The 222,366-nt window shown below is 49.2% G+C and carries 265 protein-coding genes, 5 pseudogenes and 1 riboswitch (2 of these 271 cut by a window edge); of the genes and pseudogenes, 199 read left to right on the forward strand and 71 right to left on the reverse strand.

Annotated elements, in window-relative coordinates:
- The 7 genes from D5E69_RS03155 to D5E69_RS03180 all read left to right on the forward strand — a co-directional run.
- A protein-coding gene (locus D5E69_RS03155; protein WP_048006822.1) for a pseudouridine-5'-phosphate glycosidase crosses the window boundary here: on the forward strand, positions 1-642 show its 3' portion. 294 nt of this gene lie to the left of the window's left edge; 642 of the gene's 936 nt are visible here — the last part of the coding sequence; its start codon lies off the left edge, out of view; its stop codon occupies positions 640-642.
- Positions 643-793: 151 nt separating this feature from the next.
- Positions 794-3,205: a PAS domain-containing protein gene (locus D5E69_RS03160; RefSeq protein WP_159129161.1), complete on the forward strand. Its 2,412-nt coding sequence runs from the start codon at positions 794-796 to the stop codon at positions 3,203-3,205.
- Positions 3,206-3,365: 160 nt separating this feature from the next.
- On the forward strand, positions 3,366-3,887 hold the full coding sequence (locus D5E69_RS23960) for an FAD-dependent monooxygenase (RefSeq protein WP_347566731.1): 522 nt from the start codon (positions 3,366-3,368) through the stop codon (positions 3,885-3,887).
- The gene (locus tag D5E69_RS03165; RefSeq protein ID WP_347566738.1) at positions 3,782-4,675 is read left to right on the forward strand and encodes an FAD-dependent oxidoreductase; all 894 of its coding nucleotides are present in this window, start codon (positions 3,782-3,784) and stop codon (positions 4,673-4,675) included. Before D5E69_RS23960 ends, D5E69_RS03165 begins: the two co-directional genes overlap by 106 nt.
- A complete protein-coding gene (locus D5E69_RS03170; protein WP_048012245.1) occupies positions 4,672-5,661 on the forward strand; it encodes a class I SAM-dependent methyltransferase in 990 nt (329 codons plus the stop codon). The genes D5E69_RS03165 and D5E69_RS03170 overlap by 4 nt, the downstream gene beginning before the upstream one ends.
- A 106-nt stretch (positions 5,662-5,767) precedes the next feature.
- Positions 5,768-7,066 carry a lysine N(6)-hydroxylase/L-ornithine N(5)-oxygenase family protein gene (locus D5E69_RS03175; RefSeq protein WP_159129162.1) on the forward strand — a complete coding sequence of 433 codons (1,299 nt, stop codon included), beginning with the start codon at positions 5,768-5,770 and terminating at the stop codon, positions 7,064-7,066.
- Positions 7,067-7,145: 79 nt separating this feature from the next.
- Positions 7,146-7,658, forward strand: a complete 513-nt coding sequence (locus D5E69_RS03180) for a type 1 glutamine amidotransferase domain-containing protein (protein WP_048006825.1) — start codon at positions 7,146-7,148, stop codon at positions 7,656-7,658.
- Positions 7,659-7,721: 63 nt separating this feature from the next.
- On the opposite strand, the gene D5E69_RS03185 is transcribed toward D5E69_RS03180, so the two are convergent.
- Positions 7,722-7,943 (reverse strand): DUF1128 domain-containing protein, encoded by a 222-nt coding sequence (locus tag D5E69_RS03185; protein ID WP_048006826.1) that lies wholly within the window; start codon positions 7,941-7,943, stop codon positions 7,722-7,724.
- Positions 7,944-8,134: 191 nt separating this feature from the next.
- Here D5E69_RS03185 and D5E69_RS03190 point away from each other — a divergent pair, with 191 nt between their 5' ends.
- From D5E69_RS03190 to D5E69_RS03210, 5 genes and pseudogenes are all read left to right on the forward strand, one after another.
- Entirely contained in the window at positions 8,135-8,539 is a 405-nt protein-coding gene (locus D5E69_RS03190; RefSeq protein ID WP_048006827.1) for a hypothetical protein, read from the forward strand.
- A 21-nt stretch (positions 8,540-8,560) separates the two neighbouring features.
- Positions 8,561-9,394 carry a YihY/virulence factor BrkB family protein gene (locus D5E69_RS03195; protein WP_048006828.1) on the forward strand — a complete coding sequence of 278 codons (834 nt, stop codon included), beginning with the start codon at positions 8,561-8,563 and terminating at the stop codon, positions 9,392-9,394.
- 142 nt (positions 9,395-9,536) lie between these two features.
- Positions 9,537-10,982: a carbon starvation CstA family protein gene (locus tag D5E69_RS03200; RefSeq protein ID WP_159129163.1), complete on the forward strand. Its 1,446-nt coding sequence runs from the start codon at positions 9,537-9,539 to the stop codon at positions 10,980-10,982.
- 603 nt (positions 10,983-11,585) lie between these two features.
- Positions 11,586-11,750 (forward strand): annotated as a pseudogene (locus tag D5E69_RS24030) (KGG domain-containing protein); the annotation flags it as partial.
- Positions 11,751-12,138: 388 nt separating this feature from the next.
- Positions 12,139-12,330 (forward strand): hypothetical protein, encoded by a 192-nt coding sequence (locus D5E69_RS03210; RefSeq protein WP_048006830.1) that lies wholly within the window; start codon positions 12,139-12,141, stop codon positions 12,328-12,330.
- A gap of 90 nt (positions 12,331-12,420) precedes the next feature.
- Here D5E69_RS03210 and D5E69_RS03215 read toward each other — a convergent pair whose 3' ends face one another.
- A complete protein-coding gene (locus D5E69_RS03215) occupies positions 12,421-13,053 on the reverse strand; it encodes a YesL family protein (RefSeq protein WP_159129164.1) in 633 nt (210 codons plus the stop codon).
- 338 nt (positions 13,054-13,391) lie between these two features.
- On the opposite strand from D5E69_RS03215, the gene D5E69_RS03220 reads away from it, so the two are divergent.
- From D5E69_RS03220 to D5E69_RS03235, 4 genes are all read left to right on the forward strand, one after another.
- On the forward strand, positions 13,392-14,609 hold the full coding sequence (locus D5E69_RS03220) for a sugar ABC transporter substrate-binding protein (protein WP_249931600.1): 1,218 nt from the start codon (positions 13,392-13,394) through the stop codon (positions 14,607-14,609).
- Positions 14,610-14,695: 86 nt separating this feature from the next.
- On the forward strand, positions 14,696-15,649 hold the full coding sequence (locus tag D5E69_RS03225) for a carbohydrate ABC transporter permease (RefSeq protein WP_048006833.1): 954 nt from the start codon (positions 14,696-14,698) through the stop codon (positions 15,647-15,649).
- Positions 15,650-15,679: 30 nt separating this feature from the next.
- Positions 15,680-16,483, forward strand: a complete 804-nt coding sequence (locus tag D5E69_RS03230; protein WP_048006834.1) for a carbohydrate ABC transporter permease — start codon at positions 15,680-15,682, stop codon at positions 16,481-16,483.
- Positions 16,484-16,493: 10 nt separating this feature from the next.
- Positions 16,494-17,375, forward strand: coding sequence for a Gfo/Idh/MocA family protein (locus D5E69_RS03235; RefSeq protein WP_048014771.1), 882 nt, complete (start codon positions 16,494-16,496; stop codon positions 17,373-17,375).
- Here D5E69_RS03235 and D5E69_RS03240 read toward each other — a convergent pair.
- Positions 17,372-18,745: a GGDEF domain-containing protein gene (locus tag D5E69_RS03240; protein WP_048014772.1), complete on the reverse strand. Its 1,374-nt coding sequence runs from the start codon at positions 18,743-18,745 to the stop codon at positions 17,372-17,374. The genes D5E69_RS03235 and D5E69_RS03240 overlap by 4 nt on opposite strands.
- A 206-nt stretch (positions 18,746-18,951) precedes the next feature.
- Between D5E69_RS03240 and D5E69_RS03245 the strand changes: the two genes are divergently transcribed.
- The 18 genes and pseudogenes from D5E69_RS03245 (at position 18,952) to D5E69_RS03330 (ending at position 35,878) form a co-directional block, all read left to right on the forward strand.
- Positions 18,952-19,968, forward strand: coding sequence for an NAD-dependent epimerase/dehydratase family protein (locus tag D5E69_RS03245; protein ID WP_048014773.1), 1,017 nt, complete (start codon positions 18,952-18,954; stop codon positions 19,966-19,968).
- A gap of 2 nt (positions 19,969-19,970) precedes the next feature.
- Positions 19,971-21,026, forward strand: a complete 1,056-nt coding sequence (locus tag D5E69_RS03250) for a dihydrodipicolinate synthase family protein (protein ID WP_063191785.1) — start codon at positions 19,971-19,973, stop codon at positions 21,024-21,026.
- An 11-nt stretch (positions 21,027-21,037) separates the two neighbouring features.
- Positions 21,038-22,042 (forward strand): zinc-dependent alcohol dehydrogenase, encoded by a 1,005-nt coding sequence (locus D5E69_RS03255; protein WP_048006839.1) that lies wholly within the window; start codon positions 21,038-21,040, stop codon positions 22,040-22,042.
- Between the two features lie 11 nt (positions 22,043-22,053).
- Positions 22,054-23,112 (forward strand): Gfo/Idh/MocA family protein, encoded by a 1,059-nt coding sequence (locus tag D5E69_RS03260; protein WP_048006840.1) that lies wholly within the window; start codon positions 22,054-22,056, stop codon positions 23,110-23,112.
- 14 nt (positions 23,113-23,126) lie between these two features.
- Entirely contained in the window at positions 23,127-24,179 is a 1,053-nt protein-coding gene (locus tag D5E69_RS03265; protein WP_048014776.1) for a Gfo/Idh/MocA family protein, read from the forward strand.
- 1 nt (position 24,180) lies between these two features.
- Positions 24,181-25,733, forward strand: a pseudogene (locus tag D5E69_RS03270) (FAD-dependent oxidoreductase).
- Positions 25,734-25,736: 3 nt separating this feature from the next.
- Entirely contained in the window at positions 25,737-26,585 is an 849-nt protein-coding gene (locus tag D5E69_RS03275; protein ID WP_048014778.1) for a sugar phosphate isomerase/epimerase family protein, read from the forward strand.
- The gene (locus D5E69_RS03280) at positions 26,582-27,202 is read left to right on the forward strand and encodes a hypothetical protein (protein ID WP_156183301.1); all 621 of its coding nucleotides are present in this window, start codon (positions 26,582-26,584) and stop codon (positions 27,200-27,202) included. Before D5E69_RS03275 ends, D5E69_RS03280 begins: the two co-directional genes overlap by 4 nt.
- Positions 27,199-28,166 (forward strand): annotated as a pseudogene (locus D5E69_RS03285) (Gfo/Idh/MocA family protein). The gene D5E69_RS03280 and the pseudogene D5E69_RS03285 overlap by 4 nt, the downstream one beginning before the upstream one ends.
- A gap of 341 nt (positions 28,167-28,507) precedes the next feature.
- Positions 28,508-29,737 carry an MFS transporter gene (locus D5E69_RS03290; RefSeq protein WP_063191786.1) on the forward strand — a complete coding sequence of 410 codons (1,230 nt, stop codon included), beginning with the start codon at positions 28,508-28,510 and terminating at the stop codon, positions 29,735-29,737.
- A 316-nt stretch (positions 29,738-30,053) separates the two neighbouring features.
- Complete coding sequence (gene proS, locus D5E69_RS03295) at positions 30,054-31,481, forward strand: proline--tRNA ligase (protein ID WP_063191787.1); 1,428 nt, start codon at positions 30,054-30,056, stop codon at positions 31,479-31,481.
- A 96-nt stretch (positions 31,482-31,577) separates the two neighbouring features.
- A complete protein-coding gene (locus D5E69_RS03300; protein WP_156183302.1) occupies positions 31,578-31,736 on the forward strand; it encodes a hypothetical protein in 159 nt (52 codons plus the stop codon).
- Between the two features lie 175 nt (positions 31,737-31,911).
- A complete protein-coding gene (locus D5E69_RS03305) occupies positions 31,912-32,517 on the forward strand; it encodes a TetR/AcrR family transcriptional regulator (protein ID WP_231579124.1) in 606 nt (201 codons plus the stop codon).
- Between the two features lie 4 nt (positions 32,518-32,521).
- A complete protein-coding gene (locus tag D5E69_RS03310) occupies positions 32,522-33,346 on the forward strand; it encodes a substrate-binding periplasmic protein (protein WP_392398071.1) in 825 nt (274 codons plus the stop codon).
- Between the two features lie 14 nt (positions 33,347-33,360).
- Complete coding sequence (locus D5E69_RS03315; protein WP_048006850.1) at positions 33,361-34,005, forward strand: amino acid ABC transporter permease; 645 nt, start codon at positions 33,361-33,363, stop codon at positions 34,003-34,005.
- Between the two features lie 12 nt (positions 34,006-34,017).
- On the forward strand, positions 34,018-34,758 hold the full coding sequence (locus D5E69_RS03320) for an amino acid ABC transporter ATP-binding protein (RefSeq protein WP_159129166.1): 741 nt from the start codon (positions 34,018-34,020) through the stop codon (positions 34,756-34,758).
- Positions 34,759-34,772: 14 nt separating this feature from the next.
- Positions 34,773-35,195, forward strand: a complete 423-nt coding sequence (locus tag D5E69_RS03325; protein WP_159129167.1) for an OsmC family protein — start codon at positions 34,773-34,775, stop codon at positions 35,193-35,195.
- A 146-nt stretch (positions 35,196-35,341) separates the two neighbouring features.
- On the forward strand, positions 35,342-35,878 hold the full coding sequence (locus tag D5E69_RS03330) for a GNAT family N-acetyltransferase (RefSeq protein WP_231579125.1): 537 nt from the start codon (positions 35,342-35,344) through the stop codon (positions 35,876-35,878).
- A 37-nt stretch (positions 35,879-35,915) separates the two neighbouring features.
- Here the strand turns inward: D5E69_RS03330 and D5E69_RS03335 are convergent, their stop codons facing one another.
- The 3 genes from D5E69_RS03335 to D5E69_RS03345 all read right to left on the reverse strand — a co-directional run bounded on the left by D5E69_RS03335 (position 35,916) and on the right by D5E69_RS03345 (position 40,677).
- Positions 35,916-37,592: a sulfite exporter TauE/SafE family protein gene (locus D5E69_RS03335; protein ID WP_048012255.1), complete on the reverse strand. Its 1,677-nt coding sequence runs from the start codon at positions 37,590-37,592 to the stop codon at positions 35,916-35,918.
- Between the two features lie 668 nt (positions 37,593-38,260).
- The gene (locus D5E69_RS03340) at positions 38,261-39,040 is read right to left on the reverse strand and encodes an endonuclease/exonuclease/phosphatase family protein (protein WP_048006856.1); all 780 of its coding nucleotides are present in this window, start codon (positions 39,038-39,040) and stop codon (positions 38,261-38,263) included.
- 2 nt (positions 39,041-39,042) lie between these two features.
- A complete protein-coding gene (locus tag D5E69_RS03345; RefSeq protein WP_048006857.1) occupies positions 39,043-40,677 on the reverse strand; it encodes a PTS transporter subunit IIBC in 1,635 nt (544 codons plus the stop codon).
- Positions 40,678-40,904: 227 nt separating this feature from the next.
- Between D5E69_RS03345 and D5E69_RS03350 the strand changes: the two genes are divergently transcribed.
- On the forward strand, positions 40,905-41,705 hold the full coding sequence (locus D5E69_RS03350) for a class I SAM-dependent methyltransferase (RefSeq protein WP_048012257.1): 801 nt from the start codon (positions 40,905-40,907) through the stop codon (positions 41,703-41,705).
- A gap of 116 nt (positions 41,706-41,821) precedes the next feature.
- Here the strand turns inward: D5E69_RS03350 and D5E69_RS03355 are convergent, their stop codons facing one another.
- Genes D5E69_RS03355 through D5E69_RS03370 form a run of 4 tightly spaced genes read right to left on the reverse strand, consistent with a single transcriptional unit; the run spans position 41,822 to position 45,708 of the window.
- On the reverse strand, positions 41,822-42,895 hold the full coding sequence (locus D5E69_RS03355) for a sulfate/molybdate ABC transporter ATP-binding protein (protein ID WP_048006859.1): 1,074 nt from the start codon (positions 42,893-42,895) through the stop codon (positions 41,822-41,824).
- A gap of 15 nt (positions 42,896-42,910) precedes the next feature.
- Positions 42,911-43,753, reverse strand: coding sequence for a sulfate ABC transporter permease subunit CysW (cysW, locus tag D5E69_RS03360; protein ID WP_370296134.1), 843 nt, complete (start codon positions 43,751-43,753; stop codon positions 42,911-42,913).
- Positions 43,754-43,807: 54 nt separating this feature from the next.
- Positions 43,808-44,647: a sulfate ABC transporter permease subunit CysT gene (gene cysT / locus D5E69_RS03365; RefSeq protein ID WP_159129168.1), complete on the reverse strand. Its 840-nt coding sequence runs from the start codon at positions 44,645-44,647 to the stop codon at positions 43,808-43,810.
- 23 nt (positions 44,648-44,670) lie between these two features.
- On the reverse strand, positions 44,671-45,708 hold the full coding sequence (locus tag D5E69_RS03370) for a sulfate ABC transporter substrate-binding protein (RefSeq protein WP_048012259.1): 1,038 nt from the start codon (positions 45,706-45,708) through the stop codon (positions 44,671-44,673).
- A 379-nt stretch (positions 45,709-46,087) separates the two neighbouring features.
- On the opposite strand from D5E69_RS03370, the gene D5E69_RS03375 reads away from it, so the two are divergent.
- Complete coding sequence (locus D5E69_RS03375) at positions 46,088-47,068, forward strand: hypothetical protein (protein WP_148797097.1); 981 nt, start codon at positions 46,088-46,090, stop codon at positions 47,066-47,068.
- A 65-nt stretch (positions 47,069-47,133) separates the two neighbouring features.
- Here D5E69_RS03375 and D5E69_RS03380 read toward each other — a convergent pair whose 3' ends face one another.
- Positions 47,134-49,041 (reverse strand): heavy metal translocating P-type ATPase, encoded by a 1,908-nt coding sequence (locus tag D5E69_RS03380; RefSeq protein ID WP_148797094.1) that lies wholly within the window; start codon positions 49,039-49,041, stop codon positions 47,134-47,136.
- A gap of 212 nt (positions 49,042-49,253) precedes the next feature.
- Positions 49,254-50,438 carry an MFS transporter gene (locus D5E69_RS03385; RefSeq protein ID WP_048012262.1) on the reverse strand — a complete coding sequence of 395 codons (1,185 nt, stop codon included), beginning with the start codon at positions 50,436-50,438 and terminating at the stop codon, positions 49,254-49,256.
- Positions 50,439-51,047: 609 nt separating this feature from the next.
- Here D5E69_RS03385 and D5E69_RS03390 point away from each other — a divergent pair.
- The 16 genes from D5E69_RS03390 (at position 51,048) to D5E69_RS03470 (ending at position 67,220) form a co-directional block, all read left to right on the forward strand.
- Positions 51,048-51,242: a thiazolylpeptide-type bacteriocin gene (locus D5E69_RS03390; protein WP_079514794.1), complete on the forward strand. Its 195-nt coding sequence runs from the start codon at positions 51,048-51,050 to the stop codon at positions 51,240-51,242.
- A gap of 107 nt (positions 51,243-51,349) precedes the next feature.
- Complete coding sequence (locus tag D5E69_RS24035) at positions 51,350-51,457, forward strand: hypothetical protein (RefSeq protein ID WP_367024395.1); 108 nt, start codon at positions 51,350-51,352, stop codon at positions 51,455-51,457.
- Positions 51,458-51,840: 383 nt separating this feature from the next.
- Positions 51,841-54,315, forward strand: a complete 2,475-nt coding sequence (locus tag D5E69_RS03405) for a lantibiotic dehydratase (RefSeq protein ID WP_213085575.1) — start codon at positions 51,841-51,843, stop codon at positions 54,313-54,315.
- A complete protein-coding gene (locus tag D5E69_RS03410) occupies positions 54,299-54,478 on the forward strand; it encodes a hypothetical protein (protein ID WP_159129170.1) in 180 nt (59 codons plus the stop codon). The genes D5E69_RS03405 and D5E69_RS03410 overlap by 17 nt, the downstream gene beginning before the upstream one ends.
- Positions 54,475-55,389, forward strand: coding sequence for a hypothetical protein (locus D5E69_RS03415; protein ID WP_159129171.1), 915 nt, complete (start codon positions 54,475-54,477; stop codon positions 55,387-55,389). Before D5E69_RS03410 ends, D5E69_RS03415 begins: the two co-directional genes overlap by 4 nt.
- Positions 55,379-56,872 (forward strand): hypothetical protein, encoded by a 1,494-nt coding sequence (locus D5E69_RS03420; RefSeq protein WP_159129172.1) that lies wholly within the window; start codon positions 55,379-55,381, stop codon positions 56,870-56,872. The genes D5E69_RS03415 and D5E69_RS03420 overlap by 11 nt, the downstream gene beginning before the upstream one ends.
- Complete coding sequence (locus tag D5E69_RS03425; RefSeq protein ID WP_159129173.1) at positions 56,869-58,494, forward strand: YcaO-like family protein; 1,626 nt, start codon at positions 56,869-56,871, stop codon at positions 58,492-58,494. The genes D5E69_RS03420 and D5E69_RS03425 overlap by 4 nt, the downstream gene beginning before the upstream one ends.
- A complete protein-coding gene (locus tag D5E69_RS03430) occupies positions 58,470-59,684 on the forward strand; it encodes a hypothetical protein (protein ID WP_159129174.1) in 1,215 nt (404 codons plus the stop codon). The genes D5E69_RS03425 and D5E69_RS03430 overlap by 25 nt, the downstream gene beginning before the upstream one ends.
- Positions 59,636-60,535 (forward strand): thiopeptide-type bacteriocin biosynthesis protein, encoded by a 900-nt coding sequence (locus D5E69_RS03435; protein WP_213085576.1) that lies wholly within the window; start codon positions 59,636-59,638, stop codon positions 60,533-60,535. Before D5E69_RS03430 ends, D5E69_RS03435 begins: the two co-directional genes overlap by 49 nt.
- Positions 60,532-61,299, forward strand: a complete 768-nt coding sequence (locus tag D5E69_RS03440; RefSeq protein WP_159129176.1) for a SagB family peptide dehydrogenase — start codon at positions 60,532-60,534, stop codon at positions 61,297-61,299. The genes D5E69_RS03435 and D5E69_RS03440 overlap by 4 nt, the downstream gene beginning before the upstream one ends.
- Before the next feature lie 2 nt (positions 61,300-61,301).
- Positions 61,302-62,252 (forward strand): hypothetical protein, encoded by a 951-nt coding sequence (locus tag D5E69_RS03445; RefSeq protein ID WP_159129177.1) that lies wholly within the window; start codon positions 61,302-61,304, stop codon positions 62,250-62,252.
- Positions 62,253-62,254: 2 nt separating this feature from the next.
- The gene (locus D5E69_RS03450) at positions 62,255-62,986 is read left to right on the forward strand and encodes an ABC transporter ATP-binding protein (protein WP_053072233.1); all 732 of its coding nucleotides are present in this window, start codon (positions 62,255-62,257) and stop codon (positions 62,984-62,986) included.
- Complete coding sequence (locus D5E69_RS03455; protein ID WP_048006874.1) at positions 62,979-63,713, forward strand: ABC transporter permease; 735 nt, start codon at positions 62,979-62,981, stop codon at positions 63,711-63,713. Before D5E69_RS03450 ends, D5E69_RS03455 begins: the two co-directional genes overlap by 8 nt.
- A 1,227-nt stretch (positions 63,714-64,940) precedes the next feature.
- Entirely contained in the window at positions 64,941-65,996 is a 1,056-nt protein-coding gene (gene cax / locus D5E69_RS03460; RefSeq protein ID WP_048016069.1) for a calcium/proton exchanger, read from the forward strand.
- Positions 65,997-66,125: 129 nt separating this feature from the next.
- Entirely contained in the window at positions 66,126-66,950 is an 825-nt protein-coding gene (locus D5E69_RS03465; RefSeq protein WP_159129178.1) for a YfkD famly protein, read from the forward strand.
- Between the two features lie 96 nt (positions 66,951-67,046).
- On the forward strand, positions 67,047-67,220 hold the full coding sequence (locus tag D5E69_RS03470; protein WP_156489368.1) for a hypothetical protein: 174 nt from the start codon (positions 67,047-67,049) through the stop codon (positions 67,218-67,220).
- 38 nt (positions 67,221-67,258) lie between these two features.
- On the opposite strand, the gene D5E69_RS03475 is transcribed toward D5E69_RS03470, so the two are convergent.
- Positions 67,259-67,840, reverse strand: coding sequence for a cupin domain-containing protein (locus tag D5E69_RS03475; RefSeq protein WP_048006878.1), 582 nt, complete (start codon positions 67,838-67,840; stop codon positions 67,259-67,261).
- 108 nt (positions 67,841-67,948) lie between these two features.
- On the opposite strand from D5E69_RS03475, the gene D5E69_RS03480 reads away from it, so the two are divergent.
- Entirely contained in the window at positions 67,949-68,428 is a 480-nt protein-coding gene (locus D5E69_RS03480) for a GNAT family N-acetyltransferase (protein WP_048006879.1), read from the forward strand.
- A gap of 34 nt (positions 68,429-68,462) precedes the next feature.
- Here the strand turns inward: D5E69_RS03480 and yfkAB are convergent, their stop codons facing one another.
- Entirely contained in the window at positions 68,463-69,590 is a 1,128-nt protein-coding gene (gene yfkAB / locus D5E69_RS03485) for a radical SAM/CxCxxxxC motif protein YfkAB (protein ID WP_048006880.1), read from the reverse strand.
- A 114-nt stretch (positions 69,591-69,704) separates the two neighbouring features.
- Here yfkAB and D5E69_RS03490 point away from each other — a divergent pair, with 114 nt between their 5' ends.
- Together D5E69_RS03490 and D5E69_RS03495 are read left to right on the forward strand one after the other, a co-directional pair.
- Positions 69,705-69,887, forward strand: coding sequence for an SE1561 family protein (locus D5E69_RS03490; RefSeq protein ID WP_048006881.1), 183 nt, complete (start codon positions 69,705-69,707; stop codon positions 69,885-69,887).
- Between the two features lie 70 nt (positions 69,888-69,957).
- A complete protein-coding gene (locus D5E69_RS03495; RefSeq protein WP_159129179.1) occupies positions 69,958-70,431 on the forward strand; it encodes a GNAT family N-acetyltransferase in 474 nt (157 codons plus the stop codon).
- Here D5E69_RS03495 and D5E69_RS03500 read toward each other — a convergent pair.
- Both D5E69_RS03500 and D5E69_RS03505 read right to left on the reverse strand, forming a co-directional pair.
- Positions 70,394-70,942: a hypothetical protein gene (locus D5E69_RS03500; protein WP_048006882.1), complete on the reverse strand. Its 549-nt coding sequence runs from the start codon at positions 70,940-70,942 to the stop codon at positions 70,394-70,396. The two genes, D5E69_RS03495 and D5E69_RS03500, sit on opposite strands and share 38 nt — an antisense overlap.
- 43 nt (positions 70,943-70,985) lie before the next feature.
- Positions 70,986-71,690 (reverse strand): DUF421 domain-containing protein, encoded by a 705-nt coding sequence (locus D5E69_RS03505; RefSeq protein ID WP_159129180.1) that lies wholly within the window; start codon positions 71,688-71,690, stop codon positions 70,986-70,988.
- A gap of 159 nt (positions 71,691-71,849) precedes the next feature.
- On the opposite strand from D5E69_RS03505, the gene D5E69_RS03510 reads away from it, so the two are divergent.
- The 4 genes from D5E69_RS03510 (at position 71,850) to pdaA (ending at position 75,292) form a co-directional block, all read left to right on the forward strand.
- Positions 71,850-72,113 (forward strand): inner spore coat protein YmaG, encoded by a 264-nt coding sequence (locus D5E69_RS03510; RefSeq protein ID WP_048006884.1) that lies wholly within the window; start codon positions 71,850-71,852, stop codon positions 72,111-72,113.
- A 154-nt stretch (positions 72,114-72,267) separates the two neighbouring features.
- On the forward strand, positions 72,268-73,821 hold the full coding sequence (locus tag D5E69_RS03515; protein ID WP_159130314.1) for a fumarate hydratase: 1,554 nt from the start codon (positions 72,268-72,270) through the stop codon (positions 73,819-73,821).
- A gap of 23 nt (positions 73,822-73,844) precedes the next feature.
- Positions 73,845-74,408 carry a DUF4825 domain-containing protein gene (locus tag D5E69_RS03520; protein ID WP_053072516.1) on the forward strand — a complete coding sequence of 188 codons (564 nt, stop codon included), beginning with the start codon at positions 73,845-73,847 and terminating at the stop codon, positions 74,406-74,408.
- Positions 74,409-74,512: 104 nt separating this feature from the next.
- On the forward strand, positions 74,513-75,292 hold the full coding sequence (gene pdaA / locus D5E69_RS03525) for a delta-lactam-biosynthetic de-N-acetylase (RefSeq protein WP_159129181.1): 780 nt from the start codon (positions 74,513-74,515) through the stop codon (positions 75,290-75,292).
- Between the two features lie 90 nt (positions 75,293-75,382).
- On the opposite strand, the gene D5E69_RS03530 is transcribed toward pdaA, so the two are convergent.
- Positions 75,383-75,601, reverse strand: a complete 219-nt coding sequence (locus D5E69_RS03530; protein ID WP_159129182.1) for a hypothetical protein — start codon at positions 75,599-75,601, stop codon at positions 75,383-75,385.
- An 81-nt stretch (positions 75,602-75,682) separates the two neighbouring features.
- Between D5E69_RS03530 and D5E69_RS03535 the strand changes: the two genes are divergently transcribed.
- From D5E69_RS03535 to D5E69_RS03595, 13 genes are all read left to right on the forward strand, one after another.
- On the forward strand, positions 75,683-76,465 hold the full coding sequence (locus D5E69_RS03535; RefSeq protein WP_159129183.1) for a class I SAM-dependent methyltransferase: 783 nt from the start codon (positions 75,683-75,685) through the stop codon (positions 76,463-76,465).
- A 218-nt stretch (positions 76,466-76,683) separates the two neighbouring features.
- The gene (locus D5E69_RS03540) at positions 76,684-77,163 is read left to right on the forward strand and encodes a DsrE/DsrF/DrsH-like family protein (RefSeq protein WP_048006889.1); all 480 of its coding nucleotides are present in this window, start codon (positions 76,684-76,686) and stop codon (positions 77,161-77,163) included.
- 17 nt (positions 77,164-77,180) lie between these two features.
- A complete protein-coding gene (locus tag D5E69_RS03545; protein WP_159129184.1) occupies positions 77,181-77,471 on the forward strand; it encodes a rhodanese-like domain-containing protein in 291 nt (96 codons plus the stop codon).
- Positions 77,472-77,519: 48 nt separating this feature from the next.
- A complete protein-coding gene (locus D5E69_RS03550) occupies positions 77,520-78,083 on the forward strand; it encodes a sulfurtransferase TusA family protein (protein WP_159129185.1) in 564 nt (187 codons plus the stop codon).
- 45 nt (positions 78,084-78,128) lie between these two features.
- On the forward strand, positions 78,129-79,256 hold the full coding sequence (locus D5E69_RS03555; protein ID WP_159129186.1) for an MBL fold metallo-hydrolase: 1,128 nt from the start codon (positions 78,129-78,131) through the stop codon (positions 79,254-79,256).
- 18 nt (positions 79,257-79,274) lie between these two features.
- Positions 79,275-79,502: a sulfurtransferase TusA family protein gene (locus tag D5E69_RS03560; RefSeq protein WP_048006893.1), complete on the forward strand. Its 228-nt coding sequence runs from the start codon at positions 79,275-79,277 to the stop codon at positions 79,500-79,502.
- Between the two features lie 518 nt (positions 79,503-80,020).
- The gene (locus D5E69_RS03565) at positions 80,021-80,464 is read left to right on the forward strand and encodes an HIT family protein (protein WP_249931548.1); all 444 of its coding nucleotides are present in this window, start codon (positions 80,021-80,023) and stop codon (positions 80,462-80,464) included.
- Positions 80,457-81,263: a PP2C family serine/threonine-protein phosphatase gene (locus D5E69_RS03570; protein ID WP_159129188.1), complete on the forward strand. Its 807-nt coding sequence runs from the start codon at positions 80,457-80,459 to the stop codon at positions 81,261-81,263. The genes D5E69_RS03565 and D5E69_RS03570 overlap by 8 nt, the downstream gene beginning before the upstream one ends.
- Before the next feature lie 84 nt (positions 81,264-81,347).
- The gene (locus D5E69_RS03575; RefSeq protein ID WP_187427180.1) at positions 81,348-81,608 is read left to right on the forward strand and encodes a hypothetical protein; all 261 of its coding nucleotides are present in this window, start codon (positions 81,348-81,350) and stop codon (positions 81,606-81,608) included.
- A gap of 12 nt (positions 81,609-81,620) precedes the next feature.
- On the forward strand, positions 81,621-82,148 hold the full coding sequence (locus D5E69_RS03580) for a DNA topology modulation protein (protein WP_159129189.1): 528 nt from the start codon (positions 81,621-81,623) through the stop codon (positions 82,146-82,148).
- Positions 82,145-82,339, forward strand: a complete 195-nt coding sequence (locus D5E69_RS03585) for a hypothetical protein (protein ID WP_048006898.1) — start codon at positions 82,145-82,147, stop codon at positions 82,337-82,339. The genes D5E69_RS03580 and D5E69_RS03585 overlap by 4 nt, the downstream gene beginning before the upstream one ends.
- Before the next feature lie 102 nt (positions 82,340-82,441).
- Entirely contained in the window at positions 82,442-83,755 is a 1,314-nt protein-coding gene (locus tag D5E69_RS03590) for a sensor histidine kinase (RefSeq protein ID WP_159129190.1), read from the forward strand.
- A 5-nt stretch (positions 83,756-83,760) separates the two neighbouring features.
- Positions 83,761-84,522, forward strand: a complete 762-nt coding sequence (locus D5E69_RS03595) for a response regulator transcription factor (protein ID WP_159129191.1) — start codon at positions 83,761-83,763, stop codon at positions 84,520-84,522.
- A gap of 204 nt (positions 84,523-84,726) precedes the next feature.
- Here the strand turns inward: D5E69_RS03595 and D5E69_RS03600 are convergent, their stop codons facing one another.
- Entirely contained in the window at positions 84,727-85,863 is a 1,137-nt protein-coding gene (locus D5E69_RS03600; protein ID WP_159129192.1) for an Ig-like domain-containing protein, read from the reverse strand.
- Positions 85,864-86,178: 315 nt separating this feature from the next.
- Between D5E69_RS03600 and D5E69_RS03605 the strand changes: the two genes are divergently transcribed.
- Together D5E69_RS03605 and D5E69_RS03610 are read left to right on the forward strand one after the other, a co-directional pair.
- Positions 86,179-87,087, forward strand: coding sequence for an ABC transporter ATP-binding protein (locus tag D5E69_RS03605; RefSeq protein ID WP_159129193.1), 909 nt, complete (start codon positions 86,179-86,181; stop codon positions 87,085-87,087).
- A complete protein-coding gene (locus tag D5E69_RS03610; protein ID WP_048006901.1) occupies positions 87,080-87,781 on the forward strand; it encodes an ABC transporter permease in 702 nt (233 codons plus the stop codon). The genes D5E69_RS03605 and D5E69_RS03610 overlap by 8 nt, the downstream gene beginning before the upstream one ends.
- Positions 87,782-87,812: 31 nt before the next feature.
- On the opposite strand, the gene D5E69_RS03615 is transcribed toward D5E69_RS03610, so the two are convergent.
- Positions 87,813-88,076: a DUF4190 domain-containing protein gene (locus tag D5E69_RS03615; RefSeq protein ID WP_053072204.1), complete on the reverse strand. Its 264-nt coding sequence runs from the start codon at positions 88,074-88,076 to the stop codon at positions 87,813-87,815.
- Between the two features lie 220 nt (positions 88,077-88,296).
- Between D5E69_RS03615 and D5E69_RS03620 the strand changes: the two genes are divergently transcribed.
- The 3 genes from D5E69_RS03620 to D5E69_RS03630 all read left to right on the forward strand — a co-directional run bounded on the left by D5E69_RS03620 (position 88,297) and on the right by D5E69_RS03630 (position 90,494).
- Positions 88,297-89,070, forward strand: a complete 774-nt coding sequence (locus D5E69_RS03620; RefSeq protein WP_249931602.1) for a Cof-type HAD-IIB family hydrolase — start codon at positions 88,297-88,299, stop codon at positions 89,068-89,070.
- Between the two features lie 31 nt (positions 89,071-89,101).
- Positions 89,102-89,953, forward strand: coding sequence for a phosphotransferase family protein (locus D5E69_RS03625; protein WP_159129194.1), 852 nt, complete (start codon positions 89,102-89,104; stop codon positions 89,951-89,953).
- 61 nt (positions 89,954-90,014) lie between these two features.
- Positions 90,015-90,494, forward strand: a complete 480-nt coding sequence (locus D5E69_RS03630; RefSeq protein ID WP_159130316.1) for a MepB family protein — start codon at positions 90,015-90,017, stop codon at positions 90,492-90,494.
- Positions 90,495-90,532: 38 nt separating this feature from the next.
- Here D5E69_RS03630 and bcaP read toward each other — a convergent pair whose 3' ends face one another.
- The 3 genes from bcaP to D5E69_RS03645 form a co-directional block, all read right to left on the reverse strand.
- The gene (gene bcaP / locus D5E69_RS03635) at positions 90,533-91,903 is read right to left on the reverse strand and encodes a branched-chain amino acid transporter BcaP (RefSeq protein WP_048006903.1); all 1,371 of its coding nucleotides are present in this window, start codon (positions 91,901-91,903) and stop codon (positions 90,533-90,535) included.
- A 172-nt stretch (positions 91,904-92,075) separates the two neighbouring features.
- The gene (locus tag D5E69_RS03640; RefSeq protein WP_048006904.1) at positions 92,076-92,483 is read right to left on the reverse strand and encodes a 3-hydroxyacyl-ACP dehydratase FabZ family protein; all 408 of its coding nucleotides are present in this window, start codon (positions 92,481-92,483) and stop codon (positions 92,076-92,078) included.
- Positions 92,480-93,478 carry a ketoacyl-ACP synthase III gene (locus D5E69_RS03645; protein WP_231888741.1) on the reverse strand — a complete coding sequence of 333 codons (999 nt, stop codon included), beginning with the start codon at positions 93,476-93,478 and terminating at the stop codon, positions 92,480-92,482. The genes D5E69_RS03640 and D5E69_RS03645 overlap by 4 nt, the downstream gene beginning before the upstream one ends.
- 336 nt (positions 93,479-93,814) lie before the next feature.
- Between D5E69_RS03645 and D5E69_RS03650 the strand changes: the two genes are divergently transcribed.
- Positions 93,815-94,741, forward strand: a complete 927-nt coding sequence (locus D5E69_RS03650; RefSeq protein WP_048006906.1) for a 1,4-dihydroxy-2-naphthoate polyprenyltransferase — start codon at positions 93,815-93,817, stop codon at positions 94,739-94,741.
- Positions 94,742-94,779: 38 nt separating this feature from the next.
- Here D5E69_RS03650 and D5E69_RS03655 read toward each other — a convergent pair whose 3' ends face one another.
- Complete coding sequence (locus D5E69_RS03655; RefSeq protein ID WP_159129195.1) at positions 94,780-95,697, reverse strand: hypothetical protein; 918 nt, start codon at positions 95,695-95,697, stop codon at positions 94,780-94,782.
- A 122-nt stretch (positions 95,698-95,819) separates the two neighbouring features.
- On the opposite strand from D5E69_RS03655, the gene D5E69_RS03660 reads away from it, so the two are divergent.
- On the forward strand, positions 95,820-96,254 hold the full coding sequence (locus D5E69_RS03660; RefSeq protein ID WP_159129196.1) for an HIT family protein: 435 nt from the start codon (positions 95,820-95,822) through the stop codon (positions 96,252-96,254).
- A complete protein-coding gene (locus D5E69_RS03665; RefSeq protein ID WP_159129197.1) occupies positions 96,217-96,714 on the forward strand; it encodes a GNAT family N-acetyltransferase in 498 nt (165 codons plus the stop codon). The genes D5E69_RS03660 and D5E69_RS03665 overlap by 38 nt, the downstream gene beginning before the upstream one ends.
- Here D5E69_RS03665 and D5E69_RS03670 read toward each other — a convergent pair.
- Positions 96,659-97,384: an isochorismatase family protein gene (locus D5E69_RS03670; RefSeq protein WP_159129198.1), complete on the reverse strand. Its 726-nt coding sequence runs from the start codon at positions 97,382-97,384 to the stop codon at positions 96,659-96,661. The two genes, D5E69_RS03665 and D5E69_RS03670, sit on opposite strands and share 56 nt — an antisense overlap.
- A 151-nt stretch (positions 97,385-97,535) precedes the next feature.
- Here D5E69_RS03670 and D5E69_RS03675 point away from each other — a divergent pair, with 151 nt between their 5' ends.
- From D5E69_RS03675 to D5E69_RS03695, 5 genes are all read left to right on the forward strand, one after another.
- A complete protein-coding gene (locus tag D5E69_RS03675) occupies positions 97,536-97,970 on the forward strand; it encodes an Lrp/AsnC family transcriptional regulator (protein ID WP_048012289.1) in 435 nt (144 codons plus the stop codon).
- A gap of 157 nt (positions 97,971-98,127) precedes the next feature.
- Complete coding sequence (locus tag D5E69_RS03680) at positions 98,128-98,520, forward strand: DUF4181 domain-containing protein (protein WP_159129199.1); 393 nt, start codon at positions 98,128-98,130, stop codon at positions 98,518-98,520.
- A gap of 12 nt (positions 98,521-98,532) precedes the next feature.
- Positions 98,533-98,928 carry a DUF4181 domain-containing protein gene (locus D5E69_RS03685; protein ID WP_159129200.1) on the forward strand — a complete coding sequence of 132 codons (396 nt, stop codon included), beginning with the start codon at positions 98,533-98,535 and terminating at the stop codon, positions 98,926-98,928.
- 40 nt (positions 98,929-98,968) lie between these two features.
- On the forward strand, positions 98,969-99,376 hold the full coding sequence (locus D5E69_RS03690) for a DUF4181 domain-containing protein (protein WP_159129201.1): 408 nt from the start codon (positions 98,969-98,971) through the stop codon (positions 99,374-99,376).
- A gap of 214 nt (positions 99,377-99,590) precedes the next feature.
- Entirely contained in the window at positions 99,591-100,001 is a 411-nt protein-coding gene (locus D5E69_RS03695; RefSeq protein ID WP_159129202.1) for a DUF4181 domain-containing protein, read from the forward strand.
- Positions 100,002-100,041: 40 nt separating this feature from the next.
- Here the strand turns inward: D5E69_RS03695 and D5E69_RS03700 are convergent, their stop codons facing one another.
- Positions 100,042-101,217 carry an iron-containing alcohol dehydrogenase gene (locus D5E69_RS03700; RefSeq protein ID WP_159129203.1) on the reverse strand — a complete coding sequence of 392 codons (1,176 nt, stop codon included), beginning with the start codon at positions 101,215-101,217 and terminating at the stop codon, positions 100,042-100,044.
- 209 nt (positions 101,218-101,426) lie between these two features.
- On the opposite strand from D5E69_RS03700, the gene D5E69_RS03705 reads away from it, so the two are divergent.
- The 8 genes from D5E69_RS03705 to D5E69_RS03740 all read left to right on the forward strand — a co-directional run bounded on the left by D5E69_RS03705 (position 101,427) and on the right by D5E69_RS03740 (position 107,232).
- Entirely contained in the window at positions 101,427-101,885 is a 459-nt protein-coding gene (locus D5E69_RS03705) for a 2-thiouracil desulfurase family protein (RefSeq protein WP_159129204.1), read from the forward strand.
- Between the two features lie 89 nt (positions 101,886-101,974).
- Positions 101,975-102,901 (forward strand): DUF2785 domain-containing protein, encoded by a 927-nt coding sequence (locus D5E69_RS03710; protein ID WP_159129205.1) that lies wholly within the window; start codon positions 101,975-101,977, stop codon positions 102,899-102,901.
- A gap of 11 nt (positions 102,902-102,912) precedes the next feature.
- A riboswitch (SAM riboswitch) is annotated at positions 102,913-103,010 on the forward strand.
- A 57-nt stretch (positions 103,011-103,067) separates the two neighbouring features.
- Positions 103,068-104,234, forward strand: coding sequence for a M20 metallopeptidase family protein (locus D5E69_RS03715; RefSeq protein WP_249931549.1), 1,167 nt, complete (start codon positions 103,068-103,070; stop codon positions 104,232-104,234).
- Between the two features lie 27 nt (positions 104,235-104,261).
- Positions 104,262-104,678: a hypothetical protein gene (locus D5E69_RS03720; protein WP_159129207.1), complete on the forward strand. Its 417-nt coding sequence runs from the start codon at positions 104,262-104,264 to the stop codon at positions 104,676-104,678.
- Between the two features lie 415 nt (positions 104,679-105,093).
- A complete protein-coding gene (locus D5E69_RS03725) occupies positions 105,094-105,906 on the forward strand; it encodes an SDR family NAD(P)-dependent oxidoreductase (RefSeq protein WP_159129208.1) in 813 nt (270 codons plus the stop codon).
- A 93-nt stretch (positions 105,907-105,999) separates the two neighbouring features.
- Positions 106,000-106,191 (forward strand): hypothetical protein, encoded by a 192-nt coding sequence (locus D5E69_RS03730; RefSeq protein WP_159129209.1) that lies wholly within the window; start codon positions 106,000-106,002, stop codon positions 106,189-106,191.
- A gap of 25 nt (positions 106,192-106,216) precedes the next feature.
- Positions 106,217-106,795: a GNAT family N-acetyltransferase gene (locus D5E69_RS03735; RefSeq protein WP_048006920.1), complete on the forward strand. Its 579-nt coding sequence runs from the start codon at positions 106,217-106,219 to the stop codon at positions 106,793-106,795.
- Positions 106,796-106,827: 32 nt separating this feature from the next.
- Positions 106,828-107,232, forward strand: coding sequence for a cytidine deaminase (locus D5E69_RS03740; RefSeq protein WP_159129210.1), 405 nt, complete (start codon positions 106,828-106,830; stop codon positions 107,230-107,232).
- Here the strand turns inward: D5E69_RS03740 and D5E69_RS03745 are convergent, their stop codons facing one another.
- Positions 107,233-108,174, reverse strand: a complete 942-nt coding sequence (locus D5E69_RS03745) for a 3-oxoacyl-ACP synthase III family protein (protein ID WP_249931550.1) — start codon at positions 108,172-108,174, stop codon at positions 107,233-107,235. It abuts the gene before it with no gap.
- Between the two features lie 124 nt (positions 108,175-108,298).
- Between D5E69_RS03745 and D5E69_RS03750 the strand changes: the two genes are divergently transcribed.
- The 3 genes from D5E69_RS03750 to D5E69_RS03760 are packed head-to-tail and all read left to right on the forward strand — an operon-like array spanning position 108,299 to position 109,437.
- Positions 108,299-108,796 carry an NUDIX hydrolase gene (locus D5E69_RS03750; protein WP_048016062.1) on the forward strand — a complete coding sequence of 166 codons (498 nt, stop codon included), beginning with the start codon at positions 108,299-108,301 and terminating at the stop codon, positions 108,794-108,796.
- A gap of 2 nt (positions 108,797-108,798) precedes the next feature.
- Positions 108,799-109,104, forward strand: coding sequence for a hypothetical protein (locus D5E69_RS03755; RefSeq protein WP_148796971.1), 306 nt, complete (start codon positions 108,799-108,801; stop codon positions 109,102-109,104).
- Positions 109,105-109,437, forward strand: coding sequence for a hypothetical protein (locus D5E69_RS03760; RefSeq protein WP_048016060.1), 333 nt, complete (start codon positions 109,105-109,107; stop codon positions 109,435-109,437). It begins immediately after the preceding gene.
- A 33-nt stretch (positions 109,438-109,470) separates the two neighbouring features.
- On the opposite strand, the gene D5E69_RS03765 is transcribed toward D5E69_RS03760, so the two are convergent.
- Entirely contained in the window at positions 109,471-109,668 is a 198-nt protein-coding gene (locus D5E69_RS03765) for a hypothetical protein (protein WP_048016059.1), read from the reverse strand.
- A 136-nt stretch (positions 109,669-109,804) separates the two neighbouring features.
- Here D5E69_RS03765 and D5E69_RS03770 point away from each other — a divergent pair, with 136 nt between their 5' ends.
- The 15 genes from D5E69_RS03770 to D5E69_RS03840 all read left to right on the forward strand — a co-directional run bounded on the left by D5E69_RS03770 (position 109,805) and on the right by D5E69_RS03840 (position 121,198).
- Positions 109,805-110,665, forward strand: a complete 861-nt coding sequence (locus D5E69_RS03770; protein ID WP_159129211.1) for a DNA-3-methyladenine glycosylase family protein — start codon at positions 109,805-109,807, stop codon at positions 110,663-110,665.
- A 15-nt stretch (positions 110,666-110,680) separates the two neighbouring features.
- Positions 110,681-112,066 carry a 23S rRNA (uracil(1939)-C(5))-methyltransferase RlmD gene (rlmD, locus tag D5E69_RS03775; RefSeq protein ID WP_148796969.1) on the forward strand — a complete coding sequence of 462 codons (1,386 nt, stop codon included), beginning with the start codon at positions 110,681-110,683 and terminating at the stop codon, positions 112,064-112,066.
- A gap of 149 nt (positions 112,067-112,215) precedes the next feature.
- Positions 112,216-112,755 carry a sigma-70 family RNA polymerase sigma factor gene (locus tag D5E69_RS03780; protein WP_159129212.1) on the forward strand — a complete coding sequence of 180 codons (540 nt, stop codon included), beginning with the start codon at positions 112,216-112,218 and terminating at the stop codon, positions 112,753-112,755.
- A complete protein-coding gene (locus tag D5E69_RS03785) occupies positions 112,748-113,029 on the forward strand; it encodes a DUF4179 domain-containing protein (protein ID WP_159129213.1) in 282 nt (93 codons plus the stop codon). Before D5E69_RS03780 ends, D5E69_RS03785 begins: the two co-directional genes overlap by 8 nt.
- Positions 113,002-114,144 carry a DUF4179 domain-containing protein gene (locus tag D5E69_RS03790; protein ID WP_159129214.1) on the forward strand — a complete coding sequence of 381 codons (1,143 nt, stop codon included), beginning with the start codon at positions 113,002-113,004 and terminating at the stop codon, positions 114,142-114,144. Before D5E69_RS03785 ends, D5E69_RS03790 begins: the two co-directional genes overlap by 28 nt.
- Before the next feature lie 297 nt (positions 114,145-114,441).
- Positions 114,442-114,792 carry a hypothetical protein gene (locus D5E69_RS03795; protein WP_048016054.1) on the forward strand — a complete coding sequence of 117 codons (351 nt, stop codon included), beginning with the start codon at positions 114,442-114,444 and terminating at the stop codon, positions 114,790-114,792.
- A gap of 339 nt (positions 114,793-115,131) precedes the next feature.
- Positions 115,132-115,632: an NUDIX hydrolase gene (locus tag D5E69_RS03800; protein ID WP_048016053.1), complete on the forward strand. Its 501-nt coding sequence runs from the start codon at positions 115,132-115,134 to the stop codon at positions 115,630-115,632.
- A gap of 13 nt (positions 115,633-115,645) precedes the next feature.
- Positions 115,646-116,101 (forward strand): hypothetical protein, encoded by a 456-nt coding sequence (locus D5E69_RS03805; protein ID WP_159129215.1) that lies wholly within the window; start codon positions 115,646-115,648, stop codon positions 116,099-116,101.
- Entirely contained in the window at positions 116,098-116,487 is a 390-nt protein-coding gene (locus D5E69_RS03810) for a gluzincin family metallopeptidase (protein WP_159129216.1), read from the forward strand. Before D5E69_RS03805 ends, D5E69_RS03810 begins: the two co-directional genes overlap by 4 nt.
- 7 nt (positions 116,488-116,494) lie before the next feature.
- A complete protein-coding gene (locus D5E69_RS03815) occupies positions 116,495-117,016 on the forward strand; it encodes an HD domain-containing protein (protein ID WP_159129217.1) in 522 nt (173 codons plus the stop codon).
- A gap of 41 nt (positions 117,017-117,057) precedes the next feature.
- Positions 117,058-117,642, forward strand: a complete 585-nt coding sequence (locus tag D5E69_RS03820; RefSeq protein WP_213085577.1) for a hypothetical protein — start codon at positions 117,058-117,060, stop codon at positions 117,640-117,642.
- Positions 117,643-117,775: 133 nt separating this feature from the next.
- On the forward strand, positions 117,776-118,063 hold the full coding sequence (locus D5E69_RS03825) for a hypothetical protein (protein ID WP_148796960.1): 288 nt from the start codon (positions 117,776-117,778) through the stop codon (positions 118,061-118,063).
- Positions 118,041-118,394: a DUF2085 domain-containing protein gene (locus D5E69_RS03830; protein ID WP_159129219.1), complete on the forward strand. Its 354-nt coding sequence runs from the start codon at positions 118,041-118,043 to the stop codon at positions 118,392-118,394. The genes D5E69_RS03825 and D5E69_RS03830 overlap by 23 nt, the downstream gene beginning before the upstream one ends.
- Positions 118,395-118,421: 27 nt before the next feature.
- Positions 118,422-119,009, forward strand: a complete 588-nt coding sequence (locus tag D5E69_RS03835) for a histidine phosphatase family protein (RefSeq protein ID WP_048016051.1) — start codon at positions 118,422-118,424, stop codon at positions 119,007-119,009.
- Between the two features lie 113 nt (positions 119,010-119,122).
- Positions 119,123-121,198 carry a class I SAM-dependent methyltransferase gene (locus tag D5E69_RS03840; protein ID WP_053072201.1) on the forward strand — a complete coding sequence of 692 codons (2,076 nt, stop codon included), beginning with the start codon at positions 119,123-119,125 and terminating at the stop codon, positions 121,196-121,198.
- A 45-nt stretch (positions 121,199-121,243) separates the two neighbouring features.
- Here the strand turns inward: D5E69_RS03840 and D5E69_RS03845 are convergent, their stop codons facing one another.
- Together D5E69_RS03845 and D5E69_RS03850 are read right to left on the reverse strand one after the other, a co-directional pair.
- Positions 121,244-122,269 (reverse strand): ABC transporter permease subunit, encoded by a 1,026-nt coding sequence (locus D5E69_RS03845; protein ID WP_048016049.1) that lies wholly within the window; start codon positions 122,267-122,269, stop codon positions 121,244-121,246.
- A complete protein-coding gene (locus D5E69_RS03850) occupies positions 122,262-123,149 on the reverse strand; it encodes an ABC transporter permease subunit (protein ID WP_082139800.1) in 888 nt (295 codons plus the stop codon). Before D5E69_RS03850 ends, D5E69_RS03845 begins: the two co-directional genes overlap by 8 nt.
- A 191-nt stretch (positions 123,150-123,340) precedes the next feature.
- On the opposite strand from D5E69_RS03850, the gene D5E69_RS03855 reads away from it, so the two are divergent.
- Positions 123,341-123,952, forward strand: coding sequence for a hypothetical protein (locus tag D5E69_RS03855; protein WP_159129220.1), 612 nt, complete (start codon positions 123,341-123,343; stop codon positions 123,950-123,952).
- Positions 123,953-124,052: 100 nt separating this feature from the next.
- On the opposite strand, the gene pdxR is transcribed toward D5E69_RS03855, so the two are convergent.
- Positions 124,053-125,453 carry a MocR-like pyridoxine biosynthesis transcription factor PdxR gene (gene pdxR / locus D5E69_RS03860; protein WP_159129221.1) on the reverse strand — a complete coding sequence of 467 codons (1,401 nt, stop codon included), beginning with the start codon at positions 125,451-125,453 and terminating at the stop codon, positions 124,053-124,055.
- Between the two features lie 96 nt (positions 125,454-125,549).
- Between pdxR and D5E69_RS03865 the strand changes: the two genes are divergently transcribed.
- The 10 genes from D5E69_RS03865 to D5E69_RS03910 all read left to right on the forward strand — a co-directional run bounded on the left by D5E69_RS03865 (position 125,550) and on the right by D5E69_RS03910 (position 132,289).
- A complete protein-coding gene (locus tag D5E69_RS03865; RefSeq protein ID WP_159129222.1) occupies positions 125,550-126,446 on the forward strand; it encodes a DMT family transporter in 897 nt (298 codons plus the stop codon).
- A complete protein-coding gene (locus D5E69_RS03870; RefSeq protein ID WP_048012317.1) occupies positions 126,431-126,859 on the forward strand; it encodes a GNAT family N-acetyltransferase in 429 nt (142 codons plus the stop codon). The genes D5E69_RS03865 and D5E69_RS03870 overlap by 16 nt, the downstream gene beginning before the upstream one ends.
- 103 nt (positions 126,860-126,962) lie before the next feature.
- Positions 126,963-127,382: a hypothetical protein gene (locus D5E69_RS03875; RefSeq protein WP_159129223.1), complete on the forward strand. Its 420-nt coding sequence runs from the start codon at positions 126,963-126,965 to the stop codon at positions 127,380-127,382.
- A gap of 12 nt (positions 127,383-127,394) precedes the next feature.
- Positions 127,395-128,252 carry a GNAT family N-acetyltransferase gene (locus D5E69_RS03880; RefSeq protein WP_159129224.1) on the forward strand — a complete coding sequence of 286 codons (858 nt, stop codon included), beginning with the start codon at positions 127,395-127,397 and terminating at the stop codon, positions 128,250-128,252.
- A gap of 94 nt (positions 128,253-128,346) precedes the next feature.
- Positions 128,347-128,871, forward strand: coding sequence for an RNA polymerase sigma factor (locus D5E69_RS03885; protein WP_249931551.1), 525 nt, complete (start codon positions 128,347-128,349; stop codon positions 128,869-128,871).
- The gene (locus D5E69_RS03890; RefSeq protein WP_159129225.1) at positions 128,861-129,541 is read left to right on the forward strand and encodes an anti-sigma factor family protein; all 681 of its coding nucleotides are present in this window, start codon (positions 128,861-128,863) and stop codon (positions 129,539-129,541) included. Before D5E69_RS03885 ends, D5E69_RS03890 begins: the two co-directional genes overlap by 11 nt.
- A 78-nt stretch (positions 129,542-129,619) precedes the next feature.
- Positions 129,620-130,129 carry a hypothetical protein gene (locus D5E69_RS03895; protein ID WP_159129226.1) on the forward strand — a complete coding sequence of 170 codons (510 nt, stop codon included), beginning with the start codon at positions 129,620-129,622 and terminating at the stop codon, positions 130,127-130,129.
- Between the two features lie 58 nt (positions 130,130-130,187).
- A complete protein-coding gene (locus D5E69_RS03900; RefSeq protein ID WP_159130319.1) occupies positions 130,188-130,619 on the forward strand; it encodes a GNAT family N-acetyltransferase in 432 nt (143 codons plus the stop codon).
- Between the two features lie 93 nt (positions 130,620-130,712).
- Positions 130,713-131,213, forward strand: a complete 501-nt coding sequence (locus tag D5E69_RS03905) for an immunity protein YezG family protein (RefSeq protein ID WP_159129227.1) — start codon at positions 130,713-130,715, stop codon at positions 131,211-131,213.
- Between the two features lie 185 nt (positions 131,214-131,398).
- The gene (locus tag D5E69_RS03910) at positions 131,399-132,289 is read left to right on the forward strand and encodes a hypothetical protein (RefSeq protein ID WP_159129228.1); all 891 of its coding nucleotides are present in this window, start codon (positions 131,399-131,401) and stop codon (positions 132,287-132,289) included.
- Between the two features lie 3 nt (positions 132,290-132,292).
- Here D5E69_RS03910 and D5E69_RS03915 read toward each other — a convergent pair whose 3' ends face one another.
- Positions 132,293-132,604, reverse strand: coding sequence for a hypothetical protein (locus tag D5E69_RS03915; RefSeq protein WP_159129229.1), 312 nt, complete (start codon positions 132,602-132,604; stop codon positions 132,293-132,295).
- Positions 132,605-132,936: 332 nt separating this feature from the next.
- On the opposite strand from D5E69_RS03915, the gene D5E69_RS03920 reads away from it, so the two are divergent.
- The 7 genes from D5E69_RS03920 (at position 132,937) to D5E69_RS03950 (ending at position 141,581) form a co-directional block, all read left to right on the forward strand.
- Positions 132,937-133,905 carry a LacI family DNA-binding transcriptional regulator gene (locus tag D5E69_RS03920; RefSeq protein WP_159129230.1) on the forward strand — a complete coding sequence of 323 codons (969 nt, stop codon included), beginning with the start codon at positions 132,937-132,939 and terminating at the stop codon, positions 133,903-133,905.
- Between the two features lie 138 nt (positions 133,906-134,043).
- The gene (locus D5E69_RS03925) at positions 134,044-135,348 is read left to right on the forward strand and encodes an ABC transporter substrate-binding protein (protein WP_159129231.1); all 1,305 of its coding nucleotides are present in this window, start codon (positions 134,044-134,046) and stop codon (positions 135,346-135,348) included.
- 68 nt (positions 135,349-135,416) lie between these two features.
- Positions 135,417-136,307, forward strand: coding sequence for a carbohydrate ABC transporter permease (locus tag D5E69_RS03930; protein WP_213085578.1), 891 nt, complete (start codon positions 135,417-135,419; stop codon positions 136,305-136,307).
- Positions 136,308-136,309: 2 nt separating this feature from the next.
- Positions 136,310-137,146, forward strand: a complete 837-nt coding sequence (locus tag D5E69_RS03935; RefSeq protein ID WP_159129233.1) for a carbohydrate ABC transporter permease — start codon at positions 136,310-136,312, stop codon at positions 137,144-137,146.
- A 20-nt stretch (positions 137,147-137,166) separates the two neighbouring features.
- Positions 137,167-139,377: a glycoside hydrolase family 32 protein gene (locus D5E69_RS03940; RefSeq protein ID WP_159129234.1), complete on the forward strand. Its 2,211-nt coding sequence runs from the start codon at positions 137,167-137,169 to the stop codon at positions 139,375-139,377.
- A complete protein-coding gene (locus D5E69_RS03945) occupies positions 139,367-140,863 on the forward strand; it encodes a glycoside hydrolase family 32 protein (RefSeq protein WP_159129235.1) in 1,497 nt (498 codons plus the stop codon). The genes D5E69_RS03940 and D5E69_RS03945 overlap by 11 nt, the downstream gene beginning before the upstream one ends.
- A gap of 127 nt (positions 140,864-140,990) precedes the next feature.
- Positions 140,991-141,581, forward strand: coding sequence for an HD domain-containing protein (locus D5E69_RS03950; RefSeq protein ID WP_159129236.1), 591 nt, complete (start codon positions 140,991-140,993; stop codon positions 141,579-141,581).
- Positions 141,582-141,746: 165 nt separating this feature from the next.
- Here the strand turns inward: D5E69_RS03950 and D5E69_RS03955 are convergent, their stop codons facing one another.
- From D5E69_RS03955 to D5E69_RS03970, 4 genes are all read right to left on the reverse strand, one after another.
- Positions 141,747-142,379 (reverse strand): NAD(P)-dependent oxidoreductase, encoded by a 633-nt coding sequence (locus D5E69_RS03955; RefSeq protein ID WP_159129237.1) that lies wholly within the window; start codon positions 142,377-142,379, stop codon positions 141,747-141,749.
- Positions 142,380-142,520: 141 nt separating this feature from the next.
- A complete protein-coding gene (locus D5E69_RS03960) occupies positions 142,521-142,925 on the reverse strand; it encodes an Rrf2 family transcriptional regulator (RefSeq protein ID WP_159129238.1) in 405 nt (134 codons plus the stop codon).
- Positions 142,926-142,983: 58 nt separating this feature from the next.
- On the reverse strand, positions 142,984-144,159 hold the full coding sequence (locus D5E69_RS03965; protein ID WP_159129239.1) for an MFS transporter: 1,176 nt from the start codon (positions 144,157-144,159) through the stop codon (positions 142,984-142,986).
- 67 nt (positions 144,160-144,226) lie between these two features.
- Positions 144,227-144,517 carry an ArsR/SmtB family transcription factor gene (locus D5E69_RS03970; protein ID WP_063191023.1) on the reverse strand — a complete coding sequence of 97 codons (291 nt, stop codon included), beginning with the start codon at positions 144,515-144,517 and terminating at the stop codon, positions 144,227-144,229.
- A gap of 129 nt (positions 144,518-144,646) precedes the next feature.
- Here D5E69_RS03970 and D5E69_RS03975 point away from each other — a divergent pair, with 129 nt between their 5' ends.
- The 13 genes from D5E69_RS03975 (at position 144,647) to D5E69_RS04035 (ending at position 154,916) form a co-directional block, all read left to right on the forward strand.
- On the forward strand, positions 144,647-144,895 hold the full coding sequence (locus D5E69_RS03975; protein ID WP_159129240.1) for a YesK family protein: 249 nt from the start codon (positions 144,647-144,649) through the stop codon (positions 144,893-144,895).
- Between the two features lie 175 nt (positions 144,896-145,070).
- Positions 145,071-146,120: an extracellular solute-binding protein gene (locus D5E69_RS03980; RefSeq protein ID WP_249931552.1), complete on the forward strand. Its 1,050-nt coding sequence runs from the start codon at positions 145,071-145,073 to the stop codon at positions 146,118-146,120.
- A gap of 56 nt (positions 146,121-146,176) precedes the next feature.
- Positions 146,177-147,688: an ABC transporter permease gene (locus D5E69_RS03985; RefSeq protein ID WP_249931553.1), complete on the forward strand. Its 1,512-nt coding sequence runs from the start codon at positions 146,177-146,179 to the stop codon at positions 147,686-147,688.
- Complete coding sequence (locus tag D5E69_RS03990; RefSeq protein ID WP_048005593.1) at positions 147,685-148,713, forward strand: ABC transporter ATP-binding protein; 1,029 nt, start codon at positions 147,685-147,687, stop codon at positions 148,711-148,713. The genes D5E69_RS03985 and D5E69_RS03990 overlap by 4 nt, the downstream gene beginning before the upstream one ends.
- Positions 148,714-148,799: 86 nt before the next feature.
- Positions 148,800-149,336 (forward strand): GNAT family N-acetyltransferase, encoded by a 537-nt coding sequence (locus tag D5E69_RS03995; RefSeq protein WP_347566732.1) that lies wholly within the window; start codon positions 148,800-148,802, stop codon positions 149,334-149,336.
- Between the two features lie 116 nt (positions 149,337-149,452).
- Positions 149,453-149,665, forward strand: coding sequence for a hypothetical protein (locus D5E69_RS04000; protein WP_159129242.1), 213 nt, complete (start codon positions 149,453-149,455; stop codon positions 149,663-149,665).
- A gap of 99 nt (positions 149,666-149,764) precedes the next feature.
- Positions 149,765-150,376, forward strand: a complete 612-nt coding sequence (locus tag D5E69_RS04005) for an FMN-binding negative transcriptional regulator (RefSeq protein WP_159129243.1) — start codon at positions 149,765-149,767, stop codon at positions 150,374-150,376.
- 81 nt (positions 150,377-150,457) lie between these two features.
- Positions 150,458-151,006 carry a YdhK family protein gene (locus D5E69_RS04010; RefSeq protein WP_159129244.1) on the forward strand — a complete coding sequence of 183 codons (549 nt, stop codon included), beginning with the start codon at positions 150,458-150,460 and terminating at the stop codon, positions 151,004-151,006.
- A 191-nt stretch (positions 151,007-151,197) separates the two neighbouring features.
- Positions 151,198-151,656, forward strand: a complete 459-nt coding sequence (locus D5E69_RS04015; protein WP_048005588.1) for a hypothetical protein — start codon at positions 151,198-151,200, stop codon at positions 151,654-151,656.
- A 100-nt stretch (positions 151,657-151,756) separates the two neighbouring features.
- Positions 151,757-152,281, forward strand: coding sequence for an RNA polymerase sigma factor (locus D5E69_RS04020; protein ID WP_262370580.1), 525 nt, complete (start codon positions 151,757-151,759; stop codon positions 152,279-152,281).
- A complete protein-coding gene (locus D5E69_RS04025) occupies positions 152,274-152,951 on the forward strand; it encodes a hypothetical protein (protein ID WP_048005586.1) in 678 nt (225 codons plus the stop codon). The genes D5E69_RS04020 and D5E69_RS04025 overlap by 8 nt, the downstream gene beginning before the upstream one ends.
- Before the next feature lie 115 nt (positions 152,952-153,066).
- The gene (locus D5E69_RS04030; RefSeq protein WP_213085579.1) at positions 153,067-153,705 is read left to right on the forward strand and encodes a VanZ family protein; all 639 of its coding nucleotides are present in this window, start codon (positions 153,067-153,069) and stop codon (positions 153,703-153,705) included.
- A 23-nt stretch (positions 153,706-153,728) separates the two neighbouring features.
- On the forward strand, positions 153,729-154,916 hold the full coding sequence (locus D5E69_RS04035) for an iron-containing alcohol dehydrogenase (protein WP_063191018.1): 1,188 nt from the start codon (positions 153,729-153,731) through the stop codon (positions 154,914-154,916).
- A gap of 263 nt (positions 154,917-155,179) precedes the next feature.
- Here D5E69_RS04035 and D5E69_RS04040 read toward each other — a convergent pair whose 3' ends face one another.
- Complete coding sequence (locus tag D5E69_RS04040; protein WP_048005582.1) at positions 155,180-155,575, reverse strand: VOC family protein; 396 nt, start codon at positions 155,573-155,575, stop codon at positions 155,180-155,182.
- A gap of 74 nt (positions 155,576-155,649) precedes the next feature.
- Here D5E69_RS04040 and D5E69_RS04045 point away from each other — a divergent pair, with 74 nt between their 5' ends.
- Entirely contained in the window at positions 155,650-156,141 is a 492-nt protein-coding gene (locus D5E69_RS04045; protein ID WP_053072198.1) for a PH domain-containing protein, read from the forward strand.
- 120 nt (positions 156,142-156,261) lie between these two features.
- On the opposite strand, the gene D5E69_RS04050 is transcribed toward D5E69_RS04045, so the two are convergent.
- Positions 156,262-157,035 carry an HAD-IIB family hydrolase gene (locus D5E69_RS04050; protein WP_048012335.1) on the reverse strand — a complete coding sequence of 258 codons (774 nt, stop codon included), beginning with the start codon at positions 157,033-157,035 and terminating at the stop codon, positions 156,262-156,264.
- A gap of 88 nt (positions 157,036-157,123) precedes the next feature.
- On the opposite strand from D5E69_RS04050, the gene D5E69_RS04055 reads away from it, so the two are divergent.
- The gene (locus tag D5E69_RS04055) at positions 157,124-157,597 is read left to right on the forward strand and encodes a GNAT family N-acetyltransferase (RefSeq protein WP_048005580.1); all 474 of its coding nucleotides are present in this window, start codon (positions 157,124-157,126) and stop codon (positions 157,595-157,597) included.
- Positions 157,598-158,124: 527 nt separating this feature from the next.
- Here D5E69_RS04055 and D5E69_RS04060 read toward each other — a convergent pair.
- On the reverse strand, positions 158,125-158,388 hold the full coding sequence (locus D5E69_RS04060; protein WP_048005579.1) for a DUF4017 family protein: 264 nt from the start codon (positions 158,386-158,388) through the stop codon (positions 158,125-158,127).
- Positions 158,389-158,482: 94 nt separating this feature from the next.
- Positions 158,483-158,794, reverse strand: coding sequence for a hypothetical protein (locus tag D5E69_RS04065; protein ID WP_048005578.1), 312 nt, complete (start codon positions 158,792-158,794; stop codon positions 158,483-158,485).
- 147 nt (positions 158,795-158,941) lie between these two features.
- Here D5E69_RS04065 and D5E69_RS04070 point away from each other — a divergent pair, with 147 nt between their 5' ends.
- On the forward strand, positions 158,942-159,208 hold the full coding sequence (locus D5E69_RS04070) for a hypothetical protein (RefSeq protein WP_159129246.1): 267 nt from the start codon (positions 158,942-158,944) through the stop codon (positions 159,206-159,208).
- A 15-nt stretch (positions 159,209-159,223) separates the two neighbouring features.
- On the opposite strand, the gene D5E69_RS04075 is transcribed toward D5E69_RS04070, so the two are convergent.
- From D5E69_RS04075 to D5E69_RS04080, 3 genes are all read right to left on the reverse strand, one after another.
- The gene (locus D5E69_RS04075) at positions 159,224-159,694 is read right to left on the reverse strand and encodes a YrvL family regulatory protein (RefSeq protein ID WP_053072197.1); all 471 of its coding nucleotides are present in this window, start codon (positions 159,692-159,694) and stop codon (positions 159,224-159,226) included.
- Positions 159,695-159,721: 27 nt separating this feature from the next.
- On the reverse strand, positions 159,722-159,868 hold the full coding sequence (locus D5E69_RS23340) for a hypothetical protein (RefSeq protein ID WP_197082206.1): 147 nt from the start codon (positions 159,866-159,868) through the stop codon (positions 159,722-159,724).
- A gap of 69 nt (positions 159,869-159,937) precedes the next feature.
- Positions 159,938-160,924 carry a LacI family DNA-binding transcriptional regulator gene (locus D5E69_RS04080; protein WP_048012337.1) on the reverse strand — a complete coding sequence of 329 codons (987 nt, stop codon included), beginning with the start codon at positions 160,922-160,924 and terminating at the stop codon, positions 159,938-159,940.
- A gap of 84 nt (positions 160,925-161,008) precedes the next feature.
- Between D5E69_RS04080 and D5E69_RS04085 the strand changes: the two genes are divergently transcribed.
- Entirely contained in the window at positions 161,009-161,869 is an 861-nt protein-coding gene (locus D5E69_RS04085; RefSeq protein ID WP_159129247.1) for an HAD-IIB family hydrolase, read from the forward strand.
- Between the two features lie 31 nt (positions 161,870-161,900).
- Here the strand turns inward: D5E69_RS04085 and D5E69_RS04090 are convergent, their stop codons facing one another.
- Positions 161,901-162,293 carry a DUF5412 family protein gene (locus D5E69_RS04090; RefSeq protein ID WP_048012339.1) on the reverse strand — a complete coding sequence of 131 codons (393 nt, stop codon included), beginning with the start codon at positions 162,291-162,293 and terminating at the stop codon, positions 161,901-161,903.
- A 190-nt stretch (positions 162,294-162,483) separates the two neighbouring features.
- Between D5E69_RS04090 and D5E69_RS04095 the strand changes: the two genes are divergently transcribed.
- A complete protein-coding gene (locus tag D5E69_RS04095) occupies positions 162,484-162,903 on the forward strand; it encodes a hypothetical protein (protein ID WP_159129248.1) in 420 nt (139 codons plus the stop codon).
- Between the two features lie 75 nt (positions 162,904-162,978).
- Positions 162,979-164,889, forward strand: coding sequence for a 3'-5' exonuclease (locus tag D5E69_RS04100; protein WP_063191014.1), 1,911 nt, complete (start codon positions 162,979-162,981; stop codon positions 164,887-164,889).
- Between the two features lie 30 nt (positions 164,890-164,919).
- Here the strand turns inward: D5E69_RS04100 and D5E69_RS04105 are convergent, their stop codons facing one another.
- The gene (locus tag D5E69_RS04105; RefSeq protein WP_249931604.1) at positions 164,920-165,903 is read right to left on the reverse strand and encodes a BRCT domain-containing protein; all 984 of its coding nucleotides are present in this window, start codon (positions 165,901-165,903) and stop codon (positions 164,920-164,922) included.
- Positions 165,904-165,999: 96 nt separating this feature from the next.
- On the opposite strand from D5E69_RS04105, the gene D5E69_RS04110 reads away from it, so the two are divergent.
- A complete protein-coding gene (locus D5E69_RS04110; RefSeq protein WP_063191012.1) occupies positions 166,000-166,365 on the forward strand; it encodes a DUF3221 domain-containing protein in 366 nt (121 codons plus the stop codon).
- A gap of 79 nt (positions 166,366-166,444) precedes the next feature.
- Here D5E69_RS04110 and D5E69_RS04115 read toward each other — a convergent pair whose 3' ends face one another.
- The gene (locus D5E69_RS04115; RefSeq protein ID WP_063191011.1) at positions 166,445-166,927 is read right to left on the reverse strand and encodes a GNAT family N-acetyltransferase; all 483 of its coding nucleotides are present in this window, start codon (positions 166,925-166,927) and stop codon (positions 166,445-166,447) included.
- Positions 166,928-167,068: 141 nt separating this feature from the next.
- Between D5E69_RS04115 and D5E69_RS04120 the strand changes: the two genes are divergently transcribed.
- The 5 genes from D5E69_RS04120 to D5E69_RS04140 all read left to right on the forward strand — a co-directional run bounded on the left by D5E69_RS04120 (position 167,069) and on the right by D5E69_RS04140 (position 170,606).
- On the forward strand, positions 167,069-167,746 hold the full coding sequence (locus tag D5E69_RS04120; protein ID WP_048005571.1) for a lysozyme inhibitor LprI family protein: 678 nt from the start codon (positions 167,069-167,071) through the stop codon (positions 167,744-167,746).
- A gap of 96 nt (positions 167,747-167,842) precedes the next feature.
- The gene (locus tag D5E69_RS04125) at positions 167,843-168,283 is read left to right on the forward strand and encodes a YhfM domain-containing protein (RefSeq protein WP_063191010.1); all 441 of its coding nucleotides are present in this window, start codon (positions 167,843-167,845) and stop codon (positions 168,281-168,283) included.
- A 39-nt stretch (positions 168,284-168,322) separates the two neighbouring features.
- On the forward strand, positions 168,323-168,859 hold the full coding sequence (locus D5E69_RS04130; protein WP_048012343.1) for a P-loop nucleotide/nucleoside kinase family protein: 537 nt from the start codon (positions 168,323-168,325) through the stop codon (positions 168,857-168,859).
- Positions 168,856-169,821: a DUF2268 domain-containing putative Zn-dependent protease gene (locus tag D5E69_RS04135; RefSeq protein ID WP_048012344.1), complete on the forward strand. Its 966-nt coding sequence runs from the start codon at positions 168,856-168,858 to the stop codon at positions 169,819-169,821. Before D5E69_RS04130 ends, D5E69_RS04135 begins: the two co-directional genes overlap by 4 nt.
- 41 nt (positions 169,822-169,862) lie before the next feature.
- Positions 169,863-170,606 carry a phosphotransferase family protein gene (locus tag D5E69_RS04140; protein ID WP_063191009.1) on the forward strand — a complete coding sequence of 248 codons (744 nt, stop codon included), beginning with the start codon at positions 169,863-169,865 and terminating at the stop codon, positions 170,604-170,606.
- A gap of 43 nt (positions 170,607-170,649) precedes the next feature.
- Here the strand turns inward: D5E69_RS04140 and D5E69_RS04145 are convergent, their stop codons facing one another.
- Genes D5E69_RS04145 through D5E69_RS04155 form a run of 3 tightly spaced genes read right to left on the reverse strand, consistent with a single transcriptional unit; the run spans position 170,650 to position 171,929 of the window.
- A complete protein-coding gene (locus D5E69_RS04145; protein ID WP_063191008.1) occupies positions 170,650-171,159 on the reverse strand; it encodes a YfiT family bacillithiol transferase in 510 nt (169 codons plus the stop codon).
- A 12-nt stretch (positions 171,160-171,171) separates the two neighbouring features.
- Entirely contained in the window at positions 171,172-171,525 is a 354-nt protein-coding gene (locus tag D5E69_RS04150) for a DUF3147 family protein (RefSeq protein ID WP_048012347.1), read from the reverse strand.
- Positions 171,510-171,929: a MarR family winged helix-turn-helix transcriptional regulator gene (locus tag D5E69_RS04155; protein ID WP_048012348.1), complete on the reverse strand. Its 420-nt coding sequence runs from the start codon at positions 171,927-171,929 to the stop codon at positions 171,510-171,512. Before D5E69_RS04155 ends, D5E69_RS04150 begins: the two co-directional genes overlap by 16 nt.
- Before the next feature lie 127 nt (positions 171,930-172,056).
- Between D5E69_RS04155 and D5E69_RS04160 the strand changes: the two genes are divergently transcribed.
- Complete coding sequence (locus tag D5E69_RS04160) at positions 172,057-172,194, forward strand: CbrC family protein (RefSeq protein ID WP_159129250.1); 138 nt, start codon at positions 172,057-172,059, stop codon at positions 172,192-172,194.
- A 32-nt stretch (positions 172,195-172,226) separates the two neighbouring features.
- On the opposite strand, the gene D5E69_RS04165 is transcribed toward D5E69_RS04160, so the two are convergent.
- Positions 172,227-172,634, reverse strand: a complete 408-nt coding sequence (locus tag D5E69_RS04165) for a MerR family transcriptional regulator (protein WP_048012349.1) — start codon at positions 172,632-172,634, stop codon at positions 172,227-172,229.
- A gap of 192 nt (positions 172,635-172,826) precedes the next feature.
- Between D5E69_RS04165 and D5E69_RS04170 the strand changes: the two genes are divergently transcribed.
- The 9 genes from D5E69_RS04170 to D5E69_RS23555 all read left to right on the forward strand — a co-directional run bounded on the left by D5E69_RS04170 (position 172,827) and on the right by D5E69_RS23555 (position 178,718).
- A complete protein-coding gene (locus tag D5E69_RS04170) occupies positions 172,827-173,867 on the forward strand; it encodes an NAD(P)-dependent alcohol dehydrogenase (RefSeq protein WP_048012350.1) in 1,041 nt (346 codons plus the stop codon).
- A 663-nt stretch (positions 173,868-174,530) separates the two neighbouring features.
- The gene (locus tag D5E69_RS04175; protein WP_063191007.1) at positions 174,531-175,019 is read left to right on the forward strand and encodes a hypothetical protein; all 489 of its coding nucleotides are present in this window, start codon (positions 174,531-174,533) and stop codon (positions 175,017-175,019) included.
- A 15-nt stretch (positions 175,020-175,034) separates the two neighbouring features.
- Positions 175,035-175,823, forward strand: coding sequence for a phosphotransferase (locus D5E69_RS04180; RefSeq protein ID WP_063191006.1), 789 nt, complete (start codon positions 175,035-175,037; stop codon positions 175,821-175,823).
- Positions 175,820-176,038, forward strand: coding sequence for a hypothetical protein (locus D5E69_RS04185; RefSeq protein WP_156489300.1), 219 nt, complete (start codon positions 175,820-175,822; stop codon positions 176,036-176,038). Before D5E69_RS04180 ends, D5E69_RS04185 begins: the two co-directional genes overlap by 4 nt.
- A 467-nt stretch (positions 176,039-176,505) precedes the next feature.
- The gene (locus D5E69_RS04190) at positions 176,506-176,880 is read left to right on the forward strand and encodes a fluoride efflux transporter FluC (protein ID WP_063191004.1); all 375 of its coding nucleotides are present in this window, start codon (positions 176,506-176,508) and stop codon (positions 176,878-176,880) included.
- The gene (locus D5E69_RS04195; protein WP_063191003.1) at positions 176,877-177,242 is read left to right on the forward strand and encodes a fluoride efflux transporter FluC; all 366 of its coding nucleotides are present in this window, start codon (positions 176,877-176,879) and stop codon (positions 177,240-177,242) included. Before D5E69_RS04190 ends, D5E69_RS04195 begins: the two co-directional genes overlap by 4 nt.
- Before the next feature lie 123 nt (positions 177,243-177,365).
- Positions 177,366-178,037 (forward strand): 5'-methylthioadenosine/S-adenosylhomocysteine nucleosidase family protein, encoded by a 672-nt coding sequence (locus D5E69_RS04200; protein ID WP_063191002.1) that lies wholly within the window; start codon positions 177,366-177,368, stop codon positions 178,035-178,037.
- Between the two features lie 112 nt (positions 178,038-178,149).
- Complete coding sequence (locus D5E69_RS23550) at positions 178,150-178,377, forward strand: GNAT family N-acetyltransferase (protein WP_249931554.1); 228 nt, start codon at positions 178,150-178,152, stop codon at positions 178,375-178,377.
- A complete protein-coding gene (locus D5E69_RS23555) occupies positions 178,368-178,718 on the forward strand; it encodes a GNAT family N-acetyltransferase (protein WP_249931605.1) in 351 nt (116 codons plus the stop codon). The genes D5E69_RS23550 and D5E69_RS23555 overlap by 10 nt, the downstream gene beginning before the upstream one ends.
- A gap of 70 nt (positions 178,719-178,788) precedes the next feature.
- Here the strand turns inward: D5E69_RS23555 and D5E69_RS23560 are convergent, their stop codons facing one another.
- Together D5E69_RS23560 and D5E69_RS23565 are read right to left on the reverse strand one after the other, a co-directional pair.
- Positions 178,789-179,259, reverse strand: a complete 471-nt coding sequence (locus tag D5E69_RS23560) for a GNAT family N-acetyltransferase (protein WP_231888702.1) — start codon at positions 179,257-179,259, stop codon at positions 178,789-178,791.
- A gap of 78 nt (positions 179,260-179,337) precedes the next feature.
- The gene (locus tag D5E69_RS23565) at positions 179,338-179,583 is read right to left on the reverse strand and encodes a hypothetical protein (protein ID WP_231888701.1); all 246 of its coding nucleotides are present in this window, start codon (positions 179,581-179,583) and stop codon (positions 179,338-179,340) included.
- A 318-nt stretch (positions 179,584-179,901) separates the two neighbouring features.
- Here D5E69_RS23565 and D5E69_RS04215 point away from each other — a divergent pair, with 318 nt between their 5' ends.
- Complete coding sequence (locus D5E69_RS04215; RefSeq protein WP_063191000.1) at positions 179,902-180,480, forward strand: histidine phosphatase family protein; 579 nt, start codon at positions 179,902-179,904, stop codon at positions 180,478-180,480.
- Positions 180,481-180,554: 74 nt separating this feature from the next.
- Here the strand turns inward: D5E69_RS04215 and D5E69_RS04220 are convergent, their stop codons facing one another.
- The 3 genes from D5E69_RS04220 to D5E69_RS04230 all read right to left on the reverse strand — a co-directional run bounded on the left by D5E69_RS04220 (position 180,555) and on the right by D5E69_RS04230 (position 183,191).
- The gene (locus D5E69_RS04220; protein WP_159129251.1) at positions 180,555-181,121 is read right to left on the reverse strand and encodes a maltose acetyltransferase domain-containing protein; all 567 of its coding nucleotides are present in this window, start codon (positions 181,119-181,121) and stop codon (positions 180,555-180,557) included.
- A 21-nt stretch (positions 181,122-181,142) separates the two neighbouring features.
- Positions 181,143-182,432 (reverse strand): right-handed parallel beta-helix repeat-containing protein, encoded by a 1,290-nt coding sequence (locus D5E69_RS04225; RefSeq protein ID WP_159129252.1) that lies wholly within the window; start codon positions 182,430-182,432, stop codon positions 181,143-181,145.
- 282 nt (positions 182,433-182,714) lie between these two features.
- Positions 182,715-183,191, reverse strand: coding sequence for a GNAT family N-acetyltransferase (locus D5E69_RS04230; RefSeq protein ID WP_159129253.1), 477 nt, complete (start codon positions 183,189-183,191; stop codon positions 182,715-182,717).
- Positions 183,192-183,405: 214 nt separating this feature from the next.
- On the opposite strand from D5E69_RS04230, the gene D5E69_RS04235 reads away from it, so the two are divergent.
- Positions 183,406-183,762, forward strand: a complete 357-nt coding sequence (locus tag D5E69_RS04235; RefSeq protein ID WP_159129254.1) for a DUF3221 domain-containing protein — start codon at positions 183,406-183,408, stop codon at positions 183,760-183,762.
- 6 nt (positions 183,763-183,768) lie between these two features.
- Here the strand turns inward: D5E69_RS04235 and D5E69_RS04240 are convergent, their stop codons facing one another.
- Entirely contained in the window at positions 183,769-184,368 is a 600-nt protein-coding gene (locus D5E69_RS04240; RefSeq protein ID WP_159129255.1) for a LysE family translocator, read from the reverse strand.
- Between the two features lie 118 nt (positions 184,369-184,486).
- On the opposite strand from D5E69_RS04240, the gene D5E69_RS04245 reads away from it, so the two are divergent.
- From D5E69_RS04245 to D5E69_RS04285, 9 genes are all read left to right on the forward strand, one after another.
- Positions 184,487-185,032 (forward strand): helix-turn-helix domain-containing protein, encoded by a 546-nt coding sequence (locus D5E69_RS04245; protein WP_159129256.1) that lies wholly within the window; start codon positions 184,487-184,489, stop codon positions 185,030-185,032.
- Positions 185,033-185,172: 140 nt separating this feature from the next.
- The gene (locus D5E69_RS04250; protein ID WP_148796898.1) at positions 185,173-185,865 is read left to right on the forward strand and encodes an ABC transporter ATP-binding protein; all 693 of its coding nucleotides are present in this window, start codon (positions 185,173-185,175) and stop codon (positions 185,863-185,865) included.
- On the forward strand, positions 185,862-189,116 hold the full coding sequence (locus D5E69_RS04255) for an ABC transporter permease (RefSeq protein WP_159129257.1): 3,255 nt from the start codon (positions 185,862-185,864) through the stop codon (positions 189,114-189,116). The genes D5E69_RS04250 and D5E69_RS04255 overlap by 4 nt, the downstream gene beginning before the upstream one ends.
- Positions 189,117-189,249: 133 nt before the next feature.
- Entirely contained in the window at positions 189,250-189,852 is a 603-nt protein-coding gene (locus tag D5E69_RS04260; protein WP_063190992.1) for a hypothetical protein, read from the forward strand.
- Between the two features lie 68 nt (positions 189,853-189,920).
- Positions 189,921-190,139, forward strand: coding sequence for a hypothetical protein (locus D5E69_RS04265; protein WP_156489299.1), 219 nt, complete (start codon positions 189,921-189,923; stop codon positions 190,137-190,139).
- Positions 190,140-190,590: 451 nt separating this feature from the next.
- Positions 190,591-190,806 (forward strand): hypothetical protein, encoded by a 216-nt coding sequence (locus D5E69_RS04270; protein WP_048015317.1) that lies wholly within the window; start codon positions 190,591-190,593, stop codon positions 190,804-190,806.
- Between the two features lie 93 nt (positions 190,807-190,899).
- Positions 190,900-191,283: a DUF4362 domain-containing protein gene (locus tag D5E69_RS04275; RefSeq protein WP_159129258.1), complete on the forward strand. Its 384-nt coding sequence runs from the start codon at positions 190,900-190,902 to the stop codon at positions 191,281-191,283.
- A gap of 24 nt (positions 191,284-191,307) precedes the next feature.
- Positions 191,308-191,796 (forward strand): NUDIX hydrolase, encoded by a 489-nt coding sequence (locus tag D5E69_RS04280; RefSeq protein WP_159129259.1) that lies wholly within the window; start codon positions 191,308-191,310, stop codon positions 191,794-191,796.
- A 40-nt stretch (positions 191,797-191,836) separates the two neighbouring features.
- Positions 191,837-192,082, forward strand: coding sequence for a hypothetical protein (locus tag D5E69_RS04285; RefSeq protein ID WP_156489298.1), 246 nt, complete (start codon positions 191,837-191,839; stop codon positions 192,080-192,082).
- Positions 192,083-192,209: 127 nt separating this feature from the next.
- Here D5E69_RS04285 and D5E69_RS04290 read toward each other — a convergent pair whose 3' ends face one another.
- On the reverse strand, positions 192,210-193,079 hold the full coding sequence (locus D5E69_RS04290) for a LysR family transcriptional regulator (RefSeq protein WP_053428569.1): 870 nt from the start codon (positions 193,077-193,079) through the stop codon (positions 192,210-192,212).
- A gap of 122 nt (positions 193,080-193,201) precedes the next feature.
- Here D5E69_RS04290 and D5E69_RS04295 point away from each other — a divergent pair, with 122 nt between their 5' ends.
- The 4 genes and pseudogenes from D5E69_RS04295 to D5E69_RS04310 all read left to right on the forward strand — a co-directional run bounded on the left by D5E69_RS04295 (position 193,202) and on the right by D5E69_RS04310 (position 195,212).
- On the forward strand, positions 193,202-193,873 hold the full coding sequence (locus D5E69_RS04295; RefSeq protein ID WP_048005532.1) for an NAD(P)H-dependent oxidoreductase: 672 nt from the start codon (positions 193,202-193,204) through the stop codon (positions 193,871-193,873).
- A gap of 109 nt (positions 193,874-193,982) precedes the next feature.
- A pseudogene (locus tag D5E69_RS04300) lies at positions 193,983-194,405 on the forward strand (VOC family protein).
- Positions 194,406-194,415: 10 nt separating this feature from the next.
- On the forward strand, positions 194,416-194,688 hold the full coding sequence (locus tag D5E69_RS04305; protein WP_159129260.1) for a hypothetical protein: 273 nt from the start codon (positions 194,416-194,418) through the stop codon (positions 194,686-194,688).
- A 14-nt stretch (positions 194,689-194,702) separates the two neighbouring features.
- Positions 194,703-195,212, forward strand: a complete 510-nt coding sequence (locus tag D5E69_RS04310; RefSeq protein ID WP_159129261.1) for a CPBP family intramembrane glutamic endopeptidase — start codon at positions 194,703-194,705, stop codon at positions 195,210-195,212.
- A 104-nt stretch (positions 195,213-195,316) separates the two neighbouring features.
- Here D5E69_RS04310 and D5E69_RS04315 read toward each other — a convergent pair whose 3' ends face one another.
- The gene (locus D5E69_RS04315) at positions 195,317-195,574 is read right to left on the reverse strand and encodes a hypothetical protein (RefSeq protein WP_048005530.1); all 258 of its coding nucleotides are present in this window, start codon (positions 195,572-195,574) and stop codon (positions 195,317-195,319) included.
- A 176-nt stretch (positions 195,575-195,750) separates the two neighbouring features.
- Here D5E69_RS04315 and D5E69_RS04320 point away from each other — a divergent pair, with 176 nt between their 5' ends.
- Complete coding sequence (locus tag D5E69_RS04320; protein WP_048005529.1) at positions 195,751-196,332, forward strand: DedA family protein; 582 nt, start codon at positions 195,751-195,753, stop codon at positions 196,330-196,332.
- A gap of 17 nt (positions 196,333-196,349) precedes the next feature.
- On the opposite strand, the gene D5E69_RS04325 is transcribed toward D5E69_RS04320, so the two are convergent.
- From D5E69_RS04325 to D5E69_RS04340, 4 genes are all read right to left on the reverse strand, one after another.
- Entirely contained in the window at positions 196,350-197,183 is an 834-nt protein-coding gene (locus D5E69_RS04325; RefSeq protein ID WP_048005528.1) for a YitT family protein, read from the reverse strand.
- A 217-nt stretch (positions 197,184-197,400) separates the two neighbouring features.
- The gene (locus tag D5E69_RS04330; protein ID WP_048005527.1) at positions 197,401-197,733 is read right to left on the reverse strand and encodes a hypothetical protein; all 333 of its coding nucleotides are present in this window, start codon (positions 197,731-197,733) and stop codon (positions 197,401-197,403) included.
- Between the two features lie 31 nt (positions 197,734-197,764).
- On the reverse strand, positions 197,765-198,940 hold the full coding sequence (locus tag D5E69_RS04335; RefSeq protein WP_156184502.1) for a hypothetical protein: 1,176 nt from the start codon (positions 198,938-198,940) through the stop codon (positions 197,765-197,767).
- A 196-nt stretch (positions 198,941-199,136) separates the two neighbouring features.
- Entirely contained in the window at positions 199,137-200,078 is a 942-nt protein-coding gene (locus D5E69_RS04340) for a helix-turn-helix transcriptional regulator (protein WP_231888700.1), read from the reverse strand.
- A gap of 120 nt (positions 200,079-200,198) precedes the next feature.
- On the opposite strand from D5E69_RS04340, the gene D5E69_RS04345 reads away from it, so the two are divergent.
- The 3 genes from D5E69_RS04345 (at position 200,199) to D5E69_RS04355 (ending at position 202,377) form a co-directional block, all read left to right on the forward strand.
- Complete coding sequence (locus tag D5E69_RS04345) at positions 200,199-200,732, forward strand: dihydrofolate reductase family protein (protein ID WP_159129262.1); 534 nt, start codon at positions 200,199-200,201, stop codon at positions 200,730-200,732.
- Between the two features lie 482 nt (positions 200,733-201,214).
- Positions 201,215-201,700, forward strand: coding sequence for an RNA polymerase sigma factor (locus tag D5E69_RS04350; protein WP_159129263.1), 486 nt, complete (start codon positions 201,215-201,217; stop codon positions 201,698-201,700).
- On the forward strand, positions 201,697-202,377 hold the full coding sequence (locus D5E69_RS04355; protein WP_159129264.1) for a zf-HC2 domain-containing protein: 681 nt from the start codon (positions 201,697-201,699) through the stop codon (positions 202,375-202,377). The genes D5E69_RS04350 and D5E69_RS04355 overlap by 4 nt, the downstream gene beginning before the upstream one ends.
- A 261-nt stretch (positions 202,378-202,638) precedes the next feature.
- On the opposite strand, the gene D5E69_RS04360 is transcribed toward D5E69_RS04355, so the two are convergent.
- From D5E69_RS04360 to D5E69_RS04370, 3 genes are all read right to left on the reverse strand, one after another.
- Positions 202,639-203,133: a DinB family protein gene (locus D5E69_RS04360; protein ID WP_159129265.1), complete on the reverse strand. Its 495-nt coding sequence runs from the start codon at positions 203,131-203,133 to the stop codon at positions 202,639-202,641.
- A 102-nt stretch (positions 203,134-203,235) separates the two neighbouring features.
- Complete coding sequence (locus D5E69_RS04365; protein WP_048005519.1) at positions 203,236-203,511, reverse strand: hypothetical protein; 276 nt, start codon at positions 203,509-203,511, stop codon at positions 203,236-203,238.
- 13 nt (positions 203,512-203,524) lie between these two features.
- Entirely contained in the window at positions 203,525-203,839 is a 315-nt protein-coding gene (locus D5E69_RS04370; RefSeq protein ID WP_249931555.1) for a 3-isopropylmalate dehydrogenase, read from the reverse strand.
- 179 nt (positions 203,840-204,018) lie between these two features.
- Here D5E69_RS04370 and D5E69_RS04375 point away from each other — a divergent pair, with 179 nt between their 5' ends.
- From D5E69_RS04375 to D5E69_RS04385, 3 genes are read left to right on the forward strand one after another with little or no spacing between them, the layout of a single operon-like run.
- Positions 204,019-204,591 (forward strand): bifunctional transcriptional activator/DNA repair enzyme AdaA, encoded by a 573-nt coding sequence (locus D5E69_RS04375; RefSeq protein WP_063190982.1) that lies wholly within the window; start codon positions 204,019-204,021, stop codon positions 204,589-204,591.
- The gene (locus D5E69_RS04380) at positions 204,578-205,492 is read left to right on the forward strand and encodes a DNA-3-methyladenine glycosylase family protein (protein WP_159129266.1); all 915 of its coding nucleotides are present in this window, start codon (positions 204,578-204,580) and stop codon (positions 205,490-205,492) included. Before D5E69_RS04375 ends, D5E69_RS04380 begins: the two co-directional genes overlap by 14 nt.
- On the forward strand, positions 205,446-205,958 hold the full coding sequence (locus tag D5E69_RS04385; RefSeq protein WP_159129267.1) for a methylated-DNA--[protein]-cysteine S-methyltransferase: 513 nt from the start codon (positions 205,446-205,448) through the stop codon (positions 205,956-205,958). The genes D5E69_RS04380 and D5E69_RS04385 overlap by 47 nt, the downstream gene beginning before the upstream one ends.
- Positions 205,959-205,965: 7 nt before the next feature.
- Here D5E69_RS04385 and D5E69_RS04390 read toward each other — a convergent pair whose 3' ends face one another.
- Entirely contained in the window at positions 205,966-206,313 is a 348-nt protein-coding gene (locus D5E69_RS04390) for a hypothetical protein (RefSeq protein ID WP_048013837.1), read from the reverse strand.
- A 169-nt stretch (positions 206,314-206,482) separates the two neighbouring features.
- Positions 206,483-206,719, reverse strand: coding sequence for a DUF3923 family protein (locus D5E69_RS04395; RefSeq protein WP_048013836.1), 237 nt, complete (start codon positions 206,717-206,719; stop codon positions 206,483-206,485).
- A 367-nt stretch (positions 206,720-207,086) separates the two neighbouring features.
- Between D5E69_RS04395 and D5E69_RS04400 the strand changes: the two are divergent.
- A pseudogene (locus tag D5E69_RS04400) lies at positions 207,087-208,465 on the forward strand (amino acid permease).
- Positions 208,466-209,017: 552 nt separating this feature from the next.
- Complete coding sequence (locus D5E69_RS04405; RefSeq protein WP_048013834.1) at positions 209,018-209,890, forward strand: AraC family transcriptional regulator; 873 nt, start codon at positions 209,018-209,020, stop codon at positions 209,888-209,890.
- A gap of 38 nt (positions 209,891-209,928) precedes the next feature.
- Here the strand turns inward: D5E69_RS04405 and D5E69_RS04410 are convergent, their stop codons facing one another.
- Positions 209,929-210,474: a DUF4865 family protein gene (locus D5E69_RS04410; RefSeq protein ID WP_159129268.1), complete on the reverse strand. Its 546-nt coding sequence runs from the start codon at positions 210,472-210,474 to the stop codon at positions 209,929-209,931.
- Between the two features lie 119 nt (positions 210,475-210,593).
- Between D5E69_RS04410 and D5E69_RS04415 the strand changes: the two genes are divergently transcribed.
- From D5E69_RS04415 to D5E69_RS04445, 7 genes are all read left to right on the forward strand, one after another.
- A complete protein-coding gene (locus D5E69_RS04415) occupies positions 210,594-211,385 on the forward strand; it encodes a LysR family transcriptional regulator (RefSeq protein ID WP_159129269.1) in 792 nt (263 codons plus the stop codon).
- A gap of 84 nt (positions 211,386-211,469) precedes the next feature.
- Positions 211,470-212,288 carry an alpha/beta fold hydrolase gene (locus tag D5E69_RS04420; protein WP_159129270.1) on the forward strand — a complete coding sequence of 273 codons (819 nt, stop codon included), beginning with the start codon at positions 211,470-211,472 and terminating at the stop codon, positions 212,286-212,288.
- Between the two features lie 89 nt (positions 212,289-212,377).
- Complete coding sequence (locus D5E69_RS04425; protein ID WP_159129271.1) at positions 212,378-212,557, forward strand: hypothetical protein; 180 nt, start codon at positions 212,378-212,380, stop codon at positions 212,555-212,557.
- Between the two features lie 55 nt (positions 212,558-212,612).
- Positions 212,613-213,452, forward strand: coding sequence for a leucine-rich repeat domain-containing protein (locus D5E69_RS04430; RefSeq protein WP_159129272.1), 840 nt, complete (start codon positions 212,613-212,615; stop codon positions 213,450-213,452).
- A 156-nt stretch (positions 213,453-213,608) separates the two neighbouring features.
- Positions 213,609-214,328 (forward strand): DUF7003 family protein, encoded by a 720-nt coding sequence (locus D5E69_RS04435; RefSeq protein WP_159129273.1) that lies wholly within the window; start codon positions 213,609-213,611, stop codon positions 214,326-214,328.
- A gap of 130 nt (positions 214,329-214,458) precedes the next feature.
- The gene (locus tag D5E69_RS04440) at positions 214,459-215,277 is read left to right on the forward strand and encodes an alpha/beta fold hydrolase (RefSeq protein WP_159130322.1); all 819 of its coding nucleotides are present in this window, start codon (positions 214,459-214,461) and stop codon (positions 215,275-215,277) included.
- Positions 215,278-215,366: 89 nt separating this feature from the next.
- Entirely contained in the window at positions 215,367-216,218 is an 852-nt protein-coding gene (locus D5E69_RS04445) for a DUF4240 domain-containing protein (protein ID WP_159129274.1), read from the forward strand.
- A gap of 32 nt (positions 216,219-216,250) precedes the next feature.
- On the opposite strand, the gene D5E69_RS24105 is transcribed toward D5E69_RS04445, so the two are convergent.
- Positions 216,251-216,439: a hypothetical protein gene (locus D5E69_RS24105; RefSeq protein WP_488175778.1), complete on the reverse strand. Its 189-nt coding sequence runs from the start codon at positions 216,437-216,439 to the stop codon at positions 216,251-216,253.
- 264 nt (positions 216,440-216,703) lie between these two features.
- Positions 216,704-217,285, reverse strand: coding sequence for a CGNR zinc finger domain-containing protein (locus D5E69_RS04450; protein ID WP_159129275.1), 582 nt, complete (start codon positions 217,283-217,285; stop codon positions 216,704-216,706).
- A gap of 193 nt (positions 217,286-217,478) precedes the next feature.
- Between D5E69_RS04450 and D5E69_RS04455 the strand changes: the two genes are divergently transcribed.
- Complete coding sequence (locus D5E69_RS04455; protein WP_159129276.1) at positions 217,479-218,339, forward strand: alpha/beta fold hydrolase; 861 nt, start codon at positions 217,479-217,481, stop codon at positions 218,337-218,339.
- Between the two features lie 236 nt (positions 218,340-218,575).
- On the opposite strand, the gene D5E69_RS04460 is transcribed toward D5E69_RS04455, so the two are convergent.
- Positions 218,576-218,914, reverse strand: a complete 339-nt coding sequence (locus D5E69_RS04460; protein WP_048015352.1) for a winged helix-turn-helix transcriptional regulator — start codon at positions 218,912-218,914, stop codon at positions 218,576-218,578.
- A gap of 105 nt (positions 218,915-219,019) precedes the next feature.
- On the opposite strand from D5E69_RS04460, the gene D5E69_RS04465 reads away from it, so the two are divergent.
- The 3 genes from D5E69_RS04465 (at position 219,020) to D5E69_RS04475 (ending at position 221,358) form a co-directional block, all read left to right on the forward strand.
- Entirely contained in the window at positions 219,020-219,403 is a 384-nt protein-coding gene (locus tag D5E69_RS04465) for a RidA family protein (protein ID WP_048013825.1), read from the forward strand.
- Positions 219,404-219,567: 164 nt separating this feature from the next.
- Positions 219,568-220,476 (forward strand): class A beta-lactamase, encoded by a 909-nt coding sequence (gene bla / locus D5E69_RS04470; RefSeq protein ID WP_159130323.1) that lies wholly within the window; start codon positions 219,568-219,570, stop codon positions 220,474-220,476.
- 33 nt (positions 220,477-220,509) lie between these two features.
- A complete protein-coding gene (locus D5E69_RS04475; RefSeq protein ID WP_159129277.1) occupies positions 220,510-221,358 on the forward strand; it encodes a sialate O-acetylesterase in 849 nt (282 codons plus the stop codon).
- A gap of 337 nt (positions 221,359-221,695) precedes the next feature.
- Here D5E69_RS04475 and D5E69_RS04480 read toward each other — a convergent pair whose 3' ends face one another.
- Positions 221,696-222,366 carry the 3' end of a M3 family metallopeptidase gene (locus D5E69_RS04480; protein WP_159129278.1) on the reverse strand. The gene runs 1,045 nt beyond the window's last position, so 671 of the gene's 1,716 nt are visible here — the last part of the coding sequence; the start codon falls outside the window, past its right edge; the stop codon is at positions 221,696-221,698.

Below are 222,366 nucleotides of genomic sequence, written 5' to 3' on the forward strand. Positions count from 1 at the left end.
GCATCGAAGAAAGATGGAGCGACTACGGTTGCCGCGACCATGATCTGTGCCGAGCTTGCCGGGATTGCCGTCTTCGTGACAGGAGGAATCGGTGGGGTCCATCGAGGTGCCGAAACGACGATGGATATTTCCGCAGACCTTGAAGAGCTGTCCATGACGAATGTGGCAGTCGTATGTGCAGGTGCCAAATCGATCCTCGATATCGGATTGACGATGGAATACCTTGAGACAAAAGGTGTACCGGTACTGGGCTTTGGCACTGCCAAGCTACCTGCATTCTACACTCGATCCAGTGAGTTCGATGTAAACTACAAGGTCGATACCCCTGAAGAAACAGCGGGCGTATTAAAGGCCAAGTGGGAAATCGGCTTGAACGGAGGGGTGGTCATTGCCAATCCGATCCCTGAAGAGCATGCCATGGATGAAGCGGAGATCACGGCTATGATCGAAAATGCGTTGAAAGAAGCGGAAGAACAGCACATCAAGGGTAAAGACAGTACGCCATTCCTTCTTGGGAAGGTAAAAGAGCTTACTGAAGGCAAGAGCCTTACAGCCAATATCGCCCTTGTGAAGCACAATGCCGAGGTGGGTGCGGAGATCGCTGTACACTATGCAGCCCAAACCCAGCAACAAACCGTTTGATCCATCAGCCTGAGCCGCAGCAGCTCAGGCTTTTCTGTGTGATGACCCCATGGTATTTCATTTAGACGGAAAAATCAGTCGAATGCTCCTTAACTCCTGTTGCAAGGTGGAGTAGAATAGGGGTATAAACTGATGATTAAAGGAAGGTATTATGGCTGACATGCAACGGAACCATCTATTTTCTGCAGATGCCATCCCGGCTCCTGCAGCCCTTGTCGATCCCCTCGGTCAGTCCATCCTCTCGCTGAATGAAGAGATGGAGGGATGGTTGAAGGGGCACGGCCTGTCTCCTGAAACTTTATTGAAACCTGAACAGATCGCAGCGTACGACTGTCAATTGAGGCGCAAACACTTGGAGGATGGTACAGAATGCCTTCTCTTGATAGATCATGGAAGGAACCCGTCACCGTGCCAACATTCTAAATCGGCCATCTATCAGTCTCTCATTCAGAACACACCTACTAGTGTCCTGATCTTGGATGTGAACGGCCTGGTATTGGAGATGAATGCATCCTTCCAAAGCTTATTCGGGCTATCCGACGGGATCATCCATCAGTCTTTCTACGACCTGGTCGAGCTGCATGAACCATCTTTCATCCACCTGGTCAGAGAAGGGCTTAAAGGACATGACGCCACCGGTGAGGAAGTAACATTCCATGCAGGCGGCAAGGAGCTGACCTGCACCATTACCGTTTCACCCATCGATTACAAGTGTGGCGGGTGCATTGATAGTGTCGGGATTATCTTTCATGATATCTCCGAAAAGAAAAACGCCCAGGCAGAGCTTCTCCTTCTGCAGGCGGAAATGGAAAATATCCTCCGCCTCCAAAAAGCCATCACCTACAAAGTGGTGAGACATGGTCATGACTTTGTCATCGAACTCGCTTCGGGCAAAATGCTGTCCAGGCTGGATCTGACCCCTCAAAGGATGAACGGCAAGAGGATCGAGGAAGTATTCGACGGGGTCCATCTGAATAAGATCCGCCCCAAACTTGAAGAGGTCTGGGCAAAAGGGGAAGAATACACGTACGAAGATGCCTACAAGGGACTTGAATATCTCGCCTCCATCGTTCCGGTCAAAAAGGATGGCGAGGTGGTCGAAGCGATTTGCTCCATCTCGGATATCTCCCTGATGAAGGATATCCAAAGACAGCTTGCTGAAAGCGAGGAAAAATACAAATCCATAGTGAAATACAGCCCGGATCATATTCTGATGGTGGATACGTACGGCTTTATCCAGTCCGTCAATCCGGCTGTGTACGAACACTGGGGATATGGGTTTTCGGACCTTGTCAATCGGCACTATACGTCTCTCTTCACTGAGGAGTCCCAAGAGGACGCAGTGAAGAATTTCCAGATTGCCCTGAACGGAACATCATCCCGTTACCTGGCCATCGTGAGAGACGGTAAAGGAAAAGAGAGGCGGGTCACCATTACCAATATCCCGATCCGGGTGAGGGGCCAAGTGATCGGCATCTATGGGTTTGGTCAGGATGTGACGGAAAAATTAAATATGGAAGATGAACTAATGGAAGCAAAGGAACTCCTCGAAGCATACTTCGAACATTCCGGGGATGGGATTGTCCTCCTTGACCCGACAGGAAGGGTCCTGAAGGTGAATCAACGATTCGAAGATATGTTTGGGTGGTCGAATGAAGAGATCGTTGGAGATGTGGTCACCTTCCTGCACCGATCCGACCAGTACCACCAGTTCCAGAAAAACCTGAAAGTCGTGAAATCGGGGAAACGCATCAAGGACCAGGAAGCTCTCCGATACCGGAAGGACCGGACATCCATCGAGATTTCATTCAATATGAATCCGATATTGAATAATGAAGGGTCCCTGATCGGGATTTCTGCCATCATCCGTGATTTATCCGAGAAAAAGCATCACGAAAATCTATTGAAAAAATCTGAACAGCTAGCCATGATCGGTCAGCTCGCAGCAGGTGTCGCCCATGAAATCAGGAATCCATTGACCACCCTCAAAGGATTTCTTCAGCTTATGGATGAAAGGGAAGAAGACGACTTTTATCTCTCCGTCATCAAGGGAGAACTCGACAGGATCGAGATCATCACGAATGAATTCCTTGCTCTCGCACGCCCGAGGGCGGTACAGTTTTCACTCACGTCATTGACGAGACTCCTGACAAGCTCCGTGGATTTCATCAAGATGGAGTGCCTCAAACAGGGAGTCGATGTCCGCTTCGCCGTGGAAGAGGCTCAAGTGTATTGCGATTCCAATCAGATGAAGCAGGTCATCCTCAACGTGATGAAGAATGCACTCGAAGCGATGCAGGACGGGGGGCTCCTGAACGTCCAACTAGAAAATGACGGCCACCATGCCAAGATCTCGATACAGGATAATGGCAGCGGCATCCCTCCTGAGAGGATGAAGCACCTGGGCGAACCCTTCTATAGCACGAAGGAAAAAGGGACGGGCCTGGGCCTGATGATCTGTCAGAAAATCATCAAGGAACATAATGGCTCGCTCTCCATCCAGAGTAATGTAGAAGAGGGAACGTCGGTTGATATCCTTCTTCCCCTTGCCTCAATCACATAATTTTAGAAGAAACTCGCCATTCGGCGGGTTTTTTTGTTAATTCGACAGCAACTTGGTCAAGAAGAAGACAGGAAATGATATTTTCCGGGAAATAAACAACACATTATGACGTTTCACGGAAATGGAAAGAGGTTACTTAATAGGAAAGAGGTGAGAAGAAATGAAGACGGATGTTCTGATTAGCGGCGGTGGGATCGGCGGATTGACCCTGGCACTTAAGTTGGCAAGATGCGGCATCGATGTAACGGTCATCGAAAGGCTCCCCGGGCCGAGCCCTGTCTATAAGGGGGAGCTTCTCCAACCAAAGAGCCTGGAGATTTTCGATTCATTGGGCGTGATCGAACCGGTGCTTTCCCATGGTCACCGCATAGCGGAACTGGAGCTGATGGAACTGAAGGGGAAACGGGCAGAGCATTCTTCCATGAGCTATTCGATCCTTCCAGGGAAATATCCTTACTCCCTTATGATCCATCATGAGAAGTTGAAAGACATCCTGCGGGCTAAAGGGGGGAATACTCCAGCTTTCACTATATGGGGAACACCGCATGCAAAAAGATCTCCGGCAAGACGGTCACAGTGGAAGACAGGAGTGAAAAAGAACCCTTTGATATCGAATGCGAATTCATCATTGGAGCAGAAGGCAGGAGTTCTGTTACCCGTGATTACATGGGTATTGAAGTGAGCGAGAAGAAGTACAATCATCACTTTCTCACCGTCACCTTCCCCAGACCGCTCGATATGACAAAAGGACGTATTGTGTCGACGTATCAATCTTTTCTCGGACTTTTCCCGCTTCCAAACGAGGAAGTCCGCTCTGTCTATCTCATCCCTGCAGGAGAATACAAGTCATTACGTAAGAAGCCCATCTCGGAATTTCATAAGCTTTACATAGATCTTTGTCCCGATCTGAAGGGATACGTGGATCAGATTACCGAGTGGAAGCTCATCCAGCTTATGGTCCCGATGAAATATCATGCTGATACCTATGTCAAAGACCATCTCGCATTGATCGGTGATGCTGCTCATACGGTTCACCCCATGGCAGGGGAAGGCATGAACATGGCAATCCAGGACGGAAGCGTACTCGGGGAACTGCTTTGTGATATGTATGCATCGGGCAGGCTGGATCCCGCCAACCTCGAGTGGTATCCGAAGGTTCGGAAGCGGAGGGTTTCCCATCAGCTCCATCTCAGTCACCTTTCAGCACTCGCCTATTCCTATCCCTACAGACCTGTGGGTTGGCTTCGGAATAAAAGCCTCCAGCGAATGGAGAAGGACCGGGTCTCGCAGTTCAAACAGATGCTGAATATCTCAGGCCTCGGTATGTGGAGGGAAACCGTGTATGACCGGATGGTGCAAGGAGGGCTCCTCCCACTCCGCAAGTCCTTTTTATCAAATGAAGAGAAGCTCGGTGCATCATTCACGGAAGAGCAAGATTATCCTTGGAAGGAAAAGGAGGAACTGATATGATCGGTGAAATCGTGAAGGTGTGGAGAGCAAGGTCATGGATGAAGAAGAACGTTCCGTTTCTATATAGCTGGCACGCATATGTCGGGTATGAGCTCGATCTGTTCGACAGCTTCTCCCGACCTGCAACGATACAGGAAATCGCCATCCAGAAAAATCTTGAGATGGACCTGTTGGAGCAGTGGGTGGAAGTGGGCATATCCCTGAAGCATTTAAAAAGGAAGGACGACTCAAAAGTGTCGACAAGGGGAAAGTGGAAGCTCCCAGCTTCGAAGAGTGATCCCCATTCATCGGGGATCCTCCTCAAGGAAATGATGGAGCTCCACATCCCGGCTCTTCTTTCGTACCCCGAACTGCTAAGGAATCAGCGAAAACAGCATTTCAACTCTGACCTCCATGGATCAACCGTGGCCAAGACGTCAATATTGCTGGAGCGATTCGCTTTTCCGAAGGTCCAGAAAGCAATCAAGAAGCACAGGGTCTCGTCGATTCTGGATCTGGGGTGCGGAGAAGGTGGCTATATCCGACGAATAGGGGATCGGCATCCTGATAAAACGATGGTCGGCATAGAAATTCATGAAGGCGTTGCCAAAACGGCTGCCGAAGCGCTTGAATCCTATCCGAATATCGATGTGGTGTGTGCGGATCTCCACTCGTATGAACCGGAAAGCGGCTTCGACATGATCATGGCCAATAACCTGTTCCACTATATTGATCCTTCCGAACGAAAGGATTTCTTCCATAAAGCATCGGAGTGGCTGGAAGAAGGCGGCGTTTTCTTTGTCCTGAGTCCCATGCAGAAGTCGAAGCACGGTCAGCAGTTCTCCAGTGCCTTCAACAGTTTCTTCATGAGCTTTCAGAATCTGTATCCCATCCCCTCCCATGGTGAGATGGAAACCCTCGCGGAGAAAACAGGCTTTATATGCGAGACGGTCGAACCCATTGTGAAAGAAGGCGGATGGTACGCCATGACGTTCAAAAAAAGCTGATCCCCTGGATCGGTTTTTTTTTGAGGGGATTTATTGAAAACAGGGTAGTGGTGGCATGTTTATGGGTAAAAATAAGGAAAAGAGAGAAAAGGAGGAATAGCTTGTGGTGAAACAACGATTGGACTGTGTCGGAATCGGCATCGGTCCTTATAATCTCGGATTGGCTGCTTTAATGGAAGAAAGGACGGATCTCGAGGTGAGATTTTTCGATCAAACTCCTGAATTCATGTGGCATCCAGGCATGCTCATCGATTTGACGGATCTACAGGTACCGTTCATCGCGGACCTCGTGACCTTCGCAAATCCTCAAAGTAAATTCAGCTATCTGAACTATTTACATACTCATAACCGTTTGTATAAATTTTTCTTCTTCCAGACATTCGAGATGCCAAGGCAGGAATACAACGATTACGCCCGCTGGGTGGCAGGACAGCTGCCGACCTGCCAATTCAACAGCGAAGTGACGGGTGTAGAGGAAATAGAGGACGGCTATCGCGTGAATGTGAGGAACCGGACCACGGGGGCGACGGAAATCTACGAAGCCGATCATGTGGTCCTCGGTACGGGAAGCAAGCCCCTTATCCTTAAGGGGATGGAGGATTTGCCTGAGGAAGATGTCCACCATACGAGCAAGTATTTATTCCACAAGGAATCGACCATGAAAGGGAAATCCATCACGGTCATCGGCTCGGGTCAAAGTGCAGCGGAAGTTTTCTATGATCTATTGAAAGAAAAGCGGCACCATGAATACGAGCTTCATTGGTTCACTCGTTCCGAAGGGATCCTCCAGCTTGAAGCGTCAAAGCTCGGGCAGGAGCTCCTGGCACCGGACTATGTGGATTACTTCCACGGTTTATCATTCGAAGACCGGGAAAAGGCACTCGGCACCTTGGATCGCCTAAGAAACGGCATCGATCAGGAAACCCTGGACGCGATCTACAAGGTTCTTTACCACCATTCATCGAGCGGTGATCCGTTGAATATCACGATCCAGCCCCTTAATGAGGTAAAGGAAATCCGAGAAATCGACGGGAAGTATGAACTCAGCTGCGAACAATGGCAGGAAGAAGACTCATTTACGCATACAGCGGACAAGGTGGTCCTCGCTACTGGATATAAGCCAAATATTCCCGAATGGTTTTTTGAAGAATTCGAGGACAAAATAGTGTGGGAAGATGAGAAGAAATTCAAAGTCTCCCGTGATTATCAGCTTCAATTCAAGGAGAAACCAGAACGTGATCACTACTTCTTTACGGTGACGAATCTGGAGCATTCACATGGATCCAGTGCCACGAACCTGGGACTTTCCGTCGAGAGGAATATGCGGATCATCAATGCAATCTGCAGGAAAGATGTGTATAAAGTCCAGAGCAATACGATTTTCTCCCAATTCTCGCGAAAGTGATAAGGACGTTTACGGGAGCCTGCACCGGGTAAACATATACCATTACCAACATTATTCTAAAATAGGAGTGTTTGATTGTATGGCTAAAATCGCAACATTAATCACCGATATGTTCGAAGATGTGGAATTTACAGATCCGGAAAAAGCATTCAAGGAAGCAGGCCATGAAGTCGTGACCATTGAATCGGAAAAAGGGAAAACGGTCAAAGGGAAGCAGGGAGACGCCAGCGTAACCATTGACCAGGGAATTGACGATGTCAATCCGGCCGATTTCGATGCGCTTCTTCTTCCTGGAGGATTCTCACCAGATCAGCTTCGTGCAGACGATCGTTTTGTGACATTCACCAAGCATTTCATGGATGAGAAAAAACCTGTCTTTGCCATTTGTCACGGACCTCAATTGTTGATCACAGCGAAGGCACTGGAAGGCAGAAAAGCTACTGGATTCAAGTCCATCAAGGTGGATATGGAATACGCAGGAGCTAATTTCGAGGACAAGGAAGTCGTTGTTTGCGGCAACCAGCTTGTGACGAGCCGTACACCAGATGATATCCCTGCCTTCAACCGTGAGGCACTTGCGCTTTTGAAATAATGTCCTGAATGAAAAGGGGGCGTCCCCAGGGCTTGTGCCCGGGGATGCCCCCTTTCTTCATTATTATTTGCGCAAACTTCTCAGTTCATCGATGATGGCATTCATTTCGCTTGGACTGAAGCGGTCTTTTTTAATGACCATTTCATAGAGATCCTGAAGATCTTCATACATTTGTTCATTGAAGTCTTCAGACTTGATGGCACCTGCATTCACGACGTTCAGTTTCTCTTTGATGGCGGTCACCATATAATCGATGTTCTCAGCAGAATTCTGTGTGAGATCCATTTTATCAGCACCCTTTCCTCGTAAATCACTAAGCTTATCTTTCCATGATTCACGGCACCTGTCAACACGGGGGAGACAGAATCATATTCAGAGGATTTTTTCACGGGAATGTTTTACACTATTAAGGAATGGGAAAATAAAGGATAAGTTCCTTGAACGTTCTCAATTAATTAGGAAAGAGGGTCATACATATGGGTAAAAGTAAATTCTTCCAGGGTGTACTTTTAGGGGCAGTGGCCGGGGGATTATTATCCCTATTGGACAAAACAACTCGCAGGGAAGTGGGGGCTTCACTCAAGAATGGAAGCAGCTACATCTCCACTTATGCAAAAGATCCGAAGCAATTGGTCGAAGCTTCCAAGGAAGTGTACGAAAAACTGTCCGTCACGGCGGATCAGGTTACCCGGGATTTCCGCTTCATCAGTGAAAAGGTGGATGAATTGAAGGGGATGACCCCTCAGGTGAAAGACCTGATTGAAGAAACAAAAGAAACGTTCGAAGACTCTACTGAGGCCTATAAGGAAGCGTTCAAGGAAGCACCCAACGAACTGGAGGATGGGGATCAACCCATCGATTCTTCATTCAAAGGGTATTAATGAATGGAATGAGGTGAGCACATGGCTCGAAAGAAAGAGGTAAAAGAGTACTCCAAGGGCCTGTTTCAACAGATCAGCGCCAATGATGTGACAGGCTTGGCAGCTCAGATTGCCTATTACTTTCTCCTGTCGCTTTTCCCGCTGCTCATATTTGTCGTGACGCTCCTGCCTTATTTACCTGTACAGCAGGAGGATCTGCTTGGGGTGGTAAGAGACTATGCGCCAGGGGAAACGCTCAACATGATTGAAGGAACCCTTTCGGACGTCATGTCGAACCGCAATTCGGGATTGCTGTCCATCAGTATCATTGCGACAATCTGGTCGGCATCCAACGGGATGAATGCCATTGTGAAGAGCTTGAACCGTGCGTATGATATCGAGGAAACGAGATCATTCATCGTCCAGCGCCTGACATCCGTTGCGCTTACGCTAGGTATGATCCTGGTTTTCGTCGTCGCGCTGCTACTTCCTGTGTTCGGGAAGCAGATCGGCCTGTTCCTTTTCTCACAATTTGGTTTTTCGGACCAGTTCCTTACCTTATGGAGCGGGATCCGCTGGGCCATCAGTCCCCTCATCCTCTTCGTCATTTTCATGGTCCTGTACTACTTTGCCCCAAATATGAAGATCAAGTGCCTGAGTGCCTTGCCAGGTGCAATCTTTGCAACGGTGGGATGGGTGCTGGCCTCACTTGCCTTCTCCTTCTACGTGGGGAACTTCGGAAACTATTCCGCCACGTATGGAAGTATAGGGGGGATCATCGTCCTGATGATCTGGTTCTATCTGACCGGGATCATCATCATGATCGGTGGAGAAATCAATGCCATGAGAACCAAGAAGGACAAAGCTGCCTGCTGAACGTCAAAAAGCCCCGTCACCAAGAGGGGCTTTTTTCTACGTGTGAACTAGGTACTATATCCTGAAAATAAAGAAGCAAGGGATAGGGAAAGAAATCTCTGATAGAATGAAACCGTATTCATTTTAGAGGGGAGTTGAGCAGATGATCACATTCATTGTATCGATCATCATTTTGGTCATCGGTTATTTCACGTACGGAAAATTGATTGAAAAGATCTTCGGTGTAAAGGAACAGCGTCCAACACCGGCCTATGCCAAAAAAGATGATGTCGATTACGTGCCGATGAGTACAGGGAAGAACTCCATGATCCAGCTTCTGAACATAGCGGGAGTAGGGCCGATCTTCGGACCGATCATGGGGGCGCTCTATGGTCCAGTCGCTTTTCTGTGGATTGTTCTCGGTTCGATCTTTGCCGGAGCAGTACATGATTATCTCACGGGGATGATCTCGATTCGAAATGGAGGGGCCCATCTCCCTCAGCTAGCAGGACGTTTCCTTGGAAAAACCATGAAGCATGTGGTGAATGCCTTCTCCGTCCTGCTCTTATTGCTAGTTGGGACCGTGTTCGTGACGGCCCCGGCAGCCCTGATTGCCGATTTGACACCGGCATGGATTTCCCTTGGCGTGATCATCGCGGCGATCTTCGTGTATTATATCGCAGCCACCCTATTACCTGTTGATAAGATCATCGGCAAGGTCTACCCGCTATTCGGTGCCCTGCTATTAATCAGTGCAGTCGGGATCGGTGGTGGTCTCATCGTGACAGGGGCTGATATTCCTGAGATCACATTAGCCAATCTACATCCCGACAAGATTCCGATCTTTCCGCTCCTGTTTCTGACCATCTCATGCGGAGCGCTGTCTGGGTTCCATGCCACCCAGTCCCCGATCATTTCCAGGACGACAAAAAATGAACGGAATGGACGAAAGATTTTTTACGGCATGATGATCCTCGAAGCGATCATCGCCATGATCTGGGCCGCGGCTGCCATGAGCATCTTCCCGGCGGGTGAGTTGAACAGCATCCTGGCTGAATCAGGTCCAGCCGGAGTTGTCAGCGAGGTCTCCATGCTCATGCTCGGGTCCATTGGCGGAACCCTTGCCATCCTCGGTGTCATCGTATTGCCGATCACATCTGGCGATACATCTTTCAGAAGTGCCAGGATGATCATCGCAGACTATATCAACGTCAAACAGCTTAAGATCACGAACCGACTCTGGATCGCTCTGCCGCTATTCGTCGTTTCCATCGCACTGACCCAGATCGATTTTAATATCTTATGGAGATATTTCTCTTGGGCCAACCAATCGACAGCCATGATTGCCCTTTGGGTCGGAGCTATGTACCTCGGTTTGCAGAGAAAGCCGCACTGGGTCGCGACGCTACCTGCGATCTTCATGACCATGGTGACCTTCACCTATATCCTGAATGCCCCGATCGGATTCGGTCTTTCCATGAACCTTTCTTATCTGGGAGCCGGGCTCATCACGACAGCAGCCATTGTCGCTTTCGCCTACACGTTAAGAAAGCGGCTGGCCGGCGGAACGGAAATTGAAGTGGATGAAAAGGTTCCTGCTGCATCGTAACATCAAAAAAATGAAAGGCATCTGCTGAGTCACGGACTCAGTGGGTGCCTCTTTTTTATCAGCGTTCCATAAGAAAGAGGTCTTTTGTTTAGAGACGACAAGACATTTTAGCAGATAAAAAATTTTTCAGTCAGAAAACACCGCCACTGTAAGGTTTTTAGAAAATGTAGAAAAATCGGTGCGTTTTCGAATGTTTATCTTTCCAAAATGATGGTAAATAAGCAAATATATCACACACTGAGAAGGGAGGAAATTGAAATTATGTAATTATTTTCATTGGTGGTGCAAGTCGTTGAATCTTCGGTAAAAGAAAGCAATTAGATGGATTTTACCTTTAGAACAACCTGGAAAACATGAACCTGAAAAAATCGGGAAAAGTCGGAAAATCACATGACACAACATTATTTCTTACAACAAAACCAAGGATTGAAACCGAATACAAAACCTGATCCATAAAAAAACATCACAACTAAAAGGAGAGATTTTCCCATGGCAAACAACAATAACAGCAATAATAACAACACTAATAGTGGCAACAACAGCGGCAACAATAACAGCAACAACCAGAATGTAAATAGCAACAACCAAAACAACAATCATAAGATGAGCTACGAAGAAGCTGGGCGCAAAGGTGGGGAAGCTACTTCAAACAATCACGGCAAGGAATTCTACCAGGAGATCGGAGAAAAAGGCGGACAGGCCACATCCGATAATCATGATAAAGAATTCTACCAGGAGATTGGTGCAAAGGGCGGCAATAGCTCAAACGGTTCAAATCAATCGAATAACTGATCAACAAAAAGGGACCTCTTGAAACAAGAAGGGTCCCTTTTTTAGACGGAAAAATTACCAACGGTTGAGTGAGGAGGGATGGACATACTAAGTATGTTTCACCATTCTTTTCATCAGGGAGTGAGGAACTTGAGTAAGAAGTCCAAAAAAGACGGTGGCACCAAGCAGAATCAAAATCAAAAGCCGAAAAACAAAACATCCGGCTCGGCCAATGGTCAAAACGGATACCATTAGAGCGGAACATAAAAGGGGCCTTTTAAGGGCCCCGTTTCTCATGAAGGCTCCTTATGAAGAAATACCAGGTGCCAATTATGAACCCCGTGTATTATAATGGAGTCATCCCGAATCAAAAGGAGATTCCATTATGACAAATCAGGATTCGTCTAAAGAGCCGAAGAAGATCAGCCTTCAAGAGGCCATGAAGCAGCAGCTCGCCAAGAAGAAAGAAGCCCAAGCAGGTGGAAAGCAAGCCAAGAACGGTCTTGCTTCGAACCAGCGTATGCAGAGTCAACAAACGAAAAAGCCAAGCAATACCCGACGGAAAATGGGTAGCTAATCATCAAATCGACAGTGTCCTCGTGGCCTGTCTTTTTTTATGCGCTTATGCCGTTCATGCTTGAATTAGAATGAGAATCCGGGTCGATAATCAGTCGATTCCCTTCGCTAGTGAACCTGCCTTTTTTCCTTCGATTTTGCTGAAGGCCCTAAGTCCAGTCCACATGCCCAAATAAGCAAGGACGCTCACCGAACAGAGGGGGATCAAACCAGGAAGGAGGGACACGGCACCGTACACGGCTATCCAGCCGGCAATCATCATGACCACTTCTACCGGGGACGTCAGAGCGATCAGGAGTGCCTGCTTGATCACGGAGAAAAAACGCAACCGGAAGTGGACGTACACCGGGAAGAAGAAAAGGACCGCCAAGATGAAGCTTAATGAAATGAAAAGCAAAACGGGTACAAGGAAGGTCAGTTTTCCGCTGTTCATTTGGATGAAGAGGATATCATAATAAAGGATATATCCGATAAGCGCAAAGACAATCATGAAGCCATTAGCCCTCACAAATTCACTTCGAAAGCTTTCCCAAAATACCTTGAACATGGGGAATTCCTCATCTCCCATCAATCGTTTCCTGGCAACGGTGTGTACAGCAGCGGTAGCCGGGAAGAACCCGAAAATCCCCAGACCGGCCACTGTGAAAACCACCCACAACAGATTCAGATAAGCAAGATGAATCACCTTCCATACGAGGTTATTAAAACGTTCCCATCCACCCATTCAGTCCCCTCCCTTTCTTCACTGTCTTATTACTCCACCATTCCTAATGTGGTTATAAAGACAGTGTAACCCCTTTCTAAAGCGCTTTAAATGGTGTTTTATTTAAAGACCTTTAAGAGACTTGTCTCTAAATGGAAAACAAATTAGACTTGATTTAAAGGTTTTGAATTTTTAAACAATTACGGTCGGGAAGGAGAGAATTCTGGGGGTCGATGAAATTTTGCCACAAAATGATAGCGCTTCAAAAATGATGTTGAACTGTACTGCCTGCATCGCATTAAATTTCGAAAAGGGGAAATCGGATGAAGAAAAAATGGTCATTTTTCTTAGTGCTTTTGATGACATTCAGTCTTCTGGCAGCCTGTAGCTCCAGCGGAGAGAAGTCGGGTGGGAAATCCGACGGGAAAATCTCCGGTGAGATCACGGTGTGGGTCCACCCGTATACGGGTGATGCCGATGCGGAGAAAAAAATGTGGGATCAGATCGTGGAAACGTATAAAGAAAAATTCGATGTCGATGTGAAAATCGAAACGATTCCATGGGCCAATCGTGATCAGAAGATCCTGACGGCACTCGCTGCCAACAATGGACCGGATGTGTTTTATGCCATTCCGGATCAGATGCCGCAATATGCGAATGAAGGAATGCTCATGGAGCTTGATCCGTACTTGAAGGATAACGATATGGATGACTTTGTCGACACGTCCCTTGTTGCGACTAAATGGCAGGGCAAGACTTACGGTCTGCCGATCCTGCAGGAAGCTTACACGTATTTCTACAATGTCGATGTGATCAAAGATATCGGGGAAGACCCAGAAAAGCTACCGACAACATGGGATGAGTTCTCCAAATGGGCGGAAAAAGCCAAGGACAAAGGCTATTATGCCCTGAGTTATCCAGGCGGAGGTTCCATGAATGGCACGCTCTACCCGTTCATCTGGCAGGCAGGTGGAGAAGTGATCACCCAAGATGATGAAGTGAAAATCAATAACGATGCGGGAGTCAAGGCATTCGAGTACATCAATACGATGTACGAAAAGGGATGGATCCCGAAAGATTCCGTCACCGCAATGGAGCATGATGCCTTGTGGAACGGTGGAAAACTGCTGGCCGTCCAAGGCTCTGGTATATCCCTGACCAATCTGAAGAAGAGTGATATGGCCTTTGTCATCGCACCACCCTTGAAGGATGAGAAACAGATGACGTATGGAACAACAGGCATGTTCGTTGTCCCATCCAACAGTGACAATAAGGAAGCGGCTGCCGAATTTGTCAAAGTGGTCACGAATGCTGAAAATCAGCGCACGTTCAACACCGTTACCCAGTATATCCCGGCGCGTGAATCAGCGAAGGATATCTTCGATGATCAGGAACACCTGAAGCAACTTTCGGAGTATACGCAATATGCACTACCAGGGACGATTCATCCGATCGGACGCAACATCATGCCTGCCATCCAGGCTGAGGTGCAAACGATGATGTCAGGCAAGAAGACACCAAAAGAAGCGGCTGATGCGGCAGCAGAGGCAATCAAGACCGAGCTTTCCAAGCAATAAGGACAATTGGCAGGGAGTATGGATCTTTCACAAGATTGATACTCTCTGTTCTTGATTCCAATACCAATCTACATAGAAAAAGGGTGATGACACTGATTGAACCAAAGACCAATTCGGAAAGCTTCATTGCTGTCCCGCAGAAGAGATCTTTCGGGGCAAGGGTGAAGCGTGAGTGGAATAAAAACGCCATTGTGTATGTGTTCCTCATTCCCGTCCTCATCCACTTCTTTATCTTTCAGATCTTCCCGTTTGCCTTCAGCTTTGTCCTTACTTTCCTTGACTGGAAAATCATCGGGGACCCTGAGTTCGTAGGATTGAAAAACTGGCAGCGGTTCCTTGAGGATAAGCTTGCCTGGAAGGCGATCTGGAACACGGTATTATTCTCCATCTATTATATCATCCCGACCATGGCCCTCGGACTGATCCTTGCCTTGATCATCAACTCCGGAGTGCGGATGAAGGCACTGTTCAAGGGGATCTTTTTCCTGCCAGTCGTCACATCATTCGTCATCATTGCAGGAATCTGGGGATGGCTGTTCAGGGGTACCGAATCGGGAATGATCAATTATCTCCTCAGTTTCATCGGAGTGGATACCCAACTGTTTCTGGCCGATTCAAGTCAGGCCCTCCTTGTCCTTGCCGGCCTCAGTGTATTCAAGGTCGCTGGCAGTACAATGATTTATTATTTTGCCGGACTTCAGTCGGTTGATAAGCAGTTATACGAGTCGGCCAGGATCGACGGGGCGTCACCTATGAGGATCTTCTGGTCCATCACGTTCCCCTTATTGAAACCGATCCATTTTTACGTCGCCATCGTCACGACAATCGGGTCGTTCCAGATTTTCGATTCCACCTTCCTCCTGACGGGCGGTGGTCCGAATTATGCGACCACGACCATCGTATTCTATCTCTACCAGCAGGGATTCGGCGGCCTGAATTTGAGTTATGCAGCCGTTCTATCTTACGTACTATTCTTCATCATTTTGTTCATTTCCCTCATTCAGCGCAGGTATATGGGCAAGGAGACGAAGTACTATTGATGACTATGATAACGAATTGGGGAGTGACTGATGGGGAAATTCATTAAGTATCTGGCTTTGATCCTTCTTGCTGGCTGTTTCCTGCTGCCGTTCATCATCATGACGCTCGGGTCATTCAAGGAGATGCAGTTTGCCTTGTTGGACCCGCTATTCTGGATCCCGGATGATCCGACGATCAGCAATTACAAGTATTTGATGGGGAGCGGGATGTTCCTCAGATGGATTTTCAACTCCGTGGTGATCACGATCATCCCGGTATTCACGCAGATGTTCTTCTGCGCCATCCTGGGTTATATCTTTGCGAAAAAGCAATTCCCTGGGCGTGAGGTGATCTTCTGGGTCTTCATGGCCGTCATCATGATCCCGCAGCAGCTTCTGATCATTCCGAAGTACATCATGTTCGCCGACTTTGGATGGATCAACACGTACTGGGCACTGATCATCCCTGAATTATGGGGGATCATGGGCGTATTCCTTGTGAGGCAGTTCCTGCAAAGCATCCCGAATGATCTCGAAGAAGCGGCGCGGATCGACGGAGCGAACGATCTGAAGGTGTTCTTCAAAGTGATCCTTCCATTATCCGTGCCCGTCATCGCAACGGTCGGGACCTTTTCCTTCATATCCAACTGGAATGACCTCTTCCAGCCATTGATCTACATGACGCAGGAGGAGATGTTTCCGGTGACGGTCGGGCTCGCCTCGATTCTCGGAAAGGAGGGGAACTTCGGTATAGAGATGGCAGGTTCGACCCTTTCATTCATCCCGACGTTCCTCATCTTCCTGTTCTTCCAGCGATACTTCACTGAAGGCATCCAGATGTCGGGATTGAAGTAGGGGTGAAGGGATGAGAGACCTACAGTTTGGGATGCTCGGAGTGGACACCTCCCACGGCCCTGCTTTTGCGTCGCTTTTGAATGGTTCTAACGGAAGGGGGGAAATCCAAGGTGCAAAAATGGTGACGGCTTTTCCTGAACCTTCAGCCCTTTCGATCAGCATGGAGCGGGTGGGCCAATTCACGGAGGAGGTCCGCTCTTACGGGGTGAAAGTCACAAAGACCATCGAAGAGATGGTGGAAGGGGTGGATGCGGTCCTGATTTTGTCCGCAGACGGAGCCTGCCACCTGGATCAGTTGAAGCGGCTCGTACCATGGGGAAAACCGGTTTTTATCGATAAACCCTTTGCCCTCACCGGTGTCGACGCAGAGGAGATGAAAGAGCTTGCCCGCAGCCTCCCTGTGATGAGTTCTTCGGCCCTTCGATTTGCAGAAGGACTGACCGTGGCTCTTGGAAAAGGAGCGGTATGCGGGGCGTCGGTCTTCGGGCCGGTGGATTTTTTAAAGGAGCGACCCGGGTTTTCGTGGTATGGCATTCACATGGTTGAGATGCTCTTTAGGGCATTAGGTACGGGGGTGAGGTCTGTACGGGCAGAGTGCGATGGGAAGGACTACATGCTGAAGGGAATATGGAAGGATGGGAGGATCGGAAAGATGAGGGGGATCGGAGAAGGTGATGCTTCATTCGGTGGGACGATCCATTACAAGGATCACTCGGAGCGGTTTGTGATCCGTAGCCATCACACCCCCTTTTACACGAGTCTGTTGGAGGCGATCATACGCTTCGTCCATGAGGGGAGGGCAGAACCGCCGCTGGATGAGACGGTGGCTATCATCCGATTCCTTGAGGCACTGGATGTGAGCCTCAAGGAGGATCGGGTGGTGATGCTCTAACTGGTCGGCAATTCTTTTCCCGACTCATCAAGGATGAAGCTCAGTCGGTAGATCCGCCGCGGCCGCCCTTTATGGGTCAATTTTTCTTCTCCGACAATGTCCACGAGCTCCACATCCATCCATTTCAAGAGGATGCGGTGTGCACTGCGAACCGTGATATTCAGCGTGGAGGCTAGCTCCTGGGCCGTATAATCAATGATTCCGTATCGTGCGACGCGTGCCATGAGCTTCGTCATATAGGCGGCGGACATCCCTGCTTTTTCAGCCTTTTCCAGCAGTTCCGCATCGGTGATGGCGAGGTCATAGCGCTCGTAGTGCATATTCGACGTAATGTCGACGGGGCCGAGGACGCTCCGGTTTTCCCGGACGATATAGCATACATCCCCGCCGGAATCCTTTGCTTGACGGAGTGCAAGGCGGGCGTGGCTTCCGGCTTCGGCAGCCGTTGTCCCGAACCCGACCCCGATGCTCAGGGTGATGCCCATGGCCTGATTTGTATCCTGCAGGAGGGGGATGAATTTATAGCCCCGCGTTTCCCGTTCGAAGATCCCCCTGGTCGTGATGAAGGAATATTCTTCGCCGCCAAGGGCGATCAGATGGCCATCAAGCTGCTTGATGTAGTCCAGGAGCATCTGCTGAATGTTGAGCTTTAGGATCTGTATATCGTGTTCGGACTGATACTTCTCGGCGACCCTTTTGAAATCATCGATGTTGATGAGTCCGAAGACGATCTGGGCCTCCTTATTCCGCCTTGTTTCGGTGGCAAGGAGTGCCCTCTCGAGGGATACGATCATGTCCTGATGGGTGGGAGTGACCCACTGGCATGGAACATGGATTGCTTGAAGGCGCCTGGACACCTCTTCGATGCCGGTAAGCCCGACGGATCCATCGCGGTGGAAGTTATCGGCATGGAACGTCACGATGTCGTCAATCAGGGGAGTGTTTTTCTCAAAGGAAGGAAAAACATGGAGCTCATAGTCTTTGACGGACAGTTCGCCGAGGATCTTCTTCACATATTTCTGCTCGACGGTATCGACTGACAGATGGGTGAGACCAAATTGATTCTTGATGAGGAATAGAGAACGATAGAGGCCTGTACCCATCAGGGGGACGTGGTGGACGGGGATCGGAAAATCGATGAACGGCTTGGCAAGTTTGTACAGGTGGTAGTCGGTGAACATGAGGACATCGACTTCGTACATAAGCCCACGGGCAACCTCGCTGATCATGCTTCCGGGACCCATGATGCCGAAATGCGGTTTGAAGTTCGGAAAGGACTTCAGCGTGTCCTTCGTTTGGTCAACAAGGGCTTCGGGGCAGATGATCCCGATATTGATTTCAGAATTATTGGTTCCTCTCTTGGAATCCATAGGATGGCCTCCTTTTCATTTGTTAACAGACATGTCTTTATATTCACATGATAATTTCAATTAACAGAATTGTCAAAATAAATATTTATGAGGATTATGAAGGAGGGAAGTTAAAGACCATTTAAAGACTTGTCTTTTAATAAAGTAGTTTTTAAGATGAAGGGGAGTTATTATCAGAAAATTATAACAAAGGAGTGGGCGGATAAATGAAGACAATAGAGGAGTTAGAGGCGTTTTTAACCATACCATCGGATGGACTGGTAAAGGATATAGCAGGCCTGGAGGGTGACATCATGATAGCAGGAGTAGGCGGGAAGATGGGGCCGACACTTGCCAAGCTTGTGAAAAAGGCGGTGGATCGTTCCGGGGTGGAGAAGGTTGTCTACGGTGTATCCCGCTTCTCCGCAGGAAGCCTGCGGCAGGAACTTGAAGATGCCGGCATCAAAACGATCGTGGCTGATCTTTTGAATGAGGCTGACCTGGAGTCCCTCCCCGATGTGAAGAACATCATCTTCATGGCAGGCAATAAATTCGGGACCGTCGGCAATGAACACTTTACATGGGCCATGAACACCTATCTGCCAGGCCGATTCGCCGAAAGGTTCCCTGATTCCCGGATCGTTGCCTTTTCGACGGGCAATGTCTACCCCTTCATCGATGTCATCTCCTCCCATTGCTCAGAGCATCATCCGGTGAATCCTGTTGGGGAGTATGCCCAGTCTTGCCTGGGGAGGGAACGTGTGCTCACATATTTTGCCCATAAGAATCAAACGGAGATGCTCTTTTTTCGCTTGAATTATGCCATCGACCTTCGTTACGGTGTGCTGCTTGAGGTGGCGAGGCAGGTGCAGGAAGGACGTCCGATCGACCTGACGATGGGAAATGTGAATGTCATCTGGCAGGGCGACGCGAATGAATATGCCATCCGCTCCCTCCTTCATGTCGATTCGCCTCCGAAGATCCTGAACGTCACCGGACCGGAGACCATTTCCGTCAGGTGGCTCGCCGGTGAGTTCGGCCGCCGCTTCGGGAAGGAGCCGGTATTCATCGGGGAGGAGCAAAAGACGGCCCTCCTCAATGATGCTTCCCAGGCGCATAAGCTGTTCGGCTACCCGAAGGTCACGATTCAGCAGATGATCGATATGACGGCGGACTGGGTGCTGGGAGGCGGTCATACGTACGATAAGCCGACCCACTTCCAGGAACGTCAGGGGGCATTTTGAACATGAAAGAAGCAGCAAGGAAAGCCCTCCGCGAAGGAGCCTTCATCCCGGCTCATCCCCTTGCCCTCCAGGAAGACCGTACGCTGGATGAAGCGGGGCAGCGGGCCCTCACGCGTTACTACATCGAAGCCGGGGTCGGAGGGATTGCAGTCGGCGTGCACACGACACAGTTCGAGATCAGGGATCGGCAGTTCAATCTATATGAGAGGGTCCTTCAGCTCGCCATTGAAGAATGTGAAGCGGCGAAGGTGCAGGATTCCTTCATCAGGATAGCCGGGGTGTGCGGGCCGGTGGAACAAGCGCTCCATGAGGCGACCGTGGCGAAGAAACTGGGGTATGATCTGGTCCTCCTCAGCATGGGTGGCCTTGGGCACCTCTCTGAAAAACAGCTCCTTGAACGGACCGAAAAAATTGCTTCTGTCATACCGGTCTTCGGCTTCTATTTACAGCCAGCTGTAGGTGGAAGGATCCTTTCCTATGGCTTCTGGGAAAAGTTCTCGGAGATACCGGGCGTATATGCCATCAAGATCGCTCCCTTCGATCGCTATCTGACGCTTGATGTGGTGAGGGCCGTTGTCCACTCGACCAGAAGCGAGGACATCGCCCTCTACACGGGGAATGATGACAATATCGTGATGGATCTTCTGACGCCATTCCGTTTCGACGTCAACGGAACCGTCGTTGAGAAGCAAATTGTCGGCGGTCTTCTCGGTCACTGGTCCGTCTGGACGGAAAGGGCAGTGGCTATGTTTAGGGAGATCAAGGAAGCAAGGGGAACGGGTGTGATCCCGGTACATTTCCTCCCCTTGTCCCAGGAGGTGACGGATGCGAATGGGGCGTTTTTCGATGCCAGGAACGGTTTCAAGGGAAGCATTGCCGGTATCAATCAGGTGCTGGCTGCTCAGGGGATCCTGAAGGGACGTTGGTGCCTGATGGAGCATGAGGAACTGAGTCCGGGGCAATTGGATGAGATCGATCGTGTCACCAGAATGTATCCCCACTTGAAGGATGATGCCTTTGTTCAGGCGAATGTAGAGAGATGGAGGCAGATACCATAAGGAGGATCAAGATGAACAAGATTGTTGCGAACAGAGGAAAAGTAGAGATCGCCCCTCATCATACTGGGGAGCTCCATTCTTCCCATCTTAAAATCAGGACGTTGTATTCGGTGATTTCCCCAGGAACGGAGCTTACCATCATCGAAAACAGCCACCATCAAAGCATCACGCTTGGATACAGCGCAATGGGTGTCATTGAAGAATTGGGGGCTGACGTCAAAGGATTTGTCATCGGGGAGCGGGTCGCGGTGTACGGTGCCCCGTATGTACAACATGCCGAAATTCTTCATGTCCCGAAGACGCTTTGTGTGAAGGTGCCGGAAAGAGTGGAATCAAAGGAAGCGGCATTAGGTGGAATCGGGGCCATCGCCATCCATGCCCTTCGCATTGCGGATCTGAGATTCGGGGAAACCTGTGTGATCGTGGGACTCGGGCTCCTCGGTCAGATGATCGCCCAGATTGCCGATGCAGCTGGATATAGGGTGGTCGCTTGTGATCTTCATGATGAGAGGGCGGCTATGACGCGAAGGTCCTCCAGGGTGAGGGCTGTTTCATCCCTGGGAGCCCTGGAGGAGGAAATCTCCTCTTGTACCGATGGACATGGAGCAGACGCCGTCCTTCTCTGTGCAGGAGGGAAGAAATCTTCCCTCACCTCTCAAAGCCTTGAGTGGATCCGGAATAAGGGGAAGGTGGTCATCGTAGGAGACATCGAGCCTGATTTCCCCCGCCACCCGATGTTCAGTAAGGAAGCGCAGCTCCTGATTTCACGTGCCGGGGGTCCCGGTCGCTATGACCAGAGCTATGAAGCGGATGCGGTGGATTATCCGTATGGGTTCGTCAGGTGGACGGAGGGACGGAACCTTGCGGAATACATCCGTCTTGTAAGTGAGAAGAGGATTGATGTAACCCCGTTTATCCAGGAGGTCGTAGGGTTCAGCGAGGTGACGGGAGTGTTCTCGGAGCTGATGGATAAAAAGACGTCCACGCTGACGAAAGTGATTGATTACGCGAAGTAAGGTGGGATGGTATGAAGGATAACATTACGATTGGGCTGATCGGACTGGGGGCGATTGCCGTCTCCAGTCATCTTGTCCATCTGAAGGAACATCCCGCGGCAACGATTGCGGCGGTCGTGGACATGGATGTGGAAAGGGCAAAAGCCATCGCGGAACGTCATGGAATTCCGCGATTTTACGGAGATATGGATGCCATGATCGCTGACGGAGGGATCGATGCCGTCATGATCTGTACTCCGAACAGTTCGCATATCCCCCTTGCCAGGAAAGCGGCGGAGAAGGGCATCCACGTATTTGTGGAAAAGCCGATCGGGACGGAGCTTGCCGAAGTGGAAGGATATCTGGCCCTTGCAAAGGAGAATGGGGCTCTGACGATGGTCGGGATGACCCACCGCTTCCGGAAGGACGTGAAGATCCTAAAGGGCATGGTGGAGGAACAGGGGCTTGGGGACATCCACTACATGAAGGCGAAGCTTTTCCGGCAGCGTGGGACACCGAAGGGATGGTTCACAGACTTAAAGCACTCAGGAGGTGGGGCGATGATGGACATCGGCGTCCACGTCCTGGATCTGGCCTGGTGGATCGCCGGATGTCCTGACGTGAAGAGTATAGCAGGCAAGACCCTTAACGTTCACGGAAACTATGAGACTAAGCATGTATCAAGCTGGCAGTCTGCCAATCATCGGTTGAATGAGCAAGGAGTATTCAACGTCGAGGATTTCGGAGCCGCCTGGGTCCAGTTCAAGAACGGTTGTACACTCTCACTGGAAATCGCCTGGGCGGTGGACGGGGAACAGGACGAAGGGATATCCCTAGAGCTTTACGGGACGAAGGGAGGGGCTTCGCTTTCGCCCTTGGCGCTCTTTAAGGAAAGGGATGGAGTCCTGTCCAAAACCCTTCCCGTCTTTAAGGGCGAGGATCCATTCAAGGATGAGGTCGGTCATTTCATTCAGTGTGTACGGACGGGAGAAGACCCGCTGATCGATGGGGAAGCGGGGATGCACATACTGAAGATGTTGAAAGGAATCTATGAATCCTCCCGGAGAGGGAGAGAAATCTATTTCGATTAAGGGGGAAGGGTCTTATGTTGAAGGTCGGTGTAGTGGGTCTTGGCTCGATTTCACAGTTTCATATCAAACCGTATCTGGCACATGCTGATGCGGAACTTACGGCACTATGTGATGTGAATGAACAGCGCCTGGAGGAAAAGGGAAAGCAGTATGGAGTCGACAGATTGTACAGGGACTACCATGAGCTGGTGACTGATGATGCCATCGATGCGGTCAGCATCTGTACGTGGAATAATTCCCACGCTGACATTGCCATTGCCGCATTGGATGCCGGAAAACATGTACTCGTTGAGAAGCCGCTCTGCATGACGGTGGAGGAGGCGCTCCGGGTCGAGGAAGCCGTGAAGAGGTCAGGCAAGGTCCTTCAGGTCGGTTTCGTGCGGAGGCATGGAAACAATACAGCCCTCCTGAAAAAGTTCATCGACAGTGGTGACCTGGGGGAGATTTACTATGCGAAGGCAACCTGTCTCAGACGCCTTGGGAATCCTGGCGGATGGTTCAGCGACCGGACAAAATCGGGGGGTGGCCCCCTCATTGATCTCGGCGTGCATATGATCGATATTTGCTGGTACTTCATGGGGAAACCACGCCCGGTGTCGGTGAGCGGGAATACGTACCGGAAGCTTGGCAACCGCCATCATATCGAGAATCTATCATTCTACCAGGCCGCGGATTACGATCCACACCATAACGATGTGGAGGACCTTGCCAACGCCCTCATCCGGTTTGAGAACGGAGCCTCCCTCATGGTGGATGTCAGCTTCACCCTGCAGGCGAAGAAAGATGAACTCTCTGTCAAGCTATACGGTGAAAAGGGCGGGGCTGAATTCGAACCCGAAATCGCAATCGTCACGGAGCAGCATCAAACGATCCTGAATGTCACCCCCCAAGTGGATCAACTCACTTTTGATTTCGAAGGGGCTTTTTATACGGAAATCAATCACTTTGTCTCATGCTGCCTTGAAGGGAAGGAGTCGATTGCCCCTGTTGCAGACGGTGTCCAAGTGATGAAGATGCTCAATGCTGTCTATGAGTCGGCGGAATCCTGCCGGGAAGTGATCCTCTAGGATGGACGGCCATCATGTGGATCTGGCCATTATCGGAGGGGGGCTGGGCGGTGTCGCCGCGGCTCTCGCGGCATGCGAGAAAGGCCTTTCCGTCATATTGACGGAGGAGACGGAGTGGATCGGGGGGCAGGTGACGTCCCAGGGAGTCCCTCCCGATGAGCATCCCTGGATCGAGGAATTCGGGGCGACCGGGAGATACAAGCTATATCGGCGGAAAGTACGAGACGCATATCGAAGGATCATGAAGGTGGTGGATGATGATAAGGCCCTTAACCCCGGCAACGGCCTCGTAAGTGCCATTTGCCATGACCCCCGCGTGACGCTTCACGTCCTTCAGGAGTTGCTCCTTCCTTTTCAGCTGACGGGACATCTGACGGTTTTGGTGAACGCGACACCGGTCAAGGTCGAGAAGCAGGGAAGGAGGGTCGAGAAGGTCTGGATAAGTTCCGGCGGTCGGCTGACCGGGATTGAAGCCCCTTATTACATTGACGCGACGGAAACGGGAGACCTTCTGCCCCTGGCGGAGATTTCGTACGTGACGGGTGCTGAATCCAAGGAGGATACGGGCGAACCGCATGCGTTGGAGGAAGCGGATCCGTTGGATATCCAGGCGTTCACCTACGTGCTGGGCATGGAGTACCGGGAAGGCGGGTACCATGTTATCCCCGAGCCCGACATGTATACATTTTGGCGCGACTTTCAGCCCGGGATCTGGCCGGATAAGCTCCTCAGCTTCTTCGCTCCCCACCCCATTACGAAGGAGAAGCGTGCCTACTCCCTCTTTGACGGAGGGATGGGGTTCCCCTTTGGGCCTACCGGCGCATCCTGGATCCATCTTTGTTCCGGTTGAAGGACGGGATAGGGGAGGTCACCTTGATGAACTGGCCCCAGAACGATTATTTTCTCGGTAATGTATACGATGTGAACAAAGCGGAAAAGGAAAAAAACCTTTATCAGGCCAAGCAGCTGAGTCTATCCCTCCTGTATTGGCTACAGACGGAAGCGCCCAGGGAGGATGGGGGGAGAGGGTATCCGGGACTCAAACTCAGGAAGGACCTGTTCATGACAGAAGACGGGCTGGCGAAGGCTCCCTATATCAGGGAATCAAGAAGGATCAAAGCCGAATATACGGTCGTGGAGCAGGATGTATCACCGGACTTTGGCACAGGGCCGACAGGAACGAGGTTCCCCGATAGGGTCGGGGTCGGTTCCTACAGCATCGACCTGCACCCGAGCATGAAAGGGAGGACGTACCTGGATATCAAGGCTCTGCCGTTTTATATCCCTTTCGGGGCCCTGATTCCGAAGGACACCGACAACCTCCTGGCAGGATGCAAGAACATCGGTACCACCCATATTACAAATGGTTGCTTTCGACTGCATCCTGTGGAGTGGAATATCGGGGAGGCTGGCGGGGCAGCCGTCGCATTCTGCCTCAAGCATGATCTGAATCCGCGACAGTTGAGGGAACATCGGATGGATCAGTTTCAGGATGTCTTGCGGCAGGATGGATTTGAACTGGAATGGCCTTGGCCAAACAATAAGGAGGAATGAGCGATGAAAGTAAGCGTGAGCATGTACAGTCTGGCGTCCACCATCAAGCAGGAGGGATGGTCGGTCGCCGATTTCATCCACTATGCCAAAAAGATCTCCCTGGATGGGGTGGAACTCCTCGACTTCTATTGGAAGGGGGAGGATCCGTCATCCGAGATCATAGAAGCGAAGGAAGCTCTCCATGACACGGGTCTAGTGGTCTCCGCTTATGATGTAAGCAATAATTTCGTCAAGGAGTCCGAAGAAGAACGGGCAGCGGAGGTGGAAAAGATCCTGAAGGGGATTTCCGTCGCGAAGGAGTTCGGAACGGATATCGTCCGGGTATTCTGCGGTGACCTTCACGGAGCACTTACGTATGAGGATGGGCAACAATGGATCATTGACGGTCTTAAGGCTTGTGCTCCAAAGGCGGAAGCGGCAGGTGTCACATTGGCAATCGAGAATCATGGGCTGCTTGCAGGAAAAAGCAGGCAGGTGGAAGACATCATCAAGAATGTGGACAGTCCATGGGTGAAATCGACCTTTGATACAGGGAATTTCCTCCTTGTACATGAAGAGCCGCAGCTTGCCTTCGATCGCCTGAAACGTGAAATCGTCCACGTCCATTTCAAGGACTTCAGGGAAAAGGAAGAGGGGGACGGACCGGGATTCAAATCGACACAGGGAGTGGAGCTCGTAGGCACGGTGCCAGGTGATGGCCAGGTTGACTTATCCTACATCGTTGACGGATTGAAACAGGAAGGATATGAAGGCTGGTTATCCATTGAGTACGAAGGTCACGACGATGCGAGGGAAGCCAATGAGGAAGCGGTTAGGCGCCTGCGCCATCTCCTGGTCAGGGAGGGGGCATGATGAAACATCTCGTCTATGGTGATACGGGGAGGATCCTTGCCCATGAAAATCTCCTGAGGGAAGAAGATGCTGTCCTATGTGCGATTGGGGGCATGGTCCCCGAAAATGCAGGACCCTTGTATGTTCCCGAGCGGGTCGCATCTTCTTTTCCAGAAGGGGAAGTGAAAGTCTACTTCGATCTGGAGGTGCAGTCCTTTTTCGGGAAGATGGTCGAAGAGGTAAAGGGCGGAAGTGAAAAAGGTGTCTTCCGACTGAGGAGGAAGGGGCCGTACGAACGTGAGATCATGGCCTCTGATCTCTTCGTCCTGTCAGGGATTTTCGGGGAGCCGGATGAGGTCAGGCTGAAAACAAGGAAGCTAGGAAGTGTCAGCCATGAGATTGCCATGGTCCGTTTCGGTGGGGTCATGTCCCATCTGGAATATACGCGTTCCAACGCACCCGAATCCCTCGAGGTGGAATGGAGCGGAATCAAGCAGATTGTCGAGTTTGATTGTGCGGGAATGGATGGGAAGCTTACGTATTCACTGGAGCGGATCCTGGAACATGCAAAGAATCGGCAGGATGCCGGGAAGTACGAGGCCTATCTTGAATTGGTGAAGGGAGGTGTGGAAGCGTGAAAATCGGGATCATGAGTTTTGCCCACATGCATGCATACAGCTATGCTTCCAGCCTGCAAAAGATGAAGGGTGTGTCCGTCGCCGGTGTCTTCGATGAGGACGAAGACCGGGGTAGAAAAGCAGCCGGATCATACGGTACAGTCTATTATCCGGATCAAACGGACTTTTTGGCACAGGAGATGGAGGCCGTCATCATATGCAGCGAGAACAGCCGGCATAAGGACATGGTGTTGGATGCAGCAAAGGCAGGGAAGCATATCCTGTGTGAAAAACCGATTGCGACCACCCTGGAGGACGCACAGGCCATGATCGATGCCTGCGAGGAGAATGGCGTCATCCTTCAGGTGGCCTTCCCCGTCCGCTTCAGCAGGCCGATGATGGAACTGAAGGAGAGGGTGGACCGGGGAGAGATTGGAGAGATCGTTGCGTTCAGGTCAACCAATCGCGGTCAGAATCCCGGAGGATGGTTCATTGACCCCGCCCGTTCAGGAGGAGGAGCCGTGCTCGATCATACGGTTCATATGGTGGATATCATGCGCTGGCTCACGGGTAAGGAAGTCAAAGAAGTCGATGCCATGGTGGATTCTTTCTTTCATGATATCGAGATCGACGACGCGGGCATCATGACCCTGGAGTTTGAAGGAGGCATCATGGCGACCCATGATGCGAGCTGGTCGCGGTTCGACCGCTATCCGACATGGGGGACGCCACCCTTGAAGTGATCGGGACCAAGAAGACGATCAAGGCCGATGCGTTCAAGGAACATTACCGTTTGTTCAGTGACGGGCCGATGCAGCATGTGTTTGTGGGAGAAGATATGGATGAAGCGCTCATCCGTGATTTCGTGGATTGTATCAGGAAAGGAAGAAAGCCGTCCATCACAGGGGTTGATGGCTTGAAGGCAGTGGAAGTCGCCATGGCCGCTTACCGATCCAGCGAAGCGAAAAGAGCCGTCACCCTGTAAAAAAACAGTTTACTTCTTTTTCCACCCGTGCTATGATACTGGAAATTACATGCGATGATGAGAAGAGTAGCTTCCATGACCTTCAGACAGAGAGCCCCGGCAGCTGAAAAGGGGAAGGAGGAACGGGAGTGAAGCAAGCCTCTGAGCAGTGCATCGGAACCAGCCGGGGATGGTGTGACAGGAGCTCCTGTTATAGAGCTAGGGTATAGACTTGTACCCGAAAAGGTCGGTATGGCGACATATCGATGAACTGGGGTGGCACCGCGATGACAGACTCGCCCCAAGACCAAACGTCTTGGGGTGGGTTTTTTTCGTTTTTACTACGAATCGCGGGAGGAAGAATGATGAATAAGTGGAAAGACCCAGCCATCCTGTTAACGGGAATCGGCATAGCGAATATCGGCGACTGGATTTACCTCATCGCCCTGAATCTGATCGTCCTCAATGAAACACAGTCACCGATGGCCGTGGTGCTACTCTACCTATTAAAGCCGGCGGCCGGCATGGTGGTGAATGCGTGGTCGGGAAGTCTCATCGACCGGGTGAATAAGCGGAACCTGATGATCATCCTCGATTTTTCACGGGCTGTTTCAATTATTGTAGTGGTGCTAATGCCAATGTCCATTGCCATGTATGCGGTGGTGTTCTTCATCAATATGATGAGCGCTGTGTTTCATCCGGCAAGCAGGACGTATATGACCCAGCTGATCCCGAAGGCCAGCCGTCAACGCTTCAACGCCCTGAAAGGACTCATCGGATCGGGAGCCTTCATCATGGGACCGGCCGTCGCAGGCTTGCTCTTTCAACTCGGAACGCCTCACTTGTCCCTGTTCGTGACGGCAGCAGCCCTGTGCGGGTCGGGTCTTATCACCCTGCTATTGCCTAACCTTGAACGGGAGGCTCTGGCCGATGCCGACATCGGCCGATTTTCCTTATCGGCTGTGCGGGAAGATTGGAAGCTGGTGAGCACTTATACGAAACGGCATGCATCGATCATGCTCATTTACTTCCTGTTCAGTTGCCTGCTTGTCATGACCGCGGCCGTCGATTCCCTGGAAGCGGCTTTCGCGAAGCAGGTGCTCCATCTGTCCGACAGCACGTATGGATATATGGTCAGCATCGCAGGCGCCGGCTTCATCCTCGGCTCCATCGTGAATACGGCATTTGCCCATCGCCTGTCTTATATGAAGCTCATGGGAGGTGGGGGAGTCGCCGTCGCTGCAGGGTATCTCCTGTATGCGTCTTCTGACACCATGGTGTGGGCGGCCACTGGCTTTGCCTTCCTATCCTTCGCCCTCGCATTTGCAAGCACGGGTTTTGAGACGTTTTTCCAAGAGAAGATCCCGGTGAAGATGATGGGGAGGATCGCGAGCATCTATGGACTGGCAGAGGGTGCCCTCGTACTGATTATGACCATCTCCATCGGAATTGGCGCAGAATTCGTGTCCATCCGGTGGGCCGTTTGCGCAGGTGCTATCATCATGCTCATCACGTCAATCCTGCTCCTCCTGTCCATCCGTCGGGAAAGCAGCCCGGCCACGTATGAAATCCACAGGACCGGGATAGAATGATGAACAATTCATTGACACCCAAGAAGAATCTCTATATAATCATCTAAAATATCTAAATGTTGAAACATTGATGGGGATCAGTAGTGAACATCGTGTCCATTCAGAGAGGGAGCCGCGTGGTGAGAAGCTCCTATGGAAAACATTCGTGAACCTGCCCTTGAGTTCTGGTAACCCCAGCGGTTCGATACCGTTATCATGCATGATGAGAGTAAAGCCTTGCTTTGAATTAGGGTGGTCCCGCCAGGAATGGTCCCTAATGAGAAGCGGGGCTTTTTTTGTTTCACTGGAATTCATTTTAATAAGGATGGTGTCAATTATGGCAAAGCAATTCGTACAAAATGTCACAGGCATGGATGAGGATTTCGCCCAATGGTACACGGACGTCGTGACCAAGGCTGAACTCATCGACTATTCAAGCGTAAGGGGCTCCATGATCATCCGCCCCTATGGATATGCCATTTGGGAAAATATCAAGGATGCCCTCGACGGGAAGATCAAGGAGACGGGGCATGAGAATGTCTATATGCCGCTCTTCATTCCGGAAAGTCTGCTCCAGAGGGAAAAGGATCATATCGAAGGCTTCGCTCCAGAAGTAGCTTGGGTGACCCACGGCGGAGAAGAGGAGCTTGCCGAAAGACTGTGTGTCAGACCGACATCGGAGGTCCTTTTCGGGGAGCACTACAAAAACATCATCCACTCGTATCGAGACCTTCCAAAGCTGTATAACCAGTGGGCGAATGTCGTGCGCTGGGAAAAGACGACTCGTCCGTTCCTGAGGACACTCGAATTCCTTTGGCAGGAAGGGCACACCTGTCATGAAACCGATGAAGACGCCCTGGGGGAAACGATCAAGATGCTCGACGTGTATGCAGATATCTGCGAGAACATGCTGGCGATTCCGGTCATCAAAGGACAGAAGACAGAAAAGGAAAAGTTCGCCGGTGCAAAATTCACCTATACGATCGAAAGCCTCATGCATGACGGGAAGGCCCTCCAATCCGGTACCTCCCATCATCTCGGCGACGGCTTTGCCAAAGCATTTGGCATCCAGTTCACCGATCGTGACGGAAAGCTTCAGTACGTCCAGCAAACGTCATGGGGCTTCACGACAAGGATCATCGGCGCCATGATCATGGTGCACGGAGACGACAGGGGGCTCGTCCTGCCACCGAAGATCGCGCCGACTCAAGTGATGATCGTGCCGATCGCCCAGCACAAAGAAGGAGTCCTCGATTTCGCCTATGATATGAAGAGGCGCCTATCCTCCGTCGCACGGGTGGGGATCGACGCGAGCGACAAGAAACCGGGTTGGAAGTTCAATGAGTATGAAATGAAGGGGATTCCGCTTCGATTGGAAGCCGGACCTCGTGATATCGAAAATGGGCACGTCATCCTGGTCCGCAGGGACACAGGGGAAAAAGTGACGGTATCCATCGACGGAATCGAAGAGACCATCACGGCTCTCCTCCATGACATCCAGGAGAACCTGCTCAAAAAAGCCACTGTGCATCGTGAAGAAAAAACGAGCACAGCGGTCACCTTCGAAGAGTTCAAGTCTCAAATCGATCAAGGTGGATTCATCAAAGCGATGTGGTGCGGAGAGGAAGCATGCGAGAACAAGATCAAGGAAGCAACCACCGCCACCAGCCGCTGCATCCCGTTCGAACAGGAGAAGGTAGCCGACACCTGTGTGTGCTGCGGGAAGGAAGCGCGGGACATGGTGTACTGGGCAAAGGCGTACTAATTCCCCCCGAACATTCGCCCTATTTTTCTTTTCTTTTTCCATCATCGTCTTTTCTTACCATTCTCGACATAGAGTTTGGTAAAGGGGGGACAACTTATGGATATTGAAATCATGATTGTTGTGCTGCTCGCCGTTGCAGTCGTTACGCTGTTCCTTATCCTATTCAAAGTAAGCCGGATCCTTGAGCGGCTTGAGGAGAATACGCTCCTTGGAGAAGATGACCTCGAGGAGGAGCAGGAAGAGTGGCATGGATAATAAGAATATCAGTAGACACTAGATGCGACCGGGTATTTGCCCGGTCGCATTTTTTGTTCAAGTTCATATTGATTTTTTAATCCCGATTATTTAGATAAGAATTGTTGACTAAAAAGAATTCATGTACTAATATATCTATTGACTGACTAGTCAATCAGTAAAGGGGATGACTGCTATGACGGGAAAAGAGCCTGATCGAAGAGAGGAAATCATGAAGGTTGCATTGGAGTTGTTTGCTGAAAAGGGATATCATAGGACGAAAATCTCGGACATGGTAAACCGGGCCGGTGTTGCCCAAGGCACATTCTATTGGTACTTCAAGAGCAAGGCTGCCATTGCGACTGAAATTATCCAAAGTGGAGAAGAACGCCTGTTGGAAGTTGTCTCAAAAGGATATCGTCAGGTTCCCGGTACGGTACAGGATGCAGTATCAGCCTCACGCTCATTATTCAATGAACTTTTTCAATTTTCAAAGGATAATCGTCATCTCATGGAGCTTCTGCTGAAAGGGATGGACACGGAAGAAACGGTGAAAGAAGCCGTATTGAAAGCAAGAAGAAGGTTGGAAGAGGGATTTCGACAGAATATAACAAGGGCCATGGAACTCGGGATTTTGCCCGTCAATGACCCAACCCTGCAAGCGGCACTGTTGACAAGCCTGCTTGAAGGGATGCTTGAGCGCTGGCTGTTCTCTGAACACTCTGATTTAACAGGGAAAACAGCAGACGAGATGGCAAGGGAACTTGTAAGGTTTGAGTTTTTTGGATTACTAGGAATTTAAAGGAGTGTTCAACATGAAAAAATCACGATTGCTGGTTATGTTAGCCGTACTTATGACAGTGGCTTCCATCCTGAGTGCCTGTGGATCAAAAGCGGAAGAAGGCGCTATGGAAAAGATTAAGGAAGAGGGGACGATCCGGGTGGGTCTTATGGGAACCTATCAGCCTTACAACTTCCTGAATGATAACAAGGAAATGGACGGATTTGATGCAGACATTGCAAAAGAAGTAGCAAAACGCCTTGACGTGAAAGTGAAATTTGTCACTCAGGACTTCTCCGGTATGATCGCGGGACTGAAAGCAGATAAATTTGACGTGGTCATCAGCCAGATGACGATCACCGATGAACGTAAGAAGCAGATGGCATTCTCTGATCCGTATATCACCAACAGTGTCAAAGTCATCGTAAAAGAGGACGATAAGGATATTCAATCAGTAGATGATTTCAAAGGCCGAGATATCGGTGTAGGTTTGGGAACCAACGATGAAACGTACCTTCGCACGGAGCTTCTTCCGAAAGTGGGGGACTTCACGATCAAGACGTATGATGATGTATTCACTTCTTTGAAAGACCTGGATGCAGGCAGGATCGATGCTACGATCAACAACATGTATGCACTAAAACCGATTGTCGAAAAGAATGGATTTAACATCAAAGCAGTAGGAGAACCGATTAAATCCGACCAGGCGGGTATTGCGGCAAAAAAAGGAAACGAAGACATTATTAAAGCGATTAATCCGATCCTTGCTGATATGAAGAAAGACGGAACATATAACGAAATCTTTAAAAAATGGTTTGGTGAAGAACCGGAAGACCAACCAGCCAGCTGAAAGGAATCAATCTAATGGATCTTGTCATTGCTAATCTCCCATTCTTGTTAAAGGGAGCGTATTATACACTTCTGATCACGGTTGTATCCATGTTCTTCGGCTCAATCATCGCCGTGGTCACGGCCATTGCGAGATTGAAAGGGAACCGTCCGGTAAGATGGTTGGCAAGGGCGTATGTATCCATCATCCGAGGGACGCCCACTCTTGTACAAATCATCGTGGTCTACTATGGTCTTGTTGATTACGGTATTAACCTGAAACCGCTGACGGCTGCCTACATCGCATTGAGCATCAGCATAGGTGCTTATCTCTCCGAGACGTTGCGCGGGGCATTGCAATCTGTTCCAAAAGGACAGACCGAAGCTGCCTATGCATCGGGAATGACTCCATTTCAAACCATGAGGCGGATCATCCTGCCTCAGGCAATCAGGGTGGCGATCCCGCCTGCTGGCAATACCTTTATCGGCATGCTGAAGGAGACGTCCCTCGTATCCGTGATCACGGTCACAGAGCTACTCCGATCTTCTCAACTGCTGATAGCTCAGTATTATGTATATATGCCATTCTATTTGTCGATTGCTCTCATGTACTGGATCATGAGCACTGGATTTTCATTTTTATTGGAGAGAGTCGAGAAGCGACTATCAATCTATGTATAAGTTGGGGATAGCATGATAACAACAGATAAATTATCAAAACACTTTGGATCACTTGAAGTGCTGAAGGATATCGATTTAGAAATCAACAGGGGTGAAGTGGTGACGATCCTTGGTCCAAGTGGATCAGGGAAGAGCACCCTTCTCCGTTGCCTGAACGGACTGGAAGAGTTGACTTCCGGGACCATGAGCGTCTGTGGTTTCACCGTGAGCAGCCAGCAAGATAAACGGGAGAAGCGCAACCGGATTCGCGATATCCGCCTTCATAGCGGGATGGTCTTCCAGCAGTTCAATCTTTACCCGCATAAAACCGCGCTTCAAAACGTCATCGAAGCATTGCTCATGGTGAAAAAAACACCGAAAGACGAGGCCGTCAAAAGAGGAGAGACCCTTTTGAGCCGTGTTGGCCTGATTGATAAGAAGGACGTCTATCCTTCCAGGCTGTCTGGTGGTCAACAGCAGCGGGTCGCCATCGCAAGGGCGCTTGCCATGGAACCCGATGTCATGTTCTTCGATGAGCCGACTTCAGCATTGGATCCGGAATTGGTGGATGAAGTATTGAGCGTCATGAAGGAACTAGCCAAAGAGGGGATGACGATGGTCATCGTCACCCATGAAATGAATTTCGCCCGCGAAGTGGCGGACCGCATTGTGTTCATGGCGGACGGTAAGATCGTAGAAGAAAATGCTCCAGATCGTTTCTTCACCGATCCGATGACAGAACGGGCCAAGAAATTCTTGAAGATTAGATCATAATAGGAGTGTTTAAAATGAAAGTACAAACCACATGGCACGGAAAACGGGCGTTTACAGCCGTCGGTCAATCAGGGTACGAAATCAAGATGGATGCAACGGAAGCTTACGGTGGGGACAGCAATGGCGTTACCCCGACCGAAATGCTACTTGCCTCACTTGCGGGATGCATCGGGATCGATGTAACCATGATCCTGAAACCCCATCTTTCTAAAATCAATCGTCTTGAGATCGAAACGGACGGTGCGAGGAAAGAAGAATTGCCTAAAGGCTTTACCTCTATTGTGGTCACATTCTCCATCGACGGTGATATTGATGCTAAGAAAGTATGGAGAGCCATCAAACTGGGTAAGGAAAAATATTGTGCTGTTTCTGATACGCTCAAAGCAGATATCAGCTTTGTGTTGGTCCTTAACGGGGAACCTGCCCCACAAGTTTAAAAATGGAATGCCCCGAACCTCTGGTTCAGGGCATCTTTTTTATCTTGAAATTGCTCAGTTCGTTATCATAACCCGGAAATTCTCAATAACATTTGTAGTATAATAGTATCCAAAAGAGGGGTGATGGGATGACGGGACCACATTTAATGGCAGAAACAGAACGCTTGGTGATCCGACCCTTCACCCGATGGGATTATGGGAACTGGCTGCAGTCACATCTCGATCGCCTGCCATCTCAGCATAAGTATGATGCCGGGTATCAGGATATGTCGGGATGCACGGAGCAGTGGTTCGCGGAGATGATCGGCAAACAGGATGAGATGATGGCGAAGGATGAGGTCTATATCTTCGGGGTTTTCCTGAAAGCGACGGGAGTGATGGTCGGCACCGTCGACGTCTCGACTCTCATGAGGTACAACTTCAATTGGGGAAGGATCGGCTATGTGCTCCATAATCAACACTGGCAGAAGGGATTCGGGAAAGAATCCGTGGCAGCTACACTGCGACTGGCGTTTACCAAAATCGGCTACCACCGGATCGAAGCCCACATCGACCTTGACAATATCCCGTCCATCTCCCTGGTGGAAAGCGTCGGCATGACATACGAATGCACGAGGAAGGGGTTCATCTATGAGCGGGGGATGTGGCAGGATCAGCTCGTTTATTATCAGAATGCAGAATAAGAAAAGCCGATGGGGCGTGCCCATCGGCTTTCGTGTTTTACAGTCCCTCAATCGTGAGGTCTTTCACCGGAAGGAATTCCTCCTCGGTATCGCTATACGTAATCTTGACCGTATCGTTTTCCCTCAGGTAGATGGCAAGAGGGCTGATTTCAGACGAAACGATATAGTTCTTGCCGTTCTCCAATAGGAAGGAAACGACCGTGTAATCTCCGGATTTTTCTTTGTACACCCGGACTACTTTGCCGGAATCCTGTTTCTCTTCAGCCTTGGAGTTGTTATTCAGGCTTCCGGATCCTTTTTGAAGGGCGGTTTTGTACATTTTCAGCGCCTGGTTCGGTGTATCGGCGTACACGGCGATTTCCGGGTTCGCTGCGGAGACGATGAAATAGTTCTGCAGGAATCCATTGGAATCGAGTACAGGTGTCAACCAGCTTGCTTCACCATAGAAGTTATAAAGAACCGGCATCTTGCCGTCCCATTTCTTCTCGATGAATCGCTTCTGGATGATCTGCAGGGCGCCTTGTGAATCCATATACGATTCTTCCAGGTTCCCGGTATAGTAGGTAGCCTCCCCGGTACGGGCATTGGTCATGGAATACCCAAGCATGGAGTCTACGCCTTCTTTAGGAGACGTGAAGTCTGTGAAGTAGTACATATCGCCGTCTTTGTTGAAGACCGGCGTGACATTCGCTTCCGTTCCTTCATCGGATGGCAGCTTCACGTCGGATTTTCCGAACTTGCTGTTCCAGAATCCTTTTACAAAGTTACCGAAGTAGCTGTTTTGAAGGCTGACGGTCTCGGGTGAGATGGCTCCGTCAATGAATGCAGGGATATCCTTGATCGGATAAGCTTTCGTATCACCAGTCAATGCATCCACCAGGACGACCCCTTCCGCGTCAAAACCGTTACGGGCAGAGATGAAGGTTCCGTATGTCCGGATGTAGAAAGGTTTCCCTTCGTCGTTCACTTCAAGCTGCACATCACCGTAGAAAATCTTCTTCGGATACTTCATGCGGATATGGCGCTCGATGTTTTCATTCAGATAAGAAGAAGGGGTGTATTTCATTTCCTGCTTCATGAATTTAGGATTGGCGGTGGAGTCCGTTGCACTCAGCATGAAGTACCCCGGTGTTTTGTCACCTTTCACCCATTTCCAGAAGTCCGAGAATTCGACTGGGGCGATATAAACGTAGTCCCCGTTGACCTTCTGGATCTGCAGATTACCGAGTTCATAGTAGCTTGTATTCGGGACTTGACCGAATGCTTTTTTCATTTTATTCCGGGCGAATTGAGGCGGAACGCTTGCCGGTGTTTCCGTCTCGTCGAATGCCTGGATTTCGGTCTTCGTCTCCATATCGGCGGATTCGTACTTCTCGTCCGCGTTGAACAGGAAGGCGCTGAGGAAATAGACACCGACTACAAGGCCAGCAAGGACGAGGACTCCTTTGATCATGCGCTCTTTACCGTAGGATAGTGATGCTCCGGCGATGGCGGCTATGATGAAGAGGATCCAGACGCTGGTAAAGTTCTGGTCAAGGTTGGTCAAGTAGTAGAACAGGAATGTCGCGACGATGGCGATGATGAGGGTGGCACCGAACACTTTGGCGAATGACGGGTAGCCCTCTTTCTTTTTCATTTTCATGGCACTCATTGGGACGATCAGAATGGTGGCTGCAAGGCCGATGATGAGTGAGAATAATAGGATATTGCCCATGTTGTTCCCCTTTCTAGGTTCTTTGGTTGAGTCTATTGTATATACGGGCGAGGCTGGGTGGAAGTTTCATTGTGATCATTTTTGTTCACTATGGTTGCATTATTGGTTGCTCCTATATTTTTGATGAATGTGTCGTGTGAAATGGATTGTTCCGTTCCGCTGCGGGTGGTCGCTTTCCGCGGGTCGGTCGATGAGCCTCCTCGTGCCTGCGGGGTCTCATCTTCCCGACTATCCGCAGGAGTCGACCGCCCTTCGCTGCACTGCACTGTTGGATGGTTGATGGGGAACATTTGCAACTGTACCTCTGATTAGGCAGGCACATATAAGCAAAATATATGGTAATCGCCTTTGCTACACAGAATCTACTTGGACAGATAATGAGACCCCCTTTCAGCCGTTCAATCTATTTAGGAATGAGATGAGGTTCTACATAATCCGGTAAGATTCATTGGAAACCTATCAATCATCAAAGAGTGAAGTGCAACGGAGGCCGCCCGACTCTTATGGGAGTAGCGGGCAGGGTGAGACCCTGCAGGCTTGCCGAAGCGGCTCACCGCACGCCCCATGGAAAGAGGGCGGCCGCAGTGGAACGAAACGGACTTACCCCTACCAATCTCCCAATTAAAATAAAAAAAGAGAATGCCCATCATCAGGACATTCTCTAATATTCACCAATCCAGTTCCACTTCAACCCCGTAGTGGTCGGAAATGATCGGGCGGTTGGTTCCATTGAAGATGACAGCGGAAGATTGGACGTTGATCTTGCGGCTGGAGAGGATGAGGTCGATCCTCAAGCCTCTATCATTCCCGTCCCATCCGGCAATATCGCCTTGGATGGTAGTGCCTTCGTCTCGCTTTTGGGCAAGATGGAAGGTGTCCCACAGCCCTTTTTTCATAAGATAGTCATAGCCTTCACCACGTGTGTCGGCATCGTTGTTGAAGTCACCCATGAGGAAGAAGGGTTCGGCTGCCTTTTCAAAGAGACGGTCAGCCTGGCTCATGAATGGTTCCTCTTCATCCTGCCACCATCCAAGATGGCAGGAGTAGAAGGTGACCTTTTCATCGTGAACGGGGATGGTGATCCCGATGATTTTACGGGTTTTCCAGTTGGCAGGATCTTCATCACTTGAAACATGGAATCGGTGCTCTTCCAGAATGGGATGCCGGGTCAGAATCGCTGCGCCTTCTTCAAAGCGGTCATACCCGACATGGGCATAGTCCCAAATGAATGAGTATCCGGTGACCCCGCGTTTGTTCAACTCTTGGAGGAGGATCAGAGCAAAGTTGTCTTTTTTGATAAACGCTTCCTCTTCGGAAATGAGCTGATTGACCTCCTGCAGGGAGATGACGTCGTACTCTATTTCCGCGATGGTATCGGCAAGGATTCCGAGTTTATCCCACTGATTGTCTTCAAGCCAGGAGTGGCAGTTGAGGGTGAGGAGCTTCATCCTTACGCCCCCAGCATATCCTGGATATCGGATTTGATGACATCGGCTTTCGGTCCGTAGATGGCCTGGACGCCTTTGTCCTTTGTGATAAGGCCGAGGGCCCCGTTTGCTTTCCATTCCTGTTCTGAACCGACCAGGCTAGGGTCTTTTACGGTGACACGAAGGCGCGTCATGCACGCATCCACGTCGACGATGTTGCTTTCGCCTCCGAGTAGTGCGACTACTTTCGGAGCGACGGAATCTTTTTTGACTGTACCTTGAGCCTGAGTGGCATCATCCTCGATATAGTTGCCGTTTCGTCCTGGTGTAGGGAAGTTGAAGCGTTTGATCAGGAAGTTCGCCACGCCGAAGTTCAGTCCGAAGAATACGAGACAGGCGATGAAGAAATTCACAAGGTCGAGCCAGAGTCCGGCTTTCACGATCATCGGCGTCCTGGTGAGGAGCTCGATGAATCCGAAGGAGTGGACACGGATGTGGATCAAATCCACGATGGCAAAGGCAAGTCCTGTCATGATAGCGTATACCACATAAAGAAGCGGAGCAGCGAACATGAACATGAATTCGATTGGCTCTGTGACACCTGTCAGGAATACAGCAAGTCCTGCAGATAGGAACATGGATTTGTACTTTTTCTTCTTATCTTTATCCACATTGCGGTACATGGCATAGGCGATACCGATGAGGGATGCAGTGGACAGGATCATCTGACCGACTTTGAAACGGGCCGGTGTTACGTCGCCAAGAAGCTGTTTGTAGCTTGCTGTGTCTCCGGCGGATAGGAAGTTGTTCAAATCGGCGATCCAAGCGAGCCACAGCGGGTCTTGACCTGCGACCGTAGATCCTTGGCCTGAGCCTGTAAGGATGGTGTATGTCCCGCCAAGCTCTGTGTAGTTCATCGGCACGGTGAGCATATGGTGAAGACCGAAAGGAAGCAGCAGACGCTCGAGTGCCCCGAAGATGAATGGAGCAACGATCGGTGCCGTATCCCGTGATGTGGCGATCCATTGACCGAAGTCATTCAGGAGACCCTGGATGAACGGCCAGACGATGGACATGACGATAGCGGTTACAATGGAACCCGCAATCACGACGAACGGTACGAAACGCTTTCCGTTGAAGAAAGAAAGGGCATCCGGAAGTTTGTCATAATTATAGAATCGGTTGAAGAGGTTGGCTCCCAGGAAACCGGAAATGATTCCGACGAATACGCCCATATTGAGGGCAGGTGCCCCGAGGACCGAAGTGAAATAGTCGGAAACGACGAGCGTCTGACCGAACAGGGACGAAATCGTCGCTTCAGGATCCGCAAGCATATCGGCATTGACGCCGAAGATGGCACCGGTGATCCGGTTGATCAATACGAAGGCGATAAGGGCAGCGAAAGCACCGCCGGCACGCTCTTTCGCCCACGATCCCCCTATGGCGACGGCGAAGAGGATATGCAGGTTGGTGATGATTCCCCATCCGATGTCCTCAAGTACTCTTGCAATCGTTTGCACTAAAACCAAGTCTCCGCCCGTCATGCCGATCAGCTTCCCGATGGAGATCATGATTCCGGCAGCCGGCATGACGGCCACTACGACGAGAAGGGCCTTACCGAACTTCTGCCAGAAATCAAAAGACAATAAATTCTTCATTTGTACTTCCTCCCTATGTGTGCGTTTTCATTTTAAAGCACGATCTTTCTATTCTGTTAAGCATGGCTTTCGCTATAAAAAGATACAAAAGTGTAAACGGTTAATGCAACCGTTTGCATTAATATAGCATTATTGTAAGATATCTTTTTGAGGAAAGCAATAGAAAGTTTAAAAGACGTGTATTATCATTAGAAATAGTAACATAGAAAAAAATGGGAGGGATGTTGGTGAACCAGAAAGACATGAGCCAGATTAACGAGACAGGGTGGAATTGGCATGCTTATGATGCGTGGGTCAACCGGCATGGTGTTCCGGCAGAATATGCTGAGAAGATTAAACATAACCCTCGGAAATCCGTTGAATATTACCTGAACTATATGAACGGAATTAAAGGAAGAAAGATTGTGAATCTACTTGGTTCAAAAGGAAACAAGGCAGTTTCATTTGCTCTCCTTGGAGCGGATGTGACGGTAGTCGATCTTTCAAAGGATAATGCACGATATGCATCGGAGTTGGCGGCGGCAGCCGGAGTCGAGGTAACCTATATCATTTCTGATGTCCTAAACATTCCTGAACCTCAAACAATCTCGGACGCGGACTACATTCTTTTGGAGTTGGGCGTGTTGCATTATTTCCTTGATCTTGACCCATTGTTCGAGCTGATACATGAGGGGTTGAAGAAGGGAGGACGATTCATCCTGCGGGATTATCATCCGATGGTGTCGAAAGTATTGAGGGCAAAGGATGGGATGATGGCGGTTGAGGGGGATTACTTTGACCGCGACATGAAAGAAGTTGATGTGGCCTATTCAATCCACCTACCCGAAGAACAAAAAAAGTCCCTCCCAAAAAATACAATCAGAAGGTGGACACTGGGGGAAGTTATCACGTCATTGGTGAGGGCAGGTCTTACAATCCAGCACTTGGAAGAAGAAGCAGGAATCAGATGGGCCTTTCCGGAAGGAACCCCGGAAGGATTTGAGGAAAAGATGCCGGGATTATTCACATTGATTGCGGATAAAAAGTAAGGGAGGGGACTGATGCGGTAGCGAAAGAGACAGGACTTCCTCCAGCACATGTCGGCTCCCTGTGTACATAAACAAATGTCCATTACCTAGACGGATCAGGTAATGGACATTTGTTTTTAGATAACATAATCTTCCGGTGTAAATACCTTCAGATGTCTTGGCTTGATATAAACCGATTCTCCGACTTTGAGGGAGAGATCGCGGAATCGCTCTTTTGTGATTTCCGCTTCCACATATTCGTCGGTATCGGCCCGGATCAGCTCGATGCGGACGACGGCTCCAACGATGTGGAGGTGGTTGACGGTGGCCCGAACGGTTTCGTCACCCTGGATCTCTTTGCTGATGGTGAGGTCATGGGGGCGAACGTAAGCGGACGCTTCACTCCCTCCCGAATGGGTGAGGTCCGGTGTGTTCAAAACGAGATCACCGTGGACGAGGGTCCCTTCATGAAGGCGACCCTTGAAGATATTGACGCTTCCAAGGAAGTCGTAGACAAAGGGCGTCTGGGGATTCTCGTATACCTCGATGGGAGTACCGATCTGTTCGATGCGTCCCTGGTTCATGACGACGATTTTATCGGCTACATCCAGTGCCTCTTCTTGGTCGTGGGTGACGAAGATACTGGATATCTGGAATTCATCGTGAAGGCGCCGAAGCCATCTTCGCAGTTCTTTCCGCACTTTGGCATCGAGGGCCCCAAATGGTTCATCGAGTAAGAGGACCTTCGGCTCGACGGCAAGTGCTCTTGCGAGGGCGACGCGCTGTCTTTGACCGCCTGACAGCTGGGAAGGGTAGCGGTCTGCCAGTGACCCCAGTTTCACAAGGTCGAGGAGTTCATGGACTTTTTCTTTAATGATCTTGCGGGATGGACGTTCCTTCCTCGGTTTTACCTTCAACCCGTAGGCGACGTTTTCAAAGACGGTCATATGCCTGAAAAGGGCATAATGCTGGAAGACAAATCCGACTCCACGTTCTTTGGCCGTGATGGAGGTGATGTCTTTATGGTCGAATCGGATCGAGCCATGGTCGGGGGCTTCGAGTCCTGCGATGATCCGGAGGAGGGATGTCTTCCCCGAGCCCGATGGACCAAGGAGGGCCACCAGTTCTCCAGTTTGGATATCTAGGTTGATATCCGAAAGGGCCTGGAACGTCCCGAATGATTTTGACACGTGATCGATGACTATGCTCATAGTATTCCCTCTCTATCAATGGACATGGACGTCCGTTTGTTTTTTGCCCTTCCACTCAAGGAAGCTTTTGATGACAAGTGTGATAATGGCCATGATGGACATCAGGGACGCGACGGCGAATGCGGCCGCAAATTGGTATTCCCCGTACAGAATTTCGATATGGAGGGGCATGGTGTTCGTGAGCCCCCTGATATGCCCCGATACGACGGATACGGCACCGAATTCTCCTATCGCCCTGGCGTTTGCGAGGATCATCCCGTAAAGCAGGGCCCATTTGATATTCGGCAGGGTGACGTGGAGGAAGGTTTTCCAACCCCCTGCACCGAGTGTGATGGACGCCTCCTCTTCAGATGTTCCCTGTGCCTGCATCAGCGGAATCAGCTCCCGGGCAACGAAGGGGACGGTGACAAACAATGTGGCGAGGATGATACCCGGGACGGCAAAGACGATCTTGATATCATGCTCAAACAGCCAGTCACCGAATACCCCCTGTGCTCCGAAAAGCAGAACGAAGATGAGTCCCGCGATGATCGGGGAGATGGCAAAAGGCAGATCGATGAGCGTAATGAGGATGTTCTTGCCCCTGAACTGAAACTTTGTGATCGCCCAGGCGGCTGCGATGCCAAACAGGGCATTCACAGGGACAGAGATGACGGCTACGAGCAGGGTCAGCCTGATGGCTGACAAGGCTTCTGGCTGCGTGATGGCTGCCATGTATACGTCCAACCCTTTATCGAATGCCTGAAGGAAGACCGTAATGAGAGGCAGGATCAGGAACAGACCCAGGAACAGGAGGGCAATCGTGATGAGCAGCCATTTCACCCATTTGGGATCGGTCGTTCCTTTTGCCTGAATAATTGGAGTGTTTGAGCGTTCTATTGGCAGGTGACCCGACAAAGCGGTCCCTCCTTTCTAACCGTGAATGAATTTGCGATTGGTCCACCATTGAATCAAGTTGATGACCAGCAGTAAAAGAAAAGACGTCACCAGCATCACCGTGGCGATGGCAGTGGCCCCGGAATAATCAAACTGTTCGAGCTTCGTCAGGATGATCAGGGGCGTGATCTCCGTCTTAAATGGCATATTGCCTGCGATGAATACGACAGAACCATATTCCCCAAGGGATCTGGCGAAGGCAAGGGTGAAGCCTGCCAGGGCCGCAGGGAGAAGCTCAGGGAAGATGACCTTCCTGAACGTCTGGAGGCGGCTTGCCCCCAGGGAAGAGGAGGCTTCCTCCACTTCCTTTTCTAGATTTTGAAGGACGGGCTGGACCATCCTTACCACGAATGGAAGCCCGATGAAGATCAATGCAATCACGACACCGATCGGAGTATATGCGACCTTGAATCCAAGGAGGCTGCCGATCCATCCGTTTGGAGCGTAGACCGTCGTCAGGGCGATTCCAGCTACGGCTGTAGGGAGGGCAAATGGCAGATCGACGAGTCCATCGATGATTTTCTTGCCCGGAAAGCGGTAGCGGACAAGGACCCATGCAAGAAGGACGCCGAACGCCACGTTGATGAGGGCGGCGGCCAAGGAGGCTCCGAAGCTCAGCTTATAGGAAGCCACCACCCTTGGATCCAACACGGTATCGGCGAACTCGGTCCACCCCATCCTGGCGGTGTAGAAAAAGATCATGGAAAGGGGAAGGAGTACAAGGATGCTCAGGTAGAGCGTCGTGTACCCCATTGTCAGACCGAATCCAGGTAATACATTATGGTGTTTGGTTGAGCGGATTTTTCCTCTAATCATGTGATCACCTGTTACCTTTCGTGCTATTCAGCGTAGATTTCGTCGAATGTTCCCCCATCATTGAAGTGGGTTTCCTGTGCTTTTTGCCAGCCACCGAATGCATCATCCACAGTCACCAGCTCGATATCGGCAAATTTGTCGGCATACTCCTTCAACACTTCAGGATCACGCGGCCTGTAGTAATTTTCAGCGGCAATTTTCTGACCGGTCTCTGTATAGAGATACTCAAGATAGGCCTTAGCGACTTTGGCTGTGCCTTTCTTCTCGGCAATCTTATCCACGACGGCTACAGGTGGTTCGGCAAGGATGCTGAGTGTTGGATTCACGATTTCGAACTCATCCTTCCCAAGCTCGTTGATGGAGAGGTATGCTTCATTCTCCCAGGCAATCAGCACGTCACCCAGTCCCCGTTGAACGAAGGAGTTCGTCGCGTCACGTGCGCCTGAATCCAGGACCTCGACGTTTTTAAATAGATCCCTCATATATCCCTTGATTTTCTTCTCATCACCGTTGAATGTCTTGTCTGCATAGGACCATGCTGCGAGGTAATTCCATCTCGCTCCTCCCGATGTCTTCGGGTTCGGTGTGATGACGGATACGTCGTCACGGATCAGATCATCCCAGTCCTGGATGTTCTTTGGATTCCCTTTCCGTACCAGGAATACGATGGTGGACGTATAAGGGGTGGAATTGTCTTCAAGCTTCGACTGCCAGTCTTCTGAAATGATGCCGCGTTTCGCCGCAATTTCATCAATGTCATAGGCGAGGGCGAGGGTGACGACATCCGCTTCCAATCCATCAATGACAGATCGTGCCTGTTTTCCTGAACCTCCATGGGACTGCTGGATGGTGACCTTCTGTCCTGTCTCTTCTTCCCAGTGCTTGGCGAATTCCTTATTGAATTCCTGATAAAGCTCCCTTGTCGGATCATAGGATACGTTCAGTAATTCCACAGCTTCTTTTGAATCGTTCCCTTTTTTACTGGTGGTCTCGCCCTGACTGCAGCCTGAAGCATAAAATACAAGAGCTACGATGATTCCAATCAATGCATTTTTAACCATGTGAGTTCCCCCTCGTTTATTGTTTTTTTTATCAAAAAAAGACCGCGCTATGTGTAATAAGCGGCGGCCTTCAGTTTGTCTGATCAGCACTGGGATATTCTAATTTAAACTAATCATATTCACTTAATCGGAATTAGTTCCATGATTTTTTCATTACAGAAGATGAAAAACAAGAAAGCCCCAGTCATGTGTTTCGACTAGGGCCTTTGGTTGTCCAATCGGCAGTATTCTGATTAGATATAAGATATCTTACTATTCCGATAAAGTCAATTGGTTTTTGGGAGAAATATAGAGGATGAGAGATTTTATTGAGTAATACAATTTTGATGTTAATAAAGATAAGAAGAGGGGATATAGGTAAAAAAAGGAGGCTTTTCAGGTGAATAAAATGGTGAGAATCGCAGGAGTGGTTTTCATGGCATTCCTTCTGACAGGTTGTCAAAGCACTGAAAAGGATGAAGCAGACACAGATGTCAAGCAGGTGGATGAGAGGGCCAAGGAAGAAGATAAAGTGACTGAACAGATGGATACGGAGAACGATGAAGAAGAAGCAAAAGGCGAGGGTGCCCCCTACGAAACAGTGAACGTGCCCCCCGATTACTTCATTGAAACCGACAACTATGATACAGGCCGAGAATTCTTGACGATATTCACAATCAAACGGGATGACAAAAGGGATCAGAGCAGGGAAGAGCGTCTGACAGCTTCTCTTATGGAGAATGATCCATCGGAACAAAAGATCCTTGAATCTTACACCAAGCTGACGGTCGATGGGGCAAACCTTAAGGTGGATTTCCAAGAGGATGGAAACCTTCTTTCTGCCACCTCTGCGCAGCATAAGATGTTTTATGATTCGCTGATCGGGATCAGTCATCTTTATGGCATTGAGGAGATCACGTTTGTCAATCCGGAAGGTGAAGAGAAGATCATGGTAGCCGAACGGATGGTGGATGCCCCGATCGTGGTGGAAGACGAAAGGGGGAACTCACAAGGGTACTACACCATCTATGATAAAGAAGGGAAGCAAACATGGTTCATTCCAACAGGTGAGTTGAATGAAGGGGCTGGCGGAGAGCCATTGTCCTTCCAGGAAACCATCGAGATGATGCAGACCGTTGATCAAGAGGACGCGTTTTACGCATCAGCCATAACAGAAGGGCTGGAAGTAAAGGAGGTTTCTCTTAAAGACGGTCTTGCGATTGTCCACTATACGATGGACGAAGAGGAAGTATCAGCATCTGACCGCATCGTCTTTGAGAATGCCATGCAGCTTGCAGCCCTTGACTTCGATGCGACAGAACTCCAGTTGGTGAACGAGACGAAGCGTCAGGGCAAAACATTTCCGTTCAAAGAACAGTAAACAAGCAACATAGAAAGACCTCAGCCGGTGAGTACATTCTCCGGCTGAGGTCTTTTTGGATGTGATTATGAACGAAGCAATCGCAACCCGTTCAAGATCACCAGGATCGTACTGCCTTCATGGCCGATGACCCCATATGGAAGATCGAGGACTTGAAGGAAATTGGACGCGATCAGGAGCATGATGACGGATATGGAGAAGACGACGTTCTGCTGGACGATACGCTTCATGCGCTTTGACAGCTTGATGGCTTCTGCGATCCGGGTCAGATCGTTTTTCATCAGGACGACATCGGCTGTCTCCAAGGCGACATCTGTTCCTTCACCCATGGCGATTCCGACGTTGGCTGTGGCAAGGGCAGGCGCGTCGTTGATTCCGTCACCGACCATGGCGACGGTCCCGAAGTCCTGTTTCAGAAGCTTGAGTTCATCCACCTTGGTTTCAGGAAGGCATTCAGCAATGAAAGATGAGACGCCTGATTCCTGTGCAATGGCACGGGCGGTCTTCTCATTATCCCCGGTGAGCATGATCGTTTCAACGCCTTCATCGGCAAGGAGCTTCAGGGCGTCAACGGTTTCCTTTCGTACAACGTCCTTCAACGCGATGAGGGCGATGATGACACCGTCACGCTCGACGAATACCGTCGTCTTTCCTTCAGACGCCAAGCTTTCATACCTGCCATCCATGAAATCGGATGCAGCGGTGCCCATGAAATCGGCCTTTCCGATCTTCCATTCGGAGCCGTCCATGACGGCCTTGACTCCCCAGCCCGAGATGTCTTCAAGAGAATCGGGTTGGGTAAGCTGGATCCCTCCGCTGCGGGCGTGCTTGACGATGGCCTGTGCGAGGGGGTGATTCGACTGATTCTCGATGGAAGCGACCACTTGAAGGGTGTCTGCTTCATCTTCAGAAGTCAGGAAGTCTGTGACGACCGGTTTTCCTCTTGTCAACGTCCCGGTCTTGTCGAATGCGATGGCTTTCAGATTGCTCAGGTTCTCCAGATGTGCTCCGCCTTTGAAAAGGATTCCGTGGCGTGCCCCGTTGGAGATGGCAGAGAGGCTCGCCGGCATGATCGACGCCACCAGGGCGCACGGTGAAGCGACGACGAGGAGCACCATTGCACGGTAGAAGGTCTCATTCCAGCTCCACCCCAATGCGAAGTGGGGAAGGAACATCATCAGGACCACGACGGCAAGGACAACCTTGACGTAGGTCCCTTCAAACCGTTCGATGAACAATTGGGAAGGCGACTTTTCCGACTGGGCCGATTGGACGAGATCGATGATTTTTTGGAACAGGGTCTCACTGCTCGGTTTTGTCATTTTGACCGTGATGGCTCCGTTGATGTTCACGGTTCCGGCATACACTTCATCATCCGCTGATTTGGTGACAGGGACCGCTTCTCCCGAAATGGCGGCCTCGTCAATGGAGGTGCTGCCTTTGACGACCATCCCGTCCGTCGGTACGCGCTCGCCCGGTTTGATGAGGATCAGATCCCCGATATCAAGGGAGCTGACCTGCACCTTCTTCTCACCGGTCTCTGTGATGAGCCAGGCTTCTTCAGGCTGTAGCTCCATAAGGGCTGAGATCTCCTTCTGGCTCTTGTTCATCGTGTACGTTTCCAGGGCTCCGCTCACCGCGAAGATGAAGATCAGGATCGCGCCTTCTGTCCAGTAACCGATGATGGCTGAGCCGACGGCAGCGAAGATCATGAGCATCTCCACGTTCAATTCTTTGTTTTCGATGGTCTCCTCGATTCCTTCCTTCGCCTTGGCGAAACCGCCGATGATGAATGCGAGAAGATAGAAGATGATGCTCAGGGAGGACTCATCCTTCGAGAAGAGCCAGCCGAGGAGAATGAAGACCCCGCTGACAAGGGCGGCAATCAGTTCGGCATGGGGTTTGATCTTTTCAAGGAATGGGAGCTTGCTGCCGGTACTCCCCAGGCTTAGCGCTTTGGACTGTGAACTCATAGTGGATTCCTCCTCTAGTGTGATGGAACTAATTGATAAAGAATGGTTCTCAATGAGAATAATAATCAACATCAGTACCCTTATAAAACGACGAAAGCTGCCATCGGGTAGGATGACAGCAAAACTATTGAGATCCAAGCTTTCAAATCAGTAATTTATAATTATTATAATTTATACTATCACATCTATATGGAGAAGGAAAGGATTATGTGCTAGTATTTTTCCGCTATTTCCCTGCGCCTTGTCTGAAGGGAAAAGGTCACCAGACTGATGAAAATGACAAGCAGCATGGTGGCAATCATATAGAAGAAACTTGGTCCCTCAAGCTTCTCGATCGTCACTCCACCGATGAACGGACCGATCATGCTCCCGAAGCTGAAGAAGATCCCGCACATGATATTGCCCGCAGGCAGGAGCTCTTTCGGCAGGAGGTCGGTCATATAGCTGATCCCCAGGGAGAAGGTCGATCCGACGGCCATCCCGGCAAGGGCGAAGCACGTAAAGAGGCCGATGGTGGAATGGGAGACGAATCCCGCAGCAGTGAAACAGCCGGTCCCGATGATCATCACGATGATCAGGACACTTTGCCTGCCGATCCTGTCACTCAGTATCCCCAATGGAAGCTGTGATAAGATGCTTCCCGCCGCGAAAGCAGGAAGGAGGACCGCCACGGCATCGACGGATATCCCGTTCCTAAGGGCGAAAATGGGGAAGTTTCCGTTCAGCGATGCTTCAAGGAATCCGTATCCGAGGGGAGGCAAAAGGGCGACCCATGCGTAACGCAGCACTTTCCCGAACCGGCGGAATGATCCGACAAAGGTGGCGTCCCCCATATTCTCTGTTTCGGGGAACTCATTCTTCAGCTTGAAGACGAAGCCCCAGACGATGAGCGTCATGACGGAAGAGATGATGAACGGAAGCGCCTCATGAACGGCGAGAAGCTGGGTCATGAGTGGCCCGACGGTGAAGCCGATCCCGAAGGACAGCCCGTAGATGGAGATATTGCGACCCCTGTGTTCCTTCGGTGAAAACGACGTGATCCAGGTTTGAGTTGCAAAGTGAAGCATATGATCCCCCACCCCGATGCAGAGTCGGAGGAAGAACCAGAACCAGAAGGTCTTCCATAGAGGGAAAAGAAGCATGGCGGCGGCCACGGTGATGCCACCGATGATGATCATGGGACGATACCCGATCTTCTGAAGGGGCTTCTCCATGAGAGGGGAAGCAATAAGGATCCCGATATACAACGCAGTGGCATTCAATCCATTCAAGGAAGAAGACACGCCGTCCTGTTCAAATATGATGGCGATCAGGGGGAGGAGCATCCCCTGTGAGAATCCCGAGATCGACACGATGGCCACAAGGACCCAGAAACGAAACGATAATTGTTTATTCATATGCACGGACTCCAGTCTATGTTGGTTACTCTTAGATGGTAACGGGTTCCCCTCATTTTGGCAATATGAGGATGAACCGTTTGTCAGGGTTTAGGACATATGATCGAAAAAAGGATTGAAAAGGGAAGAAGGCAAGAAAAAAAGTGGTGACTTATATAAAAAAATATCATTATAGTAGAAAAGTTAAATAATAGATCATGAGGTAATCGAACCTTGTAAATAGTGGGGGATAGAATTTAATGATGAAATTAATATTATTCCTGAAAGAATATTTTTCATTATATATAAGTGGGTCAGGGGAACTAGTATTAGGAGGGGGTACGGATCACTACAAAAATGTTCTCATGTTCAAACGTTGTTCCATCACACCATAAAGGAGTTGCAGATCTATTTCTAGTCATTTGGACGTGTTGATTCATTCGGACTAGATAGCGGTATTTTTAATATATCTTTCTCATTTTGGCTGAGAAGTGAAGGGAAGAAAAATGGGTGCTATGCAGGTATAGTTATTGTTAAACAATTCAGAAAAGTTAATAAAATTCAACTAGAATCCTTTATTGACAGTGTGGTAATATTTTCATGATTCCAAGGGGAGGGAGGGAAAAGGTCATGAGTAATGGGACATTGAACAGTGTGGAGTCATTGCTTCAGGAAATCGAATCGATTGAAGTGATGGAAGTATCAGAGTCCATGATGCTGTCGGAAACCGGGGCGACGAGTGGGTCGAGCTCATCGGGAAGTACGTCATGCTGCGGATCATGTTCGTGTGTTAGCTGTGGTGCCTGCACCAGCTGTGGAGGCTAAAATCGATCGGGGGAGGAAATGAAATGATAAAGGCGGCAAATAACGAAGTAGCAGACTTGCTTCAAGAGATCGAATCCATCGAGGTCATGGAAGTGTCAGAATCCATGATGCTATCAGAAACTGGTGCGACTAGTGGATCCAGTTCATCAGGAAGTACATCATGCTGCGGATCATGTTCTTGCGTGAGCTGTGGCGGTTGTACAAGCTGCGGATAACGAATTCTGAAGAATCGGGGACTAATGATGACTACTACTCTTAAAATCGAATCCTTATTAGAAGAAATAGAGTCCATCGAAGTGATGGAAGTATCAGAATCGATGATGTTATCAGAAACAGGGGCTACTAGTGGGTCCAGTTCATCAGGAAGTACGTCATGTTGCGGATCATGTTCATGTGTCAGCTGTGGCGCTTGCGTAAGCTGCGGCGGTTGATGCAATGAAGGGGGACCGGCTTTCGGGTCTCCCTTTACCCCAAATCAAGTCGTTTGAAACCGGGACTTACCTCCTGAATGTTGGAATTTATTCCGAAACGATAGAAGGGCACCCGATCGTTTGTTACGATTTAAGTAGTTTGAATTTACAGAAAATACATATGGAGTGTGGTATACAAAATGCTCTTCCCGTGGTACTTGATCAGAGAAAACACGCTATCCTACAGCGATTTCGCACCACTCCGTTCCACTGAGCTCGTTGATTTTGTCACTGAATCCCATTTGCACCTGGAGTCGTTCCAGCGCATGAAGGATGAAGTGGTGGCGGCACTTGAAGTCGACTTTCACGAAACGAAAGATCCCTCCCTCCTGAATGTGAAGCGGAAGGTCTTCAATCGGAAAGGCCTCAAGGAGGAAGAAGCCGTGACGGACGCCCTGGAGGAATACCGTCTGGTACGCGACTTCATCGAAGAAGATCGTGCTGCCGGTGAAGCGCTTTTCCAATTAACCGAGGCCAGTCACCGTAAACATCTGTGGACCCTCTTCAAAGAAAAGCCGGTCGTGACGAATCCGCTGCCCTTGGTGAATCATCAGATGCATCACAAGCTCGATAAGTTCCTGTCCACCCCGCCGGACACGCATAAATCAAAGGTGAAGAAAATCGATAGCACACTGCTTCGGATCGCCTCCCGTTCCACCTTCAAAACCAGTCCGTTCAGCTCATTCACGAGTATCGACCTGAAATCATTCACACCCCAACCAGAAGCTCCTGCACCCCATTATCAGATTGAATTGAATTATTACATATGGCAAAAAATCCTTCAGCTCATTGCCAACGATCCCGCCTTCATCCCTTATCTTTCGTACCTCTACTCCGGTAGGCATGAAGATGGAATCGTGGATTTCACTTCCCGGATCGACTTGAACCGGGGGAAAATCTTTAACAACATCGAAAACCATTTTATCGCGAAGGACAATCCGATCTTCTCTGCCCTCTCCAACTTCAATCGTCCCATCGCTTATGAAGAAGTCCTCTCCCTCCTTAAGCCTTTCACTTCAGAGGAGAAGGCGGAACGCTTCTTTGTTGATGGCCTTCTGAAGAAAGGGATCCTGTATGCCGATTTTGAACTTGATGAGTACGCAAAGGATGTACGCGGGGATTTTTACAAGAAGCTCGGCTCCCTGCCTGAGCACCATAAGATCAATCTTGTCGTCGAGACGATGGAAGTGATCGACGGCCTGGTGGATGAATATCGGCGATCAGGGTGGAAGGAACGCTTCGGGATCTATTCCAAGATCATGGGTCGTCTTGCAAGGATCGAGGAAGCCTTCGGTTATACGTTCACAAAAGAAAATCTATTCTATGAGGACTATCTGGCACCAGCTAGCACCGATCTCGAACTGGATGAATCCTTCATCCGTGAGCTCGGCATCGTTCAGAAGCTTGCCATCCTGACGAGTATCCCGCTTCAGTTCAAGTATGAGTTCGCCCATAGGTTCCGCGAACGCTACAAAGGGAAGTCCATGGCCGTCAGGAAGAAAGAAGTGCGTGACTTGTATATGGAAGAAGTGATGAAATTCACGAACTGGACCGATATTTTGGCTGGTGTCGACGATTTAAAATCACCTGGCGGACAGGTCATGGAGGAGATCAAGGGGGAGATCCGGGACCTTTTCCAAAAAGCAAAGCATGGGGACGGCCGACTCATCGGCGATGAAATCCTTGCTCTGTACGATTCATTCATTGAGCGGACCGGATTTAGCAAAGAACATCTCTCTTCTACAGCACTCTTCCAGAAAACAGAGGATGGCTATATTCTGAACAAGCTTTATGCGGGGCATATGAAGCTGTTCACCCGCTATTTCCAATACAGCCCGTCGATCTATGGAGATTCCCTATTCAAGGAATATGTCGCACAGATGTGCCCGGATGTCCTTGAGATACGCGAGGGATTCGGTTTCAACGCGAATCGGCATGAGACGTTCCTGAACCAACGTCTCCTCATTCCGGGAAGCAAGACGAATCCAGCCGATGAAACGGCCCTCTGGAGTAACGATCTTCACTATCGCTACAACGAAGAGAGTGGGCTCATAGAGATTGTCGGAGAGGATGGCCCGCTTGAGATTGACTATATCGGAAGTCTTGTCGACTATATGATGCCCCCGAGCATCCGGATGCTTTCGACGGGGCTGACGCCGAGGTTCGATCCCGGTCTGGTGAAACTTTGGGAAATCCATGAGGAAACCCGGCCTGTGATCGATCACATCCCAAGGCTCCATCTTGGACATCTGGTGATCATGAGGGAGAAATGGCTCCTCGATACGTCACACTTCCTGCAGGAGGAAGAGGTGTACGATCATTACCGGAAGACGGTCACCCGCTTCAAGGAGCTCGGGTTGCCCCTTGAATTCTTCGTGAGCCGCATCGTGGACGCAGAGACCTACGACTTTGATAAATCGAATCGATCGGATATGAAACCTCAATATATGAATCTATTTTCCCCCTTGTTTTTCAAAGAATGGGTCAAGCTTCTGAAGGAAGAATCAAGATTGGTTGTGGAGGAGCTTTATCCGGCAGGCGGGGGCGAAAATCATAACATAGAATACCAGGTGGAGGTGAGCATGGATGAAAAGCCTGACTGATTTGACGGAAATCCGCTTGTTCTTCTTCGGGAGTGAGGAGCAGAAGAAGAAGGTGTATGTCGACTGGGTGATTCCTTACTTCATGGAACTCGGTGTCCCCTTCCATGCCGAGCGTGACTGGTTCGGGGTCCGAACTATAGGGTCGTGCTGGAGGGGGATGTGAACCTGGGAGACGTAAAGTCCCGTTTCTGTTCCCACTGCAATAGGGAACATGGAGAAATCGACGAAGGGGAGATCCTTCGCAATCTGGCAGCCTATCAAAAGAACACGGCAGTGGTTGCAGGGATGGAGAGACGCGAGCATCGCGACGTGAGCCATCTCAATCATCTTGAGGTAGAGGCCGGCACCATCCCGGAGTCCTATGTGAAGAAGAGGTTCCACTCATTCCTTCACTTGAAGGTCCATACCGAAGCCCTATTCAAGATGCAGGCCTTCATCAATCGCCACCTGTCACAGTGGAGAGGGATGGATCAGACGGCGAAGATCAGCCATACCGCCCGCTTCTTCAGGGATGTGCTCCCTTACTCGCGCTTTGAGGAGAAATACGCGGTTCTCGTATATGTATCCAATATCGAGGGGGTCCTCGCCATTGCTGAATCCATGAAGAAAAAGCAGGCATACATAAACACCTACGAGCGGGTGTACGACGTATTGAACCCCCGGGAGCTTTTTGCAGGAAGGGACTACGAAGAAGCATTCGGCACGGATTGGAGCGAGACGATCGGAAGCATCGACTCCTTGATCACGGCCAATCTTGAAGGTCTGGCAGGCGAAGAGGAAGGATATTATTCCCACCGTGAGCAGCGGGAGCTCCTTTATCAAAACATCCGGGAGATCGGGAGTGGATTCCATGATGAACTCATGGCGAGGAATATCGAGGGACTCCTCGACCACGAAGAGCATGCCCGCTTCAAGTATTTAATAAACGTGGTCTATAAGTTCATCCATATGATCGGCGTCTCCTTCAATGAGAAGAACGTGGCCTGCTATATCGTGAGCCGGTTCATCCTTGAGGAGAACGGGACCACATGGGACGAGATCCTCAAAGAAAGGGGAGAGTCCTTTGTTCCTTAAAACGAGAACGAATTTCTTCCCGTCATTTGATGAGAGTTCAGATGTGCTTCATATCCAGAAGAATGACACGCTTCAGAAGGTGAGGATGGAAAAGGGGCTGTATGAAGAGTTCCTTGGGATCCTGGGGGAGTTCAACGGCGGTTCCTCCGCAGATCTGGACGGGAAGTCCACAGACTATAAAAGGGTGCTCAAGTTCTGTCTCAACCAGGGGCTCCTTGATCAACCCTTGCACGACAATGAGCCTTTCCTTCTTCGTTACGTGGAGAACGCCTATGACGACTACAGGGCGGTGTGGGATAAGATCGTCTCGACCCCGGTCGATGTGATCGATGCGCCACCATCCATTTCCAGGCTTCTCAACGAGAACGGTCTGCAGACAGGCGAAGGGGAAAAACGGACCATACGCTGGATCGATGGAGACGGTCATGCAGACCCCGGGGATTTTGTCATTCTTCATGACAATGGTCATCATGCTTTCTTCATTCATGAGAATGAAGGCGATCTTCACCTAGCTAAGGGCCTCGTAAAGAGAGAGCGGAGCGGGGGTCCGTTGGAACTGGGAAAACGGGTTGCAGGTGTAAGGGCACTGGCGGAATGGGTCAAGTATATCGTGAATCCCCATCGCAAGAAGTTCGTGCACGTCCTGTATGACACCGGTGAGTCTGCCGTCATGGGGAAAGCCGATGTCACCTCGACCCTCCCGCTGTATGAGAGGACGTTCCTGGACGTGGATCCCGACCTTTCCTTCATCCAAAAGCTTGAAGGGCGGTGGACGAGCTTTCATTCCCTGGATGTGTCCATCAATGAGGGAGACCCGGAATTTCCCGTTCACCTCCATGTGGCCCCGTATGAAATCCGTTTCCAGGACTTTACGCATCGAAGCATCGACTATGAGTATAAAGATGCGGCCATCCACGCCCTGACAAGGGGAATCGAAGGGTATCTGGGCAGCATCGATGACAGTGGGTGGGTAGCAGACTACTCAAAGGAGCGATTTTATATCAGGGGGATGATCCCTTTCCTCGGTAAGACAGGGGAATTCGTCGAACTTGCTCCGTTGCCGGCACGATATGAAGAACGCATCGGTTCGATCTTGACACAAACGGACTCAATCAATAAGATCGCGGTCATCCTTGAGACACTGTTCCGAGAAGATGTCTTCGTCTTATACCTGGTGGACCAAGACCGCCGGGTGCTCTACAAAGGTACGGCGGAGATCGAGCTTGGCAGGGAACTGAGTCGGGCGCTTGCATGGGTGACCGGTCATCTGCTCAATGGTCTTGAAGTTTGTGAAGGGACGCTGGATGCTGTGGTCAGAACGATCCCTTTCCCCCTAGAACAGAAGCCCCCATCCCATATCCATACAGAGCTGACCCGTGAGCTTTCGGACATCCCGATCACGGAATCGGCATGGATCTACCAGGGCGAAGTGGAAGACGCAGGGCTTTATGTCGGAAAGTTTGAAAGGGGGGATGCGGGATGACGGTCACAACTGAAACCGGGCTTCCCATCATGGACCGAAGCAGCCATCTTTTCGTAGGGCCGTGGAAAAAGGAGCGCGGACACGCCTGCTTTACCTGCTTCACCTCATATCTTACCTCAAACGGAAGTAACCTTGCTTCGATCCTTGACCATGAGCTGAGAGGACCTGGTGAAAGGGATTGTGAGATCGACCTCGATGGAGTGGATCTCCATTCATTCATCAATCGCGTCCTCGTCATCGATAAGCGGTCGTGGTCGGTGACTTGGAAGAAATTCCGCAAGAATCCGTTCTGTCCCGAGTGCGGGGTGGAATGGGAGGAAGAGCGGAAAACGGAGCTTCATCTGACAGACGAACCCCATTTCAGGGTGAAATCAGGAAGGGAGATCTCACAGCTTCTGAAACGGTATGAAGATGAACTGATAGATGCTGATACGGGAGTCGGTAAGGCACTCTTCCGCGATGCAGAATCGAATATCATCCCCATGTACGCCATCGAAGCGAACATCCATGATCGGACGTTCTATTCATATGGGCGCACGACGGGGATCGCGGAATCAAGGAATGCAGCCATCCTTGAGCTCCTTGAACGGTATTCAAGCATGGTTCCGAGATTCAAGGCACCCATCATTGCCTCCTATGAAGAGTTGGTGGCACAGAAGAAAAAGGTGGTGCCGCCCGGGCGTTACATCCTGCGCAAGCCCCTTGATCCCGACCTCAAGCTCCACTGGACGAGCTGCCAGGAGGTCGGGACCGGAGAGGCATTCTTGATCCCGGAGCAGATGATGTACTTCGATAATCAGCTCCTGAGGGGTGAAACCCGCTTCCTATACGAGACGTCCAATGGGACTGCCCTTGGTGGGAGTGTGGAAGAGGCGTTGGTGTATGCGATCCTCGAGGCGGTGGAGCGGGATTGCTTCCTCGTCCACTGGTATACGAAGCGCCTTCCACGGATCATTAATCAGGAAAGCCTGGCGAGTCCCCATGTGAAAGGGATCCTCCGTACGCTTGATCAGCTCGGATACGAGACATACTTATTCGACATCACCCTCGAGACAGAGGTCCCAGCCGTATGGGTCCTGCTCCGGAACACTGATCCAGATGGGCAGCTTCATCTCTACAATGCCGCAGGCTCACACTTCGATCCCGAAGCAGCGATTTTCGCGGCCCTTGTGGAAGCGGGTACCTCGGTCATCGTGTATGAAGAGAAGCTCCGAGCTGAAAAGCCGGGCCTCTCCCACCTGATCGGCAGCCCGGAAAACGTCACCCACATGGAGGATCACGTGAACTACTATGCCTTCAGGGAGAACAGCGGTGCATTCGACTATCTCTTCGATCGGATGGCCGATCTTGAGCGCATCCGTGTGGAGGAGATGGCTCCGCGTTTCCCGTTCTCATTTAAAGGAATCGTCGAGAAGGTAATGGAGCACCATCCCCGGGTGTATTTCACCGACATGGGGAATGAACTCATCGATGAGATGGGGCTTTCGGTGGTGAAGGTGTTCATCCCGTCCCTGCAGCCCATGACATTCGGGAAGCAGAACGAGAGGCTGAATATGGAACGATTGGAAGCGTGGAGTGAAGGAGAGGTGGAGGTAGGATGCGAACCGCACCCCTTCCCGTAGTCGATCCCTTTCCTTATTTTACGGAGGAGCGATACGAACGCAACCGGTATGCCTATTCGATGAGAAGGATGCCGACAACCACTGTCTTGGAATATCGGGACGGGGTGAACGTACCGGCAGAAGCGGCGGAGTGGATCAGGAGGACGTTTGCCTATACTTCTTATGATCCCCTCAGTCCATATCCTTTCAGTAAATCCGTTCCTTCTCCAAGGGGCATCCATCCATTCGTACCGGTTTTCTCTGCTGGCGGAAACCGATACGTCTACGACGCAGGCCGGGACCGTTTCGCCTTCGTTGGGCGTGGCGGAAGCGAGAATCGGTTCTCCCTTTGCATCGACCTGTTCAGGGTGTGCGGGGTATATGGTGAGTTTGGATTCCCACTGGCCCTGATGGAGTGCGGTCACATACTTGCCGACCTTTATCCAGCAGTGAAAAGAGGGCGATTTACCTTCAGGAACCATAATGAAATGCATCCCCTCGCCCCGTTCCGGAAAGGAGACCTCATCGAATTCTATGAAGGGGAGCTGCCGGTTTCCATCGAAGCCGGATGGGACGATATCGGTGAAGACGGGGTCGGCATCCAAGATAACTTCGTTCAAGAGCTTCATTTTCTTGGAATGGAGCGATGGATGTCCCGAGCGGCGTCAGTCACCCCTTCCATCCCGGCACTTCCCGGAACCATGGAAGGGAGGGGAAGGGGCGCCCGGACATCCTTCAACGGAAGGCTGGGTCTGTTCGCCCGCCCCTCTGTCATGGAAGGGAGGACGTTTGCCAGGCTGCTCGAGATAGCCGGACGCTATGAGGCGCTGTCGATGACATTCTTTGTGCAGTCGGTTGATGGTATGGAGAAAGGGGTCTATCGAATGGAATCTGGCGGACCGAAGAGGATGGGAGGGTTCGAGAGTCTGAATGATCTTTTCTATGAAGGGAAACGGTCGATGAACCTGGATGGTCTGCCCCTTGCCATCATCTTATCTGTCCGAAACGGTGAGTTGGCTTCATTCATCCACGCCCATGTCCTCGCCGGTATGTGCGTGCAGGAGATGTCTGCTGCCTTTTCCGGAGAAGGGCACTTCACCCGCCCGTTCAAAAATATCAATGACGCATACTTGAAGCAAACAGGGGAGTCGAAGCTATATGGATGCCTATTCGGATCCGGAACTTCCGCTACCCGGCAATCATGGAGGTGAATCTAGTGAACTGGCATTCTTATCATATCTTCATCCATGACATGAGTGAGCATGATCGATTCCTTCAGCAGGTGGTGCGTGGAATCGTGGATGATACGCACGTCTCTTCCTTCTTTTTCATCCGTTACTGGCAAGGTGGTCCCCATATCCGTTTCCGTTTCCAATCAGAGCATGCAAACGATGTGATCAGCGAGCTGAAGCAGCGGTGCCGTGCATTTTTCCGGGACTACCAGCCCCCTTTCACACTGGAAAGGGAAGCCTTCTACAGCCGTCAACTCTTTGATGGCACGGTGCCGGATGATGCGGAGCTTTATTGGATGGAAGACGGGGCAATAAAGGAAATCCCCTACGAACCCGAGCTTGAGCGGTATGGTGGGGAAGACGTGATGGCAGAATCGGAGGCCATCTTTCATCAAAGCAGCCTGCTGGCCCTCAAGCATTTGGAAGGCATTGCGGGTCCTGCGATACCTAAGCGGCTGCTCCTGGCATGCGACTTTTTCATCGACATGCTCAGGGCTTTGACAGAGGAAGAGGGACATGAGCTCATCCGTCGGTACAATGCCTTCTGGTCCCGATTCGATCAAGGAAGCATCGATCCAGTACAGAGGGAGCGGTTCCGCACCCTGTACTGGAAGCAGCGGGCCATGGGCGGGCAGAGTGGTTCTCTGGAGCTGGATAGGATCAGCCAGATCGTGGAGGGGATCAACGGAAAGGGAAAGCGGAATCTTCTCCCGTATTTGATCTTCTCACACATCCACATGTATAACAATCGGATCGGCCTGCCGCCGAATCTGGAGAGCACCGTGGCGATGATCGCGGGAAGTGAGAAAGAAGGAGCGGTTGCGAAGTGAAGTGGGATTTTACATTCAGTGCAGGGGATACAACACAGCGATACCGGAATTACCATCGGTCGTCAAGTCATGCTCCGCTCATGCAGATGAGGAAGGCGCCAAGGCGGGAATACGAGGTCCGGGACCTTGATTCGAAGGGAAAGCGTGTCAAATGGCATATGGACCCGGGACGATTTGATCAGGCAGGAGGAAAAACCTTTGCCGAAGTGATGAAAAACAGGAGGACATCATGGAATTTCGGCGAAAGGGATGTAACAGAAGAAGAACTGAAGGAGCTCCTGCTATTCAGCTTCGGTATCAGCGAGCCTTTGGAAAAAAAGCGTACCTACCCTTCCGGCGGCCAGTTCTATTCCCTGGAAATCTACCTGCTTCCGACCATCCGTTCCGTGGCATCAGGGCTTCTCGAGGAAAAAGTGTACAAGCTCAATGTGAATGAAGGGACGCTCGTGGAAATGGAGGATCTCGATCTGGCGAAGCTTCCCCTGCTGAGCGCTTCCACGGACGTCGGATTCTTCTCATTGAAGGAAGCCCAGTGCGTCGTCGTACTGGTGGGCAATGATAGTGATCTATCGGTAAAGTACATGGATCTTTCATACAGGATCATGCTTCTCGAAGCCGGCCACATGGCACAAAATTTCCTTCTCACCTGTACCAGCCTCGGTCTCTCGTCCGTGCCGCTGGGAGGGTTCCATGAAGGGGAAATTAAAAATATGCTGCAGCTCACGGACGACAAGATGGTGCTGTATACGCTACTAGGAGGATGACGATGGAGAATCAAGTGATCAGGTTGAAAGACGACTATATGATCCTATCCAATCCGAGGGACCGGCGTGAGGTCATCGTTCTTGATAAAAAGGAAGAAAAGATCATCCTCAAATGCAATCTCGGTCCTCAATTCGAAAAGGTCCAACTGGATTTTGAAGCGGTCCTGAGGCATTTCGTCTCCTTTCAAAGCTTGAGTGGAAGCATTGAAGGAAAGCTTGCCATCAAGCTGCTGCAGACACATCCGCAATTGTTCGACCAAGCGGGGTTCACAAGTCCCGCTTTGAAAGAGGATTACATACAGTATGAGTTCGGAAGGTCAATCCGTCCGGAATCGCTTTATGAAACCTATCGGGGATCTGAAGGGAAGAAAACCTTCATCCTCTGGGGAATCAGTGAAACCAGCCTTACCCTCAGCCGGACCCTGTCATCATTGGGGATGAGCGTCTCGATCGTGGAGCCCTCGTCGAGGGAACGGGAGGATATCCAGCTTCAAAAGCTCCTGACCATGCACGGGTCCAGTTCGGTTGAAGAGCTTTACGGTGAGCGGGTCCAATGGGTCGCCCCGGAGGACCAGGAGGGTGTCTGGATCATCGATAACCGGCTTCTTGAACTGAATCTGATCGATGCAGAGAGGGCTCTGGGCCAGATCGCTTCATCGATCGCCGTCCACTACGGATGCTACACCGATGAATTCACCGTCGGACCATTGGTGCTAAAAGAAGAAAGCTATGGATACACGGATTTCAGGAAGATCCATGGTGGGACGCCTGCCCTTCCTACCGTTCCCCAGTCCATGATCCAAGCGGGTCTCATCCAGCGGATCCTTTATTTCATTCATGAAGAAACGCTCAAACACTTGGCAGAAGATGTCCAGCTTCCCATCAACGGTGCCTTTGCATTTGATAACGATAGCTTCAATTCCAAATTAATCGACATAGAAGGTGGTTGGTAACCATGATCCTCAATGTGAATAACCTCAATAAAGCCTATGGTTCGAAAACGATCTTGAACAATATCTCCTTCAAGGTGGAGGAAAATAAAATCCTGGCCGTGATGGGACCGAACGGGGTGGGAAAGACGACCCTCCTCGAGATCCTCATGACCTTGAAGCCGTGGAACTCAGGAGAAGTAGAGCTCATCGGCATGGACCTGTCCAAAGCAGCGAATCTGTCTAAGATCCGCTCGAATATCGGAGTGGTCTTCCAGGAAGGCGGGATGTACGCATATCTCAAGATTGCCGAGATCCTCGACCTGTTTGCATCCTTCCATAACATCAGTGAAGAGCGTGTCCGCCACGTCATCGAGATCTTCTCACTCGAATCACATCTGAACGTGAAGTTCGAGAAGCTGTCTGGCGGGTGGAAAAAACGGATCCTCCTCGCGTGTGCGTTCCTGAACTCACCGAAGATCCTCTTCCTGGACGAACCTACGACGGGTCTCGATCCGGAAGCAACGAACGATTTGTGGACGAATATCTCCGTTGCCAAAGAGCAGGGAGCCACCATCATCTTGTCCACCCATTCCCTTGAAGAAGTGGATATGTACGCCGATGAAGTGATCATCCTGAACAAGGGCATGATTGCAGAACGCGGAAATCCGAGGGAGCTGAAGCATAAGCATGGCACCCTTTACTTCAAAGAAGCCTATTTCAACGTGATCAAAGAAAGGAAGGCGGCCAATGAATAAATCGCTGATCAAACTTAGTAAGTATGATTTCCTTGTCTTCTTCCGGGAGCCTTTCTTCGCCCTTCCCATCATGATATTGCCGGGCATCTTCTTTTTCGTCTTCATGAAGATCTTCAGTAATACGATTGGCGGGGCTGAGAACTTCGGACCGTATATCCCGATCTATGGATTACTCATTTCATTCCTTGTCCTATTCTTCAATATCGGTCTGCAGTATGTAACGGAGAAGGAGCGGGGGATTCATAAGCGGCTCGTACTGTCGTCCATCAGCATTTATCAGATCATTTTCACGTACGTCATACGCGGTGTGCTGCTTTCGCTTTTGGGATTTGCCCAGATTCTCGCGATCGGGGTATTCGTCTTCAAAACGACCATCACGGATCATATGATCGTGTTCCTGTTGACGTTTGTGATCGTGATCGGGATTACGCTGTTGTTCAGTTTGTCGACGCATAATCTGTTCAAGAACTCGCGTCAGGTGCTTCCATATACGATCATCATGTTCCAGTATGTGCTGTTCGGATCAGGGTTGATGTTCCCGACGGATCAGCTTCCTGGGTATTTGAAGTTTTTTGTGGATATCAATCCGTTTTATCATATGAAGGAGATCTTGCTCGGGGTATGGCACTGGTCGGGTGTGGAGATGGTGAATGTGTTGTATCTGGTGTTTATTGTGTTCTTGTGTTTGGGGTTGATTTTCGTTAAGTCGAGGTCGAAGGAGTATTGAGGTGTGGTCGTCATTCCTGATGGGTGGCGGCTTTTTTTGTTTTATTTTTATCGAGTTTTATTGATGATGGGTCCGTGCCTTTCCGCTGCGGCGGGTCGCTTTCCGCGGGGAGATCGGTGGAGCCTCCTCGTGCCTGCGGGGTCTCCCCTGTCCGCCTAACCGCAGGAGTCGACCCGCCTCCGCTGCAAGGCAATCTTGGATGTTCCCATCATCCGGTCAAAGATAGGTGGATCCGCATCCCGATCTATTTTTATGAAGGGTTAAGGGAGAATGAAGACCGTGCCTTTTCGCTGCGGCTGGTCGCTTTCCGCGGGGCGATCGGTGGAGCCTCCTCGTGCCTGCGGGGTCTCCCCCGCCCCCCTAACCGCAGGAGTCGACCTGCCTCCGCTGCAAGGCACTCTTTGGTGATTAGGAGGGTGGATGGAAGGTCTACATCGCATCGTTTTGCCACGAGAGACAACACATACTTCTGATGGAAATAGCCATCGTGGACTGACGGTATTCTTGGATTCCCTACTTAGATTTCCTTATTTAATGAGGGTATCCTTCCCATTATCCATTTTGCATGCTTCATAACACCAAAGAGTGCATTGAAGCGGAAGGCGCTTGACTCCGACGGGAATAGAGGAAAGGTCGAGACCCCGGAAGCGCAGCTGAGGAGGCTCGACTTCCTCCCCGCGGAAAGCAAGCGCCTGCAGCGGAAAGGAACGGTCCACGTATTTTCTCTATCTCAATCCCAGGAGTGATTTCCACCTGAATCAACACACATCGTATAATCCTAAGAAAATCATATTCAAAAGAGATTTGTGCTTTATTGTTAGTTAGGATGCACGCAATGACCGACCAACGCTCACTTTTGTGAAAGCAAAGAGTGCATTGAAGCGAAAGGCGCTTGACTCCGACGGGAATAGAGGAAAGGTCGAGACCCCGGAAGCGGAGCTGAGGAGGCTCGACTTCCTCCCCGCGGAAAGCAAGCGCCTGTAGCGGAAAGGAACGGTCCACGTATTTTTTCTATCTCCATTTCAACCAAACGACCACATGCCCAGTTTAATTTCGTGAGCGCGTGGACACAAGAGGATTGATTTTCATAACAGGAGGGAATAAAACCTTCACAAAGGGCATTGCTTGTAAGGAAGGGGAGTGGGATAATTAGCCGTTGTTTGAACAAGATAATCTTTAATAGAAGCAAGTGGAATCATATTTTTATTCGGAAAGAAGGAAACAGGTATGAATAAGGTATTTGCTGGCCTGGTGTTTGTGGGGGTTCCGCTTTCGGTGGCGGGGTCGCTGATGCACTGGTCGAGTGTTCTGATGTTTGTGATCTATTGTTTGACGATCATTTCCCTGGCAGCGTTCATGGGGAGGGCGACGGAGAGTCTGGCCGTGGTGTCCGGTCCGAGGATCGGGGGACTGTTGAACGCGACGTTCGGGAATGCGGTAGAGCTGATCATTTCGATCTTTGCTTTGAAGGCAGGGCTAATCGGAGTGGTCCTGGCGTCTTTAACGGGATCGGTGCTAGGGAACCTGCTTCTTGTCGCGGGTCTTTCGTTCTTTATCGGGGGAGTGAAGTACAAACGTCAGAAATTCAATGTGTTTGATGCCCGGCATAATTCAGGGCTTTTGATGTTTGCCGTGATCGTGGCGTTTGTGATTCCTGAGATCTTCTCCATGGAGATGAACGAGTCCAAGACCATGACGCTCAGTATAGGGATCTCCATCATCCTCATCGCCCTCTACCTGTGTGCCCTGTTCTTCAAGCTGGTGACCCATCGCGGTGTGTATCAGCAGAATGAAAGTGCCAAGGCTCATGAGGAGGAAGAGGCGGAATGGAGCAAGGGAAAGGCAATCCTGATCCTTCTCTTAGCCACGGTGGCTGTCGCGTATGTGTCGGAGCGCCTCGTTCATACCTTCGAGGAAGTAGGACGTACCTTCGGATGGAGCGAACTGTTCATCGGGGTCATCATCGTGGCCATCGTCGGGAATGCCGCCGAGCACGCATCCGCCATCATCATGGCGTTCAAGAATAAGATGGATGTGGCAGTTGAGATTGCCGTCGGTTCTACGCTTCAGGTGGCGATGTTCGTGGCACCGGTCCTGGTGCTGGTTTCACTGTTCTTCCAGACAAACATGCCTCTTGTATTCACCATTCCAGAGCTCGTTGCCATGGTGTCGGCGGTCCTTGTGACCATCGTCATCTCCAATGACGGGGAGACGAACTGGTTCGAGGGGGCGACGCTCCTGGCAGCCTATGTCATCATGGGCATCGGGTTTTATTTGCTATAAGGGAGACCGGTCGTGGCGATCACGGCCGGTTTTGTTGTTTCCAAATTCTTTTTAGATGAGAAGGTGGATAAGGTGGCAAGCGGAGGAAAAGCTAATGGCAAACAGAGAATTGAAAGGAGTCACCACTATATGAAAGCCATTCGCATCATCACCATCATTCTTCTTTTCTTCATAACAGGAACGGCAGTCCTTCACGCCGAAAAGGAGCCGAAGAAGCAGCCGGCCCCTGCAGCGCCTTCCCGCTCCGAGGTCAAGGTGCCCAATTCCGTCCTGACCATCACGAAAGAGAATACGTATCCCAATTCCACTCAGGATCAGCCCTATCTGCAGCCGAGTGAATGGGCACAGAAACTGATTGAGACATCGAATGTGGACATCGAGAATCCAAACCTCATCAAGATCCTGAATGAGTCGACGATCAACTCGGCACCGACGATCGGTCTCCGGGCCACGATTTATCTTGGGGAATGGCCGCTAAATTATTCATCAAGTGAAACGTCCCCGAACTGGGAGTTCCAGAAGGTCAATACGAATTATTTCGATAACCGCGGAGGGACGGCCAATCATCAGATCCATTATGTTCAGGAATCCCAGAAAGCCGTCAAGGGTGGACTCACAGCCAAGGTTCCACATGCAGAAGACGTCCAGAAGATGATGCTTATCAAAGCAACGGAAAAATCCGATCTGCCTCTTGCTTTCCAGACGATTGTCGGAGCAGGTACGAAGAAAGATCAGGTGTATAACATCTCCCCTAGGCGCATGGGGTATCTGTATGCGTATGCTCCCGCTATCAATGAAAAAGGGAAGGTCACCTACGGTGAAGTATACCTTGTCATGAAAGGCACGAAGCGTTCCATCGTCGTCAAGAACGTGACCTCACAGGGAGTCGGTGCATGGATTCCGATTCAGGATCATGTCCATTTCGGGTTCATGGCCACTGAAACACCAAGATAGGTTTTAAAGAAGGGGGAATCGGGTAACTAAAAGATTCCCCCTTTTTTTCGTTTGCGTGACGTGATATAATAATTAGAATATTCTGAATTGAGCGAGGTGAACACGATGTATCTCATGATCTTCAGCCTGGCACTGGTTGTGATCGTCAGCGCCCGTTTCTGGTATGAAGCACGCAAGGCGAGGAACTATGCAGCGCAGGTTAAAAGCAAAGAATATCATCAGATCGATCCACAACTGGAAGAACTCGTTCCAAGGGACCGACGACAATGAAAGCACTACGGAATCCGATTCCGCAGTGCTTTTTGTTTTTACACGTAGCGGATCGGGGCTGGCTGGTAATAGGACGGGGACACCGGTCGTTCCGCCTTGCAGGCCGGACCGATGTATGTACCCGGATGGATCGGTTCCGTGACATCTTTCCACATATTCTCGTCGATACAATATGTTTCCGCCATCACATTCGCAGGAGTAAGGGCGAGGATATCGGAGCCAAGGATGACTTCAGGGGTCGGGGCATCAAAGATGGCCAGAAGATGCGTATCGTCCGTAAGGGCCTCCTCATAATGCCACCAGCCTTGAGGGACATTGGCCACCATACCAGGGGTGATGACTTCATTGATCAGCTGCCGGGTGAAGGGATTCAAGAGGGTGACCCTGGCTTCACCGGATATGCAGTACACAAGTTCAGATGCATTCTGATGATAGTGGGGCTCCACATAGAACCCCTTGCTGAGAAAGATATCAAGAAGGGACGAGTTTTCAAGGGTGTTCAGATGCTGGACGCCCAGGACATTGATCAGGTTTTGGCTGTTGAGTTTGAAAAGCGGGCTTTTATTCAGGTCGAAGCTGAACTGAGCGGAGTCAGCAGCATAATCCATGTATTTCGTCATACACATCACCTTCTTTTCATGATGATATAGGATATGGGCGGTTCGTGATTTCGTGCCTGGGCACATGGTAGGCGATTTTGGTACGATGAAGAGGAGGAGGGGTGGCATATGACGCAGATAGGGGAAGTAGCGCTGAGCTTATTTCAGGAAAAGCATGCCGAGTATTTGAAAGAATTTCAATTGCCGCCTGAACAGGCGAAATTCACCGCTCTGCCTGAACAGGTGTGGGAAGAAGCGGAAGGGCGGTTCCGGGTGGTGATCCTTGCAGAAGAGACGCCGGTGGGTTTCTTCCTGTTGCATTCCACAGACAGGGTGAAGGAATACACGGACAATCCACATGCCATGCTTCTGACAGCGTTGTCGATCGATCACAGACAGCAAGGAAAAGGATATGCAAAAAAAGCCATGCAGATCATGAAGGAATGGGTCAGTCTGGAGTTTGTATCCTGCAATGAAATCGTGTTGGCCGTGAATTACAAAAATATTCCGGCTCAAACCTTATACAGGCAGACAGGCTATCATGATACGGGGCGGAGGAAAATAGGGAAAATCGGGGAGCAGTTCATTTTTGCACTGCCCATCAGATGAAAAAAAGAGAAAGGAGCCATAAGCCCCTTTCTCATTAACGTGTGATCCTGGCTTCCCGGGTCGAGAAGTCCACGTCTTTGTAGTACATAGATTTCACAAGAACGTTCGGTCCCAGGCAGCGTGCTGCAGGACAATGGCAGTTCAGCTCTTTTGCGAGTGGCTGCTGTTTCCAGCGGTCGTATACCTCGGGAAGGGTATCGGTCTTGATATTCCCGAGCGGCGGTGTATCACCGAAGTCGGTGACGATCACATCACCAGTGAAAATGTTCACATTCAGGCGTGAACGGCCGTCCGGATCATTACGCACGCTCACATTTTTGCTTTTGTACAGTGTCTGAAGAAGTTCAAGGTCTTCATCTGAAGAACTGCACGGATAAAATGGCAGTGTCCCGAAGAGCATCCATACATTCTCGTCACGGAATGAGAGAATATCGCGGATTGCATCGGAGGTTTCTTTCAGGGTTAATGATTCAAGGCTAGAGGCATAGTCTGATGGGTACATAGGGTGAATCTCATGCCTCCCGCACTTCATTTCATCCACTACTTGGCGGTGGATTTTCTCAAGATACGGCAGGGTGCTTTTGTTGAGCATCGTTTCCGCAGAGACGAGAACCCCACGTTCTGAAAGGGCGCGGCTGTTCTCGATCATACGGTCGAACAGCTTTTGGCGCTGCTCCCTGGTAGGCTTCCGTTCCATATTGGCAAACCCGACATCGATGAATTCATCCGTCGTTCCCCAGTTGTGGGAAATATGGAGCACATCAAGATACGGGGCGATCATCAGGTATCGATCCAGGTCGAGGGTAAGGTTCGAGTTGATTTGCGTCTTCACGCCTCGCTCGTGAGCGTATTTCAAGAGTGGAAGAACATAATTCTCCACGGATTTCTTGGACATCATCGGCTCCCCGCCGGTAATACTAAGGGAACGGAGTGTCTTGATCTCGTCGAGTCTTCCCAGGATCATGTCGATCGGAAGGGCGCTCGGATCTTTTGGCGAAAGGGTATAACCGACGGCGCAGTGTGCGCATCTCATATTGCAGAGGGTCGTCGTCGTGAATTCGATGTTCGAAAGGGTCATATCCCCGTGTTCATCGACGTCAAGGTAGGCTTCCCAAGGATCATGATCAATTGTCATGCCCTTTGAAGCGGTTTCTGTCTTCATGATTAAAAGCTCCTTTAATAAATGGGTACTCATTCATTATTGAGAAACGTTCGGCCCTTGTCAATCCGAAAGATATTCGTTACCATAGGAAGGTACTGAAAGGAGAGAATACCTTTGGGAAAAGCCATTCATGACAATGAATCACAAGTAACGTATCTGAAACAGCGCCTGAACCTTTTCGTGGACGTCCTCGACTCCATCGACCCCGAACAGGCTGACATAGACGATATCGACCGCCTCATCGAAATGATCGATGATATCGAAACGAAGGTCGAGCAATTCAAGAAAAGTGAGTGAGAGTCCTGGTGAGGGCTCTTTTTTTTGTGTGTGCATGGTAAAATATGCATAAAACCCTGGAGGTACCATCATGGACATTTCCCGTATAATCCCGGAAGAATGTGAACAAGCGAAGAATCTTATATTGGAAGGCTTCAGGGAACGGTTCGGCTGGATCGATGAGACCTTGAATCCGGATATAAAGGATATTGCAGCAAGTTATGACGGAGTAGACAACCATTTCTTTGTTGGTACGGATCAAAAGGGAATCATATGCACGGGTGCATTGAAAAGGCAGGGTGTCTCCATATATGAAATCGTCCGTATGTCGGTCCGGTCCGATATGCGCAGTAAAGGCCTGGGACGAACCATGCTCCAGCATCTCGAAGACACGGCCAAAAGCCTCAAGGCAGTCAAACTGATCCTTGAGACGAACCGGGCATGGGAGGATGCGGTCGGATTTTATATGAGGAGCGGATTTGTCATCATCGGGGAGAACGAAAACCGGTACTACTTCGAAAAGATCCTTACAGGGTCATCCCGGACTTCTTCTGTTTCTTCATGATTGCATCGCACACATATTTGATGAGGAGACCGGCTGCATATAAGGTCAGGAATCCATAGAACGTATTCCAGTGGATCATGTGGTACAGGTGAAACTTGATGAAGAGCGGAATGCCGATGAAAGCAACAATCGCCGAGTGGATCGTATGGGCATACAGGTAATACGTCCATTTGCTGAAGTATTGATAAATCAGTGTAACCATGACGGGTAGGATCGCAAAATCGACAGTATTGAAGCGATGGGTGAAGACAAGGAACTGGTGGGGGTAAGCCCACAATCCGAAGAATTTGCCGATTTCGTCCAAACTCCCGATCACGAAGAAACTGATGAAGAAGACCAGCAGGATGAACATGTATCGCTGCCTGTCGATCAAAATGAAAAAAACCACGAGAAACAGCAGGCTGATGAGCAGGATTGCCCACCAATGGGGACTGAAAAGGTCGTGATGGAGCCACTGGCTGTATTCTTCTTCGTGGGTTGATTGCACCGTTTTTTCAATGGTTGAGTTCATGTGGTTCACCTCTTATAGGAATTGTGGACGAATCGGGAGAGGATTATTCAATATCGGTTGGACTGACAATGTGATCATCGTATGCGTCGATGAACAGGTTCCCTTTGCTGTTAATCACGGCAAAAAAAACGTCGCTGACCTCAAGGCCGCGGTTCCTGCATTGCTGCCGAATCCAATCTTTCGTATACGTGGGGTCGGTATCCTTCATGATGATCTTGCCCTCCATGATCACCTCGACAGGAAGGGCGCTTGGGGTGGAGGATAGGGAGAGGTCGCTCTTCGTTGTCGGCTGGAAAGCTTCCTTTTTGAGGATGGACAGTTGACCGCTCACTTCAAGAACGGCATACTCCACCTGTGTGATATCGAAAACCTCCTTTTCCCGAAGGAGTTGGTTCAAGTCATCCAGGGAGAACTTGGTTTTCTGCATATTGTGATCCAGAATCTTTCCGTTCTCGATGAATACCGTCGGCCGGCCGGATATCCATCTCCTCAACTTTCGGCTGTTGGAGGAAAGGACCATCGATGCATAGTAGAGGCCAATCAGGGCACAGAACGAAACAAACATCTCCACAAAGCGAAGATTCGTATCGAATCCCATATTTGCAATGGAGGAGCCGATCGTAACAGAGAGTGCAAAGCTATAGTGATTTTTATGAGAGTTGATGTGTTTGCCAATCGTAAATGTGACAATGGCAAGAATGACAAAACTTATGACGGTCCTCAACAATGTAATCAGTATGCCTTCCATATTCCTTCCTCCTCTGGTCATTATCCTTTATGACCAATCTGGAACGGTTTCATTCCAGGGAAGGTGGGCACTCGCCATGAAAAGGGTGATAAGCGCCCAAACACATTTCAATCGGGAAGCATAAGATGCCACTGTGAGAGACAGAGGAGGAATGCTTCTATGCAATACGAACAACAACCAACTTATATACAACACGGATTTGATGAGCGTTTTCGTCCAGGATTCGGTGGTGGTTTTGGAAGACCGGGGTTCGGCTTTGGTCGTCCAGGATTCGGATTCGGGCGCCCATTCTGGGGTGGACCGTTCATTGGAGGCCTGGCAGGAGGATTGCTCGGTGCATCCTTATTAGCTCCGGGTTATGGATATGGTTATGGCTACGGGTATCCACCACCGTATTACGGATATGGCCCATATTACTATTGATCACTACTGAAAAAGATCCGCGTTCATCCGTTATCGGGTGGAAGGGGATCTTTTTCCCGGTCCTGGAGTTCCTTTGTGAAATCCCTTTCAATCACTTCCTTATAGGAGTATAATAATGGTGAAAATTCTGTATCATGAGGGGGAAGGGAACACGATGAATAAAGAGACACTGCAACAAAGCATGTATGATTTGATCGTAGAGACTTCAACGAACCTGCCAAAGGATGTACGGAGGGCAATCGCCTCTGCCAAAGAGCGTGAAAATGCGGGCACGCGGGCAGCGATGAGTCTTGATACGATTTCCAATAACGTGAAGATGGCTGATGACAATATATCTCCGATCTGTCAGGATACCGGTCTGCCGACATTCAAGATCAAGACGCCTGTCGGGGTCAATCAACTGGAAATCAAAGAAGCCATCTATGCCGCCATGGTGCAGGCGACGAAAGACGGGAAGCTCCGTCCTAATTCAGTGGACTCCCTTACAGGCGATAACAGCGGGGATAATCTTGGTCTAGGAACGCCTGTCATCAAATTTGATCAGTGGGAAAAGGATTATATCGATGCGCGCCTCATCCTGAAGGGCGGTGGCTGTGAGAACAAGAACATCCAGTACAGCCTGCCATGTGAATTGGACGGACTCGGCCGTGCCGGACGTGATCTTGACGGCATCCGTAAATGCGTGATGCACTCCGTGTACCAGGCTCAGGGACAAGGCTGCAGCGCCGGGTTCATCGGTGTCGGTATCGGAGGAGACCGTTCGTCTGGATACGATCTTGCGAAAGAACAGCTTTTCCGCGCTGTGGATGATGTGAATCCGAATGAAGATCTGCGCAAATTGGAAGACTATGTGATGGAGCACGCAAACGAACTAGGGATCGGAACGATGGGCTTCGGCGGTGAAACGACCTTGCTTGGATGCAAAGCGGGCGTAATGAACCGGATCCCGGCAAGCTTCTTCGTTTCAGTAGCCTATAACTGCTGGGCATTCCGCCGTCTCGGCGTGAGGCTTGATCCTCAGACTGGAAGCATTGACGAGTGGTTCTATCAGGAAGGCGAAAAACTGGACCTGACGCAGGGCACGGAAGCGGAGCTTGAAACCGCCGCAGCGAAGGAAGACGGACAGAGTGTCGTCGTACTCGAAGCGCCGATCACAGAAGAAAAGATCCGTGGATTGAAGGTCGGGGATGTCGTGCAGATCAACGGGCGCATGTACACGGGCCGCGATGCGATCCACAAGCATTTGAGCGACAACGATGCACCGGTTGATCTCGATGGACAGATCATCTATCACTGTGGACCTGTCATGCTGAAGGATGAGGAAGGCAACTGGCACGTGAAGGCAGCGGGGCCGACGACTTCGATCCGCGAAGAGCCGTATCAAGGGGATATCATGAAGCGCTTCGGCATCCGCGCAGTCATCGGAAAAGGCGGCATGGGGCCAAAAACGCTTGCGGCCCTTAAAGATCACGGCGGTGTCTATCTGAACGCCATCGGCGGAGCAGCACAGTATTATGCTGACTGTATCAAAGGCGTGGATGGAGTGGACCTCATGCAGTTCGGAATCCCAGAAGCGATGTGGCATCTGAATGTCGAAGGATTCACGGCCGTTGTGACCATGGACTCCCATGGAAACAGCCTGCACGAGGAAGTCGACAAATCCTCACTGGAAAAACTGGCGAAATTCAAAGAGCCGGTATTTAAATAAACCGCACCAAAGGGGTCATGATCATGAAAAGCAAGATTACTCTCATCGTTTTCATCGCGGTCCTTCTCATGGGCGCCTGTTCACAGGTGAAGCCGGAAGAGAAAATCACGACGATCGAGCATACCAATCTGAAGGAGCTCAAAGCATACAGTGGAACCTACGTGGGGGATAATTCCGACGTAGGGGCCATCATCAGGCTGCTCCCCGGCGGTGAAACGATGGGGGAGCTTGATCTGACCGGAGAAAATCTCCATGTCACCTATGATGACGGGGCAAAATCGATTTCTGAATCTGCCTTCCAAACGTTCTGGTTCAATGGAAACAGGCTGGATCGCAAAAAGTTATATTTTAATGCCCTCTACCTCGCCCTCCTCGTCCCGAATGCAAAGGAATACCGATTCACGGTCGCTGATGAGGAATTGGCCATTCCGAGGGAACAGCTCACCGCTGCCCTTTCCAAGGAATTCAAACGCTTCCCCCAGGGTGACGCACAATGGGATGAAAAAACGGTTTCTACTTTTATCGACGATCATAAAGGGAAACTGACGGAGATGGCGACGAATTACCACACATACTTTGAAGAGTAAGGGAGCCTCAAGGGGCTCCCTTTTTGGATAGTTTTAGTACTCATAAAGGCCCTTCATTCTCAAACACTAATAGGGATAGATATTGCTGAAAGAAGGGATTCCACATGATCCATTTCATAAAAGTAGTGATGCTTGCCGTGATGCTGACCCTCGTGTTCCCGTCCGGTGCAACAGCCGTCTCCAACCAATCAATTGGTTGGGGCTTCCAGAAGAGCAAGAATGAAGTGCCTGCCGAGGCAGGGGCACAGTATGACAAACTCCTCACCGACTACGGTGCCTTCTATAAAGGCAATCCGGACGAGAAGGTCCTGTACCTGACCTTTGACAACGGCTACGAAAACGGCCATACGAAAAAGATCCTCGACGTGCTGAAACGCGAGAAAGTACCAGCGACATTCTTCGTCACCGGGCATTATCTCCTCAGCGCAGAAGACCTCGTCAAACGGATGGTCAAAGAAGGCCATATCATCGGAAACCACTCCTGGCACCACCCTGACTTCACTCAAACGGGCGATGAAAAGATCAGGGAAGAAATGAAAAAAGTGAAGGAGAAAACCGCCGAGCTAACGGGACAGAAGGAAATGAAGTATATCCGTCCTCCTCGCGGCGTATTCAGTGCCCGCACCCTGGATATCGCCAAGAAGGAAGGGTACACCCACGTATTCTGGTCAGTGGCCTTCGTCGACTGGAAGACCGATCAGCAAAAAGGATGGCAGTACTCCTACAACAACCTGATGAACCAGGCCCATCCCGGAGCCATCATCCTCCTTCATTCCGTATCACAGGACAATGCGGATGCCATGGAGAAATCCATTCAGGACTTGAAAAAGCGGGGATATACCTTCAAAAGTCTCGACGAGCACCCCATGATCAAGAAGCAATAAGAAAAAAGCGAAGGACCAGACGGGTCCTTCGCTTTTTGGCGCATGGTAACGGTTCCGATGCGTCACTTTTTGGGTGCCCAGGAACCGTCCCTATGCACCACGTCGATCAAAGGCGTAGCGGAACGCGAATGCCGAGATGATGAAGGATGCGATGATCATAAAGGGAAGTACGATAAAAAAGGAGATAACATCCCACTCTGGTGTCAATGGAACCCAAACATCATATGTATATTGAAAGATGTACAAGAGCACACGGAAAATAAAAAATGTGAAGACAAGATAGATCAGTCGCTCCACCCACTTGCGCATAAGATGCTCCTCCTGACGTTGTATGTTACGTATATGGTAAAATATTCTTTATGGACACACAAGATGAAAAGGAGAAAAAGCATGCCGACATACGGAAAGGATTTATTTAAGGGATCAGCGGGCTATTATGCAGCATACCGCCCGGTGTACCCGTCGACGCTGATCCGCACCCTCGTCGACGAATTTTCACTTGACGGGGAAGGGAACATCCTTGACCTTGGCTGCGGACCAGGGACGATGACCGTGAGACTCGCCGACTGGGCGGAGAGGACCGTTGGGATCGATACAGAGCCTGAGATGATAGAGGAAGCGGAGCGCATCCATTCAATGATCCGGAATGGGCAAGTGGAATGGTTCGCGGGCACTTGGGCCGAGTATAAAATGACAAACCCTCATCGATTCAAACTGGTCACCATCGCAAAAGCCTTCCACTGGATGGACCGTGATTCAATTTTGGAGGACCTGTATGACCGTGTAGAAGCGGAAGGGGGTATCGCCATCATCGACAACTATGAACCTGATCGGAAGCTCGAGCCGTGGCAGGAGGTGCTGGACGCAATCATCCGGAAATGGTACGGACAGGAGCGGAGAGCAGGAGATTCAACGTACACCCATCCCGTTGAGCGTCATGAAACCATCATCCGGCGTTCCCGCTTCACCTATGAAGAAATCACCCTCCCACCCTATACGATCCACTGGACGATCGAGTCGATCCTCGGGAACCTGTACTCCACTTCCTACGGAGCGAAACGCTTCCTCGGCGACAACATCATCCCATTCGAGCAAGAAGTCAAACTCGCCCTCGAAGGTCTCGCTCCCTTCACGGAACCCGCGACCCTCAGCATGAAAATAGCAAGGAAGTGACGCGTGTGGGGACGGTTCCGGTGCGCCACTTTTTTGACGCATGAGAACCGTCCCCATGCGCCCCCCCATTTTCTTTGGACATTTTTCGTTGACATACATACCCTGATGGGTATAAGATGTAACTCGTAAGGTTAAAACAGCGGCGAAAGAGATGAGCTGTCATCGTCTTTTTACGCCTTTAAATATACCCCTATAAGTATTTTAGAGGAGGAATTTGAATGTCAGAGAGAAAAAAGACAACTATTGTGCTTTTCAGCGGTGATTACGATAAAGCCATGGCGGCATATATCATCGCCAATGGAGCAGCAGCATACGACCATGAGGTGACGATCTTCCATACGTTCTGGGGATTGAACGCCCTTCGGAAAGATTCAGATATCCATGTAAAAAAAGGATTCCTTGAGAAAATGTTCGGGAAGATGATGCCGAAGGGTGCCGACCGCATGGGATTATCCAAGATGAATTTCGGTGGGGCTGGTAAGAAGATGATCCAACATGTCATCAAAAAGCATAATGCCATGCCGCTGCCTGATTTGATTGATATGGCTCAGGAGCAGGATGTGAAATTGGTCGCTTGTACGATGACCATGGACCTCTTGGGGCTACAAAAGGAAGAATTGTTGGATCAGATCGAATATGCCGGTGTGGCCGCGTATCTCGGAGATGCTGAAGAAGGAAACGTCAATCTATTCATTTAAACTGGGAGGGAATCAACATGATAGAGATCATGCCGAGAGAACTTGAAGCGAAACTGAACGAAGATGTCCATATCATCGACGTCAGGGAAGTAGACGAAGTGAAGGAAGGGAAGATCCCTGGAGCGATCCACATCCCCCTTGGATTATTGGAATTCCGCATGCATGAGCTTGACCGTTCGAAGGAGTATATCATGGTGTGCCGATCAGGCGGGCGAAGCGGTCGCGCGTGTCAGCTTCTCGACAGTCACGGATACAGCGTGGTGAACATGACAGGCGGTATGATGGCCTGGGAAGGAAAGACAGAATAAATTTTTTTGAAATGTAATATACCCATACAGGTAAAAGGAGGACTCATCATGAAAACCGATCAACTACTTGACGCAAAGGGCCTCGCGTGTCCGATGCCAATCGTCAAAACGAAAAAGGTCATGAAGGATATGAGTGCCGGCGAAGTGCTGGAGGTCCAGGCAACGGACAAAGGATCGAAGGCTGACCTTGAAGCGTGGGCAAAAAGTACAGGGCATCAATATCTTGGCCTGATTGAAGAAGGCGATGTACTGAAGCATTATCTGCGAAAATCATCCGACCAGGATGCAGCGGAGCTCTCGTACGAGACCGTTGCGAGCAACGAAGACCTACAGGCTAAGATCGATGCCTCAGAAGATATCACCATCCTTGATGTGCGTGAAGCGGCCGAGTATGCGTTCAATCATATCCCGGGTGCCGTATCCATCCCGATGGGGGAACTTGAATCGCGCCTTGAAGAACTAAAGAAAGAATCAGCCATTTACGTGGTTTGCCGCACAGGGAACCGCAGCGATATGGCCGCCCAAACACTTGTGGCCAATGGCTTCACCAACGTCACCAATATCGTACCTGGCATGAGTGAGTGGAAGGGAAATACGGAATCGGACCACTAAGATAGCAGGAAGTCTATGAAGGATACCAAACAGGAGGGAATCAACGTGTCAGTCAATGCAATGAGCAGCAAAGAAGTCGCACAGAAAGTCATGGATCAGGAAACACTTTTCATCCTCGACGTCCGGAACGAAGACGCCTTTCAGGACTGGAAAGTGGAAGGGAAGAATTTCACCTATCTGAACGTCCCTTATTTTGACCTGCTGGACGGTGTGGAAGATATCATGGACCAGCTTCCGAAGGATCAGGACATCCTTGTCGTCTGCGCCAAGGAAGGATCCTCGATCATGGTGGCTGAGATGCTCTCAGAAGAAGGTCTTGACGTGTCGTATCTCAGCGGGGGCATGAAGGCATGGAGTGAGCATCTCGAACCGGTGAAAGTCGGTGACCTTGCAGACGGAGGAGAGCTTTATCAATTCGTCCGTCTCGGCAAAGGCTGCCTGTCCTACATGGTTCTATCCGGAAGGGAAGCAGCGGTCATCGATGCCACGCGCATGACCTCCGCCTACACGGCATTTGCCGGTGAAAAAGGAGCGAAGATCAAGCATGTCTTCGATACGCACCTTCACGCAGACCATATTTCCGGTGGGAGGATGTTGGCGGAACAAGCAGGCGGATCCTACTGGCTGCCGCCGAAGGACGCAACGGAGGTCAACTTCGACTACAACAAACTCGAAGACGGAAACTCGGTGACGATCGGAACGTCCACCATCGATTTCCAGGCTATGCACACACCTGGTCACACGATCGGCTCCACCTCGTTCATCGTCGATGGTCACTATCTCCTATCCGGGGATATCCTGTTCATCGACTCCATCGGACGCCCGGATCTTGCCGGAATGGCCGAAGACTGGGTCGGGGATCTGAGGGAAAGCCTCTACACACGCTACCGCGGACTGCAGGATGATCTGATTGTGCTTCCGGCTCACTTCATGGTGATCGAGGAGCTGAACGAAGATGGAACCGTTGCACGCAGCCTCGGAGATCTGTTGAAAGAAAACCACGGTCTCAACATTGAAGACGAGGGGGAATTCAGAAAGCTCGTGACCGAGAATCTGCCTCCGCAGCCGAATGCGTATCAGGAAATCCGTGAAACCAATATGGGGAAAGTCACCCCTGATGAAGAAACCCAACGAGAAATGGAAATCGGACCAAACCGCTGTGCGGTCCGCTAAACCAAGGAGGAATAGAGAATGGAATCAGTAAAAGTATTGGATGCAAAAGGATTGGCATGCCCGATGCCGATCGTCAGGACAAAAAAAGAAATGAACACGATCGAGTCAGGAGAAGTCCTTGAAATCCATGCAACGGATAAAGGAGCTAAAAGTGACCTCACCGCATGGGCCAAATCTGGCGGTCATGAACTTGTGAAGCATGAAGAAGACGGAGACGTATTGAAGTTCTGGATCAAAAAAGGATAATGAATGCTAAAGGAAGGGGATATCCCTTCCTTTTCTTATTATGTAAAACCGTGAAGCCAAATTTTGTACAGGGGCGTTCCGTTCCGCTGCGGCTGACCGCTTTCCTCGGGGCGTGCGGCTACGCCTCCAGGGTCTCACCTGCCCGCTATTCCCGAAGGAGTCGGTCAGCCTCCGCTGCACTTCACTCTCTTTATCATTTTAATCCACACATTCAAAAAAAGATTGACGCCACCAGACAATATCCTTACACTATTAGAAAACTTTAACATTTGTAAACGCCATGAACAGGAGTAATAAGGATCAGGGTCTGCCAAGAGAGCTGTCGTCCGCTGCAAGACAGCCATTCCCGTCCCCAACTCGCCTGGGAGCGGATGGAAGGGAATGTCCATCCGGCCGACCACCGTCATCTGGTCCAGAGCGGTTTCCTGTTCGGGAGACCAATAAGAGTGGTACCACGGCCCCGTCGTCTCTTTCCGAGAGGACGGGGCTTTTTGCTATCCAAAAAGGGGGAGAAGGCCGTGTCATGCTTCATCTGTGATAAACATAGAAGCATCATCAAGACCGCCGGAACGACGATTTATGAGAATGAATGGGTGTATGTCGGTCACATCGATCGCAAGGGAAAACCGAACTATGCGGGACATGTGATGATTGACTTGAAACGGCATGTACCGGGCATGGCGGATATGACGGGCGAAGAAGCCGCTGCATTCGGCATCGCCATGTCGCATGTGAGTCGGGCGCTGACGGAGAGTGAAGGAGCGGAGCATGTCTATGCTTTTGTGTCAGGGAATTCGGTCCCTCATCTTCATATGCATCTTGTGGCCAGATACCCAGGGACCCCAGAAGAACATTGGGGCGCCATGGACGTATACGATTGGGAGAAGGCGCCCATGGTCGGGGAAGAAGAAATCGTGGCCCTGTGCATGAGGTTGAAAGAAAGGATGGAATCATATGAGTGAATGGAGCTGGGTTGGAAGCGATGATATAAAGGTAGATGAGAAGGATGTCCTCACTTTTCCAAATGGGATAGTGGTGGGACGCTTCGGAGGGAATTCCGGGGCAGGTGCAAGCAAGAATGAGGACGCCGCTCTCTTATGGGTTGAAGAGGGGGAGTGGGAATTTGCCGCTATCCTTGATGCCCATCAGACGGCTGAGAGCGCATCCCTGGTCGTCGAGACGCTTGAAGGGGAGAAAGAGCGGATTCAATCCATCCTGAAGCAGCCGATTGGCGAGGTGTTCAATCCGTTGCAGGCCTGCATTCTGGATATATTCAGGGAACCTGGATTCCTTGCCCGCTGTCAGGAAGTGCAGGGTGAGACCGCTATCTTATTGGTATGCAGGAAAGAAAACGTCCTATGGTGGTTCTCGATCGGGGACTGCGTGGTCATGCTCCATCATCCCGAACTCGCCGCCCACGGGCAGTACAATCTGAATCAGCGCCATTTTTACGAATGGATCGGCAAGGCAAGCTCGTTCCATGGGGAAATCCCATGCTACGGCACAGGCGTGAGGGAGCTCAGGGAAGGGACGAATACCATCTTCATGACGACGGATGGACTGTTGGAATGTCCGGGAGATCCGTACCCCGGAGGTAAAGAGATCTTTGCTGCGTTGGATGAAAAGTCGGTGGAGGAAGGAGTGGCGGATCTTCTCCACAAAATCGAAGAAAACGGCGTGCGGGATAGCACGACGATTGTGGCATGGAGGATTGATAACCGTTGTGAAGCCACGTGGCCGGGGAATTTGAGAAAGCCATGATGTCCCCCAATTCGCCCCTATGATACAATAATATGGGAATTTACAACAGATAAGAAAGAGGAAGTCATGCTTTATTTACGGTATGTGTTTTATCAGAGTCTGCTGTTTACCGTCATCGTCATCATGAACTATTATCTTGATCCTTACTTGACCCCACCGTTCACGATGGTGGATGCGACCGCCATCTTGGTTTCTCTCTTGGTTCTGTTCGTTGTCATGACGGTGGTGGTGAAGCTGTATCGTCCTTTTAAAGGCGTCCGTTACCGAACGAAGTTTTTCCTTTCGGTGCCGGCGTTTTTACTGGCGATTGCTTACTTTGTACTAGGAGCTTGGCTGTTTTTTTAGGAGGTGCACGGTATGAAGAAGGTAGTGTTGATCGGTTCGGGTGGGTCGGGAAAATCGACGCTGGCGACCCGTCTTGGGGAAGCAATTGATTTACCTGTCTGGCATTTGGACCAGCTGTTGTGGAAGCCGGGCTGGGTTCCGGTCGAATGGGAAGAAGTACATGGAATCCAACGGAAGCTCATTAGCGAAGAGAAATGGATCATCGACGGAAATTACGGCTCCACGATGGAGTTACGCATGGATGCGGCGGATACGATCATCTTCCTGGATCTATCGAGATGGCGGTGCAGCTACCGAGCCATGAAGCGCATGTTCCGCTATCACGGGAAGTCCCGGCCCGATATGCGGGAAGGCTGCGAGGAGCGATTGGACCTGACCTTCCTCAAGTGGATCTGGCAGTACCCGAAGGAGAAGCGGCCGGGCATCCTTCAAAAGCTTGCAGCTTACAGTGAGGAGAAAACCATCATTCATCTGAAGAACCCACGGAAAGTCCGGAACTTCCTGAAGAATGCCAAAACGTATAAGGGGGCATCAGCATGAAGAATCAAAAACTGACGTTCATCGGTTACTTCCTGGTCATCCCCCTCATCTTTTTTGTCAGTACGCTTCTGTGGAGATGGGGAATCAAACGTACAGATATCGGGGTAGTGCTTACCGATGGTCTTGCCATCTTGGGGATTTATTACCTGCTGATCAGTGTGATCGGTTCAGCAAGAGTCGCTCGATCTTAGACCCTGATCTCGTACATAAGGGCGGCGTCATACATAGCATTTTCCCTGATTTTCTGGATCGGGTCATTCCTCAATTAACAATCGCAAATAGTAGGAGACATCATGTATATTCTCGTCAGTACCATCCAACTCATTAGTTTCTTTATCATCTTTACTGCTGTTTCCCGCTATTCGTTCAGCAAAGAGGAATACGCAGGCTATTCTTTAGCTGTCATCGTGATGGGACAGCTTTTTTCATATTTTGTTGGGGTGTGGGGGGCTCTGTCGGTATTCGGGCTGCTGATTTGGATATCCTTCCGCAAAGAAGACAGGCTCACTGCATTAGGTGTTTTTTATGCGGCATATGCCCTCGTGATGAATTCCTTCCTCGGCTTTTTGTTCGCAGATCTCATAGAATGGATCATCGGGTTCGGCTTCCAGGGAGCGACGGCGAATCTGGATTATCTGGTGTATCTGTTGACAGCCTTCTCACCTCCGCTTTTGAATGCCGGAATCTTGTTTCTACTGGGGAACTATGTAGCGCAGGTGAGGATAGAGGAAGTGGAACGTTTCAGCGCGGTGATGCTGATTCCTGTGACTACCTTACTTCTTCTCGTGGTTGCGGCAGCGTATGTGATCCTCACGCTTGTACATGGGGAAGGGAATCGCGATCCGCTTTTGGAAAACGTCCTTTATGGACTTGGTGCCTTGGTGCTCATCGGCTTTGGTTATTTTATCTTTCAATATCGCCATATTCAGCGAAAGCAATTAGAAAAGGCGAGAGAAGATCAGCTTGCCCAGCTCCAGGACTATACTTCCCAACTCGAGAAACTTTATGATGAGATCAAAGGGTTCCGTCATGATTATGTCAATATCCTATTGACACTTGAGTCTGGTATTGTAGCGGGAGATTTGAATGAAGTGAGATCGGTGTTTGAACAGACGGTGAAACCGACGGGAGAACGGATGAAAGGGAATGAGCATAGCCTTGTTCACTTGAAGAATATCCATGTTCCGGAAATCAAAAGCATTTTGGCTTCCAAACTGTTGATTGCCCAGCGTAAGGGAATGAACATAAGTCTTGAGATCCTTTCACCGGTCCGACATATCGATATAGAGCTCATTTCGTTCACACGGATCATCTCCATTCTTCTAGATAATGCGGTGGAAGGGGCGATTCAATCCCCGGAGCGAGAAATCACAGTGGCTGTCATTGAAGGGGAATGGGAGCAAGTATGGATAGTGGAAAATTCCATCGAAGGCTTCGTTGATGTATCGACCATTTTTAACAAGGGGGCATCCACAAAAGGAAGAGAAAGGGGAATGGGATTGTACACAGTAAGAGGGATTTTGGAAGGAATCCCTCTGGCAACGCTGGAAACAAGAATAATAGAACCTCGCTTCCTGCAGACACTGACGATTAGAAAAGAAAGGTGAGCTAGGTGAAAATCTATCTATTGGAAGACAATATCATTCAGCAGCAGCGTTTAGAAGGAATGATCAAGGAAATCTGTGCAGAAGAATCTGTTCCGTATCAAAATCTCGTTGCCACCGGCAGGCCCAGGGACCTTATTTCTTCTCTGCAGGATGCGACTCTTCACACCCTTTACTTCCTTGACCTCGAGATCCATGACGAGGAGCAAAAAGGCTTTGAAGTGGCGAAAGAGATTCGCCGATCAGATGCATATGGAACAATCGTGTTCGTCACAACCCATTCGGAACTGGCGATGAAGACGTTCGAGTACCATATCGGTGCAGTCGATTTCATAGATAAAGGCCTCGAACCAAAAGCATTCCGCAAGCGCGTCAGGGATTGCTTGCTTCTTGCTTCAGAGAGGAGAGGGACCTCAATCCCGTTGGGTATGTTCCGCTATCATAACGGCCAAAGTAGCTTTCAGATACCATTCGCAGAACTTCTCTACGTTGAAACGACAGGTATCCCCCATAAGCTCCGTCTCGTCTCCACAACCCGGATCATGGAGTTCTATGGGGATCTAAAGGAATTGGAGGGGATCGATGATCGTCTTTTCCGTACGCATCGTGGGTATATAGTGAATCTTGAAGCCATCCGTGAAATCGACCGGAGGAATAAGGTGATCCAGCTACATGGAGGATCATCCTGTCTGGTTTCCAGAAGGCTCATAAAGGGATTGTTAGAAGCATGGGAGAGAAGAAGGGGTGAAGGAGATCATTTGAAAAGGTAAAGACTGGAGCACTGAACCGACCCGGTACTCCTTTTAAGACGTCCGGATGGGGACCGAAAACCAGTTCATGCAATCAATCGGCATTCCGATTGATTGGATGGATCTTGATGCATTTTTCAGGATATGGAACTGGCTGGCTTATAAAGAAAGCCTGATTATCCAATAGTGTTGAAATTTCTCACTTCATTATGGAGGAAACCTATTTTATTGGACTTTCTTCTCTATCGTAGTGGAATTTCCATCTCCATCAGTAATAGTGAATTGAATAATTTGGCCGGGTTCTTTGATTCGATCCTCAAGGGGTAGTGTGAAGTTACCATCTTCATCAAGATCAAGTGTCACGATCCAATTTGGTAATTCCGGATCAGTTACCTCAACCTCTGCATTAGGGTCTGTTTTCCCCTCGTAATTTGTTGTATCTAGAGTGATTTCTGGTAGTTCTGTTTCTTCTCTAATTCTATCAGCACTTTGCCGTTCATCCTCAGATGATTTTTCTACTTGTTTTTCAATTTTAGCCGTAACTCCATTGGCTAAAATATAAAACTCAAATGTTTGACCAGCTGCCGGTGATTCATCAAATTCAACAACTATTTGTCCTTCTGGGTTATCATGATCCGCAGATTTCACAAGCAAATCCTGTCTAACCATTTCTCCATCAATCGAGTAGTGGACATTCTCAACCATATCTCCGGTTTCAGCCTCGTAAGTTTTTGTACCCGTTTGAATATCTGGAAGCGAAACTCCTTCTAATAAAGCTTCTTCCTGTGCACTAGTATCAGCGTCACTTTCAATTACTTCCATGCCCTCCTCAGAGGGGTGTACTGGAAGTTCAAAAGTCTGTTCGTGAGGCAGTCCACCTCCGAAGATATATACTCTAATATCATCATTTTCTCTAATTTCTTTATCACTAAAGGATATGGCAAAATGACCTTCTTCTGATACTTCAGGATCAATTGTTTCTTCGTTATGAGGAAATTGAAAACGAATCGAATGATCCGGATTAATCGTTCCATTATAAATTAATGTGTTTTCGTGGATGCCAGGTAGTTCAAGATTCTCTAGTACATCAGGGTAGAGGTCATCAACATACTCCCCCAAAACAGCTAACTCTTTATAATATTCTTCGTCATCTGCTTGATCGGAGGTAGAAGTTTGTTCTGATTTTTCTTCATCAGAGGCATTGCCATCTTCAGTTTGATGATCCGTTCCATTTTCATTGTTTTCTTCCGACCTATTATCACGTTCTTCTGCACTTGTATCTGCCGAGTCATCACCGCTAGTACAAGAAGCTAACAATAAACCCACAATAGTGATTCCCAAAGCCATTGAAAGTTTCTTCATGGAATAATCTCCTCCTCATAAGCAACTTTACTATTACCTTTGTAAAATTAAGGAACTTCATTCATTCTCATTCCCTAAGTTTCAATCCTAAAACTTGAAATTTTACCAATTGATAAATTAAATAATAATATTGTTGTTAGACAGTCCAGTTACATGGAAGAGCAACTTGTCTGGTTTCAAGAAGGCTATTAGAGGTATTGTAGCGGTTATTTTCTTACCGTTCGTGAATTCCAAATGACCATTCATGAATCTTTACTGCAAGCACCATTTACCTCCTCTATGCTGAAAGTACAAATCAATCATGGAGGTAAAGGCATGACACTCGCAATTGAAGTGAACGGGGTATCAAAGACGATCAAAAAAAGAGAGATCATCTCAAATGTCAGCATGAAAGTCCGTGCAGGAGAGATTTACGGGTTCTTGGGACCGAACGGGGCAGGGAAAACAACAATCATGAGGATGATGCTCAATCTTGTGAAGCCTACGGCAGGTACGATCAGCATGAACGGGGAAGTGGTGGACGGCAAATCTGCGTACTTAAAGGAAATCGGGAGTATCATAGAATACCCTGTATTCTATGAGCGTTTGACTGTGGAGGAGAACCTGGTGCTGCACTGCCGGTACATGGGAATCGAAATAAAGGACGGCGTGGATCGGATGTTGGAAAAGGTCGGATTGAAAGGAGCAAAAGATCAGCTCATTTCCGAGCTGTCCCTGGGGATGAAACAACGCCTTGGCATTGCCAGGGCCATCATCCATCAACCGCGGATCCTGATCCTTGATGAGCCGATCAATGGATTGGATCCCATCGGCATAAGGGAGGTACGAGAACTGCTCCTTATGCTTAAGGAACAGGGTATGACGATCCTTATCTCAAGTCATATTGTATCGGAAATTGAATCCATTGCCGATACAATCGGAGTCATTCAAGAAGGGCGCCTGATCAGTGAGGTGAGAATGGAGGAATTGAAGGAGGGAAGTAGGAGCGGCTACATCATAGGAGTAAAGGATGCCGGCACTGCCAGTCAGATCCTGAGTGAAGTGGGAAGGGTCGAGCGAGTGGACGATCGGACCATCATCGTGTTCAACAGTGTCCTGTCCCGTCATGAGCTGAACCGACTTCTCGTAGTTGGCGGGGTTGAGGTAGAGAGGATCGAGAGCAAGGAAAGCAATCTCGAAGACTACTTCATCAACCTGCTTAAGGAGGGAAAACGCCATGCTTAACCTGATGAAACTGGAATGGACGAAGAACCGGCTTTCTCAGTACTGGAAAGGGGTGCTCGTCAGCATCATCCTCATCTTTGCGGCGATGGCCCTCATGGGAATCGGGTCAAACGGGGAAAAAGAGGCGATGTTCCCCGATTATGAGGCATATGAATCCTTAGCAGGCATCTTCGTCCGGATTGTGTTCATGATCTATACGAGCGTTGTCCTGTCCAGAGTGATGATTGAAGAATTCAGGAATAAGACGATTCAGCTCCTCTTTACGTATCCCACCGAGCGAAAGAAAATCCTGAGGGCCAAGCTCCTCGTCGTATTTGGGTTCTGCTTTGTCACCACGGCGACCGCCAGCATCGTCATTGCCCTCCTGACAGTCGGACTGAATCCGATGTTGGAGATCTTCCCAGATGAAGTGACGTTACGAGACATAGCGGGTGATATCCCCGGCATGCTCCTCATGGCGTTCATGATGGGAGGGGTTTCTCTTATTCCTTTATTCTTCGGAATGAGGAAAAAGTCGACTGCCACCACCATCACGAGTGCGGTTCTGATCGGCTTCCTGATCAATGCCACCGTGTCTGATGGAAGCAACCAGACGAGCTTGTTCCAATTCATCGGTGTTCCTGTCGGCATGTGCCTCATCGGTTTTGGCATCGCCTTTCTTTCGTACCGTCGGATTGAAAAAGCAGATCTATAGAAAAGAAGGGCCCGGGGATCCGGGTCCTTCTTCACTGTGGTGAATTGAAAAAGCTGATGACTCCGATAAACAGAAAAAGAATCATCTGAAAGAAAGGACTGCCTGCTCCACAGACGATTCCAGCAATGGCAATTCCCTTGCCTTTTTCACTGCGGACCTTGAGCTGGTTCAGGGACTTTATCCCAATGATCAGGGCTGCAATCCCGATGAGAATCCCGATGAGCGGGATGATGATGGCAATGATGCCAAGGACCAGGCTGGTGATGGCCAATGCGTTGGTTTTGTTTGACTCCATGATAACCTCCGAAAACAGTTGAATATTTTGCAGGTTAGGGACGTTTTTTCGGCTTGTATAATGCCCGCATCCTGCATTTGAAGGCAACAAAACGAAAAGATCCAACCCTCCTGCACTGCTTCTTTCAGTATAAAATAGTGGGAGACTAAGATACAAATAATTACTGTATAAATGTGGTAAAATGGTAGACCGGGAGATGATGAGAGTGACAGATATCAAAATGATTTTCTTCGATATTGACGGGACGTTGACCCATTATGAGGATGGAAGTATTCCTTCGAGCACGAGGGATGCGATAGGGGAGCTTTTGGACCGTGGCATCAGGGTGGTGGCGGCTACGGGCAGACCCCTTTCCATGTGCGGGGAGATCCGGGATCTGGGGATCGAGACGTTCATTACGGCAAACGGAGGGTATGGTATCCATGGCGAAGAGGTGATCTTTCAATCCGTCCTTTCACCTGCGACGGTAGAGGCTGTCTCTTCGTTCGCCATGGAGATTGGGCACGGTCTGTCCTTCTATACAGATTCACTCAGTATGAACGGAATCGAGGAACGGAGGACCATGCCTGCACTCTTTGAAACATTGGGGTTGAAGGACTATCCGCCGGTTGTAGAGAAAATGGAAGAAGAGGTGTATCTCATGTGCTTGTTTGCGGATGATGAATCTATCGGCCGCTATCATAACAGATTTCCCGAATTGACCTTCAGGCGCTGGCATCCCTTCATCTTGAATGTGTTGGAAACGGACGTATCGAAATCCATTGCCATGAAGAAGATACTCGACCATTTTGGACTCCATCCTTCGGAGGCCATGGCATTTGGAGATGGAGGCAACGATATCGACATGCTTCAGCTGGCCGGAATGGGTGTCGCCATGGGGAATGCAGGGGCCGAGTTGAAGAGTGTGGCCGACTTTGTCACCAAACCTTCCGGGGAAGATGGTGTCGCTTTTGCCCTTCGGGAGCTTGGGTTGATTGGTCTCGGCTATTGCTGATAGACAATGAAGAAACGGCAGGTGGAAGAGCATGAACGCTCATCAGTGGTTGGATAAAGTCAATCTTAAAGCTGCTTCTGTGAAGGAAGTACCGGAGTCATTCAGTTCGACGGTGTATAACGTGAAACTCGTGACGGGGGAAACGGTGTTCTTGAAAATACCCCGTTCCGTCCAGAAGCTGAGTTTGGAGAGGGAGATGCTGGAGCGGTTCAAGGGACACTTACCCGTACCGGAAGTCGTCGCCTTCCATGAGGACGGGTTCCTGGTGCTCGAGGCACTGGATGGTGTCCCGGCGACTGGCATGGTGAGTGAGAAACTGGCGTGGGAGATCGGGGAGCTGCTCGCTAGGCTGCATGCCATCCGGGTAGGTCCCGAAGACTACGGAGGTGCCGTGCGGGATGAATTCAGCCGGTGGACAGAGTTCCTTCCTGCGCAGTTCTACTCGTTTGCCGAAGATGCGAAAAAGGTGCTAGACCCTGAATTGTTCGACCTGGCCCTTGTTCGATTCGAGGAGATGAGGAAGGAGCTGCCGCCTCCCGACGGTCCGTCGTTCATCCATATGGATTTCCGCCCCGGGAACATCCTCGTACGTGATGATCACGTGACGGGTCTAATTGATTTTGAGAGCGTACGGATCGGTTCGACGGAGCTGGATTTTACGAAGATCGAGCGGGATGTATGTCAGCGGTTCCCGGGGACACGGGAAGCATTTGAAGACGGATACCGCTCGGTGAGGCCCCTCATCGACCTTGATCGCGTGCTCCCTTTTTACCGTATGACCGACGCATTCAACTCCACTGGCTGGAGCCAGCGTATGGGCCTAGAGAAGAATAGGGACTTTTTTGAGCGGAACGTGAAGATCCTGAAGGAGAGTCTTGCTTGAGGACTGCAGAAAAGGGATGTGGGTGGAAATGAAGGACGTATTGGCATCAAAAGATTTGATCATGGATGCGCTAGAAGTGGCCGGACTTCCACATAGGGTTGAATTCGAGATGGAAAATCAGAATCAGGAATATGAAGGCTTCGTTCTGACACTGGATGATCGGACCTATAGGAGTAGGCGCGCCAGGAAAACGCCCAACAAAAAGGGGTATTTCACTGTCTTTTGGAGAAAGGGAGACGATGACCGTAACCGTCCATATACGCTGGAGGAATGTACGGATCGACTCATCATCACCGTCCTGGACCAAGGAAAGAAAGGGCAATTCGTTTTCACGAAAGAGGTGATGGCGTTGAAAGGGATCGTTACGACCGGCAGCTCAAAAGGGAAAATGGCCATGCGGGTCTACCCCGATTGGGTGACCGGATTGAACCCGACGGCGAGGAAGACCCAGGCGTGGCAATCGGAGTACTTCATTGATTTGTCCGGAGAGGTCGATGGGAGCCTGATTCGCTCCCATTACCTGGGGAAAGATTATACATAGAAAAGGGAGCCGGTTGTGACGGCTCCCTTTTCTTATGCTCATCGATTCAATTTACTGTGGCGGTACCCGTAGCTGAAGTAGAAGATCAGCCCCAGTACGAGCCAGACGGCGAAGCCCTTCCACGTGAATGCCGACAGCTGGAGCATGAGGTATACGCAGAAGATGACCGCGAGCGCCGGGATGACCGGTACCCATGGTGTTTTAAATCCACGCTTGATCTCCGGACGCGTCTTCCTGAGGACGGCGACACCTAGTGACACCGTGGCAAACGCGAACAGGGTCCCGATGCTCGTCAGTTCCGCAAGCTTATCCAGAGGGACAAGACCGGTGAACAGGGCGACGAGGATCCCGGTCGTCCATGTACTCGGAAGGGGAACCTTGGTTTTCGGGCTGACGCTTGAAAGCTTCTGGGGAAGCAGCCCGTCACGGCTCATGGCATAGAATAGACGGGTTTGTCCGAACATCATGACGATGAGGACCGTGGTGATCCCGACGATGGCGCCAAGGGAAATGAAACCGGCTGCCCAGTCCTGGTGGATGAACTGCAGGGCGAACGCAACTGGATCTTTCACATTCAGCATGCTGTAAGGTACGATCCCTGTCAGGATCAGTGATACAACGATATAGATCACGGTACAGATGACAAGGGCAGAGATGATGCCGATCGGAAGATTCCGCTGTGGGTTCTTCACTTCCTCTGCGGCAGTGGATACCGCATCGAAGCCGAAGTAGGCGAAAACGACGACCGCAGCGCCCGAAACGACACCTGAGAAGCCGAATGGCATGAATGGCTGCCAGTTGGAAGGCTCCACGTACCAAACGCCAACAGCGATGAAAAGCAGGACCACAGCCACCTTCACGATGACCATGATGGAATTGAATTTGGCCGATTCCTTTACACCCCGTGATAGTAGAAGGGTGACGAGAAGGACGATGATGACGGCCGAGAGATCAAGATACGTCCCTTTGCCGGGATCGAATGCCGACGTCAAGGCGTGAGGAAGATGGACCCCGAATCCGGTCAAAAGGCTCTGGAAGTAGCCCGACCAACCGCTTGCCACGGCGGATGAAGCAAGACCGTATTCGAGGACAAGATCCCATCCGAGGATCCAGGCGAAGATTTCCCCGAAGGCGACATAGCTGTACGTATAGGCGCTCCCTGATTGCGGAATCATGGAGGCGAACTCTGAATAGCAGAGGGCAGCGAACACACAGGCAAGGCCGGCAATGATGAACGATAGAATGAGTGCTGGACCTGCATATTTAGCCGATGCCACGCCCGTCAGGACGAAGACTCCGGTACCGATGATGGCACCGACTCCGAGCATGGTCAGATCGACTGCTCCGAGTACGCGGTTGAGAGAGCCTGTATTGCTTTCTGTGATGAGTTTTTTCCTGAATAAGCTCATAGTAACCTCCAAAAACCGAATTATTAAACAATTCTATAAATTACTTTTCATAGTGTATAGTCAACTGTCTTGAAAGTAAATATATAAATATTACTATTACCTATAGTTGGTTTCCAATTCAGTAAGGGGATTGGCATAAAAAAAGAGACAAGCGATAAGCTTGTCTCCGAGCTCATGTGACGGTTTGAAAGGAGAACAGAAGGTCGGCTTCACAGACGATTCTGCTCTCTATGGCCGCCATGCCTCTCCCTTTCACAATCCTTCCTTTATTCCGTGTGATGTCGATTGTAAGAGTCAGCCGGTCACCGGCAAAGGCGTCCTGGTAAAACCGGCCGTTGTCGATGCCGGCAAGCATCCCAAGGCCATTGCTCCGTTTATCTGAATGGAGAGCGGCTCCGCTCATCTGGGCCATGGCCTCAAGGATGAACCCGCGGGGCAAGGCTCCTTCGGGTGACCCTTCACAATCGTGTTGTGAAATGAGCTTCACACCCACGGCCCGTGTTCCTTCTGTCACCTCCACGATCTCATCGACCAGGAGGAAGGGGAACCGGTGAGGCAAAATGCTCCGTATGTCCTTCACGCCTTTGGACTGTCGGGACTCCAGTTCAATACGAGTCCGAGATGGGTAAGTCCGCCACCGAATCCGTACAGAAGCATCGTGTCGCCATCGTTCACTTTTCCTTCTTTGATCCCTTTGTGGATGGCAAGGGGAATCGAAGCAGAAGAAGTGTTGCCGAAGTACTGCATGCTTGTCAGGGTATTCTCGACATTGATCCCGGCTTTGTCACAGATCGACTCCACCATGCGGAGGTTTGCGCTGTGAGGGATGAACCAGTCAAGCTTGTCCCGCTCGATGCCGGATTTCGTCAGAAGCTCTTCTACGCCGCCTGGGATCGTGCGCGTTGCCCACTTATAGACTTCGCGTCCGTTCTGTACCATCTTCCCGGATGGATCAAGCTCCTGTCCGTGAAGAGTAGGAGCGAATGTACGGCGGTATACGTGGGCTCCGCCGGCTCCGTTTGCGCCCATGTGGCTCGCGAGGAAGCTTGGGTTCTCTTCATCATATTCGACGAGCATGGCAGCAGCAGCGTCTCCGAAAAGGATGCAGGTCGAGCGGTCTGTATAGTCCGTCACCTTCGTCAGCGTTTCAGACGCGACAACGAGGATTTTTTTATGGATCCCGCTTGATACCATGTTGTTGGCCACATGCAGGGAATAGGTGAAGCCGGCACAGGTGGCATTCAGATCGAAGGCACCGGTTGCAGGTATGTCGAAGTGATTCTGGATCAGGCAGGCAACACTCGGGAAGGCATGATCCGGCGTGGTCGTCGCCACGATGATGCAGTCGACGTCGCTCAGATCTTTTCCGTACCCGTCAATCAGGTTCTGGACGGCCCCGAAGGCAAGATGGGAAGCGAATTGATCATCGGCTGCAACGCGGCGTTCATGCATGCCGGTGCGCTGGACGATCCATTCGTCAGTCGTGTCCACCATTTTCTCAAGGTCTGCGTTTGTCAGTTTTTTCTCAGGCACATACGTTCCGATTGCCGTGATACGTGCGCGTGATTGGTTCAAAAGAAGGACCACCTTTTTCATGAATTGTGTTTACACCATATATTATGACCAGGTACTAAATCCTCTCCATTATACGCCTTTTTACCGAATTCTTCAATCACCCGGATTTCGGGGATTGAAAAAAAGGTCGAATTCCTGCCTTCTACTTGTCTTTGAGCTCTTGTGAAAGCACCACGGAGAGATTAAGATAAGAAGAGAAGGAGAAATATAACTGAATGAGGCCTGAACCAGGAGTCACGCATGAGGCGCGAACTTCTATTTGCCATGCTGAAGCATGCGCATGGACAAATCGGGTCCAACAGCAGTATATTTAACCTTGCATGAAAGGATGATTAGATGAAACAATCGCACCAAACGATAGAGACGCCCAGCAAAGCCAGCATCCTTTGGCAGCTGACCCGTCCCCACACCCTGACTGCATCCTTCGTCCCGGTATTCATCGGAACTGTTTCCGCCATGTACGAGACGAACATCAGCGTCTGGATGTTCCTAGCGATGCTTTTTGCGTGTCTGTGCCTGCAGATTGCCACGAACTTATTCAATGAATATTACGATTTCAAGCGTGGGCTCGACACGGAAGACTCTGTCGGAATCGGAGGCGCCATCGTCCGCCACGGCATGAAGCCGAGGACGGTCCTTCAGATGGCCCTTACCTGCTATACGCTGGCGGTCCTTGCCGGAATCTATATCTGCGCCAACAGCAGCTGGTGGCTTGCCGCCATCGGAATCGGCGGGATGCTCATCGGCTACCTATATACAGGAGGCCCGCTGCCGATTGCCTACACGCCATTCGGTGAGCTGTTCTCAGGCGTCAGCATGGGAGCAGCCTTCGTCCTGATCGCATTCTTCATCCAGACAGGAACCGTCGATCAGACGACGATCCTGATCTCGATCCCGATCGCGATCCTGGTCGGAGCCATCAACCTGTCCAACAATATCCGGGATATTGAAGAAGACACGATCGGTGGACGGAAGACGCTTGCGATCCTCATGGGTCACAAAAAAGCCGTCTATTTCCTCGGCTTCTCGTTCTTCGTCTCCTATGCGTGGCTGATCGGCCTCATCATCGCCGGCACCGTCAGCCCATGGGTCCTGCTCGTCTTCCTGAGCATCCCGAAACCGGTCCAAGCCATTAAATCCTTCCTCGGAAAAGGCGGACCTGCCCATTCGGGACTTGCCATGAAAGCGACCGCCCAGACGAACACATTCTTCGGATTGCTGCTGTCAGTGGCACTCTTCATCAATTACTTCATCGTCCGATGAACAAAAAGACGACTCCAATGTGGGGTCGTCTTTTTGGTTTATCGTTTTCTGCCGGGGCGGATTGCCCTTTTATTCCCGAAACGGCTCAGGAAGAAAGCGCCGTTATGAAAGACCGCGAAGATCAGGAGGGTCGTCCATATACTGGAATAGTGCGCTGCCGTGATGGGGGTGTACAGATTCGCCGTCGTCAGTCCTCCAAATAAGGCCACCCCGACCATCACCGTATCAAGGAGCGATTGAACAGGCTTCCAGGCATTGTGCAGATAGGTCGGGAATAAAAGGACCAGGGTGCCAAGCACAAGAAACATGGAATTCACGTCCTCATCAAGTCGCCAGTGAGGAAGCCAGATCAGAGCCGTCAGGAATGTACCGATGAAGACGATAAGGCGGACTTTCTTCATCCTGTCCATGGATCGCTCTTCCTCCCGCTCTTTTCGTTTGTAAAAAGAATCGGGTTTCCATTGAGGCGGTGCGAATTCTTCATTTTTCATATCAACCCGTTCGGGGAAATCAAGGCCAGCCTCATGAAGGGGTTGCCGGATAATCGATTCATAATGAAAGTCGAAATCCTCCCGTTTCGCATCATGCAGGTCAAGATCGGTCACATAAGCTGGAATAGCGTGAGTATGTATACGTTGGATCCAGGAGTCAACGTCTTTTTTGGTTTCCGACAGAAAGGAAAGGTAGGTAATATCCCCGTTGCTTTCCACTCTGAATACCAGTCGAAGTCCTTGCCTGTACAGATTTATTTTCTTTCCCGAACTATCCCTTGATCTCGCGTGCATCCTGATCCAGGCTGGCCCAATCAGGACTTCTTTTATATCACTGAAGGGAACCAGACGCTCAATTTTTTCATTGGTTTCACGATCCAAGCCCTTTTGCACATATCCTTCATCGGTCCACCACGACTTATGGAATATAAAAACGGGATCATGTTCATATTTTTGCAGGTCCATGCTAAACACCTCTCGTAATCGATACGGGTGAACATACACGCTGGTTTCACCTGAGTACAAATCTATCCTAGAGTCTTATTCCACTCATATGGTAAAATAAACCTAAAAAGGAGTGAACGACCATGAATTGTATAGGCTGCAGATTGGCCAAGAAACAAGAGAACGTCCATGTGGTGTACGAAACAGCCACCCTTACATGCATCCTTGACTATATGCCGTTCAATCCGGGGCATGTTCTGATTCTCCCTAAGCAGCATGCTACAGAAGTCGAGGAGCTTGATCCGAGGATTGCCATCGACATCATGGAGGCATCACGCTTCCTATCTAAGGTCGTGAAGGCGGCGTTCAATCCTGATGGCATCACGATCATCCAAAACGGCGGGGGATTCAACGACCTCGACCATTATCATATGCATGTGATCCCTCGTTTTGAAGGACAAGATTTTGCCGAGTTCTTCTCTGAGGAGGGAGAGCCGGCGCAAGAAGAGGATCTTGCTCAGGCTGCCCAGAAGCTGATCCGTGTCATCAAAGAGATGGAGCAGCATGCTCGAGTTTGAGCCGAACAGTCGTATGCGGAAGAAGATGAAGGCCGAGGTGGAGATCATGAATTCCAATCCCGCCTTCAATTTTCTGGCCAGGGACCGGGAAACAATCGGGTTTGATGAAGTGGAATCAGAGTTCCAGGAATGCGAACGCCGGGGAGTGAGGCGCCTTCTGGTGAAAAAAGACCGCCGATACGTGGCGGTCATTGATTATTGCCTCCAGAATCCGTCCGATTCAGAGGCTTGGATCAGCCTCTTCGTCGTCCACCGTGCCCATCAGGGGACGGGGGTCGCCCATGAAGCGTACGGGGAATTGGAAGCGCTTGTCGGGAGAAGCGGCAGGAGCCGCCTCCGTTTGGCCGTCCACGCTTCGAACGAGGCGGGACTGGCATTTTGGATGAAGAAGGGCTTTCACTCCTTTAAGGAAGTGGACATTGGAGGGAAGCCCCACTATTGTCTGGAAAAAGAGCTCTAACATAATCGGTTGTCTTTACTACGGTGGCAAACTCACCGTGAAGGGTGGCGAGGGATACGTCGTGAACGAGTGTAGCATCCAGGGTGCGGTCCTCGGGATCGACAAGATCGAAGGCAGCCGTTGCATCGGATAGCACGAAGGTCGTGAATCCAAGATTGCCGCTTATCCTTGCCGACGTGGAGATGCAGTGTGGTGTCGTCAAGCCGGCGATCACCACTTCTGTGATTCCGAGGTGACTAAGGTGTTCCTCAAGTCCCGTTCCGATGAAGGCACTGTTCACACCCTTCTCGAGCACGGTCTCACCGGGGATCGGGTCGAAGCCTTCTTTAAAGCGGAAGCCTTCCTTCGAAGAATGGAAAATGGACTCCGGATGAAGCGACCGGTGCCGGATGTGGATGACCTCCCAGCCGAGGCGCCTCCATTCATTCAAAACAAACAGCATCTCTTCCTCCGCATGGGGGTTATTCCGCGGTCCCCACTGCGGGTGGAGGAACGCCTGCTGCACATCGATTAGGAGCAGGGCACGCTTCACCTTCGGCACCAGCGTTCCACCGCAGTTCGGACAGACGCTTTTGAAGCTATCCGCACATTCGCTGCAAAATGTGCAGTCATGGGAGCAATGGTAAGCTCCCTCATCGATCTTCTTCTCACACGCTAAACAATGTTCCATGTTCCATCACTCCTATTCTTTGATTCTAGTATTCAGTTTATTGGAAAAAGATAGGCGGAACTATGCTATCATGAAGGAAAATACGCCGGCACGCCGTAAAAACGACGGAAGAAGTGGCAATCGGGCTTAAAAGATAAGGTGGGAGCGAATCATGGACGAAATCAATCGTCAGATCATGGAAGAACTACAGCAGGACGGGAGGCTGTCGATGACCGAACTCGGGAGGCGGGTATCGCTGTCGGTGCCTGCCGTGAAGGAGAGGGTGATGCGCCTTGAGGAGCAGGGCGTCATCACAGGGTATCATGCAAAGGTCGATCCCGACCGTGTAGGCAAGACCGTCAAGGCATTCATTCTCATGAAGACCCATCGCTGCAAAGCATTCCGCTCCTTCTGCAGGGAGCACGCCGATGTGATGGAGTGCCACCGGCTCACGGGGGAATACAGTTACCTCGTGAAGCTGGTCACGGGAACGAATGCTGAACTCGAAGATTTCATCGACGCTGCCATGGAATACGGCGAGCCCTATACGATGATGAATCTATCATCTCCAGTTCCGGGTAAGCCGCTTACGGTCGGTGAAGCGTGATGGCATTTCTACTTGGATTTGCTATTTGTTTTGCCATCAGTGGCACGTTGAATATGCTGCTCAACATGCGACGGGGAGTGGACTGGGGCGTGTCGGTGTTTGTGAGCCTGCTGGCTGCGACGGCTATAGGGGTATTTCTGGGGTAGGAGGAGAGAGAATGAACGGAATCCTGTTTTTTGTTGCGTTTATCGCACTGTACTTTATAGGCTCATTTATTCTGTCAAAGATCCTGAGAAGGAAGTTGCGCCTAGGTAAGCGGACGCGCGAACATCATAATGAAATCCATCGGCGATGGGATAAGCGCGTCAGAGTGATGTTACTCGTCCTGTTGTTGATTCTATTGGGTGTCTGTTATTATCACGATTTCAGTCCTATGTACGTGTATATTTCATCGGTAATCGGCCTTCTTTTTCAAGAGTTGTTCCAGGCGTTTATGGATTGGAGGTATTCCGAGAAGCGCAACGAATACGTACGGGCACTGATCGAAACAGGGTATATGGCTCTCGGCCTGACCCTTTTCTTTACGGTTCTATCTACAAGCTTCATGTAAGGAGTGTTACAAATGGAAAACGGTACAAGGATGCTCATTGTCCTTGGCGTGTTCATAGCAACTTATATCCTTTTGGAATGGGCGCTGGGCAAATGGCTTAAGATTGAAAAAAAGAAGAAGGGGTATCACAACGAACGGCATAAGGATTGGGAAATCAAAACAAGTGGTGTGTTGATGTTCATCATTCTGATCAGTTTTATGATGTCTGTGGATGACGGGGTGATGCGTGATGCGTTGCCTTACGTCTTCATCGTTTGTATCATCCTTCAGAACGCACTACGGGTGTACTGGGAATGGAAATTTTCTGATGGGAGTAAAGAGTATATCCGTATGATCATTACCATGAGCTACATGGTTGTATTCTTTATCACGGCATTCGCCACAAACTTTTACTGGGCGGTTCGCTAGATCGTGAAGAACGATCCATCAAAGGGAGAAGGGGAAAGATATGACTACATGGATCTGGCTTATCGTCATATTGGGAGTGTTTTTAGGGGTGTATTATCTTCTGCAATGGGTGTTGGGAAAATGGCTTCATCTCGGGAAGCGGAGGCATTACCGGACGTTTCACAATGAAACGCATAAAAAATGGGACCTTAGGGTGCGTTTAGTATCTGCGTTGATTATTGCAGTGGGATGCATGTGGGGCATCAGTCGAGGAGTAGATGAATCATTTTGGAAGGTTATCCTGTTTTCGAACTTTGCCGGAGTGTTCTTTCAAGAGCTATGCACTGCCTACATGGAATGGAAGTACTCAGAGCAGCGAAGGGAATACATTCGGGTGCTGGCATCAGCAGGGTGTATAATGGCATTCCTGTTCACATTTTACGTCACGAACTTCTTCGGGCTGGCATAAAGGTGTGGTAGCTGTGGTACATGTACTCTTTTTCAATACCGCTCATCAACCGTGAGCCATTTCTTCACCATGAAAACGGGTCTCCGCTTATTTAACGAGAGCCGTGTCGAGGCAAACGACAGGCGAATATACATGGAAGGAGTTTCACCGCTCATCCGTTTTGTATGATGCTTGTTGGTTGAGCTCATCATGTGTCGATCAAGGAGGCTGTTCGATGGCGAGTATGGCTTTGGTACTGCTCGTGTTGTTCGTATTTGCTGCGCTGTACATGGTGTTGCAGTGGGCGCTGGGGAAATGGCTCCATCTTGAGAGTCGGAGGAAGTTTCCCACTTTTTACAACGAGACGCACTGGAAATGGCATAAGATAATGTGCTGGGTCAGCTTGGGTATTCTCATGTCCTCGTTCATATGGGTGATGATCCTTCAGGGCGGTGATGAGTCGTTATGGTTCGTGCTGCTGTTTGCGATTTTTGCGGGCATTACGATTCCTGAGTTGTGCCGTGCGTATATGGAATGGAAGTATTCCGAGCAACGAAAGGAATATATCCACGTACTGCTGAGCGTAGCGTATTTGCTATCTTTCATGATGATCCTGTACGTCACGGATTTTTTCTGGATTTCCTGACAAAAAGCCCTGTCCACACGCGGACAGGGCTTTCGTTGTTTTATAGGGAAGCCTTCAGGATGGAAAGGATGTCTTCTTTTCCGAGTTTCTTGAAGTTACCGAAGCCTCCGTATTCCATTTCGCGGGCGGCGATGCCGGCGATTTCGTCGAGGCGGTCGTCACCGATGTTGTATTCGGCGAGTCGGGATGGTGCTCCGAGGCTGGTCCAGAACGCGCTCAGTTTCTCGACACCTTCAAGGGCGATATCTTTGTCGCTGCGTCCTTCCGTCTCGATATCGAACATGCTGAGCATGAGGCGCTTCATGCGGACCGGATCATGGTCGATGACGTGGCGCATCCAGTTCGGGAACAGGGTTGCCAGTCCGCCGGCATGGGGGATATCGTATACGGCCGAGACGGCGTGCTCGATCGTATGGGATGCCCAGTCGCCGAAGTAGCCCATTTGAAGGGTACCGTTCAGGGCGATGGTACCTGAGTACAGGATCGTTTCGCGGTTCTCGTAGCTCTCAAGGTCCTCAAGGAGTTTCGGCGCTGTTTCGATCACAGTCTGAAGGACCGAATAGCACAGATTGTCCTGGAGCGGCGTGTTCGCCACATTGTGGAAGTACTGTTCGAACACGTGGCTCATCATGTCCACCATGCCGTAGATCGTCTGGTCTCTTGGAACCGACATCGTATTGACCGGGTCAAGGATGGAGAAGGCAGGATGAGTCACACCTGGGCTACCCCATACATACTTCTCGTTCGTCTCCCAGTTGGTGATGACAGAGTCCGGATTCATTTCGGATCCGGTTGCCGCAAGGGTCAGCACGGTACCGAACAGAAGGGCATCCTGAGCGATGACCTGCTTATTGATGATGTCCCAGACGTCGCCGTCATATTTCGCACCGGCAGCAATGGCCTTCGTGCAGTCGATGACGCTTCCGCCACCGACAGCGAGCATGAAGTCGATGTTGTCCTCACGGCAGATGTCGATCCCTTTCCGGACCGTGGATAGGCGCGGGTTCGGTTCGACTCCTGCAAGCTCGGATACGTTCACGTCAAGGTTCTTCAGGATGTCCAGCACCTGATCATACAGGCCATTGCGCTTGATGCTTCCGCCTCCGTATACAAGCAGGACGTTCTTTCCGTACTGGGGGATCAAGTCTGTCAATGCATTGACCTGATCTTTCCCGAAAATCAGTTTCGTTGGATTATGGTACGTAAAGTTTTCCATCTTGTCAGCCTCCTCTGAGTTGTCGTTAAGAATCAAAGGTGCAAGTATAACGCGGGTCGAAAGGTTTAGCAAGTGAAGGGGTCTGTCGATTCTGCACCCATCATGAGACATTATGACTGATATTGGCAAAAGTTTTATTTTTGTTGTACAAAGGTTGAAAATTTGAAATAATAAGAATTGAATAGTTGTTCATAAGGGGGCGTTCAGGCATGCTGGTGGTAAGCGCATGTCTTGCAGGCATGAAGGTACGATACAATGGGACGGATTGCCTCGAAGACGTGATCGGAGAGATGGTCAGTTCGGGTAAGGCCGTCACGGTCTGCCCTGAGATTCTGGGTGGATTCCAAACCCCGCGTGAGCCTGCCGAGATCCAGGGCGGTACGGGTGAGGATGTGCTCGACGGTACGGCTCGCGTGCTGGACCGTTCAGGAGCGGATGTGACGGATCAATATGTAGCCGGTGCTGCTGAGACCCTCGCCATTTGCCGGAAGATGGGGGCGACGGAGATCGTCTTGAAGGAAAACAGTCCTTCCTGCGGCAGCTCCATGATCTACAATGGGAATTTTTCCGGAGAGAAGATTCCCGGGGAAGGTGTGACAACCGCACTTTTAAAAAGGAATGGAATCAAGGTTTGGTCGGAAGAGGATGCTGTAAATGAATTTGTGTGAATTTTCCATCGTTCTGCTAAACACCTGTGCTGATTAGCCGATGAATAATAGTAATGGCACATACAGACGCGGAACAGTTTCAACGGAACATGTCCTGGGTATTGTATGGAAAGAAAAGTAGAGATAGAGAACAGTCCTTCGACTGCAATACGATCACAAAGGGGCAAGAGAATCGAATGAGCGATGTAACAGGTCAAACCTTCTTACCTGAAGCAGAATTAAAGTCACTTCTGCAGCAAGGGGATGTCGAAGAAGGGAAACAACTGGACGTACTCCTGGCCATGGTGGAGCATATCGGGACGCCGGATCCCGTACTCCGAGACAAATTGATTTACACCACCTTTTACCGATTGATCATTGAGGAAGACAGACTCCATACCGAAGTCCTGAAGGATCTCCTCGACCTTTCCATGGATCATCTTCTTATGAAGGGGATCGGTGAGGAAGGGACGGATTCCGTCTTCACGCGCGCCTTCACGACCCTCCTCATGGCACTCGTCCTTGGACGGGACAAAGAGGCCGATTTCCTATCAGAGGATAAGATTCAGGAAGCAGCCGATATCACGGTGGAATATCTGGAGCAGGAACAGGACGTGCGCGGTTTCGTCGAGGAAAAAGGCTGGGCCCACAGCGTCGCCCACGCAGCAGACATGGTGGATGAGCTCGTGCTGAACCCGAAAGTGGATCAGGATATGTTCCCGGTTCTGCTGAAAGCACTATGGGAAAAGGTGTTGGTGTCCCACCATGCCTATATCCATGATGAAGATGAGCGACTCCTCGTCCCGATCCTCCAGATGATCTGGCAGGGGATGGATGAGGGGGAAGTCATAACGCTGGTGGAAAAACTTCCTGAGATGCTTGAGAAGCAGAAAGCCGAACTTGAGGAAGAGGCCTACTGGACCCTGTTTTTCAATGTGAAGACCTTCTCAAAAACGTTCTATATGAAACTGGAAGACTACCCGACCCTTTCAAAGCTGAGGGATGCGATCGACCGGGTCTTGAAAGAACTCAACTGAATAGTGCAATGCTCTTATGAAGAGAGGCGGAGGGACTGGCCCCATGAAGCCTCGGCAACCGGATCCACGGTGCCAAATCCAGCAGACCGCTGCGTCTGAACGATAAGAGGCTGATGAAAGAGGCCTCTTGGAGAGGTCTTTTTTTATGAAGAGAAGGAGGAAGAGCATGACGAGACAAGAGATGTATACAGAACTTGAAGGAAACTTTGAAGAAACACGAAGCTGGAGGAGGCATCTCCACGAAAATCCGGAGCTATCCTTCCAGGAAACCGAAACCGCCCGCTTCATCGAAGGGAAGCTGCGTGAGTTCGGCCTTGAGGTGAAGACCGGTATCGGCGGCAAAGGCATCACCGGTACCCTCCGCGGGGCGAAGCCGGGAAAGAGGATCGCCTTCCGGGCCGACTTCGATGCCTTGCCGATCACGGATGGAAAAGACGCACCGTACAAATCCAAGAATCCCGGGGTGATGCACGCATGTGGCCATGACGGGCATACGTCCGCCCTGTTGTCTGTTGCCAAGGTGCTGAGTCAATATGGACAAGACCTCAACGGCACACTCATCTTCCTCTTCCAGCCGGCAGAAGAAACCCCGCCGGGCGGAGCCAAATTCATGATCGAAGAAGGCGTGCTTGAAGGAGTGGACCATGTATTCGGAGCCCATCTTGCATCGGATTTGCCACTCGGGTCTTTCGGCGTCGGAGAAGGCTTCCGCATGGCAGCCGTCGATAAGTTCGCCATCCACATCAATGGCCTCGGAGGTCACGGCGCAAGGCCGCACACGACGATCGATCCACTCGTGATCGGCACGACCGTCGTCAACGCCCTCCAGCAGATCGTGAGCAGGAAGGTCGATCCCCTGAAATCCGCCGTCGTCACCATCGGCATCTTCAAAGCCGGCACCGCCTTCAACGTCATCCCCGACAACGTCACCATCGAAGGCACAGTGCGTACGTTTGAAGCAGAGGTGCGCGACCAGGTCCAAGAAGAGATCCATTCGATTGTCGCCGGCATCACATCCGGATTCAAGGCGACGCACAGCATCGACTATCTGCGTGGCTACCCGGCCCTCTATAACCATCCGGAGGAAACGGAAATTGCCCGTCGCCTCTTCGCTGACCTTGGACCTGTGGCCGAGTCCGAGCCGACCATGGGCGCTGAAGACTTCGCCTATTACCTTCAGGAAAAGCCCGGTACCTTCTTCCGAGTCGGATCCCGGACGGATGACCTGGCAACCCAGTACTCCCATCACCACCCGCGATTCGACATCGACGAACGCGCACTCGTTCACACGGGCAAAGCCTTCATCAAACTGGCCGAGCACTACGTTTTTTAACTTAACAGAAGAATAGGAGATACATAGATGACAACCTACAAAATCACGATGATGGACGCCTACGCCATCGAATCCCTCCGCGAAAAAGGCATCACCAACGAGATACTGCTTGCGGCCGCAGCAAGTGGAGATACAACGCGACTGTTGGAAGCCGATCCAGGAGGGAACTTCGATGCTTTGCTTAAACTCGCCGAGGATCGGGACGCGCTGGAGAGCATCCTGAATGATGGCTACCAGATCAAATTCGTTACCTACAACGGCCTTCGTAACCTTCTTCGCATGAAATTCCGCAAGCCGTTTACCGACTTGGACAACGGGATTGAAGGACTGCACCTCAGCGTGGAAGAGCTGATCCAGTTGAAGAAGCTGCTCTCAAGCAACTGGGTGCTGAAGGCGGAAGAAGTGGATGATGGGTATGTGGCCAGCGTGACGTATATCGAATAATTGCTTGGTGACGGTTCCGGTGCTTCATTTTTTTATGAAGTGGCCGGGGCTGTTTTTGTTTGGAAGATGGGTGGCAGTTTGCGGTGCGTTGGATAGAGGTCGGGGCGCGGGAGTTGGTAATAAACGTCGAGAGTCGGGAGTAACGTTCCAGAGTTGAATGTAAAAAGCTAGAGTTGAAAATAAAAAAATCTGTCCAAAAAAAGTTGGAAGTAAAATCTCGAAAGTTGATAGTAAATTGCCCAAAGTTGATAGAAAAAGTTTGATAGTCGGTAGAAAATGATGCCGGGATGATATAATTGGATATATAAGGAATTGGATTGTGAGGAAAGTACGCTAATTCATCTTGTTTTCCCAAAATGTGACTTCACAAGACTCATCCATAACCAAAACCACCTAACATGAAGGGATTTTGACCATGAAACCACTACAAAACACCATCGCCGTCGTCACCGGTGCATCCCGCGGAGCAGGCAGGGGCATCGCCTACGAGCTCGGCGAAGCTGGGGCCACTGTCTATGTAACGGGACGAAGCATCCACGGATCTACAACCGACAACCGACCGGAAACAATCGAAGAAACGGCCGCAGGGGTCACGGCACGCGGCGGGAAGGGGATCGCCGTTCGCTGTGATCATACCGACTCAACCGATGTCCGGCGTTTATTCGAAGGTATCAAAGACCAACACGGCCGCATCGATCTTCTCGTCAACAGCGTGTTCGGCGGTTCGGAAAGCTCGCTTCCCCGTGCAGGAGGCAGGCGCTTCTGGGAGCGGCCGGAGGAACACTGGGATGCGATGATGAATGCGGGTGCCCATGCCTACGTCCTCACTGCCCGGGATGCCGTGCCCCTCATGATCCCGCAGCAAAAAGGACTGATCATCAACATCACCGCCCAGCTGAACGATACGATCTCAGGCAACTTGTACTATGATCTTGCCATGAATGCCGTCAACCGGATGACCTTGGTGATGGCGAAGGAACTGAAGGAATACAATGTGTCGGCGGTGGCGCTGTGCCCCGGTTGGATGAGGACGGAAAGGGTCGTCGATTCGGGATTCGGACCTGAGGACGGGGCGACGGAAACCACCGCCTATGTTGGGCGCGCAGTTGTCGCATTGGCTATGGATGCCCATGTTGCATCTCTATCCGGAAGACCCATTGAGGTCGCTGAATTGGCATGTACATATGGATTTACCGATGTTGACGGAACCCGCCCCTTTACCCATTGAAATAACCGATGATTCTGAAAATCATCTTGTTGTTTTTGTTAAATGATGGAATAATAGTCAAGTAGATAATGGATTCCATTAAGGGGGGAACCAATGATTGTCTTCCTCTATATCGGTATGTGCCTGACACCGATCCTCAGCATCATATTCTGTTTGAATCTCGTCACGATCATGAAAAAGATCAAGAGGGATGAGAAAACAGCCATCAACACGTTCTGGTTGACACTTTCTTTCACTTTGATCGCATGGACACTCGTGATGATCACATTTCTTGGCTTGGAATGACGATAATCAAAAAGGAGGAAAACCCATGACCACGATCCAATCCATCTACAGCAACCCGCCCATCTTCGAAACGGAGCGACTGCTCCTCAGGAAGATCGCAGCGACCGATCTTGACGATATGTTCCGGTATGCATCTGACCCCGAGGTGACGAAGTACGTGCTGTGGGATACCCATCAAACCCTTGAGGATACGCGACAGTTTCTTGATTATGCGCTGGAGGCCTACCGGAATGAGGAAGTGTCCCCGTGGGGGATCGAGTGCAAAGAGAATGGGAAATTCATCGGGACGATTGATTTTGTGTCATGGAGCGAGCGACATCGGACAGCAGAGATCGGCTATACCATCGGCCGCCCCTATTGGGGGAAAGGGTATATGACGGAAGCGGCCCGTGAACTACTGAAGTTCGGATTCGAGCATATGGACCTCCTCCGCATCCAGGCTAGGTGTTTCCCGGAAAACATCGGGTCGGAGCGGGTGATGCAGAAGCTCGGGATGACGTATGAAGGGACGCTGCGGCAGGCGATGAATCTGAGGGGGACGCAGATGGATCTGAAGCAGTATTCGATTTTGAGGGAAGAGTTCTTCTCAAACGAAGGACATTAAACAACTACCAACGAATAAAGGAGCAATACACCATGACAACCGAACAACAACTATACGAAGCAGCCATCGACCTCATCAACACCCGCTACCCCACCGGATGGGGCGGGGCAGCGGCGATGATGACGAAGGGCGGGCGCTTGTTGACGAGCGTGGCTCCTGAGGTGATCAATGCGTCGACGGAGCTTTGCATGGAGACGGGCGCAATCCTAGAAGCGCATAAGTTTGCCGATGAGGTGACGCATACGATCTGTGTGGCCCGTGAGGATGAGCATGCACCGTATCAGATCCTGACTCCATGCGGGGTATGCCAGGAGCGTTTGTTTTACTGGGGACCCCAGGTGAAGGCCGGGATCTATACGGCAGACGGGCATGTAGAGTTCAAGCGACTGGATGAGATCCAGCCGTATCATTGGTATCAGGCGTATCGCGGGGAGTGATCAACTCCCCCAGCGAAGGGCGACGGCCCCCCATCCGAGTCCGGCTCCGTAGCCGACGAGGATGACGAGGTCGCCGTCTTTTATTTTGCCTTCGGTGACTTCCTTGTGAAGTCCTATGGGAATCGTGGGTGCGGATGAATTGCCGTAGTAGCGGATCGTGTGAGTGTGGACTTGTTCCATCGGGTAGCCGAGGGACGCGATGCTCGTTTCGATGATGCGGAGATTGGACTGGTGCGGGATGATGAAGTGGACGTCGTCTAAGGTGTGGCCAGTCTGGGCAAGGATTTCGTTCACGGCTTCCGGGAACTTCTCGACGGCGAAATCGAAGACGGCCCGGCCGTTCATCTTGATATGTTTGTTCTCGTCTAAGTGGAGGTGGTGACCGCCGCTTCCGTCCATCTGCATGGTGATGCCGAGGATCCCTCTGCCTTCCGGGACTTCTCCTACGATGACGGCGGCAGCGCCGTCCCCGAAGATAAGGGAGGTTTTATAGTCATCGGGATTGAGGAGGGAGGAGCACTTGTCCACGGCGACGACGAGTGATTTCTTATACATGCCGGTCTTCACGAACTGAACGGCGGTGGCGAGCCCTGTGATGAAGCTTGAACATCCCGAGTGAAGGTCGAGTCCGGCGCATTTCCTGGCACCGATCCGGTCCTGGACGAGGGCGGCGGTGATATGGGTGTCGTGGGTATTCGTGGCGATGATGACAAGGTCGATCTCTTCTGCATTGACGCCGGCGTTCTCAATGGCCCGTTTCCCGGCCCGCTCGCACAGCTCTGTGAGCGTTTCTTCCTTGCTGAGGTAGCGGCGCTCGATGATGCCGGTCTTTCGTTCGATGTCGGCCGCATTCATGCCAAAGCGGGCACCGAGTTCTTCATTATTCACCACGCGGTCGGGAATATCGACACCGATCCCTAGGATTCCCGTGTTGACCATCATACACATTCCCCATTTCATGAGTTTTTCCTACATATTCATCCTAGCATAATTTAAGGGATAAAAAGGAATTTAAAAGAATAATATGGAATTAGTATAAGTAGAAAGAATGAAAGGGGGGCGTGCTATGACATATGTCACATGGGGCGGTGCGCGGATCAAGCTGTCATGGACAGAATCGGATGCCTTGCCGGATCCCGAACGCATTACAAGCGCCCACGGGTTCTGCTTTTACGAAGGGAAGCTGCTTCTCGTTAATCTCCATTCAAGAGGGTGGGATATTCCCGGAGGGCATTTGGAAGCGGGGGAGACGCCGGAAGAATGCTTCAGGCGTGAAGCCATGGAAGAAGGATATGTGGAAGGCGACTGCACGATGCTCGGTCACATCACGGTGGATCATAGTGAGAACGACTCATGGACCGAAGACGGACCGTATCCAAAGATCGGCTATCAGGTGTATTTCGTCATGGATGTCACGAACATCCATCCGTTTGAAGGGGAGCATGAGTCAGGTGCGCGCCTTTTCATGGAACCTGCGAAGGCACCGGATCATTATAAAGGGTGGATGCCGTTGCATCAGGATATATTGGATCTTGCATGGAGAAAAATAGAGAAAGGGAGATGAAAATGGAGAAAGATGTTCGGGTAGAACTTGAGGAAAAGGTACTCCAAGACGAAAACGAGGGGGCAATGATCCGCTTAAAGCCGTATCGCTTTTCCATCTGGAGCGCTCTGATTGGAATTTTCCTCTTGATCATCAGCATAAACGGAGTTGAAATAGCGAATTCCCTGTTCACCTCACCATTACCGGGAGCGGGCTTCCTGTTGACCAATACATACATCCCATCGGTCCTTGGCTTAGCTTGTATCCTGCTTGCCATATCGACCTGCACCGTCCAGTATGCCCATCAGCTGAAAAAAGGAGATAACTAGATGAGTGGAAAGAAAGACGGCACCACTTATCCACCAGGGGAAAAGATCTTGTCAGAGAAGGTCAACGACGGTGCTTCACGGTTCATGAAAACAATCAAGCCGTATCCCCTGTCAATCTGGTCGGGGTTCGCCGGTGTCGCACTCATGACAGCCGGTATGTACAACGTTGAGATTGCGAGCTTCTTCATGCCGCAGGGCGAAACGTATTTCATGCCGGAAAGCCTTATCCGCACGCTGACCTATGTTCCGGTCGGGTTGGCCATCGTTGCGTGGATCATCGCGATCGTCAGCTTTTCCTTGAAATATGCCCATCAACTGAAGAAAACATCATAACAAAAGGATCGCCCCGTCCATGGAGCGATCCTTTTACTGTTCACAAGACACGGAGCTGAGGGAGAAGATGGAGCCTTCATAGAGAAGGACGGTACCGCCTCCGTCTACGCATTCGGCTGCTTTTTTCTGATTTTGCTTGGAGTTTTCTTTGATCTGGTAGATTCGGAAAGATCCTGACAGGATGATGAGGGCGCTGATACCGACAGCGAGGATCCAGGTTGATTTCTTCACGCGATGACCTCCTTGCTAGATTCCTATGTTTGACAGTATAACATGAATTTAGGTGGGGATTGAGAGGTATTTCACAGAGCAGGCGAGGGGATACTGGTGTGTGCTATAATACGCATATGTAGAAAGGGGGAGGCAAATGAGTGAAACGAGGATCGAGGTACCGGGGCCGTATGACTTCGACCGCGTGCTGGAGCGGCTGTCCATCGACCCGCTCCATGCCGTGGATCGAGAGGCACGACTTGTAAAGGTCCCGTATTATCCGACAGGGGAAGTCATCACGGTCAAAGGCGTTGGGACAAAGGATGAGCCTGCGTTCGTCCTATCATTTACGGAAGATGAACAGTTGGAAGAAAAAGAGGCCCATATCGCCCGCATCTTCCAGTGGCACACGGGACTTCATGAGGTCCAAGCCCACTTTCTCGCAACGGATCTGAAGCCGATCTTCGAGGAGCATGTCGGTACGCCGATCGTTCTTGATTTCAATCCATTTGCCACCATCGTGAAGAGCATCATCCATCAGCAGCTCAATCTGAAGTTCGCCTTCACCCTGACCCACCGTTTCGTTACCCGCTATGGGACCGAGAAGGATGGCGTCTGGTTCTATCCGTCACCGGAGAAGATTGCGACCCTCACTGTGGACGAACTGCGGGAGCTGCAATTTTCCCAGCGGAAGGCAGAGTATGTGATCGGCGTCGGAGAGAAGGTGGCAAGCGGAGAGCTCAACCTCGAAGAACTTGCCCGTGAGTCCGATGAAGTCATCATCAAGGAGCTTACGAAGATCCGCGGCATCGGACCGTGGACGGCCCAGAGCTTCCTCCTCTTTGGACTCGGACGGCCGAATCTGTTCCCCATGGCGGATATCGGCATCCAGAACGCCATCAAGAAGCTGTTCGGGATGGAACAGAAGCCGACGCGCGAGGAAATGGAGCGCTTGAGCGCCGCATGGGACCCTTACCTGAGCTATGCCTCCCTGTATCTGTGGAGAAGTATTGAGTAGAACGGACGTGAATAGATGAATAAACAACAGTCAAACCAAGTACGCATCGAGTTGAAACAGCAGTTTCCTCTGACCATAAAACGAATCGGGATCAACGGGGAAGGAGTCGGCTTCTTTAAACGGAAGATCGTCTTCGTACCGGGTGCCCTGCCAGGCGAAGAAGTCGTCGTGGAAGTCACCAAGGTCCATCCGAAATTCACCGAAGCCCGCGTGAAAAAGATCCGCAAAGCGTCACCCCAGAGAACGAAAGCACCATGCCCAGTCTATGAACAATGTGGTGGATGCCAGCTTCAGCATCTTGAGTATCAAGGACAGCTGGACGCCAAACGCGATATCCTGATCCAGTCCCTCGAGCGCCACACGAAGCTCAATCTCGATGAGCTCGATATCCGCCCGACAATCGGCATGGACAATCCGTGGCACTACCGCAACAAAAGCCAGTTCCAGGTCGGTACGCAAGACGGCAAAGCCATCGCCGGCCTCTACAGCATGAATTCCAACAAGCTCATCGACATCGACGAGTGCATCGTCCAGCATCCGCTGACGAACAAGGTCACAACGGAAATCATCCGCATCATCAATGAATTCAAGATCCCGGTCTATGACGAAAAGCAGAAGCGCCAGATCATCAAGACGATCGTCACACGCGTAGGATTCGAAACGGGACAGGTCCAGGTCGTACTTGTTACAACAGAAAAGAAGGTCCCGCAAAAGGATCTCCTCGTCCAAGAAATCAGCAAGCGCCTGCCGGAAGTCGTCTCCATCGTCCAAAACATCAATCCGAAGAAGACGTCCCTGATCTTCGGTGATCAGACGATCAACCTTCAAGGTAAGGACAGCATCAAAGAACGCCTGGACGAGTTCACGTATGAACTCTCAGCCCGCGCCTTCTTCCAGCTCAACCCGATCCAGACGAGCAAGCTTTACGGCGAAGCCAAGAAAGCTGCCGCCCTAACCGGTAACGAAAAAGTCGTCGACGCGTACTGCGGCGTCGGCACCATCGGCCTCTGGCTCGCAGACGGCGCCAAAGAGATCCGCGGCATGGACGTCATCAAAGAAGGAATCGACGACGCCAAAAAGAACGCCAAAGCCTCACGGGTCAACCACGCCGACTACTACGTCGGCAGCGCCGAAGACCTCATGCCCCAATGGAAACAAGAAGGCTGGCGCCCCGACGTCGTCGTCGTCGACCCCCCAAGGGTCGGCTGCGACCGCAAATTCCTCGACACCATCAAGGAAGTCAAACCGAAGCGTTTTGTGTATGTGTCGTGTAATCCGTCCACGCTTGCGAAGGACATCGACTATTTGAAGCGTGACTATCGCGTTGAGTATTTGCAGCCGGTTGATATGTTCCCGCAGACGGCGCATGTTGAGGTAGTAGCAAAACTAACATTAAAATAACTTTTTTAAATAACAAGAACCCAAACCGGTTCTTGTTATTTTTTTACTCCAATTCACCCGTAAATGATATCGTATAAATAAAAACTCCCCCAACCTGAAACCTTCCTCCCCCAACCAACCCACTAATAAGTATAAAGGGGGCAAACCAGATGGATGCAAAAGACCAGCGACTGGTCAAGAAGGCGATCAAGGGCAATAAGGCGGCCTTTGAGAGGCTGCTTCAGCAACATTATGAACGGATTTATCGGACGGCGTTTTTGTATGTGAATAATGAAGAGGATGCGCTGGATGCGGTGCAGGAGGCATCATTCAAGGCGTTTACATCGATTCATTCCTTGAAGCAGCCGGAGTATTTCCTTACCTGGTTCACGAGGATCGTCATTCGGTGTGCAGGCGATCTATATCGACGGAAGAAGAAAGTGGTTCCGTTGAGTGATGAGATTCTATCCAATCTGCCGGGTCACGCAGACCCAGAACTAGAAGAGTCGGAACAGCTTCTTGATGCGATCGGTCATTTACGAGAGGGTTATCGAACAGCTATTATTCTTTTCTATTATCATGATTACCCGATCAAACTGATCAGCAAGATGATGGGCATTCCGGAGAATACGGTGAAGACGAATCTGAGCAGGGGCCGAGCAGAACTGAAGAAGTTCTATCAGGATGAGGAGGACAAGTGCCATGGATAACAAGCAGGTGAAATCAGCGATTGATCAGATTCCTGTGCCGAAGGAGAAGGTGTTCAGTGCCATTTCGGAAGGGTTGAACCAAGCCCGGCCAAAGAAGAAGCGAAAGGTAGCGACCGGGTTGACGGCTGCAGTGGCTCTTGTGGGGATCACGCTCGGGTCAGGGTTCGTGAATCCGACGATGAACAGCGTGTTGGCCAGTGCGCCGCTCATCGGGGGATCTTCCAGCAGTTCAATGATAAAACTGGAATGGAACTTGCTCATCAGCAGGCCGTGACGGAGCTTGATCAGTCGATGACGAAGAACGGGGTAACGGTGAAGCTGACCAGCGCCTATTTTGACGGTGTAGCGGTATCGATTACGGGATTTGTGGATGATGGCGTGGAGAAGGGGCAGAATGAGCCCGGGGAAGTGAGCTTTGATGTCAACTACGGTGACGGGCAGGGGGATCGTGATGCGTGGTTGAGCGATCGTTCCAGTACCGTCAAGAAAGTGAAGGGCGGGTATGACTTCCAGTGGAAGATGAACTATCCGTACGAAACCATCGACGAGAATGAGATTCTTCCCGTCACGATCCATTCCATCAATGGCGTCAAAGGAGAGTGGACGTTCGACGTGCCCCTTCAGCAGGAGGAGATCATGCGGACGGCACTTGACCAGAGTCATGAGTCCAAACAGGATGGCGTCACCTTCCATCTGAAAGAAATCCTGACGGGCAAGGCGAGTTCGTCCCTTGTATATGAAACGGTTCAGAAATATAAAGACGATGATGTCCGGATTAAAAAGGCAAGGGATGAAGACGGCAAGGTATACGGTTTCGGCAATCCGACCGTACTGAGCGAGTCTCAGGAAGAAGACGGGTACCACCGGACGATTCGCGTGGAGATGACGAAACCGGCTTCGGCCATCGATTCCCTTACGTTCTATCCTCAGGTGGATGTAGCCGATCCGAAGATGGAGCAGCTGCTGGATCAAGATGGCTTCACACTCAAGAGTGAACGTCTTGGACTGAAGCTGCAGGTGAACGAAATAACAGAGCGCGGTAATCAGGTGGTCTTGGATTATAAGCTGCTCGGTCTTCCGGCAGACTTGAGTAAAGACCGACTTGAACTGCTGGAAAACAATCTTCAATATGAGCTGCTGTTAGTGGATCAGGATTATCTTGATAAGATCGATCCTGACAATCCTTTCCCGCCTAAACATCACGGTATCCGCAAAAACACAGTGAAAACGATCGAAGGGAAGACCGCTCACTTCCAATCCACATTTGAGTTGGATGGAGAAGAGCCGTTCAAGGATTTTACACTGGAGAATACGGTCCTTCAGTTTGATTTCTCCAGTTTTGTTTCGGCTAAAGAGTTGAAGCCTTTTGATATTAGCGTGAACAACTAAATTCCAGGGGTGTGCCATTGAAGACGGCGCACCTCTTTTCCTATTTTCTCCCCCGTTCTGGGTCCTTCTTTTAGCAACAGGAGTAAAGTGACTGGCGTTCAACGTCGAGCCGTTCGTAATCCTGCTTCCATATGTAGGGATCTGGTTGTTGCTTATGTCGTGTCACTACTGGTGTCGAGGAGGATCCGTAAGATTTCTGCGCATGGAGCGTATGCATTTTCTGGTTGATTCATACAAATTATTCCTATTTTGATATAATGATAGGGTACAAAATCTGTATGATGGAAAAGGAGCGTTATGAAGAAAACATTAAAGAAAATCGTGGAAGCAAAAACAGACTCGAATTCAATCACGGACCTGTGCAGTAATGAAGCATGTGATGCGATAAGCCCGGTTGCAGACTTTTTCCTGTTTCCAGAAACCTTCCTTTTTGGTGCGGTGACATACGGGGAAAAAGCCCTGTCCATCGGGGTCTTCCTTGTCTTGATCATTGGAGCTGGCTTATTAGGGGATTTCTTAATAAGAAAGAGGTTTAGGGAAAATGATCATCTGCAGGGTATGGTGAGCTTATATGAGAAGATCATGGTTGTGTTTCTATCCTTCTATGGGTTGAAACTGTTTTTTTATTTTCTTAGATTCAAAAGCTAGCGATGGTGCATGCTTAGTGGCATGCATTTTTTTATTACACGTAGATTGAAATTTCTGATCCTAATGGTAAAATGGATTAAAATCCCAATGGAGTAATTCGAATGTGGTGGATGAAAACATCTTCAGCTATTCTTGGAGAGTCATACTATCCTTCATTGTCTCCTGGGGTCTGCCTGGAGGGGGTTTTTTGGCTTTCTGGGCGAACAGAGGTGTGAGTGTACTACTCCTAGTCTGTTTGATCGGAAGTTCCATCTGTTTCCTGATTGGCAGGAAGTACGTGCGGGAAGAATTGATGACCCTCACCCTTCCGGCCAACATAATAGTAAGGATGTGCAGTAGATGATGAGTGAAACGACGGAGCTACCTATACGCCGCAGCGGGATTGCGGCTGTTCTAGTAAAGAAAGTGGATGGAGAGGATCGCGTGCTCCTTCTGAAGAGGGCATCCCGGACCTTGAATGGAGCGTGGTGCTACATCGGCGGCGGAATCGAGCCGGGTGAAAAGGCATGGCAGGCGGCCAAGCGCGAAATCTGGGAAGAGACGGGGATCGACATCCGGACGTTGTATACAGGGAACACATTCGATCAGTTCTACTCCCCTGCAACGAATGACATTTACATGGCGCCGGTGTTCGTCGGGTTTTTGGAGGACGATCAGGACGTGATGCTGAACAGGGAGCATAGTGAGTTTGAGTGGCTCCGTTTCCCCGATGCTATGGAGCGGGCGACGCTGCCCGGGAATGATGTGGTGCTCGCGTTTGTAGAGAAGCATTTTGTGAAGAAGGCACCTGTGGAGTGGTTGAGGATTGAGTTGGCCGGGCAGGTGATGGGAGATTACTAGCAAGAAGACAGTGATGATCACAGCTAGTGTTCTTATCGTTCTCATCGCTGGACTGATGATCTATTGGTTCTATTTTAAAGAAGATCGGTTCACCTTCCGGGTCGGACAGGTGGAGTTTGCCGTAGAGAACCATTCGACTGCCAGCCGGAGTTCCATCCAGGACGAGGTGACCCATGCCTATGAAGCGATTATGGGAGCGGTGAAGGAGGACTACGAGCCTGCCTCTCCCATTTCCCTGGAGTTTTACAATCAGAAGGATATCTCTTTTTCCACACGGGACGAGGTGGTGCTGTTCAAGGATCAGGGCCATTTCCTGACGGTCCATGAGCTCTCCCATGCGCTTCTGTGGGGGAAGGAAGAGCAGGATGACCGGGGCTATTGGGCACTTGAGGGACTTGCCATCCATCTTCAAACGGAATACGGTGACCCGGTGTATCCGAATTATGACGTTTCCCCCACGCGATTATGAATGTGGTGAAAGAAGAAGGGATGCTGATTCCCCTGACGAAGCTTTGCGGAACGTCCATGAGCCGGATGCTATTTCAACCTTCCTTGGAAAGTGATGGAGCATCTCGGTCCCTGCAGTGGATCTCCTATATCGAGTCGGCTTCCTTTGTTTCCTATCTCATCGATGAGTACGGGATGGAAGAGTTCGAGAAGGTCTTTAATGAAAAAGATTCGCTACAGCAGATGAAAGAGGTCTATGGGAAGGACGCGGCAGAGCTTGAGGAAGAGTGGCTTGCTTATATTGATCAGGAATCCTATAAGCTGAGCGAGCGGGAACAGAAGAAGGTACCTGGATTGGAGAAGCGAAGATCGTATTTTGGAGAGATTGATGAGCGGTACATACATTGAGTAGGGGATGGGTGAGATGAAGGAAGCTTGGTGGAAGCGGGCACACTATCTGGGCGAAAGTGACTTGATTTCTTTAGAGAAGGCATTTGAATTTGCATCCCGGGCCCACGACGGTCAGAAGCGGGCGACAGGAGAACCGTATATGACGCATCCGGTAGCGGTCTGTTCGATCCTGATGGAGGAACAAGCAGACCTCCCTACCCTTATGTCTGCCCTGCTTCATGATGTGGTCGAAGATACGGACGTGACGATCGATGAAGTGGAGAAGCAGTTCGGACAGGAAGTCTCAAGGATCGTGGATGGCTTGACCAAGGTGGAGAGGGGAATGATGAGCAAGGAAGAACATCACGCCACCAATATGCAGAAGCTTCTCTCTGCTACAGCGGATGACGTCAGGGTCGCCGTGGTGAAGATTGCCGACCGACTCCATAATATGAGGACCCTTGACGTCAAACCGGTAGAGAAACAGATCCCGTATGCGAATGAGGCCTTGATCTTCTTCGCCCCCTTGCCGGAAAGCTCGGACTGAGGAAGATGAGGGCGGAGCTGGAGGAAATCAGTTTCCCATTTTTGAATCCGGTGCGGTGCAGTGAAGTGGTAGGGGCAGTGGAATCGTATTCCGCGCAGTTTGATCGTGTATTCCAGCAGGTCAGGGAAAAGGTAGGGGGGACCGCCACTTTTGAAGGAATGAGGGAGCCACTCTATCAGAGTTATTCCCTACTGCAGGATGATGTGGAAGTATCCGATCTTTATTCCATCCGGATCACCACGGATTCAGTGCTGGGCTGCTACTCCGTCATGGGGAGCGTCCATCAGGTGTTCAAGCCGGTGGCAGATGCCTTTGTCGATCATCTTGCCCTGACAGTCTCCCCCTTCAATCAAAAACTCCAAACAAAGGTATGGGTCGGGAACGACATGGTGAGAATCATTCTGCAAACGAGGGAAGGGAAAGCACTCTCCGATCAAGGGGTATTGGCCCTATTGAGAGAGGAAAAGTCTTCAGTGTCCATTCAGAGATTGAGCCATGAATGTCTCGGTTGGGACATCCACAACGCCACGGAGATCGCAGAGGATGTACTCGAATTTGAAGCGGTGGTTTCCCATGCACTGTTCCAAGAGACCATCACCATCTACACGCCCGATTGGAACGCTTAGACGCTGCCCGCAGGGGCGGATTGAATAAGCATATGATCATGTTCAGTTAAGAAAGGGTAAGATCACTCATGGAAAATAGTAAATCTCATATCATAGAAAACTTCAGGGAAAGGACCTTGATGAGGGTGATAGCATGTACTTTGTATTGATTTCGTCCTTTCTATTATTCTCTCTTTTAACCGGATATACAGGCTACCAAGGGGAATGGGTGTACTGTGCGATATTCGGGGTAGTCTCCATCATCATCCTGGGGGCGACGGTCCGGCGTTATCGGTCCCAATCAAAGAGAACATCCAAAAAAGATTCCACTTACTGGGACTGCGTGGATTGTGCGTATCTTGGTGACTGTGTGCCGGTACCAAGGGGAGTAGGGAAGCATGTGGGTGGAGGCGATTGCTGTGGATTTGACTGCACACCTTAAATCCACGCTCTACGGGTTCTTCCGCACGGTGCCCTGTCATCGGAGGGAAGAGCGATGTTTTCATATCGGAGGGGAGGCCATACCGATCTGTTCCAGATGCCTGTTCATCCTGATCGGCATGCTGTTTCTCCCCCTGTTCCTGGTATACCCCCTGCCCATCTACATCGGGTTTGTCCTGCAGGTTCCCATGGTGCTGGATGGGTGGACTCAGCTCAAACGGTGGAGAACCAGTACCAATGCCCTTAGGAGTGCAACGGGTTTGATGAGCGGGTTGGGGCTATCCATGGGGATAGCAGGATTTTTTTGGAACATCATTGCATGGTTGCCGTAATTCGACTAAAGAGATCCGAGGTGCACGATGAATACCATCATCTATTTGATCAGACATGGCGATTCCCCGAAGACGGGAGAAGTCGAACGCCTCAGGGGGCTGAGCGAAAAAGGACAGGCAGACGCCGGACGGGTGACGGAGCTCCTGAAGGACGAGGGGATCGATGTATTCGTCTCCAGTCCGTATAAGCGGGCCGTCCTGACGATCGAGGAGCTGGCTACCCTGTCTGGAAAAGACATACTGCTCTATGAGGAATTGAGAGAAAGAATGTTTTCTTCCGGGGTGAACCGGATGGCTGATGCGGAGCTGTATCCCCTCCTTGAGGAGTCGTTTAAGGATCCCCATTACTCCCTGCCTGGTGCAGAGTCGAATGCCGACTGTCAGGTGCGGGCCGTTGAGGTCATCAAAGAGCTATTGTCCCGTTATCAAGGCCGCAAGATTGCCGTTGGTACCCACGGGGCAGTGATGACGCTCATGATGCAGCACTTTGACGAGAGGGTTGGACTGGACTTCCTGCTGGGGACATCGAAGCCTGATATTTACAAACTGACCTTTGACGGGGAACAGCTGATTGAGGTAGAGAGAATGTGGGATCCCGTCCCACGTACAAGCTGAGGTGGAGGACGCCTCGGTTTTTTTGTTTTTTCAGAGAGCCGGCGGCATTTCATATGGATGAATTATGATACAATTTTCCATATGAAGAACGGTAGCGAAAGGGAGGATCCATCATGAAATCATTGGAGCTTATCGACAAAGCGAGGGCAGGGGACCGAGATGTCCTGAGGGAGCATAGGTGGCTGCAGTACCTTTACCTGACGAGAGAGCAGCATATCAATCTGGAGCAGATCACCTCCCTTGAGAGGATGCCGGTGAACCCGGTCCTTCCTTATGTGGAACGTACCTTGCTCGTGCTGAATGAAATGGATCTGCCGGAGAAGGAGAAGGGAATCATCGAGGAAGTGCTGGTGTGGTCGGAAGTGGCCAAGGGCGGTACGAAGCATCAGCGGAACGTCTGGGGAAAGAAGGGCTTCCAGCTCGATATCCACAATATAGGATCGGCACAGATTTATGCGGCGGAGCAGATGAGTCTTCCTCTTCACCTGCGGGATCTGGAGCGGGAGGAGCTCCTCTACACCCTGATCCTGACCCATGGGCTGATCGGTCAATTTATCCGAGGAGAGGTGCGCTACAAGCAGCTGCACCCCCTCATTCAGTGGATGGATGAGCACAATGGAATCGGTGTGGATATGGAAGTGGTCCTGAAGAAACTCAATCAGTGCATCATCCAGGGAGTGTCGAATGAGATTTGGGAAGTGGTGAAGGACGAAGCAGATCAGATTGTTTCTTTCCTGATCGACGGAGAACGTTCAGTGGAAATGACGCTGAAAGCAAGGATCGAGCGGCTTCGCCGGTCTTCGATTGAAAATGGCGAGAATGTCGACCGTGAGTATGACCGATATATGGCGGATGCCAGGTTGAACGGCTATGTGGAAAGCTTCTTTAAGAAGACCGATCTGTGGTACGTCGAATCCGCCCTGAAGGAGTTTACGCTGGAAGAGTTCCTGAAGATCTTCCTCTTGATCTATCAAAAGGTGAACCCCCTCTCCATACAGCATGTGAGCTTCGAGGCGTTCATGAAAGACATCTACTATGATTACAAAGGCCGGAAAACCATCAATCTGTATAAAAAGAGGATCATAGAATCGTATCTGAAAGAGTTCTCCCTCGAAGATCTCCTTCACGGGGAGAAGCCGGTCAATGAGCACGTCGAGCTAGAGGCTGAGCCCATGGATCTCTTGGGTCAGATCATCGGGGTCCGATTCCGATATTCGGCAGCAGGGGAGAAGCTCATCGAATTCTGTCAGGAAGCAGAAAAGTCCCCTCACTATGAGCGGGCGACGATCCTCCTGTATGATTTCTTCGGCTTCAGGAAGGATGCCTTCGATCGCCTGCAGAACGAACACACCTATCTGTCCGACATGAATAGCGGCCAGGATCATAAGCGCATTATTTCAGACTTTGCCACGGGAACGCTGATGCTCGACATCGGCGCGGGCGGTGGTGTCATGCTTGATGTGTTGTCGGATGATCACCCGGAAGCCAATGTCGTCGGAATCGACGTCTCCACCAATGTCATCGAAGAACTGACGAGGAGGAAAAACCGAGAGAACAAGCGATGGACCGTGCAGCAGGCCGATGCCCTCGAGCTGAGGGCCTATTATGAGCCTGGGTCCGTCGACACCATTGTCTTCTCCTCAATCCTCCATGAAATGTTCTCGTATATCCCGTACGAGGGGAAGAAGTTCAATCATGACGTGATCATCCAGGCGCTGAGAAGTTCTTTCGAAGTCCTCGGCGAAGGCGGCCGGATCATCATCAGGGACGGGATCATGACGGAGCCGAAGGATGCCTACCGCACGATCGAATTCAAGGACGAAAACGGGCACGCATTCTTCAAGCGGTACGCCCATGATTTCAAGGGAAGGAAGCTGAAATGCGAATTCCTCCAAGACGGCCGGATCAAGCTTCCCGTCAATGATGCCATGGAATTCCTCTACACGTATACGTGGGGCGAAGAAGCCTATCCCCATGAAGTGCAGGAGCAATTCGGCTACTACACGCCATCCGAGTTCAAGGGGGCCATCAAGGAAGCCTTGGGAGATAAGGCAAAAATCGTTGCGTTCAAGCATTATCTCCAGGACGGGTATGAGGAGTTCCTCGCTCCGAAGGTGACGGTGCGGGATGAAGACGGGATCGAGGGATTGCCGGATAGTACGTGCTTTATTGTGATTGAAAAGGTATGAAATGAAAGGAACCCCTGGGGCATTGGAGCCTCAGGGGTTCTGTTTTTAAACACTCTTTTTTTCAAGCCTGATCATATCAAAATCCTGCTGAGAATAGGTTTTGCCTGGTTTGACACGTTTGTCTACTTTTTTCTTCCTTCCTTGGCCTTCTTCATTCGTTTCGAGAAGCATCCTTTTCAGGTTCGAGCTGATCGTGTTGAATAGGAAGATCAGGATCGCAAAGAAGAGGAGCGGTGCCACCAGGAGCCATGGGGTGACGAAGATGGCGTTGGTGTTCATGCTGATCATGGATGCCCATTCATAATTGACGTTGAAGTAGAGCGGTTCGGAGTCTTCTCCTCCCGGTAGATACCGGAGGCCGCCAAGGGTCAGGGTCAGAATGCCGAGCTGGATGAGCAGGGCAAGGGTCTGGGAGATCTGCTCTGAGAACAGAACGATGGAGTGCCGCAGGAATTGTGGCCACAGGTGGGTCCGGATCAGGTGCCGGTTGGTCCCTCCGAGTGTCCGGGATGCCTCGATGAATTCGTTGTGCATGAACAGTTTCATTTCTTCCCCCATATAGATGCCGAGGGATGGAATGATCACGATCGCGATGGCAATCACCTGGATGATGATATAGGTGTTGGATTCAAGTGCCGCCGACTGATACGCCTGATCCACGTAGTGCAGAAGGGCATACACGATGATGACGAGCGGGATGAATTGGAACACTTCGGCAAGTCCTTTCACATGTTTCAACACGACTTTTGGAAGGAAAGTATAGATCAGACCCGAGATGAAACCGAAGACCATCCTGAGGAATGCGATGGCGATGGTCGCCAGGATGGTGTATTTTGCACCGGCAATCAGGAGCGAGAACAGGTTCAGGCCGGTTTTTTCACTTCCGAGCGGTGGCATTTCAAGCGGTGAGTAGGGTGGAGCAGCATAAATCTTCCCAGAAGCATCCTTCAAGTATTTCACCGTGTCCTCGTCGAACCCTGGATTGAGGATAGGCAGGAGGAAACTGGCCAGTATGAGGAGGGCGATAACGGAAAGCGGCAGGTAGAGACCGAGTATCCATTTTTTATTCAACAGTCGTCCCCTCCTTTAACCAGGTTTTCAAACAAAGTGAGCCGAGTGCATAAATCGCGTAGAACGGCAGGACAAGCAGGACCATCCCCACCAGGAAGGCGGGGGGAGAAGCGGTGGAAGCAAACAGCAGGGCTTTCATGAAGCCATGGATGTTGAACAGGAGTTCGATGATCAATAGATTTGAGAGCATGAGAAGGAACACAGGCTTGGAGTGATAGAAGAAATGGATCCATACGTTCCGGAAGAGATGAACCCATAGCGTATAAGACTTTGAGAATCCTTTGGAATACGAGAACTCGATATACGGCTTGGACTCTTCCTCCCGCAGCTGGAAGATGAAGTTCTTGATGAGGTAGGTTATGGGCAAAATCGCAAGACAGACGATGGGCAAGACGTAAATCCGGTCCTCCCCGAGGGTGTAGATATCGAAGAGAAGAAATCCAGTCCTCTTAAAGAGCCAGATAATGAAAAGCTGAAGCAGGACGACGATGAACACATCCGGCAAGGCATCAAGTCCATCCAGAAAACGGCTGACGATCCGGCCCGCCTTCCGCGGAAGCAACATGAAGCAGTAGCTGAGCACAATGGCGACGACAATCGCCAAAAGAAAGGCACCAAGCAAAATCAGGAAGGAGTACCCGTAAGACTCGGCAAACACTTCCGTTACAGGATACGTTCTATCGGATTCCCCCCAAGGGATGCGGAGAGTCGAGAAGTCCCCGATCTGCGTGAGCGTCGTCTTCATGGACAAAACGAAGTTGTCCAGATTGATCACCAGTTCATGGTCATACTGCAACATGGCGCTCACACTGCTGACCAACAAGAAACCTATGAAAATAAAAAAGGTGTAGAGAAGCCCTGACGATATCTTTTTCATCATTTCCCCCTTATCTTTTTCTTTAATCTAAATATTCTGAATTTAATTGACAATCTTTTGGTAACATACTACCATTAAATTGTAATTAAGGAAATTGTTTATAGATAATTTTTTCATAAATGATTCCAGATTCCTCGAAAAGGTGGGAAATGATGAGAAGTAAACGGCTGGTTTTAACGATTCTCATATTGTGTATGCTTGTTATTTTGGCAGGATGCAGGGTGGTGGCGTTTGAGGGACTGAAGGAGAAGGGACCTAAGAACAATGAAGTGCGTAAGCCAAAAGCGGTGATGGTGGACCTTAATCCTACATTGATGCTGTCTAAACGAAGAATGATCATCCGGGGGGAAACCACACTTACGGAAGGGACCATCGTGACTATACAGCTGAGACCTTTCGATCCTAAGGACAATTATATGAGTATTGTGAATGGTGGTGCGGAACCTACAGATGAAGTAAAGGTAAAAGAAGATGTAGAGGTGGATAGTCAGGGGCAATTTGGCCCCGTAGTTTTTTTGCGAAGCGTTCCTGAACTCGAGGAAAGGTTCCGGTTGGAAGCCATCATTGATCCACGTAACCAAAATAAGAAAGTGCAGGAGCTCCTTGGCTCATCTGGAGAACGCATCAAAGATAGTAGGGGGATGAATACCGTAACAGAGGAGGAACAAGAAATCATAGTGATTCGGAAATATACAGACCTCATGACCTATGAAGAGAGTGGGGGAACGATTGATCCCAGACCCTTTGTTGCCGGGGAAAAAGGAGAGGAAATCTCTCCCACGGGAGGACCAAATCTTAAGAACTAATTTCCTAATCGGAGACATAGTACAAAAAGGTTCTATCTCTAAAAGTAGAGATAGAACCTCTTTGTATGGAGAAAAAGCTCAAGAACGAAAGCGGTTCTTCTTATTCTGGTGGCCTTTCCCACGTCCGACTCAACCGCGCCACTCCCTCCACAATCTCCTCCTCCGTCAGCTTCCCCAGCCCAAGTTGCAGGTGAGGGTACCGGGGCTGTACCTCCACAAAATACTTCGAACATCCATATACGCCAACGTCATGTTTGCGTGCTCTTTCAATCAATTCCTTCTCGGTCTGATCGGTCTTCACTTCAACCACGACAAAGATCCCCGAATGCTCGCCCTTGATATCAATATCGGTTTGGAATGCCTGTCGAAGCTCCCTCACCAATACGTTCATCCGATTTCGATATAAAGCCTTCAATTTCCGGAGGTGTGGATACCAGTGTCCATCCTTCATGAAACGGGCCAGTGTCTTCTGATGGATGGGGGAAGCGGATTGTTCGAATAGCCCTGCGTTTTCCCGGTACAGCGCCAGCAAGCTTGGCGGCAGGACCATATAGCTGATCCTGATCGAGGGAAGAAGGGCTTTTGAGAAGGTTCCCATGAAGATGGTGCGTCCGCTATGGTCCATGCTTTGAAGAGAGGGGACAGGCTGGTGGATGTAGCGGAATTCGCTGTCGTAGTCATCCTCGATGATGTAGCCGTCGACCTCATGTGCCCAGCGGAGGAGATCGAGCCTCTGATTCACGGGCATGGTCACGCCTGTCGGGTAGTGGTGGGTCGGCGTGGTATAGAGAAGGGTGGCAGGTGACTGCCTGAGTTCCCCTGTATGGATGCCTGACGATGTGACTGGGATGGGATGAACCTCAAACCCCATGAGGGAGAAGAGGTTTCTGGACAGGTCGTACCCCGGATCCTCCACGGCAATCACATGGTGGGACCTCAACATCAGGAGAAGCATGAGGAGCAACGACTTCGTGCCTGCGCCTATGATGATCTGGTCCGCAGCTGCCTGCACGCCCCGAGATTGAAATAGATAGTTCTCCAGTTCCCGTCTGAGCTCCATGTCCCCCTGCTTGTCGCCATAGGAGTACAGGGAAGGGTCATTCATGATTTTATTGGAATAGCGCCGCCACTTGGCGAGGGGGAAGCTGTCCTGATCCACCGTCCCGGTACGGAAGTCGACGTGGTGCCTGTTGGTTGGAACCACAGGGTCAGCAGTATCCGGAATCCGTTCATAGGCAAATACGCTATCTGACATTTTGGCTTCCACAAAGAAGCCTTTTTTATGTTCACTGCGGACGTATCCCTCTGAAAGAAGCTGCTCATAAGCGAGCTGCGTGGTGTTCCGGCTCACATCAAGCTGACGGGCAAGCTCCCTGATGGAAGGAAGCCTGGTTCCGTGCGGAAGTTTTCCTGAGGCGATCTGCGTGCGGATATACTGATATACCTGATGATACATGGGGATCTGGCTATTTCGTTCAATGGAAAAAATCAATTCGGCCATGAGAGTCTCCTAATCTGTCATTTATGTTTAGTGTAAACTGTATCTTTTTGAAATGACAGATGTTTTGGATAATGGGGGTGTAAGAGGAGGATATCTATGATTCGAATGTATTATTGGTTTTGTACGTTGGTGTGGGGATTGAATTTCATCGCTGTCAAAATCCAGGGGGACCTTGTCGCGCCGGAGCTATCGCTGTTTTATCGGCTGGCGCTCACCTGTCTGATGTTCGGAGCCCTTCTTCTATGGAGACAGCCGGATAAACCGTTGGGAGGTGGGCGCAGGGTGACGGTCTTGCTGTTCGGGGTGTGCAATTTTGCCCTGAGCTATCTTTGTGTTTACTACGGAACGCTGCAAAGCTCCGCGGCCGTAGTAACGATGATCTTCTCCCTGAAGGTCGTATTCACTCCACTGGCTCTTGCCATTGTTGGGAGGGAATCTGTATCGGGTCGGATTGCCGTGGGTGGCGCAATGGGGATCGGGGCGGTGTTCGTCCTGTTGTATCCGACGCTTGTCCACCATCCGGAATCCCTGTCGATGAGTGGCTTGGGGCTCGCTCTTGCGGGGACCATCATCACATCCATCGGCGATGTGTGCTCTGCCATCAATGCCGACAGGGGAGTCGACCCGGTCTACGCCAATGCGTTCGGGTTCCTTGTGGCAGGCGCCGTGATAGGAGGATTTGTATGGGGCAAAGGGGTTCCCTTATCCCTGCCGCCCTCCATTCACTATTGGTCTTCACTCCTGTACCTATCCGTATGCGCGTCATTCTTTGCCTGGCTGTTTTATTTGAAACTGATCAAGGAGATCGGCGGGGCGAGAAGCGGATACATGGTGGCCCTGTTTCCTGCGATTGGAGGGATTGCATCGGTCATGATCGGTGAATCTCCCCTGACCCCGTACCTTGTGATCGGATGCAGTTTGTCATGTGCAGGTGCCTTTATGGCGTTAAAAGGAAAACATATGAAGGAGGAACAAACATGGATATCAACATAAGGGAACTTCACACTGTGGAAGAATGGACGCACTCATTTGAGGTGATGAAGGCATTGAGGACAGATCTGACGCTAGAGAGCTATCTGAGTCTTAGACAGGTCATGACCCAGGAGGGCTATCAGCTATTCGGTCTCTATGCAGAAGGTGAGCTTGTCTGTCTTGCGGGAATCAAGCTTTGCACCAATTTTTACAATGGTCGTCACGTGTTCATCTATGACCTGGTCACCCGTCCCGATCACCGGTCCCACGGCTACGGGGAGAGACTGCTCACGTACATCCATGACTATGGGCGTGAACAGGGAGCAGCATTGGTGGCGTTGGAATCAGGGGTGAAGAGGAAGGATGCTCACCGCTTTTATGAAGAGAGAATGGGATATACAAGGCGGAGTTATTCATTTAGGAAAGAGATATGATCAAGTTTCAAAGGAATGTGAGGAAATGTGTCGAACTGTATAATTAAGTAAAAAATGGTGATTGGAAGCATATCTTTATTGAAAACGGAAACGGGGTGGAGAGGTGAAAAAGCTCATACTCATCTTTTTCCTATTTAACACATGGATCCTGAGCGGTTGCGGTGATCGTGAAGGAGAATTGTGGGTGTGGGAAACAGTTCAATTCGAGGAAACATCGTACCCTACTTATATGAAGATCAACTTCGAACTCCGACATCCTAAAAAGGAGGCCACCCTGGATTCTGTCCAGGTGAATCATATGGAGACGGCGAGAGCCTATATCATCAACGATGAAGGAAAGAACTGGCCTGAGAGTTATGAAAGAACAAAACTTGCTGACCTCCCGTATACCATCAAGAGCGGAGAGCGCTACTCCATTGTCCTAGTATCGGAAGGGGAAGGGTTCAGTGAGTTGGAACAGGCTGATTTTCATTTTAAGATAGGATCAAAAGAGGTTACCCATGTGTACGAAACCAATCCTTAGGGGTGTGTGCTGATGCAAAAGTTCCTCGAAGCTATTTCAACTTTCATTGCCCTTGCCAACCAAAAAGCTGAACACCACGTAGGTTATTGTGGGGATATGCAGGAAGAGATCCTCCACACACTTTCTCATGAATTTTCAGACCTTCCGGCAAGAGAATCCTTTGCTGCCAAACATGAAAACGGCACCATCATCGGGGTGCTGGGGGCGGATGTTGATCTGGGGGACGGAACAGCAGAGCTTTGGGGTCCGTTTGTAAAAGAAGGACAGCCAGTTGAGCTTGCTTTGGAACTGTGGGAGGACCTTACAATGCGGTTAGGTGACAAGGCCCACACCTACTATGGGTTCTATAATGCACAGAATACCCTGGCGAGGAATTTCATGTGTAGGGTGGAAGCCTGTAAGGGAAGTCAGCACTTGATCATGCATGCCTCAAAGCAAAAAGGTGTGAAGGTTGATTCCAGGGTCTACGAATTGAGTCCGGAAAGGCATGCGTCCTTCATCAAACTGCATGACGAAGCGTTTCCGGAAACGTACATGAGCGGTCTCGATATTCTCAAACGCCTTGATCACGAGCATAAAGTGTTCGCAGTGGAATCGGAAGCCGGAATAAAGGGATACGCCTATGTGAAGGGCAAACCCACTTATAATGAAGGAACGATTGAATTCATCGCAGTCGATCCGGCTGAAAGGCAACAAGGGATCGGGACGGCTCTGACGAAGACGGCCCTGGCATTTTTGCAAGACGAGCTTGGAATCCAAACGGTCAGCATGACGGTGGATGCTGGGCATGAGCAGGCCATTCGTCTTTATGGGAGAGCAGGGTTTGAGGTAGTTCACCGGATGGAGTACTACGTGGTGCGGGTGACATAAATGGAACCGAGAAGGATCACTCCAGTGAGTGATTCTTTTTATGTGCGAAAAAAATTCAGCAAGATGTGTAACGAATCGGTGTGATCTTGGATACATGAAGGAGCAGGCAAAAAGGGGGGACATGGTGGAACGGGAGGACATTTACGGAAACTACGCAGATTTTATTTATCGGTACATCATGACGCTGACACATAATAGCCATGCAGCAGAGGAATTGACCCAGGAAACATTCTATCAAGCGATGAAGTCGCTTGATTCGTTTGATGAAGGCAAGTCGAAGTTGTCGACCTGGTTATGCGCAATTGCCCGCAATGTATGGCTTCAGGAAGTCAACCGGGAGAAGAAGCGGATACGCTTGGCAGACAGGCTGAAAGTGGAGGAGGCCGGCTTCCATCATGTGGAGGAGGAACTCCTTAAGGGAGAGGCAAAGGTCGAATTCTTCAAGCGGGTACGGGGGCTGGATGAGAAGAAGCGTGAAATCCTCTATCTCAGACTTCTGGGAGAGTTATCGTTCAAGGAAATCGGGACCGTCTTCGGTGAATCGGAAAATTGGGCGCGCGTCACCTTTTATCGGGCGAAACAAGAGATGAGAAAGGGAGTGAAACGAGATGAATCATGAGGTATTCAAGGATCTTGTGCCGAACTATTTGGAACACTTGACGAGCGATGAGACCCGGCGACTGATGGAGGCCCATATGGAATCATGCCCTGAGTGCAGGGAGTACCTGGAGGACATGAGGGAAGAGGGTATGGGCCGTCAGGTTGAACAGCGCACCGCCGAACGAAAGCAGATTGATTATCTTAAGACGGTACGATCGAAAAATAAGAAGAGGATCATCGTGGTGATTGCATCCATGCTGGGTTTGTTCGTGATTTTGGCAGTGGTGAACCATATCCTGTTTGTCTCAATGTGGATTGCGGATCAGGGGAATGTTGACACCACTATCCAGAAGGATCGGTCAAGCATCACCATGACCTTTAAGTCAAAAAAAGATGACCGCTACCTCCTTGCAATACAAAATGAACTGAATCAGCCTTATACAGATGAGATCATCATCTATGAAAGCTGGGATCTTATCCCGCCACCGTCTTGGCTTCCATATGGTGAGATTTCTGATCAATTCAGAGATGGGGTTTCTGTCACGTATACATTCGCCGACAAAGATACCCTGATCCTCAACGACGGAAAGAAGATTAAACTGACGGATGACGATAAGGTCACAGTCCGTTATGACGGTCGAACAGAGGAGATTCGATTGAAGGATCTGTTTAACGGGAAGAAGGAATGACGTTTTGAAACATGTAATGTAAATAATTACTTTTATGGTAATTTTAAAAGAAAGGATTTTGATGGAGGAGGCGCCTAGATGAAAAGGATATCGGCCTTATGTTTGTTCCTACTGCTCATGCTGTCAGCCTGCAGCACCCAAACCCTGGAGCAATCCATGAAGGAAGTCGATTCTACCAATCTTTCAGACGAATCCATCGGTGGACTGAAAGTGGGCACTTTTCTCCGGGAAGAGCCGGGATTCAAGGGGTATGAATCAAACGGTGAATACGACAGGAATTACAATCAGTATACAAACGGAAAGCTTGATGTAAGTGTGGATAAGGAGACGGATGAAATCCTTGCTGTCGGGGTGATCAAAGGTGGAACGGGTTCAACGACAGCTCATATCGGGCTGGGTTCTTCACTCGACGAAGTCACTTCGGCCTATGGTGAGGATTATTTTTCATATACAGATTCAAACCAGGGAATGCAAGAGATCGGGTACGTGGATCATGAGAACAATCTCCTGTTATCTTTCGTGCATGTCGATAATAAAGTGACAGGCATGAGCCTGGGGTATGCATTTGATCGACTCATTTGGGAGTGAGAAGGAAACGGAGCGGGTGTGTCGAATAACATAGATGAGCAAGTGAGGAGGAAGAATGGTGAAGACATACAAATTGGAGCAACGCACACCCACCTTGCAAGAATATACACGTCTGTGTGATTCCGTCGGCTGGACGGATTTTATGAATTACGATGCAGCGGAAACGTCTCTGGTGAACTCATTGTTCTCTGTGGTCATCATGGACCATGAACAGGCAATCGGAATGGGGAGGATCATCGGGGACGGAGCGATCTATTTTTACATACAGGATATCGTCGTACACCCTGATCATCAGGGGAAGGGCCTTGGGCAGGAGATCATGGGCAGCCTCGTCGGCTACTTGAAGGATCATGCGCCTGATAAGGCATTTGTCGGATTGTTTGCATCCGGTGGAAAAGAATCGTTTTACGAGAAGTATGATTTCATGGATCATTCCCCGAACATGACTGGGATGTTTACGGTGGTGTTGAAGGATGGGCAGGGAGAGTAAGCCTGAATGAAAGACTTTTCACTTATAAGTTGATAAAAGCGAAGAGCATCCGTGATGCTCTTCGCTTTCATTTTAAGAAGGGGGAGCGGGGCATTGAAACTCGAGTCCTATTATTCAAGGATTGCACAGATGATTTCGGAGATGATTGTGGAGGAATGGACTGAAGTGAAAGTGTTTGTAGAAGATGACGGTCTTAAGTTTTTCTTTTTCTACTATCTATCCGAAGAAACAAAAGAGTGGATAAGTGGTTCTGACATTGTTGAACGATTCGATATGAACGAGGAATATCATGAACAGTTTGAAGACGAATTGTCATTTTGCATCAGTGACTTTAAAAAGGAGTATGAAACGGAATTTGGTGACGCTTGGACATGCTTTCAAATGAGTTTTTTACCTGATGGTAGGTTTGACGTCTCATATTATTATGAAAAAAACCCCTTTGGTCCAATTGTCACAGGGATTGCCTGGGAATATGAACACTTGGGAATAAAACAGGGGAATGATCCGTTTTATCAAAAGTTGTTAAAGGAATATCTGGATTCTAAGGCTCAAGGAAAATCATATCCGTTTTTGAGTCCCATTAAGCTGAGGTGATGGGTAGATAATGACAACTGATCGAAGCGTCCGTGCAAAATGAAATGGATTTTGGAATCCTCAATCAGGCCACGCATAATGAAATTTTATAATTCCATAAAAAGGATTTCGGAGATTCCTGTCGAATAATGACAAATGGAATTTAATATCCATATGCGAATATATGAAAAGGATGATTGGTGTATATGAAAAGCTACAGTTGGATGATATCCGCCATCCTTGCTGCCATGGTGGTAGCGGGTTGCGGCAAGGAAGAAAAGGCTCAGACCGAGGATAAACCGGAAGTAAAGCAGGAACAAAAGCGGAAGGAGAACCAGTCGGAGCCTGTTGAGGCTGAGGATGAAGAAACCACATCGGATGAGAGTGCGACGGCTGAACAGGAGGAAAAAAGAGAAGACGAGGAAGCCACTTCTGATGGAGTAGAAGAAGCGACCCTCGACATTTCCGGTTCCTGGGTGGCAAAGGGGAAGGACGATGGAGTGAAGAGTAAATGGTTCTTTAACGATGGCGAGCTTGCGGTGAACGAAAAGTACGAGTATGTTTATAAGGTTGAGAAGTATAAGGATCGCCACGGCTATACGGTGGTGAAGATCATACGTGATGATAACGAAATGACTGCTTTGCTGTTGAAAGGTGAGGGAGATTCCTTGGAAGCCCTGACGTTAGAGGACGATTCGTTCGATCAGTACTTTGCAGACGGCACAGTGCCTGATGGCCAGGTGATCGAGTTCCAGCGAGACGGCGCTGCCTGGGATAGTATGGACGAAGCCGTGGACCTGTGGGAATTGGTCCATAAGAACAAAGCAAACGAGGTTTCCAAAAATATTTTCTGGGAGAACTATGAGCGTGATCTATGGGAAGTGGTGGAGGAAGGCACCTCAGGTGATACCATGCTTCTGCATTTCAGCAATATCAGCGGAGCGGGAGGGAGTTTCACCAAGTTTGTGAGCCACGGCGATCGTGTTGAAATCACGGAATACAACGGCAATGCGTCCTACCCTCAAAATCCTTCTGTCCGCTATACGGTCGAGCGGGCTGACGGGAAAGTGATTGAGATGGAAAATCTGACGCAGTGATTCTTAAGGTGCAAAAGGAGTCTGCCCGGTGACCAAGAGGACGATGATCAGGATCCAGTAAAAGATAAAGGAAAGGGAAAGAAATAAACCGATGACGGAGAGAGTCTTTTTCTCCGTTTTTTTGAGGAGTCCAACAATCGAGATGATGCTCCCAATGACCATCAGGCTGAGGGTGATGGAATCCCCAATGGTAGAACCGGTATTGGCTACCCGTGTCGGGGTGACGAACACGAGGAAGAAGGATGTTACGCCGATGATGAGGGAAAGCCAGCTGATGAAGCCATACGTTTTTGGTGAAGGGGCTTGTGTTTCCATTTTGGTCACTTCCTTTAAAAGAGAGTGTGTTGGAATGATTATAACATATTTTGGTAAAAACACATGAAAATATATAGAAAAGGGGGAGGAAAGGCATCATGAGCCTCGTACACCTACCCAAAAGCAGAAAATGGAGGTGCGGCACAGCATAAATCCCTTTGGCATGAGCATCAGGCAATGAGATCTTTAAAGGCATATGACTCCGTGACGGTGAGCACACTTTATATCATCGACTTTGGAATAATGAAAATAATTACCCGGAACTACCTGAGTATATACATCTATAGAGAAACGTTTCCACATATGATATGCTTGTGGGTGAGGTGATAGAATTGGCAACGATTAAAGATGTAGCGAAATTGGCCGGTGTCGGCATCGGGACAGCTTCGCGTGTGATCAATAAATCCGGATATGCTAGTGAAGAGACGGTGAAAAAGGTTGAAGATGCCATTCAGAAGCTTGGGTATGTTCCAAATGAAACGGCCAGGGCCTTTGTTGCCCAGGACAGTAAGCTTGTAGCATTATTCCTTCCGTCCATCCACCATGCATTTTTCTCAGAACTTGCTTTCTATATCGAAGATGAGCTGGATAAGAGAGGATATCGACTGGTCCTCTGTAATTCAACGGGTAAAATCGATAAAGAAATCAGGTACATCAATATGTTGAAGCAAAATAAGGTTTCGGGGATCATTGGGATTTCGTATAACCGCATCGAAGAAGAAATTACGAGTTCCATGCCGCTGGTGTTTGTCGATCGGCATATTGGTGACATTCCTTATGTTTCAAGTGATAACTATGGTGGTGGGAAAATGGCGTTTCGGATCTTGCGTGATTCCGGATGCACCAAGCCAGCTTTCATCGGGACTTACTCTAAAACCATTGTGACAGAAGTGGAAAAAAGAAGGAGTGGATTTCAGGATGGAGCGGCTGAAAGTGGCATAGATCCTGTTATATTCATCGAACAGGATCCGATTAAGAATCAAACAGCCTTTCTCCATCAATTCCTGAAGAAGCATCCGGACGTCGACGGGGTGCTGGTAGAAAATGATATGATGGCTATGGAATTGGTTCAAATTGCACGTGAGAAGGGGATCAACATTCCAGAAGAACTTTCAGTCATCGGATACGATGGACTTCAGACTTATGCTACGTTCGCGCCGCGTTTATCAACCATCAGACAGCCTGTAGAGCTGATGGGGAGGAGCCTTGTAGACCTTGTCATCAAACGGATGAAAGGAATTCAAGTGACGCCGGCCGTCCATCCTGTAGAATACTTAAACGGAGAGACAACAAAATCGTAAAAAAAATGATTGACTGAAAAGAAAGCGTTTACTATACTAAACGTATAGATGGAAACATTTCCATATGACAGAACGGGGCCTTGCCCTTTTCTTATTAATCTTTGTGGAAACATTTCCATACTGTGAGGAGGGATAGGGATGAAGAAATCGATCGGTCTTATTGTTTTTACAGTATTGCTTTTAGTATGTACGGCATGTTCTTCTTCTACGGGTGGTCAAAAAGCAAAAGATGGAAAGAAAGAATTGAAAGTGTGGGTTCATGTCCCGGCTGAAGAGCAAGAGGGGAAAAACTACGACGAGAGAGCTAAAGAATTTGAAGAAAAGCACAAAGATGTAAAGGTAACAGTGGAACACATCGTAAAGACAGGCGAAGGCAGCGGATATAATGATCGTCTCAACGCAGCCATCACCACTGGAGATCTCCCGGATGTCATCACACTTGAAAGTGTATATGCTGCATCATATGCGGATTCGGAATTGTTGCTTCCTTTGAATGAGCATTTGGATCAAGGGACAATTGATTCCTATCTCGACACCATCGTGGAAGCAGGAAGCGTAGGGGATAATCTATATGCTCTTCAATCGTTCGACCTTTCATCACCGGTTTTCTATAATGTCGATTTATTCAAGAAGGCTGGCATCGACATTCCGGCAGATGAAAATGGTAACTGGACATTGGACCAGGCGTGGAGCTTTGAGGAGTTTTTGAGTAATGCGGAAAAGCTTAAGAAGTATATGAAGGAAGAGCCTGTTCATATGTTCCCGGACAACAGCGGCTGGCAGATGTATGCCCATTCCCCGCTCATTTTCTCTAATGGAGGAAAGCTTGTAGGGGATGATGGCCTTGAAACAAAAGGATATCTTGACAGTGAAGAAACCATTGGCGCCTTCAAGTTCATGGAAACGATGTTCAGGAAAGGCTATGTATCCCCGACTGCGAGAGAAAATGCATTTGCCCTTGAGAAAGCGGCCATCAGTTTTGAAGGACCGTGGATGATCGATGTGTTCAAAAAGGATTATCCTGATCTGAATTGGTCACTGATGCCTTACCCGTATGGCAAGAAGGGTGAGCAGTCTGCTCCTCATGGAAGCTGGTACGTTGCGGCAACGAATAACACGGAATATCCGGATTTAGCTGCTGAGTTGGTCGCACATATGACCAATGAAGAGAGTGCCAAAGCGATGGAAGAGGCTTCAGGCCTTATCCCAGGTCATAAAGAACTGTTGGAATCTTCTAAGCTTTACAATGAGTATCCGAGGAAATTAATGCTTGATCAACTGGTCGAAACGAATCATGTCAAACCGAAATCTCCAATTTTCCCGGTTCTCGAGGATGTCCTGGGGGATATTGTTGAAGGGATCGCCCTGGAGAACGGATCAGTTGAAGATCTGGTGGACGATGCAATCGAAAAAGCAGATCGAGAGAGTGCAAGATTCAAGTAATTGAAAAATAATAAAATAGAAAGTGTACGGAGTATCGTGCACTTTCTGTTCTATTAAGGAGCAGCGATATGGTCAAGAGAAGTGATACTAAACAATTACTCCCATTCATCTTCAGCGGGAAGTTCCTATTTTTATTGCCAGCCCTCGCTTTAATCAGCATATTTGTTATTTATCCATTATGTCTTGCGGTATGGTACTCCTTCACCGACTATTATCTTTTAAAGCCAAATGATGTTTCCTTTGTAGGGCTCGATAATTACTTGGAAATCAAAGATGATAAGTATGCCAAGCAAGCATTCTTCAACTCTACAAAATATGTCATTTACATCGTACCTCTTCAGGTTGCCCTTTCCCTTTTTCTGGCGATTTTGATTGCCAAGAAATCAAGAGTGAATACGTTCTTCAGGACGGCCTTCTTCTCACCTTATATCTTATCCATCATTGTCGTATCCCTTCTTTGGAAAAACATCCTCGATCCCAAGACGGGGATTGTCAACATGCTACTGGCTGAGCTTGGGTTTGCTAAACAGGAATTCTTTTCAGATCCTGCCCTTGCCCTTCCGACGATTTCGTTCATTATACTCTGGCAGGGGATCAGTTTTCAGGTGCTCATCATCATGGCCGCATTGCAGGATATCCCGTCCGCTCTTTATGAAGCGGCTGACCTTGAAGGGGCAAATGGATGGCAAAAGTTCAGATATATCACCGTTCCGAGTATAAAGGGTCAGCTGGTGTTTGTGTTGATCGTTGTGACCACGGGAACATTTAAAATCATCATCGAACCGCTCGTTTTAACCAATGGAGGCCCTCAGGGCAGTACGTCCAGCATTCTTTTGTATATGTTCGAGCAGGGAACGCGATACAGGCAGATCGGATACTCAAGCGCCATCACCGTCGTATTTGCACTGATCCTGATTCTGATCGCATTTATTCAACGTAAGCTGGTCAAGGAGGAGTAGGTATGAAGGCATTTATGAAAGGGTTGAAGATCCTCCTACTGGTGGGTTTTACACTGCTATTTGTATTCCCCACCGTTTGGATGTTCGTCAATAGTACAAAATCTGTTGCTGATATCACGAATGAACTGGGCACGATCCAAAGCTTTCTTCCCCATTTGGGGCAAGTGGATACTTGGTTGGATCCTTATAAAGAATTGTTCAGCAGATTTAATTTCTCGGTTCATTTTTTAAACAGCGTCTTTTACAGTTTTGTCATCGTTGCAGGGAGCCTGTTCGTCAATTCATTGGCTGGATATGCCCTTGCCTGCTTCAATGTACCGTTTAAGAAATATGTCACCGGACTGTTGATCATTTTGATCATTTTTCCTTTTCAATCCGTCCTTATCCAGATCTTCATCATTATCAATGAAATGAAATTGATCAATACCGTATGGGGATTAGCCCTACCGCATATCGGAAGCGCCTTTAATATCTTTTTGTTTATGGTGTTCTTCAAAAAAATCCCGAATGAGCTGAGGGAATCGGCCTTTATGGACGGAGCGTCAGAGTGGCAGATTTTCACGAGAATCGTCGTGCCGATTTCCAAGCCGATTTTCATGACGATTGGAATTCTCGTATTCGTGGGTTCTTGGAATGACTACGTATGGCCGCTCATGATTTTCACGGAAACGGAGAAGTATCCTCTGTCGGTCGCGGTCAATATCATGAATGAGACGAAGCCGGTCTTCCTGAACCAAGTCATGGCGGGCTTAACGGTTACGACCATCCCGATTCTTCTTGTGTATATATTCGGGCAGAAATACATCATGCCGCAGAACACATCTTCAGGGATTAAATAATTCATCAATAGAGGTGGAAGATGAAGCAACTTTATCAGATTGACTTTAGTGAAGGAAAGGGAAACACGGTGTGGGAATGTGTACGGGAGAAAAATCTTCACGTCCATTATGTGTTCAACGAAGCTAAATATAAAGCAAGTGTAGCACCAAGATGGATTCGTTCATCCATTTTAAGGTATGCCTTGGATTTTGACGGATATTCTACTTGGATTGAGGATGAAGGCATTATCCATAATGCCTCATTCACGATTTCGATCATTCTGGCCCCACGATGCTTTGAAGCATGCCACGGGGAGGTCGCAACAGCACTGATTGATCAGTTGGATCGTGATGCCAAAACAGGGTTCGCCCTTGGATTATTTGAGCACGGAATTGTGCAGCTTGAGATCGGGAACGGAGAAGAGATTCAGCTGATCAGGACGGATAAATCATTACGATTAGCAGCTTGGTCCCAGGTGTCAGCAGTTTACGATGAAGATCAACAGCGAATAGCCATCTTTATAAATGGAGTAAGAGAGACAGAGATGACGGCAACCTTTGCACCTTCCGAGACCTCTTTATCCATCGGGAAAAGCAGTGCGCCATTCAAGATTGGGAACTATTTTAGCGGCGGTATGTTTTCAGGAGTAATTGATTCCATCTGCATGCTGGGTGAGGCACTGGGAGACGATGCGATCTGGAAAGAGGCGAGTGCAGTAAATAGTCTGACCCTTGTGAGCAGGGATATTGAGCTGGATGAAGCCAGACTCCTGGATGATCCCCACCGCCCCCAATTTCACGCGATTCCTCCACAGCATTGGATGAATGAACCTCATGCCCCTTTCTATTATCAGGGGAAGTATCATCTTTTCTATCAGAAAAATGCATCGGGCCCCTACTTCTCACATCTCCATTGGGGTCATTGGACGAGTGACGACATGGTGTTCTGGGAAAATGAACCCACCGCATTGATTCCTGAAAAAAAGGTTTCTCCATCGGGCGTTTGGTCGGGATCGGCGACAATCGGTCCGGATGGCAGCCCCCTCCTTTTTTATACGTCAGCGGATTTTTCCAAGACGTACAATCAAGGCGTGGGCGTGGCAAAGCCAAAAGACGTTCATGATGGAAGATTGTTAGAGTGGGATTTAGGGGAAAACGTGGTCATAGAACAGACAGTTGATCAGGGGATCCCATCGCAGTTCAGGGACCCTTTCGTGTGGAAGGATGAAGATGAGGATCAGTGGTACCTCATTAATGGTGGTGGAATCGAGGATCAGGGACCTGTTGCCTGGCTATATACATCCAATGACTGTAGAGATTGGACGTTTAAAGGCGAATTTTTCTCTGTCGACCACAAGGAATACCCTCACCTGGGGACGAACTGGGAGCTTCCGGTATTCCTGCCGATATCCGATGAAAAAGGCAATCGGAAGTTCGTGTTTCTTTTCATGAGTTATTTTCACTCAGGTCCAAGTCAACAAGTGGACACGTATTATTACATTGGAGAGTTCCATCGGGGTTCACATACGTTCATACCAGATACTCCTACTCCCCGGCTCCTTGATTATGGGAGATTCAAGTTCAGCGGTCCCAGTGGATTTGTCGATCCTGTAAGCGGGAAATCCGTGGTGTTCTCCATACTGCAAGGTAATCGAACGGAACAGGAGGAATACGATTCAGGCTGGGCACATAATGCTGGTCTTCCCATTGAACTTTCCCTTCATGAAGGGGAGCTCATCGTAAGACCGCTTGAGAATCTCCAATCCCTCAGAGCGCGGCTTCTTGTGGATGAAGTGAATCAATCGATAAAGTCCATTAACCAGAAGCTTGAGTCGCTCCGTCATAAGATGATTGAAGTACTGGTGGAATTTGAAGAAACGGATGAGAAGGTCGGTGTTGAGCTGAAAAAAGATCCCGAGGGGTTAGAAGTGACCCGGTTGCTCTTTGATCCATCCGCAGCAGTGGTGAGTATGGATAGGCGCAACACATGTCTGGATAAGGACGGGGATTGGCACGGAGGGGAAGTGGTGGTTGAGGGAGGACTGCGCGTCCACCTTTTTGTCGACCATTCAGCCATTGAATGTTTCATCCAGAATAAAAGAATGATCTCTACCAGGGCTTATCCGAGTTTACCTGAGAGTGACCATATCTCTTTGATCGGTAGGGATGAAACACGTATTGCATCCATAAAAGTATATGAACTCAAATCCATTTGGAAACCAAAAGAAGCGGGTGAAGACAATGACCATTGATATAGATATCAACCAAACGTATCGACATCAGTACCATCTTATGCCGGAAAGGGGCTGGATGAATGATCCGAATGGATTTTCATATTTTAAAGGGTCCTACCATCTATTCTATCAACACTATCCATACGATACCCAATGGGGGCCGATGCACTGGGCACATGCTATCAGCACAGACCTCATTACATGGAACCATCTTCCGGTGGCGCTTAGACCAAGTGAGGCTTATGACCGTAACGGCGTGTTCTCTGGATCGGCTCTGCAGGTAGGAGAAGAGCATTGGCTCTATTACACCGGACACGTGGACAGCCATCTTGATGCCCACTATGATAAAGAATTGAAAAAATTCGATCCGGTCAATGAGGTAGAGGGGGAACCTCATATAAGACAGGTCCAATGCCTTGCAAAATCCTCCGATGGACTGACCTATATCAAATATAGCGGCAACCCTGTCATAAACACCGATCAGGTTCCAGTGGGTATCAGGCTGGAGGATTTCAGGGATCCAAAGGTTTGGCAATATGATGGACGCTTTTATATGGTAGTGGGGGCGAAAAGTGAAGGGCATATCGGATATGTATTATTCTACGAATCAGATGATGGCGCGACGTGGACCTATCTGAATAAGCTGACCCTTGGCAGGGAGTATGGCACTGTGTGGGAGTGTCCTGATCTCTTTGAACTGGACGGAAAGTACGTCCTATTGTTTTCTCCCCAGGAAAAATATCGTGTCGGTAACCGATATGAAAACATTCACTCTTCTATGGCATTGATCGGGTCATTCGACCATTCAAGCGGGACGTTCTCAATTGAAAGTGAACAGGAATTGGATCAAGGATTCGATTTTTATGCACCACAGACGCTTTTGACCCCGGATGGGAAAAGGATCATGATGGCATGGATGAAAATGTGGGATATGAATGATCCCCTGCATAAACAGGGACATGGCTGGAATGGCTCTATGACGTTGCCGAGGGAATTATCCCTAAGGAATGGCAACTTAGTCCAGAGCCCAAGTCAAACCATCACGGCGTATCAAAAAAATCGGGTCGATCTAGGTGGCTTTTCCCTGGAAGGAGAATATTCCATCGAATATTTGAACGGCAAAAGCCAACGTATAGATTTGCAGATTGATATGAGAGAGAGCAAGCGTGTAACAGTAAGCTTGTTCAAAGGATTAAGAGACAATCTGAAACTGATCCTGGATCGAGAACGAAACGAGCTCACTCTGGACCGCAGCCACTCTGAGAACCGGATTGAAAACATGGGAACAAAGAATGATTACACCAGAAGTGCCACGGTTGACCTGGCCGGAAAAGTTAAACTTTCCATCTTCTTGGATGTTTCGTCCATGGAGGTTTTTGTGAATGATGGAGAGCGGGTCTTCACGTCTTTGTTCTATCCACATGACCAATCAGATGGGGTGGTACTGTCATCTGAAGGAAGTGTGTTGGTTGAGGGGCTGACGAAGTGGGAGATCGTGCGATGAATTAAAGTATAAAAAAAGAGACTTTGCCACTTTCGGGTGGGCAAAGTCTTTTTATATAGGAGGTTAACTGTACTACATTCAGAAAAGGAGTTATGCTCATTTATAAGATGAAAAGGGGAGTGAGAACATGGAACACCTAAAAGCCATCATGAACCTCATCCACCTATCCCAAAAGCTGAAGATGGAGATGCGGCACAGCTGGCTATCGGATGGACGTCAGGAGAGTGTGGCGGAGCATACGTGGAGGGTATCCCTCATGGCCATTCTCGTGGAACCGCATCTGGACGGATCAGTGGAGATGGAAAAACTGTTGAAGATGATCATCATCCATGACCTAGTGGAGGCGGAAGCGGGGGATGTCCCGGCATTTGATACGATGGGGAATGCGGAGATGAAGGCATTGAAGCAGCAGCGTGAGGAACGGGCAATCGAGAACATCCGGGACATGATTCCGGGAGAAGTAGGACTTGAGCTATACACGCTGTGGCATGAGTTCGAGGCAAAAGAGACGTATGAGGCGAAGGTGGCGAATGCCCTAGACAAGCTCGAGGTGCAGATCCAGCATAATGAGGCCGATCTTTCTACGTGGCTGGATGTCGAGGTGGACATGACCTACGCCATGGGAAGGCATGTGGAGTTTGACAGCTTCCTGACGGAGTTGAAAGATCTCATTGAAAAGGAAGGGCATGAGAAGATTCAAGGGCGTGTAAGGCAGTAATCTCCAAAGGTTGTGCATGTCAGCCTGATTGGAGTTGTCTTCCTTGGTTACATATGTAACCTATCGTTTTTCAGAAAAGAATAACCTAAAGACCATCGGGGTGTTTGGCGTTGATAACGCACAGTAAAAGAAGGCAGGGATCGGCTCCCTGCCTTCTCTTTTTCCTTATTTCGATACAACGGCAAATCGTTCGTTGATATGTTTCGGTTGTTCCACTTCGTCAAGGAGTGCTGCGGCATAGTCGGCATAGCTGATGTAGCTCTGACCTTCTGCGTTGACGATGAAATGATCCTTGCCGGTTTGGTAGGTTCCCGTTTTGGGACCTTCAGGGTCGAAGAAGGCTGCCGGGCTGATGTACGTCCAGTTGAGGCCTTCGGTGTTTTGCAGCTCTTTCAGGCTGAGGCTCGCATTGTAGGCAGTGGCATAATAGGCTTTTGGAAAGTCGGGTGTTTCCAAGAGCTGAACGGTTTTGTCTTCGTCCACAAACAGGCTGCCGGCTCCGCCGATGACAACGAGTCTGGTTTCGGGAGCGTCTTTCAGGGCGTTGGTAAGAACCCTGCCAGCTTCAATGTGGAGATGCTCTTTTCCTTCAGGTGCATTGAAGGCGTTCACGACGACGTCGAATCCTTTCAAGTCTTCTCCTGTCAGATCAAAGAGATCCTTTTCAACGATGTTTACGTTTGCGTTCACTTTTGATGCGCTGCGCACGATGGCGGTCACGTCATGGCCCCGTTGGATGGCTTCCTCTGTAATCAATGATCCTGCTTTTCCTGTTGCTCCGATGATGGCGATGTTCATTTTTATTCCTCCTATTGTTTTGTAACTATTTTTGTTACAGGTTGTTTAAAAATAAATCCCGATTGAGTCGGGTGAATGAGTTGTTCTACATGTAACTATATATGTTACAGGTGAGTCTGTCAACCATGAAAAAATCACCTCTTATTGAAAGAGATGATTCATGATGTCCTTCAGCGTTTGTTCATTCAGTTCATTTTCCATGGCTGCCTGGACGCTTTTGAATGTTTCATCCAGTGTACCTTGGATCCGTTTGCCGACGGGGCATTTCGGATTCGGTTTATCGTGTATTGAGAATAACTCTTTCTCCATATTCACGGCTTTATAGATATCAAGCAAGGTAATGTCCTTGGGATCACGTGTCAGGTTGAAGCCTGGTACTCCGGCTTGGGACGTCAATAGTCCGGCTTTCTTCAGGTCACCGGATAGTCTCCTGATGACGACGGGATTCGTGGTGACGCTCTGGGCGATCTGATCGGACGATTGCTTCGGATCCATCGCCACAAGAGACAGGATATGAATTGCGACCGATAAGCGGGTGTTAATCATGATCTCCCTCCTTCGTAACCATAATAGTTACAAATAGAAGCGTTGTCAAATGGCGCAATCAGGCTTCATTCGTTATGACAGCCTCCTGTCTTTTAAATACACCAGTCTTACTATAGATAAGGAGAGAAAGAATGAACATCCCTACTGCAAAAATCGACACCCCCCAGAAGCCATCGAATTGGGCGAATAAAACTCCGCCTGTCATCGAACCCACTGTCGTTCCAATATACATGGCCGCATTGGACACCGATGAAATCGTTCCACGTGCAGAGGTGGTCAAGCTTTGGAAGATGCTCATGAACACGGGAAAAACAAATCCTGCAACAAGGAAGGCGACAGCGAGAATGATTTCCGCTGTTAAAAGGTTGGTTGATAAAGGCAGGATACCGTAGAGACCGATAAACAAGATGAAGGAGAGCAGTAAGGAACGGGACTGCCCCATTTTTTGGATCAGATGACTTCCAAAGAGGGAACCGATGGCATTCCCCAGACCAATCGCCATCATCGCCGTTCCGACTGAAGCCACGTCAAGTGAGAAATCTTGACTCAACCAAGAGCCGATAAATGAAAAGGCAGCAAAGTTCCCAACCTGAAAGATGAAATAAGCAAGTATGTATGATTTTGCATTCACTGCCATGAACAATGTTTTATACGGTTTCCAAAATGATGCTGATTCGTTTTGTTTTACTGGTGGCAATGATGGGTACACGAGTTGAATGACGATAAGAAGTATGAGTGCCAAGAAAGATAGGAAGTAAAAGGGCATATGCCACGATATGTGGGCAAGGTAGCTGCCGATCGGGATTCCGATCAGTTGGGAAATGGCAAGTCCCGCCGTTGCAAAACCCATCGTCTTCACTATGTGTTGTGGTTGGACAAGAACTGGAATCGATGCCCAAACCTGAGGAGTGACGAACGCGGCACTTACTCCCGCAGCAAACCGAAACAGAAGCATGAAGGAAAACGATGGGGCAACACCGCATAAGAAGGTGGAAATAATAAACCCAATGAAACCCATCAGCATGACCTTCTTACGATCCAAACGGTCTGAAAGGGGCCCAGCGAGAAAGGCGAAAACTGCATAGCCCAGTGCATAAGAGCTAACCATAAATCCCGAAACGTCCGTAGACACTTCATACAGACTGGTCAAGGTGGGAAGCAAAGGCGAAATAAGGAAGGTATCGGTACCAATCACAAACATAATAGAGAAGAATAAGAATGATATGATTTTCATGTGTGTGCTCCTTTGTTTGTCAGTTTTAAAACTATTGAACTGTTAGATGAAAAATATTCCTGGACCCTCATAGTGAGTCCAGGAACCCAGGTAAATACGTAGAGAACGTATCAGGATAAATCTGCACGTATTTGTGCTTGGCTTCTTTACGGGTCGTGGTCAATCCCGCTTCCCTGAGAATCTTAAAGTGATAGGAAGCCGTGGACTTTGTTAACTGAATGCGATCACCCACCTCTCCACAACTCATTTCGTCCCCATGGTTTTTTAGCAACCTCAGAATTTCCAGCCGTGTCGGATCAGCCAATGCCTTAAAAATATCTACTCTGATTTCATCTAGGTTTCTTTGTTCAATAATCATAAAACTATTATACTGTACAGGTGGAATTTGTAAATGGTTTTTTGGAAAGAAAAGGGGTAACAGCAAAAGGAACGTATATAAATAGAATATATAAAAGTCAAAGAGGTGATCCGTTTGCCCCCACTGACAATGGCTATCTTCGGTGTGGTCGCCGCACTCGTCCTGCATGTGATCCTCCGCTATACAAAGCGACACTCCCATGAAGGCTTGATCCTGTTTTTAATCCTGATTTTCCTGTCAGCTGCAGGATGGGTGGTGGGATTTGCAATCGGGGGATGGAGGGGAATGGGGTACAGTGCCCTTGCCATGATGATGTTGGTTGCATCCATGACAGGCCTTGTGACATCGTTCATATTGGCTTTACTGATGAAAGAATGATGGAAACGTCATTCTTTTTTCACATTTTCGGCTAATTGAGAACTTATTTCATTAAAGACATTGACGTTGATTCTCCTCTTGCTTATACTAAGGTAGTGATAATGATTATCACTTGCATCGTTACTAATGAACCACCATATATGACAAACCATTCAGTCTTGGGGAGGAAATCAACATGATGAAGCTTCATACATATGCGAAGAAGGCAGCAGTGGCGGCAGCGTCCGTCATGGTCGTCGGTGCGTTGGCGGCTTGTGGGAACGGCGGCGATAACGCGAAGGACGGCGATAAGGAAAAAGCGTTGACCATCTACAGCGGTCAGCACACGGAAGTGACCGAAGCGTTGACGAAGGAATTCACGAAGGAAACCGGCATCAAGGTCGATGTTCGTGAAGGTTCCAGCAATGAATTGGCTCATCAGGTGGCAGAAGAAGGGGACAAGTCTCCTGCCGATATCATCTTCACGGAAGAAACGGCTCCACTCGTCATGCTGAGCGAGAAGGGACTTCTTGAGAAGATCGATTCCAAAGCACTTGATAACATGGACGACCAATACGAAGATCCGGACGGCACATGGGTCGGATTGCTTGCCCGCTCACGCGTAGTGGCGTACAATCCGAATGTGGTGAAAGAAAGCGAACTGCCTAAGACGGTATTCGACTTCGCCAAGCCTGAATGGAAAGATAAAGTAGCCTACGTACCGACTAGCGGTGCGTTCACCAACCAGATCTCCGCCATGATCATGCTTTATGGTGAAGACGAAACGAAACAATGGTTGGAAGGCTTGAAGAAATACGGCAAGCAATATAAGAACAACAAGATCGCCCTTGATGCAGTAGAAAAAGGCGATGTAGGCGCAGCCCTCATCAACAACTACTACTGGGATAATGAAGCCAAAGAAAAAGGCGCAGACAAGATGAACTCCAAGCTCTATTACTTCGGTAACGGGGATATCGGGGATATGATCTCCCTATCCGGAGCAGGGATCGTCAAGTCAAGCTCTCATAAAGAAGAAGCACAGAAATTCATGGAATTTGCAACGGAAGAAAAAGGACAGCAGGTATTGACGGATACAAGTTCACAGTATCCATTGAACTCAAGCGTGGACACGAAGGACATGAAGCCTTTCTCAGAATTGAATCCGCCGAAAGAAGCACTTGACCTCGGTGAATATTCTGATGGTGAGCAGGCATTGGAACTCCTACAAGAAGTAGGGTTGCTCTAATGCCCCTGACCGGCATATGGAGGAAGAAGGAGCCGCAGCGAAAAAGAACGTCGCTGTTGCTCCTTTTACCTGTTTTTATCTTTATTTTTGTCGCGTGCCTTCCCATCCTCTACATTATCCTCCGCGCGTATGAAGCAGGATGGGAGACGTCGATCAATCTGATCTTCCGCGACCGCGTGTATGAGCTTCTGAAAAATACGCTTCTCCTGGACGTGTCGGTGACGGTGGCCTCCATGGTCATCGGTGTCGCCACTGCCTGGTGCACGGAGCGGACGAATCTATGGGGGAGACGCGTATGGAACGTCCTCGTGACGATTCCGTTCGCCGTTCCTGCCTTTGTCTCTAGCTACAGCTGGGTATCCCTGAGTCCGATCTTTGAAGGATTCTTCGGTGCCTTTCTTGTCTTGACGCTATACAGCTATCCCCTTGTCCACTTGCCGGTGGCTGCGGCACTGAGGGGGATGAATCCTTCCCTGGAAGAAGTGGCATTCTCAGCAGGGTACGGACCGTGGAAAACCTTCTGGCTCGTCACGTTCCCGCAGATGCGACCTGCCCTGTTCGGTGGCGCGCTCCTCATTGCCCTCCATACGCTTGCGGAGTTCGGGGCGCTGTCCCTGCTCCGGTTCGATACGTTCACGACGGCGATCTATGATCAGTACACGATGGCCTTCAACGGAGCATCTGCTGCGATGTTGACGACGGTCCTCCTGTTTTTGTGCCTTGTGTTCATCGGAGTGGAGCTCTACGTCCGTGGGAAGGCTAAATATACGTCTGTCGGAAGGGGCGTCTCCCGTGCGAGAGAGCAGGTGAGACTCGGGTTGGTAGCACCGTTCGTCCAACTGGGGTTCCTTGTGTTGACGGTACTCGCCGTTGGGATCCCCCTCGGACGCCTCGGGTATTGGCTGTTGAACGGAAGCTCTGCAAGCTTTGAGCCTGCTGAATTGGTGGGTAATCTGTTCACCACCTTGTCCTACGGGTTGGGTGGAGCCGTGGTGACGGTGATCATCGCCCTGCCCCTCGTCATGCTGTCGCTCCGACACCGGGGGCCGCTGTCGGTCATGGCCGAGCGGGTCCCGTATGTCGTCCACAGCCTGCCGGGTCTTGTCATCGGCTTGACCCTCGTGTTCTTCGCGATTCGCTATATGAGCGGGATTTATCAGACCTCGGTCCTGCTGATCATCGCGTATGTGATCCTGTTCGTCCCCCTTGCCCAGTCATCGATCCGGGCATCGTACGAGCAGGCGCCTGAGCGGGTCGAGGAAGTCGCACGGTCACTGGGCAGAAAGCCGATGAGTGTTTTCTTCACCGTGACCCTGCCCCTGATCATACCGGGGATCGGGGCGGCGATGGCCCTTGTTTGTTTGAAAATCATGAATGAATTGACGGCGACGCTGCTGCTCCGTCCGACGGGTGTCGATACGCTCGCGATCAGGGTGTGGCAGCACACGGCGAACTCGGAATTTGCCGCCGCTGCCCCTTATGCCGCCCTGCTGATCCTGATCTCGGGCGTGCCGGTCTATATCTTGACCATGCGATCATTTTCCAGTAAGAGGAGTGAAAGAGTATGAAGGCCTTAGCGATTAAAGAGTTATCAAAGAACTTTGATGGAGTGAAAGTATTGGAGAATGTCTCTTTCGACTTGCAGAAGGGGCAGATGCTTGCCGTCCTCGGCCCATCCGGGTGCGGAAAGACGACGCTTCTCCGGAGTATCGCAGGATTTGAAATCCCTGCATCGGGTGAAATCGAAATCTCCGGCGTGAAGGCCTTCGGCGAACGCCTCTATCTCTCCCCGGAAAAGCGCAAGATAGGCTATGTACCGCAGGAAGGCGCACTCTTCCCGCATTTGACGGTGGAACAGAACGTCGCCTTCGGACTGCCACGCAAGATGAAGCGAACGGGCCGTGTACTGGATATGCTCGAGCTTGTCGGTATGCAAGGGTTTGAAAAACGCATGCCCCATGAACTGTCCGGCGGGCAGCAGCAGCGTGTCGCCCTGGCACGCGCCCTCGCTCCCGGTCCGAGCCTGATCCTACTGGACGAACCGTTCAGCGCACTGGATACGGGGCTTCGCGCCAAGCTCCGGGATGATATCAAGCACGCCCTTGAACAGTCGAATGCAACTTCGATCATGGTGACACATGACCAGGAAGAAGCGTTCTCCATGGCTGATGTCATCGCCGTCATGAGGGACGGCGAGCTCGTCCAAATCGCCAATCCGGATGACGTCTATACGAAACCGAAAGACTTGAAGGTGGCCACCTTCGTTGGGGAAGCCGTGCTCCTCAATGGACGGATCAGCGGAGAATGCGTCGACTGTCCGCTCGGCATGCTGCCATGTCATAAGCCTTCCGGTTGCGCCGAACAAGTCACGGTCATGATTCGTCCGGAACAGCTCAGCGTAGGACCGATCGAAAGCGGAATCCAAGCGAAGGTCATGAAGACGACCTACTTCGGACACGATTCCCTGATCGAACTTCTCATCGATGAGAACGGCCAGGCGACTTCAGCTTCCATCCGTGTCCTCGGAAGACCTCAGGTCAAAGTAGGGGACACCGTCGGCTTGAAGGTGGACGGGGATGTTGTGATCTACTGAATGAATGATGAAGCAAAGCTCTATTCCAATCGCTGGAATGGAGCTTTTTCGTATTCAGGAGGAAATGGCGGGTGATCAGCGAATAGGTGATAGATGATCCTAGAAGAAAGAAGGAACAGCAGATGACCATCTCCATATTGAATGAACACGATGCAGAAGCGTACCAGGAGCTGCGCCTGCAGGCACTTCAAACCAATCCCGAAGCATTCGGCTCAACCTATGAACGGGAGGCTGCCTTTTCCCTCTCTTATGTACAAGAGCGATTGACACCATCGGAAGGCAAATTCACCATGGGCGCCTGGGTGGACGGTGACCTTGTCGGCATGGCCACCTTCGTCAGGGAAACAAGTCCAAAAATGGCCCACAAGGGAAACATCTTCGGCATGTTCGTCTCACCGGACATGCGCGGGAAAGCTGTGGGAAGATCGCTTTTAGAAGAATTATTGCAGCATATAAAAGGGTTCGACGGGCTCGAACAGATCAACCTCACCGTCGTTTCCGATAATGAACCTGCGAAGCGCCTGTATACGAGCCTTGGATTTACCGTGTTCGGCGTCGAGAAGCACGGATTGAAGTTTGATGGGTGCTATTATGACGAGGATTGGATGGTATTGAGGCTGTAAGTGAAAGGGGCAGGGACCGTCCCTTTTTTTCGTGGAATTAATTATTTGACTAAATCAATTATTGATTATATCATATACATATAGTTGACTTTATCAAATAAAAGGAGCGGATGACCATGACCATCAACCATGGCGGTGACCTTAGTGAAGACTATTTCATTGCGTATATATCGCTGATCATGAACAGCAGAGGCATCACGTTGGAGGAAGCGAAGGCGTTCACCTTCCAACGCTTGTTCCAGAACGATGAAGAGACCCTTGGTGATCGTTCACATAAGAGCTTCATGCGGGCATATGAGCGAATGGCACAGGGGGTTGTTGGTGCGTAACGTCGGTATTACATCTGATATTGATTGAAAAGACAAGCCAGGACCAGTACAGTAAAAGAAACAAACGGGCATCCGTGAGAGCATGAGAGGAGAAAGAAGATGTATATCCCCAAGCACTTTCAGTTGAATGACGAAGAAAAAATCTTTCAGTTAATAGAGGAAAACGGCTTCGCCATCCTCTTCTCCCAGCATCTAGGCTCCCCTTGGGCGACTCATCTCCCATTGATGGTGGACCGGAGAGATCGTGTACTCTACGGACATATGGCGAGACCGAATGGTCAGTGGAAGGATGGGCAAGGACAGGAAGTATTGGCCGTCTTCCAGGGGGCACATGCTTACATCTCGCCGACCTGGTATGAATCCGATCAGGAGGTGCCTACGTGGAACTACGAGGCCGCCCACGTATACGGTAAGCTGGAGATCATGGAAGACAGCGAGGAAATACTGGACTCGCTGCAGCGACTGGTCGATCAGTATGAAGGGACAGAAAGCGCGTATTCCCTGGATCAGGTTGCCTCAGACAAGCTCAATGGACTGCAGAGAGGGATCGTAGCCTTCAGGATCCCGATTTCCAGGATGGAAGGAAAAGCGAAATTCAGCCAGCATCATCCGGAGGAAAGGCGTCGATCCGTCGCCAGTGAGTTACGGCGGACCGGTCGGGAAGGGGATGCTTTGGTAGCACAACGAATGGAAAAAGGGTTGGACCATTGAATCATTTTCCGGAAATCATGATGATTTTTTCCTCTAAAGGGTAACACTGTAGGTGAAAACCTTTTAGAAAGAGGGATGATCATGAAGAAATACATACTGGTAATCGGAGCCGCGGCTCTATTGGCACTCGCGGGATGCGGCAATAGCCCGGACAGTCAGTCTGATAAAAAAGAATCCCATGACGAGCATGGGGATATGAACCATTCAGGTTCGGCCGAGATGCCTGAAGGACTTGAAGAAGCGGCAAACCCTGAATTCGAGACCGGAAGCAAAGTCACCATCAAGGCGGATCATATGAAGGGCATGGACGGGGCAGAAGGCATGGTCACCGGTGCCTATGATACCACTGCCTACGTCGTCGACTATAAGCCGACCGATGGAGGAGAAGAAGTGACGGATCACAAATGGGTGATCCAGGAAGAAATCAAAGACGCAGGGGATGAAGAACTCAAACCCGGCACCGAGGTCACCCTGGAAGCCGATCATATGAAAGGCATGAAGAATGCCAAAGCCACGATCGTGTCTGCGGAAAGAACGACGGTGTACACGGTTGACTACCAGCCGACAGATGGAGGGGATATGGTGAAGAATCATAAGTGGGTTGTGGAAAGTGAATTGGAGTCTGAATAAGGTTGTGTGAGCCGGCATGGATGTGCCGGTTTTTCTTTTTGCAATTCATTACACTTCCTATTTACGCCTTTATCTCACTTACCAAACTTATTTACCAAGCAGATGAAACTTTAGGATGTGATCATCCGTCTTTACTGGTAACGACACGACTACTTTTCTAGGGGAGTGGATGGTCATGGGGAGGGAATATCATGAAAAAATGGCTGATGAGCATATTGGTTACCGTCATCATACTGGCAGGCTGCTCGGCAAAAGAAGAAACCATTGCATTCAAGGATAAACAATTCGCTAATACGTTGATTGTCCAGAAGGTTGAAAACAATACCTCAACTGAAGAACAAACAAAAATGATAACAGAGAAAGATACGCTAGAAAAGGTTTTGACACAAGTGGAAGGGCTGGAAGTAGAGGAAATCAGTCAGGATTCGTTTATGAAGAAGCTGAAATCCAAAAGCTCCTACACGTTTGTTTTCCTTGGACCTGATCAAAAAGAGTCCGGCAAGGGGAAATACGCCTTTGCCATCCTTGAAGACGGCACGATCCTTTTCAACTTTACTGAAGTAGAGGATCCGGGATCCACGATGATTTCAAAACAGAAGCAGCCCGAGGTGTTGGAGGAACTGAAAGAAAAGCTCGATGTTTCATTTTAGGAGAATTGTCATTCCAAGTCGGAATGGCTTTTTTAATTAAAAATGAAACTTTTTCCATTATCGCCCGTCTTTACGATAAATGGTCTAAGAAAGAAACGAGGTGACCTTGTTGGATGAGGGGTACAGGAAACAGAAAATACGCGAATGGTACGTGGAATATAGCGACGCGATCTTCCGTTATATCGTGCTGATGATCGGGGATCGTGAGCAAGCAAAGGATCTGACACATGATACGTTTCTGAAGGCCTTCCATCGACTGGAGGGGTTTCAGGGGGAAATGAGCGATAAGAATTGGCTGTATCGAATCGCCCGGAATGCCACGATTGATTTCATACGGAAGAGGAAGCCCCTTCACTATGTGACGGAGATGTTCACAGGGATGGGTGGTGCCACTCCAGAGGACGTTGTGGAAGCTGGGGAGGAAGAACGCATGGTATACGATGCAATGAGCCGGTTGAAGCGCTCGTATCGGGAGGTTCTTCTACTGAGGAAGATCAAGGGCCTGTCAATCCGTGAGACAGCAGATGTGCTCGGGTGGAAGGAGAGCAAGGTGAAGACGACGCTCTCAAGGGCGTTGCAGGCAATGAAAGCTCAGTTGGAAAAGGAGGGGTACCATCGTGAGTGAAGGGAATGAAAACATTCGATTTCCGTCCTATGAACATGTCTCCATGAAGCCGGATGAGCAGGAAGATGTTTACGAAAGGTTGGTGGAAAGTATGCAGAAAAAGGGCAGGAAGAAGCAACGCTTGGTCCCTACATTGCTGACTGCACTCCTAGCAGCACTGTTTATCCTCGTAGGGGGATACCTTCTGCTGAACACCGTGATGACAGATCAAACCGCGTCCCAGGAAGGAGAGGTCAAAGAGGTGCTGGAGAAAATCTTCACAGGACCGGATGATGAGCTGGCAAGCCTGATGGAGCAAGAGGATAGGTATATTGAAGAAGGAAATAGCGATGAGTATTTTGACCTGTTCCTCTCGTATTACAAGGATCTCTTTCGACCCTATATGTCCCCTGATACCATAGAGCAATATGTGAATGAAGGGAAAATCACTTTCCCTTATTACGCCTACTCAAGCGGATGTAAATTGAAAGCTGATAAAATTGTCGTGAAGGAAAATGAAACAGTGCAGGGTTCATTTACGTTTACAGTGAAGGTCGTCTATAGTAGAGACGGTGATGAAAGAGGAACGGTAGATCTATCAGGCGATATCACTGTAAACGATCAAGGGTTGGTAGAGAGTATCAGATTCAGGGACAAGGGGGTAGGGGAGTTAATGGAAAAGGTAAGATAATCCTCCTTTTACCCTAGCGACAAAAAAGAACATCCCTATGAAGGATCTCGCTTGTACCATTTTTATACAAAAATGGTATGATGAAAGAAATAGTAAAGAAGAATAGGGTGGCTGTATGCATGGGAAGTTGAAAAGTTTAGTGGTGTTGGTTTTTAGTTTAGTAGCAGGGATCTGGATCTACATGGAGTATTTCTTGAATATGCTGCCCCGGTTCTTTCCCAATATGGAGAATATTGAGAAGACGATTCTCTCCATGGCGATTGTCGTGCTGACAATCTATGTTCTTCTGAAGTTGGTCTTGGGCATGGCTACGAAATGGGATCGATACGCACTGTTGCTGGCCTACTTTACGGTCCTGATCTTCGGTCTGTTGAGGCCGGATGGGCAGTATAGCATCGGGACGGGTTATGTGTCATGGAATCCCATTGCTTTCTTGTCGGACATACAAGGGGACCGGGCCTCACAATGGGTCATGGTGATCAACCTGATCATCTTTGTTCCTATGTATTTTCTTCTCACAGTTTCCAATGTGTTGAAGGGATTTAAGGGGCGATTCTTATTGTTCCAGGGGGTTGCCTGGACGTTGGAGTGGATGCAGCACATTCTGAATGTCGGACAGTTTGATCTCTCCGATCTGCTCTTATACACGGTTGGATTCTTGATTGGATACGGGATTGCCTTGCCTATCTTGAAAGTGGGGATTGGGAGGTATCCAGTGGAAGCGGTTCGGTACAGGTCAATGGGAAGGGGATAATGACCAACAAGGAGGAGAGAAAGATGAGTAGTTCAAAACTAGTATTTGCGCCACTTAGCTATACAGGGTGGGGATCGTTGGAGAACCTACTTCCTGAAGTGAGGAAGGCGGAGGCAAAGAGGATCCTCATTGTCACGGATCCGCAACTGGTCGAAATCGGGTTGACCCGGAACGTCACGGTACCCCTTGAGGAAGAGGGATTCGACATCACCCTGTATACAGAAGTGGTACCTGAGCCCCCGCTCTCTGTAGGGGAACAACTGGTGGCATTCACGAGGGAAGGAGGTTTCGACCTGGTGATCGGCATGGGAGGCGGGAGTGCTCTCGACCTGGCCAAGATGACCGCTGTCCTGTCTCAGCAGGAAGGGCGTGTAGAGGATTATCTGAATCTATCAGGCACGAAGGAAATCCAAGTGAAGGGACTTCCGAAGATCCTCATCCCGACCACAGCGGGAACCGGTTCGGAAGTGACCAACATTGCCGTTCTCTCTTTAGATTCCACGAAGGATGTCGTGACCCATGACAACCTATTGGCGGACGTTGCCATCATTGATCCCAAACTCACGCTGACGGTGCCACCAAAGGTGACGGCGGCCACAGGGATCGACGCCCTGACTCATGCTGTCGAGGCATATGTCTCGATCAATGCAAGCCCGTCAACGGACGCCCTGGCCCTGCACGCAATCAAGTTGATTGGCGGATCCATTCGTACGGCTGTGAGGGATGGTTCCGATCGGCAGGCACGCATTGATATGAGCTACGGAAGCTATATCGCGGGTCTTGCCTTCTTCAATGCAGGCGTAGCAGGTGTCCATGCCCTCGCCTATCCCCTTGGTGGTCAGTTCCACATTTCCCACGGAGAATCCAATGCCGTCCTCCTTCCTTATGTGATGGGGTATATCCGGAAGAGCTGTGAAGGGAGGATGGCAGACGTGTTAGAAGCAATCGAAGGCAGGTCCAATGACTTGTCTAAGGAAGAAGCCTCAAGAAAATGCGTGGAAGAATTGGTTAGGATCGTCAGGGATGTCGGTATCCCACAGCGATTATCCCAGTTCGATATCCCCGAATCAGCCCTTGAAGAGCTGACGAAGGACGGTGTGAAACAGAAGAGACTGTTAGCCAGGAGTCCGATGGTACTGGAGGAAGCGGATATCCACAGGATTTATCAAGCGGCTTATGATGGAGAAGTCGTGGAAGGGAATAAACAATAATGTGAAAGAGGCGGGAGATCATAAACGATTTGCGGAAAGAGTACAAGGAACTGGATGCTTATTACAATCAAAAGAAATCGAATGTTGATCACTTATTGTTGATGCTGGAGAAGAACGGATTGTTTATCTTCTTGATATATGTTCCATTCTGGCTTTTCTTTAAAAGTTTCGGCTTTCTGTTTAGGTGGATTAACAGGCGGTTCAAGAAGCGGTGACCGAATGTACTCAAGCAGTAAAGCCGGCATCGGGATGCCGGCTCATTTTTATATCAGCGTCATCTGCCATGATACCCCGAATCGATCATTGACCCATCCGAACTTCTGGCTGAACCCATAACCACCAAGGGGCATGAGGGCACTTCCGCCGTTGAGAAGCGTCTCGTAAACGTGATCGATCTCTTCTTCACTGCTGCACTCCAGGAAGATTGAGAAGGCAGGGGTGAAGGTGAATCCATGCTTGATATGACTGTCGATGCACATGAACTCCTGACCCTTGATGGTGAAAGTGGCCGTCATGACGGTCCCCTCCTCACCGGGCCCATCAGCTCCGTAGCGGTTGATGCTTGTGATCTCTGAATCTTCAATGAGGGACGTGTAGAACGTCATCGCTTCTTCGGCGTCGGCGTTTTGGAACATAAGGAACGGGGTGGCTTTTTTCATGGAAATCCTCCTAGTGGGTGAGTCATGAATCTAACGTTATAGTAGCACATAGATGGAACGCTGGAAAAGCTTGTATGGAAGAAAAGGTGTGGGAAGAGCGGTCCCGTTCACCTCTTATCGAGAAGTCCAATGCCATTAATAGACGGAGGAGTGGTTACGTGTATTTCCCTTCAAAAAAAGACGGGTGGATGGGATTCCTTCATCTTATCATCCTGTTTCTCTGTTTCGGACTGCCGGTTTTATCCGATGAGTGGGTCTGGATCTTTGTAATCCCACTGGTGCTTGGTGTCGTGAACCTTCTTATCTGGTTCCGGACGGGTTATCGTGTAGAGGCGGAGGAAGTGGTGATATATTATGGTCCTATCACCTTACGGGTTCCCATCCAAGAGATTGAGAGAGTGGCTTTTATAAAGAGTCCGTTTGTGGGGCCGGCGCTTTCAGTGGACCGGATAGGGATTACCTACTCTGCCTCAAAGTTTCTGACGGTTTCCCCCAGGAATCAAGAGGAGTTCCTGCAGGTTTTGAGGGAATCAAATCCTAATCTGGTTGTAGATCGGAGGGACTGACTAAATCGGGATGCTCCTAATCTGGTAATAAGAGCTTCATTGAATAGTGTGTTTTCTAAAATGTCCACCGGCTTGAACAGTCGGTGGACATTTTTGGTTGTGACTCCCTGCTGTATACGATTAGGATGTGACACGTTCTGATGCGAAGGCATCGCTCAATTCCATCAACTTTGCAATGATATCCTCTTCTATTTCTGTAGTGTACGGAATGCTTTCAGTACAATGCGGGCGTAACGCCTGATGGTCGCCGATCATGACGGCGTGCCTGGCCCCTTCGAACATGGTAATATCATTGGCGTCATTACCGAAGGCGATGTAATCGGTGATATTCAGGTGAGAGAGTGCTGCACGCTTTTGGATGCCTTTTGGGCTGCAGTCAATCACGTCCTCCTGTGCATGGAGGTGGAGGATGATATCCATTTCTCCGAGCTTTTCCAGAAGGCTTTCTTTTTCAACTGCGCTAAGGATGAGCAGCTTCACGATGGAGGGATGCTCACTGATGGGAATATTCTTGGCAAGGCGATGTGGATCCAGGTTGGTCAGGATCGGGTGATCGGCTCTGCCCGTATACGAATAATCCCACTCCCCGTCAATCAGGTAGGTGGCTTGATGCTCATGAAGGGTGCTCATCAGAGACTCGACAATGGCCGGTGAAAAAGCCTGAGAAAACGTGATGGTCCCGTTTTTGGAGATTAGTGCCCCGTTCCCGCCGATCAGCGTACCGTTATGGAACGGCTTTGGCAGGACAGGGAGCATATCCCGGATGGGTCTGGCCGAGGCGAATACAATCCGGTGGCCGGCTTCTTCAAGCTGCTGGAGTGCACGGGTGATGGCCGGTGAGATGGGTTTTCCTTTAAAGCAGATGGTTCCGTCTAAATCAAAAATGAAATGCATGGGTGGTCTCCTAAGAATATTTGATATAATTTATCGTATCAGTAATAACTTTCCATTTACATAGGTTTTTTCAAAGGAGCGGTTGTATATGAACATTCGTCAATTAAATAGTCAGGATTATTATGAGATATCCCCGGTGATCAATGAGTGGTGGGGTGGAAGGAATATGGCCGACATGCTCCCGAAAGTCTTCTTCGACCACTTCCAGGATACAAGTTTTGTGATGGAACGGGGAGGCAGGATAGCGGGTTTCTTGGTCGGGTTCCTCTCGCAGTCAAAGAAAGGGGAGGCCTATATCCACTTTGTTGGCGTTCACCCGGAATACCGTCAACTGGGGATTGGAAAGGCATTATATGAGCAATTCTTTGCCGAGGCAAGCAGTCGTGGCTGTCAAAAGGTGCGCTGCCTCACTTCCCCGGTGAATACGGGGTCGATTGCCTACCATACGAGAATGGGGTTCAAGATAGAGAAGGGGGATAAGCTGACGGACTCCGGTATCCATGTTCATTCTGACTATGATGGGAAGGGGCAGGATCGTGTGCTGTTTGTGAAAGCTTTTTAGAATGGGTTATGTTATAAGAGTTGTGATTTTATTCCTATTTTCGCTAAACAATGAGACCGTGGGGGGCTTCATGAAGAGGCCAGTAAATACCATGAATACAGCTTTGGTGAACGTGTTAAGCCGACGCTAAGTTTATCCTACAATGATAGTGACTATAGATTTTCATTCGGGGTACCGCTGTCCTGGTTAAATCGTTATCTTGTTCAAACCAAAGATACGTCTGAGATATTCGAACCTTATCAGCCTTCAAAAGTAATCCAATTAAGCATGGTGGAGGATGGGAAGTTTGTAGGCAGACAGGTGGGATATAGTTTTGGTTTACTCCATTCCTTATGAACCGCCGGGCCAAACATATGAAGAAGAATACTTGGAACTTGGAGAACAATACCTGCAGATGGTACAGGAGGATATGGAGGAAGTGTTTAAACGGTGAGGTTTGATTAACCTATACCGTCATTCTACATTAGAAGGAGAAAATGAAAGTGGAGGCGATCCCTCATTGCATGGGGATCGCCTTCTTCTCTGATTCACACATTTGGTTTCCGCCAATGCAATCTGAAAAAGATGACACCTGCTGTTATGACGAAAAGGGGGATGGCGATGAATTGTGCAATCGCAAATTTGAACCCCCATACATCATACCCGGGATCGCTGCTTTTACCTAGAAGAGCGATGGTCACCACGGTGAGGTAAGCGGCAGGAGGAATCACCCAGAGATATCGGCTCTTGGGCAGAAGGCTGATGAGGATCACGAGGAGAACCAGAAGGCCGCCCCATATGAATAGAAACATAGTGTTCGCTCCTTTAAGATACATATTCTATCTTCACTGGGACTAATCCAGAGTGGGATGGAAGCAATACTTCAATAAGTCTTCGTGCAAAGGCTTAGAAATAAACAGCCATCATAATAACCAAACTGACCACCGTATACAGCACCGCGCCATAAAAGACCCCGCCGACCTTGACCTTCGATTTCTCCACCTTCTGCACCTTCCAAACGGCTTCGCTTGCATCCATGGTCGCAGCTCTTGAGAAAACTCCGCCACTGCTGCTGAAAAAGAACAAAAGGATTGAGGCGCCAAGTCCGATGAAGAAGCTGTATTCATTGTAGGAAAACGGTACGAGCCTGCTGGCTGTCCAAACGATCAGGCCCATGATGATGGCTGTACAGGTTGCCCAAATAGCCGTTTTATTCATTGGTCATTCCCCCTTTTATATATAAACGTATGATCACGAGGGAAGTTTCATTTTTATGGAAAAATATACAATTTTAATAAGGGAGCATTCACTGCTTGAAACTTCCTGTAGCGTTGCATCGTCTATAGGGACAGGAGGCTGATGGGGATGAAGAAAATCGTGGGGGCTTTATCGCTGATACTGGTGCTTGGCGGATGCAATTCCATTCAACCGAACATATCCCAGAAGGAAGTCCGATCCATTGTTATGAAGGAACATGAAAATTCCATTGGTGAAGTCGAGATTATTTCTGTTCAGCACAACTGGAGGGAATACATTGCGAAGTGGGAGAACACGGAGAACTGTGAGGCGGGGACGGACTATATCCACGATGCGACCGGTAAGGTGAAAAAGAGCGAGGTTAGCATTTGTTAGCTTGGAGGGAGGCGATCATTCGCCTCCTTCTTCCATGTCTGCCTTCTTTTCCTTCGGCGGGTCGAACACAAGATCCAACAGGGCGAGGAATAAGGCGATTCCGATCTGAGTCAGGGGCTGTATGTCAATGGACGACATGAGAGCCACCAGGATGGAAATGATGCCCCAGTTAATCAGGAAGGAGAAGAAGAAATAGCCTCCCTTCAATGCATTCCATGACCAGCGTCCCGACGCCCTCATGAGGCCGAACAGCAGCTTCACGATAAAATCTCCGATGAATCCGCAGATGAAGTAGAATACCGCGAACCAAAGCAGGGACCAGTAAGAGCTGTACTCGATGCCGATGATCCGGAAGAGACCGACGAAACCGAAGAAAATCAGGGCGACGACAAATCCGATAGCTGCGAGAATGATCAGACTGACAGACACGATGATGAAAATTTTTGTGGGTAGTGATTCGTTTTTGAATGAGTCTTGATCGGACATGGTGTACCTCCGTGGTGTAATTAATCTCTAATAAGGTTTGAATGTTCCCCTTAGTTTCTTATGAAAGGCTTCCAATCTAGGAATCTTGCGGAATGTCAAGAACGATGTGATGGTCACAAAAATAAACAACCATTCATGTTCCTCCCCGCGGTTATCGATGATGGCGGATTTCACATGATCCCTCCTATGACCTTACTCCCTACAAAGTATAGTCCAAACTGGATTTTATGTAAAATAAAACCATTAAGAGGAACCTCGTCTCACCAACCATGGTTTTCGTTTGATCAAAAGGGGCTCGGGATTCTTTCCTTGAAGGCGCTGTGTCAGCCTGCCCATGAGATCTAGCGCGATTTCGTCCAGAGCATACGAGATGGAAGAAAGGGTCGGGGAGGTCGTCAAGCAGATGGGATGATCATCAAACCCGATGATCTTCACGTCCTCCGGCACCGACAAACCTACTGCATTCGCAGCAGCGAGGAGCCCTGCGGCTACAAAATCACTTCCTGCCACAATTCCCTTTGGTGGCGAAGCGGTGAGGAAACGTTCCTCTCCCAATGCCACCCCGTCTTCAATGGTGATGACCTTGTTATGACAACAAGTGTCAGCGCACTCAAGTCCGTGATGGGCGTGTGCCCGCTTAAAACCCTCCCAACGCTTCTGTTGGAGAGGGGAGTCCATATCGTCTCCGCAGAAGATGAGGGGGAAAGCCCCCTGATGAAGAAGGTGATCGGTGGCGATGAACGTCGCTTCCTCTTCATCCACGCCGACGGTATCAAAGTGTGCCCCATCGAACTGTTCATTGCACACGACGACGATCTGATCCTGAACCCTCGACTTGATCTCATCTTCCGCGAAGGTTGAGTGGGTGAGGATCAAGGCATCGACCTCTTTATGAATCAAGGCATCATAGATCTCTGATTCAGCATCCTGGGAAAAGAAGGTCTGGTGGATGACCATCTTATACCCGGCGTCCCGGCAGGTTTTTGTAAGGATACCCGCAAGGCGGCTGAAGTAGGGATGATCCAGGAGAGGCACGACAATCCCGATCGTGTGATTTCGTTGCAAACGGAGCTGGACGCCACGGAGATTTCGGACGTAGGAAAGTTCCTTGATGGCTTCTTCCACCTTCCTCCGGCTGTCTTCCGAGACATGAGGATGGTGATTCAGGACCCGTGAAACGGTCGATTTGGACACTCCGCTTACACGGGCGATATCAAGAATGGTCGGCATTGGTCAATCTCCCTCCAAGTTATGTATTGACATGGGAACGTTCCCAGAGAGTACGTTGAATTTATCTTACTAGGAGGTGTCCATATGCCGCAAGATGTTTACCATTCGACAGGCGAGACCAGGTATATCGCATTTTTTGATTTTGATGAAACGTATTTCCCACATGCATGTACAGAGGAGCAGCTCATGATGGTCCATGAACTGGAGGAGTATCTTCAATGGCTTGCGTCTGAGCAACATGTGAAGATCGGATGGGTGACAGGCAGCAGTCTCACCCAGGTCGAGGAGAAGATGAAGAAGGCGAGGATGCGGTATCTTCCCCACTTCATCTCAAGCAACCTCGGGACGGAAATGTGGGAAGTGCATGCAAGCCAATGCTACCGTCCCATTCCGGAATGGGAGAAGAGGATTGCCCGGTCAGGCTTCTCCCATGGAGTCGTACAGGAGATCCTGGATGACTTAAAGAACATCTACTCTATCAAACTGACCCCTCAAACCCAGTTCGGGCAGGGGACTTATAAGATGAACTACTATTACTATCCCGCTTCGGACACAGGTGTCGATTATCACCTCGGCATCATCCGTCAGCTCGCGTTCAATCACGGTGTAGGAATCAACATCAACCGTTGCAACCCGAAGGCAGGAGACCCGGAAAATGCGTACGACGTCGACTTCATTCCCAAAGGGACGGGCAAGAAGGCCGCGGTCAGCTTCATGAAGAAACATTACAACGTCCCCAGTAGCCGCACCCTAGCCTTCGGAGACAGCGGCAACGACCTGGAAATGGTGAAGACTGTAGAGCACGGTTATCTTCTAGGAGCTGCCACGGAAGAAGCGAAAAGGAAGCATGACTTCATAACAGAAGGTGAATACGGGAAAGGGATCATGGAAGTGTGTGGGAGAGTGTTTTCGCGTAAGGAATGGGACAGCGCGATGGAGAGGTGAAGTGGAGGTTCCTGAGGAGGGAACCTCTCTTTCATTCCCGCCTGTAGTCATACACCTCATCTGGTAAATGAAGGACTTGATCGTTAATTTGCACCGTCTCATCGTCCACCCAACTGATTTCTCCTTCCTCTTCATGGTACTGCCAATAGATATTCTTGGCTTCACGTTTTTTTTCGTTGAATGTCAGTACGCCAAGCACAGCATAATCCACGGTGGCTCCGCCATTGTTGAGGAAGGTTTGTACGGTATAGCGTCCGTCCGGTGACGTTTCTTCTGTAATGAGTTCCCCTGGCTCCAGCCGGTCTATGTCAAATAAGGACCAATGGATGAGGGCGATGAGGCCCCAGCTCACTGCAGCTGTGAACACGATGGTGGAAATCGTGATGGTGAAACCGACGGGGTGTTTTTTGATGAAACGTTTCAATGTCTCTGGCCCCCTTACTATAAATAGGAAATATTGGTTTAGTATATCATGAATTGTCGAAGGGGAATATCAAGGAGGGTAAAAGCATGAAGTGGTTCAGCATGTCCGATATTTCATTCTTAAGCATCCATAATAGTTAAATTGTGGTAGAGTGGCAGTGTAGGAGAGTGTATGAAAGTAGGGATGTTTGATGAAGACGTTCGTAGATAAGGGTGTTGCTCTTGTAGTGGTTTCATTTATAGGCAGTGTTTTGTTTGTCTCACTGGGTCCATGGTCGGAAAAGAATGTGGGCATCGTCCTTTACTATTCTCTGTTCATATTTCCAGTTGTTCTGTTGTGCATGTCCCCCGGGGTCTTACTTTCTTACGGAATTGACCATTTGAAGGTCGCACTCCGGAAAGACACCCTGATGGTTTCCGTGGGCTTGCACATCGGCCTTTGCCTTGTTTTGCCCTACCTACCATTTGTGATCATCCGGACCTTTTCATTCTTTGCCATTATTTATTTCTTGGTGCTTCCCGGTGTGTATGGTTTGCTGGACTATATGCTAAAGGAGAGACGTCAGAGGGCATTCGGTCCAGCCAGAAAATTGCTAGGTTGGATTGGATAATCTGTCGAAAAATGTTAAAAGAACTCTTGGATTGTTGTATAATGGAAATTATCAAAAAGTTGGAGTGTTTTTTTTATGGCATACACGATACCAGAAACGATCCGAACGTCGGCCACGGCCGGTGAGAGGCTTCTTTTTCGTACCTTGAAGACGTATTTACCTGATGATTATATTGTGTACTATGAGCCTGAGATCCACGGGAAGCGTCCGGATTTCGTGGTCATCGGACCTGATCTGGGGTTTGTGGTGCTTGAGGTGAAGGATTACACGAAGAGTACGCTATTGCAATTGAACCATGATGAGTGGACGCTGCATACCTCGTCGGGGGAACAACGTACGGTGAAGAATCCGTTGAAGCAAGCGCGAGAGTATGCATTCAAGATCTCGGACGTACTGAAGAAAGATAAGAACCTCGTCCAGTTGGAGGGGAAATATCAGTTCCAGTTGAAATTCCCGTATGGCTTCGGAGCAGTGTTCACACGCCTTCATCAGAAGGATTTCATACAGGACGGGCTGTATGCCGTCGTCGAGCCGTCCTTCTGCCTGACGCGCGATGAAATCGACCCGGATAAAGAAGGATTCTCCGAAGAAATCCTGATGGAGAAGATCATGAATATGTTCACGATCCCATACCGGTTGAAGGAACCCCTTACAAAAGAAGAGATGGATGCAATCCGGTATCATCTCTTCCCAGAGGTGAGGATCAGTGCCGAGTTCAAAAAGCCCGTTCCGTATCAGGATCAGCTACTGCTGTCTCTTCATGATGTGAAGGCGATGGACCTTCATCAGGAGAACCTTGCGAAGCAGCTCGGCGATAAGAACCGCCTGATCCGTGGGGTGGCCGGAAGTGGGAAAACGCTGATCCTGGCAAGTCGTGCGAAGCTTCTTGCAAAAGAGCATCCAGATTGGAAGATCCTCATCCTCTGCTATAACATTTCCCTTTCAAGGAATATCGAGCAGATGGTGACCCATATGATGAATGAACCAGACGATCTGTTCGACTTAGCGGAAGACGAGGGGAAAGGCAGGACCCATCATGTGACGGTCCGGAATTTCCACGCGTGGTTGAAGCATGACCTGAAGATCACGGAAAAAACCATTCCGTCCGTACTTGATAAGATCAAGAAAGGCGAGGCGATCCTTCCCGGCTATGATGCGATCCTGATTGATGAGGGGCAAGACTTTGAATCATCCTGGTTTGAGCTTGTAGCGAATCTCCTGAATCCCGAGACCAAATCCCTCCTTCTTGTAGAGGACAGGGCGCAGTCGATCTATAAACGGAAGCGGAGCTATCTGCAGGATATGGGACTGAGCTTCCAGGGGCGTTCGAAGGTGTTGAATATCAATTACCGCAATACGGCCCAGGTCGTGAAGTTCGCGTGGGATTTCTATAAGACCCATTCAGCATTGAAGAACAAGGTCGTGGACCGCGGATTCGAAGGCGAAATCATCGCTCCCCAGAGCACGAAGCGCAAAGGTGTCGAACCGATGATCATCAAGGCCGCTACGTTCGACCAGGAAGCACGCTCTGTGGCCAAGCTGATCAACAGGCTGAACAAGGAAAAGCATGTGCCCTACTCGGAGATGCTCATCCTTTATCGCGTGAAGAAGTCCCATAAGACCAGCTACATCGATATCCTCAAGCACGAGCTTTCCAAAGAAGGAATCGACCACTTCTGGCTGACGGAAAACAGCGAATCAAAACGGAGCTTCGACATGGACGATGGCCGCGTCAAAATCAGCACCATCGACAGCAGCAAAGGCCTGGACTTCCAAGCGGTTTTCATCCTGAACGTCGACAACATGCCATTTGCACTGGAAGACGACGTAGAGCGCGAAGTATCCCTCCTCTACATCGGCATGACCAGGGCGAAGCAATACCTCTGTCTGTCCTATTCGGCCGAGTCGGAGTTCACGAAATACTTCGATGGGCTGGTGCAGGAGAGAAAAGAGAAAAAAGAGAAAAGCAAGAGCGTGGGTGGCTAGTCATCCATGCTTTTTTCTACACATAGGATTTTATTTCTCCAGAAGCATCCGATTCAACTGCGAAAGGGATAGAGTCATCTCCAATCCTTCCATGGACCTTGATCCGTCTCGATAGATGACAACCTCGGGTTTCAAATCTTCCGAATCCCTCACCCATGAAACATCCATCTTGTTCAGGATATTCTTCACCTTTCGTTTGTACGGCGCGGGCATGGGAGCGAGGTAAACCATCTTTCCAGACACATCATTAAGTTTTTTGTAAGGAGATGATTCTTTTGCAGGTTCGGTCGATAAGGTCTCCAAAAACCATTCATCAGAAATGATGGGGACCCCAAGGTTTCGGGCGCGCTCCAGCTTGCTTCCCGGCCGTTTGCCGACGATAAGGAAGTCTGTCTTGGATGTGATGGTATTGCTAACGGTGGCCCCGCAACTTCTGGCGGCTTTGCTCATGCTCACCCGGGGCTGGGCACTGGCTCCGGTGAACACGATGGACTTTCCTTCGAAAATCCTGCGATCGCGTTCCGGCTTGGCTAAGTGAACCGGATTCCACTCCAGCGGAGAGGCCCCGCTGATCACTTCAAGCAGGAGTAGCGAATTCAAATAGGCTTTGTGGTCAACGGGCAACCCCACTTTGAAATAGTGGGAGAGATAACTCAGGGTATAGGAAAACAGATGGGGATGGGTGTGCTTGATGGCGGCCTGTACACTGAAGCATTCCCTGTCTTCATCCAGCCATCCGTCGTGTAAAAGAGTGGCTCGGTCCAAGGATGCATTGAACGAAACAACCGGGTATGGGTAGTCTTCGAGTAGCTCACGGAAGGTTTGTTTCATCTTTATGTGATCTGAGATTTTCGCATATCCAGCCCCAAAACCGAAGACCGTCATGGTCTCGTCCTCTATGTCAAAAAAATAATGCTTATCAATGATGACACCGTCCTCCACAACAAGCGCGGCGACTTGAAAGATCCCGGAATCAGGAGCGGCACTTCCCGTTTCAATGTCAATCAGTATCATGTTTTTCAAGGGGAAGCCTCCTCAGTTCACTATGTATCATTAACATAGTGAAGCAGAGATTGTATGTTGTCAACTGTATGAAAGGAGATGGGTGTGATGAAACGCTTCATGAAGTTCCTCCTGCCGGTGGGGCTGTTCTTGTTGGTTACGGGTTGTGAGGAGATGATTCATGAAGGGCAGCCTGAATTTGTGCACGATGGGGAGGGACCTCCTACCATGGAGGGAATCTATCTTGAAGAAGAAAGCATCTTGGTTCCGATTGAAGACTTTGATGAAGAAGATATTGATCATTCCTTTAAGGAATTCGATCAAGACAATCGTTCATTTACTTATTTACAGTTTCAAGATGATTCAATGGCAGAGGGAATTGAATCCGGAACCAAGGTCGGGGTGTGGTGCGGGATAGTTATGGAGTCAGCACCTGCTAAAGCAAAATGTTCCAAGATTGAAGTGCTGGATTAAATTGAAAAATGGTATTGGATAGAATGAGTTTGATATGTCCATCCTGTTTCTGGAATTTCCAAGGGGAATTATCTCCTTTTTATATCGTTCGCGGTTGTTCACTGACAACTCCTCTCATCCTGATGACCGTACCTCCGAACTCCTTCTTGAATTCCCTCATTCCTATTCTCTTGTAAAAACTCAGCGCCTGATGGTTGCTTGGTGAAACGCGAAGGTGATATTCGGATACACCCTGAGTCCGAAAGAACTGAAGGGCGTACTGGTGAAGCTTATTTCCCATCCCTGATCCACGTCGCTCAGGAATCAGGTAGTAGAGGTTCACATACCCGATTTTGCTATCTTCATAGTCTTTCACCGTCAATTCAAGCTGACCGATTGGCACTCCCTCTTCCATGAGGAGAATGAAACCATCCGGGAACAAGTCCGATTGTTTCTCGACCCATCGTACGTATTCTTTCTCGTCAAAGTCTCGATTCGTACCGAAGCTGACCCTGAAGGAATCCCTCCGGAAAGAAACGATGATTTCCCTGTGTTTATCCACATCGATTTTTTGCAGATCCATATGTCACCTCCCGGGGGTTTATAAATAGAGTATCACGTATAACCATAAAATACCCATATGGTTACATTATGGTAATATAAGAATATGGGAGAAATGATATCAACGGAGCTACTACACTTTTAGGGAAAGGTCGTTTGGAAAATGAAGTGGAACAAACGCATCATCATCATCCTGGTCATTGGAATCCTTGCTTCCATGACTGCTTGCAAGAACAGTGAATCCAGTGCCACCTTGCAGAAACAAGATGAGACCGGGGAAGCAAAAGCTGAGAAAGGCGACACAACATCTGATTCAAAAGCGGAGAGTAAACAGGAGAGCGAAAATCAGGAAGCAGACACTGCCGAATCGGAAAATGAGTCCAGCCAGGAAACGACTTCTTCTTCAGAGGATGATGCCACGGAAGAATCGGATCAGAAGGAAAGCCAAACAGAAGAAGGCAGTAAATCCAATCGTAAGGGCATACAATCACAATACGTGAATGAACTGGATGAAACCAAAGCCAAATTCGAAGAAGAAGACTCCAATCAAACCGGTAATGAATCTACATACGAGTTGAAGTACTTTGAAGACAGGCGCTTTGAAGCCTGGGATGCGCATTTGAATGAGGTTTACAGTGTACTCAAAGCGAATCTTCCTGCTGATCAGTTCGATCAGCTCAAGGAGGAGCAGCGTCTTTGGATCAAGTCCCGTGACGCAAGTGCCAAGGAAGCTTCTGAACAATTCAAAGGAGGCACCCATGAACAGGTGGAGTACACGGCAACATTGGCGAATTTGACGGAAGCCCGCTGTTACGACCTGGTCAGGACCTATATGAAATGAAGTGAGTAAACCGGATCTATTGGGTCCGGTTTTAATTTTATCAATAAATGGAAACTTAATCCTCTTGTGTACGTATAAGAAAGTGGAGGTGCCGCTATGAAAAAGATCCTGTTTGCAGTCTCGATGAGTATTATACTCGCCAGTTGTCAGAAGGAAACGGCCGCCCCTGTTCTGTACGATCCTCCGGCGTCGAACATGGAGAACGGGCTGATTGATTTCAAAGAGTGGGAAGGGCTCCATCTTTCTAAGCCGGGAGTCGATTCAAGGATTAATGAGGACGATGCGCTCATGATCCAAGCGGTCCAGGAAGTGTTCGCTAGTGCTGTGAAGGTTGAGGGGCTGGCCCATCTTGAAGATCCGGATTTTATCATGGAGGTGGATGCTGCGAACGGTGAACAGCAAAAGCTTCTTCTTTGGTTGGGTGATGAAGGGGAGGAGAGTCGGGTAAAGAAGTCGAAGGATTCAAACGCTGTTTATTCACTTGATGAGAAATGGACGGATAGGCTGAGGCAGTTGGTAGGCAATGAGCATGAATAGGGCGTGTTTATATAAAAAGGATACGAGGTGAACTTGAGTATGTTTATTCAAATGTCAGGATTTCCAGGGTCGGGGAAGTCAACCCTTGCCCGTGAGATAGGAAAAAGAACAGGTGCGGTCATCGTGGATCATGACGTCACGAAATCAGCTCTGATGGAAAAGGTGGAAAATGAACTTACCCATGATACAGCAGGGCGAGTATCATATCACTTGGACTGGTCCATCAGTGAGTCGTTGCTCGTGCAAGGACATAGTGTGATCTTTGATAGCCCTTGTCTCTATGATGAGATTGTAGAGAAGGGGACGCTCCTTGCTGAAAAATACGGAATTCCATATAAATATATTGAGTGTGTGGTGCATGATTTTACCCTGATCAATGAGCGTTTGAGGGAAAGGGAGCGGATGCCGAGCCAAATCAAAGAGGTGAAATCCGAAGAAGCATTCCGGAAAACGGTGTTGAACAGTAAAAAGCCCGATGGCCTCCCGTGCCTACAGATAGATACTTCTTCTAACATCACGTCTTATATTACAAGGGTCATTCGATACCTTGAGAATGGAGAAGGGGGAGCGGAATGAAGAAGATCTATTGGACGATTGCTATATGTACCCTGCTCCTAGCACTCACGGGCTGTTCAGATGACAAAGAAGAAGAGGCGTTCAAGAGCGAAGAAACGATTACATACAAAGAACAAGAAATAAAGGTTCACTATTACTACAATGAGATGGCAGATTATATCGAAAGTGTACGTGACAATCCTGATCAGGATAAAGAGACGCTTTACATACAGAAGGTCAAGAAAGCGATGGTTGAGCACGGTGAGGCGGATGATCCGACTATAATGAAAATGATTGGTTATGAATTTTTACAGGCTCCGCGAGACCTAGATACAATGGAGGAAGACCTGCAGGTATTAAAGGGAAAACAGGACACCATCCACTCGAGCATGAAGAAAGCCATGGAGAAGTCTATCGAAGTTCTTCCCGGTGGTAATAAAACCATTTACGTGGTTCCTTCCAGTTCTGAATTCAAATCTAACACAAATCTTATGAACGGTGTATATGGTGTGGTGTACGGTGAGTATGCCATCCTCATCCTGATCGATCCTGCTTTCAACGTGGAAAATCTTGAATATACAATCGCTCATGAGTATCATCATACCGTCAATTTCGAGACCCATAAATCAGAGCGAAAATCGAACTTGGATGGTGTCGTCGTTGAAGGAAAGGCAGATGCATTTGCTAAGCAAATCTATCCCGATGTGGAAATTCCATCGGTGGACAGGTTACATCCAAATAAAGAAAAAATGGTGTGGGATATGATTTCAGAGAATCCCGATACCTATAATCAAGAGCTCTATGATGAAACTTTTTTTGGAAGTCGCGAAAAGAAGATCCCGATGTGGTCCAACTACCGTGTCGGCCTTCAAATCATGGATGCATTTCTTGAGAAGAATCCCGAGGTCCCCATACCGGAATGGACATCTATGACTACAGCGGAAATCTTGGAGAGAGGGAAGTATGCGGAGAAGTTTGAATAGGACACGCGCTGTCATCACATTTTGATAAAGGAGCGTCTGGCATGATCGAGAAGATTGAAAGTCTGGTAGGTCCCATCTTGCGACATCTACTCCTTGAAGAACAGGGCTGCACGTCTGAAGTGAGCCGGATTGAAACCGGGGAAGGGACGTTCATTTTGAAGAAGGCGTCTCTACCACGCTACCGAAACTGGTTAAAGAAAGAGGCGCAGGTGCTACAACGCGTTCAGGGATATGTCGCGGTGCCTGGATTCATAGGGTTTTGGGAGAGTGAACGAGACAGCTATCTTCTAATGGAATACATAGAGGGGATCTCCCTAACATCGGCGTTAAAGAGAGCCAACGATGGCGAGGAACGCCTTGTGCTAATCAGGAGTTTCGGAGATTTCCTTCATCGCTTCCATGAAAGAGCGCCACTAGTAGGGGGTGAGAAAGGTGATTGGCTGGAGCGGGTATGGCAAGAGGCGGAGCCGTATGTCAGGGCAGGTGAGACGGATGGGGATAAAGCGCTTTCGGAACAATTAAAGGAGGAGAGGCCGGCTTCGGTCAACCCCACGATGATCCACGGGGACTGCAATCCCGATAATGTGCTCGTGGTGGACGGTGAGGTGAACTGCTTAATCGATGTGTCCGGTATGACGGTGGGAGATCCACGTTATGATGAGTCCCTAGCGATCGGGAAGTTCACGGGGGAAGAGAGGGATGCCTTTTATGAGGGATATAAGCGATACCGGGTGTCGGATGAGGAGTTCACGTACTTTTATCATGGAATGTATGAGTTGTTTTAGAAAAAGCCTTGGCCCTTCCTTAAGAGGAAAGCCAAGGCTTATTTTAGTTTTGGAGCGCATGCTGGATATGAGCCAGGTGATGATTCCCATGCCAGGCATAGATTCCGATGTTCACGGCAAGGGCCACGCTCCCAGAGTCAGGGTGGACGAAGGTCCGCGCGAGCAGTTCTTCCGTCAAGCTTTCTAAAAGAATGACCCATCGTTCGTGCAGGGAGGAGATGATCGTCAAGGATGATGCGATGGGAGAGCGGGAATCAGGGAGCTCGGCCCATTTATCCTCGTCATAGGGACGGATGGTCGGGTTCTCTTCCGTCAGGGCGAGTTTGAATCGTATGTAGGCGTTCATATGACTGTCGGCAACATGGTGGACGACCTGGCGGATGGTCCAGCCCCCTTCACGGTAAGTCTTATCCAAGTCCTCGTCGCTTAGATTCCTTACTGTTTCTAGCAGTCTTGCAGGAAACGTGCGGATCTCTTCAATCCATTGGTGAATTCGGTCGGCTGATAGATGGTTAGGTGTTTCGAACTCCCCGATGGGATAGCGCTCATTCATTCTTCATTCCTCCTATGATAAGAAAAAGATTTTTGCCTGTTTGATGACGACATCTTGTAAGACGAGAAACAGCGCCCATCCTGCGAATCCAAGCCCAATTGCTGTGAAAAGATGAAGGGAGTGCTGGAGCGACAGGTATACGATGATGAGCAGGAAGGCCGTCGCGGGGAATCCCCACAGGACCCCGAGGGCGAATGTGCTGATGCGCTCCGATGCCTCGCCCTGTACATGGAGCCAGATGATGCTGAGGAGGCTGACCAGGGGAAGGGCCGCAATGATGCCCCCATAGGTAGGGAAGCGCCTAGCCATCTCGGTCACGGCACCGATGACGAGCGCGGATACAAGGATCTTCAGAAAGACGTACATGATTTTGCCTTCTCGCTCAGCAGCCGGAATGCTTCCGATACGGTTGCTCTTTCCTCAGGAGTCATGAGGTCTAGGGCAGCCTGCAGTTTGTCTTCATCAAGACTGGTATTGCGGAACAGCACAGCCCGACCGTTATCGGTGAGTTCCAAGATCACCTTGCGCTCATCATCGGGATGCCTTTTTTTAAGGAGGTATCCCTTCTCGATGATCCGCTTCACATGCTCGGAAGCTGTATGTTGGGTAACGGAGAGGAGATTGGCGACATCCTTCACACTGACTTCGTCCCGTTTATCCACAAGCTGCATGATGCGGATGACTTGGTGGGAGATCTTTTCTTGATGCTGGATATGAAGGTGGAAATAAAGGTCGGTCCAGTGTTGGTTGAGTTGGGTCACATTTTTCATGGATTCGCTCCTTGGTTCGGTTTCCTTGATTATATCGTATAATGCGATATGAATAAACATTAAATAGCTGATCAGGAAATCCCTGATCAGCTTCCGTCATGATCTGGAGGAAGAACTTGCCGGCGACTTGAGTGAAATCATGGCCACTTATAACATGCCGAAGGAGAAGCTGAAGGAATGGCTAACCAATGATGGCGCGCTTCAGGGGTACTTGTTCAAATGCGTGCACTGCCATCAGCACCGGCTTACGGTGGATTCGAACTGAACGTGAAAAAACGCCCAATCCAGGGCGTTTTTCTATTGGATTTCAATTTTCTTGTCACGATGGATCTCTTCCGTCCCCGCAGCCAGTGCTTCCTTATAGTAGCTACATTTGTGGTCGATCACTTCCATCGTCTTCATGAGATCCGCCATCTGCCTTTCCACGGTGGCTTTCCGTTCCATGAAGAGGTCGTGCCGTTCCTGGAGGGTGGAGTCGCCTTCGGTGCACCAGTCGATGAAGGTTTTGATATCCTTGATGGGCATGCCGGTGGATTTCAGGCATTCGATGATGCGGAGCGTGCTAATGTCGGAATCCTTGAAGAGGCGGACGCCGTTCGGACTGCGTTCCACGAAGGGCATGAGTCTTTCTTTATCATAATAGCGGAGCGTATAGATGGTGAGGTTCAGTTCCTTGGCTACCTCGCTGATGGAGTAGGTTTTCATGAGGGTTCCTCTTTTCATGTTCATATGATTGGAAAGATACCACGGTGTTCACCGGTAGTCAAAAGGGAGCTTCGTGCTTGACCTAGAGTGAACTAGAGGCAGTACGATGGTTTTGCTCAAGGGGAAAACGGGGATAGCAGTAGGAGCAAGACACCCTGACTTGGGACAATTAGAATTCGAGGAGGAACTACTATGGTTATGGCAAAAGCACGCGCAGTGGACGGGCCGGACAAGGCTTTCCGCTCAGCAGAAATCAAAAGACGTGAACTGGATGAAAAGGATGTACTGATCGAAATCAAATTCGCAGGGATCTGTCACTCTGATATCCATACAGCCCACGGTGAGTGGGGAGAAGTGAGTTATCCACTCGTTCCGGGGCATGAGATTGCCGGGATCATCACGGAAGTCGGCTCTGGTGTGTCGAAGTTCAAGGTGGGCGACCGCGCAGGCGTCGGTTGCATGGTCGACTCTTGCGGCGAATGCGTCAACTGTAAGGCCGGTGAGGAGCAATACTGCTTGGAAGGCAATGTGCCGACCTATGCGGGCGTCGACAAATACGGCGAGGCGACACAAGGTGGATATTCAACACATATCGTCGTGACGGAAGATTTCGCCTTGCACATCCCCGATGGCATCGAGCTTGATGCGGCGGCGCCGCTTCTATGCGCAGGGATTACCACGTATTCACCGCTTCACCACTGGAATGCCGGACCCGGCAAAAAAGTCGCTATCGTCGGGATGGGTGGACTCGGTCACATGGCCGTCAAGATTGCCAACGCCATGGGAGCAGAAGTAACCGTCCTTTCCCAAACACTGAACAAAGAGGAAGACGGACTCGCCTTCGGTGCCAAAGAGTACTATGCGACGAAGGATCCGGAAACATTCGAGAAGCTAAAAGGCCGCTTTGACCTGATCATCAACACGGTCAGCGCCAACATCGACATCGATGCATACTTCTCCCTCCTGACCCTTGACGGAACGCTCGTCAATGTGGGCGCACCGGGAGAACCGATGTCACTGAACGTCATGTCCCTCATCGGCCACCGTCGTTCTTTCGCCGGTTCCATGATCGGAGGGATACAAGAAACACAAGAGATGCTTAATTTCTGTGCCGAGCACAACATCGCACCGAAGATCGAGCTCATCTCTGCGGATCAGATTGATGAAGCGTACAAGCGTGTACTGGCTTCTGATGTGAAATACCGGTTTGTGATTGATACAAGTACGATTTGATTGTGATAGACCCCGGAGGTTCAGCCTTCGGGGTCTTTTTTTCGTTTTCGTCAAAGAATGGAGTCTTGAGCTAAATAATGGGAATCAAGATGGTCGTCGTTTCAATCAGTCTTGGAATCTCGTTTATAGCAGTCGTCCTATTAATGGCGACGTGCTGGCGAAGGGAAAAGGTGGTCGCTGCACAGGAAGGAGTGTAAAGGGGATGGGATTTCCCTTCATATCCTGTGGATAACCCCATTCATCATGAAATTGGACGTCTTCGTCACATTTACAGCCGACATTATTACCGACAATGGAAAAAATACTACCGACTTTTTGAAATTTTCTACCGGGAATCGAATTTTTATTACCAACTCTGTGATTTGTAGTAAAACCTATTACGAACACAAGGGGCGTATGACCAACTTTTTTGCATCATTACCGACTCCGTCCCGTTACGACCAAGTATCCTATGATTCTACCAACTCCCATACGTATTTAATAGAATGGAAGTAATATACAATAGTGGGTGTTGACTCTCTCGCTGGATGAATCTTTTTTCGATTGAATTCGTATAAAAAAGAAAGGGAACCCACGCAGCGGCGGACGATTTCTTCATCACCACCCATCCGTTCCAGCTATTCCACCAGCAAATCAACACCAAGGAGTGATTCTATCAAATCAATGAAATGGACCATGTATCAAGTACTGACGATCCTCACCCTCATCATCCTTCTGGTCTTTGTCGATGTTGGAGATATCCCGATCAACGTCACACCGGGTAATGATAGGATGGCGTTCATCCTCATGCTTCTAGGGGCCATGTTTATTTTCGGTGTCACAGGGTGTGCGTACCTTCTTCTGATGTTGCAGATTCAGAAGAAACCGGATCTGTTCCAGGCACGATTCTGGAAGAGTGCACCGATTCTGCTGATCATCATCGGTGTCATTTCCATCACCGTCTACTTCATGCTTGGCATGAGCGGTAGCCTGTTTGAATGGGTGGACGGACATCGCTGGATCATGTATGCGCTGCTTGTGTATTTCATTTGGCTATTTTATTTTTGGATCGTGTCGATCGTTAATCGGCAAACACGTGATAAACAAAAGGTTCCGGGCTATTCATTTGGCATCGGAGTCGTGGTGCTTTTGATCATCATTTTTATGATTTAGCAAAGGGGGGCTTGGATGAGTCAACATGAAGAAAAGCTGACAGGTGGGAATGTCTCGCAGGTCTACCGCGTGGAAGATACAGTCCGCCGTGAAATCAAGCCTGAGAGCAAACGGATACATAAGCTGTTGAAACACTTGGAAGAGAAAGGATTTCCCCATGCTCCGAGGTTCATTGGGGTGGATGAAAAGGGAAGAGAGGTGCTTTCTTTTTTAGAGGGGGAAGCCGGGAATTATCCCCTCAAATCGTATATGTGGTCGGATGAGGTGTTGATCGACATCGCGAAAATGCTTCGAGGTTACCACGATGCGGTAAGTGATTTCCCGTTCGAGGAAGAATGGGAGCCCCTCGATGATACGCCGGGACCTTATGAATTAATCTGTCATAATGACTTCGCAATCTACAATATTATTTTCCACAACAAACAGGTCGCGGGAATCATCGATTTTGATGTGTCGGCGCCAGGTCCGAGGGTATGGGATGTGGCATATGCCCTCTATACATGTGTGCCTTTTGGGGTGGGGTATCTCGATGAGAATGGAGAAGCCGTTTACTACGAAGCGAGCCGGGATGCTCATATAAGGAAGAAACGGATCGATCTCTTTTTCAAAGCCTATGGTATGGAGCACCTGAAGGAAGGAATCCTCGAGGTGGTGAAGCTCCGAGTCCAAGCCCTCCAATCGACGATGAAGAGGAAGGCGGCAGAAGGGGATGTGGCGTTCCAGCGGATGATCGATGAAGGTCATTATGATCACTACGAACGGGAGCTGGAGTTCATCAACCGTGAAGGGGATTTATGGCGGTGAGGAGGTTCTTCTATTCCCTCGTCTATCTCGCAGCAGCCAGCGTCCTCTATTACTATGTCAGTCAGGCCAGGGACCTGCAAGAATCAGGATCATTTCTCGGTATCCTGTTGCGGATCTGTTCCGTCGGACTGATGGTGCTAAGTGGATATGTCCTCCCAACCCTTTGGTTCAGAAAAGGGAAAAGGCGACAAGATCGTCCTTATAAAGGCATTTGATGTTGGGGGAAATTGTAATTAAGAAAAAGAAATGAGTACGTCGTGCTAGTGGAAGGAGCACCAGCCATATAGATGTGGCGGGTGCTCTTTGCTGTTTTGTTGAGGGGAGTTGGTGATACAGGGGGAAAGTTGAAAGTAAAGTGGGGTAGTTGATGAAAAAGGAAATGAGTTGATGATGAGAATTCGCCTTTGAGAGAAGTTGAAAATAAAATCCGCGTAGTTGAAAGTAAAAACGTCAAACTTGAAAGTTAATGATCCAAAGTTGAAAGTAAGGGAACCATGTGGGCGTGGCAGGTGGTACAAATCCGTCTATTTTTGTTCATTTCCTCTTGTTTTGGCGCTTGAGGCATACCCACATTCGTTCACTTGATCAAATTACATCGTAGATCGCGACTTTCTTTCCCCTTACCAAGTGGTGTAAGATAATCTGGATATCATTCATCCGTATAATAAAGGGGTTTTTCATCATGATCTATGTATGGGTCGGATTGGCCGGCGCTGTCGGTGCGGTGCTCCGGTATCTCGTGGGCATATATGTGTATAGCGGCAGCGTCTTTCCGGTTGCCACGTTGGTCACCAATCTGATCGGAAGTTTTCTGCTGGCGATCTTCACGACGGTGCTCGTGGAGAGATGGTCCTTGTCCCCCATGGTGAAGACGGCCATCGGGACGGGAATGATCGGATCCTTCACCACGTTCTCGACGTTGAGTGTGGAAACCGTCGCCCTTTTTGAAGGCGGACGGACGGGGCTCGCCTTCCTCTATATTGCCCTCAGTATCTTCGGCGGTCTGTTCATGAGCAGGATCGGCTTCCGCCTCACAGAGAAAGAAGGTGCGCAATGAGCTTCTTATCCCTTCTGCTGGTCGGTGCAGGCGGCTTTATCGGAGCCATTGCCCGGTTTGCGACCACGCAGGCCATCAATAAAAAAAGCTCATCCACCGTGCCCGTTTCCACTTTGACGGTCAATATACTTGGTTCGTTTATCCTCGGATTCCTGACGGGGAGCACGGCGGGTCATACCCTGATACTGTTCTTCGGCACAGGGATGATGGGGGCGTTCACCACTTTTTCCACCTTCAAACTTGAAGGGGTTCAGCTTCATCTCAAGAAGGAGAAGCGGGCATTCATCTACTATAATAGCTGCTGCTATGTCGGTGGAATCCTGAGCGCCTACATCGGGTTGATGGTGGGTCGCCTGTTATAGCAACTCAATGAAACAGCACTTTGAGGAACGAAACTCAGGGTGCTGTTTTTATGTTGAGATTTGTGTAAGGGTATAACAGTTTATGGTAAAATAAGGTCACTGGAAAAGGGGAGTGGTTCAATCATGATCGGTATAAGTATCGCGACCAAGTGGGAGTTCGACGCGACGCAGAGTTACTTTAGCGTCAAAGATGGCGAACGTTTTGCCTATCCATACGGTGAGTATTTCATGAGGACAATCAATGGGCGAGAGCTTGTTTTCTATAGCACCGGCGTCAGGAAAGTAAACGGGGTCGGTGCGAATCAGTATATGATATCTGCCTTTGGGTTGACGAAAGTGATCGTCGCCGGGACATGTGCAGGGATAGATGAACGGTTCCGTCCTTTGGATATTGTTGTACCGGATCAAGCCGTGCAATATGACTGCACCGTTAAAGAGATAGAGCCTTTTATCAAACAATCTTTCATCGTCCATATCGATCTATCACCTTACGGGAATGATTTTAATACGGGAACGATCGGCACGGCAGATAAGGCCGTGGTGATGTGGAAGGATTATGTAGAGCTTAAGGAACATAACATCACGATCGCTGATACAGAAGCAGGGGCGATTGCGTACATCTGTAAGAAGAATCAAGTGGAGTGCATCATCATAAAAGGCATATCTGATTTTGCGATGAAGGAGAGCAACGAGGATACATTCGAGTCCAACAATGAGCAGATGACGGTTTATATCGAGAACACTCCCAAGGTAATGGAGAAGATATTCAGAGAGTATCTGATGAGATTTATTTGAAAGATCGGATTGATATAGGCACGGCCGTTCACCCATATCCTATTCGAAGAAGGAGAAACGCTTGAATGTGAAGAAATGAATAGTAGCTTGATAGGGTTGAGGTGGGGGACGGATGATACAATATCTCGGTACGCCGGTACTGGAAACGGAACGGATCATTTTAAGGAAGATCGAGCTTTCAGACGCTCAGTGTGTATTCGATCATTGGCTTAGCGATGATCGGGTAATGGACAATCTCATAAAAGGTGCCCATAAGTCTGTATCGGAGACCATTGAGAGGGTAAAAGAAATCGTGAAGAACTATGAGTCACAGGAGTTCTGTTATTGGGGATGGAACTGAAAACGAGCGGTGAATTGATAGGAGCAATCGATCTTTTTCATTTCGATGGTCTGACGGATAATTGTGAGGTCGGCTATTCTATCGGTTACAAATGGTGGAACAAGGGATATGGGACTGAAGCCCTTAAAGCGGTCATTGATTTTGGTTTTAGAAGGATGAACGTTCATAAGATCTCAGCCGCACATAACTTGGATAACCCTGCTTCGGGGAAGATTATGCTCAAGAATGGAATGGAGCAAGAAGGTACGATTAAACATATGATCCGGAATGCTAAACATCAGTATAAAGATTGTGCTCTTTATGGGCTTCTGCAGGAAGAGTATAGGAAGAAGGGAAAGTGATCTTAATAAAACGGGACAGTGGTTTGGATACCACTGTCCCGTTTTGTTGTCGTCGGTTCGGATATTCAGCTCATGAATGATCTTCCCGTATGTCCTTGATGCTCTTGCCGGAAAGAAAGGCATGCCCACTCCGCATCCGTTCGACGGTAGTGAACCCGTAGCGTGCGTACACCTTCTCCACGGCTTCATTGATCGGCAGGACCCATAGGTTGGCCATGCCCCTGCGCGTTGATTCTTCCTGGATGAAGCGGATGAGGTGACCGATCAATCCTTTTCCCCGGTGGGATTCAAGGGTCGCGACGCTTTCAAGGCGCGCATCCAGACCGTCTTGAAACAGACAGGCCGTGGAACACGCTTCCCCGTGGAGCCTGAGAAGGTAGTAGCTGAACGAAGGGTGGGCAAATTGCTCTTCGAAGACCTTTGTGATGGTTTCCTTGCTGCCGAATTCCTTGATGGTGCTTTCAACATCGATGGCTTCTTGGACATTTTCCCCGGTCACTTCTTCAATGGTCACGCCAGGATTGTCGGCCACACTCGCCACCTGGTTGTTCCATAGCTGGACGGGGCTGACGAGTTCTTCGTACTGGAACTGATTCTTTTCTAATTCAGACAGCAGCGGTTATTGAAGGTGGAGCTCATGGATGTAGAGTCGCGGGACGAGGTTCTTTTTCTGATAAAAAGACACCACTTCCGCAACCATTGCTTGCGGATCATGGCACTCCCGGATGACGTGCGCATGATTGGCATCGTAGTAGCGGGGCTGATTTTCGTTATAAAAGAGAGCTCCCCACGGGGTGTCGAGGCGGGTGGAGAATGCCCCGAGGTAGGAGAGGTCCAGATTGTATAGATCATCGGTTGGGTTCATGGTTGTTCCTTCCTTCTATTACATCATCCACGTCAGCATGACATTGATAACAAGAACCGTCATGCCGAGTCCGATGATGTTTTTTTTCGCAGTCAGGGTGATCCGGCCTTTCTTTTGTTTGGATGTCACGATCATCAGGGTGACGAGATTGATGAGTAGTATTGATCAGTGTTGTTTGCATGGGTCGCTCCTTTAAGGTATAGTGCTTCCTATTTTACCATTAATTGGCTGGTGAGGTGGGGAGGAATGAAGGTGAATCCACGTTTGGAGTAGAAGTAGGATAGATAGAATGAATTTCTTGCGTGGAAGGAGACCATCATGACAACAATCGGACTGATCAGACATGGCATCACAGAGTGGAATCTCTTGGGGAAGGCTCAGGGAATAAGCGACATCCCTCTGAATGAAACAGGTAGGGAACAGGCGGATAAATTGGGTGAGAGGTTAGCCGGCGAGGAGCCGTGGGATCTGATCATTGCAAGTGATCTATGCCGGGCAAGTGAAACGGCCGACATCATAGGGAGTAAGATCGGGCTGTCCCTTCATCATACGGATGAAACGATCAGGGAAGTGAACTGCGGGGAAGCGGAAGGCATGACGGAAGAGCAGCGCCTCGAAAAGTGGGGAAAGGAATGGCGCAGCAGGGCTATTGGGATGGAGAAGCATGAGGACGTAGCGGGCAGGGGCGTGAGGTTTTTAGAAGACGTGGTCCAGAAATATGAAGGCAAGAGGGTGTTGGTGGTGAGCCACGGGGCGTTGATCGGTTTGACGCTCAAGCGATTGATGCCCGATGCATTCCAACAGACGAATATGGAGAATACATCCATCACGGTGTTGCATCATCACGAGGATCGGTGGGACTGTTCCCTATACAATTGCGCTAAGCACTTGATCTAACAAAAAGACCAAAAGGCACGGGGTGTCTTTTGGTCTTTTTCCTTCATTAGAGATTGGTCGGTCCATGGGGGAGGTCACCCTTTATTGTTGACCCACTTGATGACCTTGGCAGGATTCCCACCGACTACGACGTTATCAGGGATATCCTTTGTCACCACTGTCCCTGATCCGATGACAACATTGTCGCCGATCGTGACACCGGGGTTGATTATGGCACGGCCGCCGATCCAGACGTTGTCACCAATGGTGACGGGTTTGCCTGACTCGATGCCGCTGTTCCGCTCATGGGGGTCAATCGGGTGGGTGGCGGTGTAGATGTGTACGCCAGGGGCAATGAAGCAGTTGTCACCTATGCGGATATCGCATACATCAAGGAGGACGCAGTCAAAGTTCGCGTAGAAGTTCTCCCCGACGTAAATATTGGAGCCATAGTCACAGCGGAAGCTCGGTTCGATGAAGAACTGGTCTCCGGTTTCACCGAATAGTTCGCGGATGATGGATGTGCGCTTGTCGAGGTCTGTGACCGGTGAATGATTGAAGTCATGGATCTTTTCACGGGCATGGGTTCTTCCTGCCACGAGCTCGGGATCGGCGGGATTGTAGTTCTCTCCTGCAAGCATCTTTTCTTTTTCGGTTTTCATGGGCAATGGCCCCTTTCGATTTTAGTTGTGGATCACACCGGGGATGAAGGGCGGATGGGTGATGTCTTGTCCATTCCAGATCCAGCGGTCGGACTCACTGCTGTCGTTCCCGTACACATTCCCGATCAGCTGGTTGTCCCGGTTGGACGGGTGGAGGCTAACCAGGAACAAGCCGGTATCGGTGGGGATCATGATGTTGTTTTCCACCAGATTCTGAGTGGCATGATACTGCATGAGCAGCTGTCCCCCGTCCATGCCCATGGTGTCATTCCCGTAAAGGAGATTATGGGAAATGCGGGTGTGCGTGGTGCCGCCCCGTTTCAAATCGTAACCCCCGATTGAAATACCCGTGTAGCGGTTCCTGTAAACTTGGTTCCAGGCAATCTGGACCCGCGTCGTTTGTTTGCCGGGATGCTCACTGGCAATCTCGATTCCGAGGTCGTTATGATGGGAGATGTTGTGCTCGATGACCACATCCCTCCCTCCGTCCACATAGATGCCTCCGGCGGAGTATTCTTCATGGTAGGTAGGGTTGGAATGACTGCTGACGTTATACACATGATTGTCACGGATGATGCCTTCGCGCGCCTGATCGTATTGCTCAATCGGGGCAATCCCTTCAAAGCCGATGACATCGATGCCGATGTTATCTACATTCCGGATCGTATTCCCACTGATGAGGAAATCCTTCACATTGCCGTTCAACGTCATCGCTTCACTGAATCCGAGGGTCAGGTCTTCGAGGATATTGCCGGAAATCTCGATATCCTGGAGCGGTTCAGGTGCCTCTGTGCCATAGAAGGCGATGCCATGGGCATTGCCGTTCGGATGGGTGGTAGTGATATCAAAGATCCGATTACCAAGGATCCGGATGCCTGTCCCGTTTCCTTCTACTAAAATACCGGACGGGGTGGGCTCCTCTTGATCGGTGGAGAGGCCACCCACATCGAGTCCCTGGATCGTGATATAGCTTTTATTGCGGATGGTGATGAGGCCGCCATCTGCAGGTGCAGTCTCCCCGCTGATCACCGGGACCTCATCTTCATAGTGGGTGAAGCGGATCGGTTCCTGCTTTGTCCCGGAGTGCTTGATGTCCAGCCGTTCCGGGTACGTGCCTTCCCTCAGGTAGACTGTGGTACCCGGCACGGCCAGTTTGCTTGCTTTTTTCAACGTCTTCAAGGGCTGTTCCTTTGTGCCGGGATGGCTGTCATCTCCATCAGGAGAGACGAACAAAGTGGACGGTCCGGCTGCTTCCGTGTGAAGAGGTAGGAAGCAACATAGGATGATGGCGATACTGAGGATCTGTTTCATAAAAACTCCTTGATGGTAGTGGTTTCTGGTACCGTGACAGACGGTCAGGTTCGATGGGAGAGGGCCAATCGCTGTTGGGATGGTTGATCTGAATATTTTTATTGATATTTTATTTGTTGCTTAACGTCTTTTAGAGAAATGCGTTCCAATCTTAATGGGATTGTCCCAGGCACACCTTTATACTATTCCTATTAACGATAAAGGAGAGGATCGGATTGCCAAAGAAATCGTGGAAAGAGTACTTTTTTGAGATTGTTCGATCGGTCATTTTCTACAAATAAGTCAGAGCTGTTTGATGTACCACGTATCCATGGTTCCATGCTCGGATCCATCCAAGGGTTCTGTCCGCTTGGTGAAGCCCAATCGATCGTACAGGGAGTTGGCTGCCTTCAGCTGTTCCATTGTTTCGAGATAGCAGTGATCATAGTGGTCCGAGGCGAATTCAAGGGCTGTGTTCATGAGCGCTTTGGCCACACCGAGTCCCCTGGCTTCCGGTGACACATAAAGCTTCTGGAGCTCACAGATCCGTTGTTCCCTATCGAAGGGGGCGATGCCGACCCCTCCCAGGATCTGATTCTGCTCGTTCACCGCGACCCAGTAACAGGCATCGGGCTGTTCACTATAGTAGCTTGATAGGTCGTCCAGATAAGGATCGAAGTAAGCTGTTCCAGGGATGTCGAGATGATTGGCTTCGAGGATGTCGCGGATGATCGCTGCCATCGCCTTGTTGTCTTTCTCTTCCAGTAAACGAATCTTCATGAGGACCTCCGATTGTGAATTTTTAGTATATTCATTATAGGAGAGTTTACGGAAGTCGGCAAGGCAGAGAACAGGACGAGAGGTCAACCGCATGAGATCAAGTTGATCATCTCGGCTCTGAAATCCTCCTATCATGTACCACCTAGCTCTGTAAAAAAGAAAAGCATGATCTTATAGAAAGATCTCACAATGGTTGCGGAAAGGAGGAGAACAGTTGAACAGGGTTTATATACTTCTCACAGCTCTCCTGTTTTTCATTCTGCTTTTTTATGCAGGAGAGTTGAGTCAGAAGGCAAAGATCAAACAAGGGGCCATGACAATGCAAGGGATGCTGGTCATGGGAAATGGGCAAATCTACCTCGTGGGCGATGACGACGTGTCAAAAGAAGAAGTGGAGAGCGTATCAATCAATGAGGTGATTGGACGATACGGCTCTGTCGCTAAACTGGATATTCAAAATCATTCCTTTTTTAAACGGCTTCAAACGGGAGACCGGGTGAAGATCTGGTACACCGAGGTACAAGAATCGTTTCCCTCAAAGATCCAGGTGCTGAAGCTTGAAGTGCTATGAATGGGCTCATCCTCCCTGGGTGAATAACAGCTTGATGCCGAACAGGATCAGCACCACACCGGTCGCACCCTCCATCCACCGTTGGACGATCGGGGATAGAAGCCATTCACGGATGTAATGAAGGCAGATGACGTAAAGGATGAACCAGATCAAGGAGAGCAGTGTATAGGTGAGCCCCATAAGGAGAAACGATGCCATCACCCGGTCGGTGTTTGTCACGAATTGCGGCAGGAACGTGAGAAAGAAAATCAGGACTTTCGGGTTCAGTAGATTGGAGAGCAGCCCTTGAGTAAGGGGAGAGCGCTTTGGTTCCACCTGTGCCCCTTCCTCCGTATGTTTCCTCACCCATAGGGACTGGATCCCCAAGTAGATCAAATAGAGGGCGCCCACCCATTTCAACGTCTGGAACGCCCAGGCTGACTGGAAGAGGAGGGCCGATAATCCGCAAGTGACGGCGATCGTATGACCGAGGGAACCGAGTGAAATCCCGACGGCCATCCAGATGCCGTCTTTTTTACTTCCGGCAATGGTCCTTTTCGTGATCAGGGCCGTGTCGACGCCTGGACTGATGACGACGAACAGGGTCATCAATAAGAATGTGATCATCTTATTCCCTCCTTGGTAGCTACTGTAGTTAAAAAATGTTAAATTAAATTTAACACGCAAACGAAAACTTAACAATTATTATTTAAAATAATTAAATTTAATTTAATGAGGTGTCACCATGGAACAAGACGAATTAGCGAAGAAGATCACCCAGCTCAGAAAAGAAGCGGGCAGGACGCAAACCCAGCTCGCTCAGGATGCAGGGCTCACGACATCCATGCTGAATCAGATTGAAAAGGGGAAGGCGACGCCTTCCATCCAGTCGCTGAAGTCCATCGCAAAAGCCCTCGATACACCGGTTTTCACCTTCCTCATGGAGCAACACGATGCAAGCGAGCTGATTGTCAGGAAGGAAGAACGGAAGCAGATGATGATCGACGGGATCCACTACGAACTGGTGTCGCCGGACTTCACCAGCACATTGGTCACGGCCATCATGAGGCTATCCGCAGGGGCAGCATCTTCCGACTCACCGCTTTCCCATAGGGGAGAAGAAGTGGCGTTTGTCATGCATGGACCGATCGAGCTGACGCTGGAAGGAACCACGCATATCCTTCAGGCAGGGGACAGCGTGAAAATCCCTCCTTTTGCCGAGCATATGTACCGAAATACCTCTCAAGAGGAGGTAAGTATCCTTTTCTCTGTAACGCCTCCTGCATTTTAATTGGTTGGGTACCTTCCGTGCTCTCTTAGGAATCTAAGAGGGTTTTTTTGTATTTTCCAAAAAACTCCCACATATCTCTCCTAATTTGCTATAGTTAGAATATACTAAATTTACAGATAAATACATAAGGAGGATTATTTGTGGGAAATGGGATTGTGTGTGAATCGGTGACGAAGGAATTCAAGGGGGATGGAATCGGGACCAAGGCGTTGGACGGGGTGAATTTGACGTTTCATGATGGAGAGTTCGTATCGATTGTCGGTACCTCGGGTTCCGGGAAATCTACCCTTCTCAGCCTGATCGGGACGCTGGATGCACCGACTTCAGGAACCGTCATGATCGGGGAGAAAGATGTCCGGAAGATGAAGAAAAATGAGCTTGCCGATTTCCGTTTTGAAACGATCGGTTTCATCTTTCAGCAGTTCCATCTCCTCCCGACCCTTACATCACTCGAAAATGTCATGGCCCCATTGTTTGCCCGGAAGGTCTCTTACAATAAAAAAGAAAAGGCGATGGCGGTCCTTGAAAAAGTAGGGCTGAAAGATAAGATGAATTCCCTCCCATCCCAGCTCTCGGGTGGTCAGCAGCAGCGGGTTGCCATTGCCAGGGCACTGATTCATGAACCGAAGTGGCTCCTTGCCGATGAGCCGACGGGGAATCTCGATTCGGAAACGGGAGAGGTGATTTTCGAAACCCTCTCAGCCCTTAACAGGGAAACGGGCTGCGGCGTCATCTTCGTCACACATGATCCCGCCCTTGCGGCGAAAGCGGATCGCATCATCGAGATGAAGGATGCCCGGGTGATTTCGGACAGGGCAGGCATGGCTCTATGATGAGGTTCATCTGGAATAGCTGGTGGCGGAATAAGGGGCGATTCATCCTGCTGTTGGTCGGGGCACTCATCGTCAGCACGGGGCTCAGCTATCTGGTCGGGGTGACCCAGTCCAATTCGGGAACGGTCGTGGATGAACTGCAACAGCGCTGGAAGTCCTCCTACCATATCGTCGTCCGACCCGCCGATTCCCGCGGCGTGACAGAAGAGTTGAATCTTCTCGAACCGAACTACCAGAGCGGTTTATCAGGCGGGATCACCATGGAACAGCTGGAGACAGTGAAAGGGATCGGCGATGTCGAGGTGGCGGCACCGATTGCCATGATCGGGTTTGTGGATAATGAAACGACTTTAGAAAGAGTGACCTTTCAGGATCCCGGGATCTATCGCGTAGAGTATATGGAGGAGCTGACGAACGGCAACGAGACTCAAAAAAATGGATTCAATAGTTACTATTCGGTCGGCTGGGCAGATGAAGGAATGGGGGAACATGGGACATTTAATTATGAAGGTGATGTTCCCCTTTCAGTCATTTCGGAGGTCATGCTGGCCGGGGTCGACCCTGAGGCTGAGAATGCCCTTGTGGGTCTTGAGGGAGCTGTGGTCGAAGGGTACAACAGCCGATACTTTGAGGAAAACGATAAAGCGACCCAGTCACAATTCGAAGAGATGGTAGAAACCAATATCCCGGTCCTATTGAGCAATGTGGACTTTGTCGAAAGTAAGCAGTTTTATAACATTACCAAACTTGACATTCCATTTCCTGTAGAAGAACGAGATAAGACGATGGAAAGCATTAAGGAAAAAGGTGGAGAACAGTATCTGGATAAGCAAGAAGGAGAAGAAATCGAATCCTACTCGTTCACCTCCAAGGAAGCACATGAAAAATACATCAAAAATATTGTGGATCCTTCGGCCAATGATTCGCGATTGGCCCTGGACCCGATTGTCCTATTCAAAGCGTCACCGGTTGAGTATCGTCCGGTGTCCAGCCCGTTCCCGGAAAGATGGCCGTTTGCTTACGAGGTAAAGCCTTATTTGATCCCCGATGACGTGCAATTGTTGGAGCGGGAAGCGTACCGTCAAGTCAATCTCTTTGGAGAAAGATTGCAAGATGGGAAACGCCTAAGGCTCGATATTAAAGGTGTCTATGACCCTACCAAGCTTGAAATTTCGAAAGATCCATTAACAGAGCTTCCGATGGAAACGTATTTCCCGGCAAAATCAAACTTAGTGATGGATGAGGATCAGAATCCCGTCAATCCGCCAGTTGAGATGATGCCGACGAACAACCCATATGGATTCCTCACAAAGCCGCCGATGATGCTGACGACCCTGGAGGCCGCGGAGAAGGTGCTGGGGGAAGAGCCCGTTTCCTCGATCCGGGTCAAAGTGAAAGGCGTCGAAACCATGAATGATGAGAGCGAGAAACGCCTTCAAGCCGTGGCCGATCAAATCGAGAAGGAAACGGGTCTGATCACTGACATCACCCTCGGTTCCTCCCCTCAACCGGCTCTGACCCATGTCCCCGGTTTGAAAGGGAAGGAAGGAATCGGATGGGTGGAACAGCCGTGGATCAAGATCGGATCCTCCATGACGATCTTCAAGGAAGCGAAGGTCGGACTGAGCGCCATCATTGCAAGTGTGATCCTTGTTGCCATCGTCTATGTCTTCTCGTCTAACCTGATCATGATGTTCACGAGGAAGAAGGAATTTGCCGTTCTCCTCTCCATCGGCTGGAGACCGAATCAGCTGTCGAAGCTCCTGTTCATGGAAGCCATACTCCTCGGAAGCTTCGTCTCGCTTGTGAGCTGGGTCATCCTTGGGTACTTCTATGTGAGCTCGAGCGTTTCCACATCAATCGTGCGCTTTATCCTCATCGGTTGTTTCGGTCTTCTGATCTACCTACTTGGTACGGTCATACCGGCCATCCTAGTGCGGAAAATCAAACCGTACGAAGCGATGAGGAGTGGTGAAATCACCGCCGTTGGTAGGCGGTTACTGCCTTCCTCATCCATTTTCACCATGAGTGTGAACCATTTTATCGGAACGTGGAAACGGAGCATCCTTTCCATTGTCTCCATCGCTCTTCCGACGGGTCTCTTCATCCTCTTCCTCTTCATCACTTTCAGGCTGAAGGGGGTCATGTTTGCCACATGGCTCGGGGAATACGTCGCCATGGAAGTCGGGGCCATGCATTATATCGCCATGGGTGTCGCCCTTCTCATTGCCATTCTGACGACAACGGAGATCATCTGGCAGAACGTGTCTGAGAGGAAGCCCGAGATTGCCCTACTGAAATCCGTCGGGTGGCAGAACGGGAAGATCCGCAGGCTTGTCCTGTATGAAGGACTCCTCAGCGGCCTTGCAGCCGGCATCCTCGGCCTGGTGATCGCCATTACGGCCATCTGGAGAATTTACGGAGAATTCCCGACGGAGCATCTTCCGTTCATTCTGGCCTGCATCCTCATCCCGATCGCAACGGGTATGCTTGGGGCCTTATTTCCGGCAGCGGCGGCGGTCAAGGTCATGCCGTACCAGGCGCTGGGGGGAAGTGCCGACACTTCAGAGAAGACGGAAAAAGGGTTTAAAGTCGTCCTTGTGACAGGAGGCATCATCCTTTTTGCCGGCATGATTGCCGTGCTCGCCAATGCCGTGCCTCAGGTCAAAGAGTCAGCATCGGAAAAGGTGGATCCTTCTACGGTGAAGGGGACGGATGGAGAGACAGAAAGTGTGTTCAAGCAAGAGGAGAAAAAAGAAAAACCTGAGGACAAAGACAGTGAGGAAGACCGTGATTCGCAGTCAATCGAGAATAAAGCCTGGATGGTCGCAGAGCTCGGTGATGAAGTGACGGAGGATCAGTCCTTAAGGATTTTATTTAAAGAAGCTGAAGCAGAGGAGCCCATTAGCCCCGAGAACCCCGATAACCGAATCATTACATTGCAGGGGGAGTTTTATCTGGATGCACGTAAGGATGATGAATATTCAATTGATGACACAGAGTTCACCCTGAAAGGACTTGATCTTATGGATGATCAGAACAATGTCTACACGCCTGTTCAAACAAACGTCCTTGAGAAGGAGAAATGGAACAATATCAAACTTCTAAAAGGTGGCCATGTCATTCTTCAACTAAGCTTTGAAGTACCAAAGGACGCTACTCCACTCTACATGAGGAGAGCCACAAGCGGGAAGCCACGACCTTACTTATTGATTGATTTGAAGGGGATGGGTGAGGAAGCAACAGAGTGATGGGAGTTAATGTGGAACATAAAAAAGGGGGAGTATGTGTGAGGATCATGAATGTGGTAGAACTGTCGATAAGAGAATTCAAAGTAAATGAGAAGGATATCCAGATGATTACAGGGAAGGCAGGTGAGGCCTTATGAAGAAACTCATCCTTTCATTGGCCGGGGCACTCATTGTTATCGCGGGGATCAGCTATCTGGTTGTGGTGATGTCCGGTTCGGGTACGGATGAAAAAACGACAGGCAAACAGGAAGAAAAGAGCAAAGAGAAAGAAGGGAACGAATCGCAAGAAGCATTGGCCGCTTTGGAAAAAGGGGCTAATAAAGTAACATTGGGTGAAGCAAAAGAATCCTTTGAATATTCTATTGTAGTGGACCAGGCAGAACCTGTAGAGAAGATTGCTCCGGAGAACCCCGACAATGAGATCATTACGCTTCAGGGGGAAGTGAAAATGCTCCCCAATGAAAACACAGAAGAGGGATCGAATACAGATACACCATTTGCCCTCAGAGGTCAGATTGTAATCGATGAAAACGGAGAAGAATACGAAGCCATCCAAACGACATTTGTTAAAAAGGAACGCTGGAACAATGCAAATATTAAGCCTGATGGGCACATCATCTTTCTAAAAAGCTTTGAAATACCGAAAGATACGAAAGTCCTTTATTACAAAATGGATAAAAACGGAATGCTTTTGTCGGATCTGCTTGTTGATTTGGAGGCGTTGGATAGAGAATAAGGTTGCTATGCGTCCGCCATATATGAATGGAATGGTAGAAATTTGAAACTATTCTCGAGCACGTTCGTATGTATAGGAAAGATGGATTCCACTCGACGAAGGAGGAAACCGATATGTGGTGGTTTGTCATACTGATTGTTGGGGTTTTATTGTTCGCGTTATTCATTGACTGGAGGCGCAGGAGAAACAACAATAACCCTCATATCCCAACCGATCCGAATGCGAAGCCGGGTGACAGTTCGAATTATATGATGGGGGACAATCGACATACTGGAAGTGGTCAGTAGGGGAAGGGGAAATCGCATTTCTTCTTCTGTCACTGGTGAGAATGTTTTATTTTAGAGTTTGGATAAATGGAAATGTGACCGTTCCTTTCCGCTGCAGACGCTTGCTTTCCGCGGGGAGGAGATCGAGCCTCCTCGTGCCTGCGGGGTCTCGCTTCTCCTCCTTTCCGCAGGAGTCAAGCGCCTTTCGCTTCAATGCACTCTTTGGTTTGAACAGGTGAGCGCTCGTAAAAAGATACGAGGAATCAGAGGTCTTTACATAGAGTACGTATCAATAGATATCTAGATTGCTGGCCCCCTGTCATATCACAGAGTGAAGTGCAGAGGAGGGAGTCCGACTCCAACGGGAAACAGCTCACCGCGAGCCCCGTGGAAAGCGGACTCCCGCAGCGAAACGAAACGTATTGTATTAGAGATGCACACCCAATGGAATGGGACAGGAGAGGGATCCAACATGACAACCGTTACCTTCACTGCCAGCACGGCAGGAGAAGATGCACGTATGGAGCAAACGTTCAGCCTTGAGGAACTGGATATTGATGAAAGTGGAAGCAAAGAAGAAATCGCACATGCCATTCGAAGATGCTTTGAATCCTGGCTCATGGACTCTGTTTCGTTTTCTATTGTGGTAGATGGGTTGGACGTGGACGTAAGTGGGGAGCAGGATTAACCGAACAGGGGGAAAGGGACTCCCTGTTTTTTTGCATGAAAAAGCAAGATGTTCATTTTAGTTAATGGTATATTTAAACAAAAAAGGTGTGGAATGGAGATACGTTATGTTGCATTGGCCATGCTTCTAGTAAGTATCCTGTGCGGTTGTCAGCGTCTCGACACGGTCGAAGTGGTCAACAATCACGGGGAGATTCAGAATAGCCAAGGGTTAAAGACATTTGCAAAGAATGTCAAAGAGGGGAAATCCCAGGTCATCGATTATGTAAGTTACGGGATCGAGGGCCAACGGGTCGTACATAACCTGGACTATTCGGGCAAGCAGTTCGAGGTGACTCACAGCGTAGATGGTGAACTTATCGAAGAATATGTCTGTGGGAACTTCACGATTACACAGGGGAACGACGGAGAGCATTATAGCTTGGAAGGATGCGATTTTGAGAAAGACGGAAAGCTTCAGCTCGCACCTGTTCAATGATGAAAGAAACGGAGAGAAGACAATATGACAGTTCAGAAGTTTCACAGAGCATTCGGCGTGTACGGAATTTATGCCAGGGACGGGAAGCTCCTGGTCATCCTGAAGAACGGGGGACCCTACATTCACCGGTATGATCTTCCGGGAGGGAGTCTCGAAGACGGGGAATCGCTGAATGAGGCCATGAAGAGAGAGTTCCTGGAGGAAACGGGTGTGGAAATCGAAATCGAAGAGAACATTGGTGTGACGGACTTCAAGCTCCCGTGGGAATGGCGTGGCTTCACCAATGTACATCATATCGCCGTCTATTATTCTGTCAGGAAAATCGGTGGTGGGATCGCGGTACCCGAGCAATTCGAGGGGCAGGATTCCCTGGGGGCTGTATGGGTGTCGGAAGACGATGTGTCCATAGAGAATGCGTCTCCGCTCGTGCTGAAGGCATTCGAGTGGCTGCGGACCGGCGGGCTTGGCGAAGCTGTTGTATATGATGAGTGGGAAGTGCTATCGGGGAAATAGATGAGTTGGAGAAAGGAAGTGGGATTGCCGATGATCAGCATTGCTGGTATGGTACCCACTGCTGTTTGTCCTGCTGGGAGTCATTGCCGGGCTGATGATGAAGGTTTCCGTAGGGCGGGCTGTCACGCTGATGGTCATGGGCTTTTTCCTTTCCAATCTGGCCATGTTCATCCTGCTATCGGGAGCAACGGAACACATATCGGTGCTGAGCGGGATATCCTTTTCAGAAGTGGTTTCCGAAATGCTCGTTCCTTCGATGTACGCCTGTATATCCTTCTCTTGCTGATTGGGTACCTGGTGACCTGTTTGGTGAAACGAGGCATGCGGAGCCGGGGTGCCAGACGGTAAGGTGAACAGCATCATATAAAACGTGCATCTCCTAAAGGATGATGCACTTTTTTTCTATGAATCAATCAATCCCAATGCTCGGCATGATCCTCAATAAGAGAGATCATGGAAGCGATGGCCGGTGAGATCCATTTGTCCTTATGATACGCGACGAATGTGGTGATTTGATACGCCGGATCTTCAATGATGTCTCCTTTGAACGCGTGTTGATCGATTTCATTCTTCACGGTGAAATACGGGAGCATGGAGCTTCCGAGGCCGCTCATGACACAGCGCTTTATGGCTTCGATGTTTCCGAATTCCACGCTTCCCTGGATCTCCAGACTTTGCTGATCGATGTACCGGTCGAACAGGCTCTTGTAGGCACATGTCTTTTCTGTATATAGGACGGTCCGTGTCGGATCGGTATCTTGTTCGGTTGGCGGTGATATCAGTACCATCGGCTCGTGCTTGATCGATTCCACGGTCAGCTCCTTCGGGGTCCAATCCTTCGTCTCGAGGATCAGGGCAAGGTCGATGGTGCCGTTCTGAAGCTCCGAGTGGAGATTGTGAAAGTCTATGGACGAAATCGACAGGTTCACGTTCGGGTATTTTCTTTTGTATTCGACGAGGATCTGTGGCAATCGGTAGCTCGTGAGGTGATCGAATGCCCCGATCCGCAGGTTGCCACTCGGCTCATCATGATGGGTGGCCTTTTCCTTTACTTCTGTGTATAGGTCTATGATCTTGGTGGCGTAGGGGAAGAACTCTTTTCCGAAGGTGGTGAGGACCACTTTCTTCCCGAGTCGATCGAATAGGGGCTGATGAAGCTCATCTTCCAGGTCCTTGATGTGATTGGTGACGGAGGACTGGGCATACCCCAGCTCGTCTGCCGCTTTTTTGAATCCGCCTTTTTCGACGATGGTCTTGAATGTGAGCAGATGTCGCAGTTCCATAGTGATTCTCCTTAAGTTCAGTATTACTGAACGTTTCGTTCTGATATATCTATTTTGCTAAACGATAGATGTTCACTACAATAAAAAGTGTCAATCACATTCAAGAAAAGGTGGATTCAATCATGAGCAAAGATAGCACAAAACAAGCTGTACTCGACGCATTTTCATTCCGTCATGCCACAAAAGCATTCGATCCGGAGAAAAAAATCTCCGATGCCGATTTTGACTATATCCTTGAGACAGGAAGGTTGTCACCGAGCTCCGTGGGCTATGAGCCTTGGAAATTCGTGATTCTTCAAAATCCCGAGATCCGCGAGCAACTGCGCGAAGTAAGCTTCGGAGCACAAGGGCAGCTGCCGACTGCAAGTCATATGGTCATCATCCTTGCACGTAAGAATGCAACGCCAGAATCAGACTATGCGCAGCACCTGTTGAGAAACGTCAAGGAAGTACCCGATCACATGATGGACGAGATGGTGGCGGCGTATAGAAGATTCCAAGACGAGGACATCAACATCTACGAAAGCGAACGGGCATTATTCGACTGGGCCAGCAAGCAAACGTACATCGCCCTCGGCAATATGATGACGTCAGCCGCGATGATCGGTATCGATTCATGTCCAATCGAAGGATTCAACTATGAAAAAGCCTCCCTCATCCTCGAGGAAGCAGGTATCCTCGACAGCGAAAACTTCGGTATCTCCGTCATGGCGGCATTCGGCTACCGTGCAGAGGAGCCTCACCGTGAGAAAGTCAGACAGCCGATCGAAGATGTCGTAGAGTGGGTGAAATAAGAGATAAAGAAAAGACGCCGGTTTCTATGGAACTGGCGTCTTTTTTGCAACTTTATTTATACAAAAAATGGTATAGTAATAAAAAACCTACATACGGGAGGACTTCCCCATGAACCAATCCATCATCCATATCGCCCTCGTCGTCAACGACTATGATGAGGCGATCGATTTTTACACGAATAAACTCCATTTCACCTTAGTGGAGGATACATATCAGCCTGAACAGGATAAGAGGTGGGTGGTGGTGTCACCGCCCGGATCGGTGGGGACGACGATTCTGCTGGCCAAGGCATCGAAAGAGTAGCAGGAGCCTTTCGTCGGGAATCAGACGGGTGGACGGGTGTTCCTGTTCCTGAACACGGATGATTTCGATCGTGATTACCGGGATATGGTGGCAAACGGAATCGAATTCGTGCGGGATCCGAAGGAACAGGAATACGGCAAGGTCGCGGTGTTCAAGGATCTGTACGGGAATCTGTGGGATCTGCTGCAGCTGAATGAGGATCATCCGATGGCGAAGCGGGCGAGGTGACTTATCCGATATGAAACATCCCGGTCTCATGGGAGGAGGAATCGTGTTCCTTCTCGGTATGGTGGTCATCGCCTGCCAAGCTCATCTTGCATGGGTATTGCTCGTTTTCGTCACACTGGCAGGTATCAGGTTGATCCCCAGAACGCCTGGCTTGCCCCTCCTTTTTATGGGTGTCTTTTTAGCCGGATTTTATGGGTATGTCTCAGTCAGGACGTTTTTGCGCCTTCACGTAGAGGATATGGAGACGGCCATCCTCATCGAGAGGGGGCGCTCGTTTTCCTGATTGCGGCGCTGGTGTTGACCGCCAAGCTGACGAAAACCCGATTTTCCATGCAGCTTCAAAAACCGAGGTGGAACAATCGAATCTATTTTCCCTATATCACGCACGGATTTCATTCGATTCCAATCAGGCTTTTTTTTCTCTTCTCCGTGATGGGGAGCGTCATAGGCTTCTCGTTCAATATATTTTTCTTCGGTGAATGGGATGGGATGAAAGAGATCGTGCTGTTCGCCCTCGCGTTTTCAATCGTGAATGCGACGCTGGAGGAAATGTTGTGGAGGGGGACCCTTTTACCGGTCTTGGCCGGACAGGTCTCATGGTTGTATGCACTCGTTGTGACAAGCCTGGCATTCGGTCTCCATCATATTGCCCTCGGCATTCCCTTTTGGCCTGCGCTTGGCTTTTCCATTGGCGGGTTTTTCTTTGCCATTGTCAAGTGGAGAAGTGAAAGCTTGTTCCCACCGATCTTGTGGCATTTCATCATCAATCTGCTGATGGTCTTCAGTGGATTCATTCTACCGTATTAAAAAAAGAACTTCCCGATGTGGAAGTTCTTTTTGATTAGAGTGCTGAATGTTCCCTGGTCAAACCGTTTCCCTTGGGACACCAACGGCCCGGGATATGACATTCCTCAGTAGGCGGTCGATTTGCTTCTGTACAAGGTAATGAGGGCCCCGGCGATCACAGCGACACTGATGAAGGTGATGGGAAGCAGTAGTGGTGACGAGGTGTAGGTGGTACCGAATGTTACTTCTGACGTGAGGGAACCAGCTGCCTCAAAGTCGGGCGTATAGTTCATCGTCCTGATGATACCGGCCACGTAAGTCCCAAGGAAAAATAGCAGATGGATGCCGATGGAGATGGCAATGGACTGCAAGAAGAGTTTCATGTGAATCCACCTTTCTTGTCCTTTTAAACCATAATATACCATATTTGGTGACTGGTAAAGTGAACGCTATCCCTTCTGATCCGTAATCCTTAAGATTTCTTAAGAACTTCCCACCTGAAACATTAAGGTTCCGTGAATATAATGAAGGTATCAATGAACGGAGGGGGAGGTGCACAATGGAGATCATTGAATTGCTCAGGCTTGCGGCAGGCATCATGTTTACGCCGATATCGGATGAGGTGATCCTTCTTTCTAGCCTTGGGATCTGGGCGGCGGACGGGGTGAATCCTTACGGTGTCTGGCTTGCGTCATGGGGGATGGTCTTCGTGGCCTTCCTGTGGTTTTATGTGGTGGGGATGTTTTTCCGGAGCATTCCATTATTCAATAGATGGATGTCGACCAAGTGGTTGAACAAGGCAGAAAAGATGCTGTCCCGCTATGGATTCTGGGCGGTGATGGTATCGTTTTTCGTGCCGGGGATCCGTCATCCGATCCATTATGTGGCGGGCATCATGCGGATGCCACTCAGGAAATATGTGACCGCAACGCTCATCGCCTCATCGATCTACACGGGGGTGTGGACCGGACTTGTATACACGTTCGATGAAAAGGTCGGGGTCGAATTCGTGGTGGGGCTGTTACTGGACCGGTTGCCCCTGGTGTTGACGATCGTCGTGCTCGTTGTCGGCTTCGTCTTGCTCAGGTGGAGACGGAAGGTTCATAAAGAAGAACTCATAGAAAAAACGCCTGGATTCTAGATTCCAGGCGTCTTTCATTATGTTTTCGGGAAGGTGAAACCTTCTCCGAATACATCGCGCACGTCGTGGACGACGACGAATGCTTTGTCATCGATCTGTTGGATCGTCTTTTTCAGGAGGAAGAGTTCCTGCTTGTTGATGACCACATACAGGATATCCTTGGATTCCTGGGAGTAGTGGCCTCGGGCGTTGATGATCGTGGCACCACGGTCCATCTCGGCGCTCACCTTCTCGGCGATGGCGTCGGTGAGGGGCGAGATGATTGTGACAGCCTTCCGCGTATCGAAACCGTCGATGAGATAATCGAGGATCTTTGTACTGATGTAAATCGAAATCCCGGTGTACATCGTGTTCTCGATCCCGATGACGAACCCGGATCCGATCACCACAAGAATATCGAACACGAACATGCTCGTGCTCACGGCCCAGCCGAACTTCTGGTTGAGCATGCGGGCAACGATCGTGGACCCGCCCGTTGTACCGCCTGAGCGGAGAACAAGGCCGAGACCGATCCCGATGAACACACCAGCAAAGACCGTACCGAGCATGATATCGAGGGAGCGTCCCATTCCTTCTGTGAAGTGCAGGAACACCGATGTGAAGAAGATCGCCAGCAGCGTATACCATGTCACGCGTTTATTCAGTACTTTGTAACCGATGGCCAGCAAAATCCCGTTCATGATAAAGTTCGTGTAGCCCGGTGACCAGCCGAATACATAGTAGAGGGTCATAGAGATCCCCGTCACGCCTCCCTCGCCAAGCTCATTCGGAATCGCAAACAGATTCACCCCAAGCGCGAAGAACAGGGATCCGATAATAATCAATGTGATTTCTTTAGCTGTCGAATTCATATGTGATCACTCCGTTCCGTTTGAATACCAGAATACTATAGCACAGAGGATGGGGCGGGGGGAAGGTGATTCAGCCGGTTCGGTGGCGTTATTTCAATGGAAGGGAACGTTTTAGCTAAGAGGTTTACTTTAACTGGTAGTATATCCAGTTGGGAGGGGATTATCTGCTAGGCAGGCACAAAAAAGACCCCGATGATGGGGCCGTTCATGACGTGGTTCAGCGGGTGACGATCTTTTTTTGACGCGTAATGATCTTCAGAAGCAACATGATCCACCAGACAACAAGGAACAAGTAGCCACTGCAGGCATACCAGGCCCAAAGAGCCCCTTGATGCAGTTCGTTCACCAAGTGTTGAAACTCATTGAGTTCATCAAATCGCCCGATGCTATTCAAGAGACCAACAATAGGAACCGTGATGGCCACCCAAATGGTGAGGAGGGACAATCGTTTTTCTTTTTGATTGAAAACGTTGTAGATCGCAATCCCGATGGTGACGGCCAAAAATAGATAATAGGCGATCCAAAACCAGGGTGGAAGGGTGTTCGCCATGTGACATTCCTCCTTAATGGACTCTTGAAGCTTACTTCATCTTATACGTATGGAAGGTGATGGATTCACCCGGGCTTTCTTCCTTCAACACGGCAAAACAGAGAGTATCGTTGAAGTATATGGGCTTTGTTGCCGTGTGGCCAAACCCATCGCGCCTCAATGCAAGGGCCGTTCTGGTATCCAAATCGGCAAGATAAACGTTTTCTGTGCGATCTCTGAAGGCGACCGTGTGAGGATTCACGAAAACGGCGGCATCCGACGGGGTCCTCGAGGTTGTCTTGAACCTGTAGGTTTCTTCTTTTCCACTGTCTACAATGGTTAATCCCTCGTCAGATGTATAGGCAAAACGATCATCCGCTCCATCAAAACTCAGGATTTCCTCATCTGTGAGGAGGGTGTGCTCCTCATCGTCTGCCACCCGTTCCAGGGTGAGCCTCCTTTCACCGTCCTTGGAGATGGCTTTATGGAGAAGCAGGCTATTTCCTGTCCTTTTCTGCTCCAGGATATAGTCTCCGTCCGGACTTCCGGTTTCGTTTAATTCAGTCGTTACGAGTGTACTCTTCTCACCGGTTTTCTCATCATAGCTGATCACCTGGGAAATCACGCGGTCATCCTTCACTTCGTATTGGATCCAGTTCAGGGCCTGGTCATTGGTCGTCAGGATAGGCGTGGGGTTTTCATTTGTACTCTCTCCTTCGTGAATCGTCTGGACCTTCCCGGTATCAAGGTCCAATGCGTGGATCGTCCAGCTGACATCGGACGTGCGCCTTGTATCATACTCGGTCCAATACAGCGTTTGATCGATTCCGACGAGAGAATCAATACCTTCCGTTGCTTCATATAGAACCTCGCATGTCTCGCTTGATCGGGAAAAGGCAATGATCTGATCAATCGGCTGCTCGCTGCTTGAGTCATGCACATAGAAGATGGACTGGTCCGTAATATAGGAAGGTGCGACTAATCCCTTTGGACACGAAGAATGGGTAAGATGATAGGAGTCAGGTGCTAGATGGTCGATGGAATCCTTTGAAATGGAAAGAAGGTGCTCGCTCTTGGTGGCTGGATTCTCGTTCGTTGAAACAGGGGAGATACCGGAAGTGTCTGGCGGATTGCGGGTTTCTCCGAGGGATTCTCTCTTTACCTCCTCTTTGTGGCTGCATCCGACTAGCAGGAAGAGCGCACTGGCTATTATCAGTATGTATTTCATATTTTCCCCTTTCCGCTGCATGGTGCTTCTTTTGATACAATTGTTTCTATAAGTGTAATTAATTGGGTTGTAGTGGTCAATATGTTTTGCAGTTTCTTTGCCATGGGAGTTGTTTTTCAGAGGAAATGAGCGATGCTTGCTGGTCTGTATAGATGAACGGATCGCCCGGGCGAGAGGCGATCCTTTTTAATCAGGATCAGGATTCGTTTTGGTAAAACGTAATGACTGCCTGTGCTGCCGCCAGTACTTTTTCCTTCAGATGAGGGGATTCAACCCTGATTTGATCGGAGAAGCCAAGGATGAATTCAATGGCTTCCTGTTCATCATTGAACTGCAGGGTGGCGGGAATCCATCCGTCGTCCGTAGGTTGCTCTTTCTTCATTACTTTCACGAATTTGCCGGTGAAGGTGATCCTCCCGACGATCTGAGGGTGCAGCCACACATCCACCTCATAGGCGGGGAGATTCTTCACAAAGGAGGTCTTGGATTGTTCCCAGTAGTCCGGTAGGTGAAAATGAGGGGGCCGCTCGAATGTCTCCTCTTCCAGGCTCGCTTGCCCAATCCGGGAGACCCGATAATTCCGGATTTCTCCGTCCCGGGTAGCCACCAGATACCATGTTCCCCCTTTTGCCACAAGCCCCAGTGGTTCCACGATCCGCTCCTTCATGTCCCCTACTGTGCGTCCGTAGCGGATGAACAATTTTTTATTTTCCCAGAGTGCCTGCTTCACGACGGCGAGGGCATGGGCTTTCTCACTGGAAGGTTTCCATGTGCCGGAATCGATATGGATCTTCTCCCACATGGCCTGCGCCTCGTCCCGGTAGGTGTCAGGGATCGCCCCGAACAGCTTCTGCCGCGTATCGAGGGAGTAATGAAGGCCGAGATCTTCAAGGAGTTCCTTGGACGGGGACAGGAAAAGCGAGGTCATGTCGGCGCTGGTCAATCCGCTCAGGCGGTTGCGGAAGTGATCCATCAGGCGCCATCCCCCATCCTTGCCGCGTTCGGATACGACCGGGATCCCCGCATGCGTCAGGGCATCCATGTCCCGGAGGATCGTCCGCTCCGACACCTCCAGCTCATCCGCCAGTTCCTTCGCCGTCATCTTGCCCCGGTTCTGTAATAGGATCATGATGTTCATCAATCGGTCCGCTCTCATACCATCCGCCCCTTTGGTTAAACTAGTCAGTATTAATATGACAAAGGATGTCATGTTTTAATCGTATACTGAATGTATTGATAGGAAAAGGAGGAAGATAAAATGCATCAGGATCGTAAAGTGGTTGTATTCATCGCATGCAGTCTCGATGGATATATTGCGACGAAGGATGAGTCATTGGAGTGGCTTTTCCAGGTGGAGGGCGAAGGGGACAATGGGTTTTCCGCTTTCTACGACACCGTTGATACAGTAGTGATGGGAAAGAAGACGTATGATTGGGTGATGAATCAGGAGATGGGAGCATTCCCGTATGAAGGGAAAGAATGTGTGGTGTTCTCCCGTTCCTCTTGGGAGGATACGGAACATGTGAGCTATCGGAATGGTGATGTCCGGTCGTTTGTAGAGGAACAAAAAGGGCGAAGCGGCAAGAATATCTGGGTCGTTGGTGGAGGGGAACTGCTGCACGCGTTCATCCAGGAAGGATTGGTGGATGAGTTCATCATCACCGTTGCGCCGGTGATCATCGGGAATGGGATTCCACTGTTTAGGGAAGGTGACCACGGACTGGATCTTAAACTGAAGGGGACGCAGTCGTTCAATCAGTTTGTGGAATTGCATTATGAGGTGAAGAGGTAGAGGGTGTTGAGGCAGCTCACGGGGTGGGCTGTTTTTTTTGTGCGTGGGGATTATGGTGCTTCTATACTTTGGGTGGGATGTGAGGTTTAATAAAGAAGCGAGTCGGAAGTAATGCGAGAGAGTTGGTAATAAGAGATTGAACTTGATGATAAAGGCTTGGAGTTGAAAATAAATAGGGGAAGTTGGAAGAAGAAAATGTTCCAAAATCCAAAGTTGGAAATAAATTTCGAAAAGTTGGAAGTAAAATCTCGAAAGTTGATAATAAATTTGAAAAAGTCGGTAGAAAAGGAGAGTAGGAAAGTTGGAGTACGATGTATCTGGGCTATTTTTGGCATCGTTTGGTCGTATTTCATGTGAAACGGCGTCCACTCCCCTACATACTAAGTAGATTGTGATGATAATTGGATTAAAATCAAAAAAATCATCTAACTCTGTAACGAATCCACCCCAACCAGGTCATACATCAGAAGGGAGGCAGCCGGGTGACAGAATTTGAGAAGATCTACGATCAGCATTTCAGGGAAGTGTATGCATTCATCCTATCCATGAGCCGCAATGAGAAGCTGGCCGAAGAGATCACGCAGGAGACTTTTTTCAAGGCGCTGAAAGCGATCGATGGCTTTAAGGGGCAGTGCAAGATGAGTGTGTGGCTGTGCCAGATCGCGAAGAATACATACTTTACCCATTTATCAAAGCAGAAGCGATTGGTGCCGGAAGAAGCGGTCGAATCCAGTGGGGACGCGGTCATGGAGCGGCTCATGGAGAACCGGGAAGAGGCGATGCGGGTCCATCAGGTGCTGCACTCCCTTCAAGATCCGTACAAGGAAGTGTTCACCCTGCGGATTTTCGGGGAGCTTTCCTTCCGGGACATCAGCGGGCTGTTCGGTAAGACGGAAAGCTGGGCCAGGGTGACGTATTACCGGGCACGGCAAAAAATTCAGGATCGTTTGGAGGAGGAAGACGTATGAGGGAGGTACCATGTCGGGTCATCGAAGACCTGCTGCCCCTATATCATGATGACGTGTGCAGTGAGGAAAGCCGGTCCCTAGTGGAGGGACATCTTAGTCAATGTGAAGCGTGCAGGAATGAGCTTCAGCGGATGCGTGCCGGCCTGCCGGTGGAGGAGAAGGTGACGGTTGACCGGAATAGTGATGACCGGGTGATGAAGGGGATTGCGTCCTCTTGGAAGAAGGGGAAGAAGCGGTCGTTTTGGAAGGGGATGCTTGTGACGTCTGCCGTTGCAGCCTGCCTCGTCCTTGCTTATGTAGGGCTGTTCCAGTGGAATGTGGTCAATGTCGGGACCGAGAACGCGGAAATCAGTAAAGTGAGTCAGGCGGATGGGAAGGTCTTTTTTCATCTGAATGTAGACGATGGGTACAAGATTTCAACGTTGAAGTATGATGTGAACAGTAACGGGGATTTCTATGTCACGGGGAAGCGTCAGGTGATCAAGGAAGAAGCCTCCCGTCCAAGTGCCCTTGAAAACGCTGATGAATTCGTCGATCTTTCTGAGCAGGAAGAAATCCGTGGAGAGAAAATCGAGGCGATCTACTTCGGAACCCCTGATGACCGCAAGCTGATCTGGAAAGAAGGCATGGACGTGCCAGAAACCGATCAGAGTGTGCTCGAACGGTTTGGGTTGTAAATGGAATTAGACTAAGGCTGATGATGACCGTGGATGGTCCTTTATTGGTATCGGTTTGTCTTCTGCTCATCGGTATAACAAGGGTATCCTTGATGCTTTTCTTCAACTTGAGAAGAGAAAAGGCGGGAAAGTAAACATAAATCAATGTGAAAAAAACAAGCGTTTTTCATAAGGTCTTCCGGATTGATCGTTGGAAGCCTATTTATATAAACTCGTCAAATGGACAAAAGAAGACTCGCCACCAGGCGAGTCTTCTTTCACTTATTTCCCTGCCCGCATCGCTTCCGACTCTTCCTTACTCGGTCCATACACGCCAGGAACCTGCAGTCCGGCCTGGCGCATGAGAACGGTCAGTTGGCCGCGGTGGTGGGCCTGATGCTGGATGAGCAGGCGAAGGACACCTTGGAACGGCATGTCCATGCCGAAGAGGCTGATCGGTTCGTTCAGCTTCTCATCGGACACTTGCTTTGACACGGCATCGCCGAGACGCATGCTCACGAGCTTATATGTCTCGGCAATCTCGCTGGCGGATGCCGGCGCAGCCTTTTGGAGGTCTGGCGCCTCGAAGGTGACCCCTACTTGGGCAAGGAAATAATACGCTGCGCCCGTTACGTGCCAAGCCACGCTACCGATAGTGTATAGGTCAGGCCCGGCTTCCTGTTTCAGTGACGCATCAGTGAGTGCATCGAACACTTTCTGAGTGGTAGCGGCTTCCTGGTTCCATTCACGTAGAAAATCATTGGTTGATGTGAACATGGTAGATCCCTCCTTTTGGATGTAAGACAGTTTCATTGTAGCATGAAGGAGGGAGGTTGTTCGTTAGTAAAATGGAAGGGTTTTCATTTAAAGGGTATACTTTTATGGCTGCTGAAATCCAAACAGCGCCACAAATACCAATAACAACGACAGGGATAGCCCGGCTGCATTCATCACGACCAAGCTGATTTTTAACTTGCCTTTAAGTCCCATCAGCGCAAAAACGAGTCCAGCCAGTGCCAGTGTGAACGGCAAGAAGAGGCTCACTTCCAGGACCGCTACATACAGTGGAAATCCCCACTTCGTCAATCCGGAGAGAATTGGAAAGATGGCCATGACGGAAAAAGCTCCTGAAAGAATGGAATAGGTTTTCTTCATGTGATTCCCCTCCTTAAGGAGTACGGTAGTTTCGGACGGCAGACGTGATGACGGCAATGACAAGGATGATCGCGCTGTTCACGAGCAGGAAGTACGCTACTTGAAGTCCATAAAAGACGGCAAAGGCATCGCGGATGACAATCAGTGCGGTAATCCCCCCGACACCGCCAAGCACGGGTGCCATGAGCAGGACTGTCAACGCAGCGGAATACAGGCTTTTCTTTTTGCGGAAGGTGATAAAGGCGAGAATGTTTCCCGCGGCAATCAAGCATCCCATCAGCATGTAGAAGAACAGGTCCATTTTCATCATTCCTCCCCTATGTGTCATGTATATGTGTGTAGTGCTGGTTTTTACTAATTTAAACATACACGCTCGTGGTTTAGTTATGATTCTAACAATTTATCCCAATAATCCATCAGACCATAACAGCAAGAATGAGGATGAAATGCCCTTCGGAGGATTGGTAAACTAGAAGCAACGAGAATGAAAGAAAGCGGTGAAGCAGGATGGAGACGGTGGTGAATCTGTCATTTGAAGAGATGTGGGAGAAGATCATGGCGTGCGACCGGACATATGACGGATTGTTCTTTACGGCAGTGAAGACGACGAAGATTTACTGCCGGCCCTCGTGCCGGTCGAGGAAGCCGAAGAAGGTGAACGTGGAGTTCTTCCAGGAGCGTGCGGAGGCGGAGCAGGCGGGGTATCGTGCCTGCAAGAGGTGTAAGCCCGAAGAGGAGCATTCGCCGAATATCGGTGTCGTCCGGGAAACCATTGCCTTCCTGGTCAACCACCACAAGCAGCCGTTGAAGCTGCAGGATATCGCTGACGGGGTGGGGCTGAGCAGCTATCACCTGGAGCGGGTGTTCAAGGAAGAAACCTCCCATACACCGCGGACGTATCTGGAGAAGGTCCGGATCGATAAGGCGGCGAACCTGCTGCGGGAGACCGGTTTGACGAATCTTCAGATCTGTTATGAAGTGGGGTTCCAGAGTCCGTCAAACTTTTATAAAGTGTTCAGTCGCATGAAGGGATGCTCACCGAGTGAGTATCGGAGGGGGCAGTTGGATGAAGTGGAGTAATCGTGGATCGTCGATTGAACTCAATCTGCCGCATCCTTTCAGCTTTGAGGAGTGCTTGAGGTTTTTGGCCAGATCGGACCAGGAAGTGCTTCACGAGGTAGGAGAGGGAGCGGTCATCAAGCTTCTGAAAGTTGATGGAGAGTTGATTCTCTGTAGGGTCACTTCCACCGGTGAAGCCTTGAATGTCGCGTTCCTGAACACGTCTCCGTCCACACATGCACGAGAGCTTGTGGCCGATTATATGGTGGAATGGTTTGATCTTGAACAGGACCTTTCCGGGTTCATGGAGATGGCTGGACGAGATCCCGTCTTAAAGCCTTTCGCGGAGTGCTATGAAGGCATGCGGATCCTCTGCATACCCGACCTGTTCGAGGCGCTTGTATGGGCGATCCTTGGTCAGCAGATCAACCTGAGGTTCGCTTATACGCTTAAAAAACGCTTTGTCGAGCGGTACGGAGAGAGTGTGACATTCAACGACAGCAATCATTGGCTGTTTCCTTCCTGCGAACGCGTGGCCACCCTCTCCATCGATGAACTGCGTGAGCTTCAGTTCACGAGGAGGAAGGCAGAGTACGTCCTCGATCTCGCAAAAGCCATGGAGAGAGGGGAACTCTCCAAAGAAGCGCTACTCCTTTTGGATTCATCAGCCATCCGGGAGAATCTGCTTGCCATACGCGGTGTCGGGGCATGGACGGCCGATTATGTGCGGATGAAATGCTTCCATGACAGCAGCGCGTTCCCCGTCGCCGATGTCGGCCTACACCTGGCCCTGAAGGAAGCCCTCGGCCTGGAACGAAAGCCGACAATCGAGGAAATCGAAGAACTCGCAATCAATTGGAAAGGGTGGGAAGCCTATGCTACGTTTTATCTCTGGCGATCATTGTACGGAGAAGGAGTATAAACTGGATATGGACACGCCCCTTGGGATCTTGGAAATCATCGGGACCAACGAGGCCGTGTCGTCGATCTTATTTGTGGAAAGGGAAGAGAGGGTGCATATGCGTGAGGACGATACGCCTGACGTACTGATCGACTGTCATGATCAGCTGGCTGAGTATTTCAACGGCAGCCGGCGGACGTTCTCGTTTCCCGTCCATGTGAAGGGGACCGATTTCCAGAAGCGCGTCTGGGAAGGACTGCTCGACCTGGCGTACGGAGAAATGGGTTCGTATAAAGACCTCGCCGTATCGATCGGCAATGAAAAAGCAATCCGTGCCGTCGGCAGTGCCAACGGGAAGAACAAGCTCAGCATCGTCATCCCGTGCCATCGTATCATCGGGTCAAATGGGACGATGACCGGATATGCGGGAGGCGTGTGGAGGAAAGAGTGGCTGCTGCGGCATGAGGGAAAACATGAAAACAGCTGAAAACCGTTCAGGTCTTCAGCTGCTTGGACGATGTACGAGGCTCATGGTACAAGGTTCGATAGGTGGTGCTTAACAGCATAAACACACTGATGAAGAGAAGGATGGTCTGCCAGGCATCAATACGATCCTGATCAACCTGATTCGCGATGACCATCATGGCCAGGATGATGATGGAATAGACAAGATACACGCCTTTCTTTATTCGTTTCCTCTGCAGCAAGATCACGACTTCCGATACGGCAAAAAGGCATGCCATCATCCGTGTGTAGAAAAAGGGATCGTAATAGAAGAGACTGATGGCAAAACCAAGTGCGGCAACCGCGTTGAGGATGATGGTCCAACCGGTGTCTGTCATGAGTTTCGCACTCCTTTCTTGTGATGTGTCCCCATCTTATCATAGATCGGTACCTTATTTTAGGAGATTTTTTATTTCCACCAGTGAAACAAACGAATAAAAGTTCTATGTGCAACCGACTCTTTACATAATGAAACAGAACTCCCTGTGTGAAGGAAGTTCTGTTTTCTTATATCACCGTTTTCTTCCGGTTCATCACCACGTTCACCACAAGCCAAACGCCTTGAATGATGGCCGGGAAAAGGAACGCAGCCGCAAGGATCAGAAACGCCACCAACTTCGCTTCCGGAGACTGCACAATCCCTGCCCCGTCCACATCCCGCAGCCAGATGAACGCCGAGATCACACCGAACAGGATCACCCAGAACAGGTTGGTCAGCCACCAGAAAGCCCACATTTTCTTCATGTTCTCACTCCATTTCAACACTCGATTCTATCCCTTATTCTACCGTGTAAAACGTTTCCTTTTGATGGACCACGGCTTTATTTTCACGTAAGGCTTAAGACGTAGGGAGGGGGATGATTGTATGGACAAAGACGGATACTAAAGGAGCCTTCCATTTCAATTATATGAACAAGGATCTAGTCAGAAATTATACTGAAATAAGGAATCCTGATATTTCCATGGACGTTCGTTTGTCAATAGTCCTCACGGATGATTGTTTTTCCTGAAAACACAATTGTTTTCACATAGGAAACATATTATAATGAAAAACAATTAAGCTTCACGTTCTACGACATCAGAGCGAATAATCGTAAAAGAGGGGAACAGCATGGCTAACAAAGAGTTGCATCGAGGCCTGGAAGCACGTCACATTCAGATGATTGCTTTGGGCGGTACGATTGGCGTCGGATTATTTATGGGATCGGCAAGTACGATCCAGTGGACGGGCCCGTCTGTCCTGCTGGCGTATGCGATTGCCGGGATTTTCATCTTCTTCATCATGCGTGCCATGGGGGAAATGCTGTACGTCGAGCCGAGCACCGGTTCGTTCGCGACCTTCGGGCATAAATATATCCATCCACTTGCCGGGTACATGACGGCGTGGAGCAACTGGTTCCAGTGGGTCATCGTCGGGATGGCCGAAATCGTCGCAGTGGGGCGTACATGCAGTACTGGTTCCCGGACCTGCCGGCGTGGATACCGGGGATTGTGGCCATGGCCATCCTCGGCGCGGCGAATCTGATTTCCGTGAAATCCTTCGGGGAATTCGAATTTTGGTTTGCACTCATTAAAATCATCACCATCGTCCTGATGATTTTCGCCGGGATCGGCCTGATCTTCTTCGGTCTCGGAAACGGGGGAGACGCCATCGGGCTCTCGAACCTGTGGGTAAACGGCGGCTTCTTCGCCGGAGGATGGTCGGGCTTCTTCTTCGCCCTCTCCCTAGTGGTGGCGGCCTACCAAGGGGTGGAATTGATCGGGATCACGGCCGGAGAGGCACGCGATCCGAAGAACACCCTGACGAAAGCGATCCAGAGCATCATCTGGCGGATCCTGATTTTCTATATCGGGGCGATCTTTGTCATCGTCACCGTGTATCCGTGGAATGAACTGAATTCCATCGGAAGCCCGTTCGTCGCGACATTCGCCAAAGTCGGGATCACGGCAGCGGCCGGTGTCATCAACTTCGTTGTCATCACCGCGGCCATGTCCGGCTGCAACAGCGGGATCTACAGCGCAGGGCGCATGCTCTACACACTCGGGGTGAATGGACAAGCACCGAAATCCTTCACAATGCTGTCCCGTAATGGTGTACCACTACTCGGGACGATCGGAGTCATGATCGGACTCGGAATCGGAGTCATCCTGAGCTACATCGCACCGGAGAACCTTTTTGTGTACGTATACAGTTCAAGCGTCCTCCCGGGAATGGTCCCGTGGTTCGTCATCCTGATCAGCCAGATCCGCTTCCGGAAGATGAAGGGATCAGAACTCGACGATCACCCGTTCAAAATGCCGTTTGCACCGGTTACGAACTATCTGACCCTTGCCTTCCTGATCGCCGTCCTCGTCGGCATGTGGTTCAATGACGATACGCGCATGTCGCTCATCGTGGGGATCGTATTCCTCGCGCTGGTGACCATCAGTTACTTTGCGTTTGGGATCGGGAAGAAGGTTCCGTTGGAGGAGAAGGAATTGGATCAATAGAAAAGAATTGAGAGGCATCCGATGGTTGGATGCCTCTTTTTTAACCTTGGGGAAGCGTACGCTGTTTTATAGGTAATGTACTGAATGTCTTTCGTGTTGCTCGTTTCATAGCGTGACACCTCTGGAATGAGATTGGTTGGGTGGAATCTGACGGATTGTTCAGGGAGATGTAGGGTTCCTAGAAGATTGATGATAGTGAAAGAATAAATAAAGAGAGCAGAGAGCCAATGTGAAACTGTTGGTATTGAATGTGGAGAATCGAATCAAACTGTACAGGACAGAAACGGTGCCGAACAGACAGGCCACTACGGTAAGCCTCAACAGGAAGATTCGTTTGGAAGGGGACGGTTTATACATGGACAAGACTCCTCTCGCACTGAGTGAACAATGTAACGTATGTTCATCTTATCTCGTAAATATAAATTCATCCATAAATGTAATTTTAAAGAAAACTCTTGCGTTACGGAGGGGCTGACCCTGCATAACCGTGCATGAAAAGTCGGATGAAGGCATGCTGACCCTGATAATGTATAGGAAGAGGAGGTCATGAAGATGGATTCGCTAAAACAAATGAACCAGGCACTGACGTATATCGAGGAGAACCTGGCCCAGGAAATCGATTATAAGGAAGTGGCCAAGCGGGCGTTATGCTCAGAGTATCACTTCAAGCGGATGTTCTCGTTCCTGGCAGGCGTAACATTGTCAGAGTACATTCGTCGGAGGCGCTTGACTCTTGCTGCGTTTGAACTGAAGGAGGACCGGGTGAAGGTGATCGATGTGGCGATGAAATATGGGTACCATTCACCTGATTCATTTGCCAGGGCCTTTCAGCAACTTCATGGAATCACGCCTTCAGAAGCCAGGAAGAGTGGGCTTTCACTAAAAGCGTACCCACCGATGACCTTCCAACTAGCCATTAAGGGAGGAAATGAAATGAACTATCGAATAGAAGAAAAAGGGGCATTTCGCATCGTTGGCCTGAAGGAACGCGTCCCCATCCAGTTCCACGGCGTGAACCCGAAGATTGCGGCCATGTGGGAGCGTTTGACAGAAGACATGATCAAGGAATTGAAGGACCTGTCCGATGTGGAGCCAACGGGACTAATCAGTGCATCCGCCCGCTTTTCCGAAGAACGGATGGAGGAAAAGGGAGAGCTTGATCATATGATCGGGGTGGCCACATCGAAGGGATGCCCAGCCCGGTTTGCGGATCTTGAGGTACCGGCTTTGACATGGGCCGTGTTCGAATCCGTCGGTCCCTTTCCTGAAACACTTCAAGACGTGTGGGGACGGATATACTCCGAATGGTTCCCGTCATCCGGGTACGAACTGATGGAAGGACCGGAACTTTTGTGGAATGAAAGCAAGGATATGTCTTCACCGACGTATAGAAGTGAGATTTGGATTCCGGTGAGGAGAAAATAATGGAGGAAGGGAGATCCGTCACGGGTCTCCCTTCTTGATTATCTTGAAATATGTAAAATCTCATACACGGTCAGGTGATCTGACTCCTCAACAACCGGTTTCTTTTCATAAAAACGAAAATGACTGTAGCCCCACTTATCCGGATTATAGACCACTACATTTCCTAAGCATTCTCCGGATCCCTCCACGTCGGCGATCTCAAGAAGGGGGTGGCCCGCTAATGAAGCAGTCTCGGCAATACGGCCGGCGTATTCTACAACGTACTGACTGTTGGAAAAGTTCCGGTCTACGTCGAGTACCAGGGGAACACCGATCTGAATGTGCTGCCAGCCGAAGGAGTCCAGGATGTTGTCGTAATAACCATGGAATAGAAAGGTGTTCATTCCTTCATGGTTGTTCCACATATAGAATGGTGCGTAAGAATTATAGGTTTGACCGTTCTTCCCTGCCTCGGTGATTAAATAGGCTTTGAAGTCGAGTCCGTTGAAACCATCCGTCTTCATCCCGTTCTCTTGGACTCTGTTTCTGATGATCCCCATATCATAATCCTTCGGCAGGATGACTTTGTATTGCATGCCAATCATGTTCATCACTCTCTTTCAATGGAATAGATTCATGATAATCCTGCAGAGATTAGGTGTAAAATAGGTATAGATGATGCTGATCATCATGAAATCTGATAGCAGGAAAAGAGCTGAACGATATGGAAATCAATGACCTTATCATATTCAAAACAGTCGTAACAGAAGGATCAATCAGTAAGGCCGCGAACGTCTTGGGGTATGTGCAGCCTCACCTGACAGAACGGATTAAGCGATTGGAACAAGAACTGGATACACCGCTACTCAACCGATCGAATAAGGGCGTCACCACCCTTCCATCAGGAGATGTGCTGGTCGGCTACGCAAACAGGATCTTGAACCTGGTTGACGAAGCGAAACATGAAATCAAAAGGACCAACGCCCTTCCTTACCGCATCGCCACATCGCCATCGATTCTGTCCAGCTATGTCAGCAAACGGATAAGCGGGACGTTCATGAAGTACGAATTGACGATCGAGAACAGCAGCCAGCTGCATTCTTTATTAAGGAATCAAAAGGTGGACATGGTCATCACATATGGAACGTATGCCGATTCAGATTTCCAACAAGTGGGGAGCCATACGATTTCAATGGGATTACAGAAAGCGAAGGGTAAGACGGTCATGGATTTTTCGAAAGAATATTTCTTTGTCAGTCAGGACCAACAGTGCCCCTTCAGGAAGCGTACGATTGACTTTATGGAGGAGAATCACATCCCTATGGAGCAACTTCATCCTTTGGATTCTTTCTCACTGATTCAGGAATTCATCTCCGAGGGAAAAGGAATCGCCTTTCTACCTATCAAGGATGATCAATTAGAAAGAGTGGAAGATGTAGAGGTAGAAAGCCTGTCTGTTCACTTTTACACGATGCGTGAATCAGGGAGGGAGATCCCTGCTGACCTGTTGCCTTAAGGGTTTCCCACTTCATCGTTTCGTGCCTACACACGATATAATAGGTGATAACAGATTGATAGACTTAGAAAAGGAGACGATCACATGCCTTATTGTAAAGTACGCAAAGCAGACATCTATTATGAAGAAATAGGAGAAGGCACGCCCATCATCATGATCCACGGCTATTCACCTGATCATCGTTTAATGAAAGGGTGCATGGAGCCGGTATTCGACAAACGGGATGGGTGGAGGCGGATCTACATAGACCTTCCAGGAATGGGCTCGACGGATAACTATGACGGGATTAAAAGTTCCGATGATATGTTGGAAGCGGTCCATGAGTTCATTCAGACGGTCATTCCTGATCAAAAGTACGCTATAGCGGGCGAATCGTACGGTGGTTATTTGACCAACGGCCTGATCCATAAGGATGAACATAACATCCTTGGTGCAGCTTTCATCTGTCCAGTGATAAAGCCCCATCATCAGGATCGGACCGTGCCGGAGCACGAGGTTTTGAAGATTGATGAGAATTTCATCAGCACACTGAGCCAGAATGAACTTGAAGACTTCAGGTGCAACAATGTAGTGCTGAATAAGTCGACGTGGGAGAGATACAACAACGAGATCATAAGTGGAATTCAGATGGCCGATCATGCCTTTTTGGATAAGGTCCAGGAGAATTATGGTTTTTCATTTGAGGTCGGTCAATCGGTCTTTGCCAAACCAAGTTTGTTCCTCCTCGGGAAACAAGACGCGACGGTGGGGTATAAAGATGCTCTAGAATTACAAGGGGCATTTCCACGTGGAACATTTGCCGTAGTGGACCAGGCAGGGCATAACTTGCAGATTGAGCAGCCGGGGATTTTTAATGCTTTAGTGGAAGAATGGTTGGAGCGAATGGGAACAGGCATCTGTTAATAGGCAATAAAAAATGAAAAGACTTGACTTAAAGCAAGGTAAACATAAATTACCTAGATCTCGATAAGTGATTAATGGAGGGTGAAAGAGTGAGTAAAAAGAAAAACAAACCCATGCCAGGGCAGATATATGCAGCTGAATTACCCAATAAATATTGGTGCGCCCTTGGAGTAATTAGTGTCGTTGGAAATTCTTATTTGGTCTATACAACAGCGTATTATGATTTGGTCCCTCCTGAAATAGAGGATGCACGATTGTCTCATTTCTAATACAAAGGAGCGAGTTCTTATTCTCCTGCTATTAATTAAAGGAGGTTTGAGGGGAATGCCAATTAAGCGCTTAAGAAAAATACATGATGGCCGAATTATTGTTGAGGATAATAACTTATCTTATCACTTAGAATATATTAAAGAGAACGATGAAAAAAAGCTCCAGATCACCGACTATTATTTTAAAATGGATAATTTAGATTTTTTAAGAGAGTGTCCAGGGGTGGAGGAAATTTATGTTTCCAGTAGCTACATCACTGATATTGAAGGTTTATATGATATAAAATCCCTGAAAAAAATAAGTATTCATGTTCCTGGAATCTCACTTGATTTAACGCGTTTCCCTGATTTGGTAGATTTGGATATAGAGTGGAATAGTAAAATGAAAGGGTTATCATCTAGAACTAGACTAAAGGAATTAATGCTTTATAATTACAGACCCAAAAATAAAAATTTAATTGAATTGGAAGAAATGTTGGACTTAACATCATTAATAATAACTCTATCCAATATTACTTCTTTTGAAGGTTGTACCTCTCTAGGGAATCTTAAGCGTTTGGAATTGAATTATTGTAGAACAGCTTTGAATTTAGATGAATTATCTAGTCTAACACTTGAAGAGATTAGTATTGAAAACTGTAAGAAATTTCTCAACATGGACTCATTAAGTAAAATGAAAACCTTGAAGAAAATTATGTTGGAAGGGTGCGGAAAAATACCTAGTATACAATTCATATCTGATATGCCGTCACTATCCCATTTTGCTTTTGTTAAGACCGAAGTAGAAGATGGAAATTTAACGCCTCTTGAAAGACTTGATTATGCAGCTTTCGATGATAAGAAACATTATTCACATTCGTATTCTGATTTTACGAATCGAAATTCATATCATTAAAATGTTTCGGTATAAGGAATTTTGCGACCATCAACCAGCTAACCAACTATATAGTGCAGGAGATCCCCGAAGATTATCCCGTCATTGCAAACGGTGCTCTGCTAAACAGGGACGAATGGTTTCTTGAATAATAAGAAAGAAAAAAAGAGGTAATTCATGACTGAAAAATCATTCACAATTGGAGGTTGCGAGTTGAGATTAACCGATGTATTAGATCAACATTATCATAACTACGATTTTATTTTCTTGGAAAATGCAAACTTTGATTATGTTACATGCAAGTTGGACGTATATGTAAAAGATCAAAACTGGCTAATTGCTTTTCAAAAGATGGGGATTTCAAAAGGAGGTCCTGAAACGTGGATATATTATTATTCAAATCTCAACCCAGAGAATTACGGGTTTGTGGATTGTGAAAATATTGAGCTGAATAAAAATTCGTCCAATCCTTTATTTGAAGGTACGATTACTGTAAATGAAGACGTAACCTTATACAGCTTAAATGAAAACGATTATACAGAAAATAATATTTCAATTCTGGACCAATGTTATATCGACACTTATTTGCTACGAGCTTTAAATGAACACTACCCTGATTCAATCAATTGGTTTATGCCTAGTGATAAGGTATTAAAAACAATTAATGAAACGAGTGGTTGGATTTCTTTTTACAGCACCGAATGTTGGGAACATGTGGAGGTCGAGAGTGAGGCACCAAGTGAAAATCCTTTTTTCATTTCATTAGAACGAGCTATAATCGAAAAAAATATAGCTTTAGTTGAACAAGGTAGTGGAAATACCCATTGGAGTAATTGGACTGAATATGATTTTGATAAACAAAACGATTGGGAGACGGATTTTGAAGATTATGAATAAATTTTAAATGGATTTTAAAATATTCTAATCTCCATTGTTTAGTTAGTTTATTATATTGGAAAAAAGTATGGCTATTCTATATATGATTATCTCAAAATAGTACTCGGTGTAAGAAAGAGTGGCAACTCAACTGACTTATTGTACTGTAAATATAGCAGACATCTATTATGAAGAAATAGGACAAGGCACCCCCATCATCATGATCCACGGCTATTCACCTGATCATCGTTTAATGAAAGGGTGCATGGAACCTATATTCAACGAACGGCATGGGTGGAGGCGGATCTACATAGACCTTCCAGGCATGGGCTTGACGAGGGATTATGACGGGATTAAATGTTCAGATGATATGGTGGGAGCGGTCCATGAGTTCATTCAGACCGTCATTCCTGATCAGAAGTATGTCATTGCTGGCGAATCGTACGGTGGTTATTTGACCAACGGCCTGATCCATAAGGATGAACATAACATCCTTGGTGCAGCTTTCATCTGTCCAGTGATTAAGCCCAATCATCAGGATCGGACCGTGCCGGAGCACGAGGTTTTGAAGATTGATGAGAATTTCATCAGCACACTGAGCCAGAATGAACTTGAAGACTTCAGGAGCAACAATGTGGTGCTGAATAAGTCGACGTGGGAGAGATACAACAACGAGATCATAAGTGGAATTAGGGTGGCGGATCATGCCTTTTTGGATAGAGTACAGGAGAGTTATGGTTTTTCATTTGAAATTGGTCAATCGGTCTTTGCCAAGCCAAGCTTGTTCCTCCTCGGGAAACAAGATGCGACGGTGGGGTATCGGGATGCACTTGAATTAGAAGACAAGTATCCGCGTGGTACATTTGTCGTAGTGGATCAGGCAGGGCATAACCTGCAGATTGAGCAGCCGGGGATTTTTAATGCTCTTGTGGAAGATTGGTTGGAGCGAATGGGAACAGGCATCTGTTAATAGGCAATAAAAAATGAAAAGTCTTAACTTAAAGCAAGGTAAAAATAAATCACCTAGACCTCGATAAGTTAGTAAAGGAGAGTGAAAGAGTGAGTAATAAGATGAAAAAACCAGTTCCTGGACAAGTATATACAGCCCAATTTCCTAATCATTACTGGTTTGCCCTCGTTGTATTGAATGTAGTTGAAAATTCGTATTTGGTCTATACGACTTCGTATTATAGTAAAATTCCTCCAGAAATTGAGGATCCTTGCTTGTCACAATTTTACTATGGTTATGATTTACATTTAAAACGCCCCGAACCATCCATCTATTGGATTGATGGGAAGCCTGGTGATAATTATAAATTGATCGGGGAAATTGATTTAAAAGGAAAAAATGAGATCAAGAAGAGTAATTGGTACAGTGGAATATGGAAGCAGTTTTTTCCAAGTGACCTTATGAGAGACAAACAAAAAGAATCAGAGATTGTCTATAAGCAAGAACCTACAGTGCTGGAAGGTAATTATTCTGAAGAGCTAGATGAGAAGACCTTTTGGTCGTTAATTGATCTCATTGATATGGATCAAGAGGATCCAATGGAGGCATTAATCTGTCATTTGGAAAAATTACCTGTTGAAACAATCTATGCATTTGAAGAGACACTTAGCCACAAGCTCTTTTTATTGGATAGGCCAGAACATGCTGGAGTTGATGGTGAGTCAGAAGAATACCTCTCACCCGATGCCTTCCTTTATGCACGTTGTGCAGTGATCATAGAAGGTCAACATTATTTTGATCAGGTAGTCAAAGAGGCAGCGGAAATTGACTTAGAGTGGGATGCTGAAGAGCTCCTGGAAGTGGCAAGTGAAGCTTACAGTAGAAAAACCGGTGAGACCTTTGATTATGTTAGTCGTTTTGATTATGAAACTTACTCAAATACATCTGCTTGGGAAAAATGAAATAATCAGAAATGAAAGATTCTAAAAATCAATTAATACACCCTAGACAATTGGTAAAGGAGGTTAGTTGCCTCTAAACAGAAAGGTAACATGCTGCCGATCATTCGGTAGCATGTTTTAGGTCTTCCCCCGCGTCGTCCCCTGGAACAAGCTGCGGCCAACCCCGTCACCATTCGCTCACGATTCATGTATCGCTCCAGTTCGGACATGACCTCAAACATTCCAAAACATAGCCTTCCCGATCGCTGTCCTTGTGTCCAGTTGCTCCGAGATGCTCACGAGCTCTACGTCCTCTTTCCCTGTAATTTCCATCAGCTGTGTCTGACTCTTCTACTATCGATTCGTTAGAAGTTTTTCAAACCCATTGAAACTTACTTAACGTTGTTAAGAATAGGTGAATCGTCTTGAATATGGGCATAGCGATGCAAAACCGCAGGTACCCGTTTAAGTGATAAAGCGTCAATCATAAAAGGATACTAGGGTTCCTATTTCTTTTGCTTCGAATAAAACTCGGCTGCTTTTTTGCGGTTTCCACACAGCTCCATGCTACACCAACGTCTCTTTCCTGCTTTAGATGTATCGACGAAATAGAGTTTACATTCTTCATGATTACACTTTCGAATACGCTCGAGAGAAGTGTTTTCGAAAGTATTCATCATAGAATCCATAATATTGTACATTACGTGATCTTCAACTGTTTTCCCCTCGAATGTCATTTTCAATTTATCATTTTTTGAATTAATGGTTGGGTTGATTTGCAGATTTTCGACAATTTTTTTAATTCTATTGGTTGTTTCGAGCGAAAGCTCTCCTCTTTGGGTGATCTCGGACAATATGATGTTACAAAGAGTACGGATTGATTGAAGTTCAACAATTAATGAATCTAATGATTCTTTTTGTTCTAAATGTAATTCATCAGACTCTCGCAATAGATTATTTTCCTTCAGCCATTGAAGTGCACTTGATGCATTAGCTAAGATATCAATCTTTTGTTTATTAGAGATGTAAGTTGTATTTACAAGGTTTATCCATAAGGCCCCACCCAAAGTGAATATTGATTTATCCATGATTTCATCACCTCATTGTAATTATAACCGTTAAAATAGTTTTGACAAGTTATATAATGTAATGTAACTTAGTTTATAACTTCTAAAAGTATTTTTAGTGGTTATAAAATCGTTTGTAACGGCTTTTCCATTGGGAGCTCTACATTCGATTGCCCCTTTTAGAAGTGAAAATATAAACTTATGAGGTGGTAGTATGTTAGTAACTCACAAAAGTATTAGTATCAAGGGCGTAAATATCTTCTATCGAGAAGCTGGTCAACCGGAAAATCCAACAATTTTATTGCTTCATGGTTTTCCTTCCTCTTCTCATATGTATCGAAACTTAATACCGGAATTAATGGAGGAGTTTCATGTATTGGCACCAGATTATCCGGGTTTTGGGAATAGCGATCAGCCGGAAATAAATGAATTCGAATACACATTTAGTAACTATGCCATCCTCATCAATGAGTTTGTCGAGCAATTAAACGTAGAGAAATTTAGTATTTATATACATGATTATGGTGCCCCAGTAGGGTTTAGGTTGGCATGCCAACACCCTGAGCGAATTCAGGCTATTGTAACTCAAAACGGAAATGCTTATGAAGAAGGGTTAATGCCAGCCTGGGATCCTGTACGCACATACTGGGAAAATCCTACTGAGGAAAATAAAAATAAAATAAGATTCCTATTATCTTCAGACTTTACAAAATATCAATATACAAACGGTACTCGTAATCCTGAACATATTAGTCCGGACGCTTGGAATATGGATCAGTTTGTTCTGAATCGTCCAGGAAATGACGAGATACAGCTTGCTTTGCAATACGACTATAGAAACAACGTAAAGCAGTATTCAAACTGGCAGGAATTCTTCAGAACATACCAGCCACCTACACTCGCTATATGGGGTAAAAATGACATGTTTTTCGGACCAGAAGGTGCTCTGGCATTCCAGAGGGATCTTGATGATTGCGAAGTGCATTTATTGAATACAGGCCATTTCCCATTAGAAGAAGAGTTGAAAACGAGTGCCACTTTAATTAAACAGTTCCTGCAAGCTCGTCTTTCATAATAAAAGAGTGGGAGCAATTCATTTCATGAAAATTTGATCATGTAAGTATAGAAGGAAAGCAACAAAACAGGCTGCCGATTACTCGGTAGCCTTTGTGACTATTTGGGGCTGCGTGGCAAAGGATGCAAGGAGGGAAGGGCGGTGGGGATGCTTTGCTTCAGGTAGCCAGAGCGCATGCTGTAGAAACAGGGGCGACATTTGACTTGAATAATGGTGGGTATCTTAGATGACCATCATCAATCAGTACGGTTTTTTTCTCCCCACTCACATAGCTGCTCCAATAATGGCAATAGGGATTCACCTTTGGGTGTAAGACTGTACTCCACTTTAGGCGGGATTTGAGGATATTCCTTTCGTTTGACCATCCCGTCTGCTTCCAACTCTTTCAGTTGTGAACTCAATGTTTTAAAGGTGATCGCTCCGATTCTTCTTTTCATGTCATTAAAGCGAACGGGTTGATTTTCCGCTAGGAGATACAGAATCAGCATCTTCCACTTACCTCCAATGACGGATAACGTATACCCGAAGGATGTCTCTTGAATCGTTCCCTTTTCGTTAAATTCAGCCATACTCATGTTGACACTATCCTTTCTGATAGTACCTATCTTTATTGTGCGTACTGTTTTTCTCTTTGTTTCCATTTTATACTGACCTTACATTGAGATAAAGGAGAGGATCACATGTCACATGTTAAAACCTACAACCACAATTTATGGGATCACGGCATTGTTCAAGGATACAGCGTCAACGGAACGATTTATGTTTCTGGTCAATTTTCACACGATCAGGATGGAGCGTTTGTGGGCAAGGGGGATATTGAAGCTCAGACTCTGCAAACATTTGAGAACCTCGATCGAGTAATGAAGGAATTCGATGTCACAAAGACCAATCTTGCATATGTGGAAGTCTTTCTGACCGATCCGGAAAAGCACTCCGACTCGGTCATCCGACTGTTCAAGGAATACCTGGGGCAGCACAGACCGGCCGGCAGCCTCATCGGCGTGACTCATCTGGCGTTCCCGGAGCAATGGATTGAAGTCAAAGCTGTGGCACACGCTAACTAAACTCTATTTTCAACACAGGGTTCTTATGTCAGATTAAATCTACGCACCATCCCCTTTCGGAAGAACTGAACTTGAGAATAATAGGCACCTAAACCATTGGTAGCAGGTCTGATTATGGATAGCCATCCCATCACACGTGTCTGTAGTATAGAAAGAAAGAGGTGATGGTATTGAATAAGAAAATCCTTATGGTCACGATGTTTACCTTACTGGTCCTGATGACGCTATCTGCCTGCATGAAGCCGGAGAAAACACCCGAACCTTCCTCCCAAAAGGAAGCGGAGGAGAGCACCGATCTGGATGAGACGTTTGCCACGATCGAGAGTGATTATGACGCCCGGGTCGGGGTCTATGCCATCGATACGGGGTCTGATGAGACCATCGATTATCGATCAGAGGAGCGCTTCGCTTTTGCCTCCACGTACAAGGCGCTGGCTGCGGCACTTGTATTGAAGCAAAATACCATGGAAGAGCTGGAGGAGGTCATCACGTACACCGAGGATGACCTGGTTTCATACTCTCCCATAACGGAAAAACATGTTGATACGGGCATGACCCTGGCGGAACTAAGCGAGGCGGCGGTCCGGACCAGTGACAACACGGCCGGCAACTTGCTTTTTGAGGAACTGGGAGGCCCTGAACAATTCCAGCAATCTCTAAGGGAGATCGGCGATGACGTGACACAATCGGATCGATACGAGACGGCTTTGAATGAATTCACCCCGGGAAATACCCGTGACACCAGCACTCCGGCGGCCCTTGCCACGAGTCTTCAAGGATTTGCAGTGGGAGACCTGCTTACGGACGATAAGCGCGAACGTCTACTGGATTGGATGCAAGGAAATGCGACGGGAGATACACTGATCCGGGCCGGCGCAACTGAAGGCTGGACGATCGCTGATAAGAGCGGGGCCGGAAGATACGGGACGAGAAATGATATCGCCGTGGTCTGGCCGCCAGATCGGGAGCCGATCATCCTCGCCATCATGACCCGTCATGATACGGAGGATGCCGAGTATGACGATGCGCTGATTGCCGAGGTGGCCGAAGCTACGCTTAACGCCCTTAAGTGATGGCCCATCGTACATCAAGAAAGAGGTGTTGGAATGAAGTCGATCTTATTGATTGGACAGTCGAATATGGCGGGAAGAGGATTCATGGAGGATGTGCCTCCGATCTACAATGAGCACATCAGTATGCTGCGAAATGGTAGATGGCAGATGATGGCTGAACCGCTGAATGTGGATCGCCACGTAGCAGGTGTTGGCCCCGCAGCGTCATTCGCTCAAGCTTGGACAGAGGATCACCCTGGGGAATCCATTGGATTGATCCCCTGTGCCGAGGGTGGAAGCTCGATCGATGAGTGGACACCTGATGGGATCCTGACCAGACATGCCATTTCCGAAGCAAGATTTGCCATGGAAACAAGTGAACTCGTCGGTATTCTGTGGCATCAGGGAGAAAGCGACAGCTACGGTGGACGCTATGAAACGTATAAGGAGAAAGTCTGCACGTTATTCAATCACTTGAGAAAGGAATTGAATGCTCCGGATATTCCCATTATCATGGGTGAATTGGGAGAGTACCTTGGAGAGTCCGGATTCGGAAAGAGTGCGGTGGAGTATAAGCAAATAAACGAGGTGTTAGCTGACGTTGCCCATTCCGAAGAACATACGTATCTTGTCACCTCAAAGGGATTGACGGCCAATCCCGACGGCATTCATATGAATGCCATCTCGCAAAGGAAATTCGGATTGAGGTACTATGAAGCATTCTTGAACCGAACGAATGTGGTAGACAAAGTGGATCAAGAAGACGGATGGATTGAACGAACAACGAATCGTGAACGGACGATAAATGAGGAGATCTTTGCTCAGACGTCTAAATTGGTATTGGGAGAAACGAGTTTTGAAGAGTTTAGCGCGTTTATATCCACTATGAAAGCAGGTAACTAGTCAAACCAAAGGGAGAATGGGCCAGTCATTGTAGGGAGCATCATGATAGTAGAAGGATATGAACTTACGAGATCCTCTTCTTCAGTTCATCAAGCTCTTCCCTAAGCTGCATATTTTCCTTTTTGATCTTTAATACTTCTGAGATCGTAAATAACATTGTTGACAATGTAAATAATAAAATAATAACAAAAACACCCATGCCGATCCTCTCCTTTATGATTATTCGATTCAGTGGATATGGTAACAGATATTGGTAATTGGTTCAATGGGTTTTAAGAGTTTAAAAGTCGGTTCCCTGGCATCAGGAAACCGACTTTTTGTTCTTCCATTCAGCCCATTACATGCACTGTTTATATTCATTTACATCCTCCACCACCCGTTTCATCGTCTGCTGCCAGAAGGCAGGCTGGGACAGGTCGATGTTGAAGTGCTTTTTCGTCAGTTCTTCCAGGGGTAGCATGCCGGTTTCGCTCAAAAATGCCTGGAAGCTGCGGGCAAATCCATCGCGCTTTCGGGCAAGCTCCAGCAGGCCGATGCTGAAGAGGAAGCCGAAGGAGTAGGGATAATTATAGAAGGAAAGGTCGGACCGGAAGAAATGGGGGTATTTCATCCACAAGCACGGTTCGTATGCTGCTAACCCGTTTCCATAGGCTTTTTGCTGCGTCGAAAGGAGGAGCGCCTCCATCTCCTCTAAAGGGAGCGGTCCGGATTTTCGCTTCTCGTAAAAGGCCGTTTCGAATAGGTAGGCGGCCCTTATGGACATGAGGTAGTTGATGCTTTGTTCCACTTTCCATCCAAGGATGGATTTCTTGATGGCCGGATCAATTGTCCCCTTGATGACATCCTCGATCAGGGCCGTTTCAAACAGGATCGAAGCGCTCTCGGCCATGGTCATTTCGAGCGTTTCGTCCAGTGAGCGAAGGGTGTTCCTGGTTTTCATCTGCTTGAAATGCCAGGCATGGCCAAGCTCATGGGCCAGCCGTCTTGCGCTATCCAGACTGTTGTCAT

It is taken from the genome of Rossellomorea marisflavi, assembly GCF_009806575.1.
Taxonomy (GTDB): domain Bacteria; phylum Bacillota; class Bacilli; order Bacillales; family Bacillaceae_B; genus Rossellomorea; species Rossellomorea marisflavi_A.

Excerpts from the sequence above, each read along its gene's own strand:
- D5E69_RS03160 (WP_159129161.1), top strand. The coding sequence starts at position 794 with ATGGCTGACATGCAACGGAACCATCTATTTTCTGCAGATGCCATCCCG.
- D5E69_RS23960 (WP_347566731.1), top strand. The coding sequence starts at position 3,366 with ATGAAGACGGATGTTCTGATTAGCGGCGGTGGGATCGGCGGATTGACC.
- D5E69_RS03170 (WP_048012245.1), top strand. The coding sequence starts at position 4,672 with ATGATCGGTGAAATCGTGAAGGTGTGGAGAGCAAGGTCATGGATGAAG.
- D5E69_RS03180 (WP_048006825.1), top strand. The coding sequence starts at position 7,146 with ATGGCTAAAATCGCAACATTAATCACCGATATGTTCGAAGATGTGGAA.
- D5E69_RS03185 (WP_048006826.1), bottom strand. The coding sequence starts at position 7,943 with ATGGATCTCACACAGAATTCTGCTGAGAACATCGATTATATGGTGACC.
- D5E69_RS03190 (WP_048006827.1), top strand. The coding sequence starts at position 8,135 with ATGGGTAAAAGTAAATTCTTCCAGGGTGTACTTTTAGGGGCAGTGGCC.
- D5E69_RS03195 (WP_048006828.1), top strand. The coding sequence starts at position 8,561 with ATGGCTCGAAAGAAAGAGGTAAAAGAGTACTCCAAGGGCCTGTTTCAA.
- D5E69_RS03200 (WP_159129163.1), top strand. The coding sequence starts at position 9,537 with ATGATCACATTCATTGTATCGATCATCATTTTGGTCATCGGTTATTTC.
- D5E69_RS03210 (WP_048006830.1), top strand. The coding sequence starts at position 12,139 with ATGACAAATCAGGATTCGTCTAAAGAGCCGAAGAAGATCAGCCTTCAA.
- D5E69_RS03215 (WP_159129164.1), bottom strand. The coding sequence starts at position 13,053 with ATGGGTGGATGGGAACGTTTTAATAACCTCGTATGGAAGGTGATTCAT.
- D5E69_RS03220 (WP_249931600.1), top strand. The coding sequence starts at position 13,392 with ATGACATTCAGTCTTCTGGCAGCCTGTAGCTCCAGCGGAGAGAAGTCG.
- D5E69_RS03225 (WP_048006833.1), top strand. The coding sequence starts at position 14,696 with ATGACACTGATTGAACCAAAGACCAATTCGGAAAGCTTCATTGCTGTC.
- D5E69_RS03230 (WP_048006834.1), top strand. The coding sequence starts at position 15,680 with ATGGGGAAATTCATTAAGTATCTGGCTTTGATCCTTCTTGCTGGCTGT.
- D5E69_RS03235 (WP_048014771.1), top strand. The coding sequence starts at position 16,494 with ATGAGAGACCTACAGTTTGGGATGCTCGGAGTGGACACCTCCCACGGC.
- D5E69_RS03240 (WP_048014772.1), bottom strand. The coding sequence starts at position 18,745 with ATGGATTCCAAGAGAGGAACCAATAATTCTGAAATCAATATCGGGATC.
- D5E69_RS03245 (WP_048014773.1), top strand. The coding sequence starts at position 18,952 with ATGAAGACAATAGAGGAGTTAGAGGCGTTTTTAACCATACCATCGGAT.
- D5E69_RS03250 (WP_063191785.1), top strand. The coding sequence starts at position 19,971 with ATGAAAGAAGCAGCAAGGAAAGCCCTCCGCGAAGGAGCCTTCATCCCG.
- D5E69_RS03255 (WP_048006839.1), top strand. The coding sequence starts at position 21,038 with ATGAACAAGATTGTTGCGAACAGAGGAAAAGTAGAGATCGCCCCTCAT.
- D5E69_RS03260 (WP_048006840.1), top strand. The coding sequence starts at position 22,054 with ATGAAGGATAACATTACGATTGGGCTGATCGGACTGGGGGCGATTGCC.
- D5E69_RS03265 (WP_048014776.1), top strand. The coding sequence starts at position 23,127 with ATGTTGAAGGTCGGTGTAGTGGGTCTTGGCTCGATTTCACAGTTTCAT.
- D5E69_RS03275 (WP_048014778.1), top strand. The coding sequence starts at position 25,737 with ATGAAAGTAAGCGTGAGCATGTACAGTCTGGCGTCCACCATCAAGCAG.
- D5E69_RS03280 (WP_156183301.1), top strand. The coding sequence starts at position 26,582 with ATGATGAAACATCTCGTCTATGGTGATACGGGGAGGATCCTTGCCCAT.
- D5E69_RS03290 (WP_063191786.1), top strand. The coding sequence starts at position 28,508 with ATGATGAATAAGTGGAAAGACCCAGCCATCCTGTTAACGGGAATCGGC.
- proS (WP_063191787.1), top strand. The coding sequence starts at position 30,054 with ATGGCAAAGCAATTCGTACAAAATGTCACAGGCATGGATGAGGATTTC.
- D5E69_RS03300 (WP_156183302.1), top strand. The coding sequence starts at position 31,578 with ATGGATATTGAAATCATGATTGTTGTGCTGCTCGCCGTTGCAGTCGTT.
- D5E69_RS03305 (WP_231579124.1), top strand. The coding sequence starts at position 31,912 with ATGACGGGAAAAGAGCCTGATCGAAGAGAGGAAATCATGAAGGTTGCA.
- D5E69_RS03315 (WP_048006850.1), top strand. The coding sequence starts at position 33,361 with ATGGATCTTGTCATTGCTAATCTCCCATTCTTGTTAAAGGGAGCGTAT.
- D5E69_RS03320 (WP_159129166.1), top strand. The coding sequence starts at position 34,018 with ATGATAACAACAGATAAATTATCAAAACACTTTGGATCACTTGAAGTG.
- D5E69_RS03325 (WP_159129167.1), top strand. The coding sequence starts at position 34,773 with ATGAAAGTACAAACCACATGGCACGGAAAACGGGCGTTTACAGCCGTC.
- D5E69_RS03330 (WP_231579125.1), top strand. The coding sequence starts at position 35,342 with ATGGCAGAAACAGAACGCTTGGTGATCCGACCCTTCACCCGATGGGAT.
- D5E69_RS03335 (WP_048012255.1), bottom strand. The coding sequence starts at position 37,592 with ATGGGCAATATCCTATTATTCTCACTCATCATCGGCCTTGCAGCCACC.
- D5E69_RS03340 (WP_048006856.1), bottom strand. The coding sequence starts at position 39,040 with ATGAAGCTCCTCACCCTCAACTGCCACTCCTGGCTTGAAGACAATCAG.
- D5E69_RS03345 (WP_048006857.1), bottom strand. The coding sequence starts at position 40,677 with ATGAAGAATTTATTGTCTTTTGATTTCTGGCAGAAGTTCGGTAAGGCC.
- D5E69_RS03355 (WP_048006859.1), bottom strand. The coding sequence starts at position 42,895 with ATGAGCATAGTCATCGATCACGTGTCAAAATCATTCGGGACGTTCCAG.
- cysT (WP_159129168.1), bottom strand. The coding sequence starts at position 44,647 with ATGATTAGAGGAAAAATCCGCTCAACCAAACACCATAATGTATTACCT.
- D5E69_RS03370 (WP_048012259.1), bottom strand. The coding sequence starts at position 45,708 with ATGGTTAAAAATGCATTGATTGGAATCATCGTAGCTCTTGTATTTTAT.
- D5E69_RS03380 (WP_148797094.1), bottom strand. The coding sequence starts at position 49,041 with ATGAGTTCACAGTCCAAAGCGCTAAGCCTGGGGAGTACCGGCAGCAAG.
- D5E69_RS03385 (WP_048012262.1), bottom strand. The coding sequence starts at position 50,438 with ATGAATAAACAATTATCGTTTCGTTTCTGGGTCCTTGTGGCCATCGTG.
- D5E69_RS03390 (WP_079514794.1), top strand. The coding sequence starts at position 51,048 with ATGAGTAATGGGACATTGAACAGTGTGGAGTCATTGCTTCAGGAAATC.
- D5E69_RS24035 (WP_367024395.1), top strand. The coding sequence starts at position 51,350 with ATGCTATCAGAAACTGGTGCGACTAGTGGATCCAGTTCATCAGGAAGT.
- D5E69_RS03410 (WP_159129170.1), top strand. The coding sequence starts at position 54,299 with ATGAAAAGCCTGACTGATTTGACGGAAATCCGCTTGTTCTTCTTCGGG.
- D5E69_RS03425 (WP_159129173.1), top strand. The coding sequence starts at position 56,869 with ATGACGGTCACAACTGAAACCGGGCTTCCCATCATGGACCGAAGCAGC.
- D5E69_RS03430 (WP_159129174.1), top strand. The coding sequence starts at position 58,470 with ATGCGAACCGCACCCCTTCCCGTAGTCGATCCCTTTCCTTATTTTACG.
- D5E69_RS03435 (WP_213085576.1), top strand. The coding sequence starts at position 59,636 with ATGCCTATTCGGATCCGGAACTTCCGCTACCCGGCAATCATGGAGGTG.
- D5E69_RS03445 (WP_159129177.1), top strand. The coding sequence starts at position 61,302 with ATGGAGAATCAAGTGATCAGGTTGAAAGACGACTATATGATCCTATCC.
- D5E69_RS03450 (WP_053072233.1), top strand. The coding sequence starts at position 62,255 with ATGATCCTCAATGTGAATAACCTCAATAAAGCCTATGGTTCGAAAACG.
- D5E69_RS03455 (WP_048006874.1), top strand. The coding sequence starts at position 62,979 with ATGAATAAATCGCTGATCAAACTTAGTAAGTATGATTTCCTTGTCTTC.
- cax (WP_048016069.1), top strand. The coding sequence starts at position 64,941 with ATGAATAAGGTATTTGCTGGCCTGGTGTTTGTGGGGGTTCCGCTTTCG.
- D5E69_RS03465 (WP_159129178.1), top strand. The coding sequence starts at position 66,126 with ATGAAAGCCATTCGCATCATCACCATCATTCTTCTTTTCTTCATAACA.
- D5E69_RS03475 (WP_048006878.1), bottom strand. The coding sequence starts at position 67,840 with ATGACGAAATACATGGATTATGCTGCTGACTCCGCTCAGTTCAGCTTC.
- D5E69_RS03480 (WP_048006879.1), top strand. The coding sequence starts at position 67,949 with ATGACGCAGATAGGGGAAGTAGCGCTGAGCTTATTTCAGGAAAAGCAT.
- yfkAB (WP_048006880.1), bottom strand. The coding sequence starts at position 69,590 with ATGAAGACAGAAACCGCTTCAAAGGGCATGACAATTGATCATGATCCT.
- D5E69_RS03495 (WP_159129179.1), top strand. The coding sequence starts at position 69,958 with ATGGACATTTCCCGTATAATCCCGGAAGAATGTGAACAAGCGAAGAAT.
- D5E69_RS03500 (WP_048006882.1), bottom strand. The coding sequence starts at position 70,942 with ATGAACTCAACCATTGAAAAAACGGTGCAATCAACCCACGAAGAAGAA.
- D5E69_RS03505 (WP_159129180.1), bottom strand. The coding sequence starts at position 71,690 with ATGGAAGGCATACTGATTACATTGTTGAGGACCGTCATAAGTTTTGTC.
- D5E69_RS03510 (WP_048006884.1), top strand. The coding sequence starts at position 71,850 with ATGCAATACGAACAACAACCAACTTATATACAACACGGATTTGATGAG.
- D5E69_RS03515 (WP_159130314.1), top strand. The coding sequence starts at position 72,268 with ATGAATAAAGAGACACTGCAACAAAGCATGTATGATTTGATCGTAGAG.
- D5E69_RS03520 (WP_053072516.1), top strand. The coding sequence starts at position 73,845 with ATGAAAAGCAAGATTACTCTCATCGTTTTCATCGCGGTCCTTCTCATG.
- pdaA (WP_159129181.1), top strand. The coding sequence starts at position 74,513 with ATGATCCATTTCATAAAAGTAGTGATGCTTGCCGTGATGCTGACCCTC.
- D5E69_RS03530 (WP_159129182.1), bottom strand. The coding sequence starts at position 75,601 with ATGCGCAAGTGGGTGGAGCGACTGATCTATCTTGTCTTCACATTTTTT.
- D5E69_RS03535 (WP_159129183.1), top strand. The coding sequence starts at position 75,683 with ATGCCGACATACGGAAAGGATTTATTTAAGGGATCAGCGGGCTATTAT.
- D5E69_RS03540 (WP_048006889.1), top strand. The coding sequence starts at position 76,684 with ATGTCAGAGAGAAAAAAGACAACTATTGTGCTTTTCAGCGGTGATTAC.
- D5E69_RS03545 (WP_159129184.1), top strand. The coding sequence starts at position 77,181 with ATGATAGAGATCATGCCGAGAGAACTTGAAGCGAAACTGAACGAAGAT.
- D5E69_RS03550 (WP_159129185.1), top strand. The coding sequence starts at position 77,520 with ATGAAAACCGATCAACTACTTGACGCAAAGGGCCTCGCGTGTCCGATG.
- D5E69_RS03560 (WP_048006893.1), top strand. The coding sequence starts at position 79,275 with ATGGAATCAGTAAAAGTATTGGATGCAAAAGGATTGGCATGCCCGATG.
- D5E69_RS03570 (WP_159129188.1), top strand. The coding sequence starts at position 80,457 with ATGAGTGAATGGAGCTGGGTTGGAAGCGATGATATAAAGGTAGATGAG.
- D5E69_RS03580 (WP_159129189.1), top strand. The coding sequence starts at position 81,621 with ATGAAGAAGGTAGTGTTGATCGGTTCGGGTGGGTCGGGAAAATCGACG.
- D5E69_RS03585 (WP_048006898.1), top strand. The coding sequence starts at position 82,145 with ATGAAGAATCAAAAACTGACGTTCATCGGTTACTTCCTGGTCATCCCC.
- D5E69_RS03590 (WP_159129190.1), top strand. The coding sequence starts at position 82,442 with ATGTATATTCTCGTCAGTACCATCCAACTCATTAGTTTCTTTATCATC.
- D5E69_RS03600 (WP_159129192.1), bottom strand. The coding sequence starts at position 85,863 with ATGAAGAAACTTTCAATGGCTTTGGGAATCACTATTGTGGGTTTATTG.
- D5E69_RS03605 (WP_159129193.1), top strand. The coding sequence starts at position 86,179 with ATGACACTCGCAATTGAAGTGAACGGGGTATCAAAGACGATCAAAAAA.
- D5E69_RS03610 (WP_048006901.1), top strand. The coding sequence starts at position 87,080 with ATGCTTAACCTGATGAAACTGGAATGGACGAAGAACCGGCTTTCTCAG.
- D5E69_RS03615 (WP_053072204.1), bottom strand. The coding sequence starts at position 88,076 with ATGGAGTCAAACAAAACCAACGCATTGGCCATCACCAGCCTGGTCCTT.
- D5E69_RS03620 (WP_249931602.1), top strand. The coding sequence starts at position 88,297 with ATGATTTTCTTCGATATTGACGGGACGTTGACCCATTATGAGGATGGA.
- D5E69_RS03625 (WP_159129194.1), top strand. The coding sequence starts at position 89,102 with ATGAACGCTCATCAGTGGTTGGATAAAGTCAATCTTAAAGCTGCTTCT.
- D5E69_RS03630 (WP_159130316.1), top strand. The coding sequence starts at position 90,015 with ATGGATGCGCTAGAAGTGGCCGGACTTCCACATAGGGTTGAATTCGAG.
- bcaP (WP_048006903.1), bottom strand. The coding sequence starts at position 91,903 with ATGAGCTTATTCAGGAAAAAACTCATCACAGAAAGCAATACAGGCTCT.
- D5E69_RS03650 (WP_048006906.1), top strand. The coding sequence starts at position 93,815 with ATGAAACAATCGCACCAAACGATAGAGACGCCCAGCAAAGCCAGCATC.
- D5E69_RS03655 (WP_159129195.1), bottom strand. The coding sequence starts at position 95,697 with ATGGACCTGCAAAAATATGAACATGATCCCGTTTTTATATTCCATAAG.
- D5E69_RS03660 (WP_159129196.1), top strand. The coding sequence starts at position 95,820 with ATGAATTGTATAGGCTGCAGATTGGCCAAGAAACAAGAGAACGTCCAT.
- D5E69_RS03670 (WP_159129198.1), bottom strand. The coding sequence starts at position 97,384 with ATGGAACATTGTTTAGCGTGTGAGAAGAAGATCGATGAGGGAGCTTAC.
- D5E69_RS03675 (WP_048012289.1), top strand. The coding sequence starts at position 97,536 with ATGGACGAAATCAATCGTCAGATCATGGAAGAACTACAGCAGGACGGG.
- D5E69_RS03680 (WP_159129199.1), top strand. The coding sequence starts at position 98,128 with ATGAACGGAATCCTGTTTTTTGTTGCGTTTATCGCACTGTACTTTATA.
- D5E69_RS03685 (WP_159129200.1), top strand. The coding sequence starts at position 98,533 with ATGGAAAACGGTACAAGGATGCTCATTGTCCTTGGCGTGTTCATAGCA.
- D5E69_RS03690 (WP_159129201.1), top strand. The coding sequence starts at position 98,969 with ATGACTACATGGATCTGGCTTATCGTCATATTGGGAGTGTTTTTAGGG.
- D5E69_RS03695 (WP_159129202.1), top strand. The coding sequence starts at position 99,591 with ATGGCGAGTATGGCTTTGGTACTGCTCGTGTTGTTCGTATTTGCTGCG.
- D5E69_RS03700 (WP_159129203.1), bottom strand. The coding sequence starts at position 101,217 with ATGGAAAACTTTACGTACCATAATCCAACGAAACTGATTTTCGGGAAA.
- D5E69_RS03705 (WP_159129204.1), top strand. The coding sequence starts at position 101,427 with ATGCTGGTGGTAAGCGCATGTCTTGCAGGCATGAAGGTACGATACAAT.
- D5E69_RS03710 (WP_159129205.1), top strand. The coding sequence starts at position 101,975 with ATGTCCTGGGTATTGTATGGAAAGAAAAGTAGAGATAGAGAACAGTCC.
- D5E69_RS03715 (WP_249931549.1), top strand. The coding sequence starts at position 103,068 with ATGACGAGACAAGAGATGTATACAGAACTTGAAGGAAACTTTGAAGAA.
- D5E69_RS03720 (WP_159129207.1), top strand. The coding sequence starts at position 104,262 with ATGACAACCTACAAAATCACGATGATGGACGCCTACGCCATCGAATCC.
- D5E69_RS03725 (WP_159129208.1), top strand. The coding sequence starts at position 105,094 with ATGAAACCACTACAAAACACCATCGCCGTCGTCACCGGTGCATCCCGC.
- D5E69_RS03730 (WP_159129209.1), top strand. The coding sequence starts at position 106,000 with ATGATTGTCTTCCTCTATATCGGTATGTGCCTGACACCGATCCTCAGC.
- D5E69_RS03735 (WP_048006920.1), top strand. The coding sequence starts at position 106,217 with ATGACCACGATCCAATCCATCTACAGCAACCCGCCCATCTTCGAAACG.
- D5E69_RS03740 (WP_159129210.1), top strand. The coding sequence starts at position 106,828 with ATGACAACCGAACAACAACTATACGAAGCAGCCATCGACCTCATCAAC.
- D5E69_RS03745 (WP_249931550.1), bottom strand. The coding sequence starts at position 108,174 with ATGATGGTCAACACGGGAATCCTAGGGATCGGTGTCGATATTCCCGAC.
- D5E69_RS03750 (WP_048016062.1), top strand. The coding sequence starts at position 108,299 with ATGACATATGTCACATGGGGCGGTGCGCGGATCAAGCTGTCATGGACA.
- D5E69_RS03755 (WP_148796971.1), top strand. The coding sequence starts at position 108,799 with ATGGAGAAAGATGTTCGGGTAGAACTTGAGGAAAAGGTACTCCAAGAC.
- D5E69_RS03760 (WP_048016060.1), top strand. The coding sequence starts at position 109,105 with ATGAGTGGAAAGAAAGACGGCACCACTTATCCACCAGGGGAAAAGATC.
- D5E69_RS03770 (WP_159129211.1), top strand. The coding sequence starts at position 109,805 with ATGAGTGAAACGAGGATCGAGGTACCGGGGCCGTATGACTTCGACCGC.
- rlmD (WP_148796969.1), top strand. The coding sequence starts at position 110,681 with ATGAATAAACAACAGTCAAACCAAGTACGCATCGAGTTGAAACAGCAG.
- D5E69_RS03780 (WP_159129212.1), top strand. The coding sequence starts at position 112,216 with ATGGATGCAAAAGACCAGCGACTGGTCAAGAAGGCGATCAAGGGCAAT.
- D5E69_RS03785 (WP_159129213.1), top strand. The coding sequence starts at position 112,748 with ATGGATAACAAGCAGGTGAAATCAGCGATTGATCAGATTCCTGTGCCG.
- D5E69_RS03790 (WP_159129214.1), top strand. The coding sequence starts at position 113,002 with ATGGAACTTGCTCATCAGCAGGCCGTGACGGAGCTTGATCAGTCGATG.
- D5E69_RS03795 (WP_048016054.1), top strand. The coding sequence starts at position 114,442 with ATGAAGAAAACATTAAAGAAAATCGTGGAAGCAAAAACAGACTCGAAT.
- D5E69_RS03800 (WP_048016053.1), top strand. The coding sequence starts at position 115,132 with ATGATGAGTGAAACGACGGAGCTACCTATACGCCGCAGCGGGATTGCG.
- D5E69_RS03805 (WP_159129215.1), top strand. The coding sequence starts at position 115,646 with ATGATCACAGCTAGTGTTCTTATCGTTCTCATCGCTGGACTGATGATC.
- D5E69_RS03810 (WP_159129216.1), top strand. The coding sequence starts at position 116,098 with ATGAATGTGGTGAAAGAAGAAGGGATGCTGATTCCCCTGACGAAGCTT.
- D5E69_RS03815 (WP_159129217.1), top strand. The coding sequence starts at position 116,495 with ATGGGTGAGATGAAGGAAGCTTGGTGGAAGCGGGCACACTATCTGGGC.
- D5E69_RS03825 (WP_148796960.1), top strand. The coding sequence starts at position 117,776 with ATGTACTTTGTATTGATTTCGTCCTTTCTATTATTCTCTCTTTTAACC.
- D5E69_RS03835 (WP_048016051.1), top strand. The coding sequence starts at position 118,422 with ATGAATACCATCATCTATTTGATCAGACATGGCGATTCCCCGAAGACG.
- D5E69_RS03840 (WP_053072201.1), top strand. The coding sequence starts at position 119,123 with ATGAAATCATTGGAGCTTATCGACAAAGCGAGGGCAGGGGACCGAGAT.
- D5E69_RS03850 (WP_082139800.1), bottom strand. The coding sequence starts at position 123,149 with ATGATGAAAAAGATATCGTCAGGGCTTCTCTACACCTTTTTTATTTTC.
- D5E69_RS03855 (WP_159129220.1), top strand. The coding sequence starts at position 123,341 with ATGCTTGTTATTTTGGCAGGATGCAGGGTGGTGGCGTTTGAGGGACTG.
- pdxR (WP_159129221.1), bottom strand. The coding sequence starts at position 125,453 with ATGGCCGAATTGATTTTTTCCATTGAACGAAATAGCCAGATCCCCATG.
- D5E69_RS03865 (WP_159129222.1), top strand. The coding sequence starts at position 125,550 with ATGATTCGAATGTATTATTGGTTTTGTACGTTGGTGTGGGGATTGAAT.
- D5E69_RS03870 (WP_048012317.1), top strand. The coding sequence starts at position 126,431 with ATGGATATCAACATAAGGGAACTTCACACTGTGGAAGAATGGACGCAC.
- D5E69_RS03880 (WP_159129224.1), top strand. The coding sequence starts at position 127,395 with ATGCAAAAGTTCCTCGAAGCTATTTCAACTTTCATTGCCCTTGCCAAC.
- D5E69_RS03885 (WP_249931551.1), top strand. The coding sequence starts at position 128,347 with ATGAAGGAGCAGGCAAAAAGGGGGGACATGGTGGAACGGGAGGACATT.
- D5E69_RS03890 (WP_159129225.1), top strand. The coding sequence starts at position 128,861 with ATGAATCATGAGGTATTCAAGGATCTTGTGCCGAACTATTTGGAACAC.
- D5E69_RS03895 (WP_159129226.1), top strand. The coding sequence starts at position 129,620 with ATGAAAAGGATATCGGCCTTATGTTTGTTCCTACTGCTCATGCTGTCA.
- D5E69_RS03910 (WP_159129228.1), top strand. The coding sequence starts at position 131,399 with ATGAAAAGCTACAGTTGGATGATATCCGCCATCCTTGCTGCCATGGTG.
- D5E69_RS03915 (WP_159129229.1), bottom strand. The coding sequence starts at position 132,604 with ATGGAAACACAAGCCCCTTCACCAAAAACGTATGGCTTCATCAGCTGG.
- D5E69_RS03925 (WP_159129231.1), top strand. The coding sequence starts at position 134,044 with ATGAAGAAATCGATCGGTCTTATTGTTTTTACAGTATTGCTTTTAGTA.
- D5E69_RS03930 (WP_213085578.1), top strand. The coding sequence starts at position 135,417 with ATGGTCAAGAGAAGTGATACTAAACAATTACTCCCATTCATCTTCAGC.
- D5E69_RS03935 (WP_159129233.1), top strand. The coding sequence starts at position 136,310 with ATGAAGGCATTTATGAAAGGGTTGAAGATCCTCCTACTGGTGGGTTTT.
- D5E69_RS03940 (WP_159129234.1), top strand. The coding sequence starts at position 137,167 with ATGAAGCAACTTTATCAGATTGACTTTAGTGAAGGAAAGGGAAACACG.
- D5E69_RS03945 (WP_159129235.1), top strand. The coding sequence starts at position 139,367 with ATGACCATTGATATAGATATCAACCAAACGTATCGACATCAGTACCAT.
- D5E69_RS03950 (WP_159129236.1), top strand. The coding sequence starts at position 140,991 with ATGGAACACCTAAAAGCCATCATGAACCTCATCCACCTATCCCAAAAG.
- D5E69_RS03955 (WP_159129237.1), bottom strand. The coding sequence starts at position 142,379 with ATGAACATCGCCATCATCGGAGCAACAGGAAAAGCAGGATCATTGATT.
- D5E69_RS03960 (WP_159129238.1), bottom strand. The coding sequence starts at position 142,925 with ATGATTAACACCCGCTTATCGGTCGCAATTCATATCCTGTCTCTTGTG.
- D5E69_RS03965 (WP_159129239.1), bottom strand. The coding sequence starts at position 144,159 with ATGAAAATCATATCATTCTTATTCTTCTCTATTATGTTTGTGATTGGT.
- D5E69_RS03970 (WP_063191023.1), bottom strand. The coding sequence starts at position 144,517 with ATGATTATTGAACAAAGAAACCTAGATGAAATCAGAGTAGATATTTTT.
- D5E69_RS03975 (WP_159129240.1), top strand. The coding sequence starts at position 144,647 with ATGGCTATCTTCGGTGTGGTCGCCGCACTCGTCCTGCATGTGATCCTC.
- D5E69_RS03980 (WP_249931552.1), top strand. The coding sequence starts at position 145,071 with ATGATGAAGCTTCATACATATGCGAAGAAGGCAGCAGTGGCGGCAGCG.
- D5E69_RS03990 (WP_048005593.1), top strand. The coding sequence starts at position 147,685 with ATGAAGGCCTTAGCGATTAAAGAGTTATCAAAGAACTTTGATGGAGTG.
- D5E69_RS04000 (WP_159129242.1), top strand. The coding sequence starts at position 149,453 with ATGACCATCAACCATGGCGGTGACCTTAGTGAAGACTATTTCATTGCG.
- D5E69_RS04005 (WP_159129243.1), top strand. The coding sequence starts at position 149,765 with ATGTATATCCCCAAGCACTTTCAGTTGAATGACGAAGAAAAAATCTTT.
- D5E69_RS04010 (WP_159129244.1), top strand. The coding sequence starts at position 150,458 with ATGAAGAAATACATACTGGTAATCGGAGCCGCGGCTCTATTGGCACTC.
- D5E69_RS04015 (WP_048005588.1), top strand. The coding sequence starts at position 151,198 with ATGAAAAAATGGCTGATGAGCATATTGGTTACCGTCATCATACTGGCA.
- D5E69_RS04030 (WP_213085579.1), top strand. The coding sequence starts at position 153,067 with ATGCATGGGAAGTTGAAAAGTTTAGTGGTGTTGGTTTTTAGTTTAGTA.
- D5E69_RS04035 (WP_063191018.1), top strand. The coding sequence starts at position 153,729 with ATGAGTAGTTCAAAACTAGTATTTGCGCCACTTAGCTATACAGGGTGG.
- D5E69_RS04040 (WP_048005582.1), bottom strand. The coding sequence starts at position 155,575 with ATGAAAAAAGCCACCCCGTTCCTTATGTTCCAAAACGCCGACGCCGAA.
- D5E69_RS04045 (WP_053072198.1), top strand. The coding sequence starts at position 155,650 with ATGGAAGAAAAGGTGTGGGAAGAGCGGTCCCGTTCACCTCTTATCGAG.
- D5E69_RS04050 (WP_048012335.1), bottom strand. The coding sequence starts at position 157,035 with ATGCATTTCATTTTTGATTTAGACGGAACCATCTGCTTTAAAGGAAAA.
- D5E69_RS04055 (WP_048005580.1), top strand. The coding sequence starts at position 157,124 with ATGAACATTCGTCAATTAAATAGTCAGGATTATTATGAGATATCCCCG.
- D5E69_RS04060 (WP_048005579.1), bottom strand. The coding sequence starts at position 158,388 with ATGTTTCTATTCATATGGGGCGGCCTTCTGGTTCTCCTCGTGATCCTC.
- D5E69_RS04065 (WP_048005578.1), bottom strand. The coding sequence starts at position 158,794 with ATGAATAAAACGGCTATTTGGGCAACCTGTACAGCCATCATCATGGGC.
- D5E69_RS04070 (WP_159129246.1), top strand. The coding sequence starts at position 158,942 with ATGAAGAAAATCGTGGGGGCTTTATCGCTGATACTGGTGCTTGGCGGA.
- D5E69_RS04075 (WP_053072197.1), bottom strand. The coding sequence starts at position 159,694 with ATGTCCGATCAAGACTCATTCAAAAACGAATCACTACCCACAAAAATT.
- D5E69_RS04080 (WP_048012337.1), bottom strand. The coding sequence starts at position 160,924 with ATGCCGACCATTCTTGATATCGCCCGTGTAAGCGGAGTGTCCAAATCG.
- D5E69_RS04085 (WP_159129247.1), top strand. The coding sequence starts at position 161,009 with ATGCCGCAAGATGTTTACCATTCGACAGGCGAGACCAGGTATATCGCA.
- D5E69_RS04095 (WP_159129248.1), top strand. The coding sequence starts at position 162,484 with ATGAAGACGTTCGTAGATAAGGGTGTTGCTCTTGTAGTGGTTTCATTT.
- D5E69_RS04100 (WP_063191014.1), top strand. The coding sequence starts at position 162,979 with ATGGCATACACGATACCAGAAACGATCCGAACGTCGGCCACGGCCGGT.
- D5E69_RS04105 (WP_249931604.1), bottom strand. The coding sequence starts at position 165,903 with ATGATACTGATTGACATTGAAACGGGAAGTGCCGCTCCTGATTCCGGG.
- D5E69_RS04110 (WP_063191012.1), top strand. The coding sequence starts at position 166,000 with ATGAAACGCTTCATGAAGTTCCTCCTGCCGGTGGGGCTGTTCTTGTTG.
- D5E69_RS04115 (WP_063191011.1), bottom strand. The coding sequence starts at position 166,927 with ATGGATCTGCAAAAAATCGATGTGGATAAACACAGGGAAATCATCGTT.
- D5E69_RS04120 (WP_048005571.1), top strand. The coding sequence starts at position 167,069 with ATGAAGTGGAACAAACGCATCATCATCATCCTGGTCATTGGAATCCTT.
- D5E69_RS04125 (WP_063191010.1), top strand. The coding sequence starts at position 167,843 with ATGAAAAAGATCCTGTTTGCAGTCTCGATGAGTATTATACTCGCCAGT.
- D5E69_RS04130 (WP_048012343.1), top strand. The coding sequence starts at position 168,323 with ATGTTTATTCAAATGTCAGGATTTCCAGGGTCGGGGAAGTCAACCCTT.
- D5E69_RS04135 (WP_048012344.1), top strand. The coding sequence starts at position 168,856 with ATGAAGAAGATCTATTGGACGATTGCTATATGTACCCTGCTCCTAGCA.
- D5E69_RS04140 (WP_063191009.1), top strand. The coding sequence starts at position 169,863 with ATGATCGAGAAGATTGAAAGTCTGGTAGGTCCCATCTTGCGACATCTA.
- D5E69_RS04145 (WP_063191008.1), bottom strand. The coding sequence starts at position 171,159 with ATGAATGAGCGCTATCCCATCGGGGAGTTCGAAACACCTAACCATCTA.
- D5E69_RS04150 (WP_048012347.1), bottom strand. The coding sequence starts at position 171,525 with ATGTACGTCTTTCTGAAGATCCTTGTATCCGCGCTCGTCATCGGTGCC.
- D5E69_RS04155 (WP_048012348.1), bottom strand. The coding sequence starts at position 171,929 with ATGAAAAATGTGACCCAACTCAACCAACACTGGACCGACCTTTATTTC.
- D5E69_RS04165 (WP_048012349.1), bottom strand. The coding sequence starts at position 172,634 with ATGAAAACCTACTCCATCAGCGAGGTAGCCAAGGAACTGAACCTCACC.
- D5E69_RS04170 (WP_048012350.1), top strand. The coding sequence starts at position 172,827 with ATGGTTATGGCAAAAGCACGCGCAGTGGACGGGCCGGACAAGGCTTTC.
- D5E69_RS04175 (WP_063191007.1), top strand. The coding sequence starts at position 174,531 with ATGAAATGGACCATGTATCAAGTACTGACGATCCTCACCCTCATCATC.
- D5E69_RS04180 (WP_063191006.1), top strand. The coding sequence starts at position 175,035 with ATGAGTCAACATGAAGAAAAGCTGACAGGTGGGAATGTCTCGCAGGTC.
- D5E69_RS04190 (WP_063191004.1), top strand. The coding sequence starts at position 176,506 with ATGATCTATGTATGGGTCGGATTGGCCGGCGCTGTCGGTGCGGTGCTC.
- D5E69_RS04195 (WP_063191003.1), top strand. The coding sequence starts at position 176,877 with ATGAGCTTCTTATCCCTTCTGCTGGTCGGTGCAGGCGGCTTTATCGGA.
- D5E69_RS04200 (WP_063191002.1), top strand. The coding sequence starts at position 177,366 with ATGATCGGTATAAGTATCGCGACCAAGTGGGAGTTCGACGCGACGCAG.
- D5E69_RS23550 (WP_249931554.1), top strand. The coding sequence starts at position 178,150 with ATGATACAATATCTCGGTACGCCGGTACTGGAAACGGAACGGATCATT.
- D5E69_RS23555 (WP_249931605.1), top strand. The coding sequence starts at position 178,368 with ATGGAACTGAAAACGAGCGGTGAATTGATAGGAGCAATCGATCTTTTT.
- D5E69_RS23565 (WP_231888701.1), bottom strand. The coding sequence starts at position 179,583 with ATGAACCCAACCGATGATCTATACAATCTGGACCTCTCCTACCTCGGG.
- D5E69_RS04215 (WP_063191000.1), top strand. The coding sequence starts at position 179,902 with ATGACAACAATCGGACTGATCAGACATGGCATCACAGAGTGGAATCTC.
- D5E69_RS04220 (WP_159129251.1), bottom strand. The coding sequence starts at position 181,121 with ATGAAAACCGAAAAAGAAAAGATGCTTGCAGGAGAGAACTACAATCCC.
- D5E69_RS04225 (WP_159129252.1), bottom strand. The coding sequence starts at position 182,432 with ATGAAACAGATCCTCAGTATCGCCATCATCCTATGTTGCTTCCTACCT.
- D5E69_RS04230 (WP_159129253.1), bottom strand. The coding sequence starts at position 183,191 with ATGAAGATTCGTTTACTGGAAGAGAAAGACAACAAGGCGATGGCAGCG.
- D5E69_RS04240 (WP_159129255.1), bottom strand. The coding sequence starts at position 184,368 with ATGATCACATTCTTATTGATGACCCTGTTCGTCGTCATCAGTCCAGGC.
- D5E69_RS04245 (WP_159129256.1), top strand. The coding sequence starts at position 184,487 with ATGGAACAAGACGAATTAGCGAAGAAGATCACCCAGCTCAGAAAAGAA.
- D5E69_RS04255 (WP_159129257.1), top strand. The coding sequence starts at position 185,862 with ATGATGAGGTTCATCTGGAATAGCTGGTGGCGGAATAAGGGGCGATTC.
- D5E69_RS04260 (WP_063190992.1), top strand. The coding sequence starts at position 189,250 with ATGAAGAAACTCATCCTTTCATTGGCCGGGGCACTCATTGTTATCGCG.
- D5E69_RS04265 (WP_156489299.1), top strand. The coding sequence starts at position 189,921 with ATGTATAGGAAAGATGGATTCCACTCGACGAAGGAGGAAACCGATATG.
- D5E69_RS04270 (WP_048015317.1), top strand. The coding sequence starts at position 190,591 with ATGACAACCGTTACCTTCACTGCCAGCACGGCAGGAGAAGATGCACGT.
- D5E69_RS04275 (WP_159129258.1), top strand. The coding sequence starts at position 190,900 with ATGGAGATACGTTATGTTGCATTGGCCATGCTTCTAGTAAGTATCCTG.
- D5E69_RS04280 (WP_159129259.1), top strand. The coding sequence starts at position 191,308 with ATGACAGTTCAGAAGTTTCACAGAGCATTCGGCGTGTACGGAATTTAT.
- D5E69_RS04290 (WP_053428569.1), bottom strand. The coding sequence starts at position 193,079 with ATGGAACTGCGACATCTGCTCACATTCAAGACCATCGTCGAAAAAGGC.
- D5E69_RS04295 (WP_048005532.1), top strand. The coding sequence starts at position 193,202 with ATGAGCAAAGATAGCACAAAACAAGCTGTACTCGACGCATTTTCATTC.
- D5E69_RS04305 (WP_159129260.1), top strand. The coding sequence starts at position 194,416 with ATGAAACATCCCGGTCTCATGGGAGGAGGAATCGTGTTCCTTCTCGGT.
- D5E69_RS04315 (WP_048005530.1), bottom strand. The coding sequence starts at position 195,574 with ATGAAACTCTTCTTGCAGTCCATTGCCATCTCCATCGGCATCCATCTG.
- D5E69_RS04320 (WP_048005529.1), top strand. The coding sequence starts at position 195,751 with ATGGAGATCATTGAATTGCTCAGGCTTGCGGCAGGCATCATGTTTACG.
- D5E69_RS04325 (WP_048005528.1), bottom strand. The coding sequence starts at position 197,183 with ATGAATTCGACAGCTAAAGAAATCACATTGATTATTATCGGATCCCTG.
- D5E69_RS04330 (WP_048005527.1), bottom strand. The coding sequence starts at position 197,733 with ATGGCGAACACCCTTCCACCCTGGTTTTGGATCGCCTATTATCTATTT.
- D5E69_RS04335 (WP_156184502.1), bottom strand. The coding sequence starts at position 198,940 with ATGAAATACATACTGATAATAGCCAGTGCGCTCTTCCTGCTAGTCGGA.
- D5E69_RS04340 (WP_231888700.1), bottom strand. The coding sequence starts at position 200,078 with ATGAACATCATGATCCTATTACAGAACCGGGGCAAGATGACGGCGAAG.
- D5E69_RS04345 (WP_159129262.1), top strand. The coding sequence starts at position 200,199 with ATGCATCAGGATCGTAAAGTGGTTGTATTCATCGCATGCAGTCTCGAT.
- D5E69_RS04355 (WP_159129264.1), top strand. The coding sequence starts at position 201,697 with ATGAGGGAGGTACCATGTCGGGTCATCGAAGACCTGCTGCCCCTATAT.
- D5E69_RS04360 (WP_159129265.1), bottom strand. The coding sequence starts at position 203,133 with ATGTTCACATCAACCAATGATTTTCTACGTGAATGGAACCAGGAAGCC.
- D5E69_RS04365 (WP_048005519.1), bottom strand. The coding sequence starts at position 203,511 with ATGAAGAAAACCTATTCCATTCTTTCAGGAGCTTTTTCCGTCATGGCC.
- D5E69_RS04370 (WP_249931555.1), bottom strand. The coding sequence starts at position 203,839 with ATGACACATAGGGGAGGAATGATGAAAATGGACCTGTTCTTCTACATG.
- D5E69_RS04375 (WP_063190982.1), top strand. The coding sequence starts at position 204,019 with ATGGAGACGGTGGTGAATCTGTCATTTGAAGAGATGTGGGAGAAGATC.
- D5E69_RS04380 (WP_159129266.1), top strand. The coding sequence starts at position 204,578 with ATGAAGTGGAGTAATCGTGGATCGTCGATTGAACTCAATCTGCCGCAT.
- D5E69_RS04385 (WP_159129267.1), top strand. The coding sequence starts at position 205,446 with ATGCTACGTTTTATCTCTGGCGATCATTGTACGGAGAAGGAGTATAAA.
- D5E69_RS04390 (WP_048013837.1), bottom strand. The coding sequence starts at position 206,313 with ATGACAGACACCGGTTGGACCATCATCCTCAACGCGGTTGCCGCACTT.
- D5E69_RS04395 (WP_048013836.1), bottom strand. The coding sequence starts at position 206,719 with ATGAAGAAAATGTGGGCTTTCTGGTGGCTGACCAACCTGTTCTGGGTG.
- D5E69_RS04405 (WP_048013834.1), top strand. The coding sequence starts at position 209,018 with ATGGATTCGCTAAAACAAATGAACCAGGCACTGACGTATATCGAGGAG.
- D5E69_RS04410 (WP_159129268.1), bottom strand. The coding sequence starts at position 210,474 with ATGATTGGCATGCAATACAAAGTCATCCTGCCGAAGGATTATGATATG.
- D5E69_RS04415 (WP_159129269.1), top strand. The coding sequence starts at position 210,594 with ATGGAAATCAATGACCTTATCATATTCAAAACAGTCGTAACAGAAGGA.
- D5E69_RS04420 (WP_159129270.1), top strand. The coding sequence starts at position 211,470 with ATGCCTTATTGTAAAGTACGCAAAGCAGACATCTATTATGAAGAAATA.
- D5E69_RS04430 (WP_159129272.1), top strand. The coding sequence starts at position 212,613 with ATGCCAATTAAGCGCTTAAGAAAAATACATGATGGCCGAATTATTGTT.
- D5E69_RS04435 (WP_159129273.1), top strand. The coding sequence starts at position 213,609 with ATGACTGAAAAATCATTCACAATTGGAGGTTGCGAGTTGAGATTAACC.
- D5E69_RS24105 (WP_488175778.1), bottom strand. The coding sequence starts at position 216,439 with ATGTTTGAGGTCATGTCCGAACTGGAGCGATACATGAATCGTGAGCGA.
- D5E69_RS04450 (WP_159129275.1), bottom strand. The coding sequence starts at position 217,285 with ATGGATAAATCAATATTCACTTTGGGTGGGGCCTTATGGATAAACCTT.
- D5E69_RS04455 (WP_159129276.1), top strand. The coding sequence starts at position 217,479 with ATGTTAGTAACTCACAAAAGTATTAGTATCAAGGGCGTAAATATCTTC.
- D5E69_RS04460 (WP_048015352.1), bottom strand. The coding sequence starts at position 218,914 with ATGAGTATGGCTGAATTTAACGAAAAGGGAACGATTCAAGAGACATCC.
- D5E69_RS04465 (WP_048013825.1), top strand. The coding sequence starts at position 219,020 with ATGTCACATGTTAAAACCTACAACCACAATTTATGGGATCACGGCATT.
- bla (WP_159130323.1), top strand. The coding sequence starts at position 219,568 with ATGGTATTGAATAAGAAAATCCTTATGGTCACGATGTTTACCTTACTG.
- D5E69_RS04475 (WP_159129277.1), top strand. The coding sequence starts at position 220,510 with ATGAAGTCGATCTTATTGATTGGACAGTCGAATATGGCGGGAAGAGGA.